At 43.3% G+C, this 168,305-nt stretch carries 156 protein-coding genes, 1 rRNA gene and 5 riboswitches; of the genes, 45 read left to right on the forward strand and 112 right to left on the reverse strand.

The window, feature by feature from the left end; translation table 11 throughout:
- Window positions 1-109: 109 nt before the first annotated feature.
- On the reverse strand, window positions 110-286 hold the full coding sequence (locus UFB30_RS14025) for a hypothetical protein (RefSeq protein WP_322422328.1): 177 nt from the start codon (window positions 284-286) through the stop codon (window positions 110-112).
- A 64-nt stretch (window positions 287-350) separates the two neighbouring features.
- Window positions 351-1,211 carry a nucleotidyltransferase-like protein gene (locus UFB30_RS14030; RefSeq protein WP_322422329.1) on the reverse strand — a complete coding sequence of 287 codons (861 nt, stop codon included), beginning with the start codon at window positions 1,209-1,211 and terminating at the stop codon, window positions 351-353.
- A gap of 153 nt (window positions 1,212-1,364) precedes the next feature.
- Between UFB30_RS14030 and UFB30_RS14035 the strand changes: the two genes are divergently transcribed.
- Window positions 1,365-1,730 carry a YgzB family protein gene (locus UFB30_RS14035; RefSeq protein WP_322422330.1) on the forward strand — a complete coding sequence of 122 codons (366 nt, stop codon included), beginning with the start codon at window positions 1,365-1,367 and terminating at the stop codon, window positions 1,728-1,730.
- A 38-nt stretch (window positions 1,731-1,768) separates the two neighbouring features.
- On the opposite strand, the gene perR is transcribed toward UFB30_RS14035, so the two are convergent.
- The 4 genes from perR to UFB30_RS14055 form a co-directional block, all read right to left on the reverse strand.
- Window positions 1,769-2,215, reverse strand: a complete 447-nt coding sequence (gene perR / locus UFB30_RS14040; protein ID WP_322422331.1) for a peroxide-responsive transcriptional repressor PerR — start codon at window positions 2,213-2,215, stop codon at window positions 1,769-1,771.
- Window positions 2,216-2,530: 315 nt separating this feature from the next.
- Window positions 2,531-4,072: an AbgT family transporter gene (locus UFB30_RS14045; RefSeq protein WP_322422332.1), complete on the reverse strand. Its 1,542-nt coding sequence runs from the start codon at window positions 4,070-4,072 to the stop codon at window positions 2,531-2,533.
- A gap of 320 nt (window positions 4,073-4,392) precedes the next feature.
- The gene (gene bcp, locus UFB30_RS14050) at window positions 4,393-4,863 is read right to left on the reverse strand and encodes a thioredoxin-dependent thiol peroxidase (RefSeq protein ID WP_322422333.1); all 471 of its coding nucleotides are present in this window, start codon (window positions 4,861-4,863) and stop codon (window positions 4,393-4,395) included.
- A 47-nt stretch (window positions 4,864-4,910) separates the two neighbouring features.
- The gene (locus UFB30_RS14055) at window positions 4,911-5,315 is read right to left on the reverse strand and encodes an ion channel (RefSeq protein ID WP_322422334.1); all 405 of its coding nucleotides are present in this window, start codon (window positions 5,313-5,315) and stop codon (window positions 4,911-4,913) included.
- Between the two features lie 79 nt (window positions 5,316-5,394).
- Between UFB30_RS14055 and UFB30_RS14060 the strand changes: the two genes are divergently transcribed.
- Window positions 5,395-6,681, forward strand: a complete 1,287-nt coding sequence (locus UFB30_RS14060; RefSeq protein ID WP_322422335.1) for a glutamate-1-semialdehyde 2,1-aminomutase — start codon at window positions 5,395-5,397, stop codon at window positions 6,679-6,681.
- Between the two features lie 136 nt (window positions 6,682-6,817).
- On the forward strand, window positions 6,818-7,933 hold the full coding sequence (locus UFB30_RS14065; protein ID WP_322422336.1) for an FUSC family protein: 1,116 nt from the start codon (window positions 6,818-6,820) through the stop codon (window positions 7,931-7,933).
- A 37-nt stretch (window positions 7,934-7,970) separates the two neighbouring features.
- Here the strand turns inward: UFB30_RS14065 and UFB30_RS14070 are convergent, their stop codons facing one another.
- From UFB30_RS14070 to mutY, 6 genes are all read right to left on the reverse strand, one after another.
- Entirely contained in the window at window positions 7,971-9,716 is a 1,746-nt protein-coding gene (locus UFB30_RS14070; protein WP_322422337.1) for an ABC transporter ATP-binding protein, read from the reverse strand.
- A gap of 371 nt (window positions 9,717-10,087) precedes the next feature.
- Window positions 10,088-10,633: a nucleoside tri-diphosphate phosphatase gene (gene ntdP, locus UFB30_RS14075; RefSeq protein WP_322422338.1), complete on the reverse strand. Its 546-nt coding sequence runs from the start codon at window positions 10,631-10,633 to the stop codon at window positions 10,088-10,090.
- 132 nt (window positions 10,634-10,765) lie between these two features.
- A complete protein-coding gene (locus UFB30_RS14080) occupies window positions 10,766-11,002 on the reverse strand; it encodes a YgaB family protein (RefSeq protein WP_322422339.1) in 237 nt (78 codons plus the stop codon).
- A gap of 129 nt (window positions 11,003-11,131) precedes the next feature.
- The gene (locus UFB30_RS14085) at window positions 11,132-11,308 is read right to left on the reverse strand and encodes a gamma-type small acid-soluble spore protein (RefSeq protein ID WP_322422340.1); all 177 of its coding nucleotides are present in this window, start codon (window positions 11,306-11,308) and stop codon (window positions 11,132-11,134) included.
- Between the two features lie 58 nt (window positions 11,309-11,366).
- Window positions 11,367-12,113 (reverse strand): enoyl-[acyl-carrier-protein] reductase FabL, encoded by a 747-nt coding sequence (fabL, locus tag UFB30_RS14090; RefSeq protein WP_322422341.1) that lies wholly within the window; start codon window positions 12,111-12,113, stop codon window positions 11,367-11,369.
- Between the two features lie 15 nt (window positions 12,114-12,128).
- The gene (gene mutY / locus UFB30_RS14095) at window positions 12,129-13,226 is read right to left on the reverse strand and encodes an A/G-specific adenine glycosylase (protein ID WP_322422342.1); all 1,098 of its coding nucleotides are present in this window, start codon (window positions 13,224-13,226) and stop codon (window positions 12,129-12,131) included.
- 131 nt (window positions 13,227-13,357) lie between these two features.
- Between mutY and UFB30_RS14100 the strand changes: the two genes are divergently transcribed.
- Window positions 13,358-14,341: a metal-dependent hydrolase gene (locus UFB30_RS14100; protein ID WP_322422343.1), complete on the forward strand. Its 984-nt coding sequence runs from the start codon at window positions 13,358-13,360 to the stop codon at window positions 14,339-14,341.
- A 219-nt stretch (window positions 14,342-14,560) separates the two neighbouring features.
- Here the strand turns inward: UFB30_RS14100 and UFB30_RS14105 are convergent, their stop codons facing one another.
- Entirely contained in the window at window positions 14,561-14,824 is a 264-nt protein-coding gene (locus tag UFB30_RS14105; protein ID WP_322422344.1) for a YfhJ family protein, read from the reverse strand.
- Window positions 14,821-15,156 carry a YfhH family protein gene (locus UFB30_RS14110; protein ID WP_039808107.1) on the reverse strand — a complete coding sequence of 112 codons (336 nt, stop codon included), beginning with the start codon at window positions 15,154-15,156 and terminating at the stop codon, window positions 14,821-14,823. The genes UFB30_RS14105 and UFB30_RS14110 overlap by 4 nt, the downstream gene beginning before the upstream one ends.
- 96 nt (window positions 15,157-15,252) lie before the next feature.
- On the opposite strand from UFB30_RS14110, the gene UFB30_RS14115 reads away from it, so the two are divergent.
- A complete protein-coding gene (locus tag UFB30_RS14115) occupies window positions 15,253-15,912 on the forward strand; it encodes an SDR family NAD(P)-dependent oxidoreductase (protein ID WP_322422345.1) in 660 nt (219 codons plus the stop codon).
- A 39-nt stretch (window positions 15,913-15,951) separates the two neighbouring features.
- On the opposite strand, the gene recX is transcribed toward UFB30_RS14115, so the two are convergent.
- Window positions 15,952-16,755, reverse strand: a complete 804-nt coding sequence (recX, locus tag UFB30_RS14120) for a recombination regulator RecX (protein WP_322422346.1) — start codon at window positions 16,753-16,755, stop codon at window positions 15,952-15,954.
- A gap of 162 nt (window positions 16,756-16,917) precedes the next feature.
- On the opposite strand from recX, the gene UFB30_RS14125 reads away from it, so the two are divergent.
- Window positions 16,918-17,823 (forward strand): TIGR01777 family oxidoreductase, encoded by a 906-nt coding sequence (locus UFB30_RS14125; protein WP_322422347.1) that lies wholly within the window; start codon window positions 16,918-16,920, stop codon window positions 17,821-17,823.
- Window positions 17,824-18,252: 429 nt separating this feature from the next.
- Here UFB30_RS14125 and UFB30_RS14130 read toward each other — a convergent pair whose 3' ends face one another.
- From UFB30_RS14130 to UFB30_RS14155, 6 genes are all read right to left on the reverse strand, one after another.
- A complete protein-coding gene (locus tag UFB30_RS14130; protein WP_322422348.1) occupies window positions 18,253-19,644 on the reverse strand; it encodes an aldehyde dehydrogenase in 1,392 nt (463 codons plus the stop codon).
- Window positions 19,645-19,676: 32 nt separating this feature from the next.
- Window positions 19,677-21,047 (reverse strand): 23S rRNA (uracil(1939)-C(5))-methyltransferase RlmD, encoded by a 1,371-nt coding sequence (rlmD, locus tag UFB30_RS14135; protein ID WP_322422349.1) that lies wholly within the window; start codon window positions 21,045-21,047, stop codon window positions 19,677-19,679.
- 4 nt (window positions 21,048-21,051) lie between these two features.
- Entirely contained in the window at window positions 21,052-21,918 is an 867-nt protein-coding gene (locus UFB30_RS14140; RefSeq protein ID WP_322422350.1) for a DNA-3-methyladenine glycosylase family protein, read from the reverse strand.
- A 64-nt stretch (window positions 21,919-21,982) separates the two neighbouring features.
- Window positions 21,983-22,747, reverse strand: a complete 765-nt coding sequence (pdaA, locus tag UFB30_RS14145; protein ID WP_322422351.1) for a delta-lactam-biosynthetic de-N-acetylase — start codon at window positions 22,745-22,747, stop codon at window positions 21,983-21,985.
- Between the two features lie 274 nt (window positions 22,748-23,021).
- Window positions 23,022-24,557, reverse strand: coding sequence for a fumarate hydratase (locus UFB30_RS14150; protein WP_322422352.1), 1,536 nt, complete (start codon window positions 24,555-24,557; stop codon window positions 23,022-23,024).
- Window positions 24,558-25,121: 564 nt separating this feature from the next.
- Window positions 25,122-25,310: an SE1561 family protein gene (locus tag UFB30_RS14155; RefSeq protein ID WP_039808085.1), complete on the reverse strand. Its 189-nt coding sequence runs from the start codon at window positions 25,308-25,310 to the stop codon at window positions 25,122-25,124.
- 132 nt (window positions 25,311-25,442) lie between these two features.
- Between UFB30_RS14155 and yfkAB the strand changes: the two genes are divergently transcribed.
- The gene (gene yfkAB, locus UFB30_RS14160; RefSeq protein WP_322422353.1) at window positions 25,443-26,564 is read left to right on the forward strand and encodes a radical SAM/CxCxxxxC motif protein YfkAB; all 1,122 of its coding nucleotides are present in this window, start codon (window positions 25,443-25,445) and stop codon (window positions 26,562-26,564) included.
- A gap of 455 nt (window positions 26,565-27,019) precedes the next feature.
- Here the strand turns inward: yfkAB and UFB30_RS14165 are convergent, their stop codons facing one another.
- Entirely contained in the window at window positions 27,020-27,400 is a 381-nt protein-coding gene (locus UFB30_RS14165) for an OsmC family protein (RefSeq protein WP_322422354.1), read from the reverse strand.
- 152 nt (window positions 27,401-27,552) lie between these two features.
- Between UFB30_RS14165 and UFB30_RS14170 the strand changes: the two genes are divergently transcribed.
- Window positions 27,553-28,722 (forward strand): MFS transporter, encoded by a 1,170-nt coding sequence (locus UFB30_RS14170; protein ID WP_322422355.1) that lies wholly within the window; start codon window positions 27,553-27,555, stop codon window positions 28,720-28,722.
- Window positions 28,723-28,894: 172 nt separating this feature from the next.
- Entirely contained in the window at window positions 28,895-30,814 is a 1,920-nt protein-coding gene (locus UFB30_RS14175) for a heavy metal translocating P-type ATPase (protein WP_322422356.1), read from the forward strand.
- Between the two features lie 121 nt (window positions 30,815-30,935).
- Here the strand turns inward: UFB30_RS14175 and UFB30_RS14180 are convergent, their stop codons facing one another.
- From UFB30_RS14180 to UFB30_RS14190, 3 genes are read right to left on the reverse strand one after another with little or no spacing between them, the layout of a single operon-like run.
- Window positions 30,936-31,904 (reverse strand): YihY/virulence factor BrkB family protein, encoded by a 969-nt coding sequence (locus UFB30_RS14180; protein ID WP_322422357.1) that lies wholly within the window; start codon window positions 31,902-31,904, stop codon window positions 30,936-30,938.
- A 23-nt stretch (window positions 31,905-31,927) separates the two neighbouring features.
- Entirely contained in the window at window positions 31,928-32,311 is a 384-nt protein-coding gene (locus UFB30_RS14185; RefSeq protein ID WP_322422358.1) for a YtxH domain-containing protein, read from the reverse strand.
- A gap of 20 nt (window positions 32,312-32,331) precedes the next feature.
- Window positions 32,332-32,763, reverse strand: a complete 432-nt coding sequence (locus tag UFB30_RS14190; RefSeq protein WP_322422359.1) for a hypothetical protein — start codon at window positions 32,761-32,763, stop codon at window positions 32,332-32,334.
- Window positions 32,764-32,953: 190 nt separating this feature from the next.
- On the opposite strand from UFB30_RS14190, the gene UFB30_RS14195 reads away from it, so the two are divergent.
- Complete coding sequence (locus UFB30_RS14195) at window positions 32,954-34,312, forward strand: alanine/glycine:cation symporter family protein (protein ID WP_322422360.1); 1,359 nt, start codon at window positions 32,954-32,956, stop codon at window positions 34,310-34,312.
- A gap of 64 nt (window positions 34,313-34,376) precedes the next feature.
- A complete protein-coding gene (locus tag UFB30_RS14200) occupies window positions 34,377-34,601 on the forward strand; it encodes a DUF1128 domain-containing protein (protein ID WP_039813338.1) in 225 nt (74 codons plus the stop codon).
- Between the two features lie 259 nt (window positions 34,602-34,860).
- Here the strand turns inward: UFB30_RS14200 and UFB30_RS14205 are convergent, their stop codons facing one another.
- The 6 genes from UFB30_RS14205 to motA all read right to left on the reverse strand — a co-directional run bounded on the left by UFB30_RS14205 (window position 34,861) and on the right by motA (window position 41,749).
- Window positions 34,861-36,636, reverse strand: coding sequence for a methyl-accepting chemotaxis protein (locus UFB30_RS14205; protein WP_322422361.1), 1,776 nt, complete (start codon window positions 36,634-36,636; stop codon window positions 34,861-34,863).
- A gap of 238 nt (window positions 36,637-36,874) precedes the next feature.
- Window positions 36,875-37,384 (reverse strand): type 1 glutamine amidotransferase domain-containing protein, encoded by a 510-nt coding sequence (locus tag UFB30_RS14210; RefSeq protein ID WP_322422362.1) that lies wholly within the window; start codon window positions 37,382-37,384, stop codon window positions 36,875-36,877.
- Window positions 37,385-37,439: 55 nt separating this feature from the next.
- Entirely contained in the window at window positions 37,440-38,438 is a 999-nt protein-coding gene (locus UFB30_RS14215) for a class I SAM-dependent methyltransferase (protein WP_322422363.1), read from the reverse strand.
- A 144-nt stretch (window positions 38,439-38,582) separates the two neighbouring features.
- Window positions 38,583-39,962 (reverse strand): alanine/glycine:cation symporter family protein, encoded by a 1,380-nt coding sequence (locus UFB30_RS14220; RefSeq protein ID WP_322422364.1) that lies wholly within the window; start codon window positions 39,960-39,962, stop codon window positions 38,583-38,585.
- Window positions 39,963-40,107: 145 nt separating this feature from the next.
- Entirely contained in the window at window positions 40,108-40,962 is an 855-nt protein-coding gene (locus UFB30_RS14225; protein ID WP_322422365.1) for a flagellar motor protein MotB, read from the reverse strand.
- Window positions 40,949-41,749 (reverse strand): flagellar motor stator protein MotA, encoded by an 801-nt coding sequence (motA, locus tag UFB30_RS14230; protein WP_322422366.1) that lies wholly within the window; start codon window positions 41,747-41,749, stop codon window positions 40,949-40,951. Before motA ends, UFB30_RS14225 begins: the two co-directional genes overlap by 14 nt.
- Window positions 41,750-41,922: 173 nt before the next feature.
- Here motA and UFB30_RS14235 point away from each other — a divergent pair, with 173 nt between their 5' ends.
- The 6 genes from UFB30_RS14235 to mreBH all read left to right on the forward strand — a co-directional run bounded on the left by UFB30_RS14235 (window position 41,923) and on the right by mreBH (window position 48,054).
- Window positions 41,923-43,152: an aminopeptidase gene (locus UFB30_RS14235; RefSeq protein ID WP_322422367.1), complete on the forward strand. Its 1,230-nt coding sequence runs from the start codon at window positions 41,923-41,925 to the stop codon at window positions 43,150-43,152.
- A gap of 89 nt (window positions 43,153-43,241) precedes the next feature.
- Complete coding sequence (locus UFB30_RS14240; protein ID WP_322422368.1) at window positions 43,242-43,385, forward strand: hypothetical protein; 144 nt, start codon at window positions 43,242-43,244, stop codon at window positions 43,383-43,385.
- 66 nt (window positions 43,386-43,451) lie between these two features.
- Entirely contained in the window at window positions 43,452-43,958 is a 507-nt protein-coding gene (locus tag UFB30_RS14245) for an acyl-CoA thioesterase (RefSeq protein WP_322422369.1), read from the forward strand.
- A gap of 138 nt (window positions 43,959-44,096) precedes the next feature.
- The gene (locus UFB30_RS14250; RefSeq protein ID WP_322422370.1) at window positions 44,097-45,074 is read left to right on the forward strand and encodes a BMP family lipoprotein; all 978 of its coding nucleotides are present in this window, start codon (window positions 44,097-44,099) and stop codon (window positions 45,072-45,074) included.
- A 10-nt stretch (window positions 45,075-45,084) separates the two neighbouring features.
- The gene (locus tag UFB30_RS14255) at window positions 45,085-46,761 is read left to right on the forward strand and encodes a methyl-accepting chemotaxis protein (RefSeq protein WP_322422371.1); all 1,677 of its coding nucleotides are present in this window, start codon (window positions 45,085-45,087) and stop codon (window positions 46,759-46,761) included.
- A 285-nt stretch (window positions 46,762-47,046) separates the two neighbouring features.
- Window positions 47,047-48,054: a rod-share determining protein MreBH gene (gene mreBH / locus UFB30_RS14260; protein ID WP_322422372.1), complete on the forward strand. Its 1,008-nt coding sequence runs from the start codon at window positions 47,047-47,049 to the stop codon at window positions 48,052-48,054.
- A gap of 228 nt (window positions 48,055-48,282) precedes the next feature.
- On the opposite strand, the gene UFB30_RS14265 is transcribed toward mreBH, so the two are convergent.
- The 6 genes from UFB30_RS14265 to UFB30_RS14290 all read right to left on the reverse strand — a co-directional run bounded on the left by UFB30_RS14265 (window position 48,283) and on the right by UFB30_RS14290 (window position 52,985).
- Window positions 48,283-49,419, reverse strand: a complete 1,137-nt coding sequence (locus UFB30_RS14265; RefSeq protein WP_322422373.1) for a nitric oxide synthase oxygenase — start codon at window positions 49,417-49,419, stop codon at window positions 48,283-48,285.
- Window positions 49,420-49,569: 150 nt separating this feature from the next.
- Window positions 49,570-50,418, reverse strand: a complete 849-nt coding sequence (locus tag UFB30_RS14270) for a YitT family protein (RefSeq protein ID WP_322422374.1) — start codon at window positions 50,416-50,418, stop codon at window positions 49,570-49,572.
- 203 nt (window positions 50,419-50,621) lie between these two features.
- A complete protein-coding gene (locus UFB30_RS14275; protein ID WP_322422375.1) occupies window positions 50,622-51,455 on the reverse strand; it encodes a DUF421 domain-containing protein in 834 nt (277 codons plus the stop codon).
- Window positions 51,452-51,604, reverse strand: coding sequence for a hypothetical protein (locus UFB30_RS14280; RefSeq protein ID WP_322422376.1), 153 nt, complete (start codon window positions 51,602-51,604; stop codon window positions 51,452-51,454). The genes UFB30_RS14275 and UFB30_RS14280 overlap by 4 nt, the downstream gene beginning before the upstream one ends.
- Window positions 51,605-51,887: 283 nt before the next feature.
- Window positions 51,888-52,385 carry a preQ(1) synthase gene (gene queF / locus UFB30_RS14285; protein ID WP_322422377.1) on the reverse strand — a complete coding sequence of 166 codons (498 nt, stop codon included), beginning with the start codon at window positions 52,383-52,385 and terminating at the stop codon, window positions 51,888-51,890.
- A gap of 132 nt (window positions 52,386-52,517) precedes the next feature.
- Complete coding sequence (locus UFB30_RS14290; RefSeq protein WP_322422378.1) at window positions 52,518-52,985, reverse strand: GyrI-like domain-containing protein; 468 nt, start codon at window positions 52,983-52,985, stop codon at window positions 52,518-52,520.
- A 153-nt stretch (window positions 52,986-53,138) separates the two neighbouring features.
- On the opposite strand from UFB30_RS14290, the gene msrB reads away from it, so the two are divergent.
- Together msrB and UFB30_RS14300 are read left to right on the forward strand one after the other, a co-directional pair.
- Window positions 53,139-54,287, forward strand: coding sequence for a peptide-methionine (R)-S-oxide reductase MsrB (gene msrB / locus UFB30_RS14295; RefSeq protein ID WP_322422379.1), 1,149 nt, complete (start codon window positions 53,139-53,141; stop codon window positions 54,285-54,287).
- A gap of 83 nt (window positions 54,288-54,370) precedes the next feature.
- On the forward strand, window positions 54,371-54,937 hold the full coding sequence (locus UFB30_RS14300) for a beta-class carbonic anhydrase (RefSeq protein ID WP_322422380.1): 567 nt from the start codon (window positions 54,371-54,373) through the stop codon (window positions 54,935-54,937).
- Window positions 54,938-54,972: 35 nt separating this feature from the next.
- Here the strand turns inward: UFB30_RS14300 and UFB30_RS14305 are convergent, their stop codons facing one another.
- The 8 genes from UFB30_RS14305 to UFB30_RS14340 form a co-directional block, all read right to left on the reverse strand.
- Window positions 54,973-55,575, reverse strand: a complete 603-nt coding sequence (locus UFB30_RS14305) for a DUF1349 domain-containing protein (protein ID WP_322422381.1) — start codon at window positions 55,573-55,575, stop codon at window positions 54,973-54,975.
- A 75-nt stretch (window positions 55,576-55,650) separates the two neighbouring features.
- Complete coding sequence (locus UFB30_RS14310; RefSeq protein ID WP_322422382.1) at window positions 55,651-56,283, reverse strand: response regulator transcription factor; 633 nt, start codon at window positions 56,281-56,283, stop codon at window positions 55,651-55,653.
- Window positions 56,280-57,299: a sensor histidine kinase gene (locus UFB30_RS14315; RefSeq protein ID WP_322422383.1), complete on the reverse strand. Its 1,020-nt coding sequence runs from the start codon at window positions 57,297-57,299 to the stop codon at window positions 56,280-56,282. The genes UFB30_RS14310 and UFB30_RS14315 overlap by 4 nt, the downstream gene beginning before the upstream one ends.
- Complete coding sequence (liaF, locus tag UFB30_RS14320; RefSeq protein WP_322422384.1) at window positions 57,296-58,030, reverse strand: cell wall-active antibiotics response protein LiaF; 735 nt, start codon at window positions 58,028-58,030, stop codon at window positions 57,296-57,298. Before liaF ends, UFB30_RS14315 begins: the two co-directional genes overlap by 4 nt.
- A gap of 287 nt (window positions 58,031-58,317) precedes the next feature.
- Entirely contained in the window at window positions 58,318-58,908 is a 591-nt protein-coding gene (locus tag UFB30_RS14325) for a PspA/IM30 family protein (RefSeq protein ID WP_322422385.1), read from the reverse strand.
- A 24-nt stretch (window positions 58,909-58,932) separates the two neighbouring features.
- Window positions 58,933-59,268 (reverse strand): lmo0954 family membrane protein, encoded by a 336-nt coding sequence (locus UFB30_RS14330; RefSeq protein WP_322422386.1) that lies wholly within the window; start codon window positions 59,266-59,268, stop codon window positions 58,933-58,935.
- A 496-nt stretch (window positions 59,269-59,764) separates the two neighbouring features.
- Window positions 59,765-60,310 (reverse strand): GNAT family N-acetyltransferase, encoded by a 546-nt coding sequence (locus UFB30_RS14335; RefSeq protein WP_039808012.1) that lies wholly within the window; start codon window positions 60,308-60,310, stop codon window positions 59,765-59,767.
- A 172-nt stretch (window positions 60,311-60,482) separates the two neighbouring features.
- On the reverse strand, window positions 60,483-62,279 hold the full coding sequence (locus UFB30_RS14340) for a M3 family oligoendopeptidase (protein WP_322422387.1): 1,797 nt from the start codon (window positions 62,277-62,279) through the stop codon (window positions 60,483-60,485).
- A gap of 370 nt (window positions 62,280-62,649) precedes the next feature.
- On the opposite strand from UFB30_RS14340, the gene recQ reads away from it, so the two are divergent.
- The 3 genes from recQ to UFB30_RS14355 all read left to right on the forward strand — a co-directional run bounded on the left by recQ (window position 62,650) and on the right by UFB30_RS14355 (window position 66,002).
- Window positions 62,650-64,800 carry a DNA helicase RecQ gene (recQ, locus tag UFB30_RS14345; protein ID WP_322422388.1) on the forward strand — a complete coding sequence of 717 codons (2,151 nt, stop codon included), beginning with the start codon at window positions 62,650-62,652 and terminating at the stop codon, window positions 64,798-64,800.
- A gap of 51 nt (window positions 64,801-64,851) precedes the next feature.
- The gene (locus UFB30_RS14350) at window positions 64,852-65,607 is read left to right on the forward strand and encodes a TspO/MBR family protein (RefSeq protein ID WP_322422389.1); all 756 of its coding nucleotides are present in this window, start codon (window positions 64,852-64,854) and stop codon (window positions 65,605-65,607) included.
- Window positions 65,608-65,672: 65 nt separating this feature from the next.
- The gene (locus UFB30_RS14355) at window positions 65,673-66,002 is read left to right on the forward strand and encodes a hypothetical protein (protein ID WP_322422390.1); all 330 of its coding nucleotides are present in this window, start codon (window positions 65,673-65,675) and stop codon (window positions 66,000-66,002) included.
- A 225-nt stretch (window positions 66,003-66,227) separates the two neighbouring features.
- Here the strand turns inward: UFB30_RS14355 and map are convergent, their stop codons facing one another.
- Both map and thiT read right to left on the reverse strand, forming a co-directional pair.
- Window positions 66,228-66,980 (reverse strand): type I methionyl aminopeptidase, encoded by a 753-nt coding sequence (gene map / locus UFB30_RS14360; RefSeq protein ID WP_322422391.1) that lies wholly within the window; start codon window positions 66,978-66,980, stop codon window positions 66,228-66,230.
- A gap of 416 nt (window positions 66,981-67,396) precedes the next feature.
- The gene (thiT, locus tag UFB30_RS14365) at window positions 67,397-67,969 is read right to left on the reverse strand and encodes an energy-coupled thiamine transporter ThiT (protein ID WP_322422392.1); all 573 of its coding nucleotides are present in this window, start codon (window positions 67,967-67,969) and stop codon (window positions 67,397-67,399) included.
- A gap of 108 nt (window positions 67,970-68,077) precedes the next feature.
- A riboswitch (TPP riboswitch) is annotated at window positions 68,078-68,179 on the reverse strand.
- A 108-nt stretch (window positions 68,180-68,287) separates the two neighbouring features.
- On the opposite strand from thiT, the gene UFB30_RS14370 reads away from it, so the two are divergent.
- Complete coding sequence (locus UFB30_RS14370) at window positions 68,288-69,310, forward strand: FUSC family protein (RefSeq protein WP_322422393.1); 1,023 nt, start codon at window positions 68,288-68,290, stop codon at window positions 69,308-69,310.
- Between the two features lie 184 nt (window positions 69,311-69,494).
- Here UFB30_RS14370 and metH read toward each other — a convergent pair whose 3' ends face one another.
- The 3 genes from metH to UFB30_RS14385 form a co-directional block, all read right to left on the reverse strand.
- Window positions 69,495-72,962 (reverse strand): methionine synthase, encoded by a 3,468-nt coding sequence (gene metH, locus UFB30_RS14375; protein ID WP_435390893.1) that lies wholly within the window; start codon window positions 72,960-72,962, stop codon window positions 69,495-69,497.
- Window positions 72,910-74,760, reverse strand: coding sequence for a bifunctional homocysteine S-methyltransferase/methylenetetrahydrofolate reductase (locus tag UFB30_RS14380; protein ID WP_322422395.1), 1,851 nt, complete (start codon window positions 74,758-74,760; stop codon window positions 72,910-72,912). Before UFB30_RS14380 ends, metH begins: the two co-directional genes overlap by 53 nt.
- 83 nt (window positions 74,761-74,843) lie before the next feature.
- Window positions 74,844-74,950, reverse strand: a riboswitch (SAM riboswitch).
- Between the two features lie 319 nt (window positions 74,951-75,269).
- Window positions 75,270-75,800 (reverse strand): DUF4352 domain-containing protein, encoded by a 531-nt coding sequence (locus UFB30_RS14385; RefSeq protein WP_322422396.1) that lies wholly within the window; start codon window positions 75,798-75,800, stop codon window positions 75,270-75,272.
- 149 nt (window positions 75,801-75,949) lie between these two features.
- On the opposite strand from UFB30_RS14385, the gene UFB30_RS14390 reads away from it, so the two are divergent.
- Window positions 75,950-76,591 (forward strand): SOS response-associated peptidase, encoded by a 642-nt coding sequence (locus tag UFB30_RS14390; RefSeq protein ID WP_322422397.1) that lies wholly within the window; start codon window positions 75,950-75,952, stop codon window positions 76,589-76,591.
- Window positions 76,592-76,614: 23 nt separating this feature from the next.
- Here UFB30_RS14390 and UFB30_RS14395 read toward each other — a convergent pair whose 3' ends face one another.
- From UFB30_RS14395 to UFB30_RS14430, 8 genes are all read right to left on the reverse strand, one after another.
- Entirely contained in the window at window positions 76,615-77,271 is a 657-nt protein-coding gene (locus UFB30_RS14395; protein ID WP_322422398.1) for a potassium channel family protein, read from the reverse strand.
- Window positions 77,272-77,300: 29 nt separating this feature from the next.
- Window positions 77,301-78,047, reverse strand: coding sequence for an STAS domain-containing protein (locus UFB30_RS14400; protein WP_322422399.1), 747 nt, complete (start codon window positions 78,045-78,047; stop codon window positions 77,301-77,303).
- 3 nt (window positions 78,048-78,050) lie between these two features.
- Entirely contained in the window at window positions 78,051-78,710 is a 660-nt protein-coding gene (locus tag UFB30_RS14405; RefSeq protein WP_322422400.1) for a cobalamin B12-binding domain-containing protein, read from the reverse strand.
- 92 nt (window positions 78,711-78,802) lie between these two features.
- Window positions 78,803-79,918 carry a DEAD/DEAH box helicase gene (locus UFB30_RS14410; protein WP_322422401.1) on the reverse strand — a complete coding sequence of 372 codons (1,116 nt, stop codon included), beginning with the start codon at window positions 79,916-79,918 and terminating at the stop codon, window positions 78,803-78,805.
- A gap of 140 nt (window positions 79,919-80,058) precedes the next feature.
- Window positions 80,059-81,894 carry an ABC transporter ATP-binding protein gene (locus tag UFB30_RS14415; RefSeq protein WP_322422402.1) on the reverse strand — a complete coding sequence of 612 codons (1,836 nt, stop codon included), beginning with the start codon at window positions 81,892-81,894 and terminating at the stop codon, window positions 80,059-80,061.
- The gene (locus UFB30_RS14420; protein WP_322422403.1) at window positions 81,884-83,614 is read right to left on the reverse strand and encodes an ABC transporter ATP-binding protein; all 1,731 of its coding nucleotides are present in this window, start codon (window positions 83,612-83,614) and stop codon (window positions 81,884-81,886) included. The genes UFB30_RS14415 and UFB30_RS14420 overlap by 11 nt, the downstream gene beginning before the upstream one ends.
- A 185-nt stretch (window positions 83,615-83,799) precedes the next feature.
- Window positions 83,800-85,320, reverse strand: coding sequence for a potassium/proton antiporter (locus tag UFB30_RS14425; RefSeq protein WP_322422404.1), 1,521 nt, complete (start codon window positions 85,318-85,320; stop codon window positions 83,800-83,802).
- Window positions 85,321-85,697: 377 nt separating this feature from the next.
- Window positions 85,698-86,216, reverse strand: a complete 519-nt coding sequence (locus UFB30_RS14430) for a type 1 glutamine amidotransferase domain-containing protein (protein ID WP_322422405.1) — start codon at window positions 86,214-86,216, stop codon at window positions 85,698-85,700.
- A 210-nt stretch (window positions 86,217-86,426) separates the two neighbouring features.
- On the opposite strand from UFB30_RS14430, the gene UFB30_RS14435 reads away from it, so the two are divergent.
- A complete protein-coding gene (locus UFB30_RS14435; RefSeq protein ID WP_322422406.1) occupies window positions 86,427-86,723 on the forward strand; it encodes a DUF6509 family protein in 297 nt (98 codons plus the stop codon).
- A gap of 510 nt (window positions 86,724-87,233) precedes the next feature.
- Entirely contained in the window at window positions 87,234-89,099 is a 1,866-nt protein-coding gene (locus UFB30_RS14440; protein WP_322422407.1) for a methyl-accepting chemotaxis protein, read from the forward strand.
- 317 nt (window positions 89,100-89,416) lie between these two features.
- Here UFB30_RS14440 and UFB30_RS14445 read toward each other — a convergent pair whose 3' ends face one another.
- The gene (locus UFB30_RS14445) at window positions 89,417-90,727 is read right to left on the reverse strand and encodes a DUF4179 domain-containing protein (protein ID WP_322422408.1); all 1,311 of its coding nucleotides are present in this window, start codon (window positions 90,725-90,727) and stop codon (window positions 89,417-89,419) included.
- Window positions 90,714-91,238, reverse strand: coding sequence for a sigma-70 family RNA polymerase sigma factor (locus UFB30_RS14450; protein WP_322422409.1), 525 nt, complete (start codon window positions 91,236-91,238; stop codon window positions 90,714-90,716). The genes UFB30_RS14445 and UFB30_RS14450 overlap by 14 nt, the downstream gene beginning before the upstream one ends.
- A gap of 143 nt (window positions 91,239-91,381) precedes the next feature.
- Between UFB30_RS14450 and UFB30_RS14455 the strand changes: the two genes are divergently transcribed.
- From UFB30_RS14455 to UFB30_RS14475, 5 genes are all read left to right on the forward strand, one after another.
- The gene (locus UFB30_RS14455; RefSeq protein WP_322422410.1) at window positions 91,382-91,894 is read left to right on the forward strand and encodes a DUF4178 domain-containing protein; all 513 of its coding nucleotides are present in this window, start codon (window positions 91,382-91,384) and stop codon (window positions 91,892-91,894) included.
- A gap of 19 nt (window positions 91,895-91,913) precedes the next feature.
- On the forward strand, window positions 91,914-92,579 hold the full coding sequence (locus UFB30_RS14460) for a PspA/IM30 family protein (RefSeq protein ID WP_322422411.1): 666 nt from the start codon (window positions 91,914-91,916) through the stop codon (window positions 92,577-92,579).
- A 176-nt stretch (window positions 92,580-92,755) separates the two neighbouring features.
- Window positions 92,756-93,343 (forward strand): DUF4247 domain-containing protein, encoded by a 588-nt coding sequence (locus UFB30_RS14465; protein WP_322422412.1) that lies wholly within the window; start codon window positions 92,756-92,758, stop codon window positions 93,341-93,343.
- A 26-nt stretch (window positions 93,344-93,369) separates the two neighbouring features.
- Entirely contained in the window at window positions 93,370-93,765 is a 396-nt protein-coding gene (locus tag UFB30_RS14470) for a DUF350 domain-containing protein (RefSeq protein ID WP_322422413.1), read from the forward strand.
- Window positions 93,766-93,796: 31 nt separating this feature from the next.
- Window positions 93,797-95,350 (forward strand): polyamine aminopropyltransferase, encoded by a 1,554-nt coding sequence (locus tag UFB30_RS14475; protein ID WP_322422474.1) that lies wholly within the window; start codon window positions 93,797-93,799, stop codon window positions 95,348-95,350.
- 232 nt (window positions 95,351-95,582) lie between these two features.
- Here the strand turns inward: UFB30_RS14475 and UFB30_RS14480 are convergent, their stop codons facing one another.
- Window positions 95,583-98,012, reverse strand: a complete 2,430-nt coding sequence (locus UFB30_RS14480; RefSeq protein WP_322422414.1) for a S8 family serine peptidase — start codon at window positions 98,010-98,012, stop codon at window positions 95,583-95,585.
- Between the two features lie 329 nt (window positions 98,013-98,341).
- On the opposite strand from UFB30_RS14480, the gene UFB30_RS14485 reads away from it, so the two are divergent.
- On the forward strand, window positions 98,342-98,734 hold the full coding sequence (locus UFB30_RS14485; protein ID WP_322422415.1) for a hypothetical protein: 393 nt from the start codon (window positions 98,342-98,344) through the stop codon (window positions 98,732-98,734).
- A gap of 57 nt (window positions 98,735-98,791) precedes the next feature.
- Here UFB30_RS14485 and UFB30_RS14490 read toward each other — a convergent pair whose 3' ends face one another.
- The gene (locus tag UFB30_RS14490) at window positions 98,792-99,508 is read right to left on the reverse strand and encodes a YebC/PmpR family DNA-binding transcriptional regulator (protein WP_322422416.1); all 717 of its coding nucleotides are present in this window, start codon (window positions 99,506-99,508) and stop codon (window positions 98,792-98,794) included.
- Between the two features lie 176 nt (window positions 99,509-99,684).
- Here UFB30_RS14490 and UFB30_RS14495 point away from each other — a divergent pair, with 176 nt between their 5' ends.
- Complete coding sequence (locus UFB30_RS14495) at window positions 99,685-100,422, forward strand: SDR family NAD(P)-dependent oxidoreductase (protein WP_322422417.1); 738 nt, start codon at window positions 99,685-99,687, stop codon at window positions 100,420-100,422.
- 567 nt (window positions 100,423-100,989) lie between these two features.
- Here UFB30_RS14495 and UFB30_RS14500 read toward each other — a convergent pair.
- The 4 genes from UFB30_RS14500 to UFB30_RS14515 form a co-directional block, all read right to left on the reverse strand.
- Window positions 100,990-101,487 carry a DoxX family protein gene (locus UFB30_RS14500; protein ID WP_322422418.1) on the reverse strand — a complete coding sequence of 166 codons (498 nt, stop codon included), beginning with the start codon at window positions 101,485-101,487 and terminating at the stop codon, window positions 100,990-100,992.
- Window positions 101,488-101,661: 174 nt separating this feature from the next.
- A complete protein-coding gene (locus tag UFB30_RS14505; protein ID WP_322422419.1) occupies window positions 101,662-102,489 on the reverse strand; it encodes an NAD(P)H-hydrate dehydratase in 828 nt (275 codons plus the stop codon).
- A gap of 14 nt (window positions 102,490-102,503) precedes the next feature.
- Window positions 102,504-103,247, reverse strand: a complete 744-nt coding sequence (locus UFB30_RS14510) for a YqcI/YcgG family protein (protein ID WP_322422420.1) — start codon at window positions 103,245-103,247, stop codon at window positions 102,504-102,506.
- 110 nt (window positions 103,248-103,357) lie between these two features.
- Window positions 103,358-104,788: an MDR family MFS transporter gene (locus tag UFB30_RS14515; RefSeq protein ID WP_322422421.1), complete on the reverse strand. Its 1,431-nt coding sequence runs from the start codon at window positions 104,786-104,788 to the stop codon at window positions 103,358-103,360.
- Between the two features lie 135 nt (window positions 104,789-104,923).
- Here UFB30_RS14515 and UFB30_RS14520 point away from each other — a divergent pair, with 135 nt between their 5' ends.
- The gene (locus UFB30_RS14520) at window positions 104,924-105,367 is read left to right on the forward strand and encodes a MarR family winged helix-turn-helix transcriptional regulator (protein WP_322422422.1); all 444 of its coding nucleotides are present in this window, start codon (window positions 104,924-104,926) and stop codon (window positions 105,365-105,367) included.
- A 202-nt stretch (window positions 105,368-105,569) separates the two neighbouring features.
- Here the strand turns inward: UFB30_RS14520 and UFB30_RS14525 are convergent, their stop codons facing one another.
- From UFB30_RS14525 to UFB30_RS14535, 3 genes are all read right to left on the reverse strand, one after another.
- The gene (locus UFB30_RS14525; RefSeq protein WP_435390894.1) at window positions 105,570-106,349 is read right to left on the reverse strand and encodes a Cof-type HAD-IIB family hydrolase; all 780 of its coding nucleotides are present in this window, start codon (window positions 106,347-106,349) and stop codon (window positions 105,570-105,572) included.
- Window positions 106,350-106,447: 98 nt separating this feature from the next.
- Window positions 106,448-107,230 carry an SDR family oxidoreductase gene (locus UFB30_RS14530; protein ID WP_322422423.1) on the reverse strand — a complete coding sequence of 261 codons (783 nt, stop codon included), beginning with the start codon at window positions 107,228-107,230 and terminating at the stop codon, window positions 106,448-106,450.
- A 64-nt stretch (window positions 107,231-107,294) separates the two neighbouring features.
- On the reverse strand, window positions 107,295-107,924 hold the full coding sequence (locus tag UFB30_RS14535) for a transporter (protein ID WP_322422424.1): 630 nt from the start codon (window positions 107,922-107,924) through the stop codon (window positions 107,295-107,297).
- A 151-nt stretch (window positions 107,925-108,075) separates the two neighbouring features.
- Between UFB30_RS14535 and UFB30_RS14540 the strand changes: the two genes are divergently transcribed.
- The gene (locus UFB30_RS14540; protein WP_322422425.1) at window positions 108,076-108,423 is read left to right on the forward strand and encodes a hypothetical protein; all 348 of its coding nucleotides are present in this window, start codon (window positions 108,076-108,078) and stop codon (window positions 108,421-108,423) included.
- A 42-nt stretch (window positions 108,424-108,465) separates the two neighbouring features.
- Here the strand turns inward: UFB30_RS14540 and UFB30_RS14545 are convergent, their stop codons facing one another.
- Both UFB30_RS14545 and UFB30_RS14550 read right to left on the reverse strand, forming a co-directional pair.
- Window positions 108,466-109,272 carry a hypothetical protein gene (locus tag UFB30_RS14545; RefSeq protein ID WP_322422426.1) on the reverse strand — a complete coding sequence of 269 codons (807 nt, stop codon included), beginning with the start codon at window positions 109,270-109,272 and terminating at the stop codon, window positions 108,466-108,468.
- A gap of 34 nt (window positions 109,273-109,306) precedes the next feature.
- Complete coding sequence (locus UFB30_RS14550; protein WP_322422427.1) at window positions 109,307-109,711, reverse strand: hypothetical protein; 405 nt, start codon at window positions 109,709-109,711, stop codon at window positions 109,307-109,309.
- A 170-nt stretch (window positions 109,712-109,881) separates the two neighbouring features.
- Between UFB30_RS14550 and UFB30_RS14555 the strand changes: the two genes are divergently transcribed.
- Window positions 109,882-111,189, forward strand: a complete 1,308-nt coding sequence (locus UFB30_RS14555) for a cytochrome P450 (protein WP_322422428.1) — start codon at window positions 109,882-109,884, stop codon at window positions 111,187-111,189.
- Between the two features lie 28 nt (window positions 111,190-111,217).
- On the opposite strand, the gene UFB30_RS14560 is transcribed toward UFB30_RS14555, so the two are convergent.
- From UFB30_RS14560 to rlmD (UFB30_RS14610), 11 genes are all read right to left on the reverse strand, one after another.
- Window positions 111,218-112,348: a GGDEF domain-containing protein gene (locus tag UFB30_RS14560; RefSeq protein WP_322422429.1), complete on the reverse strand. Its 1,131-nt coding sequence runs from the start codon at window positions 112,346-112,348 to the stop codon at window positions 111,218-111,220.
- 206 nt (window positions 112,349-112,554) lie between these two features.
- Entirely contained in the window at window positions 112,555-113,511 is a 957-nt protein-coding gene (locus UFB30_RS14565; protein ID WP_435390895.1) for a LacI family DNA-binding transcriptional regulator, read from the reverse strand.
- A gap of 194 nt (window positions 113,512-113,705) precedes the next feature.
- Entirely contained in the window at window positions 113,706-114,524 is an 819-nt protein-coding gene (locus UFB30_RS14570; protein ID WP_322422431.1) for a DUF817 domain-containing protein, read from the reverse strand.
- 20 nt (window positions 114,525-114,544) lie between these two features.
- Window positions 114,545-115,231 carry an undecaprenyl pyrophosphate synthase gene (gene uppS, locus UFB30_RS14575; protein ID WP_435390896.1) on the reverse strand — a complete coding sequence of 229 codons (687 nt, stop codon included), beginning with the start codon at window positions 115,229-115,231 and terminating at the stop codon, window positions 114,545-114,547.
- Between the two features lie 202 nt (window positions 115,232-115,433).
- Window positions 115,434-115,880 carry a staygreen family protein gene (locus UFB30_RS14580; protein WP_322422433.1) on the reverse strand — a complete coding sequence of 149 codons (447 nt, stop codon included), beginning with the start codon at window positions 115,878-115,880 and terminating at the stop codon, window positions 115,434-115,436.
- 329 nt (window positions 115,881-116,209) lie between these two features.
- Window positions 116,210-116,947 (reverse strand): tRNA pseudouridine(38-40) synthase TruA, encoded by a 738-nt coding sequence (gene truA / locus UFB30_RS14585; protein ID WP_322422434.1) that lies wholly within the window; start codon window positions 116,945-116,947, stop codon window positions 116,210-116,212.
- Window positions 116,948-117,128: 181 nt separating this feature from the next.
- A complete protein-coding gene (locus UFB30_RS14590; RefSeq protein WP_322422435.1) occupies window positions 117,129-118,277 on the reverse strand; it encodes a NupC/NupG family nucleoside CNT transporter in 1,149 nt (382 codons plus the stop codon).
- Between the two features lie 190 nt (window positions 118,278-118,467).
- A riboswitch (purine riboswitch) is annotated at window positions 118,468-118,569 on the reverse strand.
- A gap of 271 nt (window positions 118,570-118,840) precedes the next feature.
- Entirely contained in the window at window positions 118,841-119,494 is a 654-nt protein-coding gene (locus UFB30_RS14595; protein ID WP_322422436.1) for a vWA domain-containing protein, read from the reverse strand.
- A 130-nt stretch (window positions 119,495-119,624) separates the two neighbouring features.
- Complete coding sequence (locus tag UFB30_RS14600) at window positions 119,625-120,632, reverse strand: macro domain-containing protein (protein ID WP_322422437.1); 1,008 nt, start codon at window positions 120,630-120,632, stop codon at window positions 119,625-119,627.
- A gap of 196 nt (window positions 120,633-120,828) precedes the next feature.
- Window positions 120,829-121,824: a YcjF family protein gene (locus UFB30_RS14605; RefSeq protein ID WP_322422438.1), complete on the reverse strand. Its 996-nt coding sequence runs from the start codon at window positions 121,822-121,824 to the stop codon at window positions 120,829-120,831.
- 258 nt (window positions 121,825-122,082) lie between these two features.
- Entirely contained in the window at window positions 122,083-123,462 is a 1,380-nt protein-coding gene (rlmD, locus tag UFB30_RS14610; RefSeq protein ID WP_322422439.1) for a 23S rRNA (uracil(1939)-C(5))-methyltransferase RlmD, read from the reverse strand.
- 411 nt (window positions 123,463-123,873) lie between these two features.
- Between rlmD (UFB30_RS14610) and UFB30_RS14615 the strand changes: the two genes are divergently transcribed.
- Window positions 123,874-124,320, forward strand: coding sequence for an NUDIX hydrolase (locus UFB30_RS14615; protein ID WP_322422440.1), 447 nt, complete (start codon window positions 123,874-123,876; stop codon window positions 124,318-124,320).
- Between the two features lie 40 nt (window positions 124,321-124,360).
- Here the strand turns inward: UFB30_RS14615 and UFB30_RS14620 are convergent, their stop codons facing one another.
- The 6 genes from UFB30_RS14620 to UFB30_RS14645 form a co-directional block, all read right to left on the reverse strand.
- Window positions 124,361-125,341, reverse strand: coding sequence for a diacylglycerol kinase (locus UFB30_RS14620; protein ID WP_322422476.1), 981 nt, complete (start codon window positions 125,339-125,341; stop codon window positions 124,361-124,363).
- Window positions 125,342-125,454: 113 nt separating this feature from the next.
- Complete coding sequence (locus UFB30_RS14625) at window positions 125,455-126,027, reverse strand: thioredoxin family protein (RefSeq protein ID WP_322422441.1); 573 nt, start codon at window positions 126,025-126,027, stop codon at window positions 125,455-125,457.
- Window positions 126,028-126,419: 392 nt separating this feature from the next.
- Complete coding sequence (gene gatB, locus UFB30_RS14630; RefSeq protein ID WP_322422442.1) at window positions 126,420-127,853, reverse strand: Asp-tRNA(Asn)/Glu-tRNA(Gln) amidotransferase subunit GatB; 1,434 nt, start codon at window positions 127,851-127,853, stop codon at window positions 126,420-126,422.
- Window positions 127,854-127,865: 12 nt separating this feature from the next.
- Window positions 127,866-129,317, reverse strand: a complete 1,452-nt coding sequence (gatA, locus tag UFB30_RS14635) for an Asp-tRNA(Asn)/Glu-tRNA(Gln) amidotransferase subunit GatA (RefSeq protein WP_322422443.1) — start codon at window positions 129,315-129,317, stop codon at window positions 127,866-127,868.
- Window positions 129,318-129,329: 12 nt separating this feature from the next.
- Complete coding sequence (gatC, locus tag UFB30_RS14640) at window positions 129,330-129,620, reverse strand: Asp-tRNA(Asn)/Glu-tRNA(Gln) amidotransferase subunit GatC (protein ID WP_039807881.1); 291 nt, start codon at window positions 129,618-129,620, stop codon at window positions 129,330-129,332.
- 168 nt (window positions 129,621-129,788) lie between these two features.
- Entirely contained in the window at window positions 129,789-130,214 is a 426-nt protein-coding gene (locus tag UFB30_RS14645) for a YueI family protein (RefSeq protein ID WP_322422444.1), read from the reverse strand.
- A 414-nt stretch (window positions 130,215-130,628) separates the two neighbouring features.
- On the opposite strand from UFB30_RS14645, the gene putP reads away from it, so the two are divergent.
- The 6 genes from putP to UFB30_RS14675 all read left to right on the forward strand — a co-directional run bounded on the left by putP (window position 130,629) and on the right by UFB30_RS14675 (window position 140,400).
- Window positions 130,629-132,113, forward strand: a complete 1,485-nt coding sequence (gene putP / locus UFB30_RS14650; protein WP_322422477.1) for a sodium/proline symporter PutP — start codon at window positions 130,629-130,631, stop codon at window positions 132,111-132,113.
- A 395-nt stretch (window positions 132,114-132,508) separates the two neighbouring features.
- Complete coding sequence (gene glgB, locus UFB30_RS14655) at window positions 132,509-134,374, forward strand: 1,4-alpha-glucan branching enzyme (RefSeq protein ID WP_435390897.1); 1,866 nt, start codon at window positions 132,509-132,511, stop codon at window positions 134,372-134,374.
- A 16-nt stretch (window positions 134,375-134,390) separates the two neighbouring features.
- Window positions 134,391-135,548, forward strand: a complete 1,158-nt coding sequence (locus UFB30_RS14660; protein WP_322422446.1) for a glucose-1-phosphate adenylyltransferase — start codon at window positions 134,391-134,393, stop codon at window positions 135,546-135,548.
- Window positions 135,545-136,570, forward strand: coding sequence for a GlgC family sugar phosphate nucleotidyltransferase (locus tag UFB30_RS14665; protein WP_322422447.1), 1,026 nt, complete (start codon window positions 135,545-135,547; stop codon window positions 136,568-136,570). Before UFB30_RS14660 ends, UFB30_RS14665 begins: the two co-directional genes overlap by 4 nt.
- Window positions 136,570-138,009, forward strand: a complete 1,440-nt coding sequence (glgA, locus tag UFB30_RS14670) for a glycogen synthase GlgA (RefSeq protein ID WP_322422448.1) — start codon at window positions 136,570-136,572, stop codon at window positions 138,007-138,009. The genes UFB30_RS14665 and glgA overlap by 1 nt, the downstream gene beginning before the upstream one ends.
- Window positions 138,010-138,012: 3 nt before the next feature.
- Window positions 138,013-140,400: a glycogen/starch/alpha-glucan phosphorylase gene (locus UFB30_RS14675; RefSeq protein ID WP_322422449.1), complete on the forward strand. Its 2,388-nt coding sequence runs from the start codon at window positions 138,013-138,015 to the stop codon at window positions 140,398-140,400.
- 278 nt (window positions 140,401-140,678) lie between these two features.
- Here the strand turns inward: UFB30_RS14675 and UFB30_RS14680 are convergent, their stop codons facing one another.
- From UFB30_RS14680 to UFB30_RS14705, 6 genes are all read right to left on the reverse strand, one after another.
- Window positions 140,679-141,893, reverse strand: a complete 1,215-nt coding sequence (locus UFB30_RS14680; protein WP_322422450.1) for a CamS family sex pheromone protein — start codon at window positions 141,891-141,893, stop codon at window positions 140,679-140,681.
- Between the two features lie 7 nt (window positions 141,894-141,900).
- Window positions 141,901-143,907, reverse strand: coding sequence for an NAD-dependent DNA ligase LigA (gene ligA / locus UFB30_RS14685; protein ID WP_322422451.1), 2,007 nt, complete (start codon window positions 143,905-143,907; stop codon window positions 141,901-141,903).
- Between the two features lie 12 nt (window positions 143,908-143,919).
- Window positions 143,920-146,139 carry a DNA helicase PcrA gene (gene pcrA / locus UFB30_RS14690; protein ID WP_322422452.1) on the reverse strand — a complete coding sequence of 740 codons (2,220 nt, stop codon included), beginning with the start codon at window positions 146,137-146,139 and terminating at the stop codon, window positions 143,920-143,922.
- A gap of 235 nt (window positions 146,140-146,374) precedes the next feature.
- Window positions 146,375-147,052 carry a heptaprenylglyceryl phosphate synthase gene (gene pcrB, locus UFB30_RS14695; protein WP_322422453.1) on the reverse strand — a complete coding sequence of 226 codons (678 nt, stop codon included), beginning with the start codon at window positions 147,050-147,052 and terminating at the stop codon, window positions 146,375-146,377.
- Window positions 147,053-147,448: 396 nt separating this feature from the next.
- Complete coding sequence (locus UFB30_RS14700; RefSeq protein WP_322422454.1) at window positions 147,449-147,766, reverse strand: YerC/YecD family TrpR-related protein; 318 nt, start codon at window positions 147,764-147,766, stop codon at window positions 147,449-147,451.
- A 76-nt stretch (window positions 147,767-147,842) separates the two neighbouring features.
- Window positions 147,843-149,582 (reverse strand): adenine deaminase C-terminal domain-containing protein, encoded by a 1,740-nt coding sequence (locus UFB30_RS14705; protein ID WP_322422455.1) that lies wholly within the window; start codon window positions 149,580-149,582, stop codon window positions 147,843-147,845.
- Between the two features lie 338 nt (window positions 149,583-149,920).
- Between UFB30_RS14705 and UFB30_RS14710 the strand changes: the two genes are divergently transcribed.
- A complete protein-coding gene (locus tag UFB30_RS14710) occupies window positions 149,921-150,241 on the forward strand; it encodes a helix-turn-helix domain-containing protein (protein ID WP_322422456.1) in 321 nt (106 codons plus the stop codon).
- Window positions 150,242-150,292: 51 nt separating this feature from the next.
- Here the strand turns inward: UFB30_RS14710 and UFB30_RS14715 are convergent, their stop codons facing one another.
- From UFB30_RS14715 to UFB30_RS14785, 15 genes are all read right to left on the reverse strand, one after another.
- Window positions 150,293-150,439 carry an anti-repressor SinI family protein gene (locus UFB30_RS14715; RefSeq protein WP_322422457.1) on the reverse strand — a complete coding sequence of 49 codons (147 nt, stop codon included), beginning with the start codon at window positions 150,437-150,439 and terminating at the stop codon, window positions 150,293-150,295.
- Between the two features lie 34 nt (window positions 150,440-150,473).
- Window positions 150,474-150,570: riboswitch (cyclic di-GMP riboswitch) on the reverse strand.
- A 518-nt stretch (window positions 150,571-151,088) separates the two neighbouring features.
- Window positions 151,089-152,345 (reverse strand): phosphoribosylamine--glycine ligase, encoded by a 1,257-nt coding sequence (purD, locus tag UFB30_RS14720; RefSeq protein ID WP_322422458.1) that lies wholly within the window; start codon window positions 152,343-152,345, stop codon window positions 151,089-151,091.
- Between the two features lie 150 nt (window positions 152,346-152,495).
- Window positions 152,496-154,028: a bifunctional phosphoribosylaminoimidazolecarboxamide formyltransferase/IMP cyclohydrolase gene (gene purH, locus UFB30_RS14725; RefSeq protein ID WP_322422459.1), complete on the reverse strand. Its 1,533-nt coding sequence runs from the start codon at window positions 154,026-154,028 to the stop codon at window positions 152,496-152,498.
- Window positions 154,025-154,615: a phosphoribosylglycinamide formyltransferase gene (gene purN / locus UFB30_RS14730; RefSeq protein WP_322422460.1), complete on the reverse strand. Its 591-nt coding sequence runs from the start codon at window positions 154,613-154,615 to the stop codon at window positions 154,025-154,027. Before purN ends, purH begins: the two co-directional genes overlap by 4 nt.
- Window positions 154,608-155,642: a phosphoribosylformylglycinamidine cyclo-ligase gene (purM, locus tag UFB30_RS14735; RefSeq protein WP_322422461.1), complete on the reverse strand. Its 1,035-nt coding sequence runs from the start codon at window positions 155,640-155,642 to the stop codon at window positions 154,608-154,610. The genes purN and purM overlap by 8 nt, the downstream gene beginning before the upstream one ends.
- Window positions 155,643-155,869: 227 nt before the next feature.
- A complete protein-coding gene (purF, locus tag UFB30_RS14740; protein ID WP_322422462.1) occupies window positions 155,870-157,291 on the reverse strand; it encodes an amidophosphoribosyltransferase in 1,422 nt (473 codons plus the stop codon).
- Window positions 157,276-159,489: a phosphoribosylformylglycinamidine synthase subunit PurL gene (gene purL / locus UFB30_RS14745; protein WP_322422463.1), complete on the reverse strand. Its 2,214-nt coding sequence runs from the start codon at window positions 159,487-159,489 to the stop codon at window positions 157,276-157,278. The genes purF and purL overlap by 16 nt, the downstream gene beginning before the upstream one ends.
- Window positions 159,473-160,156: a phosphoribosylformylglycinamidine synthase subunit PurQ gene (purQ, locus tag UFB30_RS14750; protein ID WP_322422464.1), complete on the reverse strand. Its 684-nt coding sequence runs from the start codon at window positions 160,154-160,156 to the stop codon at window positions 159,473-159,475. The genes purL and purQ overlap by 17 nt, the downstream gene beginning before the upstream one ends.
- Window positions 160,153-160,407, reverse strand: a complete 255-nt coding sequence (gene purS / locus UFB30_RS14755; protein WP_322422465.1) for a phosphoribosylformylglycinamidine synthase subunit PurS — start codon at window positions 160,405-160,407, stop codon at window positions 160,153-160,155. Before purS ends, purQ begins: the two co-directional genes overlap by 4 nt.
- Window positions 160,404-161,120 (reverse strand): phosphoribosylaminoimidazolesuccinocarboxamide synthase, encoded by a 717-nt coding sequence (gene purC, locus UFB30_RS14760; protein ID WP_322422466.1) that lies wholly within the window; start codon window positions 161,118-161,120, stop codon window positions 160,404-160,406. The genes purS and purC overlap by 4 nt, the downstream gene beginning before the upstream one ends.
- 217 nt (window positions 161,121-161,337) lie before the next feature.
- Window positions 161,338-162,633: an adenylosuccinate lyase gene (purB, locus tag UFB30_RS14765; RefSeq protein WP_322422467.1), complete on the reverse strand. Its 1,296-nt coding sequence runs from the start codon at window positions 162,631-162,633 to the stop codon at window positions 161,338-161,340.
- On the reverse strand, window positions 162,630-163,775 hold the full coding sequence (purK, locus tag UFB30_RS14770; protein ID WP_322422468.1) for a 5-(carboxyamino)imidazole ribonucleotide synthase: 1,146 nt from the start codon (window positions 163,773-163,775) through the stop codon (window positions 162,630-162,632). Before purK ends, purB begins: the two co-directional genes overlap by 4 nt.
- The gene (purE, locus tag UFB30_RS14775) at window positions 163,772-164,260 is read right to left on the reverse strand and encodes a 5-(carboxyamino)imidazole ribonucleotide mutase (protein WP_322422469.1); all 489 of its coding nucleotides are present in this window, start codon (window positions 164,258-164,260) and stop codon (window positions 163,772-163,774) included. The genes purK and purE overlap by 4 nt, the downstream gene beginning before the upstream one ends.
- 293 nt (window positions 164,261-164,553) lie before the next feature.
- A riboswitch (purine riboswitch) is annotated at window positions 164,554-164,654 on the reverse strand.
- A 69-nt stretch (window positions 164,655-164,723) separates the two neighbouring features.
- Window positions 164,724-164,918 (reverse strand): NETI motif-containing protein, encoded by a 195-nt coding sequence (locus tag UFB30_RS14780; RefSeq protein WP_322422470.1) that lies wholly within the window; start codon window positions 164,916-164,918, stop codon window positions 164,724-164,726.
- The gene (locus UFB30_RS14785; RefSeq protein WP_041121910.1) at window positions 164,899-165,465 is read right to left on the reverse strand and encodes a DUF2179 domain-containing protein; all 567 of its coding nucleotides are present in this window, start codon (window positions 165,463-165,465) and stop codon (window positions 164,899-164,901) included. Before UFB30_RS14785 ends, UFB30_RS14780 begins: the two co-directional genes overlap by 20 nt.
- A gap of 160 nt (window positions 165,466-165,625) precedes the next feature.
- On the opposite strand from UFB30_RS14785, the gene UFB30_RS14790 reads away from it, so the two are divergent.
- Complete coding sequence (locus UFB30_RS14790) at window positions 165,626-166,570, forward strand: Gfo/Idh/MocA family protein (protein ID WP_322422471.1); 945 nt, start codon at window positions 165,626-165,628, stop codon at window positions 166,568-166,570.
- A gap of 48 nt (window positions 166,571-166,618) precedes the next feature.
- Here the strand turns inward: UFB30_RS14790 and UFB30_RS14795 are convergent, their stop codons facing one another.
- The 3 genes from UFB30_RS14795 to rrf form a co-directional block, all read right to left on the reverse strand.
- A complete protein-coding gene (locus tag UFB30_RS14795) occupies window positions 166,619-166,909 on the reverse strand; it encodes a hypothetical protein (protein ID WP_322422472.1) in 291 nt (96 codons plus the stop codon).
- A 146-nt stretch (window positions 166,910-167,055) separates the two neighbouring features.
- The gene (locus tag UFB30_RS14800) at window positions 167,056-167,715 is read right to left on the reverse strand and encodes a type 1 glutamine amidotransferase domain-containing protein (RefSeq protein ID WP_322422473.1); all 660 of its coding nucleotides are present in this window, start codon (window positions 167,713-167,715) and stop codon (window positions 167,056-167,058) included.
- Between the two features lie 514 nt (window positions 167,716-168,229).
- Window positions 168,230-168,305, reverse strand: a 5S ribosomal RNA gene (gene rrf, locus UFB30_RS16645); the annotation flags it as partial.

Here is a 168,305-nt window from a genome sequence, read left to right on the forward strand (position 1 = left end):
TAGTTTTCAAGGTTCAAGTACTTCTTTTCGCTTTCTTCTTTATAAGGAAGAAATGCGGTGTTGCTCTCTCAAGCGACTTTCTTATATTAGCATAATTTATTTAGCTGTGTCAATAAGTTTTTTGAATTTTATTTTGTCGCGTTACCGCCGCCTCATCAGCGACGTTTATTATCTTAACAAGGGACTCCAAAAAGATCAATAGCTTTTTAAAAAGTTTTTCAAAAAACATGTTTTCAGACAATTCAATGCGTTCAACATGCAGCTTTTCAGATCCAAACGTCGTCATAAACATAATGCCTGCTGATACTTTTAAAGATAAAAGAGTAGGCTCCCGCCCACTCTTTTCAATCTCATACATAGTAATGTCTATGAAAGATCCCTTTGCCTTTTGTCTCTACAGGCTGGGTATTAATTTTACCTTTATCCAAAAGGAATTCAATCATAACTGCAAGGTCAACAGAATAATAGCTCAGCTCTTCATGCAAGTGAAGCTCCTGAAAACTCCAGCTGTCCTTTTCTTCCATTATACTAACGAGGTGACTTGAACCAACTTCCATTCTCGAATGAATCAGGAACTCACTGGCAAGAAATAAAAGCTCAAGTCTTTTTTCAAGACTTTCTTCGCTATTCACAAGCTCCTCATACAGCTTGTAGATCTCGGGCTCAATTTGTCTCACCTGATTCCAGACTGTTACTTCAGGATGAAATCCGTTTTCAATCACAGCAAGTCTGGCTAAATGGTGCAGTGAATGTACAACATGGTTATAAGCGTCGAGAAAATGTTTTGATTCAAAAAATGATTTACCATCCATATATCTTCTGATCAGCTTGGCATATTCAATACCCATTTTTATTTTACGTCCATAGAATGGAAAGTCTTTTAATTCCTGACGAAGTTGATCGATAAATTCATTGCGATCAAAAACAGCTCTTCCATTCAAAAGCCAATCTACAACTTTCCGGTTTGATCCGAGCAGCAGCCATTCTCTCAAACGTGCTTCGGTTACGATATGCATAGCCGCTTTTTTGTCTTCATATGTGTAATGCTTAATAAATATTGGCTTTTCCGCTTCCTTTACAATGATCAGCAGAATGGTATCGAATGTATCAGTAATGGGGCTTTTTTTATCGCGTTTTTCCATAATGACAATGCCTAATGTGTTAGTCTGACTGGCCCGCTCCTGATAGATCGGACGTAAAATATCTTCCATGTGTAATGGCTCCTTCACTTTTAAGTTGCTCACCTACATCTATTCGACAAAAGCTTTTGAATTCCTTCATGTGATTTCTTAATTAATCCGTCACGAATTCATTATTTTATTACCGGTTTTCTATGATATAGTAAAAGTTCAGGAGGGACAATTATGGCAAAAACTTATTCAAATAAAATTAATAAAATCCGTTCCTTTGCACTCGCCCTGATCTTTATCGGTGTGATTGTCATGTATGGCGGAATTTTCTTCAGAGATAACCCGATTGTTATGCTGATTTTCATTACGCTTGGTATGCTTTCTATTTTATTTAGTATGGTGGTATACTTCTGGATCGGAATGCTGTCGACTAAAGCGGTCGTCGTCACCTGTCCAAATTGTGAGAAACAGACAAAGGTACTTGGGCGCGTGGATATGTGTATGTACTGCCGGGAGCCTCTAACACTTGATCCGAACCTTGAGGGCAAGGAATTCAGTGAGGATTATAATAAAAAGAAAAAAGAATCAGCTCAAAACTAATTAAAAAAGCAGCTCCTTTTAAAAAGGAACTGCTTTTTTTAATGTGCGGCAGACTTTGCTTCGCACTCTTTACATGTGCCGTATACTTCCATGCGGTGATTATTTACTTTAAAACCTGTTACGTGAGAAGCCAGATGCTCAACCTCATCCAGACCAGGATAATGGAAATCAACAATTTTTCCGCACTCTTCACAAATCGCGTGATAATGATCAGTGGTGACAAAATCAAAACGACTTGAAGAATCTCCGTAAGTAAGTTCTTTTACAAGTCCTACTTCACGAAATACGCGCAGATTGTTATAAACGGTTGCCACACTCATGTTAGGAAACTTACCTTCTAGTGCTTTATAAATCTCATCAGCTGTCGGGTGTGACATAGCGCCTACCAGATACTCCAAAATCGCATGACGCTGAGGAGTAATACGTACTCCAGTCCCTTTCAGTGAATCTAATGCATCTCTTAACTGCACTTCTGACACCGCCATGCACCTTCTTTCTATATAAAGTCTTTCTTTATAATCTTTATAAATAGTGTAACTGTCATTTATTATATTTGTCAAATATCTATCAGTTTGTCTTTACTAAATTTGGCTGGTGATTTCCGCTCCAGGGGGACGCTTTCCGTGGCCGGGCGGTGAGCCCGCAGGCTTCGCCATAGCCTCACCTGTCCCTTCCTGCCACAGGAGTCGCCCCCTTCCGCTACAATTACCATCTGTACAAAAACACTGATGGTCTTTTAAAGAGTGATAAATTTAGAGATGAAGAAAGGACTCCCTGTAAAAGGAGTCCTTTTTAAATGATTAGTTATCATAGAATACATTTGCACCTGGTCCAAGATCAATACCAGTGTACATAAATACAAGCAGCATGATGACCCATACAATAGAAAATACAATTGTATAAGGAATCATTGTTGCAATCAGTGTACCGATTCCAACTTTCTTATCATACTTCTGAGCAAATGCAATGACGATTGCGAAGTATGGCATCAGCGGTGAAATAATGTTTGTTGTTGAATCTGCGATACGGTAAAGTACCTGCGTGAATTCAGGTGCATATCCAAGCTGCATCATAATCGGAACAAATACCGGTGCCATGAATGCCCATTTGGCAGATGATGAACCGATAAAGAGGTTGATCACACCAACGACGAACATAAAGGCAAGTACGAGTAGCATACCATCAAGACCCGCATCACTTAACCAGCCTGCTGCGTTATACGCAAAGATCTGACCGAGATTACTAGTGTTGAAGTAAGCAACAAACTGACCTGCTGCAAATGCAAGCACAATGTACATACCCATTGTCGCCATCGTGTCGCCCATTTGATCTGCAACATCAGTATCGTTTTTAATCTTCTTCGTTACAAGTCCGTATACAAGTCCTGGAATCAGGAAGAAGATAAATAGAATTGGCACAAGCGTCTGGAAGAACGGTGCATTCAGAATATCGTCATTCGGAAGCCCTGCACGAAGAGGTCCCCATGATGGAACAACAAGAAGCGCAATCAGTGCTGAGGTTACGATGATTGAAATAAGTGCCGCCCAAAGACCTTTTTTCTCTTCAGGACGAACCGTTGTCATATCTTCGCCTTCTTCACCTGCATAAGTACCTTTGTAAGTGCCAAGGCGCGGTTCTACGATTTTTTCTGTAACAAATGTACCTGCAACTGTCAGCAGGACAACTGAAGCGATCATAAAGTAGTAGTTCATCAGAATATTCATGCCTTCAGCATAACCTGCATCAACTGTAGCTGCTGCTGCAATTGTCAGATCACCTAAAAGCGGATCGAGTGATGTAACCAAAAGGTTTGCAGAGAAACCTGCTGATACACCGGCAAATGCTGCTGCAAGACCAGCCAGCGGATGACGGCCAAGACCAGCGAATAGTACCGCTCCAAGCGGAGTAAGTACAACATAACCTGCATCAGCAGCCATTGATGACATGATACCGCCGAATACAAGTGCTGCTGTTAACAGTTGTTTAGGTACTGATGTAACAAGTGCTTTCAGTGCTGCTGAGATCAGACCTGATCTTTCAGCAATACCAATACCAAGCATTGTAACAAGTACAGTTCCGAGTGGTGCGAATCCTGTAAAGTTTGATACTGCTGACTCAAACATATACAGAATACCTTCGGAGCTTAAGAGATTAAAAACTGCAATCTCTTCACCTTCAGCATTTTCAACAGTCCAGCCTAATGCTGAACCAAGTGCTGAAGCTAATACGACCATCGCTGCAAAAAGAAAGAACAGCGTTACTGGATGAGGAAGCTTGTTACCAACGCGCTCGATTCCATCAAGCCCTTTGGTAAAAAAACCTCGCTTTTTTGTAGCGTCCATCAAATCCCCCACTTTTTCACAAGAATCAATTTTCTAAAAACTTACCTGACGACAGGTAAAGTCATTATAAAGATTGCTTTCATAAATTTAAACCCTTACAGGAATATCCAAAATAAAAACAATATTCTCATGATTAAAAAAATGAGGCTCGGACAACTTGTCTGAGCCTCATAAAATCGTTTCGCTGCGCTTCAATCGGACGCTTTCCGGACGGATGTTTCTGTGTCTCAGCTATCCTCTATTCGTCACGGAGTCTCCGCCTTCCTCTCCACTACACTACACTATCAATTGATATAGTTTTGTTTAGATCCTAAATTTTATTAAGTATTATCTCTCAAATATTGAAGTGTCTCTTCGACGTGCCCCTTTACTCTCACGCCGCGCCATTCATTTAAAATGGTGCCATCCTTATCAATTGCAAAGGTTGAACGCACAATACCCATGTATTCTTTTCCGAAATTTTTCTTGAGCTGCCATACGCCATAATCTTCAGCAACTTTGTGGTCTTCATCCACAAGTAATGTGAAAGGCAGATCATGTTTATCAGCAAACTTTTTGTGTTTTTCCTCAGGATCCGGGCTGATTCCTAAGATCACGGCATCCAGCTCTTCAAATGACTCATGGTGATCTCTGAAGTCACAGGCCTGCGTTGTACATCCTGGTGTCATATCTTTCGGATAAAAATAAAGAACCACCTGCTTTTTCCCTTTAAAATCAGACAGGGAAACTTCAGATCCATCCTGTGTTTTCAGCTTGAAATCAGGTGCTTTCTGTCCTTTTTCTGCAGTCATAATATTCCCTCCTCAATCATCATAACTACAGCATAACCAACTGACCTTTATTTATCAAAAGTTTGACTGTCAGACTTAGCAATCAGTGTCCAGATAACTGTGACTGGCAGAACCTGTCCGATAAATGCTGCTGCCACTGCGACTGCCCGTCCAGTACCTTCAGGAATCATTTCCCCGTTACCAACCGAAAACAGCATCATTGCACTGAAGTATAGCATGGTCATAAAAAGGTCCAGAAATGAATAGGTGTTTACAGGTTCAACGGCCTTTATGCCCTCTATGAGCATAACAGTATAAATAACCGCAAAACCAATTAATAAAACCGTGTATGTTAAGCTTAAATAGACGAAGTTTCTCAGTGAAAAGATATACCCTTCCCATGGGAGCTTCAATAACGAGTTAACTGAGAAAACCATGATACATGTTGTTGCGATGACAAGCAGCCACCCCATGATCCAAGCGCTCCTTTCGTTTGCAGATCTAATTTGATCATATTACAATACGAAGGAGTCAATGACAGGAGGATATAAAATGAAGCATACGAATTCAGAAGCGCTACATAGTGAAGCACTCGAACATATTGTAGGTGGTGTTAACAGCCCGTCAAGATCGTATAAAGCAGTAGGAGGCGGTTCACCCGTTGCGATGGAAAGAGGGAAAGGTGCTTATTTCTGGGATGTTGATGGCAACAAGTATATCGACTACCTTGCAGCATACGGCCCGATTATTACCGGACATGCCCACCCGCACATTACAAAAGCCATCACACACGCAGCTGAAACAGGTGTACTTTACGGAACACCGACAAAGCATGAAGTCACTTTCGCCAAAATGCTGAAAGAAGCGATGCCGGCAATGGAAAAAGTACGTTTCGTCAATTCAGGTACAGAAGCAGTAATGACCACAATCCGTGTAGCAAGAGCTTATACAGGCAGGGATAAAATCATTAAATTTGCAGGCTGCTACCACGGGCACTCTGACCTTGTACTTGTTGCGGCCGGATCAGGTCCCGCTACGTTAGGTACACCTGATTCAGCCGGTGTTACGAAAAACATTGCAAGTGAAGTCATCACAGTTCCATTTAATGAAATTGGACCATTTAAAGAAGCACTTGAGAAATGGGGAGATGAAATTGCAGGTGTCCTCGTAGAACCGATTGTCGGGAACTTCGGTATCGTTGAACCTGCGGAAGGCTTTTTACAGCAGGTTAATGAATTGACTCATAAAGCCGGTGCACTGGTCATTTATGATGAAGTCATTACTGCTTTCCGTTTTATGTATGGCGGCGCTCAGGACCTGCTTGATATCAAGCCTGACCTGACAGCAATGGGTAAAATCATCGGCGGCGGACTGCCCATTGGCGCTTATGGCGGCCGTGTTGATATTATGGAACAGATCGCTCCGCTCGGCCCTGCATACCAGGCGGGCACAATGGCTGGTAATCCTGCTTCTATTCAGGCAGGTATTGCATGCCTTGAAGTTTTGAAGCAGCCTGGTGTGTATGAAGAGATGGACCGCCTTGGCCGGATCCTGGAAGAAGGCATTCTTGCTTCTGCCGAAAAACATGATGTGACCATCACGGTTAATCGCCTGAAGGGTGCACTCACGATCTACTTTACTGATGAAAAAGTTGTGAATTACGAGCAGGCCGAGGCAACGGACGGTGAGACCTTTGCACGCTTCTTTAAATTAATGCTTGAACAGGGAATCAACCTTGCACCATCAAAATATGAAGCCTGGTTCCTGACGACTGAGCATACTGAAGAAGATATCAGACAGACACTTGAAGCAGTGGATACTGCTTTTTCAAAATTATAAATATGACTGATGCAAAAGGAGGCATTTTCCCGGTGAAAACGCCTCCTTTTTTTCAATGTCAATTTCTTGTTTAATTCTCTTGCAGTAAGCAGTGATCCAATGTATATTACTACTATTGCCAGGCGCAATAATAAACGTGAGTTACGTAAAGAAAGGACTTATTTTATACATGAAGCTTGGAGCCCGCGTATTAAAAACGGGAATTGCAATTGTCCTTGCTCTCTTTTTAGCTGAACAGCTCGGCCTGCCGACTCCGATTTTTGCCGGGATCGCAGCGGCGTTTGTCGTTCAGCCGACAATCTACCGTTCATTTGTCTCAATTCTTGAGCATATTCAGGCAAATGTCATCGGTGCAGTGGTTGCGATTGTTTTTGTATTACTTTTTGGCAATGATGTTGTCGTCATCGGTTTTGCTGCTGTCATTGCGATTACAATCATTTTGAAATTGCGGATTGAATCGACCATTGGTCTGGCGCTTGTTACACTGATTGCGATTATGGAAGTGCAGAATGAGGATTTCATCACTTTTGCATTACTGAGATTTGCAGCCATCATACTTGGTGTATTGTCATCATTTATTGTTAATCTTATTTTTTTACCGCCTAAGTATGAAAACAGACTGTTCCACCATATCTCAACAACAACTGACGATATGATCAAATGGATCAGACTGAGTACACGTCACGCTACTGAGCACCAGCTGCTTAAAAAGGATATTGAAAAGTTTAAAGAACGATTAATGAAGATTGATCAGATTTATCTTTTATATAAAGAAGAGCGCGGGATTATTAAAAAGAATTCCGTTGCAAAGACCAGAAAACTGGTTGTATACCGTCAGATGATTTCTACCGAGAGAAGAAGCTTTGAAATCCTGAAGCGGCTGCATCGTTTTGAAAATGATATTCATCATGTACCAGAATCACTGCAGCTCATTATTCAGGAGCAGCTAGATTGCCTGATGAGTTATCACGAACAGTTACTCATGCGGTTTGCCGGTAAAATTAAGCCTGCCATTGATAATGAACAGATTAATCATACGTGCATGAACCATAAAGAATTAACGGATATCTTTATGAAGGAAGTTAACAAAGCACGTGATGAAGAAGAAAATAGCGGGTATCACCTGCTACATGTACTGTCTGCGATGCTTGAATATGAAGAGCATCTTTCTCACCTTGATACGCTGATTGCATCGATGCAGTGTTATCATCAGGAGGACCAGGAAGTGCAATTACAGGAACGCGATATATAAAAAATGCGATTGGGGAGCTCCCCAATCGCATTTTTTGTTATTCACCGAGCTGTTGTACCTGAAACAGGTTATAGTATAGACCCTTTTTCTCCATCAGCTGGTGGTGTGATCCACTTTCTGCAATCTGCCCGTGATTAATGAGAATAATCCGGTCTGCATGGGTAATCGTTGATAATCTGTGTGCCACAATAAAAGTGGTGCGGTCTTTTGCGAGCTTTTCAATTGAATCCTGAATCAGCTGCTCACTTTCAAGGTCCAGCGCTGAAGTTGCTTCATCCATAATCAGGATTGGCGGATTTTTAAGAAATACTCTGGCAATGGCAACCCGCTGCTTCTGACCGCCCGAGAGCTTCACACCTCTCTCTCCCACTTTTGTATGATAGCCTTCCGGAAGTTCCATAATAAAGTGGTGGGCATTTGCTGCTTTTGCCGCTTCAATCACTTCTTCATCGGTTGCTTCAGGATTTCCCATTTTAATATTCATCATAACCGATTCACTGAAAAGAATATTATCCTGGAGAACCATTCCGATCTGATTTCTCAGGCTACGCGCCTGAACATCACGGATATCAGTGCCATCAAGCAGCACTCTTCCTTTTGTTACATCATAAAATCGTGGGATCAGACTGACAATGGTAGACTTACCGCCTCCACTCATACCGACAAACGCAACCGTTTCCCCGGCACGCACATGAAGGTGAACATCTTTTAAGACATCTTCTTCTTTTTCATCATAAGTGAAAGAAACATGGTCAAAGACGACTTCGCCTCTGACATTCATAACTTCTTTCGCATCAGGTTTATCATCCACATCATACTTTTCATCAACGAGTTCAAATACGCGATCCATTGATGCGATTGATTGAACGAGTGTTGTTGAGCTGTTTACAAGTCTTCTGAGCGGATTGTATAAACGCTCAACGTAAGCGATGAATGCAACCATCACACCAAGTGTCAGGTCGCCGTTGATTACACTGTATCCTGCATACCCAATCACAATCAGTGGTGCAATATCCGTAATGGTATTCACAACGGCAAACGCTTTTGCATTCCACTTTGTCTGATCAATTGCCTTATCCAAAAAGTTACCATTACGCTGATCAAACTGCTTTTGTTCATGCGGTTCAACTGCAAAACTTTTGATCACGCTCATTCCCTGCACCCGTTCATGAAGGTATCCCTGTACCTCTGCAAGTGCCTGAGAACGATAACGCGTTAATGAACGAAGTCTGCCGAAAAAGTATTGTACTGAAAATGCATATAGCGGGAAAACGATCAGTGAAACCAACGTCAGCTTCACATCATAGCTGAGCATAATCCCTACTGCAATCAGAATGGTTGCAACATCAAGCCAAAGGTTCATCAGTCCTGTCATGACAAAGTTTTTTGTCTGTTCGACATCATTGATTACCCGGGAAATAACTTCACCTGCACGTGTATTAGCATAATACTTGAAACTCAACTTCTGCAGGTGTGAAAACAGCTGATCTCTGATATCAAACAGAATCTTATTACTTGTCCATTGTGCAAAGTACTGTCTGTAATACTCAACTGGCGGACGCATTACCACAAACAGGATCATCGCCCCGCCTATAATCCAGTATAGCTGGTTCAGTTTTTCATCTGCGCTCATATCCCCGTTCACAATATCATCAATGACATATTGAATCAGTACCGGTATTAACAGGGGAATGGCAAATTTGATTACACCTATGATCAGTGTAAAGATGATCTGCCATTTGTATGGCGCAACGAATTTCATATATCTTTTTATACTGTCCATATAGGTTCCCCTCCTTATATAATATAAAAATTTCATAATATAGACTTTATTTAAGTTGGCTGATAATTTCCGCTTCAGGGGGATGCTTTCCGCGGACGAACGCTCAGGCCAGGCAGAAGATCACTGCCTTCCGGGGTCTTTCACGATCGTTTTTCCGCAGGAGTCGCCCCCTTCCGCTTCAATCACCAGCTGTGCAAGTAAGCAGATGAATTCTATCAAGCAATCATTTTTAAATTAAATTGTTAAATTCAATTAATGTGTATTCACGCCTGATGACCGGAGATTTAGTCTCTCTGCTAACCATCAGCCAGACTTATATAGATATAAACATAAAAAAACCTGTTGAAACTGGCCAACAGGAATGGTCGTGTTCATTCTTTTAAGCGATATCTTTTTTGGAATTGATATCTGCTGTGCCAGACATCGATAAAGTCAGGTGCAAAAGGACCTCTTCTTTGCTTAATCCAGCGAATCAATTTATCAACATTACGCTGAAGAATTCTGTCGATCACCGGCGGATATCCCATCAGCTTCCTGTGTTCTTCATACTCATCTTCATCAAGCAGTGTATATGACATGTCAGGATATACTTTAATATCAAGATCATAATCAATATATTTCACTGCCTTATCCTCATATACAAATGGTGAACTTAAGTTGCAGTAATAATAAACCCCGTCTTCCCGGAGCATACAAATAATATTAAACCAGTGTTCCGCGTGAAAGTAACAGATCGCAGGCTCTCTCGTCAGCCATGTACGTCCGTCGGATTCCGTCACAATTGTACGGTCATTTCCTCCGATGACAATATTTCTTGTTCCTTTAAGGACAGTCGTTTCCTGCCAGACCCGGTGAATGAGCCCATCATGTTTGTAGCTGTGTATTTGTATACTCTGCCCTTCTACTGGTAGCGTCATCCTCCATCTCCTGCCTTTGAATAAGAAATTTACATTTTCCTGATGAATGTCAGGTCCGCTCATGTATGTATTTCACTATTATAACCTTTTCATAAAAAAAGAGCCACCCAGACGGGCAGCTGCAGTGAGATTCTATTCTGCTGGGGTGTTGACGACTTCATTCATCTGCTGATCAAACATTTCCTGTACGTCTTTCAGTCTGCAATCCAGCTCCTGAAGCTGAACGTGGAGCTGTTCTGCTGAATCATGAATTTCCATCTTCATCAGAAAATCTCTCATCTTCTTCTTCTTCTCCAGTTCTGCATACAGGTGCAGCAGTTCTTTTGCGGTTTCCATTTGCTGATAGACCTTTTCTTTAAATGCATTCATATGTTAAAATCCCTCCCGATAAGTTAAGATTCAACTTTTCTGTTGATTTCCCTTTGACTCCTTTTGTCACATCGGGATAAAAATAACGACAAAAAAACCGCCCTGAGGCGGTTTTTTCGACAACCGTTATTAGCGGTTATTCTGCTGGTTCTGGTTTCCTTTATTAGCTTCAGATTGCTTGTTCTGCTGCTTCACTTCTGCAGCATTTGTTTCTGAAGCGAACTCTTCAGCAAATGCACCTGCATTTTGCTGCTTTACTTTTTCAACGTTAGTGCCGGCTTGTGTTTTGTTTGGCTGTTTTTTCATTGAGATCTCACCTCCGTGAAACTTAATATGTTCAGGAGGGAAAGATCTTATTCATGAATTACACAAGAAGTGATCTTCCGCCGTCTACAATGATTGTCTGACCGCAGATCATGGATGAATCATCTGATACCAGGAACAGAATCGTCTTCACGATATCATCAATTTCAACCATTCTGCCTGCCGGTGTTTTACTTCTTGCATCCTCAAGAAGCTCCTCCCGATTCGGGAAATGGGTCAGTGCTTCTGTATCAATCGCGCCACCGGATACGGCATTTACAACAATTTTTTTAGGTGCAAGCTCTACTGCCAGGTAGCGTGTTAATGCTTCAAGCGCTGCCTTTGAAACGCCGACTGTTGTGTAATTATCCAGGTAGCGGATTGAACCAAGTGATGAAATGCTGACGATTCTTCCACCATCTTCCGGCATCAGCTTTACTGCTTCCTGTGCACAGAATAACAGCGCCTTACTATTAATGTTCATTGTCCAGTTCCAGTGGGATTCTTCAAGCTCCATCGCCGGACGGAGAACGCCTGAAGCAGCATTATTAATGAATACATCAAGTCTGCCGAAATGCTCTTTTACCTGCTCGAACATATATTTAATCTTTTCATTATCTCCAACATTCGCACGGACAATCAGAACTTTACGTCCCATTTCCTCAATCTGTGCTGCTGTTTCCTGTGCTGCTTTTTTGCTTCTTGCATAGTTGATGACGATATCATATCCTTTTTCAGCCAGTGCAATTGCGGCTGCTTTCCCTACACCTCTGCTGCTTCCTGTTACTAAAGCTACTTTGTTTGTCATGTTTTGATCTCCTTTTTACGTTAACTCTTTCCAGCGGTTTGCAATCTTCCTGTGTGAAACAGGCATGGCAAGCTTTTCAATGTCATCTTTTGATACCCATTGAGTCTGTTCAGGCAGTGCTGTATCTGATTGATTGACTGTCGCTCTTCCAACCTGCATTTTCCAGATCAGATGCGTGAATATATGATCCTGAACCATCCATTCTTCATCAATGATCATCGCGTCAACGTGATAATCAGATGATAAAAGTTCTGTCATTTGCACACCGGTGTCCGTTCCGTTTCTCTCAAAGCTTGGGAACTCCCACATATTTGCAAGGAGTCCCTGCTCCGGTCTTTGCGTGACGAGCACCTCACCCTTTTTATTTTCTGCGATAACCGTCAGCAGTTCAACCGTTTTTGCAGCTTTCTTTTTACTTTTCACAGGAAGCTCCTGCTGGGTCCCTTCTTCAAATGCCGCACAGTGAGCCTGAACCGGACACAGGAAGCATGACGGTGATGTAGGCGTGCAGACAATCGCGCCAAGCTCCATTAATGCCTGATTAAAATAAGATGGGTTTTCTTTATAAATCAGCTCTCTTACTCCCGCTTCAAAAATCTTTCTTGAAGACGGTTTCGCTATATCATCCCATATAGACAGAATGCGTGACATGACCCGCATGACATTTCCATCTACTGCGGGTTCAGGCTTTCCATATGCAATGCTCAGGATTGCCCCCGCTGTATAAGGACCGACTCCTTTTAGCGCTGAAATATCTTTCGGATTATCCGGTACAATTCCAGCGTAAGTCTCATGTACTTCCCTGACAGCAGCCTGCAGATTTCTGGCTCTTGAGTAGTAACCAAGTCCTTCCCATGCTTTTAGCACCTGATCTTCCGGTGCATTCGCCAGAGCTTCTACTGTCGGGAATTGCTCCATAAAGCGGTTATAATAAGGAATCACTGTATCCACTCTGGTCTGCTGGAGCATGATCTCAGAGACCCAGACTCTGTAGGGATCCTGATTTTCTCTCCATGGAAGATCTCTCATCTCCTCTTCAAACCAGCCAACGAGGTCTTCTCCAAATTTTTTGGCATTTACCTTTTTTATTCGCTTTTCTAGTTCTTCATTCATAAATATCCATCCTTTATGTTAAATCGCCTGAATTCAAGGGAATAGTCTAATGTTAGGCAGATCGTTTCTTGCAATATATAATTGAAATGCGACATAATAAAAAAACCGGGATGTAAAGGAGGGGTTGCAAATTGGATACTGGTACGCACATCGTAATGGGTTTTGCAATCGGCGGTCTGGCTGCCATCGATCCAGTCGTCGCCAACGACCCTGCAACTGCCCAAAGTGTTTTAATCGCCGCAGTCATCGGCTCCCAGGCACCTGATGCTGATACGGTTCTGAAGCTTAGAAATAATGCGGTATATATCAGACATCACCGCGGTATCACACATTCCGTGCCAGCTGTTATGCTGTGGCCAATCGCCATTACTGCAGCCATTTATCCATTTTTCCCTGAAGCAAACCTGCTTCATTTATGGTTATGGACTTTCCTTGCAGTATTTCTGCATGTATTCGTCGATATATTTAACAGCTACGGTACACAGGCACTCCGTCCTTTTTCATCAAGGTGGGTAGCGCTTGGTGTCATCAATACATTTGACCCGATTATTTTCGGGATCCATATCATCGGACTCATCATTTGGGGATTTGGTGCAAATCCGGTACCGACTTTCCTCATTATGTATGCGGTAATCGTCGGCTATTATATCGTCAGGTTCATGCTTCAATCTGCAGTTCGCCATTCAATTAAAAATACGATACCTAAAGCAGACAATGTTATTATCGCACCTACGATCCGCTTTTACCAATGGCGAATCGCTGCGGAAACGAAAGAGCATTTTTATGTGGGACGTGCTTACGGACGATCAATTACCATCTACGATAAATTCAAAAAGAAATCAATTCCTGATAATGAAATTTTTCAAAAAGCGAAAACTGATCGCAATGTTTCAGCTTTCCTGTCATTTTCACCATTGTACCGCTGGGAACTGAGTGAAGGTGATGATCAGTATGAAGTCAGGTTTATTGACTTGAGATACCGGAGTAATGATCATTATCCATTTGTGGCAGTTGTCCAGATGGATAAGGACCTTGAGATTCAGAGCTCTTATACAGGTTGGATCTTCAGTGAAGAGAAGCTGCAGAAAAAACTGGATATTCTTCCGAATGAATGATGAAGAGCCTGGGACAACTGTCTCAGGCTCTTTAACCGTTTCGCTGCGCTTCAGGCGGACGCTTTCCGGACGGAGCTTGCTGAGCCTCCTCGCCTTCGGCTGCGGGGTCTCAGCTTCACTCTATTCGTCCCGGAGTCGCCGCCTTACGCTTCGCTACACTAAGGTTTCTGTACTTTGTAGCGTTACTTTTTGAATGATCTAGCTTTATCCACCCGTTTTTTAATGAATATCATCATTCTTCAAAATCGCTGCATACTTTTCGTTCATTGCAGCGACGTCACTGATCCTGTCACCGTAGTTATCAATCCACTGTTCCACGATTCTCTTAGACATTTCTTCTCCATGATATTCATAGCCTGCTTTTGCATACGTTGCTTCGAAATCTTCTTTTAACAGATCAATGAGCATACCGGCTTTTTCTTCAGAAAGTGATGGGTCTTTCAATCTGAGCTTATCAATTAATGCCTGTTTCTCTTCACTCATGATTGACCTCCTTTTTTATTCTCAAGCAGGGAGATTGGCAGTGCTTCAAGCTCTCTTTCCCCGCCAAGTCTGTAGCCCCATGCAAATACACCGTTCAGATAATCAATTTTGAAATACTTACCCGGATCATTTTTAATCGCATAGACTTCCTGCTTTTTAAAGTCTTTTGGATTCAGTAAATAAGCTTCAGCCATAATCGCTTTTCTTTCTAATACGGCGAATTCATTTACAATCCCGAGCGCTTCTGCCTTACGCGCTTTTTCTTTGAGCTGGGCAATTTCCTGTTTCAGCTCGTGTTCGGTCATTGTACTGTATCTTTTTTCTGTGGACATGTTAAACACCTCATGAGCATTATAATGGACGGGCTGAACAAAATCACGGATTGTGGTAGGATTTTGTTTATAAACGATTCACAAAGGAGCTTTCAAATGGCTAAAAAAATTGCTTTAATCACAGGTGCCGGTTCCGGTCTTGGAAAAGAACTTGCGCTGTTATTCGGCCAGGATTATCACATTGTACTTGTTGGCAGAACTGCTGATAAGCTTGAAGACGTGGCATCATTTCTATCTGAAAGTACTGTCATAACTGCTGACGTGGCGGATCCCTCTTCTATCCAGAAGCTTTATGAACAGCTGTCAGAAAAGAATCTGTTGCCGGATCTGCTGGTAAATAATGCAGGGGTTGGCCACTTCGGAAGAGCTGAGAGCTTAAGCTATGATCAGCTGAATGAAATGATGCATATCAATGCTATCGGTCCAATGCTTTTAACGAATACGCTGCTGGCTGATATGAAAAAGAAAAAGAGCGGTATCATTCTGAATATCCTTTCTACCGCTGCGCAAAAAGGAAAAGTGAATGAAACCGGTTATGTTGCTTCGAAATATGCGTTCAGGGGCTATTCAGAAAGCCTGGCAAAAGAGGTTGCCCAAGATGGCATTCGTGTCGTCAGAGCTTATATGGGTGGGATGAATACGCCGTTTTGGGATCATAATCATTATGTTTCAGATCCTGACAGACTCCCTGATCCAAAAGAAATCGCTGAAAGAATTTATCATCAGATGGATCAGGATGAAATTCAGGCATCCTGACATATGCCGGCTGGTCGTTTTTATCAGGATCAGCCGCTTTTAATCTTCTTCCCTCAGCTCTTCAATCGCCCATTCAATTTCATCCATTGTAAAGCCTTTACGATATAAAGCCTGTTTCATTCTTTGTTCATATTCAAATCCTTCAAACTTACGGGCATATTTGTTGTGCGCTTTTTTCGCCTGGGCTAAAACAGCTGTTTTCTGTTCATCTTCATCCCTTTCAACAGACAGGTCTGCAAGGACTGCAGAAACCGTCTGCCCGCTGTACCCTTTTCTTGCGAGCGTATCCTGGGTTTTCTTTTTAATCTGCAGTGGTGACAGCTTTGGGTTTTTCTTTATGACTTTATCCATAATCGCTGCCGCCCGCTCCTTCCATTCTTCAGCTAACCTCTCACTCATCAAAGCCTCAATGATCTCGTTAGAAATCCCCTTTTCTTTCAGACCGGTTTTGATCTGAAGAGGCCCTTTATCAGTGGTATTCACTTTTGTATTAATAAATGCTTTCGCAAATTCTTCATCATTTACATAGCCGTAGTGTCTGAGCTTATGGAGCGTCTCCTCAATTGCCGCTTCTCCCATTTCATGCTCCAGTAAATAGTCAGCAATTTCTTTCTCAGACCGCATCCGGTAACTCAAGTAGACAAGCGCCTTATTGAAACCCTTGCGGATCTGATCCTCATACTCAATCTCACCTATATCAAAATCATCAATTTCTTTATTTTTCTGAAGCTGATACTGGACTAAGACAGCTTCATCCACACTAAATGCATACTTGCCATCAAGAAATATATTATAGCGTTCTTCATTACGCTTTTGCTTTGTGATCTTTGTAATAACAGGCATGGGAAACACCTCCAACCAAACAATATCATATTTTTCTGAATAACGCTTTGTACGGATTCAAAAATCGCAAAACACATTATTACACCATGCCACACATGTAAAGAAGGGATTCAGGGTATGAGAGTTGAAAGAGTATTTATTAACAGTGCTGGAGGGATTTAGATGAATATTTTATTAAGCGGAGGAACCGGCTTTGCAGGCAGATCCATTACAAAGTTACTGACTGATAAAGGACATGATGTATTTATCCTCACCAGAAACCCTGATAAGGAAAACAAGCCACACGTAACTTATATCAAGTGGCTTGCAGATGGCGCAGCACCTGAAGAGGAACTGCCAAAAATCGATGTGGTTATAAACCTTGCAGGTGAATCAATTAACAATGGCAGATGGAACGATGAACAAAAGAAAAAAATCTATGACAGCCGGATGGAAGCAACAGATGAGATCCTCAGGCTGATCCGGGCATTTGACGAAACGCCATCAGTGCTTGTCAATGCAAGCGCAATCGGCATATACCCGCCATCTGAAACGAAAATTTATACTGAATCCTCAAATGAAAGAGGAGACGACTTTTTGGCTGAAACTGTTGTGGACTGGGAGTATAAAGCAAAGCTCGCTGAAGATGAAGGTGTCAGAGTCGTATGCGCGCGCTTTGGTATCATTTTAGGAAAAGATGACGGTGCACTTCCTAACATCGTGCTTCCTTATAAAATGATGGCCGGCGGCACAGTCGGTACAGGAAGGCAATGGCTTTCATGGGTGCACCACGAAGACGTGGCAAGAGCAGTGTGGCATGCAATTGAAGACGAAACCCTCGAAGGTCCGGTTAACGTAACTGCACCTAATCCAATGAAAATGAGAGACTTCGGCAAAACAGTCGGCACCGTCCTCAACCGCCCGCACTGGATGCCGGTACCAGGCTTTGCGCTGAAACTTGCTCTTGGCGACAAAAGCTCACTCGTTCTTGAAGGCAACAAGGTACTCCCTAAGGTACTTGAAGAACACGGATTTACATTTAAATATCCATTGCTCCATGATGCTTTAAAGGAGATTTATGATAAATGAAAAAAGAGGTCGAGACATTTGTCTCGACCTCTTTTATCGTTCCGCTGCGCTTCAGGCGGACGCTTTCCGGACGGAGGTTGCCAAGCCTCCTCGCCTTTGGCTGCGGGGTCTCGGCTTCCCTCTAATCGTCCCGGAGTCGCCGCCTTACACTCCACTGCACTATGTTTTACTTTTAAAATTTAAAAGGTAATTGCATGATAAAAGTTATAACTCTTACTCCAAAATAAAACTTCTCTTACGAATACAAGCTTAAGTATAAGGTACAACACCAGCAGCGCCTTGGAGGGCAGGACGTAGACTCCTGCGGAAAAACGTTCGGGAAAGACCCCGCAGGGCAGTGGTCTTCTGCCCGAGGAGGCTTGAGCGTTCGTCCGCGGAAAGCGAAGTTCTGCCCGGAAAGGCGTTGCGGTTCAAAATGAACACTAACACTTACCCAAGCAGCTTCTTAATCGTATCCAGGCTCGTCTTATAAGGCGGGAATGCTAGCTTCACATCCACCTTCGTACTCTTCTTCATCATACTCTTCCGGTGCGTAAACGTATCAAAACTATGCTTCCCGTGATATGCATTTACACCCGAATGCCCAACACCGCCAAACGGCAGATGTTCATTCGATACATGACTCAGCGTATCATTCACACACCCGCCGCCAAACGAAATCCGGCCAAGCACCTGATTTTCCGTATGACTGTTTTCAGTAAACACATACAGCGCGAGCGGTTTCGGATGCTCATTAATCATATTAATGGCATCATCTAGATTTGTATAAGTCAAAACCGGAAGAACCGGTCCGAAAATCTCATCCTCCATCGCAGCAGATGACCAGTCCGCCCCATCAAGAATGGTCGGCTCGATAAATTTATCATCACGGTCCGTCTTACCACCATACACAATCAGGTCCTGATCACGATTGATGATGTCCTGCAGACGATCGAAATGCTTTTCGTTTACAATCCGGCCGTATTCATCGTTCTGCTGGATCTCCTGTCCGTAAAATTCCTGAACGGTTTCTTTCAGCTTTTCGACCAGCTGATCCTTCACTGATTCATGAACCACAAGATAATCCGGTGCAATACATGTCTGACCTGAATTGATCAGCTTGCCCCACATGATTCTGCGTGCAGCCTTATCAAGATCAGCTGTTTCATCAACAATCGTCGGACTCTTGCCGCCAAGCTCAAGTGTATGCGGCACAAGATTTTTAGATGCTGCTTCCATAACAATCTTTCCGACAGGAACGCTGCCTGTAAAGAATAGATAATCAAATGGTGCATTGATTAATAATGACGTTTCTTCCTTCTCACCCTCCACCACTGACAGATAGGCTGGATCAAAGTTATCTTCAATCATTTTCTTTACCACTTTTGCTGTTTCAGGTGTGCTTTCTGAAGGCTTCAGTACCGCACAGTTCCCAGCAGCCATTGCACCGATTAACGGCTCCACTAACAGCTGGAACGGGTAATTAAACGGCCCAATAATCAATACGCTGCCATAAGGCTCTTTCATGATAAAGCTTTTTGAAGGCATCTGAAAAACAGGGGTTTTCACTTTTTCAGTTTCTGACCACTGCTTCACGTTTTTAATCATTGTTTTAATACTTTTAAGGGTAAAACCGATCTCAGTGACATACCCTTCGAATTCATTTTTGCCAAGGTCTTTATTTAAAGCATTCAAAATGTCCTGTTCATGTTCTTTAATCACGCGCTGAAGTCTTTTCAGCTGACTGATGCGAAACTTCACATCTTTTGTTACACCGCTTTGAAAAAAGGTTTTCTGACGATCAATGATTTTTTGAACATCTTCTTTTGTTTGAATATCCACTTTTGTTCCTCCTTTTCCAGCAGGAATCAGCTTCACTTCAATACAAGCTTTGTGACACTTTCAACCTGGCTTGTTTGAGGAAACATATCGACTGGCTGAATAGATTCAATTTTATACTGTCCTGACAGTCTCTTCAAATCTTTTGCCAGTGTCGATGGGTTGCATGATGTATAGATGAATGTTTTCGGCTTCAGCGAAAGGATTGTATCCAGCAGTTTTTCATCGCATCCTGTTCTTGGCGGGTCAACGACTACAACATCCGGTTTAAAGCCTTCCTTCTTCCATTTGAACATCCACTCTTCTGCAGTTCCAACCTGATAATCGTACTTCTTCACACCGTGGTTCTGTGCATTCTGGCGCGCATCAATAATGGATTCCTTAATGACATCCATGCCCCGGATTTCTGAAGCGCCATCTGACAACCAAAGCCCAATCGTACCTGATCCACAGTAGGCATCAACGATTTTCTCTTTCCCTGTCAGTGCAGCTGCTTTTTTCACTTCATCATATAATTTGACCGTCTGGACAGGATTCAGCTGGAAAAATGCTCGTGCTGATAAATGATAAGTAAACTCTTCAAGCTTTTCTTCAATTGTCGGCTTACCTGAAAGCTTCACTGTTTTCTTACCGAAAATCATTGAAGTTGAAGTCGGATTAATGTTTTGCATAATCGATTTCACTTCAGGCATTTTATTCTCAAGCTGTGTGATCAGCTTTTCTTTATTCGGTAATTCCTCGCCCGCAGTAACAATCACAATCTGTACTTCACCGGTATGAATACCGACACGCGTGACAATCGTTCTGACACAGCCTTTCTTCGTGCGTTCATTGTAAATTGGAATATCAAGCTTCTCAAGCTGTTTTCTGACAACCTGCGTTGCTTTGTTTGTTTCTTTACGCTGAACGATACATTCTTTGATATCCACAAGTTCGTGAGAGTTCATGCTGTATAAGCCTGCAATGACTTTTTTCCCCTGCTTTGCCGTCTGGAACTGACTTTTATTACGATAGCGCCATGGATCTTCCATGCCGATCGTATCCTTCACATCAATGCTGCCTGCAAGCTCTTTTGCATGTCTTTCCAGCGCCTGATGGATCAGGTCCTTTTTGAACTTCAGCTGTTCTGCATAAGTGACATGCTGAAGCTGACACCCTCCGCATGCCTCATATACAGGACATGGCGGCTGAACCCGCTCCGGTGACTCTTTTCTGATCGTCTTAATCTTAGCTGTTGCAAACTTCGGCTTCACATCTGTGACTTCAGCCACGATTTCTTCCCCTGGCAGTGCACCCGGTACAAATACAACCTGCTTTTTAAAATAACCGACGCCTTCCCCGTTAATCCCGAGACGCTTAATCGTCAGCGGAAATTCCTGTTTCACTTCTATATCAACCTGTTTCATGATGTCACTTCCCTGTTTCAATGCTCCGCCATAAATAAAGGGAGGCATAGCTTGAGTATGGACGCCAGTCCTTTTGCCATTTCTCCATTTCATTTAAAGCAGGCTTTTCATCTAATTGAAAATGCTTTTTAAGGGCATTTTGAATCCCGATATCTGCAGGCAGAAAAATATCCATTCTGCCAAACCCAAATAATAGCACACTCTGAGCCGTCCAGGGGCCGATTCCTCTGATCTTTACTAATTCTTTGATAACTGTCTCATCATCTTTTTCACTCAGTGCTGACAGATCAAGTTCACCTGAAGAAATCTTTTCACCGATGCCAATTAAATATTCAGCCTTCCGCTGACTGAACTGCATGTCTCTCAGTGTTTCAACCGGAATGGAGGCGACAGTTTCAGGATCTGGATAAAACCATACGCCATCTACCTGCTCACCAAAGGTTTTCACAAATCTTTCAGTAAGCGTCGCAGCAAAAGACATATTCAATTGCTGATGTATCACACTTTTCACCAGACAGCTGTATGGTGAAGGTTCAAGCACAAGCGGTGTTCCCGCATGCGCTTCAAAAATTGTTTTTAACGTGGATTCCTTAAAATGATCGTGAATGTCGTGCAGTCCCCGCTCAAGCTGGAGTACACGCTGAACAAACTGAAGTGCCTCTGATTGATCAGCTGTCCCTTCAATTTTAAAAGAAGGCTCTGTCTTACTGCCTGTGAATGTAATATGTACCGCCTGCTTTTTCTGATATTCAAACGGCAATGAGAGACGCAGTGCCTGCTGATCCATTACAACGAGCGGATCAAGACTCATCCGGTCCAGAACACGTTCAAAGTCATATGGTCCCTGTACGTTAATTTCATGCTGCCACATCATATTCACGCCTTTTTCTTTGATTATAACACGCAGACATTGAAAAAACGGGCAGCTGCCCGTTTCATGATTGCTTCTGTGTCAAATGATCAAGCGTTTCAAACTTGTACCCCTGCTTTTTCATATCCTGAATTACGCGCTGCAGTGCACCGGCATTATCTGAAGATACCGTATGCAAAAGAATCACAGCACCAGGGTGAAGCTGCTTCATGATTTCATTATAAGCATAATCTGCTCCCTGAGGTTTTTCGTGGTACCAGTCTACAAATGCCAATGACCAGAATACATGTGTATAGCCTTCATCATTCGCAACTTTCAGTGAAAGCTCATTAAACACACCTTCAGGCGGTCTGACATATTTCATTTCCTTCTGTCCGGTCAGTTCTTCCGTTTTCTTTTTTACCTTTGCCCACTCTTCTTTCATCTGCGCTTCACTCAGTGTTGAAAAGTCAGGGTGTCCCCATGAATGGTTTCCGATGATGTGACCGTCTTTTACCATTCTCTTCACTAAAGGTGCTGCGCTCTCCAGATAGTGGCCTGTCAAAAAGAAAGTTGCCGGTACTTTCTCTTCTTTTAACACATCAAGAATTTTCTCTGTATAGCCGTTTTCAAACCCATTATCAAAAGTGAAGTATACAATTTTCTCTTCCGGGGACCCTTTATAGTAAGCACCGTGTTTTTCTAATAATTCATTATACGTTGCCCCAGCATCAGGCTGTTCACCATTAACTGACCGTTTGAATCCCCAGTGATGTGTTTCAGCATGGGCTGACAGTGTAAATCCAAGGAACAGTAAAAGTGACGCTGCAATTGAAAAAAATGTTTTCATATCTGCCTCCTTTCTTATTTTAAATTGTGTAATTCGGGTAGTGGCATACATAGAAAAAGCATCCACATTTTCAGTGGTGAATGTGACCTGGAATTTCGGGAATGTGATCTGTAAATTGAAGGTTGTGACCGCAAAATGGAGGAATAGAGTTTTTGTGACCTCAATTTTTGAGAATTTGACCCGAAAATTCTGCAATGTGACCTGAAACACCTGACGCCCTAACCTCAAAAAAGCATCTCCCTGACCATATGATCAGAAAGATGCTCTAACTAACTCAGCTGAAAACCTTCTCCTTAAACCGTGACAGCTTCTCAAGTGAGGACTGGTCAACGTCTTTATGCAGGCTGTTTCCGTGCGAGTCCATTGTAACGACTGCTGTAAAACCTTTTACACGGAGGTGCCACATCGCTTCCGGCACACCAAACTCCATCAGGTCAACGCCTTCTACACCCTGGATACAGTCAGCATAATATTGTGCTGCTCCGCCGATAGCATTCAGGTAAACGCCACCGTGCTCTTCAAGTGCTTCAAGTGTTTTCGGTCCCATACCACCTTTACCGATCACTGCACGGATACCAAACTTCTTCATGATATCTCCTTGATAAGGCTCTTCACGGATAGAGGTTGTCGGACCGGCTGCTTTCACATGCCAGTTTCCTTCATCATCTTTCAGCATCACAGGACCACAGTGATAGATCACCTGACCATTCAGATCAACCGGTGCATCATGATCACTCAAATATTTATGAATGGCATCACGGCCTGTGTACATCATCCCGTCAATCTGTACAACATCACCGACCTTCAATGTACGGATCTGTTCTTCAGATATCGGTGCAGTCAGCTTTACAACTTCCGGTTTTTCATCAGGTGTTTCTGCCTGGTCCTCATTAAAAGAGATCTTTTCACCCTCCTGGTACAGCCATTCCTGAATCTCACCGCTATCAGCATTCACTGTAATGCCAAGGCGTCTGAATGCCCAGCAATTATAAGCGACTGATACGAAGAAGCTTGCGGGAATACGGTGCATCACACCAACTTTACACCCAAGCAGTGTCGTTTCACCGCCAAAGCCCATTGTGCCGATCCCAAGCTCATTTGCATGGTCCATCACATATTCTTCAAGCTTTCTAAGGTCTTCATTCGGGTTCACATCATCAGCAGAACGGAACAGCTGTGCTTTTGCAAGATCGTACCCTGAAGAACGGTCTCCACCAATCCCGACACCAATGAATCCTGCGCTGCATCCCTGTCCCTGTGCCTGATAGACTGAGTGCATAATGCACTTACGGATGCCATCCAGGTCACGTCCTGCTCTACCTAATCCATCAAGCTCACAAGGCAGACTGTATTGAATGTTTTTATTCTCACAGCCGCCGCCTTTTAAAATCAGACGGATATCAATCTCATCTTTTTCCCACTGCTCATATTTAATGACAGGCAGGCCTTCACCAAGGTTGTCCCCGCTGTTTTCGCCGGTAATTGAATCCACTGAATTCGGACGCATCTTCCCGTCTTTTGTTGCACGCACCATCGCACGCTTTACAGCTGCAGAGATCTCAAGCTGATTTACGCTAACCGGTGTTTTGATTTTAAATGTCGGCAGGCCTGTGTCCTGACAGATCGGCGATACCTTCTCGTCAGCCATCTGGATATTTTGTGTGATTGTTGCAAGACTCATCGCAGCACGCGTGCCTGCATTTTCCTGCGCCTTCGCTTTACGAATCGCACGCCGCACGTCCTTTGGCAGGTTCGTGGAAGTCTCAACAATCAGTTCATATAAACTATTTTCTAATGCTTCAATATTCATTTTTATGTAATCCCCTCTCCCAAAACTCAACGAATTTATTATAACCCGGTGCTTTATTGAAGGAAAGGGTGTTTGTAAACGTTTTCGGTGCTGGTGGATTTCGGTAACCGTTGATTTCCGTGGGAGGCACTCGCTTTCCGCGGCCGGTCCGGTGAGCCTCCTCATCGCTGCGCGCCTGCGGGGTCTCACCAGGCCCTTCCTGCTGCAGGAGTCTCGCACCTCCCACTCCAATCAACTTAATTAAAATTTTTAACCTTTTAACGTTTTTATACACCTAAGTTGAAGGTTAAATCAATTCTATCAACGACCTGTCTTACTTAAATAGTTTTTGAAACGGTATAGAATGCTTACAATACTAACGATACATTAAAGTAATTTATATTTATTAAATACTAAGTTGAGCGGAGCGGAAGGGGGCGACTCCGGGACGATTAGTTGGAAGCTGAGACCCCGCAGGCGAAGCCGAGGAGGCTCAGCAACAACCGTCCGGAAAGCGTCCCCCTGAAGCGCAGCTCAACGGTTATCTGCAGCAGACATAAAAAAACAGACCCGCAGGCCTGCTTGTTATTCGTTATCATCTTTTTTAAACTGCTGTACCTTCAACTCTAAATCATCAAGCATCTGAATCATACGGTCGATATCTTCAAGATCAGTACTTTCTGCATCTACGGATTCCAGCACTTCTAAAAACATTGATAAACGCTGCTTCAGGTATAGTACCTGCGAGTCATTATCGTGAATAGCATTACCCATGCCTCTCACTCCTTTCAAATCCGTCCTTATCTTAACGGATAACGCTCATTTCTGCAACTTTCGCTGAATATCCATTGACTTCTCTCTACATTATTTTCATACTGACAAAGTTAATGAAAAGGAGATTTTAATATGACAATGATTAAGCAACCGATTTCAACTTCCTATGATCCATGGGAAGCGTATGAAGATATGAAGCAGTTTGGAAAAATGACGCTGTCAAATATAGAATTTACAACGACGACGCTTTGTAATATGAGATGTGCACATTGTGCGGTTGGCTACAGTCTGTCCAATAAAGATCCTGAGACGCTGGATATGAACTTAATTTTAAGCCGTCTGGATGAAATTGAACACCTCAGAACGCTCAGCATTACCGGTGGTGAGCCGATGCTGTCGAAAAAATCAGTTGAACATACGGTGCTTCCGCTCATGAAATACGCGCATGAAAGAGGCGTCCGCACGCAGATGAATTCAAATTTAACTATTGACATAAACCGCTATGAGCCGATTATTCCTTACCTGGATGTTTTACATATTTCACACAACTGGGGAACGGTTGATGAGTTTGTTCACACGGGTTTTGCGCGGATGGAACGAAAGCCGTCTGAAGCGCAGCGGGAAGCACTTTTCAAAAAGATGATTGATAACAGCCGTACTTTAAGTGAAGCTGGTGTGATGGTATCAGCTGAAACGATGCTGAATAAAAAGACGCTGCCTCACATCGAAAGAATTCATCGTGAGATTGTTGATGATATGAAATGCGCACGCCACGAGATTCATCCAATGTACCCTTCTAATTTCGCAGAATCGCTTGAAACACTCACGCTGGATGAAACGAGAGGAGCCATTGAACATCTGCTTACCATTCGTAATCAGGATACATGGATGCTGTTTGGTACACTTCCTTTCTATGCATGCAGTACTTCTGAAAAAGACCGGGATCTGTTAAAGCGCCTGTACAGCGAAAAGAATGTGACTGTGCGAAACGATCCTGACGGCCGCTCCCGTCTGAATGTGAATGTCTTTACAGGTGATGTCATCGTCACGGACTTTAATGAAACACCTCCACTTGGAAACATTCAGCAGGATAGCCTGCCTGATGTCTTTAATAAATGGATGCAGTCAGACGATGCAGCAAGCGTCAACTGCCACTGCCCTGCAGTCAGCTGCCTCGGCCCGAACCTGCTGGTAAAAGATATGTATTATAAAGGCGCTGACTTTATGAAGAGAAGTGCACTGCTTTCAAAATAATATAAAAAATACTATTTTTTTTGCACAGCTGATGATCGGAGCGGAAGGGGGCGACTCCTGGACGAGTAGCGGGACGCTGAGACCCCACAGGCGAAGCCGAGCGATAAAGATAGGACCACAAAACGGTCCACGTCCGGAAAGCGTCCCCCGGAAGCGCAGATCCTCAGCCAAATTTTATAAAGACATAATTAAAAAGTACCGGATACAAAAAATTTCCGGTACTTTTTAATTAATTATCTATTTTGAATATTTACACTATTTAAATAACATGCTATACTACATTTACATTCAATAAAGGGGGGCTGCTTCAGATCATTCTGACAAAACCTTTTGCAAAGGAGAGTGATGAGAAGCGCTTGTGAAATAAAAAGTGCGTATATATGGAAAGTATGATAAAAACACGAATACCATAAAACCCGGTTTACTCTTTTAAACAAAGAATAAACCGGGTTTTATTATGCTTTGATTTCGAAACTCTCAGTAATTTCAATGCTGTCCTTCACTGACTGCACCATTGAACAGTTCTTGCGTGTAACATCCAGCGCTTTTTTCACTTTTTCTTCTTTCAGATCGCCTGTTATTGTAAAGTGCATATGAATTTTCTCTACGCGATTAGCTTCTTTTTCGTTGCGCTCAACCTCAGTATTCACTTGAATATCTGTGAACTCCATACGCATTCTCTCCAGCACCTTACGTAAAACCCCTCCACTGCACACGGCTACAGATGATACAAGCAGCTGATATGGACGGAATCCGTATTCTTCATTTCCTGAAATATGAAGCTCTCCATATTCAAGGCCGGTTGTAAAGCCGCCTTCTTTCATTTTAAATTCCATAAGGATCTCCTTCTTTCTCTGTAATGATTATAGTAAGATTATAGCGTTGTCTTTTTTATAACTCGATTAATCTGCTTATGATTGTTAAATTTTCCCTCAGCAGGGATTACAATTGCAATACATTTGAATATATTTCAGTCAGGAGTTTTACTATGGGGGTTTCAGCAAGAACTCGTTTTTGGATTTTAGTAGGCATTGTGGCGATTTCCGGTTTTTCTCAGGGAATGCTGCTGCCGTTAATTGCGATTATTTTTGAGCAGCAGGGTGTTTCTTCTGCAATGAACGGATTTCATGCCACTGGCATATACATAGGCATTCTGATCGCTTCACCGTTAATGGAGGCTCCACTCAGACGCTTTGGCTATAAACCGATGATTATTGTTGGCGGACTCGTTGTGGGGCTCTCTTTATTGGCTTTTCCTTTATGGCAGTCCTTCTGGTTCTGGTTTGTGCTCAGACTGCTGATTGGAATTGGGGATAATATGCTGCACTTTTCTACACAGACGTGGATAACTTCATTTTCTGAAGCACATCGCCGCGGCAGGAACATTGCTGTGTACGGACTGTTTTTCTCACTCGGTTTTGCGATCGGACCTGCGATGAGCTCACTTGTGGAAATCAATCCGACATTACCGTTTATTTTTTCAGGAATTTTAACCTTCATCACGTGGGGATTTGTTTTCTTATTAAGGAATGACTTTCCCGATCACGGCGGGTCAGAATCCACATCGTTTTTCAGCACGATGAAACGGTTCAGCCAGGTCTGGAAATATGCCTGGGTGGCATTCCTGCCTCCTCTCAGCTACGGTTTTCTGGAAGCATCCTTACACGGGAACTTTCCAATCTATGCGCTGCGGAGCGGGATAGAGACAAGTGCAATTGCTTATATCCTCCCTGCTTTTTCGATTGGCGCGATTGTGTTCCAGCTGCCGCTTGGTATGCTGAGTGATAAATATGGACGTCACAGAATTTTGATGAGTGTGTTATTTGCGGGTGCGATATGCTTCGTTCTTGCCGGTCTCGCAGGCTCTTCTCCACTCTGGCTGACGCTTGCATTTTTTATAGCCGGTATGGCAACCGGATCCACATTCTCTCTCGGGATCAGTTATATGACAGACCTTTTACCGAAGCACCTGCTCCCTGCAGGAAATATTATGTGCGGCGTCGCGTTCAGTCTGGGCAGTATCGGTGGACCGGCAATTGGTGGACTGATCATTGAATTTTTCACAGAAGGATTCTTTTACTTTATTTCTATGCTGCTTGTCACGATTGGCTTATGTCTTGTTGCTTTCTCGCTCCGCAAAAGGCTGACCGAAAGTTAATATCTACCTGTCTTTTCTTTTAAATGGTATAATAAAAGAAAAGAACTGTTCCCAACTTCATATCAAACGTTTATGCTATGCTGCTGTCCTGTGACAGCAGCATTCAGTGCTTTTTAAGGGTATTGATTTCGATTATCTTTCTCAATAAGCATGCGAACGGAGCGTGGTTCTAATGGTGAAATATACTGAAGCGCTGAACCTTCCTTCAGCTGTCAGAAGCGATCGTCTGAATTTTATAAAAGTGCACTTAGAACTAATCTTGGCTATACTTAGCGGTGTTTTGATTCTGATTGCATGGTGGCTGATGCATCAGGGTTTACCCACTGCTTCAGCAGGAGTGTATATCTCTGCATATGTGATTGGCGGGTACTTTAAAGCCGTGGAAGGAGTTAAGCACTCTATAAAAGCAAAGGATTTAAATGTTGAGTTACTGATGATCATCGCTGCACTTGGCGCTGCATGGATCGGTTACTGGACTGAAGGAGCCATTCTGATTTTTATCTTTGCACTGAGCGGTGCACTTGAAACCTATACAATGAATAAAAGTAAAAACGAGATCTCCTCCCTGCTTGATCTGCAGCCTCAAGAAGCGTGGAAGCTGGTGGATGGAGAAGAAGTGAAAGTCAACGCTGCAACCCTGCAGCCTGGAGAGCGTATTGCAGTTAAACCAGGCGAGCGGATTGCTGCTGACGGTGTAATCATCAAAGGACGAACTTCAGTCGATGAAGCTACTTTTACTGGGGAATCAATGCCCGTTGTAAAAGGAATTACCGCTGAAGTGTTTGCGGGCACTGTTAACCTGACAGGTGCTGTGCAGGTTGAGGTGACCAAGAAAAACACTGAAACCATGTTTCAAAAAATTATTGAGCTTGTTCAATCAGCGCAAAGCGAAAAGTCACCTTCCCAGCTGTTTATTGAAAGATTCGAAGGCAAATATGTAAAAGCAGTTCTCATTTTCACATCACTCATGATGTTTATACCGCATTATCTATTGGGCTGGAGCTGGGAAGAAACGTTTTATAGAGCAATGGTTTTACTTGTGGTGGCTTCACCATGTGCACTCGTTGCTTCGATTATGCCCGCTTCACTCAGCGCGATTTCAAACGGAGCCAGAAAAGGCATTCTCTTTAAGGGCGGCGTTCACCTGGAGAACCTCAATAGCATTAAAGCGATCGCATTTGATAAAACCGGTACCCTGACTGAAGGCAAACCAAAAGTGACAAACTGGTTTGTCAGACAGGACTTAGATCACGCAGAGGTCCTGCAAATGACCGCTTCAATTGAAAAGCAGTCCAATCATCCCCTCGCACAGGCGATTGTTCAGTTCACAGAAAAGACTGTCACAAATGCTGATGTGCAGATGGATACGGTAGAAGATGTCACCGGTTTCGGCTTAAAGGCTTCATTTCAAAATGAGACCTGGAGAATCGGCAAGCCTGACTGGTTTAAGGAAGAAAGTATCAGCAAAGAGATTCTGGAACAGGCAACTCTTCTATCACAAGCAGGAAAAACCATTGTACTGATTGAGAAAAATGAGGAAGTCATTGGACTGATTGCGTTGAAGGATCAGGTCAGACAGCAGACGATTGAAGCGATCAAGTATTTAAAGTCAGTCGGGATTCATACGGTTATGCTGACCGGGGACAGTACAGGCACAGCACAGACCATTCAAAAAGAAACAGGCGTGGACAGTTTTAAAGCAGAGTGTCTGCCTGGTGTAAAAGTTGAGGAAATTAAAAAACTCAAGACACAATTTGGTCAGGTCGCAATGATTGGAGACGGAATAAATGATGCGCCTGCCCTCGCAAGTGCTTCCGTTGGTGTAGCAATGGGTGCAGGGTCTGATATCGCGCTTGAAACTGCTGATATTGTCTTAGTAAAAAATGACCTTCAAAAAATTGCTGAGGCGATCCGGCTTTCTAAAAGGATGAATCGCATCGTTAAGCAGAATATCGTTTTCAGCATCGCGGTTATATTTATCCTGATCCTATCTAACTTTTTTCAGGCACTTGACCTTCCACTCGGAGTACTGGGTCATGAAGGAAGTACGATTCTGGTCATCTTGAACGGACTCAGACTATTAAGGGGATAAGAAAAGCCTTCCATTCAGAAAGTTGAATGGAAGGCTTTTGTCTTTGCCCAGCTTCAGCAGGCAGCCCCTCTCATCACAGCTTATGCTTGTCGAGGCTGAACGCCTGCTTCTGCTTTTCGATTCAGGATCCTTTCGGAACAAATGGTTTATGACGGCGTTTGGCAGCCATTGTAGCGTTAACCTGGGCACCCACAAGAATGATAATTCCTGATAGGTACAGCCAGATCATCAGTACAATGATGCCTCCGATACTTCCGTAAGATGCGGAATAATTTCCAAAGTTTCCTACATAAATTGAGAATAATGAAGATGTTAATAACCAGCCGATTGCAGCAAAAAGTGCCCCCGGGATAACAGAGATGAAACGGATTTTTACGTTTGGTACAAATGCATATAAGCCCACAAATGCAATAAACAGGACAAATGGCGTAATCGCAAATCTCAGTACCGTCCATATTGTGAGGAACTGATCAGTCAGACCAAACCATGAGAAAATCAGTTCTCCAATCTGCTGACCGAAAATCGGAAGCAGCAGAGCAACCACAAAGATTAGTACCATCACGACTGTCCATACAACTGCCATGCCACGAGCAATGATAAATGATCTTGTTTCTTCCACTTCGTATGCACCATTAAAAGCTTTCATGATCGCATTCATTCCGTTGGATGCTGACCAGAGAGTACCCAGAATACCGATTGAAAGCAGCCCTGCACTCTCCCCGGTGGCAACCTCTGAGACTGTTGATTCAATCAGCGCCATCGCGTCTCCAGGCGCAAATTCGCGGAACATATCCAAAAGCTGTGCCTGGGTAATATCCAGGTAGGGAAGTAATGCTAATGCAAAAATCAGCAGCGGGAATAATGAAAGCAGAAAGTAGTAGGCCAGCTGAGCACCGAGTCCTGGTGTATCTGCATCTGTAAAGCGTCTTAATACCGCTTTAACAAAGCCCATAAATGAATCATAATGCCCTTCACGCCCTGCTTTATGTACTGCATCAGACATATCTTTAAGGTGTCTGTTTTTCTTTCCTTCCTTCCATTGGCTGCCTTCCTCTCGATCAGGAGCAGGATTGCCTTTTTGAGAAGTCATTCCATCCCTCCTTGTATCATATTTCACATCGTCTTTTTTTCCGGCAGCCCGCCAGCTCCTCCGGAAGGCATTGGACTATTTGGTGTCTGATCTTCTTCTGTAAAAGCCTCTTTTGTTTCCTGGACCGTCTCTTTCAGCTCAGGTGCCAGGGACTTCACTTCTTCATATTTTTCAGACAGAAATGCAATGTCTTCCTGAATCTTCTCTGCAATTTCTCTCCACTCATCTGCTTTTTGTGAAGCTCTGTCAGCCAGCTCCTGCGGGTTTCTTGAGTAATAAGAGATAGAGTGCTTCGTATTGGATAGTGCCTGGGCAGTTCTTTTTCTTGTAGAAGGATCCAGCATACTTAAAATCCCTCCTGCAACTGCTCCAATAATGATTCCTGCCGGTAACTTGTTTTTTGCCATGTGATTTCCTCCAATTTGTTTTACAGTTTTGCAGCCAGTTCAACACTTTTCTGTTGCAGGTCTTTTATTACTTCAGCTGTCTGATCATTATGCAGCATATATTCAAGGTCTTCCATAGACCTGCCGCTGAGTTCTGATGCACGAATGATCACATGCTTTTTTTCAGACGCTTTCAGCAGATGTGTTAATGATTCTTCTGCCTGACTGATTAGTACAATGACATCTGCCTGTTCAAGGTCACTCCGCTGCAGCTGTTCTGTCTTCAGTGTTCCCATTTCGCTGTGGAGCCCTTTAATTCCTTCAAAAGAATATTCGGACATTTCAGTGCTGCTCCATGTGAAGGTGCCTCTCACAACTGGCTGGATGCCTTCCGAGGAACTTTTTTCCAATTCTCCAGCAAGCAGTGTACAACTTGACAACTGTTTCTGTACAAGGAATAATACAGTCTTCATCATCTCTCTCCTTATACGGAATATGGTTTACTATTTCCTTAGGTCTTTTGTTTGAAACCTTTTCAGCGGCAGCAAATTAAAAAAACCTTGACAATCAGGGGTGAATTTTCGGAATATTTAATGTAAGGCATACATATTTTCTTCATATTTAATATCTATGACCTGAAAACAGAAAAAAGGGGGAAATTAGATGCAAGGTTTAACAGATCTTCTGAATCAAATCAGTGGGCTGGTATGGGGACCGCCGCTACTCATTCTGTTAGTCGGAACAGGTATTTACCTGACATTCCGTCTTGGAATGGTGCAGTTCGCGTTAACCGGCTATTCACTCAAGCTGGCTTTTTCCCGTAATCAGGACAAAAAGTCCAAGGGTGATATTTCTCACTTCCAGTCTTTAATGACTGCAATGGCTGCAACGGTTGGTACCGGTAATATTGTCGGTGTTGCAACAGCTGTTGTGCTTGGGGGACCAGGTGCGATTTTCTGGATGTGGCTGTCGGCCATTTTCGGTATGGCAACCAAGTATGCTGAGGCTGTACTTGCTGTTAAGTACCGCGTACAGGATGAGGACGGCGAAATGTCCGGTGGTCCGATGTATTACCTTGAACGCGGATTAAAGCAAAAATGGCTTGGTGTTTTATTTGCATTATTTGGTGCAATTGCTGCTTTTGGTATTGGTAACATGGTACAGTCGAATTCTGTATCAGATGTTGTAAACGATACATTTGCTATTCCAACATGGGTAACAGGTATTGCACTGACGATCTTTACTGCACTTGTTATTCTTGGCGGTATTAAGAGTATCGGTAAAGTAACATCTATTTTCGTTCCTTTTATGGCAGCATTTTATCTTTTAGCAGGACTTATTGTAATGATTTTAAATATTGATTTAGTACCTTCTGCATTTGCAACAATCTTCTCACTGGCATTTGGTAATGAAGCAATCGCTGGTGGTGTCATTGGTGCGATTATCCGTTATGGTGTTGCCCGTGGGGTATTCTCGAATGAAGCAGGTCTCGGATCTGCACCAATCGCTGCAGCTGCTGCGAAAACGGATATGCCTGGCCGTCAGGGTCTTGTATCCATGACTCAGGTTCTGATTGACACATTAATCATCTGTTCAATCACAGGTGTAACAATTGTTATGGCTGGTCTTTATGAAGGCGGAGATCTTCAGGGTGGTGCATTGACTTCAGCATCATTTGAGTATTTCCTTGGTCCTGTTGGTCCAATCCTTGTAACAATAGGATTAATTTTCTTTGCTTCTTCTACAATTATCGGCTGGTCGTATTATGGAGAGAAGTGCTTCCAGTACCTTGTAGGAACAAAGAAATTCAACATTTATTATCGTCTGCTGTTTGTAATTGCAGTAATGGTCGGTTCTGTTGCAGCACTTGATGTTGTGTGGGCCTTCTCTGATGTGATGAACGGCTTAATGGCCTTCCCTAACTTAATTGGTCTTCTTGGTCTGTCAGGCGTAGTTGCTTATGAGACGAAGCGGATCCGCGAGAAGATTAAGGAAGAAAAAGCTGCAGACAAAGCCGCTTAATGCTTATTGACAGATCCTTTGAAGCATGGAAAGATTGTATTTAGCAAAGAAAGGACTGATCAATTTGGATTTAACAGTACAGAGCACTGAGAATGCTGAATATATGGTTGAAAAGATTAAAGACCGTTTGCGTATTGTAAACGCAGGAGCGCTGAAGGTATCTGCTTTTGATGAAGAGCAGTATGAAGAACTTCACTCTCTCTATACAATGGTGATGAAAAGAGACTCATTCAGTCCAAGTGAAATGCAGGCAATTGCTGAAGAGCTCGGCAGTCTGCGTAAAGCTTAGGAAATACGGATGAACTGGAAAGAGGCTGGGACATAAAAATGTCTCAGCCTCTTAATCGTTTCGCTGCGCTTCAGGCGGACGCTTTCCGGACGGTGGTTGCTGAGCCTCCTCACCTTCGGTTCCGGGGTCTCAGCTTCCCACTAATCGTCCCGGAGTCGCCGCCTTACGCTCCGCTACACTAAGTTTGCAATTTAAATTTTATTCTATTAAAAAAATTATATAATTCTCTTTTTATTCATTATTTTTGAATCCAAAAAAGCTAAGATGCTTTTTCTTCCGCTTCATCCTGAACCTCTTCTGAATCGATAAGCATTTTTTCAGCCTCTGCTGCTGTTTCATGAGCTTCCCCGGCTGCTTCGACCCTGAACATGCCAATACGGTCTCTGAGGTCTCTGGCATCGTTTATAAGCCCTCTGGATGACTCATATACATTCTCCATCGTTGAGCTCGATTCCTCTGCACTCGCACTTGTCTGCTCAATTCCCGCAGCAGATTCTTCAGAGACGGAAGCAATTTGTTCGATCTCCTGATGCATCTCTTCGGATGCGTTGACAATTTCGTAAAGTGAAGCGGCAATGACTTTCATTTGTTCTGAAACTGCATTGATCTGTACATCGATGTCAGTGAATGAATTTGAGGTTACTTCCATCTGACTCACTCCTTCACTCACCATTCCGTATCCTTCCTGAAGCACAGCAACTGTTTCTTTTGATTCTTTCTGAATTGAACCAATGATGCCGGTAATATCAGCGATTGATGCAGACACCTGCACAGCAAGCTTTCTCACTTCATCTGCAACAACTGCAAATCCTTTTCCATGCTCTCCTGCCCTTGCTGCTTCAATCGCTGCGTTTAATGAAAGCAGGTTTGTCTGATCAGCAATCTCCTGAATGACCTGGACAAGTTTTGAAATATTCTGTGCCTGATGATCCAGACCGTTAACGCGTTCCATTGCCTGTTTGAAGCTTGTATTGATCTGATTGACAGTTTGAATTGTTTTATTCATTTTCACATTGCCATCACGGGATAGCAGCAGCATATGATCTGCTTTTTCCTGAGCGGATGTTCCCTGATCAGCAGAGCTTTTGATCACGGTGATAAATCCATTCATTTTTTCACTTAAAGAAGATGAGGATTCTGCCTGGGCACCTGCTCCATCGGCAAGCTCATTCATCGTTACTGCGATCTGACGGCTACCTTCCTTTACTTCTTCAGCACTTTCTGACAACTGATTTCCCTTCTCCAGTACTGAAGCAGAAATACCGGCTACGCCTCCTACCAGCTCTCTCAGCTGTTCATTCATTTCATTTACTGCATGAACAAGCTGTCCAACCTCATCTTTACTTTTTGTCTTTAAAGCCTCAGATGGCAGACTGCCACAGGAAATCGCTTTCATTCTTTTCGTTACCATCGCAATTGGTTTTGTAATGTGACCTGCTATAATCATACTGATTAAAATCGCAAGGATGATGACAACGCCACTGATCGTCAGTACAGTCAGAATCGTCTGTTCACCATTATTGATGATTGTCCCGCCTGCTTCATCCACTTCAGCCTCTCTGGCAGTGGAAATTTGTTCAAGGCTGTCCATGATGCCTCTTGCAGTCGGTTCATAGTTCGATCTGAATAATACTCTCGACTCCTCTTCCCTGCCATTATCATACATAGAAAAGACTCTCTCATTTACGCCTTCCTGCCAGACTCTTGTAATCGTAAGAACTGATTTCATTTCTTTACTTACATCATAATTCTGCAGCGTCTCTGCAAATTCATCATTCTGAACTGATAATTCATCAAACTTTTCTCTGTAATCAGGTTCCCCATATAAGAGATATCCACGTGTTAAAGCAATCTGCTGAGACACGTTAAATCTCATTTCCTGATCGATTGATAACAGGACAAGCTCTTCTTCAAGAAGATTTTGTGTCTCCTGATTAATGTTTGTAATTGAATAGATATTAAAAGCTGCCAATCCCCCAATAAAAACAATTAATACAAAAAACCCCGATAACAGCTTCCATTTTAATTTCTTCATCCATGCTCCCCCTACTAACCTGATCTGATAGAACTAATATCATTTTATATGTATATCGACCTAATGATTGAGTTTTTGAGTGCGCTTTCAAATTTTTTATCATGATACTTTGTAAAATTAGCTGATGATTTTCGCTCAAGGGGGCCGCTTCATTCACCAGATGCGCAAAAACAATAATGGACTTTATAAAACGTAAAATAAAAACAGGTCCTGAGATCAGGACCTGTTTCAAATTCTTTTATAATAGTTTCAATGATTCTCTGATAAATGCAGGAATATCATCAGGGTCACGACTGGTGACAAGCTGATTGCCGCATACGACAACCTCTTCATCGTGATACTCTGCTCCTGCATATTCCATATCAACCTTAATGGATTTGAAACCGGTCGCTTTTCGGCCTTCAAGCGTTTTTGCTGTGATGAGCAGCTGAGGACCGTGACAAATTGTCAGTACAGGCTTACCGCTGTCCATAAATTCTTTCGCAAACTCGACAAAGCGGTCATCACCTCTCAGCAGATCCGGAGAAAATCCTCCCGGAATAAAGAGTGCATCATAGTCACCCGGGCTGACATCATCAATTGACTTGTCAATCGTTACAGTTGCATCTCCCTGTTTTCCTTTGACGGTATTTCCCGATTCTTTTTCAATTGTATCGACTTCATGTCCTTCTTTTTTAAATGCTTCTGCCGGATCAGTATATTCCACGTCTTCAAATTGATCAGTTAATAAAGTTGCAATCTTTGCCATTCATAACATCTCCTTTTAAATGTGTACATCATGTATATTCCACATTTTTACTTTTTTAAACCTGTTCTTTTTTTACCCATTTAACGAAAAACCAGCCGCCCTCCCGTATAATCGGAAAAGGTGTTTGCTGTTCAAATCCGCACGCCTCAGCAATTTCTTTCAATTCCTGCTCTGACGGGATTGGATAGAGATTGTCAAATGTCATGAAAAAGCTGTTGAAGGCGCTTGAGAACTGTTTTCCATGCTTCGCTTTTTGAAGAGGTGAAATAATGGTGATGATCCCATCTTTTTCAGTTATCTTTTCAATCTGATTAAAAAACGACTGACGTTCCTCAGGATTGATATAGTGAAGCAGATTGTTAATCATCACATGATCAAAGGACTGTTCAGGCTGATATTCATGAATGTCAGCCTGAACAATCTCTATCTGCTCATAATCTTCTGTTGATTTTTTTGCAGACTCGGAAACTTCTTTATTGATTTCAATTCCTGTAAGCTGAAGATCCGGATGTTTTTTCGCAAGCTTTAATAAATAACCGCCTTCTCCGCAGCCGATATCAATAATCGAGTTGACCTGATGCTTTTTCACATTCTGATTGATTAATCTGAATGCTAGCATTTCGAGCAAAGTAGACGTCTTGGCAACGGTTGACCCGTGCTTTTCATTATCAAAATGCTGTCTTTTCTTTTCTTTCATCAGTTCCGGGTAGTGAAGAAGTGAAGGGATATGGAGTTCCATCATTTCCTTGAGTAAATCACCGGAAGAGGGGCTGTCCTTTTTAGTTCCGGGCAGCTTCCATGCCCGCGCAATCTTCACACGGTCTTTATCATCTTTTTTCAGATGCTTCAGCGCAATGCCTACTTCAACCCATTGTTCCAGCAGTTCTTCTTCAAGGTTGTAAGCATCCGCTACATCCTCCACTCTGACAGGCCTCTTAAAGGCTTCGAACAGATCAAGTTCATATCCCACATACGCATGCCAGCTATATAAAAAAGGTACATTCGTTTTCATCCACGTTCTGGCTTTCCACATATTATTCAGATCTTTGATCATGTAAACCCCTCCTCTTCACTCTGACAATCACGTTTTAAGTATTTACATTCAGTCTTATTCTAATGTGTATCCTTAATTCATCATTTAGAAACTATGTTCGATAAAAAAAAGCACATTCGCAGTAAAAAACGAATGTGCTGATCGTTATTTTTTATTCTTTCCAATATCTTTTAAGTAATATTTGTCAGACGTAAAAAATTCCGTCTTCAGTTCTTTTACTTTATTGCTGAGCATCAATATGGCAAAGATATTCGGCAAAAGAATCATGGCAAGCATAATATCAAGGAAATTCCAGATCATCTCTGCTGCCCCGACTGCACCAAGAACTATGGCGATAATATATACAACCTGTATGGCATAGGAAGCTTTCAGGCCAAATAAGAATTCAGCCTGCTTCGCACCATAGAAAATGACTACGAGAATCGTTGAAAATACGAAAAACACTAATGATACGGTTACAAGAATACTTCCGAACTCTCCAAAATATTCAGCAAATGCGATGGTTGTAAGTGCACTGCTGTTATCCATTGCACCTTCATTCGTCCAGACACCTGAAGATAAAACAACAAATGCTGTAGCGGTACAAATAATCAGTGTATCAACTACAATCCCTGACACTGCCCAGAATGCCTGTCTGACAGGGTGGTCAGTTGTCGCAGCTGCGTGTGCCATCGGAGCAGTTCCAAGTCCCGCCTCGTTCGAATAAAGTCCTCTGGCAAATCCCCAGCGGATTACATCAACGAGCGCTGCACCAGCAAATCCGCCGATCACAGGAGCAGGTGAAAATGCATTCGAAAAGATCAGCGTGAAAAATTCAGGCAGTGCACCCAGGTTCATAAATAAAATGACAAGTGCGCCTCCAATATAGATCAGTGCCATAAACGGAACCACTACCTGTGTAACCTGACCGATTCTTTTAATACCGCCGAATACAATAATTCCAATCAGAACGGCAATCGCAATACCTGTCCAGAGCACCGGAACACCAAACGACTCATTCACAGTATTTGCCACAGAATTCCCCTGCACCATCACACTTGGAATCAGTTCAAGCATCAGCGCAAAAGAAAACCAGATACCGAGCCACTTCATGCCAAGACCCTTTGTCATATAATACATCGGTCCCCCGACAAACTCGCCCTTCTCATTTTTTTCGCGGTAATGAACGGCCAGTGCACTTTCAGAGAACTTCAGTGACATACCTACGAGTGCGATCACCCACATCCAGAAGACGGCTCCGGGTCCACCGAACATAATCGCTGCCGGCACCCCGACTATATTTGCAGCACCGATTGTTGAAGAAAGCGCTGATGTAAGTGCCTGGAACGGTGTAACGGTCCCCTTCCCTTTTGGTTTTTTTGTAACACTGCCAAATGTCTGTTTAAATATGTAAAGCGGGTGTCTGAATTGAAAAAAGCCGAGTTTAAAAGTCATAAAAAGTCCGGAAAATAATAAAACGGCTATTAATGGAATTCCCCACAGCCATTCAGAAAAGACTGTAACAGCATTAATAAATCCCTCCAATAGAATCTCCTCCTAAAAATAGTATATTTCGGAAACTCTTTTCTTCTTTCCCTGACCCATACAATTTAAACTGAACGGCCAAAAAATAATGCAATACTCCCCCACGGTTTAGCTAAAATAAAAAAACTGCCGCACACTGCGACAGTTAAGGTGAATTAGTCATCGTACCATTACTTGTAACACGCGGCAGAATTAATACTTCCACACGGCGGTTCTGCGCACGCCCTTCTTCTGTTTCATTTGAAGCGATCGGCTGAAACTCTCCGAACCCTTTTGCTGAAAACCAGCGTGGATCCAGGTTCGGATTTTCAATGACGAGCTTCATAAAGTTGACTGCACGCATCACGCTCAGCTCCCAGTTGGAAGAAAATGCAGCTGTGCTGATCGGAACATTATCAGTATGTCCCGTGATAATGACATTGCGGGGCGGGTCAAATTCGAGTAAACCTGCCACGTCCTCAGCAATATTCTGATACTCCGCTCTGACATCTGCTGAACCGGAAGCAAAAAGCACATTATCCCTGATCGTAAGCAGCAGTCCCTCATCAGTCAGCTCTGTTTCAAAAAGCTCACCCAGACTGTTTGCAGCGATATACTCATTAATCTGCTCCTGGATCTCCTGAAGTTCCTCAAGGTCAGCAGCTGCAGCAGTTTCCCGCTCTGACTGCTCTGCTAAAAGCTCCTGCATCTGCTGCTCTTCTTCAGTCATTTCTTCAGTCATTTCTTCAGTCAGCTCTTCAGGATCTGCTCCTTCAGCATTGTCAATGTCATCTTCAGTATCATCCGTTTCCACCAGGCTTGCGTAATCGAGCACATTTTCGCCTCCCGCAAATATCTCATTGAAAACCTGAGACATCTGATTAAACTTCACCTGGTCCACGTTACTGCTCGCAAACATGACAATAAAAAGGGCCAACAGTAAAGTCAGAATATCAGCATAAGGAATCAGCCAGCTCTCATCCATATGCTCATCATGCTTTCTCTTTTTACGCTTCTTCATCTGTTTTAACACCGCCTTCAGCCATCAGCTGCTCACGCTCTTTGGCAGGCAGATAAGAGGCAAGCTTTTGTTCAATCACTCTTGGCGCCTCACCTTCAAGAACAGATAAAATCCCTTCAATCATCATCGATTTAACCATTACTTCTTTTGTTGACTTACGCTTAAGCTTATTGGCAAATGGATGCCACAGTACGTATCCGGTAAAAATTCCGAGAAGTGTCGCGATGAATGCGGCTGCAATCGCTTCTCCAAGCGCAGCTGTATCATCCATATGGCCAAGTGCTGCAATCAGCCCTACAACCGCTCCAAGTACGCCAAGTGTCGGTGCGTATGTACCTGCCTGTGAGAAAATGGCTGCTCCTGAAAGGTGCCTGTCCTCCATTGCATCAATTTCTTCCGTTAATACATCTCTGATATAGTCTGCATTCTGACCATCAATTGCGAGACCAAGTCCATTTCTTAAGAAAGAATCTTCAATTTCAGTCGTTTTAGATTCGAGTGCGAGCAGTCCTTCTTTACGTGCAAGCTCAGCCCATTCTCCAAACATCCGGATCACATCGCGTACTTCTGTCCCTTTTGTTTCTTTAAAAAGAATGCCGAATAATTTTGGTACCCTTTTCAGTTCTGACATAGGAAACGCAATCATGACAGCAGCGATGGTTCCTACAATAATAATTAAAAAAGCCGGACCATTTAATAAAGCGCTGGCCGGAACACCTTTTAAAATCATACCGGCACCAACTGCAATCAGTCCTAAAATAACACCAATCAATGAGGATCGATCCAATACATTCACCCACAATCACTAGATTTCTATCTCTACATTTTGTATATCGGTTAAAAAACGGATGACTTTAGACCTTTCTGCTCATACATGCAATGTTCATTATTTTTTGATTTTTATCAATCCACTGGTAAAATGTTTAGTGGAACTAAACACACTGAAAAGGGGTTTTTAATATGAGTCATACAGAAATGTTCGAAAAATATGCTGACCTGGCTGTAAAAGTCGGCGTCAATATTCAAAAAGATCAGCTGCTATACATAGGTGCATCTATTGATAATGCACCGTTCGTCAGACTTGTTACCAAAAAAGCCTATGAAGCCGGCGCCCGTCAGGTATTCGTTGACTGGTCAGATGATGAAGTGTCAAAAATGCGTTATGAAATGGCGCCATCTGATTCATTCAGTGAATTTCCTGAGTGGAAAAAGCTTGAGCGCGAAGCATTAGCCGATAAAGGTGCTGCGTTTATGAATATTGTCTCAGCAAGTCCGGATCTCATGAAAGGTGTAGATCCTCAGCGCATCTCCGACTTTCAGCGTGCTGCAGGGCAGGCGCTTGAGAAATACCGCCAGTACATTCAGTCAGATAAAGTGAGCTGGACTGTTATTGCTGCGCCATCTGCAGGATGGGCGAAGAAAGTATTCCCTGATGCTGATGAAAATGAAGCAATCGAAAAGCTTTGGGATGCCATTTTTAAAGCTGTGAGAGTTGACCAGGCAGACCCTGTTGACGCATGGAAAAAACATGATGAAACACTGCATGAAAAAGCCGATTACTTAAATAATAAGAAATATAAAAAGCTGCATTACACAGCACCTGGTACTGACCTGACAATTGAACTTCCTGAAGGTCATATCTGGGCTGGCGCGGGAAGCGTAAATGAAAAAGGACATACCTTTATGGCAAACATGCCTACTGAAGAAGTGTTTACCGTCCCTCACAAAGATGGTGTGTCAGGATATGTCTCCAACACAAAACCTTTGAGCTATGGCGGGAACATCATCGACGGCTTCAAAATTACTTTTGAAAATGGCCGTATTACAGATGTTCAAGCTGAAGAAGGAGAAGACATTCTGAAGAAACTGATCGAAACAGATGAAGGCTCTCACCGTCTTGGAGAAGTCGCACTTGTTCCGCATCAGTCACCGATTTCACAGTCGAATGTCCTTTTCTTTAATACATTATTTGATGAAAATGCTTCAAACCACCTGGCAATCGGCAGTGCGTATGCATTTTGTGTGGAAGGCGGAAAGACAGCTTCCCAGGAGGAGCTTGCTGAAAAAGGATTAAACTCAAGTATTACACACGTTGATTTTATGATCGGCTCAGACAAAATGGATATTGATGGTATTTCAGAAGATGGCACTTCAGAACCTGTGTTCAGAAATGGAGACTGGGCGTTTTAAGTTCTCCTAAAAATCATTTCCTAATCACCTGTAATCCTATATAATGAGTTTGATACAATTATTTGTACGGTGAAAGGGGGAGCCAGCTGATGCTATACATGACTTCAATCTTGCTTGGATTCAGTGCTCTGATCGGTTTAGTGGGTGGAGCGTTAATGTACTTTTTACGTATTCCTTTAAATACAAAAGATGCAGAAAAAATTGATCCAAGACCTGAACATAACGAATATTAAAAAATACCAGATCTCTTTGCTGCGCCCTGCAGCATTGAGGTCTGGTTTTTTAAAGGAGCTGACAACATGAAGAAAACAATGAAAGAAAGCAGAACGATTCAGACCAGTCACGTATTACCGCCTGATACGAATCATCACGGCACACTGTTTGGCGGTCAGCTGATGGCGTATATTGATAATGTTGCGTCGATTGCAGCAACCAAGCATTCACGCTCATTAGTAGTCACAGCTTCCACTGATTCTGTCGACTTCCTAAAGCCGATCCGCGTTGGAGATGCTGTTACATTAGAGGCTTTCGTTTCTTATACAGGTAAAAGTTCAATGGAAGTTTTCGTCAGAGTGACAACTGAGAACCTGCTTTCAGGTGACCAATCTGTTGCAGCAATCTCCTTTTTAACATTTGTGGCCATTGATAACGAAGGTAAGCCAATTCCGGTACCGGATATTGTACCTGAAACCGAAGAAGAACGCTGGCTGAATGAAACGGCCGAAAATCGTGCTGAACACAGAAAAGCAAGAAAGCTCCACAGTCAGGAGCTGGCAGCATTTTTCACGCCAAAGCCGCACGAATAAAATAAATCCTTTACCAAAACCTCTCACTTTACTTAAAGTGGGAGGTTTTTTTGCCGATAGTATGAGGGTGTGTAAAAAAAGGGCTTCTATTGACTATATGCACAAGGATATAAACAAGCAATTGGAGGACTTAACGAAATGAAAAGATTGATGATCTTATGTGGTTTGCTGGCAGTATTCATACTATCTGCCTGTACAGGCCAGCAGAACACAGAAAAAGAATTTGCAGCAAAAGTGGGTATTATGCTTTCTGATACCGGCTTGGGAGATGGATCGTTTAATGATGGTGCTTTTGACGGCCTAGTTCGTGCCCGTGATGAACTGAATATTTTATTTGATTATCGCGAAGCGCCGGACGGTAACTATTCTGACCATCTCACAGCATTATCAGAACAGGATTATGATTTAATTATCGGACTTGGTTTTTCAGTTCAGGAAGCACTTGAAGAGGTAGCTGTCGCTTACCCTGATCAGCAATACATACTGATTGATGGGGTCTCTGATGTTGAAAATATAATTTCAATGACTTTTAAAGATCACGAAGGCAGTTATCTGGTAGGCACAGTCGCCGCACTTGCTTCAACATCTGGCGTGATCGGTTTTATCGGCGGTGTTGATGCTCCCGTCATTAACCGTTTTGAAGCGGGCTTCCGCGCCGGTGCTGAAATGGCTGATCCGGATATCGAAATTATTACAGATTATGCAGGCAGTTTCGGGGATGCCGACCTCGGACGCTCGCTTGCTGACAAACAGATTGAACAGGGAGCGGATTTTATCTACCCTGCTGCCGGCTATACAGGAACCGGTGCGATTTTAGAAGCGCAGGCTCAGGGAATCTATTCAGCAGGAGTGGATACGGACCAGTTTTATACTGCTGAGCAATCTGTCGTAACCTCTATGGTAAAAAATATCGATACTTCAGTATTTAATTTAATTCAAGAGTTAACTGAAGGTGAATTATCTTCTGAAGCGTATGTATTAGGTCTCGCTGAAGAAGGTGTGGGTCTCGCGGAAATCAGGCTTTTTCAGCCTGGTGACAAAGCGCAGGCACTCATAACGGATACACAGCAGAAAATCATATCAGGTGAAATAACAGTACCTGAGACCATTCAATAAAGGAGTCATTATGAAACTGAGTAAACGTTTATACTTATTATCATTAATTCCGTTAATTCTTTCTACTGTCATCATTCTGTTTATTGTCTGGCAGATGGTCAGTCTGAATGCATCAGGAGAAGATGACGCAGAAATTTTAACCGATCTCGAAAAATTAAACAGTGAACTATTGATCATCCAGCAATCCCTCTCTAATTTCAGTTTGAGTCCTACTGAAAATAACCGTTTGACGACTCAAAATCAGATGGATCAGACACTTGTACTGATGGATGAGTTGCAATCCAAACTGCCTGAAGCGGACTTAAAAGAACAGCTTTCAACTGTACAGGATAAGTTTATTCAGCTTAAGGATTCTTCAGGTGAGGCACTGAACCAGGGTGATATTGCAGAGGCAAGCCGCCAGTCTGCACGTACAGGCGGGGTCATCAATGATGTATTCTATCTCAAAGTCCTGTCAGATGACTGGTATCGCAATAAGCTTGCCACCAGCGAACAGCAGATCTCTATGATTGTATGGGTATCTATGATTGCTGTTGCTGCAATTATTGTCATTTCGGTTACAGCAGCAACGATCATTTCAAAGCGTATTACACGTCCGCTCAACAAAATGCTGAACCAGGCGTCACGTGTCGCCAAAGGAGATTTGACTGTAGACGTACCTGCCCAGTCCGGCAATTCCAGATTCGAAATACACCTTCTTGCAAACTCGTTCAGGGAGATGATTCTGAGTCTGCGTCAGACAGTAGAGTCAGTGGATCAGTCAAGCAGCCGTGTTTCAGCGTTTGCAAATGAAGTCTCAGGAAAGGTAAATGAATTAGAGGAAAGCGGCAACCAGATTGCAGCTTCAACAGATGACCTCGCGAGGGGCAGTCAATCAATCTCAGAGGATATTCAATCAACTTCTGAGAAAATGGCAGAATTGAATCAGACTTTTATTAAGAGTGAAACGCTAACGGAACGTTCAGCTGACAAAGGTCACCAGGCATTAATGTCGGTAACTGATGGCCGCGAATCCCTGAGTCGTCAAAAAAGATTTACTATAGAGAATACAGAAGCTGCTTCATTAATTTCCAGAGAACTATCTGCATTTTCAGCTTTTACCGACGAGATTCAGGATGCTGCAAAGTTCGTGAAAGAAATTGCTGATCAAACCAACCTGCTTGCATTAAACGCAGCAATTGAAGCTGCAAGAGCCGGTGAACAGGGAAAAGGCTTTGCAGTTGTTGCAGATGAAGTTAAAAAACTCGCAGGACAATCAGCAGATGCTACTGAAAAAATCACTTCAATGGTGATGAATATACAAAACGGCATGAGCGGTATTACAGATGCTGCTGCAACCGGGCAGCGGCTTTCAGCAGAGCAGCTTGAATCCATGAACCTGACAGAGCAGGCATTTGAAGATATCGCGCAAAAAGTAAGGGAAATTGATCATGAACTGAAGTCACTCACCATCAGCATGAAGCAATCCTCATCTTACACTTCAGAAGTAACAGCTGCTATGGAAAATGTCTCAGCTGTCACTGAAGAAACAGCGGCAGGTACAGAAGAAATCTCTGCTTCTGCTGAAGAACAGCAGGTGTCTTTTGGAAAAGTCAGGGAGTCAATGATGCAATTACAGGAAATGAGTCTTACAATGCAGCAGAAAATGCAGCATTTCAAATTACCTACTTCCGGGTATAAAAGGTAGAAAAGTGATGTAAAAACCCTTTCAGTTCTATTGATGAAAGGGTTTTTTTCGTTACAAATTCATTATTCTTTTATTACAAAGCTGTCATTACTTCTGATCGCATATATTGTAACCCCTGTTCTGAAGGGAATCACGCTTTGTCGAATCCGCCCCGGTCTGTTCCCCGCTGATGTAACATTCCCTTATCCCTACCTTTGTCACTCTACGCTGTGCTGTATTTAGTCTATACTACTCGGAGAATACTGTTAAATTCGGACGACGATGATGATAACGGAGGAATGTTGTATGCTTTCAAATGCTGAAATCGGTATCGACTTAGGTACTGCTAATATACTTGTGTATAGTAAAAGTAAAGGAATTATTATGAATGAGCCGTCGGTTGTTGCAATCGATGTAAATACCAAAAAAGTCTTAGCTGTCGGAACAGACGCTAAAAGCATGATTGGTAAAACACCAGGGAATATCGTGGCAGTCCGCCCTTTAAAAGACGGCGTCATTGCTGACTTTGATGTCACAACGGAAATGTTGAAGCACATTATGTCTTCAATTGGCAAAAAGATGGGCTTCTCACTGCGTAAGCCAAGTGTTGTTGTATGTACACCATCGGGCGCTACGTCTGTTGAAAGAAGAGCCATCCAGGACGCTGTAAAGCACAGTGGTGCGAAGCACGTTCACTTAATAGAAGAGCCGGTTGCTGCTGCGATCGGAGCAGATCTTCCTGTCGGCGAGCCGGTTGCCAACGTAGTTGTGGATATTGGCGGCGGAACAACAGAAGTCGCGATCATTTCATATGGCGGCGTTGTATCCTGCAATACAATACGCGTGGCCGGTGACAAAATGGATGAAGACATCATTCAGCACGTCAGAAAGGCTTATAACCTGTTGATTGGTGAGCGGACAGCTGAACAGATTAAGATGGAAGTTGGACATGCACCGATACAGCATGACGTAAGGGAAATGGAAATCCGCGGACGTGACCTTGTAACAGGTCTCCCGAAAACCATTACACTTCAATCTACTGAGGTTCAATCTGCTATTCAGGAGTCACTGTTAAGTATTCTTGAGGCAATTCGTTCAACACTCGAGAACTGTCCTCCCGAACTAAGTGGTGATATCGTAGACCGCGGTGTGATCTTAACAGGCGGCGGTGCACTGCTGAACGGCCTGCAGCAATGGCTGAGTGAAGAAATTGTTGTACCTGTGCATATTGCGCCAAACCCGCTTGAGTCTGTAGCGATCGGAACGGGCAAGTCATTATCTGTCATTGACAAGCTTCAAAAAGCAGCTAAATAAGCTAAAAAAGCCCGGGACAAATAGTCTCGGGCTTTTAAGATCGTTCCGCTGCGCTTCATGCGGACGCTTTCCGGACGGAGGTTGCTGAGCCTCCTCAGCCTGCTGCCTGCGGGTCTCAGCTTCCCTCTATACTTCCCGGAGTCGCCGCCTTCCGCCCCGCTGCACTAACATTTTATTAATAAATTGGATAATGAATCAAACTTATGTTTTGTCAGCAGACTCTCTTTTCTATTTAACTCCTGTAAAAGGGCACACGTTACTCTTCTTCTCATTTTTCTGAAGCAGTGAATCCTGATAAAAGAAATTAGGTGATTTCCATGTGTTATCATACTGCTTGTGAAAAATATGAGTGGATGCCGGTGATACAGGTGGAATCAGCCAGGTCCAGTCCCCGGTTACTTCCCTTCCTGCCTCTTTCTCTTTCTGTTCAAATAATTGAAACTGCTGACTTGCCGAATGATGATCGACAATACTCACACCCGCCTGTTTAAAAGAATGCATAACGGCTGTGCAAAGCTCAATCACTGCACGGTCCTTCCACATTGAAGACTGCAGCTGAGTGTTCAGATCAAATGCTTCAGCAGTTGCTCTCAGCATGTTGTAACGGTTCTCATCAGTGAAATTACGTGCAGCAATTTCCGTTTCCATATACCAGCCGTTAAATGGCGCAGCCTGATATTCAATGCCACCGATCTCAAGCTTCATCTCAGAAATGATCGGCACTGCATACCATTTCAAATCAAGTTGATTAAATGCCTGGTTTTCCGTGTGTGTAATCTGAACCTCTTTAACCAGATGATTAGGAATCTCAAACAAATAAGGCTCATTTACGCCAATCTGAATGACAATCGGAAGAATATCAAAAGGTGTACCCTTCCCCTTCCAGCCAAGCTGCCGGCAAAAATCAGTAAATTCAACTGAATGCGGGTCGCCGGTAATGGTCCCATCGTTTTGTTTGTACCCTGCATACCGGATCAATTGATGATTATAAATCCTGACAGGGTCTTCTGATGTGCCTGCTGGTTTAAACACGGTAACGGTGGAACGGATTTTCCCGCCATTGGTGGCATACTCAATATGCTGAAGCAATGCCTCTTTCACTTCTTCCTTTGTTGCGGCATCTCTCCGGTCAAATACATTCAGGCTATTCCAGAACAGACGGCCGATACAGCGGTTACTGTTTCGCCATGCAAGCTTTGCCCCAAACGTCAGCTCCTCACTCGTATGTGCATAGGTGCCCGTCTTCCTTATTGCGTCTAAGACATCCAGTAAACGCTTTTCACATGCTTCCTGACTAAAATGATTTTCTATATAAAACTGTTTAATAAATGTTTCTGCTTTTTGATATAGAGGATGTTCCATCATGTTTTCACAACCCTGTACTGATATATGGCTCATCTTAACACAGAATATTCTTTTGCAGTGCTTGTGAATATGCACCATTTATTGAACTTTATAGACTGGAGACTGAATTTCTGACAGAACAAAAAAAAGACAGCCCGTAAGCTGTCTTCATTAAGCAAGTCTTTTAAAATTCTGACCCAGTATTTCATTCATGTTATGAACAGTGATAAATGCTTTTTCATCCTGTTTACCGATATAATTCTTCAGACGGGACAGATCTTTCCGTCCCAGGATGGTTGTAATGACTTCTTTCTGCTCATAATTAAAAGCACCTTTAGCCGTATGAATTGTTGCGCCTCTGCCAAGCTCGCCAACGATAAATGCGCGGATCAGTGCACTCTTCTGACTGATGATCACAACTTCTTTATTCGCATTAAACTGCTGAAGCGTGTAATCAATCATCAGACCGTTCAGAATAACCCCAAAGAATGCGTACATTCCGGCCTGCGCACCGAAAAGCAGTGAAGATGACAGGGCAACAGCAAGGTCGGAAAACAGCACGGCTCTGCCGATTTCAACCTTAATATATTTATTCAGAATCATCGCAATGATATCTGTTCCGCCCGTTGAAGCACGCTGGTGGAAAACAATGCCCATACCAATCGCAGCAATACACTGACCGATAATCAGCTGGATTAAAATATCATCGCTGAGCGGTGCTGTAACCGGGGCTACGAGTTCGAGCAGCCATACATATCCTGACAGCGCAAAGCTTGTATAAATCGTCTTAGCGCCAAACTGAAAGCCAAGAAAGATCACACCTAATATAAATAAGACAATATTAACAAAAATCATAAAAAGTCCGATTGAAATGCCCGGAAACAGTGAATTCAGCACAATGGACATTCCGCTGACCCCGCCTGTTGCAAGGTTATTTGGCGACAGGAAAAAGTGAACATTCACTGCAACAAAAAACGCACCGAGATTCATAAGTAAAAAAGTGATTAATTTCTTAGTCATACGAAATGCCTCCCCCTGAAAAAAGTACAAGGCGCCGAACTTTCACCCGGAGCCTAGTCGTTATTCAAATATCACGTCATTTAAGCTGTTTTCATTCACAAAAACGCATTATACGCGCTCTCTGACGCCATGTAAAGGAGGAAACTTTCATACAGAATCGTAGACTTTTTCAGATATTTTTAATGATTCTTTGCGCTGAATAATCATGCATGCTGACGCACGATCCTCATGCATTCTTCCATTATTTCAGCATTTTTATGAAAAATAAGACTTTCTCTTTCACCCGTTTTTTTACTGACTTTCAGAAACTCTTTTCTGCATTTTTCCAGTAAATCAACCAGTTCTCTCTCATCCTCAGTCCGATCGTAGAGATCCATAAAGATCGTTCCATCCGTATTAATCTGGGCTAAAAATACATCCGCCACGCTGACACCTTTCCGCTCCATCTGCTCCCGTAACCAATTGACATCTCTGCCGATGGATTGAAGGGCTTTTTCTACAGGCTTCCCATCCATAATAATCGATTCCGGCGGCTTCCCATCTTGGAATTTCTCTTTTATATCTTCCTGTACCACAGGCATTTTTGCTTTTTTAAGCATGACATTTAATTCACCTGAAGCCTCAAGAATCGCAAAATTCACATCTGAAATTGAAAATACGTCTTTTCTTCTCAGAAGTTCCATTAACTCATCAGTAGAATACCTTTCCTTTTTTAAATTTTTTTCTATGATCTTGCCCTGCTGGATGAAGACTGTCCCTTCCCCTTCCACAAGATCCCTTACTTTTTTACTTTTTAATGAGATATAATCAATGATCAGCGGGATGGAAATAAAAGATACAATCCCAAGCACCCCATGCAGAAATTGCCGGTCAAGTCCTGTGATTACCTCTGCTCCGATACTCCCGATTGTAATACCCGTTACATATTCAAAGAATGAGAGCTGGGAAATCTGTTTTTTTCCAAGCAGCTTGGTACAGACAAACAGCACCATGACCATGAGCAGCCCTCTGACAATCACCATTAACCAATCACTCATCTATGGCTCTCCTTTAACTGCTTCAGTTCTCTTTCCATCCTTGAGATCTCATCAACGATGTCTGCGTATTCAAGCGTTTTTTCTTTATCTTCAATCCACTTTTGAATCGTGAACAGCTGTTGTTCAAGGTGTTCTATTTGATTTTGCATTCAGATCACATCCTTTATGCATTATCTTCTCCAATTCTGTTTTTATACATACAAAAAGGCTGGGACATAAAAATGTCTCAGCCTTTTAAAGTCGTTTCGTTGCGCTTCAGGCGGACGCTTTCCGGACGGAGGTCGCTAAGCCTCCTCGCCTGCGGCTGCGGGGTCTCAGCTTCCCTCTATTCGTCCCGGAGTCGCCGCCTTTCACTCCGCTGCACTAAGTTTAATTTAAATATTAAGAGGTTCGAAACTCACTTTACAACATTTTATCTCAACCTCTTTAAACTTAACGATTATCTATTTTCTCCGGATACATATCATGATTCATCAGTCTATGATAAGCCATTTCTTCATACTTCGTGCCAGGCTTACCGTAGTTTGTGTATGGATCAATTGAAATACCGCCGCGTGGCGTGAATTTGCCCCATACCTCAATATAACGTGGATCCATCAGTTCAATCAGATCGTTCATGATGATATTCATGCAGTCTTCATGAAAGTCTCCATGGTTTCTGAAGCTGAACAGATACAGTTTCAGAGACTTACTCTCAACCATTTTCTGATCAGGAATATAGCTGATATAAATCGTGGCAAAATCCGGCTGATTCGTTTTTGGGCAGAGTGATGTAAATTCCGGACAGTTGAATTTCACGAAATAATCTCTGTTTACATGCTTATTATCAAATGCTTCAAGTACGCCCGGGTCATAGTCAAATGAATACGGTACATTCTTTTCCCCAAGCAGATTAACGCCTTCAAGCTCTTTCTCATTACGTCCTGACATGTGGTTTCCCTCCAGATATTAAAAGTTCAGGTAACTGCCCGAACTTGATTTTTAATGCATGCAGAAAAAGCGCCCTCAAAGATGCTTTCACCTGTATGATTATTTTACTGATTGCTCAATTCAAAAGCAAGATCAGCGTTTTTTTACTGGTATACCAATTTTCAGAGTAGGAGACATTTTATAAGGATTGTAATCTGCATCATATACTTCTATATGATCCAGACCGTTCTGCTGTACCTGAAGTCCCTGCTCCACTGCCCACTTCATTAATTTTTCATAGCTCTTCCATGCATGCTGACCCTTATGCTCTGTGACAGCATAATCATGTGAAGGTACAATAATTCTGTACATATCAGAAGGAAATACTGTACTTCTGAATGCCTCTGTCCCGAAATAATACGTAAAGCCCCCCGGCCTATCCTGATAGGATAAACCGATGAAATCAGAGTTTTCCTGTGCAATGCCCATGCTTAAGAGCCTGTCACGTGCTTCTTCAATCACAGGAAAGATATCTCCATGTGCAGCTGCTTCATAAGTACCTGTCCATTTCATGCCAATAAAGTAAAAGCTGGATTTCCTTACGATTTCAAAGTCAGCCATCTCTGCTCTCCTTTCTTTCAAACGGAAGCGATTATTCTTATATTTTAGCAAATTCTGAATACTTTTGGTTAAGTCAACACATTATTTTTATTAAACAATCGTAAAATATGTTATTTTAAAGCTAGAAGGATCATCGTAGAATGGGGTGTTGAAATGAAAAAGAAAAGTTGGGTGATGCTGATACCCGGTGTGATTCTGGTCGGGGCAATCATCTTTTTTGTGTTTTCAGATGAGTTGCTGAACCGTTCATACGGAAGCGAAGCAAGTAACCCTGCTGATCTGGCGCCAAATGAAGAAGTTGCGATCTTTGCAGGCGGCTGTTTCTGGTGTATGGAACCTCCTTTTGAAAAGCTTGCAGGGGTAAGAGACGCTGTATCCGGCTATACGGGCGGAGATGAGGAAAACCCTGAATATAGAGAAGTGGCAAATGGTGAAACAGGTCACACTGAAGCAGTGCAGGTGATCTATGACCCTGAAGTAATCAGTTATGAAGACCTGCTGGATGTTTTCTGGCGTCAGATTGACCCGACAGATGCTGACGGACAGTTTGTTGACCGCGGAAAACAGTATCGTCCTGAAATTTTCGTACAGAATGAAGAAGAACGGGAAGCTGCCGAAACCTCTAAACAGGAGATCATAGATTCAGGCCGTTTTGACGGGGAGATTATTGTACCGGTAACTGATGCATCAACGTTTTATATTGCTGAAGAATACCACCAGGATTACTATCTGAAAAATGGTGACCGCTATTACTTCTACCGCACAAGTTCAGGAAGAGACCAGTTTTTGAACCAGTACTGGGATGAAGATGAACGGGAAGTAGATCTGCCAACAAAATCAGAGGTTGAAGAAGAAAGTCCTTACGCTGTGAACTATACTGATGAAGAACTGCGCGAGATGCTGACTGACATTCAATATGAAGTCACACAGGAAGACGGCACTGAAGAGGCCTTCAATAATGAGTATGACGGATTTTATGAAGACGGCATCTATGTGGATATTGTCTCCGGGGAACCGTTATTCAGCTCTAAGGATAAATACGACTCACGTACAGGCTGGCCATCATTTACAAAACCGCTTGTCCCTGAAAATATCGTAGAAGTTGAAGACCCGGGTATCTTTGGGATGCGGATTGAAGTCAGAAGTAAATACGCAGACTCACACCTTGGGCATGTATTTGAAGATGGTCCGGAACCGACCGGACTCCGTTACTGTATGAACTCAGCAGCTATGCGTTTTATCCCTGCTGAAGACCTTGAAGAAGAAGGATACGGAGAATTTTCATACCTGTTTGAATCATAATCAGAACCGCCACCTGGCTAAAAATTAGACAGATGGCGGTTCTTTTTTTAAAATAGAGGTAAGTTACGCTAAGGAGGATACATATGACACTATTATCAGAGATTCTTTCATTTAACGAGACATTTGTTGAAGAAAAGCAGTACGAGCCTTATGTAACAACGAAAATTCCTAATAAAAAGCTGGTCATCCTGACTTGCATGGATACAAGATTAGTAGAGCTTTTACCGAAATCCATGAACGTGAAAAACGGTGATGTAAAAATGGTGCGTAATGCCGGCGCTGTGATTACACATCCATTTGGAAGTATCATGAGAAGCCTTCTTGTAGCGATCTATGAATTACAGGCTGAAGAAGTGTTAGTGATTGGTCATTATGATTGCGGCATGAGTGCTGTCAACAGTTATGAAACAGTTGAAAAGATGAAGGCACGCGGGGTTTCCGGGGATGTGCTGGAAACATTATCTTATTCAGGTGTTGATATTCACGCGTGGCTGAAAGGCTTTGATGACGTGACAGAGAGCGTGAAGAACAGTGTGGAAATGGTACGTAACCACCCACTGATGGATAAAAATGTACCGGTGCACGGACTTGTTGTAGATCCGAGCAACGGTAAGCTTGATTTAGTGGAAGAAGGATACAATAAATCATGAAAAAAAGGTGTGCGGAAAATGATTCCGCACACCTTTTATTTTACTTCCTTCTGGACCGTCCACGTATGAAAAACGGTTGTAAAGCTGCCCTCTGCTGACGGACTGCAGGCGTATAACCCAAGCTTCACCGGTCCATTTGGCTCGTCATGCAGCCTCATAATCCGGAGCTGTTCAAACTCATCATCATGGGCTGACTTTGCCCAGACACGGTAGTCTCCTCCCGCTCTGGTTACTTTAAAAGTTAAAGTCACTTCATCTTCAGGCGTCGGAAAATTTCTGGATGACCAGTCAGAATATCCGTTATTTGTTGCCACTGAGCCCAAGTATGAATATTTTTCAGGTACATATTCAAGCGATACTTTCATCCAGCAGTCATCAGAAATCAGAATGATTAAGCCGGCCTGATCATAACGCTTTTTTGGATCCTTCATTGTGAGTGTAACTTCCGTTTCAAAAGCACCCAGCAGTTCTTTATAAAAGGCATGACCGTTCATCTGATCAAAGCCATAAAATGTTTTTCTCCAGAAATCAGTTTTTGGCTGCGTGGTGAGACTGAGCTCTTTATTATGAAGCGTCCATTCTTCCGGCTTATTCAGCCAGCAACAGTCTTTTGCCTGATCATCCAGTAATGAAAGCATGGTGAGGGCTCCTTTCGATATGGTTCTAACTTCATGTTTACCCATAAAGTCAGTTCCATAACACCTGCTCAGGAACTATTTTACAAGATCATGCTTAAATGCATAAATAACAGCCTGCGTGCGGTCCTGCACTTCAAGCTTACCGAGGATATTACTTACGTGTGTTTTAACAGTTTTCAGTGCTATGTAAAGCTCGTCTGCAATTTCCTGATTCGTTTTTCCCTCTGCAATCAGCATGAGAATCTCAAGCTCTCTTCCTGTCAGTTCTTCATGTGCAGGCTTTACATCCTTCGCTCTCATCCGCTGCATGACCTTTCCAGTCACTTCAGGTTCAAGTACCGTTTCACCATAATGCGTTTTTCTGATGGCATCTGCTATATCACTCGCCTTTGAAGTTTTTAAAAGGTAGCTGACTGCTCCTGCCTCTAATGCCGGATACACTTTATCATCATCAAGAAAGCTTGTGACAATCATAATTTTTGCTTCCGGCCACTGCTCAATAATTTTTGCGGTTGCTTCAATTCCGTCCATTTTTTTCATGACTAAATCCATCAGAATAATATCAGGTTTTAACTCGAGTGCAAGCTCAACTGCGGGCTCTCCATCATCACATTCCCCCACAACCTCAATATCTTTCTGTGAGGATAAATATGAGCCTACTCCGATTCTGACCATCTCATGATCATCTACAAATAACACCCGGATCATGTCAGCTCCTCCTTTCCTTCAAAAGGTACTTTGATCTCAAGTCTCGTGCCCTGCTCCGGCAGTGAAACAATTTTTAATGAGCCGCCTATTTCTGCGGCACGTTCTCTCATATTGTTCAAACCATATGAACCTGCCTTGTCTTCTGTAAGATCAAACCCTTTTCCGTCATCTGAGACTCTCAAAATGACAGAGCCGTCTCTTAAAATACATAACACATTCAGCATGGAGGCTTCAGCGTGCCTTAAAGTATTTGAAATAGATTCCTGCAGAATCCTGAATAAGTGATCTTCAATTCCCCGCGCAAGCTCCATCTGCTCTGCCTTCCAGGAAATATCTAAAGGAACCTTCTGTTTGAGTTCAATCAACAGTTCTTCTATTCCCTCTGACAGCGTTTTTCCTTTTAGGGCAGCCGGTCTTAAATGGAGCAGCAGCGCTCTCATCTCGACCTGGGACTGGTGAATCATCTTTTCTACCATTTTCAGCTGGCGGTTTTCTTCTTCCGTTTCATTAATCGCTGACATCAGCATGGAAGCGGCAAATAACTGCTGACTGACGGAGTCATGCAAATCACGTGCAAGCCGCTGTCTTTCGAGTGATACCATCTCCTGAATCTTCTGTTCCTGCTGTTCCACTTTTTCACTGGCAAGTCGCTGATTCATTTTGATCTGCTCATTCCACATACGCTGCAGGTCTGAGACTTTATCTGAAAGCCTTGAAAATTCAGCGGTCTGTGGCTGGGCTGTTTTGGAAAAGGCACGCCCCTGTCTCAGATCATCCACCTGCTGTTCAATGGAGAGTACCTGTTTTTTCATGCCGCTGCTTTGGATCGCGCCCCATAAAAATCCGATTAACAGCAGCTGGATCAGCAGAAAGAAGATAAATGGAACATCCAGAATAGAGACATTCCACAACTGTCCCCAGTCAGCCGGAGGGAAAAATACAAGATATAATCCAAGTGTCATCAACGCGCTGAAAAGACTGATACTGACAGCATGTAATACGATTTTAGCCGTCATACGCGTCTCACCTCAATATCCCCAACCCAAACTGATGAAAGGATCGTACATTTCTGCTGCGCCTGATCATAGCCTGCTGACTGATATACAACATTTTCATTCCACAGTCTAGCTGTATATGAATTCAAAATAGAAGCCTCTCCTGCAAGCGCTGAATGCTGAACGGAAATATCAAGCTCATATGGTACAAGGATTGTTATTTTACCTGCAATATTACGAAGTGAGATAAAAACCTCTTTATCCGGAAGCACAGTATTACTCAAATCGATCCTGACATCACCGATCCCATTTTGAAGGTGAATATTCTCCCATTCATAGGAATGCTCAGGTGTTTCATGGGAGCCGACCCATTTATTTAAAAAGAAAGGTTTCTTCGTTACAAACAGCTGTTCTTTCCCTGTCTCATCCTGTTCTGGCCGCATAACCGGTTCGAAGACCAGAGGATTTTTCTTCGTCTCCATATATTTCAGAACGAGATAGATAATCAGAACGACAAAAAGAATCCGAAGGGTCACCATGGACAGAATCGCTGTCAGCAGCATCAGTGCGCCAACACCAGCCAGGATTTTCCCGTACATGTGCTGCCAGCTTTGTCTTCCGAAATAAAGCAGACCGCCTGAGAGCACCAGGGAGAAAATCATTCCACTATTAAATACGACTATTTCAATTAACACGATGATTAATCCTGCTGTCAGCCAGTTTGATAAAGACATTTGCCTCAGTTTTTCCATCCGGTCCACCTCCCTGCTCTTCTATTCTATCGGTTGCAAGCTGATTCAGAAAGACTGAATTCGGGAGAAGGTAAAATACCCGCTCCCGAAAGCTTATTGCTTTAACTTTCTTAAAATTGGCTGATTATTTCTGCTTCAGGGGGACGCTTTCCGCGGACGAACGCTCAAGCCTCCTCGAGCAGAAGACCACTGCTCTGCGGGGTCTTTCACGATCGTTTTTCCGCAGGAGTCGCCCCCTTACGCTCCAATCATCAGCTGTGAAAAAATATTAACTGGTGTTAATAAAGTTATTGTTTCAGTTGTTCAATTTGCTCATCAATTGTCAGCTCTTCTTTTTTCCTGGCACTCTCTTTTAAATGCTTTTCAATCTGCTCGTAGCGGCGGTCCTCATCTGTGACCTCTTTAACGGGTGCTGACTGTTTCTCTCCTGATACAGCATTTTCTTTTGCCATATATTCAAGACGCTTCAGCTCAAGGTCCTTTAATTGAAATGTGTGTGTTTCAAGCTGGAGTTCAAGCCTTTCAAGCTGGGACGCAGCCTCTGAGATTGTTTTTTCAAGTCTTTCCGACCGCTCGCTGTAAAAGTTAAACTCACGAAGTGCAGCTGCTGCCAGCGACTCTTCCCCTGCTTCCTCTGCCAGCTGAACGTGCTCCTTACGTTTTTCAGCCATGGACTTTGCGTGAGCATATTCTTTTTCAAATTCCTTTTTTAAAAGCTCCTGGCGTTCTGTCAGCTGCTTTGCTTTTTTTACAGCCGCCTGACACTCTTTGATCTCACGCTGGATTTCATTAACAGGATTCGACTGTTCTCTATTCCACTTTGCTTCTAGGATATCCTGCTTAATTACTTCAGTAATTTTTGAAAGTACGTTTGTCATGTTGATCGTCTCCTTTTAGTTTGATTAAACCGATTTTTTCTTCAGTTCCTGCCACTGCTTTTCAAAGTAAGAAAAATCACTGACAGCTTCTTCGTTGTTCCACTTTTTCCAAACGATGTACAGCACATAGACTGCGATCACTCCGAGAATAGCTGGTACATTGAATACGGCTGTTAGACCGGCGATTGCTGCAACGATTGCTGATGTGATTTTCACCCATGTTTTGCTGCTTGAGAAATACCATTTCACACCGATGTAAGTAATCAGCAGGCTGACTGCAAGTCCTGCGATCGATCCCAGATTTGATAATGCGACGATGGCTGCCGTAATCCCGATGACTGTTAACCAGAATTTGTTCATGTTGTTGCCTCCTTTGTTATTTGTAACTTAAGTGTACTGGGATTCATTATCAGCCGATAGGAGCCTCGGCTTGATTTTAGCGTAGGACCTGAGGCGTAGAAGGTTGTAGGACAGTGGGAATTGGGGTGTCGGGATGGGAGCAAAATCGGGGGTTAGTACGGTCGGGAGTGTGGTGAAGGAATAAACATGGATTCTGATGGAAACAGGTCCTGCACTGAAGGAATTCGTATGTGTAGTGAAGGAATTAACACGACAAAAAGGGACGCTGAGGGAATTAATCGTATATTGAATGAATGCATTTCAATATTGATGCAATTGATTCGCATATTGAACGATAAAACTCCAAATTGAAGGAATTACACACTGGACACCTGGCGCCTGACAACAGACTCCCGCAACCATTCACAATAAAAACCGCCTCCATAAAAGAAGCGGTTCAACGATTGATTTTATTAATCAGCCTGCCGAGTACCCGGTCCCAAAAGGGCTTTCCCTTTCAGAAGTCCTCCTCGAGCATGCTGTATAGATAGTGGTCTTCCCAGACGCCGTTAATAAAAAGGTTTTTACGAAGCGTCCCTTCCCTGAACATCCCCACTTTTTCTAGCACCTTCTGAGAAGCTTCATTTTTAGGTGAAACCATCGCTTCGACCCGGTGAAGACCAAACTCACGGAATGCAAAGCGCAGTGCAGCTTCAACGGCTTCTGTTCCATAGCCCTGCTTTGTGTGATGTTCATCAAGAGAATAGCCGATATATGCTGACGCAAAAGGCAGTCTTCTGATTGAATAGATCGATACGCTGCCGATCAGCCGGTTTGTATCACTGTGATAGATTCCCCAGCTGTACTCTTTTCCAAGGCGCTGTGCCTGTCTTGCCTCAGCGAGTTTCTCAAGCTGTGCTTCGCGTGTGTAAAATGGTTCCGGATGCTTCGGTTCAAAAATCGTCCAAAACTGCTTATTGCGGATAAGCAGGTCTACAAATTCATCAATATCCTGTTCTGTAAGCGGACGAAAATAAAGCCGACTGCTTTTTAATAGCACCATATACGTTCTCCCCATTTCAAGATTCTATATTTAGTGTATACCCATGAAGAGAAAAGATCGACTATTGACACGCAAAATTTTTTGAAAATATTTTGATGCGGCACCGCCTATTATTAAAGATTATGATCACACAACAAAAAAGATCAGGGACGAAACCCTGATCTCACCTTACTTATTCAGAAGTCAACCGCACAAACTCCTCTGCATCCTGAATACAAAGCTCAATACCTTTCATCCAGAATGCTTCAGTTGTGATATCCTCACCAAGGTGCTTCATTGCGAGCTCCTCTGTCGTCATGACAGCCGTATCACGCAGCAGCGCCATATACTTTTCCTCATACGCAGTACCTTCTTCAAGCGCTCTTGCATACACGCTGAGTGAGAACAGGTACCCGAATGTATAAGGGAAGTTATAGAACGGGACGCCTGTAATATGGAAGTGCAGCTTTGATGCCCAGAAGTGTGGCTCATTATCAGTCACTGCACCGGCATACGCTTCATTCTGTGCTTCAGTTGTCAGCTCGTTCAGGCGCTTTGCTGTTACAAACCCTTCTTTACGCTCCTCATAAAAACGCTGTTCGAAAATAAATCTCGAGTGGATATTCATAAAGAATGCAATGCTTCTTGACACCTTGTCCTCTAAAAGCGCTGCCTGCTCATCTTTTGAATCCGCTTCTTTTACAGCTGCGTCAGAAACGATCATTTCAGCAAACGTGGAAGCTGTTTCCGCTACGTTCATTGCATAACGGCGATTTAACGGATCCATTGGACGCAGTGCATACGTATGGAACGCATGGCCAAGCTCGTGGGCGAGTGTCGCAACGTTAGACATTGAACCGCTGTATGTCATAAAAATTCTTGACTGTTCGCTCAGCGGGAATCCTGTACAGAATCCACCAGGACGCTTGCCTGCACGGTCTTCAGCTTCAATCCACCCGTCTTCAAATGCTTTCTCAGCAAATGCAGCCATCTCAGGTCCGAACTTTTTAAAGTGTTTTAAAATAAATGCTGCACCTTCATCATACGTAAGCTTCTTGACACTTTCTGAAATCGGAGCCCCGATATGCGCCCATGACATTTTCTCAAGTCCAAGCAGCTTTGCTTTATGATCAAGGAACTTCACGAATGCATCCTTACTCTTACTGATCGCACCCCACATTGCATCAAGCGTCTCAGGCTTCATACGGTTATACTCAAGCGGTTCCTTCATAAAGTCGTCCCAGCCGCGCTTTTTATACATCGCCAGGCGATAGCCGCCAAGGTGATTTAACGTTTGTGCAAAAAGGTTTTCGTTTTTCGACCATGCCTCTTCAAGCTTCTGGTGAACATCTTCTCTGACTTTCGGGTCCTCATGGGATCTCAGGTTATTTGCCTGACCAACAGATAGTGTTTTCACTTCACCGTCCACTTCGATTTCGATCGACATTTCAGATACAAGCGCATTATACATCTGTCCCCAGCCGTGATAGCCATCAACGCCAAGTGCGCTGATCAGGCCTTCCTCAGCCTCTGATAATTTATCCTTTGCGGCTTCACGCCACTCTGTCATAATAAATGTATACTCCTTCAACCCATCATCTTTAAGCAGTTCATCCCACACCTGATCCTCTGTTTTAGAAAGCTTCTGCTGAAATGCCTGGAACGCTGAACTGAAGTCAGCTCCCATTGATGTGATTTTCCCGCGAAGAGCACCTGCACCTGTATCGTTCATATCCTGTGCTTCCAAACAGCTTGCAAATGCGCTTGCCTGATAAACACCCATCATAATCCCTTTCGCTTCCTGAATATGCTGATACACAAGATAGCTGCTGTCAGAAGAAGTTGGCGTCTGGAACTGCTCAACCTTTTTAGCAAAAATCTCAATTTTTTCTCCATATGTATGTAAATGCTGCTTCAGTTCCTCTGATTCACTTCCACCCTTGAAAAACACATCTAAATCCCATGTTTCCGGATATGTCGCTGTAGACATCGTTATTCCCCCTGTTTTTAATATTCTGAACACTGCAAGTACTATCTTAACACAATACTTCGCCATTCGAAACACTTACTTTCTCCTCACTAACTCCTATCAAATTCATGATAAAATAACAGAATGCATGATTTTGTCGAGCGATTATTTATTACTCATATTGACTAATTCCAGACTATTTTATATGCACAGCGAAGATCGGAGCGTAAGGCGGCGACTCCACCGGGATATAACGGACAGGCGAGACCCCGCAAGGCGAAGCCTGAGGAGGCTCACCGCCGTTCCCGGGGAAAGCGTCCGCCTGAAGCGCAGATCGAACGCCAATCGCTATAACGCGAACAAACTGCAACACATGAAAGGATGATTCACCATGATGAACGAGGCACAGCAAGTCCTCCATACATACTTCGGATACGACTCTTTCAGACCCGGCCAGGACCGGATGATCGAATCCATACTTGACCATAAAAACGCACTTGGCATCATGCCGACCGGCGGAGGAAAATCCCTCTGCTACCAGATACCCGGCCTTGTCATGGAAGGTACTGCACTTGTCATTTCACCGCTGATCTCACTGATGAGAGACCAGGTGGATGCATTAAATGAAAACGGCATTTCTGCCACTTATATCAACAGTACATTATCAGTTGCTGAAACGATAGAACGCCTGCAAAACCTGCGTGAAGGCCGCTATAAATTCGTCTATGCAGCACCTGAGCGTTTTGATTCCGCCTCTTTTTTTAATGCAATTTCAGATATCGACCTTTCACTGATTGCTTTTGATGAAGCGCACTGTATTTCACAGTGGGGGCATGATTTTCGTCCAAGCTACCGGACAATCGTTGATACAATCAGACTCCTGCCAAACCTGCCAGTTTTAACAGCATTGACTGCAACAGCGACAGATAAAGTAATTCAGGATATTACAGACCTGCTTTCAATTAATCCGGACCATATTGTAAATACCGGTTTTGCGCGTGATAACCTGTCCTTTCATGTTGTAAAAGGTGCTGACAAGCATTCATTTTTAACCAGCTTCTTAAAAGAAAAGCAGGATGAAACAGGTATCATCTACACAGCTACCAGAAAAGAAGCGGATCAGCTGACCGGCTGGCTGAATCAGCAGAATGCGAGTGCTGTCTGTTATCATGCAGGGCTCTCTGAGGATGAACGGAATGAAGCACAGCGTCAGTTTATCTATGATGAGGCAAAGCTGATTGTTGCAACAAACGCATTTGGCATGGGGATTGATAAAAGTAACGTGAGGTTTGTCATTCATTATCAGCTGCCGATGAATATGGAATCATATTATCAGGAAGCCGGACGTGCCGGGCGTGATGGGGAGCCTGCAGATTGCTACCTGCTTTACAGCCCGCAGGATTCCATGCTTCAGAAATTTTTAATAGAGCAATCCATTGCCAATGAACGTAAACGCAATGAGGAATACGCAAAGCTTCAGCAAATGATTAATTATTGTCATAGTCACAGCTGCCTGCCCCGCTTTATTCTTGAATATTTTGAAGACCATCAGATGACTGCTGACTGCGGTCACTGCAGCAGCTGTCTCGACAGTCGGGAAAAAACAGACCGCACCAGAGAGGTTCAGATGATTCTCTCCACAGTAAAAAGAATGGGAGAGCGCTTTGGTACAGGGATGACTTCAAAAGTGTTAAAGGGCTCACGCAATAAAAAGCTGTTAGAAGGTGGCCTCAATCAGGTTACCACTTATGGACTGATGAGCCAGAAATCAGAGAAGCAGATCACTGAACTGATTCAGCTATTAATTGCTGAAGGCTATCTCGCGTTAGAAGGCGGACAATATCCGATACTCAGACTGACACAGGATGCTGTTCCTGTATTGAAAGGGGAGCAGGCCGTCTGGCTGAAATCCGGATTCCAGCTTCACCAGCAGCAGGCTGACTATGATGAGGCATTATTCGAAGAGCTCAGAAAAGTGCGCTCCATGCTTGCCAAAGAGCATGCCGTTCCGCCGTATGTTATTTTTTCAGATGCAACGCTGCGTGAAATGGCTCAGCACTACCCTGAATCGGAGGCTGAGATGCGCAGCATTAAAGGTGTCGGTGAAAGAAAGCTTCAGTCGTACGGGACACCATTCACAGAAGTCATTGCTGCCTATATTAAGCAGCATGGAAAAAATAAAAATATGGTGCCGGTCCATGATCAGACAGCTGCACCCAAACAGCCGGAAGTAACTGCAGACCCGGATCAGCCAAGTCACCTCTTCAGTTATGAGCTATATCAGGATGGAAAGTCTATCTCCGAGATTGCCAAACTCAGAGCGCTCACAACACAAACAATTGAGCGTCATCTGCAAAAAGCATATGAAGAAGGTCATCCGCTTGATTTTGAAAAGTGGTTTGATGAAGAAACGGAGCGACTGATTCTTTCAACCAGAGACGAGATGGAGGTTCCGGGACTAAAACCTCTAAAAGAAGCATTACCTGAAGAAGTAAGCTATCTCCAGATAAAAATGACACTTGTAAAAAACCAGCTGGTGTGAAGGATTTTTTTCTGTCTGAAGGGAATAGGATGACAGACAGGAGGTTTTTACATGAAACAGTTTTGGACTAATTTCTTTGCGCTTGCCGCCGTGATTACCGTTAATGCACTGGCAAATATCCTTCCGATTAACGGACAGACAACAGGCGAGATTTCAAACCGGCTGAATGTCTTATTCACACCGGCAGGCTATGTGTTTTCCATATGGGGGTTGATCTACATACTGCTTGGTCTATGGGTCTTAAAAGGCGCATTCAAATCTCAGAGAAAAAGAGAAGTATATAAGACGACTTCCTTCATGTTTCTGATCAGCTGCCTTTTGAATATTTCCTGGATTCTGCTTTGGCACTATGAATTCTTCCCTGTATCTGTCGCAGTCATTGTCGGCTTATTAATCTCAATCATTATTATTTATGCAAAAATCAAGCAGACAAAGCACAGCTTTTTTGATCTTCTTCCCTTCTCTGTCTATATGGGATGGGTCAGCGTAGCGACTGTCGCAAACACCGCTTATACAGTAAATGAAGCCGGATGGGACGGGCTCGGGATTTCATCACCTGTCTGGACGATCGCACTGCTGTGCATTGCAGCTGCACTCGCACTCGGTATCCGCTATAAGGAAAGCGACTGGATTTACCCGCTCGTATTCATCTGGGCGTTTATCGGCATTGGCGTGCAGAATGAAGGTGAAGAGTCTGCAGTCGTATTTACCGCTTATGTTTTAAGTGTCGTGATCTTTATCGGACTGTTCATCTTCCGCAAAAAGAAAAAATCCGGCTACAGCAGCAGGAAACTTTCTTTCAAATGACCGGGCAATTCTCTCTCTGATAGGTTAGAATAGGTAAAGAAGATTTTTTGAAGAGAGGTTTTATGTTGGACGGGCAGTTATTATTTGCAATGTTTCTGGTCACACTCCTGGTGGGACCCATATTAATGACGATTTCAATTGTATTTGGGCTAAGAAAAAAAGTGAAGTGGCTATGGATCATCAATGCCGCTTTTCTGATGATTACGTTTTTTATAACAGCTTACTACCTGCTGCAGATTGATGAGATTGCCGCGCAAAATCCTGCACCCGGCGGAACCGGCGTACTCGTGATGCTATTAATTTCATCATGGATATCAATTCCTACAGCCATTTCATTCTTTCTGCTTGCGGCTGCGATCTTCATGGAACAGCGCAAAAAATCAAAGTCACAATAAAAATAACAGCAGAGAATGCGTCAATCTATATTTATTATGTAAAAAATCATATTACAACCTTAGTGCAGCGAAGCGTAAGGCAGCGACTTCGGGACGAATAGAAAAAGCTGAGACCCCGCAGCCAAAGGCGAGGAGGGCTCAGCAAGCTCCGTCCGGAAAGCGTCCGCGCAGCAAAACAATTGTAAAAAAAGGATGAGACAATATTTATTTGTCCCATCCTTTTTCTTATGCCTTTTTCGATTCTGTTAAAATAATCGGCTCACCTTTTGTAATCACGATTGTATGCTCAATCTGTGCAACAAGGCTGCCATCCGGCGTTTTATACGTCCAGCCGTCATTCTGCTCTTCAACAAAGTCTGCACCTGAAGAAATAAACGGTTCAAATGCAAGCACTGTTCCCTCTTTTAACAGTTCATTATCCCATGGATCATGATAGTTCAGAATATGGTCCGGTGCTTCATGCAGTGACTTTCCCACGCCGTGACCAGTCAGGTTCGTAATAACCTGATAACCGTTTTGTCTTGCAACACGTGATACTGTCTTTCCAAGCTGGCTCTTTTTTGAACCGGCTTTCGCTTTTTTCAGTGCCAGTGTAAAAGCCTGTTCTGCAGTTGCACATAACTTTTCAAGTTCTGCGTCATGTCCAACCACAAACGAAATACCCGTATCAGCAAAATAACCGTCAAGAGAACCTGAAACATCAATGTTTACAAGATCTCCCTCATTGATCACGCGGTCACCCGGGATTCCGTGTGCCACTTCATCATTTACACTGATGCAGGTGTAGCCAGGAAAATCGTATTCTCCTTTAGGGCCTGAAATGGCTCCATACTGTTCAAATTTCTGTTTTCCTATTTTATCAAGCTCAGCAGTTGTCACACCGGGCTTTGTTGCTGCACGCATTTCATCGCGGATCTCAGCAACGATTGCGCCGATTTTTTTCAACGCTTCTAATTCTTCGTTATTCTGTACGATCATACCGATTCTCTCCTTGCTGTATAATGGTTCACTATATCATATGTATGAAGGGAAATGCATGAATGATGCTGACTTTTGATAACCGTTTAATTTCCGCTCCAGCCGGAGGCTTTCCGGACGGCGGTCGCTACTCGTCCCGGAGTCCCCGTCTTCCGCTCCAATTAAACTTAGTTATTATTAATGTAAGTTAGTGAATTTCAAATATAAATATTTAGTTTTGATATTAATTATAACCTAAGTGTAGCGGAGCGTAAGGCGGCGACTCCGGCGGGATATGACGGACAGGTGAGACCCCGCAGGTGCGAAGCGTCCGAGGAGGCCCACCGCCGGCCCCGCGGAAAGCGCCCGCCTGAAGCGGAGTGAAACGATTAAGAGGATGCGACACTATGTCACATCCTCATTTGCATACATATAAGTTAAGCACTTGTCATCTGACGGTTGGTTGCAACTCTTGGGACTGAAATCAGCAGCGTTGCCATGACAATAGATGTCAGGATGAATGCAGGGCCCATGTAAGAGCCGTTATAGCCAAGTGAGAACAGCCATGCCGGTACGCCTTCGCTTCCCGATCCGAAAAAAATAACGCCGGCAAGGAAGTGGCACACGAATCTCATTAATGCCCCGATAAATACACCGATTGTAATGTACGTAGCTGCTTTCTTCATAGCGCCTTCTTCAAGTGAGCGTTTTACTGCTCCTGCAAACAGACCTGCAAATCCAATAACCGTAAATGCCAGCGGGTAATCAAGAATTCCCTGAACAGGATCAATGATATACGCTCCGAACATTGTCTGCAGCAGACCTACAAGAAATCCTGTCAGCAGGCCCCCTTTTAAGCCCCAGCGAAATGCCATCAGTACGATTGGGACCATCACAAAACTGATTGATCCGCCCTGTGGCCAGAGACTGAAGGAAAACTGGTCAAGGATAATTCCGATTGCAGAAAAGATCGCAACCTCCACTAGAAATAATAACTTTTTACGCTCCATTTTTTCTTCCTCCTATTGCGAAATTGATGCAGCTCGCACAGAGGGGAATTCAACGGGCCACTCCATATAAAAAAGGCCCCGGGGATAGAAACCCGGGACCCTGAAAAAGTCCGTTTCCATCCACATTCCTGCGTAAGCATTAACTTACAGGTTCGAAGGGTCTGAACAAATTGTTCACTCTCAGCCAATATGGCTCCCCTTGTGGAAATTGCATCTATTAATATTGTAACTTATATTCTGAATCATGTCATCTCCCCCACATTTTGTATGCTATACTATAACACGTCTTATTTACTCAGAAAGGAGGTCCCATTTCACATGCAGTGGTTAAAGAAAAGATTTATAGGCGGCAGGATACTGAAAACCGGTGTTGCGGTATTTTTAACTGCACTGATCTGTCAGTTGTTTAATTTACCTGTGGTTTTTGCAGTCATCACAGCAATTGTCACAATTGAACCGACAGCAGCCGACTCTATTAAAAAAGGCCTGATCCGTTTTCCTGCATCTGCAATCGGGGCCTCTATTGCGATGCTCGCCACTTTTCTGCTGGGCGATACAGCGATTACATATACAATTTCGGCCGTTTTGACGATCTGGATCTGTTATAAGCTGAAGCTTGATGCAGGTATGCTGGTTGCGACACTTACAGCAGTCGCAATGATTCCCGGCACAGAAGATCACTTTCTGCTTGAATTTATTAAGAGGCTCGGAACAACCGGAATCGGAATTTTAACGTCAACACTCGTGAACTTTTTACTGATGCCGCCTAAATATAAAGATCAGATTATTTCACTCATTTCAGGCGCACAATCAAAGCTCACTCAACTGCTCGCTGAAAGAATGAATGAACTGCTGGACCAGAAAAACTCACCAATGAATCTGGAATCCGCATCTAACCAGCTTCGCACCCAGCTTGACCGTGCAGATATGTTTTGCAGATTCCAGCTGCAGGAATGGCACTATCATTCATATAAACGTGAGGAAATGAATGAGATTCAGACACTGCAAAAAAAGATTTATCTGCTGAGGCAGCTGTCTTTTCATTTAGCAAACCTCATATCACTGCCATCAGATGATGCACCTGTGTGGTCAATTGAAGAAAAGCATGCCGTCCGTACACTTGTATCACAGCTCAACAACCGGATTATCAGAACGGGTGAACAGGAGCCGATGGACGCCGATGCTCTGGCGCTTCTGCGACATGAACTAAAAGGTGAGACGGATGAAGAAGAGCTGCCGGATAAAAGTTATATTTATTTTGAATTATTGACGATTCATGCACTGTTAAAGAAGCGCAGATCTTTTGTGAAGGTGCCAAGTGCGAAGCCGGAGGAGCTATAATATTAGTACATGCGAAAAGCCGGGGATTGCTCCCCGGCTTTTCATAGGTCTAAAGATACTTTTCTAAGAACATCCCCTGTTTTTCTACGAACCATGCATGGTTTTCTAAGAACATCCTCTTTTTTCTACGAACATACATTATTTATCCACGAACAGCAGTCATCTTTCTAAGAACCAACAACAACTACATCACATTAAAATACCTCGCATCAGGATGCGCAAACACAATCGCAGACACACTTGCCTCAGGTTCCATCATAAAGCCGTCTGTCAGCTGAACGCCGATCTCCTCAGGACGGATCAGCTTAAACAGTTTCTCCTGGTCCTCAAGCTCAGGACACGCCGGGTAGCCGAATGAGAAGCGCTGCCCCTGATATTTTGCACTGAAGCGTTCCTGCATTGTAAAGTCAACCGGATCCGGGAAGCCCCAGCGGTCTCTCATCTGCTGATGCAGCAGCTCTGCAAAGCCTTCAGCTGTTTCAAGTGCAAGTGCCTGAAGCGCATGACTTTCAAGAAACCTGCCTTCTTCTTTGTATTGCTGTGCTTTTTCGCGGATTCCCCTGCCGGCAGTGACAGTAAAGAATCCAACGTAGTCCATTACGCCGCTTTCTTTTGAACGGAGATAATCAGCGAGGCACAGATATGGTGCTCTTGGCTGACGCGGGAATGTAAAGCGTTCAATCTCCTGACCCGTTTCAGGGTGATAGATAATGACATCATCACCTTCACTTTGAGCAGGGAAGAACTGATAAACAGCAGCAGGTGTAATTAATCCTTCCCGCTTCACATCTTCAATGAGATGATCTACGGTTTCTTTCACCTTCAGTGTTTTTTCATCTTTTTCTTCAAGCAGCCTTGAGATTTTTCCTTTCACACCAAGGTGATGACCAAGGAGCATCTGCATATTGATATAGGCTTCAACGTGAGCGACTGAATAAGAGCTGATCACGTGGCGCTTTGTATCATTTGGTACAAATACCGTTGCTTCTGCTACAGACGGTTTTTTAAGCACACCTACTGCTGCTTCCCTTGTTGGTCTCGGCTCCTGTGCCTGAAGCTTTTCCTGTTTGGCGAGAATTTCTTCGCTGAGCTTTGCACGCTCAAGCTCATCCTGCAGCTGGTTGGCAAGGCTGAGTCCGTTCATGGCGTCTTTTGCATATAAGACGAGTCCATCATAATTGTTTGAGATCTTCGAATCTACAAATTTACGTGACAGGGCTGCACCCCCAACCAGGATTGGTACTTCAAGTCCTTTTTCACGCATATCCCCGGCAGTAATGACCATTTGCTGCGCTGATTTAACCAGCAGACCTGATAAACCGACAATATCCGGTTTTTCACGTTCAATCGCCTCAATTAACTCAGGCGGCGTTACTTTGATCCCGAGGTCCACTACCTCATATCCGTTATTACTTAAAATAATTTCAACGAGGTTTTTACCGATATCGTGCACGTCTCCTTTAACGGTTGCAAGGATCACTTTCCCTTTGGAAGAAGACTCATCAGTTGCTTCCATATGCGGTTCAAGGAAGGCAACGGCTGCTTTCATCACTTCAGCACTCTGGAGCACTTCGGCAACGATCAGCTGATTATCATTGAACAGTCTGCCTACTTCTTTCATACCCGTCATTAAAGGCCCGTTAATGATCGACAACGGCTCATCAAACTCTTTTAGTGCCTGTTCCAGGTCGGGAAGCAGTCCTTCTTTCGTTCCTTCAACGACATAATAGGCTAGCCTTTCATCCAGCGTCATATCCGGAAGATCAGAAATGGTTTCTTTCTTTTTCCCACGGTAAAATGCCGTGAAGTCAGCGAGTGTTTCGTCAGTGGTTTCAAATAAAAGCTTTTCAGCCATTTTGACTTCTTCAGGATCAATGGAGGCAAAGCGTTCAAGCTTTTCTGTGTTAACAATCGCATAATCCAGACCAGCGAGTGTACAGTGATACAGGTATACAGCGTTTAACACTTCACGTCCAACCGGCGGGAGACCGAATGAAACATTACTGACGCCCAGCACAGTCTGCGTCTCCGGAAAGGCTTCTTTAATTAACCGGATCCCTTCAACTGTGGCGTTGGCGGAACCGATATACTGCTCATCACCTGTTCCGACCGGGAAGACAAGCGGATCAAAAATAATATCTGTCGGATCCACACCGTAATCTTCTGTTAAAATTTTGTAGGAGCGTTCAGCAATTTCAAGCTTTCTTTCAGCTGTCACACCCATTCCTTTTTCATCAATCGTGCCGACAACCAGTGCGGCACCGTATTGTTTGGCAAGCGGTACAACTGCATCAAAACGTTCCAGTCCGTCTTCAAGGTTGATTGAATTGATAATTGACTTACCCTGTGAATAGCGCAGCGCCTTTTCAATGACCTTTTCGTCAGTTGAATCAATGACAAGCGGCACTTTAACTTTTTTAACGACTTCCTGCATAAAGACTTCCATGTCCGCTTCTTCTTCACGATCGGGGTCCGCAAGACAGATATCAATGACATGCGCACCCTTTTTCACCTGGGCGCGTGCAATTTCAGAAGCCTCTTCAATTTTACCTTCTGCGATCAGGCGCTTGAATTTTCTTGAGCCGATGACGTTTGTACGCTCACCGATCATCAGCGGGCGCATCGACGGATCATCATAGATCAGCGGCTCAATACCGGATACCGTGTGCTCTTTTTTAGGCTTATGTCTACGCGGCTCATAATGCTTCATGGCTTCAGCGATCGCTTTGATATGTGCAGGCGTTGTCCCGCAGCAGCCGCCAACAATGTTCAGCCAGCCTTTTTCAGCAAATCCGCTCAGCTTTTTCGCAAGGGTCTCAGGTGTTTCATGATAGACACCTTCTTCATCAGGCAGTCCGGCATTCGGATAACAGCTGACATAAGACTGATTGATTTCTGAAAGTGAACGGATATGATCCTGCATAAACTCAGGTCCTGTTGCGCAGTTCAGCCCCACGGATACAGGGTTCATATGCTCAACGCTGATATAAAAAGAGTCTATTGTCTGACCCGCAAGCGTTGTTCCCATCGGCTCAATTGTCCCTGAGATCATCAGCGGCAGTTCTTTACCTGTTTTCTTGAATGCATCCTGAATACCGAGGAAGGCACTTTTAACGTTCAGTAAATCCTGACTCGTCTCAATTAATAACAGATCCGCACCGCCATCGATCAGCCCTTTTGCCTGTTCAGCATAAGACGCTTTCAACTGTTCAAAAGTGGCGCCTCCTGTTACGCTTAACGTTTTTGTTGTAGGACCCATAGAGCCTGCAACAAATCGCGGGCGCTCTTCAGTAGACCATTTCGCAGCGGATTTTTTCGCAATTTCAGCGCCAAGACGAGACAGTTTATACGCATCAGAAGCGATATCATACTCTTCCAGCACCACGCTCATACTGCCAAATGTATTAGTTTCCACGATATCTGCACCTGCTTCAAAGTAGGCGTCATGGATTTTTTCTAATAAATCCGGACGTGTACGGTTCAGGTTTTCGTTACACCCTTCAAGGTCTTCCCCACCGAAATCTTCTGCTGTCAGGTTCGCATCCTGTAGCATCGTGCCCATCGCACCGTCCATAATCAGGATTCTTTTCTCAAGCTGTTCATTGAATAATGTGCGCACGTTGGTTTCCTCCTCGCTTTGCCGCCTGCTCATTGGCATAGCGTGTTAGTTCTGCTGTCATTTCATAGCGCATAAATGGTGTAATCAGGTAGATGCCATTAAACAGATCAAGCGCTGTATCAATTAGAGACTTTGTAATCGCAAGCCCTTCCTGATATGACTTTTCACGATCTCCTGACACTGCAGCCATGCGGTCTCTTACCTGCTCAGTCAATTTGATACCCGGTACTTCATTATGCAGAAAATCTGCATTTTTACTGCTTGTCAGCGGCATCAGACCAATATATACAGGTTTGCCAAGATCTTTTACTGCTTCAGCTGTCTGAATCAGCTTTTCCTCTGAAAATACAGGCTGACTCATAAAGTAATCAGCGCCGGCTGAGATTTTTTTCTCAAGACGCTGTACCGCTCTTTCCACACTTCTGACATTCGGGTTAAAAGCGGCGCCAATGGTAAAGGATGCTTTTTCTCCGAGGTCTTTCCCTGACATGGACATCCCGTTATTCAGCTGTTGAATCATTTCGATCAGTTCAAACGATGATACGTCGTAAACTGAAGCCGCACCAGGGAAATCCCCAACCTTTGTCGGATCACCTGTGACAGCAAGTATATCGTGAAGTCCAAGTGTATGAAGTCCCATCAGGTGACTTTGGAGGCCGATCAGGTTACGGTCTCTGCACGTTAAATGAACGAGCGGACGCACACCCTGCTGCTTAATCAAATAACCGAGTGATTCATTGGAAACGCGCGGGCTTGCCAGGGAATTATCAGCAAGTGTAACGGCATCCGCTCCTGCTGCGCCTAGTGCTTTCGCGCCTTCAATAAAGGTATCTGTATACAGCTTTTTAGGAGGGTCCAGTTCAACAATGACTGACTTGCGGTCTCTGACAATGTCTGTGAGCGGCTCAGGCAGATCCTTCTGTCTTGAGCGCACCACGATTTTTTCAGCTTTCTCTACTCTTTTTTCAGTAATTGGTTCAAGACCTTTCAAAGCCCGACTGAATGCTCTGATATGATCAGGTGTCGTTCCGCAGCACCCACCAAGCAGTCTCACGCCCTGTTCTCTGAATGCAGGCGCCACCTCTCCAAAATAATCGGCATTGTTGCTGTACTGAAGAGAACCTTCTGAGTAAGATGGAAGACTGGCATTTGGATAACAGGACAGATACGCCTTTTCCGGCAGCGGCACCTGCTCAAGTGACTTAATCATATGGAATGGTCCCTGCCTGCAATTCAGCCCGACTACATCCGCTCCAAGCTGTTCAAGCTCAAGCAGTGCTTCAGCGACCGGCTTACCATTTTGCATGACATCCGGCTCCTGAACCGAAATATGCGCGATAATTGGCAGATCCGTTTCTTTTCTGGCAATTTCAATGACTGCTGCCAGTTCCTCAAAATCGTAATACGTTTCAAACAGTAAACCGTCTACTCCCTCTAACAGTAAACAGTAAAGCTGTTCCCGGAATGTCCGCTTAATTTCATTCAGATCAATGGACTGTGGACGGAAGCTTCTGATCCCGCCGATTGTACCGAGAATAAACGTATCTTCTTTTGCCGCAGCCTTCGCGTTTTTAACAGCTGCAGTATTAATTTCTTTTACTTTTTCCTCGAGACCGTATCGCTCAAGCTTATGATAATTTGCTCCATAAGTATTTGTCTGAATGACATCTGCTCCTGCATCTATATAAGCCTGATGAATCTGCTGTATATGTGTTGCATGTGAAAGATTTAATTCTTCAAAGCACTGGTCAGAACCATATGAATACAGGAGGGTTCCCATTGCGCCATCACCAATCAGTATCCGTTTTTTCATTTCTTCAAGTAAATTCATTTCGTCACCCTTCCTGCTTAATAACGTGTATATACAAAAAAGCCCTCTTTCATCATAGATAAGAAGGCTTTAGACAACTAAGCTTCTTATCTTCCCTGCCTATTTGCAGGATGGATTTAGCACCTTTTCACTGATGTGAAGGTTGCTGAGGTTTCAACGGGCCTTGTCCCTACGCCTCTCTTGATAAGAATCCACGCTATTCAATTAATTATGACAACTTTACAAGAAAGAGGGCTGTTGTGTCAATAGGAGCGGTGATTAAAGTGTATTTAAATGTGATCTGGTTCATTCTCTTAAAAAAAGAGCCCGGGACCAGGCCTCAGACTCTTGAATCGTTTCGCTGCGCTTCAGGCGGACGCTTTCCGGACGGAGGTTGCTGAGCCTCCTCAGCCTGCGGCTTCCGGGGTCTCAGCTTCCCTCTATTCGTCCCGGAGTCGCCGCCTTCCGCTCCGCTACACTAATATTTCATTAAAAATTCTATATTTTTACTCTACATATTTAAAAACAACTTAATCTAAAGATGTAATTCCCGGCAGTCTCCATTCAACTTCTTCTTCACCGATTGTGCCTAAGAGTTTGAATGCAGTTGTTGATGCTGATTCGTATTGCAGTGAGCCTTCAGCTGTTTCTCCTGCTGCGATTGTCCATTCTGATGGATCGCCGTATGCCGTTTTCTCTTCGTCTGAAAGATCTGTCAGTGTAAAGTCTTCTGATGATAATGATACTTCTTCTTCACCGTTATTGGTCACTGTCATGTTAATTTCAAACATACGGTTTGTGTCATCGATCTGTTCTGCTACGCCTGTGTCAGTAACTGTTAGCGTGATGTCACCCGCTGTCACTTCGTCCCCAACGAGATACAGTTCAGGTTCAGCGCTTTCTTCGCTTTCAGACTCCTCTGCTGAAGTATCCTCTGTCTCTTCTGCCGCTTCTTCTGTTGCTGTTTCTTCTTCTGTTTCTGCTGACTCTGATGATTCGTCTGAGCAGGCTGCCAGCATAAGTGCAGCTGCCATTGCAGATACTAACCAAAATTTCTTCATATGGAAAACCCTCCTGAATATGTATGTCTGGGTTCAGTATGATTCGTAAATCGAAACAAATCAACTAATTACCTTTAAAAGGAAATAAGTTTAAATCTTCTCTATCTTCGCAATATTTTGTTAGAATTCATTTAAAGGAGAGATGTATAATGTGCGGAAGATTTTCGCTGGTAGAAGCGATGTATAATCTGCAGCAATATTATCAATTCGAAATGCGAGATGATTTTCTTTATACACCTAACGAAAACCTTGCACCGAGTCAGCAGGCTGCAGCTGTCGTTCAGTTAAATGGCACCCGTTATCCAGCTTCATTCAGGTGGGGGCTGATTCCGCCATTTGCAAAAGATGAAAAGATTGGTTACAAAACGTTTAATGCGCGGTCTGAAACAGTAGCAGAAAAGCCAAGCTTCAGGAAAGCCTTTGGGTCAAAGCGCTGTCTTATACCGGCAAGCTCGTTTTATGAATGGAAAAAGTCAGGGAAAGAAAAACAGCCTTTTGAGATTAAGAGGCTTGACGGAGAACCGATCACATTTGCAGGCTTATGGGAGTCATGGCGGAATGGGGACGAGATCATCAGAAGCTGTACAATCTTAACAACTGAACCAAATGATCTGATGGCTGATATTCATAACAGAATGCCCGTTATACTTGAGAAAGACAGGTTCAATCAGTGGCTGAATCCGGAAGAAAATAAAGACTCTCTTAAACAGCTCCTGAAGCCATGTGCAAACGGGCTGCTGAAGGCTGAAGCAATTTCAGACGACAGATTTAAAAGGTCCGGCACCTCTTAGTTAAGAGATGACGGACCTTTTTGTTATACACCCTGTTTTTCAAAACGGTGAAGCTTTCTATTCTCACCAATGACAATCAGAACATCGTCTTTTTCAATCCGGTCATCCCCGCTAGGTGATACAAGCATATCGTGCCTTCTGTAAATTCCGACAATGTTACAGCCAAATCGGTTTCTGACATTCAGTGCAGCGATTGTTTTGCCGATAATTTTTGGCGTTGCCTTAATTTCGACCATTGAATGCTCTTCAGACAGTTCAACATAATCAATAAAATGCTTTGAAGCCAGACGGTGGGCAATTCGTCGTGCCATATCTTTTTCGGGACGGATGACACGTGTTGCACCTATCTTTTCAAGAACCTTCTGATGATACAGACTGGAGGCTTTTACCCAGATTTCCTTGACTCCAAGATCAGTGAGAATAATCGTTGTTAAAATACTTGCTTCAATATTTTCCCCAAATGATACAACAACCAGATCAAAGTTTCTGATTCCGGCCTGAATCAGAAGCTGTTCATCCTGTGCATCTCCCTGGATGACATGTGTAGCAATATCAAAGTATTTATCCACTAACTCTGCATTGCGGTCCATCGCAAACACTTCTGCACCGATTTCGTGGAATTCTTCAACAAGATGTCCACCAAAGCTGCCCAGTCCGAGTACTGCAAATTGTTTGTTCATGTCAATCCTTCTTTCTCATTCACTTACTTTTAATAAACAATACGTGAGAGCTTATCCTCCAGGTTATTTATAAAAGTAAGCTTTTGCATCGTTTTGATCTGATGAAGAAATGGAGCGTGCTCCGGCTTCACTCCGGTTATTGTACACTCAGTTCCGAACAGTGAAAAGCCTTTAATCATTTTTATTAATTCATCAACACCTGCGTTGTCCATCTGACCGACTGATTGCAGGTCTATAATCACTTCATCGATGTGATTCGCATAAATATTATTTAAAATCCGCTGCTGATTATTTTGGATCAGAGTAACGTTTAAATCCCCGAAGATTGGGATCAGCACAATCGCACCAGTTAAATGTATGGCAGCAGTACTTAATTCATTAATACGTACAAATGACTTTTCAAGTTCATTCTTTTTTAAAATCAGTTCCATATCACTTTCTTCAAGACGGCGCTGATGTTCTTTCACTTTATTCATCAGCTGAACAATCATATGATCTTCCTGCTGGAGGATCATAACCGCCTGGTGTTCATCCCACTCGATTTGGACGGTAAACAGTGAAATGGTTCCTTCTACAGTGACTAAATTCAACTCTAACTTTTCTACATGCTTATCCTGTATAAATCTGACGGCTTTTTCCCGGCTTTCATGATCAACCCAATCGAGAAATGAAGCGGATCTGCCAAGCAGTTTCAGTGCTTTGCCCGAAGCTTCTACTATATTTAATGAATGATCAATGATCACCACAGGCATCGGCATGGCATTAAGGTGGATCAACTTTTATTTTCCTCCTTTAGTGCGATCTGTCAGCCAGGCAGATAGCTCGCTTCCTTCCTGAATGATCGTTACCTTCGTGTCATCAGCTTTATCGAGCAGCTGATCAGGAAGTGATAGGAATCTTCCGCCGATCAGCAGTTCAATGTTTTCAAAGCGTTCCATCAGTCTCTGTATATATGAAGGGACTTTTTCTCCCTGCTTCAGCATACTTGCCGACATCCCTATCACATCCGGCTCCCAGTTCACTGCCATTGTTAATACAAACTCAACAGGCAGATTAGCACCCATAAGGCGGACTTCATAGCCATTTTCCTCAAAGATCTGTGCAATCATACGGATGCCAAGGTCATGCTCCTCCTGTTCAACACAGAAAAATAAAGCTCTTCCCTGATCCTGTACTTTATTTTTAATTCTTGGCAGTAAAACTTCATGCTTATAACGCGCCAGTGTAAAATCACACGTAGTCGTTGCAAGGTGTTCATCTGCAACTGAGATTTCATTCTCCTGCCACTTCTTTCCGATCTCAACCATTGCAGGTGTCAACAGTTGATAAAATATATCTTCAGTGGAAGTTCCATTTTCCACTTCATTCATGACATACTCCCATGCCTTTTCCTGATCTCCATCAAGCAGAACATGTGTGAAATCCGTTACGGTTTCCATGATATGATCACTCCTTAATTTTTCGAGTGTCTAACTTATATACAGATTTTCGTTGTTCTGCTACAGAAAGTCAACTATTCCACTTTCAGGGTTCAGACAGACTGCCACTCACCGCGGTACATCGTCACCTCTTCAAGCTCTACACCCAATTCCTTTGTATATCGCTTAATTTTTTTCACTTCCCCCGGGGTCACAAAGGATAGAACCGTTCCCTTTGCTCCTGCCCGGCCTGTTCTGCCTGAACGGTGGATATACTGATCAAGTGATTCGGCAGCATCCATATGAATCACATAAGTGACTTCCTCAATATCAAGCCCTCTTGTTGCAAGGTCTGTCGCTAACAGAAGCGGCAGCTCGCCCTTACGGAATTTACGCATTGAGGCTGCTCTTTCTTCTTTCGTCAAGTCACTATGCAGCACAGCGATTTCAAGGTTTTTGTAGTTCAGTTTTTCTGCAGCCGTCATAACATCAAGTACTTCCTGCATGAATGCCAATGACTTTTCCTGTTTCATGGAATCCATCCGGACCATTCTTCTGATCATATCGATTTTTTCACGGTGCTCGCAGACCATATACTGATGACGGACATCTCCCTGCAGTACTTCTTCACGCCCTACTTTAATGACCTCAGGGGACTTCATGATTCCTTTACCGTCTTCAATTACTTCCTCAGGTAAAGTGGCGGAAAACATCGCCATCTGTCTCTGATCAGCAAGCGTGCTTTTAATGATCTGTCCAATTGACTCTCTATGTTCCGGCAAAAGAAGCTGATCTGCTTCATCCAGGATTACGGTTCTGATCTCATGTGTTTTCAGTTTCTTTTGTTTAATCAGCTCAAGAATTCTGCCTGGTGTACCGACGATCACATGCGGCTGTTTTTTCAACTTTTCAAGCTGTCTTTTCGGGTTCGCTCCACCAATAATGGATGCAGATTTCATTCCGGCATCTTTCCCCCACTGCTGCAGCACATCGAGTATCTGCATTGACAGCTCCTTAGATGGGGCAAGGATCAATGCCTGTGGAAGCTTTTGATCAGCCTTAAGGTTTTCAATCAGGGGCAACACATAAGAAAGTGTTTTCCCTGTTCCTGTTGGCGATTCCGCAATTACATCTATTCCTTCTATCATCAGCGGGATGACTTTCTCCTGTACCGCTGTCATTTTTTCAAACCCTGTATCATTCCACTTAGTTAGTGTTTTTTCAAGCATCTTTTCCACTCTCCGTTCATCTCATTGCTTATTATTGTACCATTTTCATTTAAATTACGCAGGAATCAAAAAAGAGACAGGATTTGATGATCCTTGTCTCTGAGTGATCTTATTCAATTCATCATTTGAACAGGCATGTATTAGCCAAGCAGCTGCTCTTTCAGCTGACTGCTTTGCAGGTCTGCATAAAAGCCGTTTTGCTTCAGCAGTTCATCGTGATTTCCTTTTTCAATCAGCTGACCGTTATTAAGCACGAGGATCTGATCAGCGCTTTGAATTGTGTTCAGTCTGTGGGCAATGACAAAGCTTGTTCTGCCTTTCATCAGGACTTCGAGCGCTTCCTGAATTTTAATTTCTGTCACTGTATCAATACTGGATGTGGCTTCATCAAGTATAAGCAGGTCAGGATCTGCCAGCATGGCTCTTGCAATGGCAAGGAGCTGACGCTGTCCCTGACTGATTCCTTCTCCGTCTGCTTTCAGCACAGTACCATAGCCATCAGGCATCTTCCTGATAAAGCTGTCTGCGTTCGCCATGGCTGCAGCTTTTTCAACTTCCTCATCCGTTGCAGTTAATTTTCCGTAACGGATATTTTCACGGATGGTTCCCTGAAACAAAATGGAATCCTGAAGAACAAAAGCCATATGACTTCTCAGACTTGAACGCCTGATCTTCGTCAGGTCAATCCCATCTATCAGCACTTGCCCGCCAGTCGGATTATAAAAACGCGAAAGCAGATTAATAATCGTCGATTTCCCCGCTCCGGTCGGTCCGACAAGCGCAACTGTTTCGCCTGGTGAAACCTTGAGCGAGATACCTTTTAGAATCGGTTCATCTTCTTCATATGAAAAAGAAACATGATCAAATGACACATGCCCCTCAAGCTTTTCAAGATCCCGGGCATGCTTTTCGTCTTTTCTTTCTTCACTTTCATTCATAATATCAAATACACGCTCAGCTCCAGCAACAGCAGATAAAAGCGTATTGAACTGATTGGCCAGATCGTTCAGCGGTCTTGTGAACTGTCTTGAATATTCCACGAAGATCACGATGACACCTATCGTAATATAACCATTCAGCGCAAGGACACCACCGATCAGGGCAATCACTGCAAAGCTCAGGTTATTTAAAAAGTTCATCAGCTTCGGAATAAAGCCTGAGAATGTCTGAGCCCAGAAACCGGCAAGTCTCAGCTTTTCATTTTTCTCTTCAAACTGATGGATCACACGGTCTTCCTGAGAAAAGGTTTTAATGATTCGTTGTCCTGACAGCGTTTCCTGAATATAGCCATTTAATTCGCCAAGATTGCGCTGCTGCTCTTTGAACAATCTTCCTGTTCTTTTCGTGATCCACTTTAACCCGAATACCATGGCAGGGATGACAAGCACTGTAATCAGCGTAAGCAGCGGGCTTAAGTAAAGCATGACTCCCACTGTTCCAACCAGTGTTAATACACTCGAGACAATCTGGATCACTGAGCTGTTCAGCGTCGAGCTGACATTTTCCATATCGTTTGTCACACGGCTCATTAATTCACCATGCTGTCTTTTATCAAAGAATGGAATCGGCAGCTTCTGGAGGTGATTAAACAGCTGCGTTCTCATTGTAAAAACGGTCTGCTGTGCGATTCTGACCATCCACATCGCCTGAAACCACATAGATAGAGAGTAGACCACATACACCGCACCGAGCAGCCAGATCAGCTGAATCAATCCGTTCGCATCACCGGAAACGATATAATCATCAATCGCCATCCCGACCAGAAAAGGTCCAAGGAGTGCCATCGCTGAACTCACCAGCACCATGAACAGAACAAGATAAAGCTTTACTTTATTCATTGAAAGGTAATGCCAGATCTTTTTCACAGTACCCGTGAAATCATCTGCTTTACGCTTTTTGGATCCGGCCGCTGCTTCATCGATTTCTTCAAGAGATCTCCTCTTATATTGAAATGGCCGTCTGATATCATTCAGCATATGGCAATGCCTCCTTCCCTGCCTGAGATTCAACAATTTTTCTGTATAGTCCGGATGTTTTTACAAGCTCATCATGATGACCCGATTCGAGCAGCTTTCCATCTTCAATCAGCAGAATTCTGTCTGAAGCCATCGTTGTACTGATTTTCTGAGTGATCATTATAGTTGTACACTTCAGGTCTTCCAAAGCCTTCAGAAGCCTGGCCTCGGTCTTCATATCCAATGCACTTGTACTGTCATCCAGCAGTAAGATAACCGGTTTTTTCACCAGTGCTCTGGCAATGGACAGCCGCTGCTTTTGCCCACCTGACAGGTTGACACCTTTTTGACCCAGGATTGTGTCGTATTGTTTAGGCAGACTCATAATGGTATCGTGGATCTGTGCCTGCCTGGCTGCTTCCTGTACTTCTTCAAACGTGGCATGTTCATTGCCCCACTTAATATTCTCCTGAATTGTCCCGGTAAACAGCATTGCTTCCTGCGGGACAAACCCAATCTGATTTCTCAGGTTCTTTAACGTCATATCACTGATCGGCTGTCCATCGATTCTTACCGTTCCTTCATTCACATCATAAAGGCGCGGTATCAGCTGAAAAATTGTTGATTTCCCTGACCCTGTACCACCCAGCACAGAAACTCTCTCACCTGCTTTTATAGTAAATGAAAGATCATCCAGTACTTTCATTGAAGTCTCGGGGTATGTAAAGCTGACATGCTCAAACGAGACCTCACCTTTTTTGATCGTGAAATTTTTACTGGACGCCTGATCATACAGGTCAATATCTGTATTCAGCACATCACCGATTCTGGCGCTTGAGGCCTTGGCCCGTGAGAAGACCATAATGATCATTGTGACAATGGACAATGCACCGGTCATTCTGGTTGCATAATTCACAATCGCCACCACTTCCCCTACACTCGCTCCTCCAGTGTTAACTTCAACAGAACCATACCAGAGAATCACAAGGATGCTGATATTCATCAGTAACAGAATGACAGGCATCGTCACTTCGATCAGACGCAGAGCTGATACAGTCTTGTCCATTAACTGTTCGCTGGATTGACGGAATCTTTTCATCTCATGCTTTCCTCTTAAGAAAGCTTTAATCAGACGGATTCCGATCAGATTTTCCTGCATCACATTATTTACGTGATCAAGACGTTCCTGTACGGACTTAAATAAATTTCCCGCTTTACTCATAATAACGACTAAAAACAAGATCAGAACAGGCACTGAAATCACAAGAACGAGTGCAAGCATCGGGTTGACCAGCAGTGCCATAATGACACTCCCAATCACTAAAAGTGGTGCACGCATCATAATCCGGAGACTCATGAAAACAGTGTTTTGAAGCATTGTGACATCATTCGTCAGTCTTGTAATCAGTGATGATGTCGGAAAAACACTGAAATTAGAAAAGGAGAAATCCTGTACTTTTTTGTACAATGCCTCCCTGATATCAAACCCAAAGCTCTGGCTGACATGTGATGAATAAAAAGAGTTAGTAACCCCTGCTGCAAATGCGGCAATTGAACAGCCGATCAGCACTGCCCCCCACATTATGACAGCAGATAAATCATTTTGAAGGATCCCCTGATCAATAATATAAGAAATAATTAAAGGCTGAACGAGTTCAACCGCAAGCTCAGTCAGCATTAAAAAAAGTGCAATAATAATCGCAATTTTATAAGGTGTTAAAAACGAAGTGATTTTTGTCATGCGCATTCTTCCTTCCAGAACATTTGAGACTCGAAATACCTACTCGTACTGTACCATAATTTTGTGACTTTTCAGAGAGATTTGGTCATCTGGTATGTAATTGGTTCTACGTGGTCAACTATTGAAGGCTGAAACATGGATCCAGTCAGAGAGACATTGTAAAAAGACATACAAAAGAGTCAGGCTCAGGAGCCTGACTCTTTTGCTTCACCGTTGTCCATTTCTGCTGCTTCCACTGTTTCCACCTTCTCTTCCTGAATCCATTTCTTCTGATAAAAACGGATTTTCACAAGGTCACGCGTTTTCTTTTTCGTCAGCACATACAGCGTGTCACCTTCCTTCAGTCTGGTGACTCCGGTTGGCGTGAGAATTTTTTCTTTTCTGATCACAGCTGTAATCAGTGTGTATTTCGGAAGTGTAATATCAGCCAGCTTCATTCCTGCAACAGCTGAATCTTTGGGAATCGTTAATTCAACCATTTCCGATTCAGTTTTACCTAATGCGATCAACTCAAGACTGTATGGACTCTGCGGCTTCTCATCTCCCGCAAGCCCCAGTTTATTACCAAGCCAGGATAGCGTTCCACCCTGAATCAGCGCTGAGGTTAAAACAACGAAGAAGACCGTATTGAAGATCAGCATCGCATTCTCCACACCTGCAACAATCGGATAAGTGGCTAATACGATCGGGACCGCACCCTTTAATCCTGCCCAGGAAATAAAGAGCTTTTCTTTCCCGTTATACCTCATCCCAAGCATACTTAAAAAAACACCGACCGGCCGTGCAATCAGCATCAGTATAAGCGATAACAGCATTCCCTGCCAGATCACTTCAAGTAACTGGTTCGGGAAGACGAGCAGACCAAGCATAATAAACATGACAATCTGCATCATCCAGGCAAACCCTTCATTAAATCGCAGGATTGAATGGCGGTAAGGAATTTCATAATTTCCAACCACAACGGCCATGACATAAACAGCCAATAACCCGCTTCCGTTAATAAACGTTGTACCTGCATATGTAAAGATCGCAAACGACAATGCCAGTACCGGATATAATCCCGATGCATCCAGATTGATCTTTGTGATCGCAAGCACTGTTAACCTGCCGAGAACCAAACCTGCAACCAGACCGAGTGACATCTGAATCAGAAAGCCTGAAATCAGTGACCAGATTCCTGTATCAGGCATTTGAATCAGTTCAATAAACATGACTGTTAAAAATACCGCCATCGGATCATTTGTACCTGATTCAGCCTCAAGCGTAGAAGTCAGTTTCGCTTTAATATTTTTTGTGCCGAGAACAGAAAATACAGCTGCTGCATCTGTTGAACCTACAATAGCACCTAATAATAAGCCTTCGAGCCATGACAGGTTCAGAATCCAAACTGCCGCGACACCTACAATCCCGGATGTAATTAGAACACCAGCTGTAGCAAGGGATGTTGATGCTCCAATAACAGGCCTGATGCTTTGCCAGCTGGTTTGTGTACCACCTTCAAAGAGAATAATAATGAGTGCTAATATCCCGACCAGCTGAACAAATTCCGTATTTTCAAAATAGATAAATTCACTGAGAAGCATACCGGCAAGTAAGAAAAGAACAAGAGAGGGCATTCCTAAACGCGAAGAAAACTTTGTAGCGGCTACCCCGATGATCAGCATGGCAGCCATAAAAAAAATCAAACCGTCTACCGTAAAATCCACGTACTCACTCCTTTAAATCGTGCAATAATTAAATTATATCAAAAAACAATTTCAAATACGTTTGTGAAGCATTAAACATTAAGAAAAGGAAGGCGACCGGTCAGCTCTGACAGGTATAAGACGCGCATCGGAAAATGGGTGGTTTCCCCGTTTACCGGTGCGTGGCTTATAACCCGAAGAGCTGGCGCCTGAAGCTGGACACTCAGAAAAGCGGAAGGCGCCCGGTCAGCTCTGACAGGTATAAGACGCGCATCGGAAAACGGGTGGTTTCCCCGTTTACCGGTGCGTGGCTTATAACCCGAAGAGCTGGCGCCTGAAGCTGGACAAAAAAACACCCGGACAGTTTTGAAATAAACCAATCCAGGTGTTCCAGCTAATTAGCTTAAAGCTTTTACAAGTGCATTTCCGTATGCCGGCAGATCAGGTGGTCTTCTGCTGGAAATAATATGACCATCTGTTACAACTGCTTCATCATGCCAGATGGCACCTGCATTCGTCATATCATCTTTAATGCCTGGTGTACTTGTAACATTAACTCCTTTAAGAATATCAGCTGAAATCAGCACCCATCCGGCATGACAGATCTGACCAATCAGTTTCTGATGCTGATTCATGTGCTGAACCATTTCAATCACTTCTTTATAGCGTCTTAACTTATCCGGTGACCATCCGCCAGGAACTAAAATCCCATCATACTCTTGTACGTTAATCTCGTGAAAAGCATAATCACTGACTGCGGGAACGCCGTACTTTCCTTTATATTCATGCCCGTTCTTCTCACCAACGATATGAACGACCACACCTTCTTCTCTCAGCCGCATAACCGGATACCAAAGTTCAAGATCCTCAAAATCATCACTTACCAGTGCAATTACTTTTTTCGCATGTAAATTCATTCATTTACCTCCTCAATTAAAAGTGGATGGCGCTTGCACAGCTGCGACAAGCATAAGACGCTGAACGAAAAAGGGCGACCTTCCCTTTATCGTTCAGTAGCTTATGACTCGAGCAGCTAGCGCCAGGAGCTAGATATTAATTCCTTTCGTACATACCATTACCGCTTTGATGTATACTGAAACAATAACACATGAAAGGTGGATGTATATATGAACATAACAGCTTTTACAGTTGAAAAGATAAATGACACATTCGGTATACTGACAGGAGACCGCTTTGAATTTATGCTTGAGCTTGCGAAAGATGAAGAAGATGAACTGTTTCAGGATGGCGACGTCAGCATCAAAGCGCTATATAAAGTGGAAGATGGCGAAGAGCAGCTGATGAAATACGACCTGATTAAAAGCAGTGACGGACAGGTTTTAAGCTTTGAGCTTGAAGATGAAGAAATTGAAGCAGTTAAATCTTTCTGCAGTGAGCACTGGCAGGAAGCACAGGAAGATTAAGAAGAATATTGATCATAATGGCAGAGATCCCATTCGGGGTTTCTGCTTTTTATATGGAGGATGGTTATTATGCTTAGGCTGTGGATTAGGTCGGGGCATGGTCGTCGATTGACGGTTCGCTGCACTCAGTTGGCGGGTCACTGACGTCGATTGGCGGGGAATTGCACTCAGTTAGCCAGGCACTGACGTCAATCGGCAGTTCACTGCACTCAGTTGGCAGGACAGGGACTTCAATCGGTGGATCACTGCACTCAATTGGCAGGACATGGACGTCAATCGAAGTTTAATTTCACCCAATTACCCTGCCATGACATTCAACAGTTGCCACACAGTCTGCATCATCCGTTTCCCTCTTTTCCCGCCATACAAAACAGTCCAGTCCCCCATAAAAATTTATTGTTTCAATTTCAAGAATCGTCAAAATCTTTTCTTGACTCGAAATACATATTCCCATAAGATTATGATGAAATGATCAATACTTTATACCCATATAACTGGAGGAAGGATGACATGATGAAGGGGTCCGTAGGTCAAAAGCTGGTATCTGCCTTCCTGATTGTTGCACTGATTTTTGCAGCTTCAGGCGCTTATTCATATATTAATATGCGTGCGATGAGCCAGACATTTGAAGATGTCACTGAGTCACTTTTTGAAGCCCGCGCTGAAATACTTGAACTGGAAAGCACTGTACATGAACAAAATAGTACATATAGAGGTTATTTATTATCCTCGCAAACAATTTATCTCGACAGCTTTTATGAACTAAATGATGAAACAGCTGCAATTAGCGAACGAATCGGTACACTGATTGATGACGAGTCTTCACTGCAATTACTGGCATCAATCACGAACAAGAACACTGAGATGCTGACAATTGGAGAGGATCTCCTTCCTCTATTTGAAGCAAACCCTGATATTGCCAGAGTCAGAGCAACAGGAACAATGACGCCGCTTGCCAATCAGCTGACAGGTGAAGCAAATGAGATGATCGACATTATTAATGAAGATATTTCATCTACACTGGAAGAATCCAATGCTTCTATTGCACAGTCACGGACGCTTTCAACCATTATGATGGTTGTTGCATTTATAATTTCCATTTTACTGGGCGTGATTTTAACGTCACGCATCACTAAGCCACTGAAGTCGATGACTGCCATGGCTGAGCGGGTCGCTGATGGCAACTTAACGGATCAGCCGTTGCCAATGAAAGGGAAAGATGAGATCGCCAAGCTTCAGCATTCTTTTATTGCAATGCAGGATAATCTGAAAGGTTTGATTCAGCAAATCTCACTTAATTCAGCTCAGGTAGCCGCTTCATCTGAAGAGCTGTCAGCAAATGCTGAGCAGACTTCAAGAGCAACAGAACAGACGGCGGGTTCAATTGAAGAGATCTCCAGAGGATCTGAGAACCAGGTGTCTGCCGCTGACAGAAGTGTAGAATCCTTGCGCAATGTAACAGTTGGCATTCAGACAATTGCTGAAAGTGCCACTGTGATTGAAAACTATTCTAATGAATCGCTCTCTCATGCAAATGAAGGTGGAACACTGGTTGAAAACACAGTTCAAAATATGGAGGCAATCAGCCACCGGGTTGGTGAATCCGATCAGGCAATTCAAAATTTGTCTTCACGCACGGATGAAATCGGTTCTATTTTAGAAGTGATCAGAGGCATCGCAGATCAGACAAACCTGCTGGCACTCAACGCAGCGATTGAAGCTGCGCGCGCCGGTGAGCACGGCAAAGGGTTTGCTGTTGTGGCGGATGAAGTCAGAAAGCTTGCTGAGCAGTCTGCAGGCTCCACTCATAAAATCAATGACCTGATTTCAGAAATGCAAAAGGATTCTTCAAGATCTGTTGAAACGATGAATGTTGTAAAAGCAGAGGTTGAACGTGGAATTAACGCCGCGCAAGAAACGCGTGAAAAGTTCCAGCTGATTGTCGGGTCTGTTGAACAAATGACAACACAGATTGAACAGATGAATGAAACGGCACAGTCGATCGCTGCAAAGTCAGATGAAGTCACTGAAACTGTCGGCAGCATGACTGGTATTGCCAAAGATACAAACGATCACTCAGCAAGCGTTAGTGCAGCTGCCCAGCAGACACTGGCATCTATGGAAGAAGTAACGTCCTCTGCTGCAGCCTTAACTGGAATGGCAGAAGAACTGCAGGAACTGATTGCAAGGTTTGAGCTTCCGGCTGAAGTAACCTTTAAAGACAACAAATTGTATGAAGAACCCGGCTTTGAAGATGAACACACAGAAGAAACAGATGAATACATGTATATGGATGAACCTGGGTATGAAAGTGAAGACAGGTTTGTCGATGAAAAAGCAGACGAACCATTGCAGGAGCAGTCAAAAATATCATAAATCAACAATTAAGAGGCCGGAGTGTACAACTCCGGCCTTTGACGTGAAATTTGATCTATTTTTATTTTGCCGTGTATACAGTTGGTCAGGCATTTCCCATCAAACTGACCACTCATTCCTTCAAATAAAAATTATTTTCCTTCAAAATAAAATCAATTACTTCAATCCTGAATTTAATTCCTTAATCTCTATTTCCTTAGCGTTATTTCATTCATTTCATGTTTTGATTCCTTAAGCTATCCTATTAATTTCTTCACACACAACCATGTTTCCTTCACCTTCCTGGCACGGGCTAGTGAAGAAAGCATGCATCAGTATCATTCATAAATCCGAATCACTTCATCTGATTCAATCCACCCCGGATAAAAGGCAAACTCAAGAGTCAGCGGATTTTGATAACGGCTGTGTTCAAATCTGAAATCCATCATTGATTTTCCATCATATGAACGGTAGCCGGCTGACGGGATATCAACAGTTTTGCCTTCAGCATCTGTCGCCTGACTGAAAAGGCTGTATCCAAAGTCAGCCCTGTTTATCTCAAGCTCGATCCCCAGGCGGTCAATGGATGTAAACGTGATGCCTGAATCATCCGGTGCTGAAATTACTTTCCCGGTGTCCGTATCAATGGTTACAGCTTCATGCTCCCGTTCAACTGCCTGCACTCTTCCGATCATCATTGAAAGCTCTTCAGGCATATCAAAATAGCTGCTTTCAAAATAAACAGTTCTTGCCTCAGCATCACCGGTGGAGGTCAGTCCGTTCGCTGACTGCTTCCACTCTTCCCCGTTCTCATCTGTCATCTTCATCGCTTCAAAAGCCAGGATTTTTTTCTCATTGGAAGGGTCGGGGATCAGTTCGACACTGGCTCTGATCGGCGAAATGTTTACTTCTTTAATCATGAGTTTCTGACCTTCGATACTGATGGTTTTGTTCAGCTGATACGTTTCAGTTTCAGCTTTTTCAGCAGATAACGTGATCGGTATTTTGATTTCACCCTCAAACACATGCTGATTCTGTCTGTCACCGAAAACCACTGTCAGCTCTCTTCCCGGAGAATAGCCATCTTCGAAGAAAAAGTTAGCTGATCCTGTAAGCACCGTACTTTCAGGGTCTGCATCCAAGTCTGTTCCTGTTGAATAAGACGCATCTACACTTTCATCATTTTTGTCAAGCAAGTCACTCACTGCAAAAAACGGATCTCTTACCGGTTCCGGAATTTCGACAGTATAGAATATGACAAGCCCCTGCTCATCCTGTATGACAGAATCAATCGTGATGATCACGCCATCCCTGGAACGGCTGACGCCGATTGCTTCTATATAATCATTTTCAACCGCTGATTGAAGTCCTCTGTCATCACGGATTAATTCCACAATCCGGTCCATCCCCGGAATGGATGCAATATGTCCTGCCATGACAGAAGATACTCTGACAGTCATGACAAATGAGAGGATCAGGATGGCTGCTGCAGTCAGTGGAATGAACCATTTTTTATATGCACGCTTATTCTTCTGGCGGGCTCTGTTTACCCCTTTTAAAATCGCATCATCCAGACGTTCATCCGGAACTGTCTGCTGTTCAATCTTTTTCTGATAATCTTTTAGATTATTCTCCTCATTTTGATACACGGGTATGCTCCCCCTTCTCAAACCAGCGTTTCAAACGTGATAGTGACTTGTAGAGCTTTGTTTTCACTGTACCTTCAGGCATATTCAGCGCATGTGCGACCTGTGTAATTGTCATATCCTGAAAGTATTTCATATGGACCAGCTCCCTTTCTTCCGGCTCCAGACTGTCGAGTGCTTCTGCGGTTTCTATAAAAGAGGCGTTATCATCAGAGGCTATTCCATTCTCTTCAGTCAGATGAGGTACCATTCTTTTTTTCTTTTTCAGCTCAGTCTGGCAGACATTGATCATAATTCTGATCATCCAGGTTTTAGCATAGACTGGCTGCTTCAGCGTCTGAATTGATTTATAAGCTCTGTAAGTCGTCTCCTGAACTGCTTCAATTGCGTCCTGTTCATTTTTTAAATAAGCGTATGCCGTTCTGTATAAGTCCGTTTTATATGCTTTCATCAGCATGACAAATGCATCTTCATCTCCGCTGACGGCATCAGATGCGATTTTCTCAAGATCCATCTGTCTCCCCCTTTTAATCTCTATCTATATATTAGAACAACTTCCGTTTAAAAAAGTTTTATTTATTTGACTGAAACCTTTTATCTTTTCTCACGTATAAGGTATTGTAGCAGGAAAGACATAGAAAAAAGGATGATGAACAGATGAGCTTTTTTAAGCGGCTGTTTGGCGGAAAAACAGATTCGCGTCCGGAAGTGAAGGACAGAACAGTGCATAACCTGAAAATCGGTGACATTGTCACTTACGACCTTCAGGATTATGAAGTAGTCGGGAAGCTATCTTATAATGACCACGGCTTTAAATGGTCAGCCTATCAGCTTCAGGGCGTGCAGGAAGTCATTTGGCTGGGTGTTGAAATGGATGATGAGCTTGAGCTTGGTATTTACAAAAAATCAACGCTCAAACTGCAGGAGCCACTGCCAAAGGAAATTGAGTATGAAGGTACAATGTATTACCTGGATGAGACCGGCTCAGCCATTGTAAAGGGTGAGGGTAGAAGTCAAAATGTAGACGGTGTAAAATGTAAATACGCTGAATACTATGATGAAGATGATGAAAAAGCATTGTCAGTTGAGATCTGGGGCGGTGATGTTGAAGCCAGCACAGGTTACAGTATTGAAGAATATGAGCTAAAAATTATAGCAGGATCACATTAAAAAACTGGAGGAATGACAAATGTTTCAATTTTTCAAACGTGTAAAAACAGTAGTAGGTTCAGAATTAAATTCAATGCTGGATAAGGCGGAAGATCCGGTAAAAATGCTTGATCAGTTCATGCGTGAAATGGAAGCCGATATCCGCGAGGTGGAAACAGCAGTTGCAAAACAGATCGCAAGCGAAAAAATGCTTCAGAAGAAAGTTGAAGATGCAGAAAGCATGATGAAAAAGCGTGAAGAGCAGGCAATGAAAGCGATCGAATCCGGTAATGAAGACCTTGCCCGCCGCGCGCTGGAAGATAAAAAGAATCACGCAGACCAGGCTTCTTCTCTTCAGGATTCATATGCAAGAGCAAAAGAAGATGTTGCAGGTCTCAGAACGAAGCTGGATGAGATGAAGAAAGAATATAACGAAATGAAGATGAAAAAAGATTCATTGAAAGCCCGTGCAGAATCAGCAAAAACACGCACAAAAATGAACCGTACCCTTTCAGGCATCAACAATGACGCTTCACGCGGCGGCTTTGAAAGAATGGAAGAAAAAGTAATGCAGTTTGAAGCTGAAGCTGAAACAAGTGAAGACCTTCGCCAGTCAAACCGCAGCCTTGATGATGAGTTCGATGCGCTTGATAACAGTGTAGATGACGAGCTTGCTGCACTGAAGAAAAAAATGGGTAAAGAATAATAAGGTTTGGGCCGGCGTGACATATTTTGTGTCACCATGGCCCTTCTTTTGCTGTTAGATGTGAATGTTTGTATCCAGAAACCCATCAATAGCGGCCTGAACTAATCGAATCACTATTTCTTTTCAAGACAGACCTGACTTACAAAGTAAATCCACAGAGAAAGGACGGTGAGCATATGAAACGGTCAATCATGTCACTTATGATTATTACGGTCATGCTATTTGTTACTGCATGCGGAGAAAGTGAAGGCTCTATCTTTAAAGACGGCATTGAAGATTATATCAGCACTACATATACCTTATACGATACAGTCGAAAGTGCGGAGAACAGTGACCGCTACGCAAGAATTTATCAGGCTGAAAATAAAGAACTCTCTGCAGTATCAGAAGAACTTCAAAGCCATGAAAATCCTGATGAAATGAGTGATATCAATAACGGGAAACAGATTTTTATCTTTGATAATGTATTCGTTACCCTTACTGAATCAGAAGATGATCCGGACAATACGATGATTGAAGTTGCTGAACAGGAATTTGCACGTAACAATTACGGACCAAGCTTCTTTGAGGGCTATCTGCTTGCAAGCCTGATCTCAAACATTTTCGGGAACAACTGGTACGATTCACGCAGCAGACAATGTAACCTGAACCCTGAACGCTGTTATGGCGGCTATAATGCAGCAGGCTCTTACGTTGGAAAGAGCACCACACCAACCATTCGTGGTTCGAGTAACCGTGGCGGTGGCGTCGGTTTTGGAAAATAAAGCTTATTTTGAGAGGAGAAAATGAAATGGAACCATTCTTATTAACGATTATGTATTTTGCAATTGCAATTGTCGTCATCCTGATTGGGGTTGCAGTATTTGAACTCATTACGACGAAATATAAAGACTGGGATGAAATTCTTGCCGGAAATAAAGCGGTAGCATTATCAATCAGCGGAAAAATTATCGGGATCAGCATCATTCTGGCTTTTGCGATCTACCACAGCTTTGCTGTCTGGGAAACACTTGTCTGGGGAGGACTTGGCGTTGTCCTTCAGATGATCGGCTACCTGCTTTTTGAAGCTTTCACACGTAAATTTTCTGTTGAAGAGCAGCTTCATAAAGGAAACCTGGCAGTCGGGATCATCAGCTTTGGTGTATCAGTTGGACTTGCGTTTGTAATTGGCGCTTCAATTACATAATTAAAAGGTTAGGAGCTTCACCATGAAGACGATGAATGAACTGGGTATTAAACAAAGTAAAACAATCTACTGGGCTTCAGGAATCGTTTCAATATGCGGCATCATATTTGAAGTATTATTCGGAGCTGCAGGCTCTTACATTTTGGGAGATGGTGTGAAGCAGTATACGCTCACCATCTCGCTTTTTTTGACCGGAATGGGTATTGGGGCCTCAATCAGTGAACGTGTCACACGTAACCTGATCCCCTCTTTTATCTGGATCGAATATGCAATCGGAATCATCGGCGGACTTTCCACTTTTCTTTTCTTCGGCGTGACCGCTTTTCTTCCTGATGGAACAGATGCAATTTTTCTTTATTCCATTACGCTGATTGTCGGCGGGCTGACCGGACTTGAGCTGCCGATCTTAATCAGAAAAGCAAATGATATCGGCGTAACGCTCAGGAAAAGTACTGCCCGTGTCCTGTTTTCTGACTATGCAGGCGGACTGATTGGCGGATTACTTTTTGTATTCTTCCTCCGTCCGGAATTCGGTCTGGTTAAATCAGCATTCTTTGTCGGTTTAATTAATGTGGGCGTCGCATTGTGGGTGCTGTTTTATTTCAGAAAAGAAATTAAACGCTTCAGACTTCACCTTGCAGCCGGTATCGGATTTTTCCTGGTGCTGTTTTCAGGTATTTTCTGGGGAGAGGAAATGGCTTTTTCTTTTGAACAGAAGCTGTACCGTGACCCGATTATCTACCATGAACAGACAGAGTATCAGCAGATCATTCTCACAAAAGAGCGCGGCGATGTGAGGCTGTTCTTAGATGGTCAGCTGCAGATGAGTTCGACTGATGAATACCGCTATCATGAAACACTCGTTCACCCTGCTGTTGAAGCGGCTGAATCACCTGATAATGTTTTAGTACTCGGGGGTGGTGATGGCCTGGTGCTGCGTGAGCTTTGGAAATACGATGAAGTAAATTCAGTGGATCTTGTTGATCTGGACCCTGCTGTTGTTGAGCTTGCTGAGACAAATTATGACCTGCTTCAGCTGAATGAAGGTGCTTTCAGTGATCCGCGTGTTACAGTACATCATGAAGACGCATTTTCATTTATGGAACAGTCTGATGAATTTTATGATGTGATTATTGTAGATCTTCCTGATCCGAACAATGAATCATTGAATAAGCTCTATACCCTGCAGTTCTATCAGCTGCTGCGCAATTCCCTAGAACCGGGTGGCGCGATGATGATCCAGGCAACGAGTCCGACTTTTGCGACTGAAGTATACTGGACAATTGATCACACTGTAAAAGAAACCGGACTGCATGTTGAAAATTTGCATGTAGATGTACCGAGCTTTGGTGACTGGGGCTTTATCTTTGCAGAACGTGAAGATTCAGGGGCTTTAGATGAGATGTCCATTAATGTGGAGACAAGGTTTTTAAACGAAGAAACCCTGCAGAGCTTAAGAACGTTTGGAAAAGATATTGATCGTGACATTACGGATGATAAAGGAAATACGTTTGAATACAAACCGAATACGTTAATTGATCCGATTCTGCTTGAGATGTATGATAAAGCATGGATTAATTATTAACAAAAGGCTGAGACATAAAAAATGTCTCAGCCTTTTAAAGTCGTTTCGCTGCGCTTCAGGCGGACGCTTTCCGGACGGAGGTTGCTGAGCCTCCTCGCCTTCGGCTGCGGGGTCTCAGCTTCCCTCTATTCGTCCCGGAGTCGCCGCCTTACGCTCCGCTGCACTAAGTTTAATTCTTATAATAAGAGATGTTAGAATCTAATTTTTCTTTTGCCCCAACCTCTTAAAATAACTATTCCATCAGGAAGTTTGCTCCTGCAAGATCAGTTTGACCTTTTAACGTTGCGTAAGCATAGACGTTATAATATTTTCCTGCCTCAAGCTTCTCACCGTTTACCTTACCATCCCAGGCAAACGTCTGGAAACCTGATTCTACATCTTCAACAATGGCAATGTCACCAACATAAACCCCTGGTGTACCAGCTTCATTTGATGTATATACAAACAGATCAACTGTCTCTGCACCACCAGGGAAGTATCCTTCAATCGTGAATACATCTCCATCCTGGTAAACACCCATGCTTGTTACGCGAGGGTAATCCGGCTCACCAACAAATAGAATCGTTGGAACGTCTACTGTCTGTGATCCGTTTGATACTGTAATGCTTCCCTCATAATAACCAGCCTCAAGCTTTGAAGCATCAACCTGAACGTTCAGATTAATCTTTTTAGAGCTGTTTGCATTTACTTTCGTATTGCCACTTGCGCTGACTTTGATTGCATCATTGTTCTTACCGAAGTCCACATCAAATGAATAGTCTACTTTCTGATCAGAAAGATTCTTCACTTCAAAGTGGTTCTTTTCAACCTGCTTACCATTCGATTTAACAAACTTGCCAAATGAATGACTGCCATTTCCTACAAGGATATCAGTTGCAATCGCATCAGCAACACGGATGCTTCCTGCTCCCTGTGAGTTATGTGCATATGGCTCTCCAGTAGTTGGATCAATAACCTCAGCAGCTGTATTCATCAGCGCTGCTTTTACATCGTCCACTGACCAGTCAGGGTTTGCCTGAAGAACAAGTGCTGCTGCACCTGCTACGTGAGGTGATGCCATACTTGTACCCTGTAGTGCTGCATAACCGTAAGGCTGATCCGGGTTATGTGTTGGAATTGTGCTGACGATATTTACACCAGGCGCTGAAACGTCAGGCTTGATCATCCATGTATCAACGACTGGTCCACGAGATGAGAATCCTGCCATTGACTCCCCTACTTCACGGTCAAATGCTGTGTTGAATGATACTGTGTTGTTACCTGCTTCAAGCTCAGCAAGTAATTTCAGACCATCTTCATTGTTCATTTTAATTGTTGGAAGAGAAATGCCCGGGATATCCGGCTGCTCTCCTGGAATGTTGTTAAAAATAATTGCGCCAACTGCACCTGCAGCTTTTGCATTATCTGACTTATCAACGAAAGGATAGCTTCCACGCTGAATCAGCGCAATTTTACCTTCAAGATTTTTCCCTTCGAAATCTGCCGGACCACCAAGTCCAACATATACGAATTCAAGCTCCTGACCATCCAGTCCAAGAATCGCTTCATCAGACGGGAAGCCCATTACTTTAGCTGAAGGGAACTCTGCATCTCCTGCAGTGTCAACTGAAGCAGTGAATACATTGTAAGGAAGCTGTGTAGCTCCTACTGAGATCGCTTCACGTGAAGTACCAGGTGAGCCGACAGTCCAGTTATTTGGACCACTGTTACCATTTGAAGTAACAGCTACAACGCCCTCTTCCATTGCCCAGTCAAGCGCGATAGAAGTTGCCCAGTCAGGTGCATTTAATGAGTTACCCAGCGAAAGGTTCATAATATCTGCACCGTCCTGAACGGCTCTTTCAATACCGGCAACAACGTTTTCAGTTGAACCGCTTCCGCCAGGTCCAAGTACACGGTATGCAAGAAGTGTCGCATCCGGTGCAACACCTTTAATGCCGCCATTAGCAGCAACAGTTCCTGCTACGTGAGAACCGTGAAGTGTCGATTCACCACGAGGGTCTCCAGCAGGTGTTTCCTGTGGATCTTCATCATTGTCTACAAAGTCATAACCTTTGTACTCACCAAAAGCATGTGCAAGATCCGGGTGCGTGTAATCTACACCAGTATCAATAACAGCAACCGTAACGCCTTCACCTGTAAAACCTTCAGCCCATGCATCGTCAGAGCCGATAAACGGGGCACTGTCGAACATTTCAGCCTTCAGATTATCCTGTGAAACCGGCGTTGCTTCATCAACTACCGATGCAGTGTATGTAACGTTTGGATAGACTGCTTTTACACCTTCTACAGCGAGTAAAGCAGGCACATCCTTTTCAGAAAGCTCTAATGAGAATCCAGAGAATACTGTATCGTACTCCTTATGAACCTCTGCACCTGAAATTTTCTCAAGCACGTCAGACTTAACTTCTCCACGCTTATTTTTCAGATTACCTTTTGATTGTGAAACGCCTTTTGACTTTGCCTCAGCAATTGAAGGCTCGTCCAGTTCAACAATAACTGTTGTTTCTTTACCGGACTGGAAATTAAAATCTCCTTTTAGCTGAGCAAGACTTTCCGCGTCTTTAGGTGCAGAGTTTGCTCCAGCCCCCATGCCGAACGCAGACAGGACCAATAGCAGTGCTGATGTCGAAATGAGTGATTTTGCCGATCTCTTTTTCATCCTTTTTCCCCTTTCAAATTTATAAATGTAAAACTTTTATCATCCACTCCTTCCATATATTAAAAATAGTGAACATATACAATATTCAGACATTTAGGGTTATTTTCCTAGAGTGTATTTTCTTATTTTTCCAATAAATTTTATGTGATATATTACGCATGCCTTTTCTCTTATATAGGGCAATTGACACAATATACCTACCTGCCGTATAGATAAATAGTTCGTTTCCCTAGATAAGTTCTATGATTCTTTTAGTGTTTCGCCTTTTTTAATAGAAGCCCTGTCCAAACTCTATTAAATTCATATTCTATTATCAGGAGGTGAAAAGAATGACTTGCAAAAACCACTATAAACAGCCACTTGGTTCAATCGGCAAATGTGACTGCGACTGCCCTAAGCGTCCGCGTCCAGACAAACATGTCCTCATGCTGTTTGAAAACTGCGCACCATTTGCCGGAAACAAATACACACCATGCAACACGATCTACGACACTCAGCCGGACTCTCTTCCAGTCACAATGGCGGCAACAATTGAAAACTTCAGTACGAACTGGATCAACGTTACGATTTTTCGTAAAGGTGACGTACCTGCTGTCATCCCGGTACAGGGCAAATCTTCTCTGACTTTCGTCTACGATAAAGTCCTCCGTATCGACGTGAGCTCCTGTGAAGAATACACTGGATCATTTAAGCACCAAATCACGTATGAAGTAGAGAAGTAATAATAGACAGCCACACTCAAAAAGACGGACGACCACTAAGGTCGTCCGTCCCTCCATTTAATTCATTTCTACGTTATGATAAACCTGCTGAACATCCTCAAGCTCTTCAAGTGCACCAAGCAGCTTCTCAATCTGTTCCTGATCCTCTTCAGATACCTCAACATCATTCTGTGCAAGCATCGTCAGCTCTGCCACCGTAAATTCTGTGATACCACTTTCCTTCAATGCCTGCTGTACCGCATTATACTGATCAGGTTCTGCATAGATAATGACTGTACTCTCTTCTTTCAGTACATCACGCACATCAATGTCACTCTCCATCAGCAGCTCAAGAATATCGTCAGCTGATTTATCTTCAACACCAAATACAGCAGTTGAATCAAACATATAGGAAACAGAGCCGCTCACACCCATGTTCCCGCCGTTTTTGCCAAATGCTGCACGCACTTCTGACGCTGTACGGTTCACATTATTTGTGAGGGCATCAACAATAATCATTGAACCCCCGGGACCAAACCCTTCATAACGCAGGCTGTCATAATTCTCTTCGCCGCCACCCTTTGCTTTTTCAATCGCTCTTTCAATAATGGCTTTTGGCACATTATAAGTTTTTGCACGATCAAGCACCATGCGAAGTGCTGTATTCGCTTCAGGATCCGGCTCCCCCTGCTTTGCTGTTACATAAATCTCTCTCGCAAATTTGTTATACACCTGACTCGTATTTGCATCCTTCGCCGCTTTTTTCTCTTTAATATTATTCCACTTACGTCCCATATATTTCACTCTCTTTCATTCAATAACTGTCTGCCTTTTCACTATACTGATTTTAGTAAAAGAAGGCAAATTGCTTACGTCGTATTACATTTTTAAAACAAATGCAGGATTTGGAAGGAAGCTTAAAAGTTATGTCGAATGAATGTATTGGAAGTCAATTTAAAGGAGGAAATATGATGATCAATTTATCAGGAAAAACTGCAATTGTAACCGGTGGTGCCTCAGGAATTGGACTTGCAACAGTAGAAGCATTTGTCAATAAAGGAATGAACGTTGTCCTCGCTGACTTTAATGAAGAAGGCGGACAGGCTGCAGAAGCAAAGTTTAAATCCGATCAGGTAAAGTATATTCATGTCGATACCGGTAACGAAGAATCCGTCAGAAGCATGATTGAATACACATTGAAACATTTTGGACAGCTTGATGTACTGGTGAATAATGCAGGAATCGGCGCGCTCGCTGAAACACATGAATTATCAACCGAAGATTATAAAAAAGTCATTGCCGTTAACCAGGACGGTGTATTTTACGGGTCAAAATTCGCTATCAGGGAAATGCTGAAAACCGGCGGCGGATCTATCGTAAACACCTCTTCCATCCTTGGATTTGTCGGACAGGCAGGCGCCTTTGCCTACAATGCAAGTAAAGGTGCAGTGAATACTTTAACGAAGTCACTTGCACTTGAGTATGCAGATAAAAAAATCCGTGTTAACTCAGTCAATCCAGGTTACGTAGAGTCAGGAATGGTCAACAAGGCTGCACTCGGCGACTACTATGACGGGCTGGTTGCCAGACACCCGATAGGCAGACTCGGTGTCCCGGAAGAAATTGCCCACGCGATTGTGTTCCTGTGTGAGAATGAATTTGTTACTGGGATTAATTTGCTGGTGGATGGCGGGTATACTGCTCAGTGAAGGGAAAAGCGGATGGCGCTTGGTCAGCTCCGGCAGGCATAATACGCGGAGGGGAAAACGGGTGACTTTCCCGTTTACCGATGCGTGGCTTATGACCCGAGGAGCTAGCGCCTGGAGCTGGACAATGTAGAAATGCGGAGGGCGCTTGGCACTTTAGTTGTCATAGAGCTGAAGCAGGCGTCTTTTTTATGTGATCGCAACATTTTTGAATGTGACCTGAGAACGACTGATACTATTCATATTCAAACCGCTGTCATTCATATGTCAGGAGAACAACATACAGCGATTGGCAACGGCGTTCGAAAAAACTAAAAGGTGATAGAAAAAATAAAAAGGTGAGCGAATTATCGTGATTGATGAGCTAATAATTCCTGTAAAACCCGCCCATGCCGAATAAAGTAGAAAGGTGATGGAATAACTACAATTGCTGATTGAATCCCATCCATTGCTGATAGAAATAATCCCCAGTCAGTTCCAGTCTCCCCTAACCCCCATCCTACACTTCCACCCAAACAAAAAGCCGAAGGACCAATCCAGCCCTCCAGCTCCTTCTCTTACTATTTCCTGCTAAGCATGTACCTCTCTCAAAGTACGTCTTGTTACTCTCTCTTTCGCCATTGGTACTGCCCATCTGTCTAATCCGAAACGAATTGCTGTATAGCCTGCGAACATGAGCACGACTGCTGCTGCCAGTAATACAGGGTTTGTGCTGATTGTTCCTGCAAGAAGGAAGTTAAGGTTCATGAAAGCTCCAGCCACTAAAGCCGGCATTGTCAGCAATCCAACGATCAGGCCTAATCCTACAAACAATTCTCCCCATGGAATCAGTATGTTAAAGATTTCTGCGTTTGGCAGTGCTACTGTTTCAAGGAAGGTACCGTACCAGCCTGCTACCACCGGTGCTTCTCCTCCTGCTTTTGCAATTGCCCCCTGGAGATAACCTGTCGCGTCGAATTCTCCTGTGACTTTACCCCAGCCTGCCTGTAACCATTGAACACCCAGCCATACTCTCAATACTGTCCAAATCCCTGCTGCCACTTTGCCGTTCCACCATTTTTCACCCATTGTATTTCTCTCCTTTTAATTGTGAAACTTTTCACATGTAAGTTTAAAAAAATAAGTGCCGTTTGCTGTGTTTCTGTTTGTGAAATGTTTCACATGTATTTGATACCCTTATAATAAAGCATATTTTCTAAATGCGCAATAGTTTGTTCAGTTTTTCACAGATTGTTCACGGACTTATTTTTTCTCAAAGTTCTTCCACACTTCTGGAAGTAAATCATTGATCTCACGGGCAAGCATGGCGTGTGCAGACTTCTTTTTAATCCACTCGTCTGCACTGGCTCCGTGCAGATAGACTGCATTTAAAATGGCGTGCTTCCAATCTTCATGACAGCAGATCATGCCGGTGATCATTCCTGTTAATGTGTCACCCGTCCCGCCTTTTGATAATGCACTGTTGCCTGTAGTATTTTCATAAATTTCTCCGTCAGGAAAAGCAGTAAGTGTCTTTTTTCCTTTTAAAACGACTGTGACCCCTGACTCTTTTGCAAATTCAGTGACTGTGACTTGTCTGTTCTCTTCAAGCTCCTCTTTTGAACAGCCTGAAATTCGCAGAAATTCCCCTGGGTGAGGTGTTAAAATGGTTGGCGCTTTACGCTTCGAATATGTTCTTTTACTTAATGCACCGGCATCGAGAATGACTGGAAGATTGGTTGAAAGAAAAGTCTTTACTGTTTGTTCCGTTTCATCATCCGCCTCTCTTCCAGGTCCTGCGGCAAGCACACGATATTGGTCAAATGACAGACTTTCAAGCCGCTCATAAAAGCCTGGTACAAAAGTTGTTTCAGGAAGATGCTGAATGATATATGGAATCACTGATTCTTCTGTACCGACTTCGAGCTTGCCAACCCCGCTTCTCATGCACGCGATCGCTGACAAGACAGCCGCTCCCGGCATGAATCTGCTTCCTGCTGCAATAAGGGCAGTTCCATATGTCCCTTTATGAGCGTCTGTTTTTCTTTCAGGTAAAGTGTTCATGACGTTTTTTGCATTCCACTTTTTCATCATGCCGGCTCCTTTCACGAATGTACTTTCATTTCCTTGTGCATAAACGGACATTTTCCTGTAATCGGTTCGATATCATCCCCGATAAATGACTGCTTCCATTCATTATGATCAGGATCACCATAGTGGCTGATATCAGGGTGCTTTGGAAGCTGATCCCATGCCTCTACGCGTTCACGTACTTTTTCACGTGACATGATACCGCCCTTTTCAGTCCCTTCAAGGCCCTGGAAAATCGCGCGCGGCTGAAAACCAAGCACCATGCTGTTGCCAAGATCCCTTGTCTTTCTTTGCTTATAGGCAGGCGCATTTCCGAATACAAAAATCGGTTCCCCTTTAAAATGAAAATCCCATAGGAAATGTTCAGGGTCTCTTGGATGATCCTCAGGCCATTCCACCGTATCCTGATCATGAAGGTACTGAATGATATCCCAGAATTGTGCACGATATTCCTCCAGCTTCCCTTCTTCTTTAAATGGCTCGACGAAAATAAACAGTCCGTGCTTAATTTTTGTTGCCTCATTAAATAAAGTCAGAAATTCTCCAACTGCATCGGGTAAATTGGTCCAGTCATCCTGCGATATGTATGCATAGCGAAGCTCTCCTTTTCGCTGACCTTTCATACCGAAGTAGCAGGGAAAAGTAGGATCCAGTACTATTTTTTCAAAAGTATTATATTCTTTAATCAGCCATTCCGGCAGCTGTTCATGATTCTCCATATCTTCTTTTGTGAGTAGTCCTGAACTCTTTAATGCCATTTGATTTCCTCCATTTACCTGTGATGATTGACTCTACCCTATATTTCCAGCTGGAAAACGTACGTGACGGATAAAAAAAGACAGTGCCCGCTGATGAGCACTGTCCTGATTTAGGCACGATTTTCATTCGCTATATCACGATCAATTTCTTTTTTAGATTTTACAAAGAACGCAAGGATCAGTCCGATCAGTGCAGTAATACCTGCAACGATAAATGAAACATTGACCCCGTGAACCATCCCTTCCATTCCTTGTGAAGGGATTGCTGCCGTGGACATCACTGTTACTAGCAGCGCTGTTCCGACTGCACCGGCAATTTGACGCATTGTATTATTCATCGCTGTACCGTGGGGAATCAGGCGAGTAGGCAGCTGATTCAGCCCTGCAGTTGTAACAGGCATCATCACAAGCGCCAGACCGAACATCCGAACAGCATTCACAGAAGCTAAATACGTAAATGTCGTTTCTGTTGTCAGGTTTGTAAACATAAATGTTGTAATTGTCAGCAGTGACATACCGGTAATCGCAAGCCATCTTGCTCCAAACATATCAAAGAGTTTTCCTGACACGGGGTTCATCAGTCCCATCAGCACTGCGCCTGGCAACAGCATTAATCCTGATTCAAACGCTGTAAATCCAAGCATGTTCTGCATCAGCAGCGGCAGTACAACCGCCCCTCCAATCATCGCAATAAATACAACCATTCCGATAATTGTCGTAATTGTAAACACTTTATTACGGAACACTTTAAACTCAAGCATTGGCTGCTCAAGCTTTGACTGTCTTGTAATAAAGATTGGCAGTGCAATCAGACCAATCACCAGTGAGATCAGCACCTGTGCACTCGCCCACCCGCTGTTTCCTGCAGTACTGAATGCATACAGTAATCCACCAAAACCAAGTGTGGAAAGCGCAATTGAAATCGGATCGACCTTCGGGAAAGTCTGCTTTGTTACATTTTTTAAAATAAAGTAAGCTACGATAATATCAATGATCACGACCGGAAGAATAATGTAGAACAGACTTCTCCATGGAAACTGATCTACCATCCAGCCTGATAATGTTGGACCGATTGCCGGTGCGAACGCGATAACAAGACCGAACATACCCATTGCCTGGCCCCGTTTTTCAATCGGGAATATTAAAAATAAAATTGTCTGCATCAGTGGCATGATAATGCCCGCTCCTGACGCCTGCAGCACACGGCCTGTCAACAGGAATCCGAAATTTGGCGCGATCGCACAAACAAGCGTTCCTAACGCGAATAATCCCATTGCTGTCAGAAATAATCTCCTTGTTGTAAACCTCTCAATTAAAAATGCAGTGATCGGAATCATAATCCCGTTTACCAGCATAAAGATTGACTGAAGCCACTGGGCAGTGGATGCATTTAATTGAAGGTCTTCCATAATTACAGGAATCGCAGTTGCCAGAAGCGTCTGATTTAAGATTGCAACAAATGCACCTGAGATCAACACAATCAGCAGTGGAATTTTATTAATACCAGCCCCGGCAGCAGGCTGACTTTCTGCATGTGCCATATCTATTTCCTTCTTTCTGTCTATTAAATTTCGCAAAACGAATCAAGTATTTGCATTATACAACTATATGATTGTATCATACAACTAATAGGTGGCAAGCAACTTGCTTAAAATGAAATGAAGGCGGTATTTCACATGAAAGAAGAATCATCAGCACAAATCGAGCTGGAAATGGCTGTTCTCTCCAGAAGGATTGCATCAGTTGCCAGAAGCAAACGGGAAGAAAATCTCGTCAGGGCAGCTTATCTGCTGTTATTTCAAATCTCAACGCATGGTCCCGCAGGTGTAAAAGGACTCGCTGAAGAACTTCAGCTGGATATTTCCACCGTCAGCAGACAGGCCGCATCCCTGGATCAAAAAGGATATATCAAGAAAATTCCCTATCCAAAGGACAAAAGATCCTATTTATACGAAATTACTGACGCCGGTCAGCGGGAAATGATCGAATATCAAAAAATTCGAAGAGAAAAAGTCGACCAGCTGCTATTTGACTGGACGGATGACGAACGCGAACAGTTCGGTCGTTTGCTGAAGAAGTTTAATGAGTCGGTGAAGGTTTACTGGTCGGGTGAGGAGTGAGTGGCCGGGTATGTTCCGGAAATATTTGATGTGGTTCAGGAGATTACGCTGGAAGTTCATCAAATTAATTCTAGTGTTCAGAAGATTTCACATACGGTTCATGAGTTTTTGGACAACGTTCATAAAATTGTATCAAAAGACCTACGCGATCTCGTCTCTTTAAATCACAAAAAACATCCGGCGCCTCCGCACCGGATGTTTTTTACTCAATCAGACCAGCCATCTTCAACCCGTGCAGGATACCATCTTCCTCAACAGATTTTGTTACGAATTTAGCAGATTTCTTTACTTCATCTAACGCATTCCCCATCGCAAAGCTGTTTTCCACTGCTGTCAGCATTTCGATATCATTCAAACCATCACCAAATGCATATTGACGCGCAGGCGGGTAGCCAAGCTGTTCAACCATTCTGGCGATCCCCTGTGCTTTTGATCCGCCTCTTGGCAGGATATCCACTGAATAGGAATGCCATCTGATAAAGTCAAAGTCTTTGAATGTTTCCCGGTACTGTTCCTCTTCCCCGCGCTCACAAAATAGCAGCGATTGATAAAGCGGACGATCCACGTGATAGTCTGGATCGTGCGTTGGTTCCATGCCGATTTTCAGCGTGCCGATGCTCTCTTCTATATAAGCATGCTGACGTACGTTGGCTTTCATATCCTTATGGTCCATGTAGACAACCGGATGTTCATTTTCAACGGCTGTTGCTGTCAGCTTTTTCAGTGCGTCCGCGTTAAGTGGATTTGTGTAAATGACTTCATCATTCAGCACAACGTACTGACCGTTGTAGCTGATAAATGAACGTATACCTAGTTCTTTTCTGAGGTCCTCATACATAAACGGTGCGCGTCCTGTTGCAATTGCGACTTCATGTCCAAGCTCCTGAAGTTTAAAGATTGCCTGTTTTGTTGAAGCAGGAAGTTTCTTGTCGTGGTTCAGCAGCGTGCCGTCTATATCAAAGAAAATAATACTTTTTTCCATTATAAATCCTACCTTTTTATTTATTTTGTATATACAGTTTAACTGAGATTGTCATTTTTCGCACAGAAAAAGCAGCTGACGGTCAGCTGCTTCATCGGTTAAATCTCCATATCCCATCGTTCTTTCTGCGTTTCCTTTAACTGGTCTTCTGTTTCCTGCGGATAGACGGTCCGGAATTTGTGATGATCTGCGGGAATGATGTCGATCATTTTTCTGATCATATCTTCAGGATCAAATTCCTTTAGTCCTTCTTCCTGTTCAATCATGTCTTCTTTACGTGTGAAATGTTCGTTTTCGTTATACCATTTCCACTTTTCCTCAGCGCTGCGCTTGTTAAAGCCTGTAGCAAATGGTCCCGGATTAATCGTAGCGACCTGCACGCCGAATTCTTCAAGCTCGGCTTTCATTGTCTGGGCAATGCCTTCAAGCGCATGTTTTGTCGCAGTGTATGGTCCGACATATGGTGTTGCTGAGATTCCTGCCATTGAACTCATAAAGACAATTTTACCGCTGCCTTTTTTCACAAGCTTCCGGGCTGCCAGCTGAACGGATTCAAGCGTTGCAAATACATTTACTTCAAACAATGCACGAAAACGGTCCATCGGCACTTCACCGAGTGGTCCACCTTCATTAATCGCTGCATTGGCAACGAAAATATCAAAATCATATTTTACGATTTCTGCAAGGTCACGCTGATTTGTGATATCCAGTTTGAATACTTCTATTTCAAGCCCCTGAGCCTCGGCTTCTCTCATCAAGTCCGTTTTCTGTGCAGTCAATTCTGTTGTCGCAATCACCTTATGTCCCTCTTTTGCAAGTCCCAGAGCTGCCCCTCTTCCCAGACCGGTTCCTGCACCGGTAATAAAGATTGTTTTACTCATCAATAAACTCCTCCTGTCAACAAGTCATACCCCACTTGTTCCCAACAGAAGGAAAATTGAAACGTCAGGAGGAGGACACTTTACTTTTTACATACTTTTTAAATGAAGCAAATGTATGATCAAATCTATTAAATAGCCACTGCAGTGCAATCCCATGAAGGATGACACCGATGATTGAATTAATAATCACAAAGGTGTGCATCAGAGTTGATTCAATTTCATAAATGCGCCGGCCGAAAAACAATAGCTGGCTGAAAATGAATGTGAGGGCTTCTGAATACGTTGTAATGACATTTGGCATTTGCCAGATGATGAGAGACTCTATGAAAAATAAACCAATAACACTTATCAGAAGAATCATTTTAGAAGCGTTACTGGCTTTATCGATCACCGGCTGAACGTAATGTTTGGTAATAGTTTTCGTACGGAACAGGTAGATCACCCGGACGATTCTTGCAGCCTGAAAAAACTGGTCAAACGGAATAATTGCAATGGTCAGAAACGGGTGCTTTTTAATGAACCCCCATTTGGAATCCGCCCTGAATAATCTTATGGCAAAATCGATAAAAAAGATCAGCCAGACGATCCAGTTTGTAAGAGAGCTGTATGGCTGGTCACTCCATAATGTTGTAATCGTAAAGATAACAAGTATGATCATGAAGCCTTCATATATTTTTGAGAGTATAGATGACATCAATGATCACCTTCCTTTAAAAAACTTCATATTTATCGTACCAAAGAATCAGTCATTTGGTTTCAAAAATAACGAAATTTCACCGCAGACATAATTTATTTTCTGATGCATTAACTACTATATAGACACCATTTCAGAGAGGATGAAAAAAATGAACCATGAACAGGCACAGACTGAGACCTGTATCTCCATTATTCATAAGAATGTGAGAGTTGAAGCCATCGTAACAATCAAACCGACTGTAAAAATAACAGAGGGTTACAGTATTGAATGTACTCCATGCACCTTAGAGGAATCAGATTTAGAGCCGTCTTATCCCAGATTTGGCCTGAACAAATATAAAACAAAAGATAAAAAACATGATGATGGCTGCAGATTTACAGTGTCTCAGGATTTATGTATTAAGATTCCACTGAAATTTGAAGCAGACGCTTTTGTAAAACCGGGTGAGGTATATTGCGATCCGGAAGCACCTGACTGTCTGGATGATGAAGCTTAACCATTGTTAAAAGGCTGAGACATAGGTCTCAGCCTCATTCAGTTATTCAAGATCATCGTTTTGGTTTGATGGACATACGTTACCTGCAACAGCTTCTCCGCAGGCGCCTCCTGATGGCACTGCACTTACATCTGCAGAAAACTTCAAAGGAATTGTTACGCAGATGACCTGTGAAACATCAAATGTGCAGGAGCCTGTGTTAGGAAGTGGCTCAAACCCTGGAAGATCATCACATGTTGTATTGATGACAGGACCATTAATACAGCTTACTACTGGCTGTCTGGCATTGACCCGTGGTGTAAGCGTCACATCTGCCTGTGCACAGATTTCGGCTGTTACTTCCTGTGTACACCCCTGAATGATGACACATGGAATTTGCAGACCGTCAGTGAATCCTGCATTTGTTTCATTTGCAGCACCTCCGCCTCCGCCAACTTTCACACCTACTCGTCCAGAAAAAAATGCAAATTCGTCCGGACTGACATTATAAATCAGTTCAAGCGTTACGCAAGTGCCCATTCCTACATCAATATTTCCAAACTCTACTTTAAAGTTAGGTACTGCAAAGAACGCATCACCCTCAGGCGCAATCGTCAATACCGTACCATTCACTCTTGCCTGAGCAGGAAGAATTCCGCCTTCACAGATCTGAAAGTTGATATGACTGATACCAAAACCAGGCACATTATTACAATTACATACTTTGTAGAAAACACTTGTCTGACCCGGATTCGGTCCTTGTACCGGCACACCCTGCAGCTGGACTCCGTACTGAAGATCTCCCCCATTAGGCACGTTGATACATACATAGTCTCCTGTGAATAAAGCATCACAAAGTGGACAACTCATTTACTCACCTCCTCTATTATTTTCGTTCGTATGATTAACCCCCGTTCACTGCTGATGGACATATATCCCCAGCTACAACCCCGCCACAAGCTCCACCTGATGGCACTGCATCCACGTCTACTGAGAAGTCTAATGGAATTGTGACGCAGATCACCTGTGATACGGTAAATGTGCAGTTACCGTTGTTATTCAGAGGTGTAAACCCAGGAACCTCTAAGCATGTCGTATCAATTAGCGGACCATTGATGCAGGTAACAGTCGGAGTCAGAGACTGAACTCTTGGTGTCAGCGTCACAGTCGCCTGTGCGCAGACTTCAGCTGTTACCTCCTGTGTACAAGCAGGGATTGCGTCCTGTAAAAGCCGGGCATTGCCGTTTAAGCGGTTTGCAGTTCCAGCTGTTCCGCCGCAACCACATCCTGATTGATTTGTAGAAGCCACTCATTTCCCCCCTTTTTAAGCCGGATATTGTATCTTATGCTTCAAAACTTTTAAACGCTTAGTCGTTTTCCATAGATTTGATAAAACAGTACCAGCGTTTATGAAAATCACTCAAGGGTAGGTACAGAAGTACATACATATTAATCATCTTTATAAAGGAGCTGCTCTGAATGGATGTTAGAAAGCCTGTTCCGCGTGCCAAAGGAATCGACAATTCACTTTCACTTATTAAAGAAGGTTTTACATTTCTGCCAAACCAGCGTAAAAAACTTGGTTCTGACATTTTTGAAACAAGACTGCTGGGTAAAAAGGCCATTTGCATGGCTGGAGAAGAAGCTTCTGAACTGTTTTATGATACGGAAAAATTTAAACGTGAAGATGCTATGCCAAAGCCTCTTAAGATGTCATTGTTTGGTGATGGAAGCCTGCACGGAATGGATGGCGAAGCACACCGGAACCGGAAACGTACATTTCTTTCAATGTTTACGCCGGATCGGGTAGAGGATTTGAAGCGGCTGGCACTTGAACACCTGGATGCAAGGGTAAGTCAGTGGGAAAAAGAAGACACGGTGTATCTCTTTGACGAAATGCAGGAGATTCTTGCAAGAGCCGGCTGTGAGTGGGCTGGTGTTCCGCTTGAAGATGGTGAAGTAAAACAGCGTACGGGTGAAATGATTGACATGATTGATTCATTCGGCGGTTCTCTTTCAAGGTTTAAAGATGGCAAAAAAGCCCGTGACAGTCATGAGGAATGGCTGCAGAAGATTATTAAGGGTGTGCGAAAAGGAAAAATGAGTCCTCCTCCAAATTCCGCTGCTTATATCATGGCACATCACCGTGAAACGGACGGGAAGAGATTTGATAAAGGTACTGCTGCGGTTGAATTAAGTAATTCATTCAGACCCCTTTTGGCAACTGCTTACTTCTTAACATTCGGTGTGCTCGCGATGCATGAGCATCCTGAATCAGTGGAGAAGTTGAAGCATCAGCCAAAGTACAGCCATTTGTTTGCACAGGAAACGCGAAGGTATTACCCTTTTGTGCCTGCGATGGCGGCCAAAGTGAAAAAGAACTTTACGTTTAAAGGGTACAAATTCAAAAAGGACACACTCGTTGTTCTTGATATTTTCGGTACAAACCGTCACCCTGACAGCTGGGAAAGTCCGGATTCTTTTATCCCTGAACGCTTTGAAGGATGGAAAGGCAGCCCTTTTTCTTTTATTCCACAGGGTGGAGGCGATCATCATACGGGACACCGCTGCGCAGGTGAGTGGCTGACGGTGATTGTGATGAGTGCTTTCTTTGAATTCTTTGCAAAGAACCTCACGTATGATCTGCCTGAGCAGGACTTATCTTTCAGCATGGAAAGAATGCCGACATTTCCAAATAGCAGGCTGATCATTCAACATGTCAAAAAGACTGCTGATTATGACAAAAATCTGAAAGAATTGTTGGATGGATTTTCTGCTGTCAGATAACAAAAAAAGAGGCCCGGGGCCTCTTTTTTTAAATCATTTTACCCTGACCCTGCATCAGCTTGGATGAGCGTTTGTACTGATACATTTTTTCATCCGCCGTCATGTACATCTCATTTAAAGTCATATGCTGCTGATACATTTCATATCCATAGCTGAAATGTAAGTGTTTCAGCACAGGGTCTTCCTGTTTACTGAGCTGACGGTCAATTTCAGCTGCAATAAGGTCCGGCTTAATATGATCTCCTTCAATGATAATGATGAATTCATCCCCGCCGAGTCTTGCAATCAACCCTTTTTGTTGAAATGACTTTCTCAATACATTCGCAAAACCAACAAGCACCTGATCCCCTTTTTGATGACCATGCTCGTCATTGATTTCTTTAAAATAGTTCAGATCCATCAGCATAATTCCGAAAGGCTTGTCAGTTTCTTTCAAATGCTTCAGGTAAGTCTCGTAGCTGTGCCGGTTGTAGAGCTTTGTAAGAAAGTCTTCTTCTGCCGTAGTGGATTCTAAAAATATGTATGCCACCAGGATACCCAGCACACCGGAGGTCCATGAAAAATAAAGCTTTGAATCAAACATCTGAATCACCATACCGAAGATCGGCAGAGCGAAGAACCCCATAAAAATATTGATAACGTATGAACTTGTGTTTTTACGGTTTTTCAATAAGAAATAAATCATGTAAAGATAAAAACTGGCCAGTACAACGTAGTGAACTTCCTTAAATGCCCCACTGCTGTAGCTGTTTGAAACAGGATCCACATCAAAATACAATGGATACACCATATTCACCAGCAGCACGAAGAACGTCAGGACACTTAAGTGCTGATAATAGCCTTTTTTGATAATCCGCTTCGGGTCTTTGAAAATGTGGTAGTCCACATATGAAAGCATTAATCCGCCAAGGACAGGCCCAACAAGAAACAGGAAAAAGTTTGTGCTGTATTCCAGAAAATAAGCACCCGGGAAAAGCATCCCGTCAAAAATCCATGTAGCAGGCTCCAGTGTCATCGCAATTGCACTTGTAATCATAATTGAAATCAGCAGCTTCTTACTGAAGGTTTCAACTTTCGATCTCATTTTCACGATGATATAAAGGATAATCAATATGGCAAAGGCAAAGACGTTCAGCTGAAATTGCACTAAATAATCCATATTCCCTCTCCTATCCAATTGTTATGCAAAGCAAAAGACCCATTTTAACTTTATTATCCTACTTTTTTAACTAATGTCAAAGTAATTTTTTCTCAATTAAGAATGTTCAGTTATATTTATTTTTAACTGATGATGATCAGGCACATATTCCCGGATCATTAAAAAAAGCATGCTGCAATTCCTCTTCAGCATGCCTCGTTTTCATCTCAAACTGTTTTTCTTTCAACAAGCTTTACATAGACTTCTTCTTTGGAAATCTCCTGCTTAAGCGACTGCCTGAACAGCTTTCTCCCCATTTCTTCTAAAGGCAGTTCAATAGTTGTAATTGAGAGCATCCCGGCAATTGGATGATTATCAAACCCCATGACACCAAGATCTTCAGGCACGCTAAAGCCTTTTTCCTGCGCCTTTATCAGAATCCCTGCTGCTGTCTGGTCATTTGTCACTAACAGCGCATCAGGCCTTTGAGTTGCGACGCTAATCTCCTCTAACACCCGCTCACCATCCTGAACATGGTAGCAATTTTCAAAGATCCAGGACTCATTAACCGGAAACTGTCTGCTTTTTAGAAAATCCCGGTAGGCACGTTCTCTTGCCTGACTGTTCGTCCCGGACCTTCTCCCGATACAGTACCCAATCTGCTGATACCCTTTCTGATCCAAATAATGCAGTGCGTTCAAAAATACCTGGTACTGATCAATAAATGTATAAGAAACGTCCTCCTGAATCTCTTCGCACATCACAATCGGGCCAAATGACTGATACGGTTTTATGACTTGCCACTCACTGGACCTCGAACAGAAAATCAATGCATCGATCTGCTTGTGCTTTAACATTTCAAGTGCTTCAATTTCCTGGTCAGCCTGATAATCCGTCTGAAACAGAACAAGCTTTTTCCGATGCGCGCGGGCTTCTTCTGCGAGTCCCTTCAGAAGCGCAGCAAAATAAGGATGATCAGTAAAAGGTAAGACTACACCGATCATCCCGGTCTGACCCGTACTCAAATTGACCGCATTCATATTCTTTACATATCCACTTTTCTCAATCGCAGCCAGTACAGCTTGCCGCTTCTCTTCCTGTACATACGGATGATGATTCAGCACTCTGGACACTGTTGTGACCGACACACCTGCGATCCTCGCTACATCACGAATATTTGCCACCATCTCACCTCAACGGAAATAATCTTCAAAAGAGTTAATCGGCTGAACGCATTCAGGCTTCATCCTGCTGCCAGCCAGACATGAAACGTACACTGCCGCACATAAACCAATTAAATAAAACATAACGCGTCCCCTCCCTCCATTCTGATACATTGAACGTAAAGGATGAAACGCGTTTCAGGTCAAGCATGTCTTCATATTTTATCACAGCGCGATTCTTTTACCCGCTTCAGACCCGCCACAATGAGAAAGCTCACAATCACTAAAAGAATCCATGAACTCACCTTCCCTACATGAACAATTTCCCACCCCTCCTGCTGGTTCGGATACTGCCAGGCATTAAAGTATGTAGCAACATTTTCAGCAATCCAGATAAATAATCCGGTTAAGATAAATGAGAAGATCAGCGGCATTTGATACTTTTCTGATCTGATGTGAAAACTGACTGTCGTCTTAAAGAAGATGATGACAACACAGCCCAGTAAAATCCATCTGATATCCAACCAGACATGATGGGTAAAGAAATTCAAATAGATCATAAACGCCAGCGGTATCACCAGCCAGGGTGCCGGCCAATTGATCATCCTTACATTCAGCCTTCTCCATGCCTGACACAAAAAGCTTGCAACACTTGCGTACATGAATCCGCTGTAGAGTGGAACATCAGCGATCTTAAAGATGCCGGATTCAGGGTAAAACCATGACCCCATATTCACTTTATATACTTCAAGGATCAGCCCAATGATGTGAAAGAGACAGATGACTTTTAATTCATCAGCCGTCTCAAGACCTGAACGGACCATCCACCATTGCATGACAAGAAAAATAATCAGCAGCCAGTCATACCGGGCGAGTATTGGAAGCGGCAGGACTTCTGTCAGTGCCAGAGACAGGAAGATTACTGCCGGGAAAATGCAGGAGAGGGCAAGCTCTTTCACAAAGTGTATAAGCTGGAATCCGGTATAAATCAACCTTCCTTTCAGAGACTGCTTTGTTTGAATGAGTACACTCATGCTGCCACCCCCTTTTCTGCTTACAATCCCCCAAAGCGTCTGTGTCTCACATTGAACTCATTGAGTGCCTTATCAAATTCCTCATTTGAGAAATCAGGCCACAGCACATCAGAAAAGTAAAATTCCGTATAAGCCATCTGCCACAGAAGAAAATTACTCAGCCTTTTCTCCCCGCCTGTTCTGATCAGCAAATCAGGTTCCGGCATTTGATTTGTATAAAGGTACCTCTCAACAGATTCTTCAGTAAACGCAATGCCTTCCTCTTTCATGGTTTCAAAGGCTTTAAGAATTTCCTGCCTCCCGCCATAATTCAGCGCAAAATTAAGCTGTAACCCATCATTTTTTGCAGTCTTTTTCACTGCATGCTTTAATGCCTCACGGGTGCTGTAAGGTAGCTGCTGCAGGTCTCCAAGTATGTTGATCTTTACATTATTTCTCATTAACTCAGGAAGATATTGAAACAGAAACTTCTTTGGCAGCTGCAGAATAAATTCAACTTCCTTTTGCGGCCGCTTCCAGTTTTCCGCTGAAAACGTATAGAGTGTTAAAAACTTCACGTTTCTTTCAGACGCTCTCTTTACAATTCTCACCACCGCCGATACCCCTTCAAGATGACCATCAGTCCGTGAAAGCCCCCTTCTCTCTGCCCAACGTCCGTTTCCATCCATGATAATTGCAATATGTGAAATGCCTGCTGATTGATTCATTTCCCCATCACCTTCCGATTTGAAATTCATTTGTTTTGATTTGATTATAAATATATTTTTATTGATAATCAATAAATTTTTATTAATTAATAGAAATATAAGCAGCAAAGGGACATACAGAAGGAATATGAGATAATAAAAAAACCCTGAAGGCAGACATTTGAATCGTCGCAATCCAGGATATTTTTAGATCAAAATCAATTTATTGATAGTCACCAGGAGTCCCCCAGTTCTCAAATTTGTTATACAGTGGATTTGTTGAATCAAAATGAATCCAAATTGGTGCGTTGTCCAGTTCTGAATGAGCTGCAAAGAATGTTCGATCTCCATACCTGATTGCCTCCAAAGCTAAAGGCAGTTCACGCCTGAAAATGGCATCACGCACTGCCGTAACTGCAGGGCCAAATTCTCCGTCCACATATACATATACGTATAGATACGGAAATCCATTATTCATCCTCCATTCCGCCAGCACTTCATCCCTCATGACATTAATCTTTTCATAAGCAAATTGCAGACCAATCGTAAGGAAAAGGTCTGCAGTGATGTCGGAGTGAGTTAATGTATATTTCCTGCCTATTATCGGTTCAGTCATCGTCACACCAGGTCTGAATTCAACATTCAACTTATCCGGATTGAGTTTTTTCAATTGATCACCTTCCTGAAATATACTGCACTGCATATCTTATTTCTGGGCTTTCTTGAAGCTGGCTGGTGATTTCCGCTTCAGGGGGACTTCGCTGCCGGGCGGTGAGCTCGCAGGCTTCTCATGGCCTCACACGTCCCTTCCTGCCACAGGATTCGCCCCCTTACGCTCCAATCACCAGCTCGGCAAATACATTTTTAAATTTTATTGTCCTTCATGAAAATGTATGTACGATAGAATGAATGATATAAAAAAGCACTCACTTCATTTGAGTGAATGCTTTAAAATCATTTTATTAATCAGGAGCTTGTTTGGACTCAGATCTGCATGATCTAAAAACCGACCTTCTCCAAATACAACCCTTCTGCATCAGCCATGCGGCCTGTCTGGATTCTTTCTTTTGATTCAAGAATGCCAGGAATTGAAGCAGGATCCATTTCTCCTGATCCAACTTCAATTAAAGTTCCGACAATTTTTCTCACCATATTGTAAAGGAAGCCGTTGCCCCGGATTTTAATTTCGATAAAACCGGCGTTTTCCCCTATCTCAAGTGAGTATACTTCCCGCACCATGGATTTTTTCTTGGACTTTGCGTTGGAATAGGATGTAAAATCGTGCTCACCAAGGAAGTATTGAGATGCTTTTCTCATCTTTTCGATATCAAGCTTTTCTTCTACATGCATGCTGTACTTCCGCATGAAGGGATGGGTATACTGCTCGTTCCAAATTTTATACAAATACGTTTTATCCTTCGCATTATAGCGTGAATGGAAACGGTCATGCATAAGTGTCACATCAGTCACACTGATATCATGAGGAAGATACCTGTTTAGATACTTCATTACTTCATCTTCCGTTGCCTGTTTACGCATTTTAAAATTAGCGATTTGTGCAAGGGCATGGACACCTGCATCCGTTCTGCCGGAACCAATGATTTCAATCTTTTCTCCAGCCAGTTCTGTTAATACATTTTCTATTTTACCCTGAATCGTGTTATCGCTGTTCCCGAGCCGCTGCCAGCCCTTGTAACGCCCGCCGTCATACTGAATGGTTAATTTGTAATTATTCATTTAAATCTCCTGTTCTTTAATCATCGATCCCGGACACATCATATAAGAATCTAATCTTTCTTACCAGATAAGCCCTATCATGATTTTATATCAACTCGACATATAGAGCGACATTTAATCATGTTGATGACCGGTTTTCACCATAAATACAGTTCATATTGCATCCATTACCTTATGGTTCTTATAAAAAGATGCCAACAATAATCGCTGTAATAAAACTTGCCAGGGTGCCCGCCACAATGGCTTTAAAGCTTAATTTGGATACAGTCTTCTGCTGGCTAGGCTCGAGGGAACCTAATCCTACAATTAACTGTCCAATAGATGACAGGTTAGCAAAGTTACATAGCGCAACCGTTAAAATGGCTACTGTCTTTGGTGAAAGATCATCCATGATTGAAGACAGCTCGCTGAACGCGACAAACTCATTAACAGAGAGCTTAGTGCCGATAATAGATGCTGCTTTAAATGCTTCATCCATCGGAATCCCGATCAGTACCGCTAAAGGATAGAAGATATAGCCAAAAATAGTGGAAAGCTCTGTGTTCACCAGACCAAGCAGACCGTTAATCAGTGCCAGGATCCCGATAAAAGCAATCAGGAGTCCTCCAATATTGATGGCCAGCTTTGTACCGTTCAATGCACCATCTGCAATTGCTTCGAATACATTCGCATGCGTAGTTTTTCCTAACGAGATATCGCCATTTGTCTGGGATTCCTCTGTTTCAGGCTCCATCACTTTGGCAATGATGAGCGAAACAAGTGGCACACTGAAAACGGAAAGAAGCAGTAACTTCATATCTATTCCCATTAAAGAATACCCTATCAGTATTGCTCCACTTGCCGACGCGGTTCCGCCAACCATCACAGCAAAAACCTCTGATCGGGTCAATTTGATCAGATAAGGTTTGATCAACAGCGGGGCTTCCACCAGGCCTAAAAAGGAGTTGCCGATCGCATTGAACGATTCCACCTTAGTTGTACCTAAAATTTTTCCAAGTCCAATTCCGATATACTTTACAAACAATGGAATGATGCGTAAATAGTAGAGTGCAGAAATTAGCGCCGAAATAAAAACGATCGCACCGAGGACATTAATCGCGAAAACGAAAGTGATGTTGGTCCCTTCCTCATAAAAACCTCCGAAGACGAACATGATTCCCTCCGTGCTATAATCAATCACCTTCTGAACACCTAATGCCGCATTATTCAGCATGGCTTGTCCAAAAGGAACTTTCAAAACGAACAAAACAAGCAGGATTTCAAGGACAATCCCTATCATAACCGTGCGCCAATTAATCGCAGAGCGCTTGCTGCTCCATAACCACGCCAAAAACAGAACTCCGATTAAAGAAAATAAACCAAAAATAAAATTCAAAGCAATATACCTCCCAATGATGTGTACACTTCAATGATTGCTTATATTTTTATACGGTCGTATGATGTCAGACCACTTATAGGAAAAAATAAAAAAGTGTATGTGACTTTCTCCCAATATAAAGAAAGCCCCATACACTTTTCATGCATAGAATAACTTTCCTTATAGTCCGGCAATTTAAGGCTGCCAGGTAGAGACTGATGGTCCATATTACCATCGTTATATAAGGAACTCATATGAAGTTTGTTTTGACACTTTATCATAAGGAAGAACTTTTACACAATATGAAATCATAAAGATTATATATTGTGAAATTTCACACGATCAATGGGGATAGTCTCTATATTCCTCTCTTTAATTCATTACTCCACTCCATCGGTATGTTTTAACAATTTCCATACTAGTTAAAAAGCTTCGAAACCAGGAAAAAATCATTACCCGTTATCTATTTTAAAATTGGAAAAGGCAACCATATTGACAGAATTGTTCAAAGGACATGGAATTGAAAACTGGGAGTTTTAAAGTTGTTTTCTGCGCTGTTTAACATCTTTTCGAATTTCATCTAAGCAGCTTTCATCCATTACCCCTTCTTCCCGGAAAGATGCAGCTGCCTGTGACATTACTTTATAGTTTAGTTGTGTTCCCTCATGATCAGCGAGATAATTAATTGCTCTGTCGGATGATATTCCGTATCTTTCTGCAGTTTTTACTGCATCAAGGTTTGCTCCTAAAAAAATGAATTCCCAACCATGTTTTTCTTTCTGTTGTTTAATGAGTGTCTTAATATGATCAGCTGAATATTCACTGCTTGAATTTTCCTCTCCATCGGTAACGATGACAAACATCACTTTGTCTGCACGATCTTTACCATCAGAAAGCTTCTGTACACTGATCATCTTGTGTAAGCTTCTTCCGACAGCATCAAGAAGCGCTGTAGACCCACCAACCTGGTATTCTTTTTCAGTCATTGTATTTACTTTGCTAACACTTATGCGATCATGAAGAAGTTCATAATGATGATCAAATAAAACCGTTGTAATATTACACTCACCTTTAATCTTCTTCTGTTTTTCAAGCATTGAATTGTATCCGCCAATCGTATCAGATTCCAAGCCTCCCATTGATCCACTTTTATCAAGTATAAACACTAGTTCGGTTAAATCGTTTTTCATCTTAATATCCTCCTCAAGTCTTGTTATGACTTAAGGGTAACAAGTTTCTTTATAAAATTAGTCGCTTTGGAAGCGACATTTACTTTGTTTATTAATATAAATAACTGTAATTTATTCTGATATGTATTCTCTAAACTCCCAGAGTTGGTAAGTCGTATTCAAAAAGGACTTCATTAATTTCAAAAATATCGTACTTGCCGTTTTTAATAAAATATTCAATAACCACATCAAATTTTTGACTGCGAGACAATGCAAAACCGGCACGCCTTAAAAGATCATCTGTTTCATTAAGCGTTAACTCTAATCCAATTGCAAGCGCTATTGCGGTACGCTTGCTTGGTTCATAACCCTTACCTGCTCTGATTTTCGAGAATAGTCTTCTATCAAGATTGGCCCGCTTGTATACTTCAACATCTGTCTTTCCTTTAGAATCGATCAGTCTGATAATTGCAGTCGAGAATGGTTCATCCAGATTGTCGACAAAATCTTCTATAGGAGAGCGCATTGCATCTGCGATATCATCATAATTTAAATGACTTTCACTGAGCGTGTATAGATCCTTTTCCTCTACATCAAGCAATTCCCTCCTCTTAAGCGTTTGTTTCTCTACGTAATTTTCGTCAATGTAACTTTCCACAGATCCAAGCAACTCTTTGCTGATATTAAATGCAGATTTATCATAAATTACAAGCATGACACTGATATCATGATCAGCCAGAAATTCCTTAATTGCGTCAGTTGCCACCTGAAGCGCTTCGTTTTTCGGGTAACCATATATACCGCTTGAAATCAGGGGAAACGCCACACTTTCAAACTTATTTTCAACAGCGATTTTTAAAGAGTTAATGTATGCAGAGTGTAGATTACGTTTACTATTCTCTTTATCTGAGTGCCGATAGACCGGACCAGCTGCATGAATAATATAATTAGCAGGCAGATTAAATCCTTCAGTAATTACAGCCTCACCTGTCTGAATTGGAGCAAGTCTGTTACATGCCCCTTGAAGCTCCACCTCTCCTGCCGCTCTAAAAATGGCCCCGCAGACACCCCCTCCCATTTTCAGTGAAGTGTTAGCCGCATTTACAATAGCGTCAACCTCCAGTTTTGTGATGTCCTGTCTGATAATCGTAAAAGGCATGCTTTCATCTCTCCCCCACTTTGATCAGTTAATTCTTTTAGTTTGCAGCAGCTTTATTGGAATTTCCCAGTTTACCGCATACTTATTATTTCTTTGAATTTTTACTTCCATGAACACATTTATGATTATCTATTTTTACTTATAAATAACCAAAAGCAAGTGACAGCTCAATCACTCGCTTTTCTTTACTCATTATTTATTTATCCGGATTATAATTCCTAGTAAAATCTTTCAGAAATTCGACATCAACTTCAATATCATTTTCGTAAGCATATTTTAATCCATGTCCCAAAGCCAGTGTTAAACCTCCAGCCACTCCTGCACCTGCAACACTTCCAGCGCCAGGAACCACTTTTATTACTTGTCTAAATAAACTTTTACCTATATTCCCAGCTAAAGTGGCAATGATCAATTCTTTAGCTCTGTCTTTTGAAAGAGGCTTATTATAAATAGTAGCCAGTTTGACCATCAATGCTACTTGTATACCTGTTATTGGTACTATATCAGAGCCGGGAATTGGCGATGCTCCTACAGCTGCAGCAGAAGCTACTGCAGAATTGATCCACTTATTTGCGATTGAAGATTTTTCTCTTATGCTTTTTGCGAATAGAAGATCCTTTTTTTTTGTGGCTAAAATATTCACAATCTCTGCTTTTAATTGTTCAATATTTTGCCCAGTCTTTGATGAGATAGGTACAACTTTAAATTTTGAGTCAGAATGATTACGTACGTACTGTACTAGAGAATCTATATCTTCTGCAGCATCAATTTTATTGAGAATAAATAAAATATTTTTATTATGCTTCTTGATCAAACTGAAATACTTTTTCTCACCTTCAGAGAAAACGGTACCAGCAGCATTTAAAAAGAACAAAATGACATCTACTTCTTTAAAAAATTTTAATGTTTCCTCTGAATTCTTCTTTTCAATGTCGTCTAAACCAGGGGTATCAGCAAAAATGATATTTTCATTGTCTTGATATGTATATTTCTTGATTTCAGTCGTATATCCCGGCATCGAGCCGGTAGGTGCACACTCATACCCGACTATTTGATTAATTGTAGAGGACTTACCCGTGTTTATATCCCCTACCATAGCGAAAATAATACTTTCTTCTAATTGTTCACTGGAGTTTTTCATCTCTTCTTCAAATTTCCTATCAAATTCTTCTTCATCAAAAAAATTAACCATAATGATCACTCCAATTCATTTTAATTTTAAGCATGATGGATTTGAAGCTTCAGATTCTTTTACAACTATGAAATAGTTAATAACTGATTCCGATTAATTTTATCTAAGTCAACTTTCTAACAAAGCCAGTTTGATTTAATTTTTAAAAGTTCTTCTTAAATATACATTAACAGTTAATGGAACACCTATTAAAATGATAAAACATATAAAAACACAGGTACCCTTAAATTAAGAGCTACCTGTGTTAATCACAATTTCTTATTCCTTTATTTCAAGCCAAGCCACACACTCAACATGACTCGTCTGAGGAAACATATCAACTGGCTGCACTTCCTGCGTCTTATATCCACCGTCTTCCAAAATGCGAAGGTCTCTCGCAAGCGTCGCAGGGTTACATGATACATACACGATACGTTTCGGTTTCATCGCAAGCATCGTATCAAGCAGTGCCTGATCACAGCCTTTTCTTGGCGGATCCACAACAATGACATCAGCCTGATTACCTTTTTTGTGCCATGCAGGAATGACTTCTTCAGCAGGACCCGCTTCAAATTCTGTATTTGTAAAACCATTCAGCTCAGCATTTGCTTTCGCGTCTTCAATTGCCTGTTTGACAATCTCAACGCCAAACACTTTTTTCGCTTTCTGCGCTAAAAAGAGTGAAATCGTTCCAATGCCGCAATATGCATCAATCACCGATTCCTCCCCTGTCAGCTGCGCATATTCCAGTGCTTTCTGATACAGCACCTCTGTCTGCACAGGGTTGATCTGATAAAAACTGCGTGCTGAAATCGCAAACTTCACTTCACCAATTGAATCGTAGATGACATCACTGCCCCAGATTGTCTGCCCCTTGTTTCCAAGAATCACATTTGTACGCTGATCATTAATGTTATGAACAATTGATTTCAGACCCGGTACTTTTTCACGCAATACAGCCGTTAAGTCCTCAGCGTGAGGCAGGTGCTTCGTTCTTGTTACCAGCACAACCATTACTTCACCAGAAGTCCTGCCGTATCTTACTACCACATGACGCAGCACACCTTTATGGCGTTCTTCATCATAAGGCTGTATACCAAAGCGGTCCGCTTCTTCCTTGACGATATTCATCACACGATCGCTGATTTCCTCCTGGATCAGACACACATCCGTATCAACAATCCGGTGGCTTCTCGTCGCGTAAAAGCCTGCAATAACACGTCCGCTCTCAGTGCCCACAGGAATCTGACTCTTATTCCGGTAGCGCCACGGATCTTCCATACCCAGTGTCGGGTGAACCGGGACATCTTTGATTTTTCCAATCCGCTCTAGCACATCCCGCACCTGCTTCTGTTTTGCAGCAAGCTGTCCCTCATAGCTGAAATGCTGCAGCTGACAACCGCCGCATCTGTCATACACAGGGCAAGGTGGTTCTGTTCTATGCTCACTGACAGACTCAAGTTCAATTAGCTTTCCAAAACCGAAATTTTTCGTCGTTTTCAGTACTTTTACTTTTACCAATTCATCAGGGAGGGTTAATGGAATAAACAGCGGATACCCGTCCACTTTTCCAACACCATGCCCCTCATGAGTTAAATCCTCTATTGTCACTGTTACAATATCATTTTTCTTAACAGGTAATGCCTGCTTTTTCGTCATTATTTATCGCCCTCTTCGTTAGAATCGCTGCCCATTATTGTAGCATATATTATCCCTTCTTACCCGTATACTTAAAATAACAGTTAACTTCAGAATGGCATCTTAACTGGACCTTCTAGTGGCGAACGGAGACTCCTGCGGAAAAACGATCTGGAAAGACCCCGGAAGGCAGCGCTCTTCTGTCTGGCCTAAGCGTTCGTCCCGCAGAAAGCACAGTTCTCCACGGAAAGGTTCTGCGTTTCTAAGTGAAGCATTTCTTTATTTAAAGAAGAAACCCCTTATAGGTTTAACCATAACCTATAAGGGGTATATATTAAATTACCCAAATAACCTTGATTTTTTGATTATTGGTGTGTAGAATAGAGAAACTATTCTTTTTATTCAAAAAATTCTAACTAAGGAGGAAGCGATATGGGACAGATCGTAAAACAAAAAGTACTTGCGTATATTACGCGGGAGAATGATGGCAAGACTGAACTGCTTGTCTTTTCCCATAAGGACCATCCACAAGCTGGCCTCCAGGTACCTGGTGGCGGCGTTGAAGACGATGAACTGCTGATTGATGCACTTTATCGCGAAATTGAAGAAGAAACCGGCTTGAAGAGAGACGAACTTCAATTACAGGGTAAACTCCATAAACAGATGTATTATTCAGAGGATCGCTCAAAGTATTATGAGCGTAATTACTTCCACCTTGCATTGAAGCGTCCTGTGGAAAATGAGTGGGATTATACAGTGGAAAGTGACGGCAAAGATGATGGACTGAGGTTCCATTTTGAATGGCGTCCGATCGAAGAAGCTTCTAAGCTTGCAGCTGATATGGATAATGCAGTGGACTGGCTGGAGCAGATTCAATAATCGATAAATGCCTGACGGGTTATAAGCCGTCAGGCATTTTTTATTGGTCGCTTCTGATCTCATCTTCTTCGTCAATCAGACTGTTCTTTAATACCACATTCTGATCCTCATCCACACGGTCTTCTTTGCGCAGCTTATCAAGTGGTGCACATACATTCAGATGACGGTACAGGTTCTGGAACTCTGCGGGCAGTAACCCGCCAAACTCTCCATCAAGATTCAGCTGAACCGTTTCATTTGAAGTCACTTTAATATGATTTGCTTTTACATATTCAAGATGCGGATCATGCAGATGCTCTCCGCGAAGTGCGAGTGAGATAACGCGGATTGTTTCAGCCATATTGGTTTTCTTCAGGAACATCAGCGTGAATAACCCGTCATTAATCGAAGAGTCCGGTGCCAGTTTTTCGAATCCGCCGACTGAGTTTGTCAGCCCGATCAAAAACAGCATAACCTCTCCCTCAAACACTTTTCCGTCATATTCAATCCGGACATTTGTCGGTTTGAATGATGGCAGCATTTCAATGCCTTTTAAGTAATAAGCCAGCTGACCAAGCACTGTTTTCAACTTACTTGGCACTTCATAAGTCAGTTCAGTCAATCGGCCGCCGCCGGCAATATTAATAAAATATTTATCATTCATTCTGCCAACATCAACAGGAATCGTATCACCTTTTATAATAATATCCACCGCATCCTCAATATCTCTCGGAATATGAAGCGCGCGTGCAAAATCGTTTGTCGTGCCCATTGGAATGAGTCCTAAAGTTGGACGGTTCGGCTTTTCAGCAAGTCCATTTACGACTTCATTGAGCGTGCCATCCCCGCCTGAAGCAATGATCAGGTCAAAGCCGCGCTCAGCAGCCGCTGCTGCCGCAGCTGACGCATCACCAGCGCATGTTGTGGCATGACAGGATGTTTCGTAACCTGCCTGTTCTAATTTCATTAATACTTCAGGTAAGTGCCTTCTGAAAATCTCACGTCCTGAAGTCGGATTATAAATAATTCTAGCTCGTTTCATCATATTCAGCCTGCCTTTTATAAATTAAGCATACTATAAAATTATAATCACATTTCATTGTATGTAAACAAAAAAGAATAAGCCCTGAAGTCAGGCTTACTCTCATCATACCTTTATTTAACGGATTTTACCATAGTCAGCTTGCTTTTCAGTTCCTCGTATACTTCTGACCAGAAATCTTCTCTCTCTGTATAAGCGGCTGTCAGCTGTTTAATCATCAGCTGCTGGCCATCTTTAAATGCGGGATCCTCTTTTGCCGGAAGATTTGATCTGGCTTCATCCACAAAGGCTTGAACTTTATCAGCTCTCGGTCCCCACTTCGCAACTTCATTTCCATCCTGATCGATAAAGATAAAAATCGGGATGGCTCTTGATTTACCGTTTGTTAAATACTGATCCATCAACTCCAGATTGCTGTCTCTCAGAATAAATCTCACATCAATACCTGAACGTTCAGCCATTTTAAGGAGAATCGGGTTATTCATCATTGCATCTCCGCACCAGTCTTCTGTAATCACAATCGCACGCAGGTTCTGATCCTTCAGCTGTTCCAGAAATGTGTCATTCTCTGCCGGTACAGAAAATTGTTCATATACTTTCGCCATATTTTCCTTATGAGATTCCATCTGATGCTGATACGCTTCAGCAGTCAGTCCTTTTACAAACCATTCGTTTAAGTTTGTCATGTTGATCACCTCGACTTTCAGGATCTCATAGTTGGATTTTTAATTCGAGTGAATTGCCTGAGGAATGTTCCGGAGTCTGGATATAGGTGTAATGCCCGGACGGTGGAAAATCGGAAAAGGTGAGGTAATAATTTCTGGAGCTGATTGAATCATTTCAAAAGATGATGGAATAATCCAACGCTAACAGGCCGCTGAAAGAATTCATCTGATTGCTGATAGAATTAAGTCCAAAGCTGATCGATAAATTTAAAAAGCTGCATGAATTCCCTCCTGTATGGGCCACACGTCAGCGCATTGCTATTAACTCCGCCGCACATAACACTCATCATCCAAACGCTACACGCCAAAAAAAAGAAACGCACCACAAAAGTGCGCTTCTCCCAAAACTAACATTATCGCTTCTTAATCTCCTGCATCAGCAGCTTATTAACCATCGGCGGGTTAGCCTGTCCCTTCGATGCCTTCATAATCTGACCAACTAAGAAACCAATTGCGCGGTCCTTACCATTTTTGAAATCTTCAATTGACTGCGGGTTGTTATCAAGTGCTTCCGTAACAAAACCAAGCAGCTGACCTTCATCAGAAATCTGTACAAGACCTTTTTCTTTTACAATCTTGTTAGGATCTCCGCCTTTTTCAATCAGTTCCTTGAAGACTTTTTTCGCGATTTTAGATGAAATTGTGCCATCTTCAATCAGCTTGATCATGCCTGCAAGGCCCTGAGGCGTCAGTGCAGTATCTTCAAGCTCTTTTTGCTCAGCGTTCAGATATGCAGATACTTCACCCATCAGCCAGTTCGAAGCAAGCTTTGCATCAGCACCCTGCTCAAGTGTCAGCTCAAAGAAATCAGACATTTCTTTTGTGAGCGTCAGTACCATGGCATCGTATGCAGGCAGACCAAGGTCTTCTACATAGCGCTTTTTACGTGCATCCGGAAGCTCAGGGATCGTTTTACGTACGCTTTCCTTCCACTCTTCATCGATTACCATTGATACAAGATCAGGTTCCGGGAAGTAGCGGTAGTCATCAGAGCCTTCTTTTACACGCATTAATAGCGTCTTGCCGGTAGACTCGTCAAAGCGGCGTGATTCCTGCTGGATTGATCCACCTGAAAGCAGCACTTCTTCCTGGCGCTTTTCTTCAAACTCAAGGCCTTTTTTAACAAAGTTGAATGAGTTCAGGTTTTTCAGTTCAGTTTTTGTACCGAATTCTTCCTGTCCAACCGGACGAAGTGAGATGTTTGCATCACAGCGAAGTGATCCTTCTTCCATTTTACAGTCAGAAACGCCAGTGTACTGAATGATTGATTTGATTTTTTCAAGGTATGCGTATGCTTCCGCCGGTGTTCTCAGGTCCGGCTCAGATACGATTTCAATTAGTGGTGTACCCTGACGGTTGTAGTCGACAAGTGAATAGCCTTTGTCTGTATGCGTCAGTTTACCTGCGTCTTCCTCAAGGTGAAGACGTGTAATACCGATTTTCTTTTTGTAGCCGTCTACTTCAATTTCAATCCATCCGTGTTCACCGATTGGCTGATCAAATTGTGAAATCTGATACGCTTTCGGGTTATCCGGATAGAAATAGTTTTTACGGTCAAATTTTGTATGCTCAGCAATTTCACAGTTCAGTGCCATTGCTGCCTTCATTCCCCAGTCAACTGCGCGTCTGTTGATGACAGGCAGTACGCCCGGGTAGCCAAGGTCTACAACATTTGTATTTGTGTTCGGCTCCGCACCGAAATGCGCAGGTGCAGGAGAGAACATTTTTGAATCAGTCTTTAACTCTACGTGTACTTCAAGTCCAATAATCGTTTCAAAGTTTGTCATGTCTTCTCCCTCCTACAGTTCCGGCTTCATGTTGTGATTTGCTGCCTGTTCGTATGCATGCGCCACACGGTATACAGTGCTTTCATCAAAGTGTTTTCCGATGATCTGAAGACCAAGTGGAAGCCCGCCCTCAGAAAGTCCAGCAGGCACAGAAATGCCCGGTACACCTGCAAGGTTCACAGGGATTGTCAGAATATCATTTGCATACATTGTCAGCGGATCATCAATCTGCTCGCCGATCTTAAATGCAGGAGTTGGTGTTGTAGGTCCTACGATGACATCATAGTCCTCAAACACTTTTTCAAAGTCCTGTTTGATTAATGTACGTACTTTTTGAGCCTTTTTATAGTAAGCATCATAGTAGCCTGAGCTTAGCGCATAAGTTCCAAGCATGATACGGCGTTTTACCTCATCGCCAAAGCCTTCTGCACGCGTCTTTTTATAAAGGTCAATCAGGTTTTCCGCATTTTCAGCACGGTAGCCATAACGGATGCCGTCAAAACGCGCAAGGTTCGCTGACGCTTCTGAAGAAGACAGCAGGTAATAAGTTGCCACACCATATTTTGAATGTGGAAGTGATACTTCATCAATTGTTGCACCAAGTCCTTCAAGTACTTTAAGCGCTTCACGGACAGACTGGCGCACTTCTTCACTGACGCCTTCACCCAGGTATTCCTTAGGTACAGCGACCTTCAGTCCTTTAATATCCCCAGTCAGTGCACTGCGGTATTTAGGTACATCAACATTAGCAGATGTTGAATCGTTCGGGTCAAGTCCTGCGATTGCTTCCAGCAGGTAGGCGTTATCTTCTACATTCGTTGTAATTGGTCCAATCTGATCAAGTGAAGATGCAAATGCAATCAAACCAAAACGTGATACACGGCCGTATGTTGGCTTAAGACCAACCACACCACAGAATGAAGCCGGCTGACGGATTGATCCGCCTGTATCAGATCCAAGTGAAAATGGTACCTCTCCGGCTGCAACTGCTGCTGCAGAGCCGCCTGAAGAACCGCCTGGTACAGTGTCCAGGTTCCACGGGTTTCTCGTTTTAGCAAAGTGGGAGTTCTCTGTTGAAGATCCCATTGCAAATTCATCCATGTTCAGCTTTCCGATTGTGATCGCGTCAGCTGCATGAAGCTTGTCTGCAACAGTTGCATTGTAAATCGGGTCGAAGTTTCCAAGGATTTTACTCGCTGCTGTAGTACGAAGTTCCTTTGTAACGATATTGTCTTTCACACCGATCGGCATTCCATAAAGAAGACCTTCATCAGTGCCCATTTTATTCTGAAGTTCTTCAGCACGTGCAAGTGCACGTTCTTCATCCAGTGTCAGGAAGGCTTGTACCTTTCCATCTACTTCTTCAATTCGCTTATATGATTCACGGACAAGATCAGCAATTGTAATCTCTTTTTTATGTAAAAGATCATGCAGATCAGCCAGTTTGTGATCGAATAAAGACATCTTTTTGCCCTCCTACTCTAAAATCGTCGGCACCTTCACCTGTCCATCCTGGTGATCCGGTGCATTTTTTAATACTTGCTCCCGCGGCAGCCCGTCAACAGGCTTATCTTCACGCAAAATGTTCTTCATATCGAGCACATGCGTTGTTGGTTCAACATTTTCTGTATCAAGTTCATTCAGCTGCTCAGCGAATGTGATGATTGAGCCAAGCTGGTCTGCAAATTTCTCAGCTTCCTGCTCATCAATATTCAGTCTTGCTAAATGAGCTACGTGTTTTACTTCTTCTTTTGTAATTTTCGTCATTGTGACTCACCTCCGTGTATGTTCGAACACTCACAATACTGTTTATCATACCAAAAAGGCAGGGTTTCAGGCAACTTTACCTGAAGGACCCTGCCGATCAGCACTATCAATTTTTGCATATGCTGTACGTAATACCCAGATCATCCATATTAAAATAGAAGAAACACATTATGAGCGAAACAGCCGGTCCCAGAAAGACGGAGCCGCGCCGTTATCAGCATGCCTTTTCGGAAGCGTAACCTCTTGTTTATCCACAGCTTCTGTATGTGAAAGAACAAGCCCGTATTCAGAGTTGTGTTCCTTATTGGTTACGACCTGATACGATACTTTGTAGCGGTCAGCCAATTGAATATATTTTGATAAGAATCGGTAATTCATATTTCCATTCAGGAACATTTTCAGATTACGGTGCTTTTTAATAGCCTGCTCAATCTCAGGGTACACATCTGATTCGCGCACCTGGTTTTGAAGCAGTACAAATTCCACCCGTTCCCTGATTGATGTTAAAAATATTCTTCTTTCATCCGGCAAAGTTTCTCTGGCACCATATATTCCTTCCTGAATATAATCATCAACACTCTTTCCCTGTGCCATACTCTCACCCTTTCTTTTATCATATAACCATTGTACAAAATATCTCTTTTCAGGTCATCTATTTGTGCATCAATTCACATATTATTCCTTTTTTACCCTCCATTTCAGGATGTTTATTCCATTCGCAAACATTTATATATCAACGTTTCAGGTGATTTTACTTGCCAATTTTTCTGTTTTCAGATTAGAATAAAGTATGTTTAAATTTTCAGAATTATTTTACTTTAATCTTTTCAAAATCGCGCTCTATCCCTTGTGCTTAATAGGATGACAGCGATTTGTGCCGGTATGACGCAGTTTATATCACTTGAACAGCGGTTATTTATTTGTTAGGTTATTCAACTGTAAGCGTCATGAAACAATTGACACAAAAAATTCATTTTACAAGGAGGAGATTTGGTGGAAGCTGTAGAGATTGGCTTTGAGGTTTATATATCTCTCGCATTATATTTCATCGGTATGCTGGCGATCGGCTATTATGCTTATAAAAAATCGACCGGCAATTTATCAGAGTACATGCTGGGTGGCAGAACGCTCGGGCCGGGTGTTACTGCATTATCAGCCGGCGCATCTGACATGAGTGGGTGGATGCTCTTAGGTCTACCAGGCTCGATCTATGTATCCGGACTCTCGGGCATGTGGATTGCGGTTGGTTTATCCATTGGAGCGTATTTAAATTATCTTTTAGTTGCACCTCGTTTAAGAACTTATACGGAAGTGGCAAACGATTCAATTACAATTCCTGACTTTTTCGAGAATCGCTTTGTAGATGATACAAAGATTTTGCGTTTCGTATCCGCAATTGTCATCATTATTTTCTTCACTGTTTATACATCTTCAGGTATGGTTTCTGGTGGAGTATTATTTGAAAGTGCATTTGGTATGGATTACACACTTGGTCTATTTGTAACTGCAGGGGTTGTCCTTGCATATACTTTATTCGGTGGTTTCCTGGCAGTTAGTATCACTGACTTTGTACAGGGTGTCATCATGTTCGTAGCACTTATTCTTGTACCAATTGTTGCTTTTATGGAGCTTGGCGGAGTCGGACCTACGTTCGATACATTGAACGGTATTGATCCTCAGCTGACTTCATTCTTTGAAGGGACAACATTCCTAGGATTTATAGGTCTGATGGCATGGGGTCTTGGTTACTTCGGTCAGCCGCACATCATCGTCCGCTTTATGGCGATCCGTGATGTTAAGTCACTTAAGAGTGCGCGCCGTATCGGTATGACATGGATGATTGTTGCGATCATTGGTGCACTATTTACTGGTTTAACTGGTGTTGCTTACATTGAAAATACTGGAGGAGAACTTGCAAATCCTGAAACAATCTTTGTCTTCTTCTCACAGGTATTGTTCCATCCATTAATTTCAGGTTTCTTACTAGCTGCGATTCTGGCAGCAATCATGAGTACGGTATCTTCTCAGCTGCTTGTAACATCAAGTGCGCTGACAGAGGATTTCTACAACACATTCCTGAAGCGCAGTGCTTCTGATAAAGAACTTGTACTTGTAGGACGTATCTCAGTACTATTAGTCGCTTTAATCGCGATCATTCTATCACTTGATTCTGACAGTACGATTCTTGATATCGTAAGTAACGCATGGGCAGGTTTCGGTTCTGCGTTTGGTCCTGCGATCCTGCTTTCACTTTACTGGAAGCGTATGACTCGCTGGGGCGCTCTTGCAGGTATGCTTACCGGTGCAATTACGGTTATCCTTTGGGTATACGTATTTGGACTGAGCGGATGGTTGTATGAAATGATCCCAGGCTTTATCCTGAGTACGATTGCAATCATTGTTGTCAGCCTGATGTCAGCTAACTCTCGTGAACCTGTACGTGAAGGTTATGACAAGTTCGAAAAAGTACATGAAGTAGAAAAGAATAAATAATATTCACCTAGCAGCGGCTGGTCAAATCGACCAGCCGCTTTTTTATGCATCAAAAGACAGAGCATTTATTCGAATGATATTGACCTTCAGTTCACTCCCCTGCTTTGTACACCCAAAAGATAAACACGAGACGAGCCAAATCTACCAATTTAAACTAAATCATCAATGCAAGTTTCAACACAATTGATTCAGGGAAAATTATGCAGTATTGAGTGAGCCTCTTCCAGTAATTGATTAAATTTTCCGTTTTCATTCAAAATCCAGGTTAAAAGTCATGATTGCAAGCGCTTACTTCTGAATTTTCTAAATTTTTATCGAATTTTAGACAAAACAAGGAGTTTTATATGGTAATGTTGAAATTGTATAGACGAATTTATTGAGAAAGGATGGCGCGCATGGATCATACAATTAGTGATTTTGACATACACCTTTTCCATGAAGGTACACTTTATAATTCACACGCTATTTTTGGCGCACATCTGGTTAAACAGAAAAAGAAGGTGACCGGAACACGTTTTACTGTGTGGGCACCGCATGCAAAGTCAGTCTCTGTCACTGGCAGCTTCACTGACTGGGAGCCAGGCAAATATGAAATGACCCGGGTTAATAATGAAGGAATCTGGACTTGTTTCATTGATCAGGATTTAGAAGGATCGCTTTACAAATACGCGATTACCACAGCTGGCGGCGACCTGATTATGAAGTCTGACCCCTACGCTTTCCACTCTGAACTGCGCCCACAGACGGCTTCTGTTGTTTATGACCTATCGGGGTATAAGTGGGGCGATCAGCTTTATCGCCAGCGTGTCAGAAAAAGAAGACCAATCTATGAAAGACCACTTGCTATATATGAACTTCACCTGAATTCGTGGAAGCAAAAAGAAGATGGTTCTTACCTTACATACAGAGAATATGCGGATGAGTTAATTCCTTATGTAAAGGAAAGAGGGTTCACCCATATTGAACTGCTTCCATTAACTGAACACCCGCTGGATGCTTCATGGGGATATCAGGGGACTGGCTACTTCTCCCCTACCAGCCGGTTTGGCACACCTCATGACCTGATGTATTTCATTGACCGCTGTCATCAGGAGGATATCGGTGTCCTGCTTGACTGGGTTCCGGGACATTTTTGTAAGGATTCTCACGGTCTGTATATGTTTGACGGACAGCCTTTATATGAATATGATTCATTCAATGATCGGGAAAACCTTGAGTGGGGCACGGCAAACTTCAACCTCGCAAAAGGTGAAGTCAGAAGCTTCCTGATCTCTAACGCATTATACTGGATGAACTTTTTCAGAATAGATGGACTGAGAGTGGACGCAGTTGCAAATATTATTTACTGGGCTAATAGTGAACCTGAAACCGCCAATCCTTATGCAACAGAATTTCTTCAGGAATTAAATAAAGCGGTGTTTAACGAAAACCCGCGCTTTCTGATGATGGCTGAGGATTCCACTGACTGGCCGGGTGTCACAAAACCCGTTCATGAAGGCGGACTCGGATTTAATTATAAATGGAATATGGGCTGGATGAATGATCTCCTTGATTACATGGAGTACCCGCCATTTGAACGCAGACATCATCATCACAAGCTGACATTCTCACTTGTTTATGCTTATTCCGAAAACTATATTCTGCCACTTTCACATGATGAAGTGGTACACGGTAAGCGCTCTCTTCTTCACAAGATGCCGGGTGAATATTGGGAAAAGTTTGCTCAGTGGCGTCTGCTGCTCAGCTACCTGATCACACACCCCGGTAAAAAGCTGTTGTTTATGGGTGCAGAATTTGCTCAGTTTGATGAATGGAAATATGTACAAGGTCTTGACTGGTTCCTGAAAGATTACGATTCACATGCCCAGTCAGACGTTTTTACTAAAGAATTAATGAATTTCTATCAGGCTCATAAGGCTTTACATGAGTTTGATCATGATCCGCAGGGCTTTGAGTGGATTGATGCAGATAATGCAGAACAGAGTATTTATTCATTTGTCAGAAGAGGCAAGCGAAAGAGCGACACGCTGATGGTGATTTGTAACTTCACTAATGTCAGCTATGACCATTTCCGGATTGGTGCCCCATTTGAAGGAAAGTGGGAAGAAGTGTTTTCAAGTGACAGGCAGGACTTCGGTGGAACAAATCATGTAAACCAGACAGCGTTGACTGAAGAAAATCCGATTCACAACAGAAAGCAGTCTCTTGATATTAAGATCCCACCGCTTGGCATCACCATTTGGAAGCCGGCAAAAAAATAAAGAGGAGTGTGACATGATGGTTAAGAAAAAATGTGTAGCGATGTTACTGGCAGGAGGACAAGGAAGCCGCCTTCATTCCCTTACAACGAAAATTGCCAAGCCGGCAGTACCTTTCGGAGGTAAGTACCGGATTATCGATTTCACACTGAGTAATTGCACGAATTCAGGTATTCATACAGTAGGTGTTCTCACGCAGTATCAGCCTCTGGTTCTTAATTCTTATATCGGAATCGGAAGTGCCTGGGACCTTGACCGACGCAACGGCGGTGTTACCGTGCTCCCTCCTTACACTGAAGCAAGCGGTGTGAAATGGTACAGCGGAACTGCAAATGCCATCTATCAGAATCTGAATTATATTGAACAGTATGACCCTGAATATGTACTTGTTCTATCGGGTGACCATATTTATAAAATGGATTATTCAAAAATGCTTGATTATCACATCCAGAACGAAGCTGAAGCAACGATTTCAGTTATTGAAGTGCCATGGGATGAGGCAAGCCGCTTCGGGATCATGAATACAAATGATGATCTGGAGATTCTTGAATTTGATGAAAAACCGGCAGAACCTAAGAATAACCTTGCATCAATGGGCATCTACATTTTCAACTGGAAGTCTCTCCAGAAGTATCTTGATCAGGATAACCTGAATGAAAATTCTTCACACGATTTTGGTAAAGACATTATTCCTCTATTCCTGAACGAAGGAAAACGCTTGATGGCGTATCCATTTGAAGGCTACTGGAAGGATGTTGGTACGGTAAAGAGTCTGTGGGAAGCAAACATGGATCTTCTAAAAGAGAATCCGGGTCTGAACCTGTTTGATCACTCATGGAGAATTTATTCCAGAAACCCGAATCAGCCGCCGCAGTATCTTGCGACGACTTCAGAGGTAACGGATTCTCTCATTAATGAAGGCTGTGTAATTGAGGGTAAAGTCTCTCATTCAGTCATTTTCCAGGGCGTTTCTGTTGGGGAGCATGCTGATATTCACGAGTCAGTCATTATGCCTGATGCTGTAATTGGAAAGAACGTAACGATCAAACGCGCTATTGTTCCTGGAGATCTTGAAGTACCTGATGGCGTGACCATCACTCCGGAAAATGGAGATGAGGATATTATTCTTGTTACAAAAGAACTCGTTGAGAAGCTGAGAAAGGATGTGACGGCATGAGTCGTTTATTAGGAGTTATTGATGCAGCCACTGTGATGGGCGGACTTCAGGATCTTACTTTGAACCGCTCAGTTGCCTCTATTCCTTTTGCAGGGCGCTATCGTTTTATCGATTTTGTATTATCAAATATGGTGAATTCAGGCGTAGACAGCGTCGCGATTTTTCCAAAGCACCAGTACCGCTCATTAATGGATCATATCGGTTCAGGTAAAAACTGGGATATGGATAGAAAGAGAGATGGTCTCTTCTTTTTCCCTCCTTACTTTGAACCGAATGAAACCACGAGCATCGGCTCGTTTTCAAGACTTGAACAGCATATTGAATTTTTCAAGCGCAGTCATCAGGACTACGTAGTGATCGCGAGCAGCTATGTCATTGCGAATATTGACTTTGAAGAAGCATTAGCTGAACACTTAATCCATGATTATGATATTACAGAGGTTCAGCATAATGGGAAATCCCTTGAGATGTATGTAATCAGCAAAGCCCTGCTCATTGAACTGATTGAAGCAAGACGCCGCTCACAGTTCATCAGTGTATCAGATGTTGTGAAGCAGCCGCTTCATAACTATAAGATTGGTGCATATGAGCATAAGGATTATACAGCGATCATTGATTCGATCCCTGCTTACCTGAAGCATTCAATGGACCTGCTGCGTCATGATGTATGGAGCCAGCTCTTTACACAGGAGCGCCCGATTTATACAAAGGTAAAGGATGAGCCGCCAACCAAATACAGCTCTACTGCTCAGGTGCGTAACGCGATGATTGCCAACGGTGCTGATATCCGCGGAACCATTGAGAACAGTATTGTTTCAAGAGCTGCGAAGATTGGTGAAGGATCATTGGTTAAAAATTGTGTTGTCATGCAGAAGTCACAAATCGGTAAAAACTGTTCTTTAGAATACGTTATTTTGGATAAAGACGTGAAAGTGCTTGATGGCACCTCATTAAAGGGAACAGCTGAACAGCCGCTTGTACTTCGCAAAGGCAGCGTGCGTGAAGCGGCGGTGGTGCAGTAATGAAGGTATTGTTTGCGGTATCTGAATGTGCACCATTTGCAAAATCAGGAGGCCTCGGCGATGTCGCCGGGGCTCTTCCTAAAGAATTAATTAAAATGGGAGCAGATGTCCGTGTGATGCTTCCGAAATATTCTACGATCTCTGATGAACTCCTCACTAAAGCTAAAAAGATTAAAACGTTTTATGTCAATGTCGGCTGGAGACGTCAGTATTGCGGAATTGAAACACTGAAGCATGACGGCGTTACATACTACCTGCTCGATAATGAGTTTTATTTTAAACGGAATGCCTTATACGGTGATTTTGATGATGGCGAACGCTTTGCATTTTTCAGCCGGGCCGTGCTTGACGCACTTCCGCTAATTCCATTTAAGCCGGACGTGATTCACGCTCATGACTGGCATACCGGAATGGTTCCTTTCTTACTTGACCGTCAATACAGAACTTATCCTTTTTATAAAAATATTAAAACGGTTTTTACGATTCATAACCTGCAGTTTCAGGGGCTGTTTCCTGAAAGCGTGCTGGGTGATTTGCTGAATCTGGATCATCAGTATTTTACTTCCGGGGAGCTTGAGTTCTACGGCGCTGTCAGCTTTATGAAAGGCGCCCTGTTAAGCGCGAATGCACTGACTACGGTAAGTCCGACTTATAAAGATGAAATCCAGACGCCTTTCTTCGGTGAAAAGCTGGATGGTCTTTTGCGTGATCAGTCGTTCAAACTGAGCGGCATTCTTAACGGAATTGATACGGATTCCTATCACCCGGAAAAAGACACCTATATTGAGAAGCCGTACTCTTTTAAAACGATTAAAGATAAAAAAATCAATAAAGCAGCACTGCAAAAAGAGTTCAATCTTCCTGTATCTGAACATGTACCAATCGTTGCGATGGTCACCAGACTGACGGAACAAAAAGGTCTGTCCCTTGTAAAACGTGTGATGCACGAGTTACTGAACGAACAGAATATGCAGCTGATTGTACTCGGCAGCGGTGACCATGAATTTGAGAGTTACTTTAATTATCTGGCAAGCGCATACCCTGAAAAGACGGGCGTCTATATCGGATTCAGTGAAGCACTTGCCCACCGGATCTATGCGGGAGCAGATTTCTTCCTGATGCCTTCTCTGTTTGAACCATGCGGGCTGAGCCAGCTGATTTCACTGCAGTACGGGACAATCCCGATTGCCCGTGAAACAGGCGGATTGAACGATACAGTCCATTCCTGGCACGAAACGGAGCATACAGGCAACGGATTCACTTTTAATGCATACAATGCACATGATATGAAGCATACTGTTGAACGTGCCCTGGCACATTTCAACGACAAAAAGATCTGGTCAAAATTACAGAAAAACGCGATGTCAGGCGATTACAGCTGGGCGCGTTCTGCTAAAGAATATTATGACCTTTATGAAAGACTTCAAGGGAGGAAATAATGCATGTTCCAGAATAAAAGAGCATTTAAAGCAGCCTTTTTACAGCGGCTTGAACAATCAAGCGGTTTATCATTTGAACATTCTACCCCGCAGCACCAGTATCAGACACTGGGAATGATGGTGCGGGAATACGTCAGTACGAACTGGATTGCTTCGAATGAAGACTCCCGTAAAGGCGACCATAAGGAAGTCTATTATTTATCAATTGAGTTCCTTCTTGGCAGGCTGCTTGTCAGCTCTTTAGTGAACCTTGGAGTAAAAGATCTTGTGGAAGACGGTCTGACTGATCTGGGGATTAACCTCAGTGATCTTGAGGATGCTGAAGCTGATGCCGGACTTGGAAATGGCGGTTTAGGCCGACTTGCTGCGTGCTTCCTTGATTCGATGGCCTCACTCTCTATGGCAGGACATGGACATGGTATCCGTTATAAGCACGGTCTGTTTGAACAGCGAATTGTAAACGGTTATCAGGTTGAGCTTCCGGAACAATGGCTGCGTAACGGGAACGTGTGGGAAGTAAGAAAAACTGACCTTGCTGTTGAAGTCCCTTACTGGGGCGAAGTGAAATGGACAGAAAAAAATGGTCAGATGATTTTTACCCATGAAAAAGCAGAAACCGTTCTTGCTGTCCCTTATGATATGCCTGTCATCGGCTATGATACAGACCGTGTCAATACGCTGCGCCTTTGGGGAGCGGAGCCTGCAAAGCACTTCCCTCCTCACAAGGATTATATGCATTATAAACGTGACACGGAGCAGATCTCTGAGTTCCTTTATCCGGATGACATGTCTGACGAAGGAAAGATCCTCAGATTAAAGCAGCAGTATTTCCTTGTGAGAGCAAGTCTTGAGAGCATTCTCCGTGATTACAAAGAAGATCACGCTGACCTGACTGAGCTGCACGAGCATGTGGCGATTCATATCAATGATACTCACCCTGCCCTTGCAATCCCTGAGCTGATGAGAATCCTGATGGACGAGGAAGGAATGGGATGGGAAGAAGCGTGGAGTATCGTAACAGAAACGATTTCTTACACGAACCATACCATCTTATCTGAGGCGCTTGAAAAATGGTCCATCGACCTGTTCAGACCGCTCTTCCCACGGATTTATCTGATCATTGAAGAGATCAACAGAAGATTCTGTGAGGAGCTTTGGGAAGCCTATCCCGGCGACTGGGACCGCATTGAATCAATGGCAGTCATTGCCCATGGCTTTGTAAAAATGGCGCACCTGTCGATCGTCGGCAGCCACAGTATTAACGGCGTAGCCAGACTGCATACAGAAATACTTAAAATGCGTGAAATGAAGAACTTTCATGAATTTTATCCTGACCGTTTTAACAATAAAACAAACGGGATTACTCACAGAAGATGGCTCCTTCAGGCAAACCCTGAACTGACAAATGCGATCAACAATGCAATTGGAACGGACTGGATCAAGGATACAAGTAAACTGAATGAGCTGGTGAAGTTTGCTGAAGATGCTTCATTCCAGGATGAAGTGGATCAGATTAAGCATGATAAAAAACGTATTCTTGCAGACCTGATTCATGAAAAGAACGGAATCAAAGTAAATCCTGATTCTATTTTTGATGTACAGATTAAAAGACTTCATGCATATAAAAGACAGCTGTTAAACATTATGCACGTGATGCACCTGTATAACAGAATGAAAGAAGACAGCTCGTTCAAGCCACACCCGCAGACATTTATTTTCGGAGCAAAAGCGGCACCTGGTTATCATTATGCAAAAAAGGTTATCAAACTGATTCATTCAGTTGCGGCCCTTGTGAATCATGATCCAGTATCGAAGGATTATCTAACTGTTGTTTTCCTTGAAAACTACAGAGTATCACTTGCAGAAAAGATTATTCCGGCTACAAATATCAGCGAACAGATCTCTACTGCCAGTAAGGAAGCTTCCGGAACCGGTAATATGAAATTCATGATGAACGGCGCGCTGACACTGGGGACACTGGACGGTGCCAATGTGGAAATCGAAGAGCTGACGGGTCCTGAGCATATCTTTATTTTCGGTCTGACTGCCCAGGAAGTCATGAAGTATGAAAAGCACGGCGGTTATCATTCCTATGATTACTATCATGGAGATCCAAGAATTAAAAAAATCATTGATCAGCTCACTTCCGGCTTTTTCCCGGATACCTTCTATGATTTTGAAATGATTGCTGATTCTCTTTTGATGGAAAATGATCAGTATTTCCTGCTGAAGGACTTTGACGCTTATGTCCGCGCCCAGGAGCTTACATCTTCAGCGTACCAGGACAGAAAGCGCTGGCTGACTTCAAGTATCCATAATATTGCACGCTCCGGCTACTTTTCAAGCGACCGGACAATACAGCAGTATGCGGATGAGATTTGGAATTTATAGTGATAAAAAAAAGGGTGAGACAACTTTATGTCTCACCCTTTTACCGTTCCGCTGCGCTTCAGGCGGACGCTTTCCGGACGGTTGTTGCTGAGCCTCCTCAGCCTGCGGCTTGCGGGGTCTCAGCTTCCAACTAATCGTCCCGGAGTCGCCACCTTACGCTCCGCTGCACTCCAATAAATCTTATCATTTATTTCCAGCAGCTTTTTCTATTATCAAATCACTGCTTGCCTGGAAAGCCTCCCGCCTGAAGCGGAAATCACCGGTTTATTATGCGTCACCTACTGCTCATAAATATGAACAAACGGCTCTGTATCATCAGGCTCTTTAATGATCAATGCTTCGGGTCCATTTATTGATGTGATGCTGACTTCAATATCAAAGTATTCCGGGAACAAATCTATTAATCTTCCGGCAATATACTGAGTAAAGCCGACAATTTCTGATTTCCCATAAAACTGAATTGGAATATCAATCTGCAATTGTGCCAGCTGGTCACCGCGGTAAAGACCTGTCCCAATGACACTATTAAAGTTAGGGAAATACGTTTCAATGTCCTGTTTGAAGTTCAGGAACGCTGTCTCATCATCCCTGTAATTATCTCTTGCTTCTTGTGAGGGGAACAAAACATAGTTTTCATTCATTTCATTCCAGCTACCAAGCTCATTACTGCCGCCATCTGCTGTTGCGTATCCAAAGAAGTTACCCGGAATCACTGTGCTTGTAGGCTCCTGCTTAAATAAAGCAACAGTAATCGGTACTTCTGCAAGCTCTGCCTTTTCAGGATCATTGGCTCCGATCTCACGGATACGTGAAACGACTTCTGCTGCCATCGCCTGACCTTCTTCTTCAAGCCTGCTTTGAGGAATATTTTCTTCAAATGTCGGACCAAAAGGATCGCCATCATTGTTATAGTAATACACTGAGTTCATCGCAAGACCAATGACGATACCACCCAGCCTTACTTTTGATTCATCCTCAGCTGATTTGACGAAATAGTTATGCTCAAGGATATGCGCTAAATAGATCGGACTTCTCTCTGCTCTTTCTGCACGGGTTCCTTCTCCATTATCAACAGGGTTCAAACCGATATTTTCTTCAGGTTCCATATCATATTCTGCAAGCTGTTCGTCTGTAAATTCACGGTTTAACCAGCTTGAGATTGTATCACTCTCCAGGAATTGTCCTGCCTGAAAGAAATACTCTTCAGGTGAAAAATTCTGCTGGGCCACACGCATTAAGCCATTTTCAAACTCAGCTATATCGTAATTTGTATTCAGATTGTTAACGACCATCCCTCTAGATGGTGATGCTTCGTATGGGAGCAATGTCCGGTAGTATTCATCAGATATCTGGAAATTAGGGATAATGACCGTCTGCTCTTCACTGTTCTCCGGGGCATTTTCCTGCACAACTTCATCTTCCTGCTGAAAAGACGGCGTACAGCCGCTCATCAGCAGTGCAGTACCCGTCGCAGCGGCTAACCATTTTTTCATGTAACTGCTACACCTCTTGTTTTGTGATTTCTTCTACCAGCTGGTCTTCATCCCAGACTGGTATATTTAACTCCTGTGCTTTCGTCAGCTTGGAGCCTGCATCTTCTCCGGCAATTAACAGATCTGTTTTCTTACTGACACTGCCGGTTACTTTTCCGCCAAGTAATTCAATTTTCTCTTTTGCATCTCCGCGTGTCAATTGAGCTAATTTCCCAGTCAGGACAATTGTTTTCCCTGCAAAAGCGGAATCAATGTCTTCAGCTTTCTGCTTTACCGGGCCTGTATAAGTAAGGTTGACGCCGTTTTCACGCAGCTCTTCTATTAACTCAAGTACTTCTTCGTTCTCAAAGTATGTGACGATTGCATCGGCCATTTTGTTACCAATTTCATCAATTTGACACAATTCTTCTGCCGATGCTTCTTTTAAAGCATCTACTGATCTGAAATGTTCTGCAATTGTTCTTGCAGCTTTGGCTCCTACATGACGGATTCCGAGACCGAACAAAAGCTTTTCCATTGAATTATTTTTTGATGCTTCAATTGCGTTCAGCAGATTATCAGCTGATTTTTCGCCCATACGGTCAAGACCGATGAGCTGCTCTTTTGTTAAACGGTAAAGATCCGCAACATCCTGAATTAATTCACTCTGGTAAAGCTGTGCAATCACTTTCTCGCCCAGTCCATCAATGTTCATTGCATTACGTGATACAAAGTGCGTCAGTCCTTCCTGCAGCTGGGCAGGACATTTCGGATTCAGACAGCGCAGTGCGACTTCCCCTTCCAGCCGTTCAAGCTCACTCTCACAGGTAGGGCAGTGCGTTGGCATATTGAACTTTTTTTCTTCACCAGTCCGTTTGTCAGTGATCACGCTGACAACTTCAGGAATAATATCTCCTGCTTTTTTAATAACGACATGGTCGCCAATACGGATATCCTTCTCCCGGATCAGGTCTTCATTATGAAGTGAAGCGCGCTGGACCGTTGTACCTGCCACCCTGACAGGCTCAAGCAGTGCAGTAGGTGTAACAACGCCAGTTCTGCCTATGCTCAGTTCAATGTCATGAAGAACGGTTACGACTTCTTCTGCAGGAAACTTATACGCAATCGCCCACCTTGGACTTTTCGCTGTAAAGCCAAGCTCCTCCTGGTGATCAAGTGAGTCCACTTTGATGACAATGCCATCTATATCATAGGAAAGGTCTGCTCTTTTTTCAGTCCATTCCCCGATATAATCCATGACTTCATCAATGGAGCTGCACATTTTCCGTTCAGGGTTGGTCTTCAGTCCCATCTCATTAAGCAGCTTCATTCCTTCGCTTTGTGACCTGACACCTGTATCGCCGGGGTCTCCAATGGCATAAAGAAAGATATCAAGGTTTCTGGAAGCAGCAATCCGTGGATCAAGCTGTCTGAGTGATCCCGCTGCGGCATTTCTCGGGTTTGCAAAAAGTGCTTCCTCCTTCTTTTCTCTTTCTTCATTCAGCTTGAGAAAGGAGGACTTTGGCATAAATGCTTCTCCACGGACTTCAATGGAAAGCGGCTTTTTCAGACGGAGCGGAATAGAACGGATTGTTTTCAGGTTTGCCGTAATGTCTTCCCCGACTGATCCGTCTCCTCTGGTCGCGCCCTGCACAAACAGGCCATCTTCATATCTGAGTGACACTGCAAGGCCATCAATTTTGAGCTCGCAGCTGTACATTGCACTGTCTCCTGCCACCTCTCTCACCTTTCGATCGAAGTCTCTCAGATCTTCTTCGTTAAAGGCGTTTCCAAGGCTCAGCATGGAGGTCTTGTGGGTCACCTTTGAAAATTGCTCAAGTACCGCTCCTCCGACACGCTGAGTCGGGGAATCGGAAGTAGCAAGCTCAGGGTGCGATTCTTCTATTTCTTTTAATTCATTCAATAACTGATCATATTCAGCATCAGGAACTGTGGGCTTGTCCAGCACATGATACTCATAGTTGTACTGATTCAGCAGCTCATGCAGCTCCTGTACTCTTTTCTCTGCGGTCACAGGCTCAACTCCTTATGTCACTTTATTAACCGGTGCGAATTTGGCCAGCAGGCGTTTTACACCTGTTGGACTTGGAAATGCAATATCAAGTTCCATTGAATCCCCTTCACCTTTTACGCTGACAACAGTGCCTGTTCCCCATTTACCGTGCTGTGCTTTATCACCGACACTCCAGCCCAGATCGCTGCCACCGGTGTTGCGCGGTGCAGGGCGTCTGACGGGACTTTTTCTCGGCTGCGGTTTTGATGGTGATCCGAAGCTTCTGCTGCCTGAAGAAGTTTCTTTTTTCATCGGCTCTTCAAGTAATTCAGCCGGAATTTCAGCAATAAATCTTGAGACAGGGTTCATATTTGTACGTCCGAATAACGTTCTCATCTGGGCATTTGTGATATACAGTTCTTCTTCAGCACGTGTAATGCCTACATAAGCAAGTCGTCTTTCCTCTTCCATTTCAGCCTCTTCCATCAGTGAGCGGCTGTGTGGGAATACCCCTTCTTCAAGCCCCATCAGGAAGACAACAGGAAACTCAAGTCCCTTCGCTGAGTGCAGCGTCATGAGCGTTACGGCATCTGCCGGAGCATCATCTTTATCCAGCTGGTCAATATCAGCGACAAGGGCAAGGTCTGTTAAAAATGCAATCAGACTTTTATCGTCACTCGCTTCTTCAAATGCTTTTGTTACTGACAGAAACTCATCGATATTTTCAAGTCTGCTTTGTGCCTCAATTGTTTTTTCTGCCTGAAGCGATTCTCTGTAACCGGACTTATCAATAATATCCTCCACCAGCTCAGTTACTGATAAGTACTCCTGCATCTGGGTAAAGTTTTTAATAAAGTCACGGAACTCAAGTACAGTCTTTGCCGCTCTTCCGCTGAGACCGATAAAGTCTGCAAGCTCGAGCGCATTATACATCGACATCTCGTTATCACGCGCGTAGTTTGCAATCTTATCAAGTGAAGTGGAGCCGACTCCGCGTTTTGGTACATTAATAATTCTGATCAGGCTGATATCATCATCCGGATTGGCAACCAGTCTGAGATAAGCCAGAATGTCTTTAATTTCTTTTCTGTCGTAGAACTTTGTACCGCCGACAATGGTGTACTCAATATTGGATTTCATGAGTACTTCCTCCATGACACGGGACTGCGCATTGGTTCTGTACAGGATCGCAAAATCAGAAGGCTTTCTTACACCGGAACGGACAAGCTCATTGATTTTTCCTGCAACAAATTGCCCTTCACCCTGTTCACTGTCTGCACGCACATACGTGATTTTCTGTCCGCCTTTATTATCTGTCCAAAGATTCTTGGCTTTACGGTTCGGGTTATTTTTAATAACGGCATTCGCCGCATCAAGTATTTTTTCTGTTGAACGGTAGTTCTGCTCAAGTAAAATTACTTTCGCGTTCGGATAGTCTTTTTCAAATGACAGGATATTCGTGATATCCGCGCCTCTCCAGCGGTAAATTGACTGATCCGAGTCACCGACTACACAAAGGTTTTTAAAGCGTGAGGCCAGCTGTTTGACAAGCAGATACTGCGCTCTGTTTGTATCCTGATACTCATCCACGTGAATATACTGAAATTTACGCTGATAGTTTTCAAGCACTTCAGGTACGCGTTCAAATAAATGAATCGTCTGCATAATCAGGTCATCAAAATCGAGCGCTGAGTTTTTACGAAGCCTTTTCTGGTATTCAGAAAACACTTCACTGATCGTCTGATCATAATAGCTGCCTGCATCCTTTGCGAACTGCTCAGGCGTTGTCAGCTCATTTTTTGCTGAGCTGATTGCAGCAAGAATGCCGCGCGGATCAAACTTCTTCGGATCCAGGTTCTTATCCTTTAAAATACGCTTGATGACTGACTGCTGATCTGTTGAATCAAGGATCGTGAAATTACGATTATAGCCGATCCGGTCAATATCTCTCCTTAAAATCCTCACACACATGGAGTGAAACGTTGAAATCCATACATCCTCTGCCGCTCCGCCAAGAATGCTTCCTACACGGTCTTTCATTTCACGCGCAGCTTTGTTTGTAAAGGTAATCGCCAGAATGTTGTAAGGCGCTACCCCTTTTTCAATCATTAAATACGCGATCCGGTGTGTCAGTACTCTAGTCTTCCCGGAACCCGCACCTGCCATAATCAGCAGCGGGCCATCTGTTGCTTTAATTGCTTTTGCCTGCTCAGGATTCATTCCATTCAGCAGACGATCTGTTAAAAATTGCATCGTCGCACCACCTCGAACATTTGTTCTTATTATAGCCCGGATATTTGCTTCCGGACAACTTTAATCTAAACTTTCTTAAAGATGGCTGATGATTTTCACTCCAGGGGGACGCTTTCCGCGGCCGGGCGGTGAGTCAGCAGGCTTCGCCATGGCCTCACACGTCCCTTCCTGCGAGCCGCCCCCTTACGCTACAATCATCAGCTGTGCAGAAACAGAAACTGTCTTTAATAAAGCACTAATTTAAAACTGTTTTCAACGCTTCTTTTAGGTCATCATAAATAATATTGCCGACTACGATGACGTCAGCGTATGCAGCCATCTCTCTGGCTTCCTTTTCACCTTGAATACCGCCTCCGTAAAATAGGACAGTATCTTTTAATTCACCGCTTACTCTTTTAACAAGTGACGGATCACCGTAAGTTCCGCTGTATTCCATATAGAAAACCGGAAGTGAAAACAGGTGTTCAGCCATGCGTGCATAGGCAATAACCTCATCATCACTGATTGTTGCATCTGCTCCTGTTAATGATGCTGCCTTACAATCCGGATTCAAAATGCAGTAGCCTTCTGCAAGAATCTCTTCCCAGTTCATCAGATCCCCATGTTCTTTCACCGCTTCATGATGAATTCCTTTGAACCATTTTGGATCCTCAGTATTCAAAACAGTCGGTATAAAATATAAATCGTAGCCAGGTGTAATGGCTTCAAGAGCCGATACCTCAAGTACACACGGGACTGTATATCTGCGCACGCGCGCCATCAGATCAAGCACATTTTCAAGTGTCACACCATCAGAACCGCCAACCATGACTGCATCTGTGCCTGATTCACATATCTTTTCAAGTGCTTCATCCGTTATTTCTTTATTAGGGTCCAGTTTAAATACATGCTTCCATTCCCGGACATCGTACATCCCAAGTCCTCCATTCGAACACTCATTATCCGTACTATTATAGCACCGAAGAAGTGACTCTAAAAGAGAAGTGGGGATGAAGTTATAAAGTCGTTAAAAAAAGAAGATGGGACTGATGCTGTCTCATCTTCTTACTCGTTCCGCTGCGCTTCAGGCGGACGCTTTCCCCGGGGACCGCGCTAAGCCTCCTCGGCTTCGCCTGTGGGGTCTCAGCTGTCGGTCACATCCCGGTGGAGTCGCCGCCTTACGCTCCGCTGCACTTAAATTTCACAAAAAACAATATATGACTTACTACAATATCTTGTTTTGGAACAAACTCTTTTCAAAGTTGTTAATTTACAATACGAGCGAAACGATTAAGAGGGCAGGACACATTGTCCCACCCCCTTAAAAATATTACTCTTTATCTTCACCACTGTCATCACTCTGATGAACGCGCTCAAGAACCATTGCGTAAGTATCATTACCATAGTTCAGGCAGCGCTTAACGCGCGAGATGGTTGCAGTACTTGCACCGGTTTGTGTTTCAATTTTATGATAGGTATTCCCTTCACGCAGCATACGTGCCACTTCAAGGCGCTGAGCAAGAGATTGTATTTCATTAATTGTGCACAAGTCATCAAAGAATCGGTAGGCTTCGTCTTTGTCTTTAAGTGAAAGAACGGCTTCGCATAGCTGGTCCAGTTCTTTTCCTCTTAACTTATCGATTTGCATCAGACAGATACAGCTCCTTTTAAAAGTATTGCAAGAGCAAACGTGTGCTCAGCTAAAAATAGGACTCTTTTACATTTTAACGCATTATCGTTGGAAAGAGTACCGTTTTCTTTTTTACATCATAGATTCCGCGCTGTGTCACTCTTAAATAAGGTAAGTGGGTTGAGCACAGAAATAATAGTGTATAAACCGGATCATCAAAGGCGTATCCGCATTCTTTCAGTACATCGCGGAGCTTCTTTTCACCCTCAATCAGGGTTTCCATCGGCTGATCTGACATGACACCGCCAAGCGGCAATGGAATTTCATGAAGCATTTCTCCCTGATCCATCAGCACAATGCCGCCTCCAATTTCCTTCATCCTCGCGAAGGCATCCAGCAGATCCTTTTTACTCTTACCAATCAGCAGAATATCCCCTGTACTTGAAAAAGAAGAAGCCAGTCCTCCAAGATTACTCGCAAACCCTTTAATCAGCGTACAGATTTTCCACTCCCCGTAACGGTCCACAAGCATAAGAAAGCTTTCATCATTATCACGCGGAAGCTCGTTCACACTTGCATCAATAGATACTGAATAAGGCTTGGTGATGACGTTATTGACCATGTCGATCCCGCATGGCATTGAAAACTGCAGGTCATCAGCATCAAGCGTCCAGTCGATCTCAAGCGGTTGTATGTCTGACCAGTCTGGTGTAAACAGCGGTTCCTGTTCCTGACCATCCTTTAAGATCCATTTACCTTTAGACATCACTGATTCAGGAACAGGGTTAGCCGGGTCACCCAGAATGTTTAAGGTAGCAAGACGACCAGTTGCAATCATTCCCTGCATATAATCCAGACGGTAATATTTCGCGATTGCAAAAGAAGCCATATGGTACGCTTCAATCGGCTCCACTCCTTCTTCAATTGCAATCCGGACAAGCTGATCCATGACACCACTCTCATAAAAGGATGGACTTGACCCGTCTGTTGTCATCATGAGTGAATCAAAAGAATGCAGATTGCGTTCCTTTAACTCTCTGATCAACTTCGGCAGATCCGGTCTGATGGATGAATGTCTGAGGGTCACTGCAAGCCCCTGTTCAAGACGCTTCCATACATCGTCCCCTGACATTGCTTCATGATCACCTGTTACACCAAGCAGTGACATTTTCGCAATCGTTTTCTCAGATGCGCCAGGCAAATGTCCTTCCACCCGCTTATAACGCAGCCGCGCTTCTTGCACCCAGCTCAGCAGCAGGTCGTCCCCCTCTGCAAGCTTCGGCCAGGAAGTAAGCTCCCCGGCGAGTAAAACACTCGGGTCATCAAGCCATGACAGCACTTCTCCGTTTGTAAAGACTTCCTCTTCCGCGCGGAGCTCTGTCTGCGAATCCAGTCTGCTCCACCAGTAATATGTCAGTGGTGACGTTTTGAACTGCTGCATAAAAGGAAGCGCTTTCTTTTTGTCGCATAATAAAAGGAGCATCAAATTGTCCTGAATAAATGTCGTCGTTCCGCGCTTGGCTGCATACTCCCCAAAGCTGTGTGGATTATAGAGCTGAAACGGATGAACATGAGGTTCAATATAACCCGGTACAATCCACTTGTCTTCAAGGTGAAGCACTTCAGTTCCATTTAATTTTTCAGGCATGTCGCTCCCTGCATAGATGATTCTATCCTGGTATATCCATATATTCCCTTTCACCCATTGATGAAGGGTTGAATTTAAATAATTAGTATTAGCAAGTACAAGATCAGGTGATTTCGTTCCTTCCAATATGGAAGTATGGTCTCTTAAATGACTGATCTTCCACGGAAATCTCTGTTCCACTCTCATCACTCCAATAATTCCTCTAAAAGTTTCATTAAGCTTACCATATTTTACGCGTCACCGCACAAAAGAAATGTGTGTATTTAAAGAATTTGTGTATAGCTGAACATTATTTTAACAAAATACATTTTTTCCTAAAAATTATTATTGATAAATACTTTTACAATGATTCATCAAAACACCTGACCAAAATTATTATCAGAAACTCTTTGTTACATGTATAATTAAGGTTTTAAGTTTGAATATTCAGAAAAAGTTTTTTACTCTGTTAGTTATTAGTGGTCTTTTTTTATTTGTATGATATTATTTAAATAACAATAAACTTAGCAAAGAGAGTGATTTTCATGATCGGAGACCGTGTTAAAGCTTTACGGAAAGAAAAGAAAATGTCGCTGACTGAACTGGCTGAACAGGCAGGCGTTGCTAAATCATATATCAGCTCTCTTGAGAGAAATCTTCAAAAGAATCCATCTATTCAATTTCTGGAGAAGATTGCTCCAGTACTTGGTGTTACGGTCAACTCTCTGCTGGACCCTGATAGTGATGAAAAAAACGTGGACAGTGAGTGGGTGAATCTCGCGAAAACAGCAATGGAATCCGGGATCTCTAAAGAACAGTTTAAAGAGTTTATTGAATTTAACAAATGGCGTATCAATCAAAAATAGCCTGTGCAGCGAAATGCTTTGCACAGGCTATCTTATCGTTTTAAATCAGTCTTACCCAACAACTAAATCATTCCTCCTCCAATTGGCAGAACCTGCTCCTTCCAGGAAATCTCTAATATCCTCCACCGGAATTCCTGCTTGTACAGCTTCCTCAATAAGCGCCATCCATTCAACATCCACTTCGTGTTTACGACCCATTACATTCCCCTCCTAAAATACTTTCTACAGTACTTCAGGCGGCTCAGCCGTCATAGCTCCCTATCTCTTTCTTGGCCTTAGACCCGTAAGCTTTGCGTCCCACCCTTTCAGATGGTTTGCCTTTTTCTGTTCTCTCAAAGCGATTGCTGCATCTGGGATCAACTTAGGGCTAAAAGTTTGAGTTTAGGTATAATTTCTGGTATGAACTTATATTATCACTAGGATAGTCACAAATAAATAGTCCTATTTACCTAAATATTCTGACTTTTTCAACATTAAATTTATGTTACAATGTTTCATTTGGATTATTTTGAGGAATGGTGGTAAGCAGATTGACGAATGTGCTGATTCAGTTCGTAATAAGAGACTGCTCTGAGAGATGGAAATGTAGTGAGATCCTCACCGCATACAGGACAAAGCCAGATTTCAAGGGTACCGCTGCTATAGGAAGACCGCGTGCATTTAGGACATTCTTTCCGCACCATGTTATCACCTCTTCTTTTGTTCTTTATAGAGAATACCTGTATCCTCATTATATGTCAGAAGAATTGATTCGCAAGAGCTGAAAATGGTCAAATCTGGTGCAAAAAGAATGTATTTCACCTAAATACTCTTATTAACGCCAATTTAGTCATTATTTTAGAAAATTCTAACTTCTTTTTAATGCTTTATGGCCAATATCTTTTCTGTAAAAGAATTGCTCTGCTGTAGTGGTTTCAAGCGCGCTGTAAACGTGCTGACGGGCTGATTCAACACTGGATCCTGAACCGGCAGCCAGTAATATCCTCCCACCATCAGAAACCACTTCTGTTTCCTTAAATCTCGTTCCCGCATGATAGAAGAAAGCATTTGTATCAAGAATCTGCTGTACTGAGTGACCCTTTTCATAAGCATCCGGATATCCTTTAGAAGCAATGACAACCCCAACAACCGTATCATCACTCCATTTTACATCTTCTGTTTTACCTTCTAGCAGGTTTAACAGGAGCTGCGCAAGATCAGATTCCATTCTGTGGAGTACCACCTGCGTTTCCGGATCACCAAAACGCGCATTGAATTCAATCACTTTTGGTCCATCTTCTGTTAAAATGAGCCCCGCATATAAAACCCCTGTAAAAGGATTATCTTCCTGAATCATTGCCTGAACAACCGGCTTAATAATCTCATTCATTGCTTTTTTTTCAGTATGTTCCGGGAGATGAGCGACTGGAGAATATGCACCCATTCCTCCAGTGTTTGGACCTTCATCATTGTCATATGCCCTTTTATGATCCTGTGCGAGCGCCAGTGGAACAATCGATTCTCCGTTGACCAGACACATAAATGAAAATTCTTCACCATCAAGAAAGTCTTCTACCACAATTTTTGCAGATGAAGCACCAAAACGGTTGTGTTCAAGCATATCTTCAGCAGCTGCCAGTGCGTCTGCTTCAGTCATTGCCACAACGACACCTTTCCCTGCAGCAAGACCATCCGCTTTAATCACAATAGGCGCCCCTTTTTTCTTTATGTAATCAGACGCCTCCCGGAAGCTAGTGAATGTTTCATAGCCTGCGGTTGGAATGCTGTACTTTTCCATCAGCTCTTTTGCAAATGCCTTACTGCCTTCAATTGCAGAAGCTTTTTGAGTCGGTCCGAACACTTTCAGTCCTTCTGCTAAAAACAGATCGGTTAACCCCTCAGCTAGCGGCTGCTCCGGTCCGATCACAGTCAGTGCAATATCATTCTTTTTTGCGAACTCCACAAGTTTCTGCTGATCTGTCTCTTCAATCTCGATACATTCAGCATGTGCTGCAATTCCTGCATTCCCAGGGGCACAAAAAACCTTACTGACTGATTCATCCTGATAAAATTTATAGCAAAGCGCATGCTCGCGTCCTCCGCGTCCAACCACAAGTACATTCATCTAAATTCCTCCAGTAATCTTATTTTTCCTGACTTATATTTAAAAAGAGCCGGCCTCAAAAAGAAGCCGGCTAAAAATATTCTGTAAGCGGCTTTGACATGGACCTCTTACGCAAATAGAAAAGTTTCAATCATAGTTACTCAAAACAAATTAATGCTTAAAGTGGCGTACGCCTGTCATGACCATAGCAATGCCATACTCATCAGCTTTCTTAATAGAATCTTCATCCTTAATCGATCCACCCGTCTGAATAATTGCAGTGATACCGGCTTTAGCAGCCGCTTCAACTGTATCATCCATCGGGAAGAAGGCATCGGAAGCAAGTGCAGCTCCCTGTGCGCGTTCGCCTGCCTGTTCAAGCGCGATTTTAGCTGCGCCGACCCGGTTCATCTGACCAGCACCAATGCCAAGTGTCATATGCGGTTCAGCAACAACAATAGCATTCGACTTAACGTGCTTCACCACCTTCCAGGCAGTCTTCATTGCTGTCCACTCCTCATCAGTCGGTTCACGCTTTGTAACAACTTTGAGGTCAGCATCTTCGAGTGTATAGCGGTCCTGATCCTGAACAAGCAGTCCGCCTTCAACTGACGTGTAGATGTATTCATGTTTTAAATGGCGGTCAAATGGAACAGTCAGTAATCTGATATTCTTCTTCTTCGTCAGAATCTCAAGCGCATCATCTGAAAATGCCGGTGCAATGACGATCTCAAGGAAAATTTCAGCCAGCTTTTCAGCAGTTTCTTTATTCACTCCGCGGTTAAAAGCGACAATCCCGCCAAAGATGGATGTAGAATCAGCTTCAAATGCACGCTGGAAAGCCTCCTGCGGGCTATCACCGGTCCCGACTCCGCATGGATTCATATGCTTCACTGCAACAGCTGCTGCCTGATCAAAGTCCTTTACAATCTGAAGCGCTGCATCCGCATCCTTAATGTTGTTATAAGATAACTCTTTTCCATGGTGCTGTCGGGCATGGGCGATTGAGAACTCAGACCCTAACGGATTACGGTAGAATGCTGCTTTCTGGTGAGGGTTTTCACCGTATCGCAGATCCTGCTTTCGTTCATACGTGACTGTGATTCTTTCAGGATTCTCTTCGCCGGATTCCTCAGTTAAGTATTGTGCGATATAAGCATCATAAGCTGCCGTATGTCTGAAGACTTTTGCAGCCAGACGCTTTTTAAGTGCAGGTGAAACTCCGCCTGCTTTTAACTCTTCAATTACTTTATCATAATCTTCAGAGTCGACAACCACTGTTAAATACGCATGATTTTTCGCAGCTGCGCGCAGCATTGTAGGGCCGCCGATATCAATATTTTCAACTGCATCTTCAAATGACACATTCGGCTTTGCGATTGTTTGCTGGAACGGGTATAAATTGACACAGACAAGGTCAATTGCTTCAATGCCCTGCTCCTGAAGCTGACGCTGGTGGTCAGGCTGATCCTGCTTAGCAAGAAGCCCTCCATGAATAGATGGATGAAGGGTTTTTACGCGTCCTTCAAGAATTTCAGGGAAGCCTGTTACTTCATCTACACCTTTTACTGTAACCCCATTGTCAGCAAGCAGTGTTTTTGTCCCGCCAGTTGATAGAATCTCATATCCAAGAGACTGTAATTGCTCTGCAAATTCTACAATGCCTGCTTTTTCAGAGACACTGATTAACGCACGTTTTGTCATTTTGTTTCCTCCAATGCTTCAGCAAATAGCTGGTTAAGTGTTTCAGGGTAAAGGCGATGCTCAATTCCGTGGATCACCTTTTCAATCTCATCTCTTTCCCATCCATCAGGAATCTTAAAAGGCTCCTGCACAATCACAGGCCCTGTATCCATTCCTTCATCTACATAATGAATCGTCACACCTGTTACTTTCATCCCGCTGTCGATTGCCTGTCCAAGCGCGTCTTTCCCCGGAAATGCAGGGAGAAGTGATGGATGCACATTGACAATACGTTTCGGATAGGCCTGAAGAAGGACAGAACCGATAAGTCTCATATACCCTGCTAATACCAGCCATTCTACTTCTTTTTCATGAAGCATTTCAAGAATTGCTGTCTCATACTCAGCTTTTGACGGAAAATCTTTAGGATTCAATGCGCAAACATCAACCCCAAGTGCTTCTGCACGATTGACGGCAAACGCACCAGGTTTGTCCGTGACGAGCAGCACGAGGGAGCCTTTTAATCTGCCATCACGGATTGCCTGGGCGATTGCTTCAAAGTTACTGCCGCTTCCTGATGCAAATACCGCAAATTTAACCTCACTCATGTATGGTTACCTTCTTTCCGCTTCCAGCTGTCACGTGACCAATCTCGTAGCTTTCTTCACCTGCATCTGCAAGCTTTCTCTGAACAGCTGCTGCATAATCTGGACGCACTGCAAACACAAAGCCGATTCCCATATTAAATACGCTGAACATTTCCTGATCTGAAAAGTCTCCGGCTTTTTGAATCAGATCAAATACCGGAAGTACCGGCCAGCTGTTATTGTTCACTTCAATGGATGTTCCTTCAGGCAGCATACGTGGAAGGTTTTCATAGAATCCGCCACCGGTGATATGTGCCATTCCAGTGATTTCACCCGCTGCAAGTGCTGTTTTTACAGCTTTAGGATACAGGCGTGTTGGTGTTAATAGAACTTCACCAAGTGTTTCTTCAAATCCCTCGGGACGGTCAGTGAGCTGCATTTGACTTTGCTCAAGCAGTACTTTTCTGACCAGTGAAAAGCCATTGCTGTGAATCCCGCTTGACGGTAATCCGATTAATACATCTCCAGGCTGAATCGCTTCCCCTGTAATGATCCGGCTTTTTTCAGCGGCTCCAACGGCAAACCCTGCCATGTCATACTCATCTTCTTCATACATACCAGGCATTTCAGCAGTTTCTCCGCCAATTAAGGCACAGCCGGAGTCTACACATGCGTCTGCGATTCCTTTTACAAGCTGTTCAATCTTTTCAGGCTCTGCTTTACCGACTGCCAGGTAATCAAGGAAATACAGTGGCTCTGCGCCCTGGGCAGCAATATCATTTACACACATTGCCACACAGTCAACGCCGATTGTGTCATGCTTGTCCATGGCAAATGCAAGCTTCAGCTTTGTTCCGACACCGTCTGTTCCCGAGATCAGGACTGGTTCCTTGTAATTCAGGGCTGACAGGTCAAACATTCCGCCAAAACCGCCGAATGCGCCCATAATGCCTGCGCGCTCTGTGCGTTTCACATGCTTTTTCATACGCTCTACTGCTTCGTATCCTGCTTCGATGTTAACTCCGGCCTGTTTGTAGGCATCAGACATGAATGTTCCTCCTTGAATACGCTGTTGGGTCTTGGCGCACGATCTCCGTTTCAGGGGGACGCTTTCCGCGGCCGGGCGGTGAGCCAGCAGGCTTCGCCATATGCCTCACCTGTTTCTTCCTGCCGCAGGAGTCGCCTCCTTATACTGCGATCTACGCTGTGGATCTTAAGAAAACCTCTTAATGAATTCATTGCATTCTATCGTTTAAGTCATAAATTTAATTAATATTAATGCGCCAGTTCTTTTTCGTACGGATGCAGGGTATCCGGGTAAATCTCGGTTGGATACTTTCCTGTAAAGCATGCCAGACAGTGTCCGCGGTTTTCACCTTCATCTTCGCGGCCGACCGCTTTAACGAGTCCTTCTACACTGAGAAATGATAATGTATCAGCACCGATTTGCTGACGGATTTCTTCGACAGAGTGTTTAGAAGCGATCAGCTCTTCATGACTGCTTGTATCAATTCCGTAAAAGCACGGATTTTTAATCGGCGGTGAACTGATGACAACATGCACTTCAGTCGCACCGGCTTCCTTCAGCATTTTCACGATACGGCGGCTGGTTGTTCCGCGAACGATTGAATCATCCACCATAACCACACGCTTACCTTCAACAACACCTCTGACCGGTGACAGCTTCATTTTGACACCCTGCTCCCGAAGCTCCTGAGAGGGTTGAATAAATGTACGGCCAATATAACGGTTTTTGATTAGTCCCATTTCATAAGGAATCGATGCTTCCTCAGCGTAGCCGATTGCTGCTGAAATACTTGAGTCAGGGACCCCTGTTACGACATCTGCTTCAATCGGGAATTCCTGCGCAAGCTGCTTGCCGAGACGCTTTCTCGCCGAGTGAATGTTGATCCCGTCGATGTCACTGTCCGGACGTGAGAAGTAGATATATTCCATTGAACAGATCGCACGGTTTGTTGCATATGAAAAGCGCTCTGAGCGGATGCCTTCATCATTAATAATCAACAGTTCTCCGGGCTCTACCGAACGGATGACTTCTGCACCGATAATGTCAAATGCACACGTCTCAGATGCTACTGCATAGCCGTCACCGACTTTTGCAAGCGTCAACGGTCTTAAACCATGCGGATCCAGCGCAACCATTAATTCAGTTTCAGTCATGATGACAAAAGCATAAGCCCCTTTTAACATAGTCAGTGCGTTCTTCACACGTTCCTCAAGGGATGCATATCCGCTTCTTTTAATGAGGTGTGCAAGTACTTCCGTATCTGATGTTGTCTGAAGGATGCTTCCCTGACGTTCAAGCTGGTGTTTTAACTGATTGGCATTCACCAGGTTCCCATTGTGGGCAAGTGTCAGGGTGCCACTTTGAGAGCGGAAGACAAGCGGCTGAACGTTTTCATAGCCGCCGCCTCCTGCAGTTGCATAGCGGACGTGTCCAATTGCGCCATGCCCCTTCAACTCTTCAAGCATTTCCTGGGTAAATACCTCTGTTACAAGCCCCTCACCTTTAGAAAAAGATAAGTTTTCTCCGTCAGTCGCAGCGATTCCCGCTCCTTCCTGACCGCGGTGCTGTAAGCTTTGAAGTGCGTAATACGTCATCTGTGCAGCCTGTTCGTGGCCCCAGACGCCGAAGACGCCACATTCTTCATTTAATCCTTTTAATTCAGCAAGCATGGGATTGCTCCTCTCCAGCTCTCTTCAAATTTTTCTACTGGCTGGTCGATAACAGCTGCTCCGTTATGCACAACTTTTAATACAGGCTGTGCTGTCACTTCACCAATTTTCTTTGCGCCTGTCAGTTCTTCAAATGCTTCCTGATTTTCCGGCTTCACACTGATCAGGAATCTTGATTGTGTTTCGCTGAAGAGTTCAGTTACTGCAGAACCTTCTGTTTCAGCTGTAACACCAAGACCTGAACCGAATGCCGACTCAGCAAGCGCCACTGCAAGACCGCCTTCAGCAAGATCGTGTGCAGATTGTACAAGTCCCTGCTGGATTGCTGTTAACACCTTTTGCTGACGATCAAGTTCTGTTGCTAAATCAAGCTCAGGTGCTTTCCCTGAGATCTCTCCTGCAGTCAGCTTTTGAAGCTCACTTCCTCCAAACTCAGTTTTTGTATCCCCAATAAGGTATACAGCGTCTCCTGCCTGCTTGAAGCTTTGAGTTGTAATATGATCCAGCTTTTCAATCAGGCCAACCATTCCGACAACCGGTGTCGGGTAGACCGCTGTACCGTTTGTTTCGTTATATAAAGAAACGTTTCCGCCAATAACAGGTGCATTCAGCACGCGGCACGCTTCACTCATACCATCCACGGATTTCTCCATCTGCCAGAAAATCTCCGGCTTATCAGGACTTCCAAAGTTCAGGCAGTCTGTAATCGCAAGCGGACGTCCGCCTGAGCAGACAATGTTACGTGCAGCTTCTGCCACTGCGATTTTCCCGCCTGTCTCAGGATCAAGATACAAATAGCGTGAATTGCAGTCTGTTGTCATTGCAAGCGCCTTTTCAGTGCCGCGGATACGAAGAACGGCTGCATCAGAACCAGGCGTTACAACCGTGTTTGTGCGCACCTGATAGTCATACTGATCATAGACCCATTCTTTACTCGCGATAGTCGGTTGTTTTAAAAGTGCATGCAGCGTTTCTTCCACATTTTCAACTTCAGGTTCCTGATTTTCAATCGCCTGGAATTCACGATAGTAAACAGGCTCTTTTGAAGGCTTATGATAGACCGGTGCATCTTCAGCAAGCGCATCAACCGGTACATCTGCTACAACGTTTCCTTCATGAAGAAGACGGAGACGCTTATCATCTGTAACCGTTCCGACAGCTACTGCATCAAGGTCATACTTATGGAACAGCTCCTGAATTTCTTTTTCGCGCCCTTTTTCAATGACAATCAGCATACGCTCTTGTGATTCAGACAGCATCATTTCATAAGCTGACATACCTGTTTCACGCTGTGGGACAAGATCAAGGTTCATTTCAATACCTGAACCTGCTTTACTTGCCATCTCAGCTGACGAGCTTGTCAGACCCGCTGCACCCATATCCTGAATGCCGATCAGCGCATCGTTTTTAATCAGTTCAAGGCATGCTTCAAGCAGAAGCTTTTCCATAAATGGATCTCCCACCTGTACTGCTGGACGCTTTTCATCTGAGTCCTCTGTTAGTTCTTCAGATGCAAATGTCGCACCGTGGATGCCATCGCGGCCAGTTTTTGCCCCGACATACATCACTGTGTTACCAACACCCTTTGCCTGGCCTTTCTGAATCTCATCATGATTAATCAGCCCGACACACATGGCATTAACAAGCGGGTTACCGTCATAAGATTTGTCAAACTGGACTTCGCCGCCGACTGTCGGAATGCCGATACAGTTACCGTATCCTGCGATCCCTGCAACTACCTGCTCAAATAAGTACCGAACACGAGGAGAATCCAGTTCTCCAAAGCGTAGGGAATTGAGTATCGCAATGGGTCTAGCTCCCATTGAAAATACGTCCCGTATAATGCCGCCGACACCTGTCGCCGCACCCTGGTAAGGTTCGATGGCAGATGGGTGATTATGACTCTCGATTTTAAATGCCACTGCCTGGCCGTCTCCAATATCAACAATGCCAGCTCCTTCTCCCGGTCCCTGAAGTACCTGCTCACCTGTGACAGGGAATTTCTTTAAAAGAGGCTTTGAATTTTTATAGCTGCAGTGCTCTGACCACATCACTGAAAATAATCCAAGCTCTGTATAGTTAGGCAATCTGCCCAGGATCTTCTCTACAAGGCTGAATTCTTCATCAGTCAGCCCCATTTCTCGGTAGATTTTCTCATCCTTGATTTGCTGATCTGCCGGTTCAAGCATTAACGACATGAGAGTCCCTCCAGTGTTTTACGATTGATTGAAACAATTTAAGCCCATCCGCACTTCCTAACAGCTCGTCCACAGCACGTTCAGGGTGAGGCATCATGCCAAGTACATTTCCTTTTTCATTCGTGATCCCTGCAATTGAAAGCAGGCTGCCATTTGGATTATCTGCATAACGGAAAGCGATCTGTCCGTTTGCTTCAAGCTGCTTTAGTGTGTCTGCGTCACAGAAATAGTTGCCTTCACCATGAGCGACTGGTACTGTGATCCGCTCATTTGGCTGATAGGCTTGTGTAAACATTGTCCCGTTATTGACAACTTCAAGTTCGACAGGTCGACAGATAAATTTCAGTCCCTGATTACGAAGCATAGCGCCAGGCAGCAATCCTGCTTCAAGCAGAATCTGGAATCCGTTACATACGCCAAGCACAGGCTTACCGGCTTCAGCAGCCTTCACCACTTCAGTCATCACATTCGAAAAGCGTGCGATAGACCCTGAACGCAGGTAATCTCCATAAGAGAACCCGCCAGGCAGTAAAACGCCGTCAAACTGACTTAAGTCAGCCTCATCATGCCAGACGTATTCAACTTCCTCACCAAGCTCATCCTTTACTGCGTGATACATGTCAATGTCACAGTTTGATCCTGGAAATACAATGACCGCAAACTTCATTGTGTAACGGCCTCCTCCACTTCAAACTCATAGTTCTCAATAACTGTATTTGCAAGAAGCTTCTCGCACATTTCTTTAACCGTTTCTTCAAGCGGACGGTCAGACGGCTCAATTAAAAGCTCCAGGTATTTTCCGATTCGTACATCCTGCACTTCGTGATAATCCATTGCATGAAGTGAATTCTTTACTGCTGTTCCCTGCGGATCAAGTACACTCTCTCTTAACGTTACATGAACTTTAACTTTTATCATGATTTGACGCCTCCCAGTCGGTTTAATACCTTTTCATAAGCTTCTGTCAGACTTCCAAGATTCCGTCTGAACACATCTTTATCCATCTTCTCACCCGTTTTAATATCCCAAAGCCTGCACGTATCAGGGGAAATCTCATCAGCAAGCAGCACCTGTCCGTTTTCATCACGTCCAAATTCAAGCTTGAAATCGATTAAATCAAGACCGATTTCTTTGAAAAATGCGGTCATGACCTGATTCACCTGAAGCCCTTTTTCTTTTAAAAGGGACAGTTCCTCAGCTGAAGCAAGTCCGAGAACATCAATGTGATCTTCATTAATCAGCGGATCACCGAGATCATCGTCCTTGTAATACCACTCCACGATTGTTTTCGGAAGCTTTGTTCCTTCATCCAGACCAATCCGCTTCGCAAGCGTACCTGCTACAGTGTTTCTGACAACCACTTCAATTGGAATGATCTCCACTGCCTTTACCAGCTGTTCATGATCAGAGATCTTTTTGATAAAGTGAGACTCAATGCCTTCTGCCTTCAGCTTTTCAAAAAGAAGACTTGTAATCAGGTTATTCAGTACGCCTTTTCCGGCAATCGTTTCTTTCTTTTCACCGTTAAATGCAGTAGCTGAGTCTTTGTATTCAATCCATAGAACGTCTTTTTGATCTGTCTGATAGAGTCGTTTTGCTTTACCTTCGTAGAGGAGCTGTTCTTTTTTCAACTGGATTTCATCCTTTCGAATGTCGGAATATTGGGATTATTTACTTTGCAACCAGCTGATTTCCGCTTCAGGCGGACGCTTTCCGCGCGGCCGGCGGTGAGCCTCTTCGGCGCAAGCGCCTGCGGGGTCTCACCTGTCCGGCTTCTCGCGCTGGAGTCGCCGCCTGCAGAGAGAATCAGCTTTTGTAAGCAATTAAAACGTCAGCTTCTATTTGTATTTATAAAAGTCCGATACGCTTAAACACTGTGTCTACGTGCTGCAGGTGATAAGTGTAGTCGAAGCAGTCTTCGATTTCTGCCGGTGACAGTTTTGATGTGATTTTTTCTTCCGCTTCAACGAGTTCACGGAAGTGCACCTGCTTTTCCCACGCTTCCATTGCTTTTGGCTGGACTGTGTCATAGGCTTCTTCGCGTGAAAGACCTTTGTCAATCAGTGCAAGCAGGACGCGCTGTGAGTAGATCAGACCGAGTGTGCGGTCCATGTTGCGCTTCATATTTTCAGGGAACACTGTCAGGTTTTTCACAATGTTTCCGAAACGGTTCAGCATGTAATTTAATGCGATTGTTGCATCCGGCAAAATGACACGTTCAGCTGAAGAGTGTGAAATATCACGCTCATGCCATAGCGGAACATTTTCATAGGCTGTCTGCATGTAGCCGCGGATCAGACGTGCAAGTCCTGTCATATTTTCAGAACCGATCGGATTCCGTTTGTGTGGCATTGCAGAAGACCCTTTTTGACCTTTCGCAAAGAATTCTTCTACTTCACGTGTTTCACTCTTTTGAAGGCTGCGGACTTCTACAGCGAACTTTTCAATAGACGTCGCGATCAGGGCAAGTGTTGCCATATAATCTGCGTGGCGGTCTCGCTGCAGTGTCTGTGTTGAAACCGGTGCAGGTGTTAAGCCGAGCTTTTCACATACATAAGATTCAACAAACGGGTCGATATTTGCATACGTGCCGACTGCGCCTGACATCTTACCAAATTCAACGCCGGCTGCTGCGCGCTTGAAACGGTCAAGGTTACGCTTCATTTCTTCGTACCAGAGTGCAAGCTTCAATCCGAAAGTCGTCGGTTCAGCATGAACACCATGTGTACGACCCATCATCACTGTATCTTTATGTTCTTTCGCTTTCTCAGCTAAAATCTCTACAAAGCGCTCAAGGTCAGCAAGCAGAATTTCATTCGCCTGTCTTAGCAGGTATGAAAGTGCAGTATCTACAACGTCTGTTGAAGTCAGCCCGTAGTGTACCCACTTCTTTTCATCACCAAGTGTTTCAGAAACCGCTCTTGTAAATGCCACTACGTCATGGCGCGTTTCTTCCTCAATCGCTTTAATGCGGTCCACATCAAATGATGCATTCTCACGGATTTTCTGTACATCCTCTTTTGGAATGTCACCAAGCTCTGACCATGCCTCACATGCCAGAATTTCCACCTCAAGCCATGCTTCAAAGCGGTTCTGCTCAGTCCAAATCGCACCCATCTCAGGTCGCGTATACCGTTCAATCATTGTTGTGCCTCCTTGACCGGGCTCCAGACGCCTGATGCTTCAATTTCTTTCAGCGTCTTTTCAATATCATCTGTCAGTATTGTGATATGCCCCATTTTCCTGTTTGTTTTTGCTTCGTCTTTCCCATATAAATGAAGTGACCAGTGTGGGTAATGCGCAATGGCATCTAACGCCGGCTCAACATGCTGACCAAGTAAATTCACCATCACAGCAGACTTTAAAAGATCTGATGACGGCAGCGGCCAGTTCGTAATTGACCTGATGTGCTGATGGAACTGTGATGAAGAGCTTGCTTCTATTGAATAGTGACCTGAATTATGAGGTCTTGGTGCAAGTTCATTCACATAAAGCTCTCCGGCTTTTCCAACAAACATTTCAACTGCAAGCGTCCCGATCAACTGGAGCTGATCAGCCACCTGCTCTGCCAGCCTGATTGCATTGGCTTTCACTTCCTCACTCACTCTAGCGGGCACAATAGAAGTATGCAGTATCTGATGCTCGTGAATGTTCTCAGCAATTGGCTGTGTAACAGTCTCACCTTTTTCATTGCGGTGAATGATGACTGAAATCTCACAGTCAAAATCAACAAAAGCTTCTAATATACATGTCCCATTAAGTTTGATCAGCTGTGCTGCTTCCGGCAGATCCTCTTCACTTTCAAGCTTTACCTGCCCCTTGCCATCATATCCACCTGTAATGGTCTTCAATAACATCGGAAAAACGAACGTTCCTATCATATCATATAATTGTTGTTCGTTTTCTATGATTTTATAAGAAGCAGTAGGAACATCTGCTTTTGTAAGTGTATCCTTTTCAAACTGACGGTTTTGTGTGATTCTGATCAGTTCAGCTCCCTGAGGTACATGCGCTTTTCCGGATAAACGTTTTAGAGATTCATAGTCTATATTTTCAAACTCATACGTAATTACGTCACTTAATTCAGCCAGTTCTGCCAACCCTTTTTCATCGTCATAGGCGGTTTGAATGACATAGTCAGCAACCTGTGCACATGGTCCATTTTCAGAGGGGTCCAGCACTGCTATCTTGAAGCCTGCTTCCTTTGCAGCGAGCGCCATCATTCTGCCAAGCTGTCCACCCCCTATAATGCCAATGACTGCAGGCGGCAGTATCATTTGCTTCATACGAGATCACCACTGCTTTCAAGTACTTTTTCTTCACTCTTCTTTCTCATCTCAGCAATTCTTTCAGCTAACGCATCGTCAAATGATGAAAGCATTTGAGCAGCAAGAATGCCTGCATTTGCAGCGCCTGCATCTCCAATCGCAACTGTTGCAACCGGAACACCGGCTGGCATTTGAGCAATGGATAATAGTGAGTCCAGTCCGTTCAGCGCTTTTGACTGAATCGGTACACCGATTACCGGCAGGGTTGTTTTAGCAGCAACCATGCCCGGCAGGTGTGCGGCACCGCCTGCTCCTGCGATGATGACTTTAATTCCGCGTGATCTTGCCTGTTCTGCAAATGAAAACATGAGGTCTGGTGTACGGTGTGCACTGACGACCTGTTTTTCGTAAGGTACTTTGAGCTCGTCGAGTTTTTCGCATGCTTTTTTCATTGATGGCCAGTCTGACGTACTTCCCATAATGACGCTAACCAGTGCTGACATCTTCTCACTCCATCCGGGTTTAATTCTTTTATAACCGCTGTTGATTTCCGTGGAGGACTTCGCTTTCCCGCCCCCGGGCGGTGAGCCTCCCCAGCTTCGCTTCCGGGGTCTCACCTGTCCCTTCCTGGGGCGGGAGTCTCCGTCCTCCACTCCAATCAACAGCTAAATCTGATAAATGACTAAAAGGTTAAGATAACAAACAAACAAATAAAAAAAGTCAGCAGCTTTTCTTCATGTTTATTAATGAAGGAAAGCTGCTGACTTTTGTCAGGGAGACCTGCAGAATATACGGGTGCCCTGACTCTTTCCCTCATAGTCCTGTCATTTACGGTGCAGGGTAGAAACTTTCGGGCCATATTCCCGATTTTATATGAGGCCGTTCATTCAATTGATTTCGTAATCATCATAACAAGCTGACATCAGAACGTCAACACAAAAACGAACATTGTATTTTCTGAACATTTCATTGTTCGCTTTTTTGACCCTGGAATCTGATTTTCTGTCTGATTGGTTCCTGTTTTACAGAAGATCCATCTTTTACTTCTTTAAATACCGGCTCTTCCATTCTTCTGACCGGCATATATCCTTCTTTCGCCATCCGGTCGAGGCAGTCGCCGATTGACTCGTGCTCCTCAACATCAAACCACTTTTTGCTCATTCTTCTCCTCCTGTGACATTCTTCTTCTCACACTCTTGACCCAGAAGCCGCCGTGAATCGCTTTTGGTTCATATGATATCATAAATGCCTTCGGATCGATCTCTTTAATTCTGTCATAGAGCTTTAATTCGTATTTTCTTGGCGTTAAGATCTGCATGGCAAAACGATCCCCTTCAAGTCCATTCGCTTCCCAATCTGTCACACCATAGCCGAGCTCTCTCAGCTTTCTTGGCAGCTCGAGTCCATTGTCAGTTGTAATGACGTTAACTGTAATATAACCAAGCGCTAATTTTTCTTCAATCTTCATGCCAATGATGACACCAAGACCATAACCTACCGCATAGGCAATCAGGTTTTGAATCTCATTCAGATTGTCCAGCACAAGCCCCAGACCAACAACATATATTACGACCTCTACCATGCTCACACCTGCTGCATAATAGCGGTATCCCTTTAACGTTAAAATCATTCGAATGGTGAAAAACGATACATAAAAGATATTAATTGAAAAAATGATCGCTACCATTACTAAGCTGTTTTCAAGCAACTTTATTCTCCTCTTTTCCGGTATTTTCAAATCCTAAAAGCAATCCTACTAGCCTTAACTGAAAATGTAAAGGTCATTACGCCCCAAATCATGAACTTTTCATAATTTCGCATATCGAAGTGATATAATTGTCTTATTACTGAACACAGGAGTGAAGAGCATGAAAGAGTTATCTATTGGCATTATCGGGCTTGGTGCAATCGGGCAGCGTCTGATTCCCGCATTTGAACAGCACGAAGGCTTTACAGTCTCGGCAATCAGTGACGTGAACAAAGCATTAATGAAAGAAGCCACTCAAAAGCATTCGTTAAAAGCGATTCATTATACCGATGCAGAGGAAATGATCGAGTATGGTGCACTTGATGCCATTTACATAGCCGTTCCACCTAAATTCCATCATCACTATGCACGCCTGGCTGCAAAACGCGGCATTGCAATTCTTTGTGAAAAGCCGCTTGCTAATTCAATAGCAGAAGCGGAAGAGATGACAGAGGCTGTAAAAGCAGCTAACGTAATCAATGCGATTCACTTTCCGCTTCATTACAGCAATGAAGTTGCATTGCTAAAGGAAAAGTTATCAAAAATCGGTGATATCCAGAGAATTGAGTTAACCATGCGATTCGAAACATGGCCGCGCACCTGGCAGCAGAATGACTGGATTGCTAAGCGCGAACAGGGTGGCTTTATTAGAGAGATCACTCCACATTTTATTCAATTGACAAACAGATTATTTGGAAAGATTATCATCTCAGCGAAAGATACACAGTATCCGGACAACGAGATAGACTGTGAGACAAGTGTCGTCGCCTTTGGAAGTGCCGGGCATATTCCATTTATAATCAATGGACATAGCGGAATTGGGATGAAAGATGATCTGACCTATAGAATTTATGGCACAAAAGGCATACTTTCCCTTGATCAATGGGCCGAACTGAAATATGGCAATGCTGATCAGCCGATCGAACTGATCCAGGAACGCTCAGCCTCTGCATCCGGATCACTCTTAACAGCATTTCATTACGCCATTACCACTGGTGAACGTGCTGACCTCGTGCCATTTGAAGAAGGCACAGCCGTACAGAAAGTATTTGAACAGCTCCTCTAAAAACAAACAGGGAACCCCGTCAGGTTCCCTGTTTACATATAAATTGATTCACTCATCAAGTTTCAGGATCGTCCGCTGCATCGGAACGCCTCCCATACTCACATTTCTCTCTATAAACAAATAATCTCTTCCATCAATACGGAACTTGCCGTTTCCCATGTAATCAACATCTCTTCCGTCATCTTCAAGCTTATTTCTAATTGCCTCAACATGTTCGCTAAACTTATAATAACGCTCATCAAAATCAATAATGATATTCCCCTTCTTATATCCCATCAGCCGGTTCAATAAAAATAAAAGCCCGACAATCGCAATCAGGATCGCAATAATAATATACATTTTATACTCTCCTCTCATAGCTCATATACGAAAAGGTTCAGGAAAAGTTTCACTACACAATTTCCTTCATCAAACACTACAGCTTGATTGTCCTAAAAGAGGTTACAAAAAAATGGGCAAACCCTTTTGGATTTGCCCATTCTCTTTTATATTACTTTTACAAAAGCTTCTGCAGCTTTTTGACTTGATTGCGGGTTTTGACCAGTAACGAACTTACCGTCCGTCAATACATGCTCAGCCCAGTTACCCTGTGCCACAAAGTGTGCACCCTGCTCTTCAAGCTTAGACTGAAGCAGGAATGGCATTAGAGAATCAAGACCAGTATCCCGTTCTTCCTCGTCTGTAAAACCAGTCATTTTTTTACCCTTCACCAGATACGTTCCATCTGAAAGCTCAACATCAACAAAACCGGCAGGCCCATGGCATACAGCGCCGATTGCTTTATTATTTTCAGCAAAATGTGAAAGCGCATCCTGAAGCTGAGGTTCGTTCGGCAGGTCAAACATCGTACCGTGTCCCCCTGGCAGGAAGATCCCATCAAAGTTTTCAAACACTACATTCGATAGCTTCTCAGTGTTTTGAAGCTCTTCCTCCGCTTCCTTCCACTCAGCAGGATTTTCACCATCATCTAAACTATTTGGATCAAGCGGAATACCTCCGCCTTTTGGACTCACCACTGTAACCTCATAACCATTCTTCTTAAATTCCACATAAGGCTCAGCGAACTCTGATAACCAAAGTCCCGTCGGATGATCCTTATCAATTTCACTCGTATTCGTTAATACCATCAATACTTTTTTACTCATTGTATACATACCACCTTTTCAGTAATGGATGTTCTCTTCTTACACTATATTTAGATACCCGATTACCAACTCATTAAACGAAACTCAAGTAAAATGAGATCTATTTCACCTTAAATGAAAAATGAAGGCAAGGGATGGGTAGAAAAGCAGGAGTTTAAGGAAATAAGTCTATCCATGAAGGAATGACTGACATTGGTGATGTAATACATCTATAAATGATGGAATTAGACGCGTGGATTAGGCTGGTGAAGGAATGATTTCAGGATTGAGGGAATTAAATCGCATACTGAAGGAATCCAACCCAGGGCTGATGAAATAACTCTCAGATTGAAGGAATTCTCATGCGCTTGATGCCGTTGGGAAACTGGCTTTTTGCCCTGAATGCATTTAGGATCTCGTCAGTTTGCCTTTGATGCAATTAGGACTCAGCCTTTTTGCACTTTGCCCTTCACGCCCTTCGGAGCCTGTTCTTTTCAAATAAAAAAAGCCTTCCCGCTCAGGGAAGACTCAGTTTGCCTAGCGACGTCCTACTCTCACAGGGGGAAACCCCCAACTACCATCGGCGCTGAAGAGCTTAACTTCCGTGTTCG

The sequence above is a fragment of the Jeotgalibacillus haloalkalitolerans genome, from assembly GCF_034427455.1.
GTDB lineage: Bacteria > Bacillota > Bacilli > Bacillales > Jeotgalibacillaceae > Jeotgalibacillus > Jeotgalibacillus haloalkalitolerans.

What these genes read in the sequence shown, in the direction of transcription:
- recX (WP_322422346.1), bottom strand. Translation starts at nt 16,755, where the DNA reads ATGCCTGTTATTACAAAGATCACAAAGCAAAAGCGTAATGAAGAACGC.
- UFB30_RS14280 (WP_322422376.1), bottom strand. Translation starts at nt 51,604, where the DNA reads ATGCAAAATCAAATAGAACACCTTGAACAACAGCTGTTCACGATTCAA.
- UFB30_RS14665 (WP_322422447.1), top strand. Translation starts at nt 135,545, where the DNA reads ATGAGTCGTTTATTAGGAGTTATTGATGCAGCCACTGTGATGGGCGGA.
- UFB30_RS14525 (WP_435390894.1), bottom strand. Translation starts at nt 106,349, where the DNA reads ATGGAAAAAAGTATTATTTTCTTTGATATAGACGGCACGCTGCTGAAC.
- gatA (WP_322422443.1), bottom strand. Translation starts at nt 129,317, where the DNA reads ATGTCTTTATTCGATCACAAACTGGCTGATCTGCATGATCTTTTACAT.
- UFB30_RS14270 (WP_322422374.1), bottom strand. Translation starts at nt 50,418, where the DNA reads ATGACTAAGAAATTAATCACTTTTTTACTTATGAATCTCGGTGCGTTT.
- purD (WP_322422458.1), bottom strand. Translation starts at nt 152,345, where the DNA reads ATGAATGTACTTGTGGTTGGACGCGGAGGACGCGAGCATGCGCTTTGC.
- metH (WP_435390893.1), bottom strand. Translation starts at nt 72,962, where the DNA reads ATGAGCAGGCGGCAAAGCGAGGAGGAAACCAACGTGCGCACATTATTC.
- UFB30_RS14570 (WP_322422431.1), bottom strand. Translation starts at nt 114,524, where the DNA reads ATGAGTGTACTCATTCAAACAAAGCAGTCTCTGAAAGGAAGGTTGATT.
- fabL (WP_322422341.1), bottom strand. Translation starts at nt 12,113, where the DNA reads ATGACAAACAAAGTAGCTTTAGTAACAGGAAGCAGCAGAGGTGTAGGG.
- UFB30_RS14520 (WP_322422422.1), top strand. Translation starts at nt 104,924, where the DNA reads ATGAAAGAAGAATCATCAGCACAAATCGAGCTGGAAATGGCTGTTCTC.
- UFB30_RS14680 (WP_322422450.1), bottom strand. Translation starts at nt 141,893, where the DNA reads ATGAAAAAATGGTTAGCCGCTGCGACGGGTACTGCACTGCTGATGAGC.
- UFB30_RS14395 (WP_322422398.1), bottom strand. Translation starts at nt 77,271, where the DNA reads ATGAACAAACAATTTGCAGTACTCGGACTGGGCAGCTTTGGTGGACAT.
- mutY (WP_322422342.1), bottom strand. Translation starts at nt 13,226, where the DNA reads ATGAATGAAGAACTAGAAAAGCGAATAAAAAAGGTAAATGCCAAAAAA.
- UFB30_RS14140 (WP_322422350.1), bottom strand. Translation starts at nt 21,918, where the DNA reads ATGTGGCAGCATGAAATTAACGTACAGGGACCATATGACTTTGAACGT.
- map (WP_322422391.1), bottom strand. Translation starts at nt 66,980, where the DNA reads ATGATCGTACAGAATAACGAAGAATTAGAAGCGTTGAAAAAAATCGGC.
- UFB30_RS14535 (WP_322422424.1), bottom strand. Translation starts at nt 107,924, where the DNA reads ATGTCATCTATACTCTCAAAAATATATGAAGGCTTCATGATCATACTT.
- yfkAB (WP_322422353.1), top strand. Translation starts at nt 25,443, where the DNA reads ATGACAATGATTAAGCAACCGATTTCAACTTCCTATGATCCATGGGAA.
- UFB30_RS14060 (WP_322422335.1), top strand. Translation starts at nt 5,395, where the DNA reads ATGAAGCATACGAATTCAGAAGCGCTACATAGTGAAGCACTCGAACAT.
- UFB30_RS14660 (WP_322422446.1), top strand. Translation starts at nt 134,391, where the DNA reads ATGGTTAAGAAAAAATGTGTAGCGATGTTACTGGCAGGAGGACAAGGA.
- UFB30_RS14540 (WP_322422425.1), top strand. Translation starts at nt 108,076, where the DNA reads ATGAACCATGAACAGGCACAGACTGAGACCTGTATCTCCATTATTCAT.
- UFB30_RS14330 (WP_322422386.1), bottom strand. Translation starts at nt 59,268, where the DNA reads ATGAACAAATTCTGGTTAACAGTCATCGGGATTACGGCAGCCATCGTC.
- UFB30_RS14325 (WP_322422385.1), bottom strand. Translation starts at nt 58,908, where the DNA reads ATGACAAACGTACTTTCAAAAATTACTGAAGTAATTAAGCAGGATATC.
- purL (WP_322422463.1), bottom strand. Translation starts at nt 159,489, where the DNA reads ATGTCGTTAATGCTTGAACCGGCAGATCAGCAAATCAAGGATGAGAAA.
- truA (WP_322422434.1), bottom strand. Translation starts at nt 116,947, where the DNA reads ATGAATAATTACAAATTAACCATTCAGTATGACGGCGGGCGTTACAAG.
- UFB30_RS14300 (WP_322422380.1), top strand. Translation starts at nt 54,371, where the DNA reads ATGACACTATTATCAGAGATTCTTTCATTTAACGAGACATTTGTTGAA.
- UFB30_RS14430 (WP_322422405.1), bottom strand. Translation starts at nt 86,216, where the DNA reads ATGAATTTACATGCGAAAAAAGTAATTGCACTGGTAAGTGATGATTTT.
- UFB30_RS14555 (WP_322422428.1), top strand. Translation starts at nt 109,882, where the DNA reads ATGGATGTTAGAAAGCCTGTTCCGCGTGCCAAAGGAATCGACAATTCA.
- uppS (WP_435390896.1), bottom strand. Translation starts at nt 115,231, where the DNA reads ATGAATCAATCAGCAGGCATTTCACATATTGCAATTATCATGGATGGA.
- UFB30_RS14245 (WP_322422369.1), top strand. Translation starts at nt 43,452, where the DNA reads ATGAAGAAAACAATGAAAGAAAGCAGAACGATTCAGACCAGTCACGTA.
- UFB30_RS14500 (WP_322422418.1), bottom strand. Translation starts at nt 101,487, where the DNA reads ATGGGTGAAAAATGGTGGAACGGCAAAGTGGCAGCAGGGATTTGGACA.
- UFB30_RS14205 (WP_322422361.1), bottom strand. Translation starts at nt 36,636, where the DNA reads ATGAAGAAATTAAAATGGAAGCTGTTATCGGGGTTTTTTGTATTAATT.
- UFB30_RS14305 (WP_322422381.1), bottom strand. Translation starts at nt 55,575, where the DNA reads ATGCTTTCATTACTGGATGATCAGGCAAAAGACTGTTGCTGGCTGAAT.
- UFB30_RS14455 (WP_322422410.1), top strand. Translation starts at nt 91,382, where the DNA reads ATGAGCTTTTTTAAGCGGCTGTTTGGCGGAAAAACAGATTCGCGTCCG.
- purM (WP_322422461.1), bottom strand. Translation starts at nt 155,642, where the DNA reads ATGTCTGATGCCTACAAACAGGCCGGAGTTAACATCGAAGCAGGATAC.
- UFB30_RS14235 (WP_322422367.1), top strand. Translation starts at nt 41,923, where the DNA reads ATGAGTCATACAGAAATGTTCGAAAAATATGCTGACCTGGCTGTAAAA.
- UFB30_RS14370 (WP_322422393.1), top strand. Translation starts at nt 68,288, where the DNA reads ATGCAGTGGTTAAAGAAAAGATTTATAGGCGGCAGGATACTGAAAACC.
- UFB30_RS14705 (WP_322422455.1), bottom strand. Translation starts at nt 149,582, where the DNA reads ATGAGAGTGGAACAGAGATTTCCGTGGAAGATCAGTCATTTAAGAGAC.
- UFB30_RS14255 (WP_322422371.1), top strand. Translation starts at nt 45,085, where the DNA reads ATGAAACTGAGTAAACGTTTATACTTATTATCATTAATTCCGTTAATT.
- purB (WP_322422467.1), bottom strand. Translation starts at nt 162,633, where the DNA reads ATGATTGAACGGTATACGCGACCTGAGATGGGTGCGATTTGGACTGAG.
- UFB30_RS14225 (WP_322422365.1), bottom strand. Translation starts at nt 40,962, where the DNA reads ATGAAGAAGCGTAAAAAGAGAAAGCATGATGAGCATATGGATGAGAGC.
- UFB30_RS14340 (WP_322422387.1), bottom strand. Translation starts at nt 62,279, where the DNA reads ATGTCTACAGCGACATATCCGGAAACATGGGATTTAGATGTGTTTTTC.
- UFB30_RS14595 (WP_322422436.1), bottom strand. Translation starts at nt 119,494, where the DNA reads ATGAAAAACGATTTAACCGAACTAGTGTTTATACTTGATAAAAGTGGA.
- UFB30_RS14700 (WP_322422454.1), bottom strand. Translation starts at nt 147,766, where the DNA reads ATGCAAATCGATAAGTTAAGAGGAAAAGAACTGGACCAGCTATGCGAA.
- UFB30_RS14350 (WP_322422389.1), top strand. Translation starts at nt 64,852, where the DNA reads ATGAAACAGTTTTGGACTAATTTCTTTGCGCTTGCCGCCGTGATTACC.
- UFB30_RS14605 (WP_322422438.1), bottom strand. Translation starts at nt 121,824, where the DNA reads ATGGTTAATTTTTTTGATGAAGAAGAATTTGATAGGAAATTTGAAGAA.
- UFB30_RS14105 (WP_322422344.1), bottom strand. Translation starts at nt 14,824, where the DNA reads ATGAGTGAAGAGAAACAGGCATTAATTGATAAGCTCAGATTGAAAGAC.
- thiT (WP_322422392.1), bottom strand. Translation starts at nt 67,969, where the DNA reads ATGGAGCGTAAAAAGTTATTATTTCTAGTGGAGGTTGCGATCTTTTCT.
- UFB30_RS14110 (WP_039808107.1), bottom strand. Translation starts at nt 15,156, where the DNA reads ATGTCCACAGAAAAAAGATACAGTACAATGACCGAACACGAGCTGAAA.
- UFB30_RS14615 (WP_322422440.1), top strand. Translation starts at nt 123,874, where the DNA reads ATGGGACAGATCGTAAAACAAAAAGTACTTGCGTATATTACGCGGGAG.
- UFB30_RS14240 (WP_322422368.1), top strand. Translation starts at nt 43,242, where the DNA reads ATGCTATACATGACTTCAATCTTGCTTGGATTCAGTGCTCTGATCGGT.
- purK (WP_322422468.1), bottom strand. Translation starts at nt 163,775, where the DNA reads ATGAAGCAAATGATACTGCCGCCTGCAGTCATTGGCATTATAGGGGGT.
- purS (WP_322422465.1), bottom strand. Translation starts at nt 160,407, where the DNA reads ATGATAAAAGTTAAAGTTCATGTAACGTTAAGAGAGAGTGTACTTGAT.
- mreBH (WP_322422372.1), top strand. Translation starts at nt 47,047, where the DNA reads ATGCTTTCAAATGCTGAAATCGGTATCGACTTAGGTACTGCTAATATA.
- msrB (WP_322422379.1), top strand. Translation starts at nt 53,139, where the DNA reads ATGAAAAAGAAAAGTTGGGTGATGCTGATACCCGGTGTGATTCTGGTC.
- glgA (WP_322422448.1), top strand. Translation starts at nt 136,570, where the DNA reads ATGAAGGTATTGTTTGCGGTATCTGAATGTGCACCATTTGCAAAATCA.
- UFB30_RS14800 (WP_322422473.1), bottom strand. Translation starts at nt 167,715, where the DNA reads ATGAGTAAAAAAGTATTGATGGTATTAACGAATACGAGTGAAATTGAT.
- UFB30_RS14435 (WP_322422406.1), top strand. Translation starts at nt 86,427, where the DNA reads ATGAACATAACAGCTTTTACAGTTGAAAAGATAAATGACACATTCGGT.
- UFB30_RS14170 (WP_322422355.1), top strand. Translation starts at nt 27,553, where the DNA reads ATGGGGGTTTCAGCAAGAACTCGTTTTTGGATTTTAGTAGGCATTGTG.
- UFB30_RS14485 (WP_322422415.1), top strand. Translation starts at nt 98,342, where the DNA reads ATGACTTGCAAAAACCACTATAAACAGCCACTTGGTTCAATCGGCAAA.
- UFB30_RS14460 (WP_322422411.1), top strand. Translation starts at nt 91,914, where the DNA reads ATGTTTCAATTTTTCAAACGTGTAAAAACAGTAGTAGGTTCAGAATTA.
- UFB30_RS14250 (WP_322422370.1), top strand. Translation starts at nt 44,097, where the DNA reads ATGAAAAGATTGATGATCTTATGTGGTTTGCTGGCAGTATTCATACTA.
- UFB30_RS14715 (WP_322422457.1), bottom strand. Translation starts at nt 150,439, where the DNA reads ATGGGTCGTAAACACGAAGTGGATGTTGAATGGATGGCGCTTATTGAG.
- UFB30_RS14480 (WP_322422414.1), bottom strand. Translation starts at nt 98,012, where the DNA reads ATGAAAAAGAGATCGGCAAAATCACTCATTTCGACATCAGCACTGCTA.
- UFB30_RS14475 (WP_322422474.1), top strand. Translation starts at nt 93,797, where the DNA reads ATGAATGAACTGGGTATTAAACAAAGTAAAACAATCTACTGGGCTTCA.
- rlmD (WP_322422349.1), bottom strand. Translation starts at nt 21,047, where the DNA reads ATGAAACAGGTTGATATAGAAGTGAAACAGGAATTTCCGCTGACGATT.
- pdaA (WP_322422351.1), bottom strand. Translation starts at nt 22,747, where the DNA reads ATGAAAACATTTTTTTCAATTGCAGCGTCACTTTTACTGTTCCTTGGA.
- UFB30_RS14545 (WP_322422426.1), bottom strand. Translation starts at nt 109,272, where the DNA reads ATGAGTTGTCCACTTTGTGATGCTTTATTCACAGGAGACTATGTATGT.
- UFB30_RS14420 (WP_322422403.1), bottom strand. Translation starts at nt 83,614, where the DNA reads ATGACAAAAATCACTTCGTTTTTAACACCTTATAAAATTGCGATTATT.
- recQ (WP_322422388.1), top strand. Translation starts at nt 62,650, where the DNA reads ATGATGAACGAGGCACAGCAAGTCCTCCATACATACTTCGGATACGAC.
- UFB30_RS14165 (WP_322422354.1), bottom strand. Translation starts at nt 27,400, where the DNA reads ATGGAATTTAAAATGAAAGAAGGCGGCTTTACAACCGGCCTTGAATAT.
- purQ (WP_322422464.1), bottom strand. Translation starts at nt 160,156, where the DNA reads ATGAAGTTTGCGGTCATTGTATTTCCAGGATCAAACTGTGACATTGAC.
- UFB30_RS14290 (WP_322422378.1), bottom strand. Translation starts at nt 52,985, where the DNA reads ATGGCTGACTTTGAAATCGTAAGGAAATCCAGCTTTTACTTTATTGGC.
- UFB30_RS14335 (WP_039808012.1), bottom strand. Translation starts at nt 60,310, where the DNA reads ATGGTGCTATTAAAAAGCAGTCGGCTTTATTTTCGTCCGCTTACAGAA.
- bcp (WP_322422333.1), bottom strand. Translation starts at nt 4,863, where the DNA reads ATGACTGCAGAAAAAGGACAGAAAGCACCTGATTTCAAGCTGAAAACA.
- UFB30_RS14035 (WP_322422330.1), top strand. Translation starts at nt 1,365, where the DNA reads ATGGCAAAAACTTATTCAAATAAAATTAATAAAATCCGTTCCTTTGCA.
- UFB30_RS14175 (WP_322422356.1), top strand. Translation starts at nt 28,895, where the DNA reads ATGGTGAAATATACTGAAGCGCTGAACCTTCCTTCAGCTGTCAGAAGC.
- UFB30_RS14780 (WP_322422470.1), bottom strand. Translation starts at nt 164,918, where the DNA reads ATGAGCAAAAAGTGGTTTGATGTTGAGGAGCACGAGTCAATCGGCGAC.
- purE (WP_322422469.1), bottom strand. Translation starts at nt 164,260, where the DNA reads ATGTCAGCACTGGTTAGCGTCATTATGGGAAGTACGTCAGACTGGCCA.
- pcrB (WP_322422453.1), bottom strand. Translation starts at nt 147,052, where the DNA reads ATGTACGATGTCCGGGAATGGAAGCATGTATTTAAACTGGACCCTAAT.
- UFB30_RS14030 (WP_322422329.1), bottom strand. Translation starts at nt 1,211, where the DNA reads ATGGAAGATATTTTACGTCCGATCTATCAGGAGCGGGCCAGTCAGACT.
- UFB30_RS14185 (WP_322422358.1), bottom strand. Translation starts at nt 32,311, where the DNA reads ATGGCAAAAAACAAGTTACCGGCAGGAATCATTATTGGAGCAGTTGCA.
- queF (WP_322422377.1), bottom strand. Translation starts at nt 52,385, where the DNA reads ATGTCAGGACGTAATGAGAAAGAGCTTGAAGGCGTTAATCTGCTTGGG.
- UFB30_RS14380 (WP_322422395.1), bottom strand. Translation starts at nt 74,760, where the DNA reads ATGAATTTACTTGAAGAAATGAAAAAACGGATACTGATTGGTGATGGC.
- purN (WP_322422460.1), bottom strand. Translation starts at nt 154,615, where the DNA reads ATGAGTGAGGTTAAATTTGCGGTATTTGCATCAGGAAGCGGCAGTAAC.
- UFB30_RS14190 (WP_322422359.1), bottom strand. Translation starts at nt 32,763, where the DNA reads ATGAAGACTGTATTATTCCTTGTACAGAAACAGTTGTCAAGTTGTACA.
- UFB30_RS14405 (WP_322422400.1), bottom strand. Translation starts at nt 78,710, where the DNA reads ATGGAAACCGTAACGGATTTCACACATGTTCTGCTTGATGGAGATCAG.
- UFB30_RS14620 (WP_322422476.1), bottom strand. Translation starts at nt 125,341, where the DNA reads ATGAAACGAGCTAGAATTATTTATAATCCGACTTCAGGACGTGAGATT.
- purF (WP_322422462.1), bottom strand. Translation starts at nt 157,291, where the DNA reads ATGCTTGCTGAATTAAAAGGATTAAATGAAGAATGTGGCGTCTTCGGC.
- purH (WP_322422459.1), bottom strand. Translation starts at nt 154,028, where the DNA reads ATGACAAAACGTGCGTTAATCAGTGTCTCTGAAAAAGCAGGCATTGTA.
- gatB (WP_322422442.1), bottom strand. Translation starts at nt 127,853, where the DNA reads ATGACAAACTTTGAAACGATTATTGGACTTGAAGTACACGTAGAGTTA.
- rlmD (WP_322422439.1), bottom strand. Translation starts at nt 123,462, where the DNA reads ATGACGAAAAAGCAGGCATTACCTGTTAAGAAAAATGATATTGTAACA.
- UFB30_RS14210 (WP_322422362.1), bottom strand. Translation starts at nt 37,384, where the DNA reads ATGGCAAAGATTGCAACTTTATTAACTGATCAATTTGAAGACGTGGAA.
- UFB30_RS14710 (WP_322422456.1), top strand. Translation starts at nt 149,921, where the DNA reads ATGATCGGAGACCGTGTTAAAGCTTTACGGAAAGAAAAGAAAATGTCG.
- UFB30_RS14560 (WP_322422429.1), bottom strand. Translation starts at nt 112,348, where the DNA reads ATGGATTATTTAGTGCAATTTCAGCTGAACGTCTTTGCCTTTGCCATA.
- UFB30_RS14055 (WP_322422334.1), bottom strand. Translation starts at nt 5,315, where the DNA reads ATGGGGTGGCTGCTTGTCATCGCAACAACATGTATCATGGTTTTCTCA.
- UFB30_RS14115 (WP_322422345.1), top strand. Translation starts at nt 15,253, where the DNA reads ATGGCTAAAAAAATTGCTTTAATCACAGGTGCCGGTTCCGGTCTTGGA.
- glgB (WP_435390897.1), top strand. Translation starts at nt 132,509, where the DNA reads ATGGATCATACAATTAGTGATTTTGACATACACCTTTTCCATGAAGGT.
- UFB30_RS14265 (WP_322422373.1), bottom strand. Translation starts at nt 49,419, where the DNA reads ATGATGGAACATCCTCTATATCAAAAAGCAGAAACATTTATTAAACAG.
- UFB30_RS14470 (WP_322422413.1), top strand. Translation starts at nt 93,370, where the DNA reads ATGGAACCATTCTTATTAACGATTATGTATTTTGCAATTGCAATTGTC.
- UFB30_RS14625 (WP_322422441.1), bottom strand. Translation starts at nt 126,027, where the DNA reads ATGACAAACTTAAACGAATGGTTTGTAAAAGGACTGACTGCTGAAGCG.
- UFB30_RS14125 (WP_322422347.1), top strand. Translation starts at nt 16,918, where the DNA reads ATGAATATTTTATTAAGCGGAGGAACCGGCTTTGCAGGCAGATCCATT.
- UFB30_RS14070 (WP_322422337.1), bottom strand. Translation starts at nt 9,716, where the DNA reads ATGGACAGTATAAAAAGATATATGAAATTCGTTGCGCCATACAAATGG.
- UFB30_RS14450 (WP_322422409.1), bottom strand. Translation starts at nt 91,238, where the DNA reads ATGGATCTTGAGAAAATCGCATCTGATGCCGTCAGCGGAGATGAAGAT.
- UFB30_RS14180 (WP_322422357.1), bottom strand. Translation starts at nt 31,904, where the DNA reads ATGACTTCTCAAAAAGGCAATCCTGCTCCTGATCGAGAGGAAGGCAGC.
- UFB30_RS14790 (WP_322422471.1), top strand. Translation starts at nt 165,626, where the DNA reads ATGAAAGAGTTATCTATTGGCATTATCGGGCTTGGTGCAATCGGGCAG.
- UFB30_RS14155 (WP_039808085.1), bottom strand. Translation starts at nt 25,310, where the DNA reads ATGGGTAATGCTATTCACGATAATGACTCGCAGGTACTATACCTGAAG.
- UFB30_RS14045 (WP_322422332.1), bottom strand. Translation starts at nt 4,072, where the DNA reads ATGGACGCTACAAAAAAGCGAGGTTTTTTTACCAAAGGGCTTGATGGA.
- UFB30_RS14275 (WP_322422375.1), bottom strand. Translation starts at nt 51,455, where the DNA reads ATGAGTGATTGGTTAATGGTGATTGTCAGAGGGCTGCTCATGGTCATG.
- UFB30_RS14510 (WP_322422420.1), bottom strand. Translation starts at nt 103,247, where the DNA reads ATGGCATTAAAGAGTTCAGGACTACTCACAAAAGAAGATATGGAGAAT.
- ntdP (WP_322422338.1), bottom strand. Translation starts at nt 10,633, where the DNA reads ATGACGCTACCAGTAGAAGGGCAGAGTATACAAATACACAGCTACAAA.
- UFB30_RS14415 (WP_322422402.1), bottom strand. Translation starts at nt 81,894, where the DNA reads ATGCTGAATGATATCAGACGGCCATTTCAATATAAGAGGAGATCTCTT.
- pcrA (WP_322422452.1), bottom strand. Translation starts at nt 146,139, where the DNA reads ATGCAATTTTTAACAGATCGTCTGCTGAATGGAATGAATCCTGAGCAG.
- UFB30_RS14310 (WP_322422382.1), bottom strand. Translation starts at nt 56,283, where the DNA reads ATGATCCGGGTGTTATTTGTAGATGATCATGAGATGGTCAGAATCGGA.
- liaF (WP_322422384.1), bottom strand. Translation starts at nt 58,030, where the DNA reads ATGGAAAAACTGAGGCAAATGTCTTTATCAAACTGGCTGACAGCAGGA.
- UFB30_RS14530 (WP_322422423.1), bottom strand. Translation starts at nt 107,230, where the DNA reads ATGAGTAAAACAATCTTTATTACCGGTGCAGGAACCGGTCTGGGAAGA.
- UFB30_RS14440 (WP_322422407.1), top strand. Translation starts at nt 87,234, where the DNA reads ATGATGAAGGGGTCCGTAGGTCAAAAGCTGGTATCTGCCTTCCTGATT.
- UFB30_RS14085 (WP_322422340.1), bottom strand. Translation starts at nt 11,308, where the DNA reads ATGAAAAAACAGCCAAACAAAACACAAGCCGGCACTAACGTTGAAAAA.
- UFB30_RS14465 (WP_322422412.1), top strand. Translation starts at nt 92,756, where the DNA reads ATGAAACGGTCAATCATGTCACTTATGATTATTACGGTCATGCTATTT.
- UFB30_RS14390 (WP_322422397.1), top strand. Translation starts at nt 75,950, where the DNA reads ATGTGCGGAAGATTTTCGCTGGTAGAAGCGATGTATAATCTGCAGCAA.
- UFB30_RS14505 (WP_322422419.1), bottom strand. Translation starts at nt 102,489, where the DNA reads ATGAAAAAGTGGAATGCAAAAAACGTCATGAACACTTTACCTGAAAGA.
- UFB30_RS14645 (WP_322422444.1), bottom strand. Translation starts at nt 130,214, where the DNA reads ATGGCACAGGGAAAGAGTGTTGATGATTATATTCAGGAAGGAATATAT.
- UFB30_RS14195 (WP_322422360.1), top strand. Translation starts at nt 32,954, where the DNA reads ATGCAAGGTTTAACAGATCTTCTGAATCAAATCAGTGGGCTGGTATGG.
- UFB30_RS14515 (WP_322422421.1), bottom strand. Translation starts at nt 104,788, where the DNA reads ATGGCACATGCAGAAAGTCAGCCTGCTGCCGGGGCTGGTATTAATAAA.
- perR (WP_322422331.1), bottom strand. Translation starts at nt 2,215, where the DNA reads ATGGCGGTGTCAGAAGTGCAGTTAAGAGATGCATTAGATTCACTGAAA.
- UFB30_RS14080 (WP_322422339.1), bottom strand. Translation starts at nt 11,002, where the DNA reads ATGAATGCATTTAAAGAAAAGGTCTATCAGCAAATGGAAACCGCAAAA.
- UFB30_RS14315 (WP_322422383.1), bottom strand. Translation starts at nt 57,299, where the DNA reads ATGACGGCTAAAATCGTATTACATGCTGTCAGTATCAGTCTTTTCAGC.
- UFB30_RS14025 (WP_322422328.1), bottom strand. Translation starts at nt 286, where the DNA reads ATGACGACGTTTGGATCTGAAAAGCTGCATGTTGAACGCATTGAATTG.
- UFB30_RS14490 (WP_322422416.1), bottom strand. Translation starts at nt 99,508, where the DNA reads ATGGGACGTAAGTGGAATAATATTAAAGAGAAAAAAGCGGCGAAGGAT.
- gatC (WP_039807881.1), bottom strand. Translation starts at nt 129,620, where the DNA reads ATGACGAAAATTACAAAAGAAGAAGTAAAACACGTAGCTCATTTAGCA.
- UFB30_RS14675 (WP_322422449.1), top strand. Translation starts at nt 138,013, where the DNA reads ATGTTCCAGAATAAAAGAGCATTTAAAGCAGCCTTTTTACAGCGGCTT.
- UFB30_RS14150 (WP_322422352.1), bottom strand. Translation starts at nt 24,557, where the DNA reads ATGAATATTGAAGCATTAGAAAATAGTTTATATGAACTGATTGTTGAG.
- UFB30_RS14600 (WP_322422437.1), bottom strand. Translation starts at nt 120,632, where the DNA reads ATGCCTTTTACGATTATCAGACAGGACATCACAAAACTGGAGGTTGAC.
- UFB30_RS14495 (WP_322422417.1), top strand. Translation starts at nt 99,685, where the DNA reads ATGATCAATTTATCAGGAAAAACTGCAATTGTAACCGGTGGTGCCTCA.
- UFB30_RS14385 (WP_322422396.1), bottom strand. Translation starts at nt 75,800, where the DNA reads ATGAAGAAATTTTGGTTAGTATCTGCAATGGCAGCTGCACTTATGCTG.
- UFB30_RS14795 (WP_322422472.1), bottom strand. Translation starts at nt 166,909, where the DNA reads ATGTATATTATTATTGCGATCCTGATTGCGATTGTCGGGCTTTTATTT.
- UFB30_RS14215 (WP_322422363.1), bottom strand. Translation starts at nt 38,438, where the DNA reads ATGATCAAAGATCTGAATAATATGTGGAAAGCCAGAACGTGGATGAAA.
- UFB30_RS14410 (WP_322422401.1), bottom strand. Translation starts at nt 79,918, where the DNA reads ATGCTTGAAAAAACACTAACTAAGTGGAATGATACAGGGTTTGAAAAA.